The organism is Wolbachia endosymbiont (group A) of Philonthus cognatus (genome assembly GCF_947251755.1).
Classification (GTDB): domain Bacteria; phylum Pseudomonadota; class Alphaproteobacteria; order Rickettsiales; family Anaplasmataceae; genus Wolbachia; species Wolbachia pipientis.
On sequence record NZ_OX366388.1, the window covers coordinates 288,358 to 519,043 of the forward strand.

Consider the following 230,686-nt stretch of genomic DNA (forward strand, 5'->3'; position numbering starts at 1 on the left):
AATGAATCTCCGGAGAAGCAACATGGGGGTGGTTTGTTCTGTAAAGAAAGAGAAAAGTTATCACCTTTTAAGCGACGTAGCGTAGAGCGTGGTACGACATCTTCAAGTAGAAGTGATCTTGTGCATTGTGTAACTGAAAAACCACTTTTGTCTAAACGATCTGCCTCAGAAAGAAGAGCAAAAAATAATCCACCCTCAGGAGTGACTTCTCCTGTTACTGAACCAGATGATGGCGGATTTCTCAATAGACCAAGAATACGAGCATTACGTTCTGAAACGAATGGTGGTATTCCAGAACCCTTGCCACAAGATGCCGTAAGCAAGCCAAATGTGCCCGGGGACCGTAATTCTAAAATTTCTAAAGATAGTGGTTTCGAGTCGCTTGAGCGGCCACAGCCACCGTGGCAACAACGTCTTGATCCTGGTCAGAGGGAGGAACTATGCAAAGTTCTTTCTCCTGAGCTGCAGAAGAAGCTAAACTCCGGCTTTTTTCTTCCTAGGTACGAAAAGTTACTACACTTACTTTATGTTGATAGTGAGACACTGCATTCACTTCTTTCTACTTCTGAGGGAGCAGAGCAAGTGTGCTCAGTTCTTCCTCCTGAGAAGGGGAAGCAACTACACTCAGATTTACCTTTTAAGACAAAAAAAGGCTTACTTTTTAAATTCTTTGGTGATGAACAAGAAATTAGTCGTAACGTTTCTACAAGTTCTGCAGATAGTGGTTTAGGGAAGTCGCTTGAGCGGGGACAGTCACCGTCGTTTATTGAAAAATTTAATGATAAATCTCTTATAAATTCTAGGGTAGATTCTCCTAATATCAAGAAATACTTGCAAGAAGGAAAAGAAGTTTTTGTATAAGCGGTTTGTACCTAATCCACCGCTCTCAGCCACCTAAGCGTTTTATTAGGGTTAGGGCAAAGTCCCTGACCCTAAAGGCACTGGTGTTAGTTTTTCTCATCCATTGCAGATATTGCGCGGTACTAAATGTTTAAAAAGTATTAATATAAAGATATCAATAAAATTATTTACATTTTTATACTATGCACATTACATGTAACCGTTCACGCAATGGCGTCAACTTAAGAGCCTTCATTAGCAGACTCTCCTAAAGACATGATGGCGTTTAGGCTTATCAACTTTGTCCATTCACGGTATAAGAAAGTAGTTTACAAAAATTGCATAATTAGTATAAAAAACAATAAACTAGATAGATGAGGGGTTGATGATAGAGGTGCTACAAGAAAAGATTGTGGTATTGGAGTCAGAAGTTGGTACTCTGAAAGCAGAGAATGATAAGTTAAGGACAAAAATAATTGAGCTAGAGGATAAGCTGGGTTTAAATTCAAAAAATTCATCGCTGCCACCATCGCAAGATGTATATCGCAAAAAGACAAAAAAGAAGAGCGATAAAAAACCAGGCGGGCAGCCAGGACATGAAGCGCACAAGCGGGAATTGATGGTAGCAGATGAGGTGGTAAAATGTTCAATTGATACAATTTGCATGTGTGGAAGCCAAGTTATTTTAGAAGAAGAAACTGTGCATCAAAAGGTTGAATTGCCAAAAATTAAACCGATAGTGACTGAATATAGGCTACAAAAAGGCTACTGTAAGGCGTGTAAGAAAAGGATCTCAGCTAGTCTGCCTGAAGGTGTGACAAGGGATCTTTTAGGAGCTAATGCAAAAGCAGTAATTAGCAGTTTTAGTGGATTTTTTATCAATTCAAAAAGGGAAGTACAGCAAATTTTGAGCAGCATATTTAATCTGAATATAAGCCTAGGTTTGGTATCAAAGACCGAGGGTAGAGTATCAGAAAAATGTATATCTGAATACGAAAAAATAAGAGAAGAGCTACGGAAAAGCAAGTATTTACATATAGATGAAACAAGCCATAGGAACCAGGGAAAGAAAGGTTGGAGTTGGGTAGTAACGAATAAAACAGCAACACTTATGAAGTTAGTTGGATCTCGCGGAAAGAAGATATTAAAAGGGCTATTGCCAGAGTATGATGGAATAGTTATAAGCGATAGGTATGCTGCGTATAATTACTTTAATCGTGAAAACAGACAGATATGCTGGGCCCATTTAGCAAGGGACTTTGAAAGGTTTTTTTACAGTAAAAATGTTGAAGTGAGCAGAATTGGCGCAGCATTAAAATCGCTGAGCAACAGGGTATTTGTGGTAGATAGAGCACGTAAACAAAACCTGATAGACAATTTAAGATTTTTCCGGTTAATGAGGAAGATTCGAAAAAGGGTGAAACATTTTTTGCGAGAGATAACAAGGGTTGCAAAAGGAACTCAGGCCTCGAGAATGGCTGCCAATATACTACGTTCTGAAGATATGATGTGGAGATTCGTGCGCAATCCTGATCTGATCGAGACAACCAATAACCTTGCAGAACGTCAGGCTAGACGGTACGTCATTTATCGTAAAAATAGTTTTTTCACTTGGTCAGAACGTGGAGAAAAGTTCATTGAAAGAATGCTTTCGATATTTTTGACTGCACGTTTGAATGATCAGAATCCTGTCCAGAAACTACAGAATTTAGTCGCTATTCCTGCCTAATTGGGAATATTCCGTGAACGGTTACCATTACATCATGTGTTATTTAACCTTACAATAATTTTTTTATTCTTGCTGCTTCTTCAAATTCTAAATTTTCAGCATGCTCTATCATTTGCTTTCTCAAATCATCCTTATTAGTATTTACTTTCGGTTCTGCTATTGCCCTCTCCTGTAAGGTGTTTGATATAGGTTTTATTATAGTCTTTGGGACAATATTGTGCAATATATTATGTTCTTCTTGTTTTTTTCTTCTTCTTTCGGTCTCTCTTAATGCACGGTCCAGAGAACCAGTGATTTTATCTGCATACAAAATTACTCTACCTTCAGCATTACGCGCAGCACGACCAATCGTTTGAATTAATGAAGTTTCCGATCGCAAAAATCCTTCTTTATCAGCATCCAAAATTGCAACCAACCCACACTCTGGAATATCAAGACCTTCCCTCAGCAAGTTAACACCTACTAAAACATCGATTTCTTTAGATCTCAATTTGTATATAATTTCTATTCTCTCCAGCGCAGCAATATCAGAATGCAAATAACTCACTCTCATATTCAATTCACTCATATATTCAGCTAAATTTTCAGCCATTTTTTTCGTCAATGTAGTGATTAAAACACAAAATCCCTTCCCTATTGTCACTTGTGCCTCATGAATTACATCATCAATTTGACTCTCTATTGGTTTTACAATGCAGATTGGGTCCGTAAGCCCTGTTGGACGGATAACTTGCTCTATAAATACATTACTGGTCTTTGCCAACTCATACTTTCCGGGAGTGGCTGAAATGTAAACAGTCTGCGGCCTAACTCCCTCCCACTCTTCAAATTTTAATGGACGATTATCAAAAGCGGAAGGGAGCCTGAAGCCATAGTCGATCAATTTCTTTTTACGCGCCTCATTACCACTGTACATCGCACCAACCTGAGGAACGGTGACATGACTCTCATCAACAAATAAAATTACGTCTTTGGGTAAATATTCAAACAAAGTAGGCGGTGGATCCCCAGCTTCCATTCCATAGAGATAACGCGAATAATTTTCAATACCTTTACATATTCCTGTTGTTCTCATCATTTCGATATCAAAATTAGTGCGTTGCTCGAGGCGCTTTGCTTCAACAATTTTTTTCTGTGAATAGTAATAATCCAAGCGTTCATGCAGCTCTTTTTTGACTAGTTCAATTGCCTGCAACAAAGCCTCACGTGGGGTTATGTAATAGCTATTTGGAAAAATGGTGATTTTATTTACGCCTTTGGTAACATTGCCCGTTATAGCATCAACTTCAAAAATTTCTTCTATTTCATCGCCAAATAACGATAAACGCCAAGCTTTATTTTCATAATGGGAAGGAAATATATCAATAATATCGCCGCGCACTCTGAAATATCCTCTCTCAAACCTGGCATCAGAGCGCTTGTATTGAAGATCAGTTAAGTTGCTCAGGAAATCATTAATACGAATTTTATTTCCAACACTAAGCGGTATGATCATGCTGCGGTAGCTCTCAGGCGAACCAAGACCGTATATGCAGGAAACACTGGCAACTACGATCGTATCCCTGCGCTCCAAAAGGGAGCAGACGGTGGAATAACGCAGCATCTCAATTCTTTCGTTAATTGCAGAATCTTTTTCGATATAAGTATCAGTTTGTGGTAAATAGGCTTCAGGTTGATAATAATCATAATAAGAAATGAAGTATTCAACAGCATTATGGGGAAACAATCCTTTCATTTCCTCATAAAGCTGTGCTGCTAAAGTTTTATTGTGTGCCATAATTAATGCAGGCCTGTTTGTCCTTGCAATAACATTTGCCATAGTAAAAGTTTTCCCAGAACCAGTAACTCCAAGCAAAACCTGATCTCTTTTATTACTATTTAGCCCTGCAATTAAGCTATCGATTGCCTGTGGTTGATCCCCAGCCGGTTGAAAATGTGTAGCGATTTGAAATTCCATAGACTTTACTTACTATCTTTGATTCATTGTATAGTAAACACTATATTGCTTTTAAGATAAGTTGTATAGCTATCGTAAAGCCATAAAACATTAACCAACAATGTCATGCAAGTAGCTGACACTGGAATCTTGTTTCAATGTTAAACAAAATACCATAGAATTCAAGAAGACAATTCCTAAAAAATCCCTACATCCAAAAAAAGGCAAAATGCTGCTTGAATAAGCTAAATTTTTTTAGATGCAAAAACAATAAAACATAGTTGATACTAAAGTTATAGTACTCCTAAGACAACGTTACAAAAATTAAGGAAATGGATAGCTCTGATCAATTGGAATAGTATTTTCAGGTACCGGTGGTCAATATGACATTTTTAAAATAAAGATTTAGAACCTGTTTAAAATCTTCTCAATAGAAGAGAAATGAAGGAAAGAACGACCATTTGTAGGCTAGTGTTAAGTTTTCGCTCGCAATTTTTCCACAATCGTCTGCATTTTTCTAACCAAGCGAAAGATCGCTCTACAACCCATCTTTGTGGCAATACAGCAAAGGAATGTAATTCACTTCGTTTTATTACTTCTACAGTTGCTCCAATAATCGTTTTTATTTGAGTTGCAAAATTTTCTCCTGTATAACCTGCATCGACCAGTATATTTTTAACTTCCGAGAGGTTTTCTTTTGCGCTTTCAACCATTCTCACAGCACTGCTAACCCCAGTTGTAAATTAGAAAAAATAGAAAAGGTAAGGAAATAGGGTAAACTCCGAGGTATTTGATATTCATTCCTAAAATAGGAGGTTACCAATGAAAGAGAAAGTAACAGAAATCTTTTGTATAGTCGATGATTTTTGCAATACAGTCGATGAAAATTTTGCAGAAAAACTTCTACCAAGTGGCAAAAAACCAACCAGGACGCCAGAGATTACGCATTCAGAGATTTTTACCATAATATTGCTATATCAAGTGCGACAATTTTAAAATTTTCTATGTGCATTATTTGAAATGATTATACGAATCAGCGTTTCCAAAATTGCCATCCTATAGTAGGTTTATCAGGCTAAAATCGCGGGTTTTATGGTATTTAGCGCTCTTAATGCAATGGTTTTGCGAACAGTCAAAAGTGACAGGGATTTCGTACATAGATGCAACATCTATCGCTGTTTGCCATCCAAAAAGGACCTCGAGAAACAAAGTTTTCAAAGGGTTGGCAAAGATTGGAAAGACTACTTATGGGTGGTTTTTCGGTACATCTAGTAATCAATGAAACTGGCGAAATTCAAGGGGTTACGGTGATAAAAGGCAACGTTGATACCTGTGCCAAATTTAACTAAGAAATTGACTGGATTATTGTTTGGAGATAAAGGATATATCAAAAAAGATCTTTTTCACGAATTATTCGATAGAGGGTTAAAGCTTGTAACCAGTATAAAAAAGGGTATGAAAAACTCATTAATGGCGCTAAATGAGAAGATTTTGTTAAGAAAAAGATCGATTATTGAGACAGTTTTTGGCTCTCTGAAAAACAAATTTGAGATTGAACATACTCGCCACAGATCACCGATAAATTTTTTGGTACACATTTTTTCTACGCTTGTTTCATATTCCATGCAGCCGCTGCATTTCTAAGCTTTACTTCGTTGGCTAATCCGCAACTGGGGTATATAGGGTTGACACCAAGGCAATATTCTTCTGGAGAAGTTGATCGGCATGGCAGCATATCAAAGATGGGACCAGCGGAATGTAGAAGTATGTTATATGAAGCTGCACAAACAATGCTTACAGTTACCAAGAGGACATTTAAATTAAAAAACTGGGGTTGCGAAGAAAAAAGGAATGAAAAAAGCAATTGTAGCAGTAGCAAGAAAATTAGCTGTAATTATGCATAGGATGTTGGTTGATAAAACAGAATTTTATTATCAATAAACATCAAAAGAGCATAGGACAATAATTTTATTGAAAATAAAGATAGCAATGCCGATGGAAGGGACAAGCAAGAACTTAGTTAGACTTCGTGGTAAATATGTTGCCGTCCACTTCCGCCTAACAAGTATAATGCGGCTTGACAAATTTATTGTCATCTCAGACCGCGGAGAGAACCATATGCTACTTTTAACTTACGTGGAATTACCAAGGATTATGGAGAAGATATGCTGTTTTGATTTGTGTGAAAATTATTGTTGACTTATGTGCAATTAGAGAACCTAAGTCACTTTAGCTATATATAAAAGGTTTAAGTGGTTGTATTGATGTATCTTTGTATTAAAAAACACCCAATAAGCAGAGTTGTAAGTGGAATAAACCACAAGATGTAAGTGCTAGGTGGGGTAGTTATAATTGAATTGCCGTAAGAATTTTTTAACTCTGAGATTATCTCTTCATCTGTGTATCCATCATTGATTTTTTTACGAATTGCTTCTCGCATATCATACGCGATCTGAGATCCAGATTCAGACAATGATTCGCCAGAACATATTGGACACCTTATTATTTCAAATAAACTGGTTGCTCGTTTTTCCATGCTTTTATCTCTGAGTTTATTATCCAGAGTAAAAGCGTTTACGCCTGAGTGAAATATCAATATGAAAAGTAAACTAACTACTGCTCTCATCCTTGGTTAATTGGGTTATTTTACCGAGTTGGTTCATAAAATCAGTGATGGATAACTTTCCAATAAAGCTTGACCCTACATCATCATCGTACTTTATTGAAAATTGAACGCTGTCATCAGTTGTTTTTTCTGATAAGAAAGACATTAATTTTTCAAACGCATCTGAAGTTTTTGAGTCACCAATCATAAACGAGATTAATTCTTTATAATTTGATATAGCCACGTTGATTTTGTCTTTAAATGAAGACGTAACCAAATTATAATTTTGCACTCCACCATCTGCAGCAAGAGAAAAATTATTACTTTGAATTAAAAATTTCTCTATGTTGAAATTAATTCTGGAAGCTGAGATGTGGTTTACAAATTCGTAATCAAATTTAGTGTCGATACTAAGGTAACTTTCAGGACTTGCAGTATTTTTATACCGATAAGTATACAAATCAAATCCTAGCTTAGCATTTCCACTCAGTTCTTTATCGAGGTGAAATTGAATGTAATTGCTTTTATCATTCACTTCAGTTATAACACTTTGCTGATTTTCTAAAACATCACATTTTAATCCATAATCTTCGTAACGAAGTGTATCTATATAGTCTATCACGCTGTTGAATCGCAATGAAGATGGTAAATCGTTTAGTCTAACAACAAAGTGGCTGCTATCGTTTGTGTGGCATTTTATATTCTTTTTCTCATCACCATGAACAGCAATGTTGACTTCATTGCTTGGTATGTAGATATATACTGATTTATCAAACAATCTATTTTTTATCAATAAAGCATCAGATGAGATGGTTAATTGCTCATTGGAAAATTTTGGGTTTGTCACACGGAAAATTAGGTTAGAAGGAAATCCACTAAAATCATGTGAAATATCAAACTTTTCGTCGTTAATGTATAGTATTGTTTCAGCTAAAAGATTTTTTACCTTACATGCAGAAAAATACCAAAAACCACTATACGCTACAGGAATAAACAAAAGTAAAGAGATGATAATATAGATAAAAATCTTACGCATGATTCCCCTGTTTATCTAATGATATGTTTCTTGTACCCCTTGGTATGGTTACACACAAGCCGTCGATATTTTTTGTGATTTTTATTTGGCATCCAAGCCTCGACGTCTCTGTTAAGCCGAAAGCTAGGTCTAACATATCATTTTCCTCATCAGATATAGGGTTATGTATTTCTACAGCATTATAAAACTTTGGATCAACAATTACATGGCATGTAGAGCAAGCAAGAGAACCTTCACATGCACCTTCAAGCAGATCTGGATCACTTCTGTGGGCTAAATTGAGCAGAGTTTCTCCCTCTGCAGCTTCATAGCTTTTCTTACTCCCATCAGGTAAAATAAAAGTAACAGATGGCATATTATTCCTATTAAAATCCTTACTAATTTCTCTATATCCTACAGGTAATAACTAATATTTGCAAACTCTTTACAATTCCAGTACCTATATTTCTTGTTATCCAAGTAGCTCTTTGTTGTCATCCGAGTAGCTGACACTGGTTCCTTTATGACGGCAGTGCCCTCTTCTTGTCATCCCAGTGCCCTGATTACTTGGATCCAGAAAAAAGAATGGTGTCATGCAAGTAGCCTCCTTCTCCTGTCATCCGAGTAGCTGACACTGGGATGACACCCCACTTAACCGTCATACTGCCGCGGTATCTCTTAGCCGCTAACAAGCAGCGGGATAACGAGCTTATCGTCACGCCGTCGCGAACCGTCATACCGCGATTCATTCGCGGTATCTCAGCCGCTAACAAGAGATCCCGCTAACAAGCAGCGGGATGACGATTGTCGTTTAGCCATAAATATTAAGAAATTTACCAAATGAAAAAAAGGCAAAAGAAGCCCCGTGGTTGGCTAATTACTTACATTATACTTTCAAGTATGGCGTTTTTTTATTCTAAACGTTTAATAACCGCGATTCAGTTGCTTTTAAGCCGCAACTAATCTAAATTATAAACATTAAGAAATTTACTAAACAGAAAAAAAGGCAAAAGAAACCCTAGGGTAGCTAATTATTCACTATCCATTTTTTAAGTTGGCGTTTTTTAATGTTTTAAATGCTTTATAAGCGTATCTCAGCTTGTGTAGGTAAAAACCTAGAAATTTGATAAAGACATAAGGTGCACATAGTGCAAAAAATTAAACATGAGACGCCAGATACGTGAGTTTTTTTGTCATTTAATCTGTACAGAGAAGATAAATAAATAGCTTCAGTTTCATGATAAGGGGGCTGGCGGAGTTTGTCAAGGAAGTTTTTTGTTTCTATTGAATGACAGTTGTAACCTACGAAAGAAGTCTGTTGTAATTTGTACGATATCTTTATAAAATGGTTCGCATAAGTTATCTAGCAGTGCAACTAAACAAATACAAAAATCAAAACGTCGCGGTTTTTGGTCTTGGTAAAACTGGTTTATCCGCCATTAACGCTCTAACAAAGAGTGGTGCAAGAATATATGCATGGGATGATCATGAAGAGCAAATAGCAAATGCAAAAATGATGTATAAAAAATGTAATTTTATTCATCCCAAGGAATACAATTGGCATGAGATCAGTGCATTGGTTTTAAGCCCTGGAGTGCCAACAGAGCCACATTGGATAGTAAAACTTGCAAGGAGATTTGATTGCAAAATAAAATCAGACATTGAGCTATTTCTTGAAGCTAAAACTACGAACCAGAAGGTAATAGGCGTCACAGGAACAAATGGTAAATCAACCACTACATCACTAATAGGGCACATATTAAAATCTGCAGGGAAAAAAGTAGCTATTGGTGGAAATTTAGGCGTTCCTGTTTTGGATCTAGAAAGAGATGCAGAAATTTATGTAATCGAACTCTCCTCTTTTCAATTGGAGTTGATGAATGAAATTAACGTGGACATTTCAGCACTGCTCAATATTACACCAGATCACATAGATAGGCATGGAAGTATGGAGAACTACATAGCAACTAAATTAAAACTGATAAACGGTAGTGAGGTTGCCGTAATAGGATGTGACAATGAGATTACTGCTGATATATTCAACAAATTCACTGGAGACAAAATTCCAATCTCAGTAACATATTCCCCGATGTCATTCCAGCGCGTGACGCTGGAATCCAGAAAAGAAAAACCATTGCCAACTACTCAGATGACAGAGGGTGGTGCAAGAGATCTAATATCATTGGCAGGTAACAATTTGCTTGATTATAGTGAACAGATTACTGGTATAGATCGAAATTATCTGGATCCCAGTGTCAGCTACTTGGATGACAAAAGGGGCACTGGGATCCAGAAGATCTCGTTAAAACTAGAGAATCATAGCTTATCAGTAAGCGACGTGAAAATAAACCTAATATCCAACGCAGAAAACATAGCAGCCACATATGCCGTATGTAAGGTACTTGGAGTAGATAGCAACACTATTATCAATGGAATCAAGTCCTTTTCAGGACTGAGGCATAGGAATGAACTGCTTGGCAAAATAAGAAATGTGTTTTTCGTGAACGATAGCAAAGCAACTAATGCAAAATCGAGCGAAAAGGCGATCTTATCTTATGAAAACATAAATTGGATCGCTGGTGGAAGAAGCAAAAAAGGTGGAATAGAATCATTAAGCAAGCATTTTACAAGGGTTAGAAAAGCTTTTCTTATTGGAGAATCAACCGAAGCTTTTGCAAATGTTATGGAGAATAAAGTAGATTATGTTAAATGTTGCAATCTAGAAGATGCATTCAGATTGGCTTTTGAAGAGGCCTTAAATAGCGCAGAAGAAGTAACAATATTACTTTCTCCCGCGTGTGCTTCTTTTGATCAATGGAAAAATTTCGAGGAACGTGGTGAAGCATTTTGTAGAATGTTTGAAAATCTCAGGTACAATCACACATGCTGTTTAGTATGATGTTGCGTGGAACAAAAGTTAATAATAGATAAGCTAATTAGGGTTATTCCATTTGAAGGGATAAGCGATGAAACCCTATTAAAGGTGTGCACTGACCTTAATCTAGCTAATAGCTTTTGCAAATTTCAGAATGGAATATATAGCGCTTTGGAGCACATAGCAGAGGACTTAAATAGCTCAATGGAAGCTGAACTAAGGAATTCTAATTTAGAAGATATGAAAGTGCGAGAGCGAGTAAAGTTAGCCATTCAAATACGCCTTTCAAATTACGCTAAGCTACCAAATTATAGAGAACTTTTAAAAAATGTTTTATTATTCTCTGTATCACCAAAAAATACATATTTTTCTAGTAAACTTTTATACAGAACTGTTAGTGCGATTTGGTATGGCATTTATGACCAATCAACAGATTTTAACTACTATACAAAAAGAGCAATATTAGCTGGAGTGTACTTAAGTACGATACTTTTTTTTATCAATGATTATTCAGAAGATTTTGTGGATACTTTATCGTTTCTTGATAACCGTATCAACAATGTCATGACATTTCAAAAATTCAAAACTCGCTTAAAAGGAATCATAGGAAATTTCTTATAAGCTATTGATTGTTGGTAGAAAAGTACTTGAGCACGATCCTGAAAAGGTTTGTGAAAATAAAAATATTCATGCTGATCATAAAGAACATTTAGTTTATCGTGAGGATAATAATGGTACAACAAAATACACCAGTTACGAAGAAAAAGAAAATAAATTTATTGAAGAAGCACATGAATATTTAATAGACTCTGAATTTAATAAAAATTTTGATCTAGGGCAGTACAGAATAAGTAATTTCTCCGGAAACTTGACGAAAATAGAACTGGAACTCATCAATGAAAAGTATATGCAAGTTCAAGTTAATAGAGAAAGAAAAATTATTCTCGCTATACCGTAGGTGCGTTCCAAGATTATACTGAAGTTTTTATTGCACTCAAAATCTTCGTTTTTCCTAATCTCTAGAATTATCAATGCATCATCACTTAACCAGCCTGAGTGAGCTAGTCCATTCAACGTTGATTCAACTAGATTGCTATTGTAAGGTGGGTCTATAAAAACTACATCGCACTTTGAAATAGGTTGTGGCAATTTGTTAGCACTACAACAAATTAGCGTGACATTGTTCGTAATTCCAAAATCTTCTGCTGTTTTTTTAGGCAGTTGCAAATTGTAATAATCTGAATCCACCATGAATGCATGTTTAGCGTCGCGAGAAAGCGCTTCAAATGAAAAAGAACCACTACCACAGAATAAATCAAGTACATTCAAGTTATAAATAGGTTTTCTTGAGGAAAGCATATTAAATATTGCTTCTCGGACAATACTCATAGTTGGCCGTGCAGCTAAATGCTTACCTGTAGTTATTTTTCTTCCGCGATATTTGCCTGCAATGATGCGTAGCATATTAAATAAGCTCCAAAATAATTAATTATTTATACTATATGATTAATGTCAATATGGCTTTAGCAGTTTAATAGAGAGAAGCTATCGAGTCGCTTGTAAGAAAAACACAAACACAAGACTCATCAGTTATCTTTTTCTGATTTGCCTGCTGCATTAATTGCTTGACCAATCTCATCTTGTAAATCATCATGATCATTTTTTTCATCATGATTTAGCCCTTCAATTCTGCTTTCTAACTCTAACTTAATTATAGTATTGATTTTATCTATATTATCAAGAAAGCCTCTACATTCTTCTTCACTATACTCTTCACCAGATGCTTTTTTTTCAATAAATAGGTTTTTAAATCCTGCTAGATCAGAATTCTGATCGGTATTTAGTACAACATTTCTCTCTATGAAGCTAAGATCTGACAGCAGTAAGCTAACCTCTAACAGATCTTCACTTTTCACGCTTTTAAGGTCTTCAAGACTTTCTAAAATACTAAACACCTTAATCCTTTCTTGTACAATCTCTTTGTCTTCCTTATCAAATTCAGACAATAAACTATGATTATCTACAAATTTCTCACTCAAAGCTTTATTCAATTTAGCAAAATTGACATCCTTGTCAAGTGATGTGTTATCCCGCAACAAGTCTACCCTTGCCCTACGCGCATTTAAAATGTCGTCGTAGTCATTTAACTTTATGTTGCCATCTTTGTCTTGCTGCAATTTATAATAATCAAGGCCTTTGAAATTTTTATTAGTCTTCATCTTCAATCCTCTTCTCATCTCCTTTTGCATCTGGTTTCCTCATTGGTTCCGGTAATTTCCTTTTACTGTCTTCTCGATTTCTTTTTTCCTCTCTTTCAGCACGTTTTTTTATAGCTTCCTGGGTATTCATTCCAAAAAGTGCCTTAACGTACTCTTCTGGATTTTTTGGTTCTTTAAATAAAGGCTTAAGATTATAAACTTCGTCTTTTCGATCTCTTTCTTCTTTTCTTCTAGCTCTTTCAGCACGTTTTTCTACAGCTTCTGGAGTGTTCATTTCAAAAAGTGGTGAGAGGTTGTAAACTTTATCTTGATTTCTTCTGCCTTCTCTTTCAGCACGTTTTTCCATACCTTCAAAAGCAGATCCAAAATCATCAATTTCATCTGGGCCTTTTGGTTCCGTGCCTAAATTTCGTGTCACTTCATTTGATTGATCAGGCTTATCTTCTTCTGTTGGCTGATCATGCTGTAGTTGATTAGGCTTGTCTTCTTGTTCTGTGCTTAGTTCTCGTACTACCTTATCTGGCTGACCTCCCCCTCGTAGTCGAAGAGGGTCGCCTTCTTCTAGTGGCTGATCATGGTTATCTCTTACTAGTTCCGTGCCTAACTCTCGTTCTACCTTATTTGATTGATCAGGATTGTCTTTTTCTGGTTCTCTCTTACGGCCGATAGTGTAATCATGAAGCTTCTCTAAGAAATCTCGCCTATATTCTTTTGCTCTATAGAGTAGGTTATGATCATAGCCATGCTTTCCTATAGAGTCAAGGCCATGCTCCCAAGTAAATTTCATAGCATCTTCTATTGTATAGCCCAAATGTGATCCTACATATCCTTTGTAATATTCTAAATATTTACCGATCCTTCTATGCGTAATATCTTCCTTATCAACTCCAAATGCCCTGTAGATTTTTTCCTCAAGTTTATCAACGTCATTTTTAGGTGATGTTGCAAATTTTGTTGCTTCAATAGTAGCACCTACAAATTTACGTGGCACATCAATAGCGTATTTCAGCACTCCTCCAACTCTTGGTACTCTCCCCAGCAGATTAGCTGCACCTCCAGCTAATCTATCCGGTAAATGAGTAGCCCAACTGCCTAAAGACTCTAACCCTCCACCAATTTTATCTTGCACTGCTGATTTGCCAAAATATAAGATTTGACTTACAAAAGACGCATCTGGGTCGCCATGTGCAGTAGCGCTTGGAGAATGCTTAGAATACATACTAGATATATTGTAAACGCTGAATCCACCACCAGCGATACTTGAGCCCATTTGTTGTACGAACGTGCGTAAGGAGAACATTAAAAATGAAAGCAAGAATAATACAAAGATTTCCCCTGCATTGATTAAATAACCTCTCTGTATGTCTTGCACCCTTTGGTAATCACTATTTTCTCGATAATCTTTGCAATCCTCACAATCTTTACATTTCTTACAGTATTCACTGTTGGGATCCTTATATAAATCATGAAGTTTCAGTCTTCCACAACCTTGTTGTTCTAATACTCTTTGCACCAAAGACTTTATCTCTCTTTTGAGATCTGGTCTTATGGTACCTTTTCTGTAGTCATCCACTATTTTCCTATAATTTTTACACTTTGCTTCATCTTGCTGAGATCGACAGTAAAGCTCTGTTATTTTACTATTCATACCACCTATCTTTTTGTCTATATTGTTGATCAACAGTAGAATATCAGCTTTTTCTGATGCATATGATAAACTATTTGTTAAGCGTACTAGATCTTTTGCTCTACAGTCATTCTTCACTATCATATCACTTTCTGCAATATAGTGGTCTGCTGGATTCTTCTCAGTACCAGGAATTGGGTTAAAGAAAGGATAATCTATATAACGAAACCCTTTTTCAATGTAATCAGGTGGAAGAGGGATATATCCAGCGCCGCCAGTAAATTTTATTGTACCACCTTCTCTGCTTAGTTTTTCTATACCTTCTATATTTTTATCTATGTTAAGTGGAGAAGCTTCTCCAAGAGTGTAAGGTACAAAAATTTGCCCTGGGGTCCAACCAAAATACTGTTTATCAATGATACAAAAACCACCAAACACCCATTTTGGAGCACATAACCTTACCTCGAACCATTTATTGTAGCATACAGTAAAACCTAGTTGTCTATAAAAGGTATTCATTATAATGGAAGCCAGTAATGACAAGAGAGCAAATATCATAATCGACTGCAAACAAAAGCTGATGCAGAATTTTATCCAACCTTCAAATAGACTTTTCAGTGGTGAGAATAAAATAGAGATTAGGAACAGCGGCATGATAGCTATAAGAAAAGCTATACCCATAAAACCAGAGAGGAATATTATGTAAGCATATAAGCACAGCAAGAAATATAAAACTATCCCTATGAAAATTGCCGGTATCATCAGAAGGCTTGCCCACATTTGGTAATGCAAAAACGCTGCAAACTTTTTCCAAACAGAATAAGCAAAAAACTTATTGAACATGTCCTCCATGAAGCTAAACAACTTAGCTTCATCTCCTTGAGCAATACTTCCGGTGTTCATGTTGGGAGCAAAGTTAGTAATTATACTTATCAATTGTTCAAGACCTTTAACGAATAAAACAAGAAAATGATCATAGAAAAATCTAAAACTTCCAGGAGATATAAGCACTATTACTAGAGTGATTTTCATCATTCTGATGAGCATATCATGCTTAGTCTCTTGTATCATGCCAAAAAGATAAAGAAGCGATGAAATCATTACAAATAGAACAAGCAAGGAAAGAACAAAATTGTGAAAGCTCGTACTTTTTTCAGCTATATTTTCGAACATAGCTTGTGCAGCTGCAGGATCGTTACTGTTAAAATGCTCTTCACAATTTTTGTTAATCAATAATACACATTTTAGATAGTTATAAATATAATCAAAAAACCCAAAACTACTTGGCTGCTGCACTCCACTTAAGAACTCAAAAGAGTAGCCACCTACATTATCTAAGTAATATCTATCTAATATTTTTACATATATTTTCCATCCCTTTTTTAACTTCAACTCATTACAATTTCTGTCCTTTAATTTAGTGTTATCTCTGTCTAAAGTAAAAAATCCATTGTCGCCCTCTGCTGTGGAGTTATAACCTAGATGTACAGTAGGATATTGAGGATCGCGCATTAACTTTAGATTTTCGTTAGGATCATCTTTCCCCGTTTGAAACAAAAGATAAGCACCATGACCGTTGGTAAACCAACATGGAGCACCACGTGATACTGTATTTGCACTATCATCTTCATTAATGCACTTGCAATTTACAGTGCAACTTGCATTAGGCTTACTTGAAAATTTTTGTATGCTAGGTTTATAATCATTACAAACTAAGTGAAAATTAGGTAAACTATTATCACTTTGTTTACCTTCAAATTTAGTTGCATATTTTAACTGCTCCAAGCTTTGTAAGGTATAACTGCCTTTTTTAGATTCCTTCTTGTTATTATTACTCCAAGATGTCCATGCACCATTAACTCGCACTTTTAAACTATCTCCATTGGTTTCGAGTCCGGTATCCTCCCACTTCACCACTTGGTTATGGTGAAAACCATAATTAATTTCGCCAGTTTCAGGATCAATAACTTCTCCATCTCCTGGAATAAACGCATCGTGGTCGCTTGAAAAATGAGCGCTTACTGCAATAGGTTTAGGACCAAAATAGTCAGCAGATATACACCTTGGAAAAGGCATATCGTTTTTACTACAACCTGTGATCAGCACATAAGCTGCAAGAAGTAATACCCTAAACCAACATTTGCCTAAACGTGATTGCATATCTAAACTTTTTCCAAATACAGAATAAATTTCTAAAACTTTACTTAAAATATCTTTTTAATTAGTTACTCCATAATATCATTTATATCTTACTTCTCTCCATTTTCTTCCTTGTTTTTAGCTTTAGCACTAGGATCACTTCTTATTGTTTCATCAGAATTTTTTTGCTGATCTGATTGTTTTAATGTTTTAGGTCTATCACTCGTTGTTTTATCAGAACTTCCTTTAGAATCTTCTTTTTTGTCTGGTTGCTTTGGCGTGTTAGGTAATTTAGCCTCAATTTTTCCCCGATCTTTACTCATTTTCTGCTTGATACTCTGTATCATACTTTGGGTCTTATCATCAAGGCCAACGGTTGACAGCATAGCTTGCGATGCGCTCTTAGCAACTGTACCAACACCGCCAGTAACTCCATAACCAGAGCTAAATAGTGTTTGTACCATAGTTTCCGATATAGAAACAAAAGCTTCCATTGCACCGGCAATAATGAGGTATATAAACGCCTGGATTAGGTCTATAGGTAATGCTGCAAAGTGTCCACCAGCCCTTTCTCCGGTACTGAGTGCAACATCAACGCTAGTGCCAGGACTGTATCCAAGAGGCAGTATTGATTTCATCAAGCACAGATCATACGATAAGAAATTTACGCTAATTAAACATTGATAGCATGCAGAAAAATTTGTGAGGTTATATAAAACTGAATACATCAACTGATTTAAAAGAGATAAAAATGAAAATAAAATGACTGGTTCTAATGAAACATGAGCCAACGTTTTTATCCAATTATCAAACAAGGGTTTAGTCTTTTGAAATAGAATAAATACGATAAATAAAGGTGTTAATGACAGTAAAAACGCCACTAGAACAGTAGATATTACATATTTAAACGTAGCGCTAATAATGCATTTTAAGAACATAAAAGTAGCGTAGAGTATTGCCAAAAATGCAATAAAGCCAAAAGGACCAGAGAGCATCAATGATAAAAACTTTAACCAAGTTTCTGCTGTGAATAATACTCCTGCTGTCAAGTCTAAGAATGCAAATTTTCTCCCCCCTTCCCCTATATAGCCAGAAAAGCTATCAACCAAATAAGTGCTACCATCTATAAAAAGTCTGGATAAAGTTGTACCAAAAAGTTCCCAGCTTCTATCGCTAAAGGCAAAAGCTATAAATGCTATCTTGAACATTCTTACAATGAAATCAAATTTACTTAGCTGTATTGTTCCAAGCATATAGCCAACGACAGTAAATATAACGTATAGAGTAAGCAAAGCTCTTACCCCTTGAAGAAGACCTCTTGCATATCCTTTGTATGAATCTTTAACGCTGTCCCCAATTACTTCTTCTTTTATAAGTTTAAATACCCCGTTTACATTCGATGAAATAAAATCATTAATTTTTCTTTTAACAAATAAAGTTACTGTGTACTTATTATTTTCATAATATTTGCCATTTTTATCTGTAATGTCATCTCTCTCTACGTTGCTTACATTGATGCCGAAATATATCTTCTTAGATTCTTCGTTCTGAAAGTGTTCTCCGCTTATTACATCTAATATGGTGTACTCATCTTTTCCGTTTACTCTTTCTCTCACTCCTACCACTTTAAAATCATTAGTTCCCACACCATGCAAATCTTTAGGTGGCTCATCACCTAAATATACATATAATTTTTCGCCATTAATATATTCACATGATCTAGTCACTTTAACATGGTACCCACCTCTATTAGCTCCATAGTGACCATAATCTGCAATGGCAAGCATCACACTGCTACCAGGTGTTACACTTCCTATTGGATAGTCATGATTTAATTTTAAGGAAAAATCTTCAAAATTATCACTGATTTTTGAGCATACTAGTTTATCATTTTTCTCCTTTCCTGCTCCTCCTCTTTTTGGAAGACATTGAATACCTTTAGCATCGCCCTTCATATCATTACGCTTGCCTTCAGAAATACTTGCATCACCTGGATCGCTTATTTTTGCAACAAGAGCCTCAGCCCAAGATTTATCATCTTCAGTAAAACTACCTGCTTTAACATTCCCTTCCATTTTTTCTAGATAAGAATACATATCACATTTATTTCCTTTATCGTACTTCTTATACCTTATAGAGGAGACACAGTTCCGTTCTCCTGCTTGACCTAAACCATAGTTCCATATACCCTTCTCAGTATAGCATATATTTTGATGGTAACAGTTAAGCTCATAGGAGGAGTACTTTTTTCTCTCATCAAGACTACAGTTTTTTCCATCACATAACTCGTTCAATCCTATTTTAGCGCGGCGTAAATCAAGTAGTGAACCATATACCCATGGTTCGTTGTCTTGAATATAACCTTTATTAAAATGCACCTTATTATCATATGGGGTATACCCATTGCCAACTAGCACTTTACTTTCCTTTGCTTTTGTTTTATCAAGAGGTAAAAATTGTATTTTATTTTTTGTACCATCTTTACCATCATAAAAAAACTCTCCCCCCTGATGTACTTCACTCACTGTAGCTTTCTTATATACAGTTTCCTTACGGTCATTTTCTACAGCTTTATAACAATTGTCATCAAAATTGATGCCTTTCCCTTCTGGATTGTCGTAATCAATTGTTATTTTTCTGGGAACTAAGCTGAAGCTTAACTTGTCACCAGGATTTACTTTAATTCCAGTGTCCACATAACGTCTATTGCTGCCAAATCCTTTGCCACCACATAGTTCGTTTTTACTTTCATTAACACCATAATTGTTAGGTACACTATTAATATCCGCAGCCTTACTATAATTTGGTTCTGAGCCATCAGCACAAAAGCTAGCTGGCACAAGTACTTTCCTTGGATTTTTGTCTTCTTTAAAAGGGCAAAAATTTACTGATCCATCGAGGGTGAATTTGATTTTCTCACCCTGACTAATTACCTGACCAGAATCAACCCAATGAATTTTATCGGCTTTACGAACTGGAACATCCACATTAACGCTGGTGTTTTTGCTCTGCAACCCAGGCTCGACACAATCCATATTACAACCAGTGATTGCAAGACACAGTATCAACAATAGTGATCTTTTACTTATCATTGCTGTCTTCCTTGTGGTATCTGAGGCGTTGACCTTTGAGTCCCTTGTGGTATTTGAGGTCTTGACGTACCTGACTGTTGAGAGGCATCTCCTCTTTCTCTTCTTTGAACGCTTTGTTCATCTAACCCTACTGTTCCCATTAAGCTTTGTTGATACTGTCTTCCAGGTTCGCTTGCTACATAAGCACCAAACAACGAGTCAGATATTGCCGAAGAAGCTTCAACTAAAGCTTTCATAGCGTGTCCCAAAATAACAAAAGCCATCATAGCGGTAATATTAGGTGTATATTTGGAAGCATAACCATAAAAAATACAAGGGTTAAAAATCTTTAGGTTAATATTAAGTATACATGTAGAGCAGACCTCAAAATCAAATACTGAATACACAATATAATCCATAACCTGACTTATCAGTGATATAAAAATTAAAAGGACCACTGGATGAATTGCAAATCTTGCTAAATTTTTAACCCAGTTTTGAAACATCTGCCTAGTATACGCAAATAAAAGACAAATAATAAAAATAGGTGCTAAAGAAAGTAATAACGCAACTATTGCTATAGATGTAATAAAAGAAAATAAGGCATTAAAAATAGATAAGCTCACTGTGATTAAACCCCAAATCACCAAGCAAAAAGATACAATGCCCAAAGGGCCAGAAAATATAAGAGATACTATTAACAATACTGAATGCGATGACAAGAACCTATTGAGCGGCAAATCAAGAAACTCAAAAACATTTGAAGTAGTGCCTCTAAAATTTGCTATTTCTATTAGTTGTTTTGGAGTGTTAATAAATATAGAGAATGCGTTGTTATAAAAAAAGTCCCAGCTATTATCCTGCAATAGCTGGGCGATGATTCCTATCTTTACGCATATAATTAAAAACTCATATATAGAAATATGAGTTAATCCAAAAAAGTAATAAAGAGTATATAAGATTATATATAGTACTAATAGTGATATTATAGTAGATCTAATGGTATTTGTTCTGCTTGATTTTATAAAACTTTCGTAAAGAGACTTCACAGGACTAGTATCAGAGTGAATTGCGTTAGGGTCTTTATAATTAGAGCCGAAAAATGCAGTTTTCACTTTTTCATCAAAGAAATTATATATTGCACTAAAAGTTTTTGTAGGTGGCTCTTTAGTTGTTAGGTTAATACTAAACTGACCTTCATTTTTGTAATCGCAGCCATGGTCTCTTATTCCATAATATATGGTGCCTTTTTTTTCTTTTAACTTTTCCTTTAAGCCTTCCATGTACTCAGTATCATGAACTTTGCTGATATCTACAGATATATCCGCTTGGTTTTCACCAGGCTTATGCTCAGGAAGTTTGTCAGAGACGCTTATATACAAACTATTCTCCAGACTGTGGTTCTTCGCTACTCTTATGTTGAAACCACCTTTGTCATTTCTATCATAGCAGTGCTCGTCATTTCTACTACATAAACTAAAAGTTAAACTTGGTGTTCGATGGTATTTTTCTATCTTATAATCACAGTTAGTGCATATGCCACCTGTTGGAATGTGTTCAAAATCTTCACCATCCATGTGAACACGTAATAGTGTAATGTCAGTTTTTACCTGTTTTTCCTTTAATACGTTACTAATAGTTTCAGCAATAACAGATTCACCACTAGAATTTAAAGCATTGAATATCTCACCTTCTATACTATTGTATTCAATGTATGCGCAACCTTTGTTTCCGCTGTCGGAAGGAAATTTACATATACGTCCGCAGAGTAAATTCAAAATGCGCGTATCTGTTTTGTTTTTCTGATCACTTGAAAGCTCACTGCAGTTTACACTTTCTCCTTGTTTTATAGAATTAATAATGTTTGTATCTTGACTTAACTGCGAAAAATCTGAATCCCAGTACTCTTTTCCATTCAACCATTGCGCATCGCCTATTATATATTTATTAGGACATATTTCACCCTGACATCCTTCTCGATTTAAAACATGTGCAAAATGTTCCGTTTCTTGTTCGCTGCACTTTTCATCAATTTTCACATACCTGATTTTTGTCTCACTCTCTTTATCTTTACACACTTTACTTCCAATAACACTAAAGCTTATCGTATCGCCTTCCTTAAGTGCAAATGGTAATGTAACGCTATTTTCCCCAGGCCCAATTGCAAAATCTTCATACTGCTTAGGGCAAAAATTAACCTTACTAGGCACTATACCAATCTCTGTTACTCTTATTCTATCTGAGATATTAACACCGGAATCAACCCACTTCTGCTCTGTTGACACTATATCTAGTTTTTCACGCAAACCTGATAAATTTTCTGGCTTAATACAGTGATGTTCCCCGCAGCCTGACAGAAAAAAAAACGGTATTATCAGCAAAAATTTTAGCATAAATCCAACTCATTCAGTGCTTTTGTTAACACTCTCGGAGCTACTAGAACCAGAACCTCGAGATTTACTCTTGTCTCCACCACTCAACTTCTTAGCAGCAGCACCAGCAACTCCAGCAACACCCCCAGCAGCAGCTTTGGCAGCAGATAAAGCTTTGCCCACCATTTGTCCAGGTGTCTGACCTGAGCCAAGTGCTGCTCTATGGTTACCAGCAAGTTCAGCAGCCATGCCAGGAAGAATGTTTAAAAAGTGGTAAAAGAGGAATAATACTAAACACAATTTTAATAATTCTCCGATGAGAGAGCTGCCAAACTCCATGTATGTAAAGTCGAATAGACCAAGTATGCTGCTCTTTTTAAAGCTATAATTTTGCATCATACATGCAAGAGTAGTTTCATTTTTATCACATTCCCCATTTTTCAATTTAAACCACTGTTTTTTCTTACTATATGAGATTTCTGCTTGTTTCTTTTCATATGACTTGTCCGGTTGTTCATTTTTATATGACTCGTCCAGTTCAAAATTTAAATTTTTAAAATAGATTTTATCACATGCTATGAACATAAAGGACAAAAACGCAAAAAGGATAACCGGGTATAAGCTATAGGTAATCAACTCTTTCACCCAGCCTTCAAAATATCCTTTGGTGTGTTGGAATAAAACCATAGGAATGAACAAAGGTGATAAAATGATGATTACACTTAAAGCAACTAGAGATAAAATAAATACATAGCACAGCCACAAAATAACCATCATCATCAGAACGGCCATAAATATACAGACAAGAGCTACTAAAATTTGTCCACCAGCAAAAATAATACCGATTACCGAACCTGCAACTAATAAGACAGGAGCAGCACCAAGCAAGACTGCTAACGTTGCAACACCTCCAGTACCAATTTTGCCACCAATTCCATCTAAAGGGGCACCTAAATAAAATAAAATTCTACAATCAAGCCTATCCCAAGGTGCAAGATAACTGTAAGATACCCTCTTTCCTGCACGAGTATATTCATAATCTGTACCTGCTTTATAATTACATATGCCTTTACTTTCAGATGATGCTTTTAGCACTATCTCTGACAAACCATTTGAGAGACGAGTTAATTCTCCATAATAATGAGACATGGTACTGCCTGTTGTGAAGTAAATCACTAAAGCGAATTTTATGATCAACATATACATTTCTTGAGGCCTCTGAACTCCACCAGACATGGCTTTTATAGAGAACAGTATTAAAGCTAAAACTAAAACAGCAGTTACAGTGTTTTTCAGCCTTTTCTGTGCTACAGATATAAAACTCTCACCATTTGGTGCACCTTTACCTGCAACTAAATTATCTAACGATTCCTTAATGCATTGCACTATCATAGAAGTTACGGGAATAGGAGCTAATGATTTACTCCCTGCCTGGTTATAACAAGCTTCAGAAACATACGAGCTAAAACAGCCAGCATTATCATAACCTACAAAAATTTTCCCCCCTTGTCCGTTGAGTCTTTTTTCTTTAGATCTGATAATAGTTTTATAGTCATCATTATTACCAATAGGAACTTTTTCCTCTCCTGTACCATCTTTATTTTTGAATATCATCACAGATTTTTCACACATAGGAGCAAGTGGGTCAGGTGGCAATTCCGTGCACCCCATATCAACCCCTTGCGGCCAAGGAGTCATTTCGATACCAAGCATTTTCACACTTGCTAACTCCACACATAATCTGCCCATTTTTCTTACTGCTTTAAATGTAGCTCCATGTATGGGTTCGCTCTGTCCTGCTTTGAGAACTTTACATTTCAGCTCACCATCAACCTTCGGGGACCATGACCCATCTACATATCCAGTATCTTTCTCCCTGACATCAAAATCTATGTATCCAGTTTCTTTTCTGAAATCAAAGTCTTTCTTGTTAAAAAGATTACCAAAAGTTAAAGGGTTTCGATGACATACTTCTATATATTCACTGTATTGCACACCGTTTTTTGGCCAGTAATAACTCTCTGTACTCTCCTGAACGTTAGAATTTAAGGCTTCTTTTTCTGCTCTTTTCCCGTCATAATCTTTTTTGTTCACGTCTTCCCGAGCTTTATTTTGCAAACAAGAAAAATATTCCTCTTCTGTTTGGTAATTTTCATTGGTGCAGCCACTATAACCTGTGTCTTCTAATTTAAAATTTTTGTATTTTCCATCATGATCACGTGCAACTGGGTGTTTAACAAAACTATGTTCACAAACAACAAGCCCTCCTATCGCTTTCCAGACTCCAACAATTGCAGCTATCATTCCAACAATAACAAGAGCGGTAAACAAACCAGCAGAAGAAACGATCAAAACAATGCCAGTAAATATTGCGCCAACAGCAATCGCTATTCCAGCAAGTGCTGCAGCTGTTTTAAACGCTCCACAATCAGGATTAGAGGCACGACTAAAACTGCCAGTGGAATTAAATCTGCTAACAAATTCTGTCTTGTCAGTACCACTTACTCCATCTGCAAGCACTGGATATGAGAGTAAAAAGTCTATATTTAGTAAAAATATCGCAATTAATAGCAATGACAGCTTAGTCTTAAACATTTTTTACCTTCTGATAAAATATAGGCAACCATACTTTTGGGTTGTCCCCAACTTCATTTAATATATCGTGTAACAATAGAACACTTTCTGCACGTCCGGATAATACGTTGATTATATCATCCAGGCCTTTTAAGTCTATTCTAGCTACTACAGCATTGACTCCTTGTTTCACCAAAAAGAATCTAGTACTCGGATCTGTGTGCTTAATTAATATATATTCACGTTCAGTTAACATAAAAACATCCCGATAGACACTAGTAGCTTTCAGATTTGGTAAAAAAATCTGTGTCGCTGTTTGTTGTACAAGCGTATCGCTAATAGTACTTTTACTTGCATCCTCAACACTCTGAGTAGCAAAAATCACAAAAGCATTTAGTTTTCTCAGTACCTTCAACCAGTCTTTTATCTTGGGTGCAAAAACTGGATTATCTATTAACGCCCATGCCTCATCAAGAACGATAATAGATGGAGTGCCATCAAGAGATATACTAATCCTATGAAATAAATAAATCAAGACCGGTCCAAGAGCAACAGGATCTTTGAGCAAGCTAGCCATCTCAAAACCAAATACTCTTGCTCGTGAAAAATCTAGCAAATCTTCTTTATTGTCAAATATTGCAGCATGAGAACCATTATCATGCCACATAGATATTGCCCCAGCTAGAGTATCAGGACCTGCAAGCCCTAAAAACGGTACGAGGTTTCTCAAGAATCTGTCTTCTTTTCTTAATTTAAAATTTCCTTCAATTGCATCATTAATTCGTGCAATATCTTCTGAAGTAAATTTATCATTATATACCGAAATTAAAGACTTTATCCACTCCATTAAAAATGTTCTATTATCAGAGGTATCATCAAGTTGTAAAGGATTAAAATTTGTTTTAGTTCTTGGTTCTATTACAGTATAGATACCACTAAGTGCTCTTAAGAAAATCTCTGCACCGCGATCTTTATCAAAAAAGAATATCCTTGGAGAAAACTTCATCGCTTGGGCACACAGGAAATTCATTAAAACAGTTTTACCAGCACCAGTTGGGCCAATTATCATAGTGTGTCCAACATCCCTTATATGAAAGTTGAAAAAAAATGGAGTACCAGATGTCGTGTCAAAAACTGTAACGGCATCTCCCCAGTGGTTATTGAATTTATTACCAGTAGGATAATTATGTTGAGATGCAAATCCAGCCAAATTAAGACTACTTATTGTAGCTTTTCTCACTATATAATCGAAATTACCAGGAATTTGCGCCCAAAATGCTGGTTCAAGGTTAACTCTCTCACGTATAGGGTAAACACCGCAATTAGAAAGCTCTGATTCTACCAACGACAGAGCGTTATCCAATGATTTAGGACTTTTTTCTATACATAAAATAGTCAGGTGATGTTGACCAAACGCAATCTTACCACTCATTGCGTCATCAAGCGCTTGAGAAATTTCTGCTATTTGAGAAATAGCTTTATCTGCAGACTGTATCATTCGATTTTGCTGTATCTGCATTTTTCCAATCGCCATTTGCCTGTTTATAAATTGAAAAGATTGCGTAATTATAAACTCGTAAGGAAGTTGTAAAAACGAATCAAGCATTCCTGCAGAAGTATGATTTCCATATTCTTTGATACTAATTATTCCAGCATATTTACTCTCATTATGAGTCACAACCTGTATCATCTTACGGCCAAAGAATAACCTATGTACTGGTAAGTATCTTGATATTTCAGTTCTTAGCGGAAAAAGCGTATTTGTAACGAAGCCACAATTTACGATTCTAGATAGAAACTCCATTATTTCGCAGAACAAACCATCTGGAGTTTCTTTTACTCCAAGAATTTTAGGCGAATAATTTCTAAGGCTTGTCACTACACGATTTGTCGTTTCCTCTAAATCTTCATACGTGGCACGTATATCACTTTCCCAAGCATGTTTTGAAGTTACATGTCCGAATTTTTTTAGTAGATGTGACAAAAATTCTACTCCTTTTGTGTCCGCTCTACGGATAATCGTAATGTATAGGTCATTAATAAATGATTGCCTTGTTGCGTGTTTTTCTCTCCATTTTAGATTTACGTGATTAGCGAAAAAATTCGGCAAACCTTGACTTGCAAATTCATCAGAAAAAATATTTTTCTTACGTCTGATAGTATGAAAATACAAACTAAATGCCGGAGATGAAATGCTTCTTAGCATCTGATTCCTGATGTTGTTCTGTATGACTAAATCCTCGTCATCGGCAGTTTCAAATGCAAAACCACTTAATTTTATAACCTTAACCAACCAATTTTCTTTTGTCATCAAGGTTGTGCTATTCCAATAGCAAGAATAAGGAATAAATTCAGCAGCGTGAACTTCCCTGTTCAGAGTAGATTTATTCTTTGATTGAATAGCCCTAAACCTCAGCATCACACAACGTTAAGCAATATCATAAGAATTGGCTCCATGGTAAAAACGATTTAAACATTTCGAGCACTTTCCCAATTTTACCATAAATAATTCAATAAACAACGGTTCTTTTGCAGAAGCTATATAACCAAGTCCATGCATACCTGGTAACATTAAGAGAATCACTCTTAAATCATTTGAATTAATGAAAATTAGCATGCAAATCAGGACGTTTAATATTGCAAACATATAACTCACACCAAAGAGCATTGCAGGTCTTGTAAGACCTTTAAATAATTGATCTGTTTGTATACTACCTGTGGACATATCTTTAACCTTCTAATAATAGCTCTAACACTAATACTATATCATTATATTAAAAATCCATTGAAACTAGTAGCACTTTAAGTTAAGATACATTATTTAATCCCGATAATGACAAGTTGGCCATTTCAAGAAGCAGAAAAAATATTGCAAGAGTTTCCTAATAAAAAAGAAATAATATTTGAAACTGGTTATGGACCCTCTGGTTTACCCCACATAGGAACCTTTGGAGAGGTTTTCCGCACTACAGTTATTGTAAATGCATTAAAAAAAATAGCTCCTGGTATAAAAACCAAAATCATTGCAGTTTCAGATGATATGGATGGTTTGCGAAAAATACCAGATAATGTGCCAAATCAAGAGATGCTAAGAGAGCACTTAAATAAACCATTGACTATGATACCTGATCCATTTGGCACTCATCAGAGTTATGGTCATCATATGAATTCATTGTTGTGTAAATTTCTTGATATGTTTGAATTTGAATACGAGTTCAGGAGTGCAACAGAGTGTTATAAATCTGGCGTTTACGATGAAAAACTTTTACTCTTACTGAAAAATTATGATAAAGTGATGGACGTAATGCTTCCATCATTTCGGGAAGAAAGACAGCAGACTTATAGTCCATTCTTGCCAATATGCCCAAAAACTTCTCAAGTTTTACAAGTTCCAGTAATTGAAACAAATACAGAGAAAGGAACAATCACATATGAAGACCCAAACGGGGAAAAAATAGAAGTTCCAGTGACAAAAGGAAAATGTAAACTGCAATGGAAACCTGATTGGGGAATGAGGTGGGCCGCATTTGGAGTAAATTACGAAGCTCACGGAAAAGATTTAACTCCATCTGCTGTGCTTTCAAGTCAAATATGTGAAATACTTGGAGAAAAGCCACCACTTCTGTTTTGCTACGAGCTTTTCCTTGATAAAGAAGGAAAGAAAATATCAAAATCAAAAGGAAATGGCATTTCAATTGAAGAGTGGCTAACTTACGCACCAACAGAGAGCTTAGCATTGTACATTTTTCAGAGTCCTAAAAAAGCTAAACGTTTATATTTTGATGTGATACCAAAATCAACTGATGAATATTTAGAATTTGTAAAGCGTTATCATGAGAACAAAGAAAAGGATATAAATAATCCTGCTTGGCACATTCACCAGGGCAATGTTCCCAGTATAGAAACTTCAGGCATAAATTTCTCACTACTTTTAAACCTAGCAGCAGCTTGTAATGCTGAAAACAAAGAGATCCTATGGGGTTTTATATCCTCTTATGTACCAAACGTTACACCAGAAAATAATAAAATGCTTGATAGACTTTCAGACTTTGCAGTAAAGTATTATCACGATTTTATCAAGCCAACAAAATCATATAAAACTCCAAATGAAAAAGAGAAAGAAGCGTTACTAGATTTGAAGGACACTTTACATTCTCTATCTATAACTGCTACTGCTGAAGAAATTCAATCTCAGGTATTTTCTATTGGAAAAAAATATGATTACACTAACTTACGTGACTGGTTTCAGCTATTATATGAAACGTTACTTGGCCAAAAAACCGGTCCAAGAATGGGATCTTTCATAAAGCTTTATGGAATGGATAATACGATTTCTCTCATAGAAAGCGCTATTAAATAGACTTCTTGCATAACCATATAACAAACTTTTATTGGAAATAGAAACGAAAAAACTTACTTGACACCCTTCGCCAGCTCCCTTATCATGAAACTGAAGCTATTTATTTATCTTCTCTGTACAGATTAAATGACAAAAAAACTCACGTATCTGGCGTCCCATGTTTAATTTTTTGCACTATGTGCACCTTATGTCTTTATAAAATTTCTAGGTTTTTACCTAATATAAGCTGAAATGCGCTTATAAAGCATTTAAAACATCAAAAAACGCCGATTTAAAAAATGGATAGTGAATAACTAGCTACCCTAGGGTTTCTTTTGCCTTTTTTTCTGTTTAGTAAATTTCTTAATGTTTATAATTTAGATTAGTTGCGGCTTAAAAGCAACTAAATCGCGGTTATTAAGCGTTTAGAATAAAAAAACGCCATACTTGAAAGTATAATGTAAGTAATTAGCCAACCACGGGGCTTCTTTTGCCTTTTTTTTCGTTTGGTAAATTCCTTAATATTTATAGCTAAGAGAGCCCAAGAGAGGTGTCATTCCAGCGCGTGACGCTGGAATCCAAAAAAAAGGATGATGTCATCCCAGTGCGTGACACTGGGATGGCTTTGTTGCATCGCTCTTCGGATAGTAGGTAACGTACAATAAATTCATGAAGCTATCTCAAACTTAGCCATGCCTATTTCAGTAAATTTGTTAAGCAAATAACACTTGAGTAGCAGTTCCTTCTCACGATTAATTTCAGATTTGCTCCTAAAACTAAACCCAAATGTCTTTTTTAATCGCGAGAAAAAACCTTCTATATAAGATCTTTTTCCATAACTCATCTCTTTTTTCCACTTCTTTATACCATCTTCATCATATGACTTTATGAGCTTGACTGCAGAATTTCTCTCAGCCATATAGTCTAACTTTGGATGCTCTGCTGCGTTGTTTTTCGGAGGAATTTTCGTTTTTATACCATATTGATTACACAGCTTATAGAGCTTTTCTCTGTCATATGCCCTATCTGCATATAGTACTTTTATGACATACTGAAAATCGACTTCTTTTAGCAAATCACAAGCTCCATAGTGATCAGAGTAGACACCGTTACTGTATTTTACAGCTATGGCTTTTTTGCTGTTTGTATTCAACATTACATGCAATTTTCTTGTCTGTTCATAGCTGCGATACTTTCTATCTTCGCTATTTTCTTTGCTATGACCAGGAGTGTTGTTGTATATACTAATTCCTGTACTGTCTATAGCAATTTCGATATCTTCCATATTATTTTTATCAATTCTGCAATCATTGATCTTAATATTGAGTTTCTTAAACCTTCTTGATGATTGTGAATAGCTGATAACTTGCAAATTTTTCCCAATTTGCTCAAGGTATCCTGCTATAAACCCAACTGTTTGCCTCAGGCCTATTCTAAATAAACAAGTTATTATGTGCACCAAAATTACAACTTTATCGCTATAAATATTGTTGCCACCTGGTATTTTTGGACCATTCTCGTACCACTTTTCTATGGCTTCGTTGATATAATGAAAAATATTTCCTCTTTTTTCTAGAAATTTGTTATATTCGCTATGGTTACTGACCCTCATTTTTTGTGGCATATTTTTTCTTCAACAGTTAAATCGCTATTTATAATGAATTTTGTCAGTAACTGCCAGTTCTTTTCACTTGAGCGATGCAACAAAGCCATCCCAGTGTCTGGGCACTGGGATGACACCATCATAAAGGAATCAGTGTCAGCTACTTTCATGACACCATTCTTTTTCCTGGATCCAAGTAGTCGAGCTACTTGGATGACAGCTAGCCTGACAACCGTCATCCCGCTAACAGGTAGCGGGATCTATGCTAAGAGATACCGCGAATGAATCGCGGTATGACGGTTCGCGGCGGCATAGTAATTCGTCATCCCGCTGCTTGTTAGCGGGATCTCTTGTTAGCGGCTAAGAGATACCGCGAATGAATCGCGGTATGACGGTGTAGACGATGGTTAAGTATCCCGCTGCTTGTTAGCGCCGCGGCGGTATGACGGTTCGTGGTGGTATGACGTAGAGTGCTTAGAAGCTGTTATTTTGCTATAAATGGCTGTAATGGCATCATCTATTTTATTGCTATCACAGCCTGTTTGTGCAAGTTCAGCATTCCCACCACAGTTCTTTTTAACTGCTATGGATATTAGTTCTTTTGCGCTAATCTTATTGATTAAGTCTTTACTTACTTTAATAATCAAGACTGTTTTATCTTTTTCTGTTGCCGTAAAAGCTATTACCGTTTTTGGTTTTTGTTGCTGCAAAACAAACTCTCTTATTACATTTGCTGGAATATCAGTGAAAGTGTGGCTTATAAAATTTATTCCATTTATTTCGGTGCTTTTTATATTCTCTGCACTCACAAGCTTTTTATATAGGTTTTTTATTTTGGTTTCGGATTTTTTGTGTTCTTGACTTAAAATACTTAATCTGCTTGTTATTTCACTCACTGGCGCTTTTACGAATTCTGCAACTTTTTTTAAGTTAATTTCATTATCACGTACATAATTGATTGCTTCCTGACCAGTTAAAGCTTCAATTCTCCTCACTCCAAAAGCAACAGAACTCTCTGTTACTATCTTAAACAAACCAATTTCTCCAGTATGTTCAACGTGTGTGCCACCACACAGTTCCCTTGAATCTCCAATCTTCACTACTCTTACTTGATCGCTATATTTTTCGCCGAATAACGCCATAGCTCCTTCGTCTATTGCCTGATTCATGCTCTGAATTTTTGTAGACGTAGAAAGGTTTTCTCTGATTAGAGAGTTTACCATATCTTCTACTAAGAATAGCTGATCCTGAGTAACTTGAGTGTTATGACTAAAGTCAAATCGTAACTTATCCGGTGCAACTAGGGAACCTTTTTGAGTGACATGATCACCTAGAATTTTTCTGAGTGTAAAGTGCAGAAGATGTGTAGCTGAATGATTTCTTCTTAAGGTTTGCCTTCTTTCCTTGTCAATGCTTGCTGCAACTGTGTTACCTTTACAAATTGAACCGAACTTAACTATGCATCTGTGCAAATATAGGTCATTAACCTTATTGGTATTCTCGACTATAATAATACTTCTATCAGATTTGATCAGATTGCCAGTATCTCCCACTTGTCCACCTGACTCGCCATAAAAAGGTGTTTTATCAAGTATAATGGTTATCTTTTCTCCCTCCTTTGCAGAATCAATTACTTCATTTTTAGAGGAAACTATAGCTAGTATTTTCGCATCACTTACTTCATTGAACTCATAACCAACAAATTTTGTTTTGCCAAATTTATTGATCAAATCAAACCATACTTGCTCAACAGATTTTTCACCAGATCCAGCCCATTTAGCACGTGCTCTCTCTTTTTGTTCTCCCATTGCATCATCAAAACCCTTTTGGTCAAAATTTATTTTTTTCTCTTTTAAAATATCAAGTGTAATATCCAAAGGAAATCCGTAGGTGTCATATAGCTTAAATGCTGATTCTCCAGGCAAAGTATCGCCCGGTTTTAAATCTGTAGTGAATTTCTCCAGGAGATTGATACCTTTCATCAAAGTGTCTTTAAAGTTTTCTTCCTCTGATTTTAACGTCGTTTCTATTAAGCTTTTAGCTCTGACTAATTCAGCTCCCATATAAGCCGAACTCGTGCTATCTATCAACACTGGAAAAATACGATGGAGTAGGGAATCATTATATCCAAGCAGGTGAATATAACGTGTGGCTCTCCTAATTAATCTGCGTAATACGTAATTCCTGCCCTCATTTCCAGGAAGCACTCCTTCTGCGATGAGAAATGCAGCCGCGCGAAGATGATCTGCTATGATCTTATGCGCTATTTTATTTTCCGTTCTTCCACAGTACTCTTGTGATTTACTTATCAGAGCAGAAAATAGATCAATATCATAGTTATCATGGACGTTTTGCATAACAGCCGCTATTCTTTCAAGGCCCATTCCAGTATCGATGCATTTTTTTGGCAATTTGTGTAAATTACCTTCTTCATCTTTGTTAAACTCCATGAATACCAGATTCCAGATTTCAACAATTCTATCGCCCTCTTGTAAATTAGGACTCCCATGGTCATAAAAAATTTCAGAACATGGACCGCACGGACCAGTGCTTCCCATACTCCAAAAGTTATCATCCGTTGTAATTCTTATGATTTTATCACTTGAAAAGCCACTTATCTTACGCCAAATCTCGTACGCCTCATCATCAGTATGGTAGACGGTTATGGATAGTCTGTTTTTATCAAGAGATAACTCTTTAGTGATAAATTCCCACGCAAATTCTATCGCAGTTTCCTTAAAGTAATCACCGAAGCTAAAATTTCCGAGCATTTCAAAAAATGTGTGATGCCGAGTTGTATAGCCAACATTTTCCAGATCATTGTGTTTACCGCCTGCTCTTAGGCACTTTTGACTTGAGACAGCACGTTTCATTTCAGTTTTTTGAGCACCAGTAAAAATATTTTTAAACTGCACCATACCAGCATTTGTGAACATGAGCGTTGGGTCATGTTCTGGAATCAAAGGAGAAGAAGAAACCTGCTCGTGGTCATTATTTACAAAAAATTTTATAAATCTTTCTCTGATTTCGTTTAGCTTCATCGTTTTTATTGAGGTTATCTATAAATAATAAGTTGTAATGGAAATAAAATCAATACCACTCTCTAGATCTCAGAACTTCTAGTGACATGCACCTTGTGGTAAGAAAAAATCAATATATTCACGATAAATTTACCTCATATCTGTGTTTTATATGTGGAAATTGGAATGGAAATTTATGTAGGCAAAGAAAAAAGAATAGCAAATGTGGTGACTCAACACTGGAATGACATAAAAGGATCAGACAGAGATTGGCCAGAAAGGCATGAAATAGACACTGCAGAAATAATGGAATCATGGCAGCATTGTTTTGTCATTGAAGTCAAGGATCAAGGTTATATTTGTGAAAATGCAGGAGAAAAGGCTGTTGAATTCTATGGTTTTGAGAAAAAGACGCGCATTGATAATAAGTATGCAATTGATGCACCATTTTTGCGACTATATAAAATAGATGCAGTTATTGATAAACTTGATACTGTAATAGAGAGTAAATGCCCGATCAATGAAGAGGAAGAAAGTGAAAGTGTTAAAATGAGGCAAGTATTGTTGCCACTTGGGAATAAAGAAGGTATAACACACATATTGGGCGTAATTACTTTTAAACTCCTTTAATATACAATTTTAATTTGATTCTTTAATAAAATTATTTATACTAATGCTTAATTACTATTAAAGAACTCAATAGTAGTGCTTGTAAATTTATTTGGAATATGAAGAAAATAAAATTAAAAACCAAATCTTCTGTGAAAAAGCGCTTTCACCTTACAGCTAAGGGTAAAGTTATTTCTACTCAGTCAGGCAAAAGGCATGGCATGGTAAAGAGAAGTAAATCTAATATTCGTAATCAGCGCGGTACAACGATTCTTGGTAAATCTGACTCGCGTATAGTTAAGCTTCATATGCCTTACGGTATTTAACAAAATGGAGGTAAAATAAAATGGCTCGGGTAAAACGTGGAGTCACTACTCACGCTCGTCATAAAAAAATATTGAAACTGGCAAAGGGTTATAGAGGGCGCGCAAAAAGTTGTTATAGAATTGCATTACAAAGAGTTGAAAAAGCACTGCAATATGCTTATAGAGACAGAAGAACCCGTAAACGTGATTTCCGTAGCTTATGGATAATACGTATTAATGCAGCAGCAAGAGAGCATGGGCTTACTTATGGTAGGTTTATGCATGGTCTTACACTTGCCGGCATTGATTTAAATAGAAAAATTCTTGCTGAGATGGCAGTTAATTATAAGGATGATTTTGCCAAATTAGTAGAAACTGTAAGTGGTAAATTAGCGGAGAATTCTTAAAGCAAAAACACCATGAGAATTATTTTCATGGGATCACCAGGATTTGCTGTTAATTCTCTGAGCTTGTTACTGAAATCAAAGAGCGAAGTGGTGACAGTATACACCAAGGCTCCAAAACCTTCGGGGCGTGGACAGAAGCCAATGAAATCTCCAGTACATGTTATCGCTGAAGAAAGTAACATAGAGGTATGTACTCCTATCTCTCTAAAGTTCTCGGCAGAGCAAGAAAAATTTAGAAATTTCAAGCCAGACGTTGCAGTTGTAGCTGCGTATGGATTGATACTTCCAAGAGAAATTTTGAATATTCCTAAATATGGTTGTATTAATATTCATCCTTCATTACTACCGAGGTGGCGCGGTGCAGCTCCGATACAGCACACAATTTTAGCAGGAGATCAAGAAACCGGGGTTAGCATTATGCAACTGGATGAAGGATTAGATTCCGGCCCTATTTTAAAACAGGAAAAATTTCTTATCGAAAAGAACGATAATTACAAGACATTGCATGATAAATTATCTAAGCTAGGCAGTGATTTACTGCTGAAAGTGCTAAACGAAATTGAAAAACAGCTTCCCTTAAAACAGAACGATAACGATGCATGTTACGCTGACAAAGTGGAAGACTATAAAATTTATGCAAGTGATGCCTGTGAAGTTGCTTATAGAAAAGTTAAAGCGTTTTACCCAAAAGCATTCATCAAGATAGAGAATAAACGTATCAGGATACTTGATGCTGATTTTGAAGCTCTCGCTTCAGAACAAGGTAAGATTGTTAACGATAATATGCACATAAGTTTAAAAGGTGGCACTTTAATTCCTAAAGTTGTACAAATGGAAGGGAGAAATCCTTGTAGTATTGAAGATTTTATTCGTGGCTTGAAATCAAGCATGGTAAAAAAATTTATAGAATAGACTGCTTTGAAGGGAGGGTTAGGAGGGCTAAAGCAACTTCTACAATTTGGTATTCCGCTGCTTGTTAGCGGAATCTACAACAAGATACCGCGTTTTGGTGTACGAACATTGCAATTTGCAGGTAATTTGAGTAGTAGATGGTGTCATTCCAGTCTGGAATCCAGTTTCTATTGTACAGCCACCTGGTGTGCTCATTTAAAGTGAAGTTTTCTGGATCCCAGACTGGGTGACATCTTTCTTGGTCTCTTGTATCACAATGTTCGTACAGTTGTGGATACCGCGGCGGTATGACGTAGTAGCTATATATAGACAAATTTTCTTTTCTTAGATATAATCTTAAAAAACTTTCCATATAAAAATGAAAATAAAAAGAGCTTTAATATCAGTATACGATAAAACGAATATAATTGATCTTGCATCGTTTTTAACGCAGCAACAAATAGAAATTCTTTCAACGGGCAATACTTATAAAGCACTATCTGATGCCGGAATAAAAACGCAAGAAGTATCAGATTATACGCAATTTCCAGAGATACTGGGTGGTAGAGTAAAAACTTTACACCCTAAAATTCATGGAGGAATACTTTATGATCGAGAAAAGCACAAAAAGGAAGTGCAAGATCTAGAAATTGAGCCAATAGACCTGCTTATAACTAACCTATACCCATTTTGGGAGACAGTAAGTAGCAGCTCAAATGAAGAGCAAATTATAGAACAAATTGATATCGGCGGGGTGGCATTAATTAGAGCTGCAGCAAAAAACTTTCGTTTTACTTCAGTTATTTCTAGCATTCAAGACTACGAAGCACTAAAAGCTGAGATGATAAAAAATAACAATGAAACAACATTGGAATATAGAAAACACTTAGCAACCAAAGCATTTGCTCTCACTGCACACTACGATTCTAATATTCACAGTTGGTTTTTATCCCAGAGTAAAAATAATGAGTTACCAGAGTTTTTTGCTCTATACGGGCATAAAGTACAAGAACTCAGGTATGGTGAAAATCCCCATCAAAAAGCTGCATTTTATAGTAATCAATTTACAGAATATCCGTTGGAAAAACTACATGGAAAAGAGTTGAGTTATAATAATATAGTAGATATAGAGTCCGCACTTAACATAATTTCTGAGTTTAAAGAGCCTGCAGCAGTGATAATCAAGCATAATAACCCATGTGGCGCTGCTATTGGTAATAATGCTTTGGAGGCATATGAAAAAGCTCTATCGTGCGATGAAGTAAGCAGTTTTGGTGGTATAGTTGCCTTAAACCGGGAGATAGATTTAAAGCTAGCGGAAAAATTAAACGAGATATTTTTGGAAGTAGTGATAGCACCATCGGTAAACAATGAGGCACTAAAAATTTTACAAAGAAAGAAAAATTTAAGAGTGATTATTCATAAATCTTTTCAACAAAATGTGAAATACCAAACTAAAAATGTTATTGGTGGGTTTTTGGTGCAAGAAAATAATGACCACACAATAAAAGCAGAACAAGTAACAAAGTGCACTACAACAGAAAAAGAAAAGGAAGATCTTATTTTTGCCTGGAAAATATGTAAACATGTGAAATCCAACGCAATAGTTATAGCAAAAGATGGTTGTGCTATTGGCATCGGCGCAGGGCAAACAAGCAGAATAGATAGTGTGAACATTGCAGTGAAAAAAGCAGGTGAAAAATGTAAAGGTGCAGTGCTTGCTTCAGATGCATTTTTTCCATTCCCAGATAGCATAGTAGAAAGTGCAAAACATGGAATTACAGCTATAATTCAGCCCGGCGGCTCGCTGAAAGATCAAGATGTGATAAAAGCTGCAAATGAAAATAAAATTGCTATGTTTTTCACTGGCGTTCGCAGTTTTTTCCATTAGGCTTTGTGTCTTATCGTCATACCGCCGCGGTATCTCTAGATCCCGCTAACACGTAGCGGAATGACGAGGTATAAACCATCGTCATGCTGCCGCGAACCGTCATACCGCGATTCATTCGCGGTATCTCTAGATCCCGCTAGCGGGATGACAAATATACCGCCGCGGCGCTAACAAGAGATCCCGCTAACACGTAGCGGGATGACGGTTGTCAGCCAAGTAGCCCCCTATGATGTCATCCCAGTGCTTGACACTGGGATGGCTTTGTTGCATCGCTACTTATGAAAGGCTAACTATAATTAGGATTATAAGCAACTTATTGAAAATCTTGTTTTTTTTGCAATCAATCTGATCAAATTTAAGAATAGTAACTTGTTATTTATATTAATAAATTTAATTCTATTGAAAATAGCTAAAGCATTGAAATTCTTGAATTTTAGCCGGATTAGTGAGTGGTAGTGAAATTTCTTTTACTCAAATTTAGGTATTCACTGACCGTTCTTGTTATAAATACCAGAATAATAAGCTACTGATATTCTCCACCTTTTTTATCTTTAATCCATCATAGCTAGCGATGCAACAAAGCCCACTGGGATCCAGCCTTTTCATCCAAGACAGCAGCGCCTCCTTCTCCTGTCATCCCAGCGCCCAGAGGTGTCATCCCAGTGCTTGACACTGGGATGGCTTTGTTGCATCGCTAGCTATGATGGATTAAAGATAAAAAAGGTGGAGAATATCAGTAGCTTATTATTCTGGTATTTATAACAAGAACGGTCAGTGAATACCTAAATTTGAGTAAAAGAAATTTCACTACCACTCACTAATCCGGCTAAAATTCAAGAATTTCAATGCTTTAGCTATTTTCAATAGAATTAAATTTATTAATATAAATAACAAGTTACTATTCTTAAATTTGATCAGATTGATTGCAAAAAAAACAAGATTTTCAATAAGTTGCTTATAATCCTAATTATAGTTAGCCTTTCATAAGTAGCGATGCAACAAAGCCCACTGGGATCCAGCCTTTTCATCCAAGACGGCAGCGCCTCCTTCTTCTGTCATCCCAGTGCCCCCTGTAATGTCATCCCAGTGCTTGACACTGGGATGGCTTTGTTGCATAGCAACTGAAAAATCTGGTGGCTACTGACAAAATTCATTATAAAATAGCCATTTAACCTTGAAAGAAAAAATATGCCACAAAAAATGAGGGTCAGTAACCATAGCGAATATAACAAATTTCTAGAAAAAAGAGGAAATATTTTTCATTATATCAACGAAGCCATAGAAAAGTGGTACGAGAATGGTCCAAAAATACCAGGTGGCAACAATATTTATAGCGATAAAGTTGTAATTTTGGTGCACATAATAACTTGTTTATTTAGAATAGGCCTGAGGCAAACAGTTGGGTTTATAGCAGGATACCTTGAGCAAATTGGGAAAAATTTGCAAGTTATCAGCTATTCACAATCATCAAGAAGGTTTAAGAAACTCAATATTAAGATCAATGATTGCAGAATTGATAAAAATAATATGGAAGATATCGAAATTGCTATAGACAGTACAGGAATTAGTATATACAACAACACTCCTGGTCATAGCAAAGAAAATAGCGAAGATAGAAAGTATCGCAGCTATGAACAGACAAGAAAATTGCATGTAATGTTGAATACAAACAGCAAAAAAGCCATAGCTGTAAAATACAGTAACGGTGTCTACTCTGATCACTATGGAGCTTGTGATTTGCTAAAAGAAGTCGATTTTCAGTATGTCATAAAAGTACTATATGCAGATAGGGCATATGACAGAGAAAAGCTCTATAAGCTGTGTAATCAATATGGTATAAAAACGAAAATTCCTCCGAAAAACAACGCAGCAGAGCATCCAAAATTGGATTATATGCTTGATAGAAATGCCGCTATTCAGTTAATGAAATTACATGGTGAGAATGGTATAAAAAGATGGAAAGAAGAAGTAAATTACGGAAAAAGATCGTATATTGAAGGATTTTTCTCAAGGTTGAAGCGAATATTTGGGTTTAGTTTTAGGAGCAAATCTGAAATTAATCGTGAGAAGGAACTGCTACTCAAGTGTTATTTGCTTAACAAATTTACTGAAATAGGCATGGCTAAGTTTGAGATAGCTTCATGAATTTATTGTACGTTACCTACTATCCGAAGAGCGATGCAACAAAGCCAGTGGGGTGTCATCCCAGTGCCCAGACACTGGGATCCAGGAATTTTATTAAGTTGGTAAGCATAAAAATAGCCATTTTATGTAAAAATACAACATTTTGATGATTATGAAAAAGCTGGATCCCAGTGTCAAGCACTGGGATAACATCATAGAGGCACTGGAATGACACCTTCCTAGTGGAAATTGCTCTCAAATCATAATGTTCGTACAGTTGTGGATTCATTCGCGGCATCTCATCGTAACCGTTCACGGAATATTCCCAATTAGGCAGGAATAGCGACTAAATTCTGTAGTTTCTGGACAGGATTCTGATCATTCAAACGTGCAGTCAAAAATATCGAAAGCATTCTTTCAATGAACTTTTCTCCACGTTCTGACCAAGTGAAAAAACTATTTTTACGATAAATGACGTACCGTCTAGCCTGACGTTCTGCAAGGTTATTGGTTGTCTCGATCAGATCAGGATTGCGCACGAATCTCCACATCATATCTTCAGAACGTAGTATATTGGCAGCCATTCTCGAGGCCTGAGTTCCTTTTGCAACCCTTGTTATCTCTCGCAAAAAATGTTTCACCCTTTTTCGAATCTTCCTCATTAACCGGAAAAATCTTAAATTGTCTATCAGGTTTTGTTTACGTGCTCTATCTACCACAAATACCCTGTTGCTCAGCGATTTTAATGCTGCGCCAATTCTGCTCACTTCAACATTTTTACTGTAAAAAAACCTTTCAAAGTCCCTTGCTAAATGGGCCCAGCATATCTGTCTGTTTTCACGATTAAAGTAATTATACGCAGCATACCTATCGCTTATAACTATTCCATCATACTCTGGCAATAGCCCTTTTAATATCTTCTTTCCGCGAGATCCAACTAACTTCATAAGTGTTGCTGTTTTATTCGTTACTACCCAACTCCAACCTTTCTTTCCCTGGTTCCTATGGCTTGTTTCATCTATATGTAAATACTTGCTTTTCCGTAGCTCTTCTCTTATTTTTTCGTATTCAGATATACATTTTTCTGATACTCTACCCTCGGTCTTTGATACCAAACCTAGGCTTATATTCAGATTAAATATGCTGCTCAAAATTTGCTGTACTTCCCTTTTTGAATTGATAAAAAATCCACTAAAACTGCTAATTACTGCTTTTGCATTAGCTCCTAAAAGATCCCTTGTCACACCTTCAGGCAGACTAGCTGAGATCCTTTTCTTACACGCCTTACAGTAGCCTTTTTGTAGCCTATATTCAGTCACTATCGGTTTAATTTTTGGCAATTCAACCTTTTGATGCACAGTTTCTTCTTCTAAAATAACTTGGCTTCCACACATGCAAATTGTATCAATTGAACATTTTACCACCTCATCTGCTACCATCAATTCCCGCTTGTGCGCTTCATGTCCTGGCTGCCCGCCTGGTTTTTTATCGCTCTTCTTTTTTGTCTTTTTGCGATATACATCTTGCGATGGTGGCAGCGATGAATTTTTTGAATTTAAACCCAGCTTATCCTCTAGCTCAATTATTTTTGTCCTTAACTTATCATTCTCTGCTTTCAGAGTACCAACTTCTGACTCCAATACCACAATCTTTTCTTGTAGCACCTCTATCATCAACCCCTCATCTATCTAGTTTATTGTTTTTTATACTAATTATGCAATTTTTGTAAACTACTTTCTTATACCGTGAATGGACAAAGTTGATAAGCCTAAACGCCATCATGTCTTTAGGAGAGTCTGCTAATGAAGGCTCTTAAGTTGACGCCATTGCGTGAACGGTTACATCTCATCAGCTAACAAGCAGCGGGATGACGGTTGTCGGTAAATCTTTTAGCTGTAGAAGTTAACTTTGCAGTTAACTTCTACAGCGTTTCAAGATATAGTTTTGATAATAAAGTGCTCGAATATACATGAAAACCATTTTAGCTGTTGAAACAAGCTGCGACGAAACTGCAGTAGCGATTGTAAATAGTGACAAGCAAGTCCTTGCTCACAAGATTCTTTCTCAAGTAGAACACAAAAAACGCGGTGGGGTGATTCCTGAGATAGCTTCACGTGCTCATATGGAACATTTAAGTGGCCTGATAAAAAGCGCTGTAAAAAAATCTAACCTTAACTTTTGTGACCTCAATGCAATTGCAGCAACATCAGGACCAGGACTCATAGGTGGATTAATAGTTGGTACAATGATGGCTAAAGCAATTGCACATGTGGCACAAAAACCGTTCATTGCAGTGAATCACTTAGAAGCGCATGCATTGGTTATTAGGTTACTGCATGAGGTAAAATTTCCATTTTTAGTCCTACTAATATCAGGTGGTCACTGTCAATTTTTAATTGCACAGGATGTAGGTAAATACATTAAACTTGGAGAAACGCTCGATGATTCACTAGGAGAAGCATTTGATAAAGTTGCTAAGATGCTGGGTTTAAGCTATCCCGGAGGGCCATTAATTGAAAAGTTAGCTAAAAAAGGCAATGGTGCAAGATTTAAATTGCCAAGGGCAATGATAAAACGTTCTGGATGTAACTTTTCGTTTTCTGGAATTAAAACAGCAGTAAAAAACTTAGTGCAAGAACTTAAAATGAGCGAGCAAGATGTGTGTGATGTATGTGCTTCGTTTCAAGAGTGTATTAGTAACATACTGCTGGACAGGGTTAGTAATGCGATTATTATGGCCGAATCTTTAAATATCAAAATCAATGACTTTGTGATTACCGGTGGAGTTGCAGCAAATAATTTCTTGAGAGAAAAATTAAAACAACACATAAACTTAAACATATTTTTTCCTCCCAACAACCTATGTACAGATAATGCAATAATGGTTGGATGGGCAGGAATTGAAATGTTACAGAAAAGCTATATAGATTCTCTCAATTTTGCACCAAGACCTAAGTGGGAGTTAGAGAGTTATTAAAAGCTCTCAATTCTGAATTATAGCTAAAGTGACTTAGGTTCTCTAATTGCACATAAGTCAACAATAATTTTCACACAAATCAAAACAGCATATCTTCTCCATAATCCTTGGTAATTTTACATAAGTTAAAAGTAGCATATGGTTCTCTCCGCGGTCTGAGATGACAATAAATTTGTCAAGCCGCATTATACTTGTTAGGCGGAAGTGGACGGCAACATATTTACCACGAAGTCTAACTAAGTTCTTGCTTGTCCCTTCCATCGGCATTGCTATCTTTATTTTCAATAAAATTATTGTCCTATGCTCTTTTGATGTTTATTGATAATAAAATTCTGTTTTATCAACCAACATCCTATGCATAATTACAGCTAATTTTCTTGCTACTGCTACGATTGCTTTTTTCATTCCTTTTTTCTTCGCAACCCCAGTTTTTTAATTTAAATGTCCTCTTGGTAACTGTAAGCATTGTTTGTGCAGCTTCATATAACATACTTCTACATTCCGCTGGTCCCATCTTTGATATGCTGCCATGCCGATCAACTTCTCCAGAAGAATATTGCCTTGGTGTCAACCCTATATATGCTCCAACTGTATCAGATTTCTCAAACCTATGTGGGTTATCAATTGCAGCTTTATACGTCATTGCTACTATAATCCCCACTCCTGGAACAGTAGTTAACAATTTACAATCATCGTCTTTTTCACCTTGTTCTGAAAGCATTTTGTCAAGCTTTCTTAATGACTTTTCTATTGCTTCCAAACTACAAACTAACGCTTCAATTGAACTCCTACTGATTTCATCCAAATTATTTATTGCCTCTTGTATTCTTAAAGCGAAAGTTTCAAATTTTGATCCTTTATCGACCATGTATCTTCAACAACCCTCTTATTGTTCCAATAACCTGCTGTTTGCTACACATTAGCTGTCTTCTGCTTCCAAGCGTTATTTTAATTTGACAACTGATTTTACTAACACTTCTCATCATCTGCGCTATACCCCTCGCATCGTTTTTATCATTCTTATTGATTCTTGCAGACAACGCTGCTGCCATATGCCTTGCATCTACACAAATTACTGGTAATCCAAAACTCCTTAACTCTTTGCACATTGATATTGACAACTATCCACTTTCTATTCCTATGGGTTCGTATTTTTTGCCTTGGCTAATCTGCTATTGCCTTACTTTCGCTTGCAACAACTTCTTCCTTAACAACTTTTCCTTTCTCATCAACGATACTTATAAAAGTTTCTTTTAATGAGATCGCTATAATATTTCATGACCTACTGTAAAAGTTTAAATTATTTTTGAAGAACCAATTCATTGAATTTGTTACTTCGTGCTAAAATAATGGAGTATGTCTCTCCATCATTCAATAGCAATTACAGTATGTTTAGCTATAATTTGAAAAACAAAAATTCGTCATTCCGCTACTAGTTAGCGGGATCTAGAGATACCGCGGCGGCATGACGTAGGATTGCTGTCATCCCGCTGCTTGTTAGTGGCTAAGAGATACTGTGAATAAATCACGGTATGACGGTTAAGTATCCCGCTACGTGTTAGCGGCTGAGATAACGCGAATAAATCGCGGGATGACGTGTTGCTTGGGTCAGCTATAGAAGCAAAACTCATCATTTTGAAAGAGGAGGAGATTTTTCCGGACCCTCAGCGGAGATTGATTTTGGATCTGATAATTCTGTATTTACCTTGATTGGCTCTAATGGAGTTTTCTGCTCTTCTGGTTTATCGTCTGGAATTGGAACAGGCCAATCCATAATGTTTTGCGGTATAACTTCTGCTTCTTTAGCTTCTTTTTGACCTGTTGAAGATGATGCATCAACGCCTGCATTTTTGGTAACTTCTTGTTTTAGTTGTTTATTTTCTTCTTGCAGTTGCTTTAAATTTTTCTTTAACTCGTCAATCTCTCTTATTTTTTGTTTTAATTGTTCAGATATAGTTAGTTTGTCTCTAGTCAATTTTTTGTTTTCTTGTCTTAACCCACTAGCTATTCTGCTTGAGTTGTTGTTTACAGCTTGTATACCTTGGTCTTGCTGCTGCATGCTTGTTCCTCTACTTTCATATTCAACTTCAGTTTGAGTTGCCTGACCTTTTTCCTGCTGTAATATGTTCTGCAGTTGCTCTAGACTCTTTTTGACAGATGCTAGCTCTTCCTGTGTACACGTTAACATCCCTTCCTTTTCCTTAAGCTGACGTTGAAGCTTTTCTATTTCCCCCTTCGTATTTTCTTCGCTTAGCTCATCTGCAAGTGATCTTCCAGGTTCAAGTTGTCGAATTTCCCTCTCTAAATCTTCCTTTTCTCTCTGTAATTCATTTAATTCTTTAGACAATTGGCTCGCCGTTTCAGCCAATGTATTGTTTTCCTTTTTTGTTTCCATTAACTGTTCTGCCAACTGCTTTTTATGATCATCGTTTAAACCTTCCACTATTTTCTTCAGGTCATTCTCCAAATTTGCATTCTTTTCCTTTAGTACAGTTAAATTAGCTTCACTTTGCTTCAATTTTCTCTGTAATTCTTTATTTGCCTCATTTGTTTCACCTTCCTTATCTTTCAACTTATCATTTAAGCTTTCTATTACATCATTTTTATCCTGCAGTTCTTTCTCTATCTTTTGTGTTAACTGCTCAATATTTTGATTCTTCCAAGCTAATTCTTGCGTCATCCTTTTTAATTCAGCTTTAAGTCTTTCAGCTTCTTCTTCCCCAGTTTGCTTTTCTTCACTTAATTCGCTTATTTGTGTATCACCTTCTTTTTCTATCTTTTGATTAAGTTCTTCTAATTTTTCGAGTTTCTCTATAAGTGACTTAATAGAAGCATCTTGCTCCTTTATTCTTTGATCTCTTTCAAATATCGCTCGCTGTTGTTCATTAACTTTATCTCTCAAGGAGTCACGTTCTAATCTTAGATCCTCAAGCTGCTTTGCCTGCGCTGCAAAATGTTGAGCAAATGTTTCTTTTCCTTCCTTTAATTCCTCAATTTCGTTTATAATTTCATCTACTTTATCTTTTAATCCTTCTTGCTCATACTCTTCTTCATCACCAGACATATCATCCTCAAATATTTCATCTTCATCACTAAATTCACTGCTGGTGGATATAGAACTTCTACGTGAAGAAGGTGTGCTAGGAGAGGAATACCCACTGCTGCTTGGTGTAGGCAATTGCGATGATAGATCTTGTGTGGGCTCGAGACTGTCCATATCTTGACCTATATCAGTAAAAGCTTGATACAGAGTTTTTCTGTTGATAAAAACTTCTTTATTTTGTCCAACTAACTTTAATACTTCTTCTGAACTCGTTATTCCTCCAAATTTTGGCTCACCAATAACACTCTGTATACCACCAGAATCCAATTTTACGGTCATGCTACAGTCTATGCTGTTACCTTCAGAATCCTTAGCCTGCCAATTAATGGTCATTTCACATGAGCTTGAACCAGTAAAATCATAGTGCCTCTCATTGCCATTTTTCTTGCTTGCGGTTATTTGACTATCTTTCCCTAAAGATATATTATAAACCTTACCTTCACTGCTGGTCCTTAAAATATTGCTAATTTCTATTGGTTTTTCTTCATTTTCAAATCTAATTTTGAAGTCATTATCCTTTGTTGGATACACTAAGAAATTTTGATTTGGTAAAGATGCTTCAAATTCTCTATGTGTTTCATTTATTGATTGCTCAAATTTTTGGAACTCCTTTTCCCACTTTAAATTTATCTGTCCTGTAATGTTCTCATCTTTGCGTAAAGGGCCAATAAAATACCAGATTAAATTTTTTTCCTCCAATTGTTTTATAGTCTCTTGAAAGCTGCTACAAGATTCAATCACATCTAAAATATCCTTTTTCTGCTGTTCATCTACATCTAAACTTTGACTTTCAGCTATAAATACATTTTCGTTTTCCTGTGGCATAATTTTACATTTTAAAAAATATACTATAATATTAACAGATTTCTTTAAAAAGTCAACTAATTGTTGGATAAATAAACTTGAGCATTTGGCCAAAATGTTATATAGTAGTCACTTCAAGAAGTACAGTATGGACAATACCATTATAAGAAAATACGATATTAGAGGTATAATAGGCAAAGACTTACAGATTAATGATGGGTACGAGATAGGTAGAAAGTTTGGCCAAACCGTAGCTAGTGTTTGTGTCGGCTACGACAGCAGAATAGATTCACCAGGTATAGAAAGAGAATTAATTAGGGGCTTAACTTTATCCGGTGCAAATGTTATACGCGTTGGACTATGCTCTTCACCTATGCTTTACGCTGCAACACAAATCACACAGGCGGATCTTGGTATCATAATAACTGCCTCTCATAACCCCAGCGAATATAATGGCTTTAAATTTTTTAGTAATAAAAAAGTCTTCTCAGATCAAGAGATAAAGGAAATTATAAGCAGTCCAATTAAAAACAGCACAAGAATTGGAAGCTTAATTAACATAAATATATATAGTGAGTACATTCGCATATTAAAAAGTGCAGTGAAGAATAATACTACACAGAAATTAAAAATAGCCTGGGATTGTGGAAATAGTCCAGCAAGTGGAATCATAAGGTATATTGAAAAGATCTTGCCTGGTCATACGCACATCGTAACCAATAATTCTATAGATGGGACATTTCCACTGCATGATCCAGATCCCATAGAGGAAAAAAATCTCGCTCAATTAATTGACGTTGTGAAGGAGTATGGATGTGATCTTGGCATTGCGCTAGATGGCGATAGCGATAGGGTGCGCTTAATTGATAATAAAGGCAACGTTGTTTCCAATGACCATTTATTTATAATTTTTGCACGTGAAGTGTTGGAGGAATATCCAGAAAGCAAAGTTATTGCCAACGTAAAAATGAGTATGAAAGTGCATGATTTTGTTAGTAAGTTAGGAGGGCAAGTTATTACCTGCGCTACTGGACATTCACTAGTTAAGAAGAAGATGGTAGAGGAAGAGGCAAAGTTTGCTGGTGAATTAAGCGGGCACTTCTTCTTTTCTGAGCTAGGTTTTGATGATGGGCTATATTCTGCTGTTAAAGCAGTTGACATTTTGCTTAAGAAAAACCAAAGCCTATCTCAGGTAATTGAGGATTTACCGAAGTTATATATCACTCATGAAGTAAAGATTGTAGTGAAAGATGAGAAAAAATTTCAAATAATTGAATCAATAAAGAAAACACTGGAGAAGCAAAATATTGTATTTTCAGATCTTGATGGTGTTAAGGTAACCGATAATAAAGGTTGGTGGCTTCTTAGGGTGTCAAATACGCAAAACTGCATTACAGCAAGATGCGAAGGAGAGACTTTAGAGGGTTTTGAACTTACTAAAAAGGTTTTGTTCCATTACATTGATGAAGCAAGGTCTTTAAATTGTAGCTACTCACAGAAATAAATTTGATTTATAAAATTGACATGAAAGTATAAAGATAAATAGGCTAAATGTACTTATCACCTGGTCAGGCTGCAGCATTATTTCGTGTAACCGTTTGCGGGTCCACTTAATTCTGCAATTCTTTGATCTCACTCATGGAGAGGCCAGTAAACTTAACAATAGTGGTGACATCAACATTATTAGCCAGCATTGTTTTTGCAATTTCAATTTTTCCTTCCTTTTTAGCATCATCAAGTTTTTGTTCAAGAACAGCCCGTTCATCACGAATACGTTTTATTTCCTGTTCGTAGGCAATAAATTCTTTCTCTGACCAGTTGAATCTATTTAGTTCTTCATATGCCTTTTTAATTATTACATCACTACCTATTATCTTTTCCAATTCTTCTTCGCTAGTTTCATCTGCATATTTAAAATAATAGATCCATTTTTCAACTATACTCTCCAATTGGTCTTCTTTAGTTTTAGGAAATTTTGGTAACTCGATAAATGTAAAATAAAAATCTTTTAAATCATGTTCATAGCTATCTTTGTCTAACATTACATGATCTGACTTATACTCAGATTTATTAGGAAAGAGAATACAATCAGCAATAGCTATAAAAATGATTTCTTTAAGATCCTGATATTGATCACCTTTATCAGCTTGCCTTGAATAAGCTTTAGCAGCGTAATATTGAGCGCGTTTTTCAAAGCCTTTAGTTTTGGCAACTTGCATTTCGACTATTACTTGCACCCCATTTTCATCCCTGCAAAGAACATCAACGATACTTTGTTTTTTAGAGGCAATTTCAGCATCTTGAATAGTGCTGAGGAATTCTATTTCTTTTATTTCATCTTTGCCAGTGAACCCCAAAATATCATTGAGAAAGTGAATGAGGATGTCTTTATTTTTTTCAGTACCAAAAATACGCCGGAACGCAACATCATTCTTGGGGTCGAGAAATTTAGAAAGAGCCATAAAAAAATTTTTAAATGTATCTTTATATTATATATTCTTATTGATAATAATTCAATAATTTGTCATCTTTTTTGTTAACTTTACTGATGTTGCCAGAAGGAACGTTGTTGCAAAATTTTGTAAAATTTATTATCCTAAGGTTTCAAGTTCTCACAGGTTTATTGGAACTATATGTACAATGTGTTTATCAGTGAAAATCCGGAGAAAATGATGGGGGAAAAGTTAATACATTACTTTAGCCAGGGTAAATGCGAAGGCAATGCAGAAATGAAAAATCTGCTGGGAGGAAAGGGGGCAAATTTAGCAGAAATGTGCAATGTTGGCATTCCTGTTCCACCTGGTTTCACAATTTCCACCTCTGCTTGCGAAGTCTATTATCAAGACAATAGATCTTCTGTTATCCAAGTAGCTGACTACTCGGATCCAGAAAAAAATGTGGTCACGCACTGGAATGACATATGTAGTGGAATCAAAAACTACATGGCGATGCTCGAAAATGACATCGGTTGTAAATTTGGGGATTTAAATAACCCCTTATTAGTTTCAATACGCTCTGGTAGTGTTAGTTCAATGCCGGGCATGCTTGATACTATTTTAAATGTTGGTCTAAATGATGAAACCGTTGTTGGGCTTGCAAAAAAAAGTGGCGAACGTTTTGCTTACGATAGCTACTGCCGTTTCATCATGATGTACTCCAATGTTGTACTACAGCTTGATCATCACCTATTTCAAGATGTTGTTGATAATAAGCAGCAAAAGAGTGGAGCAAAAAGCTTAGCTGATCTTGATGTTGATGTTTTAAAAGAAATTGTTAACAATTTCAAAAGGATAGTACATGAAAAAACAGGAAAACATTTTCCGCAGAACGTTGAAGAGCAATTGCTCAGCTCAGTGAATGCAGTATTTGCTTCTTGGAAAAATGATAGGGCTGTTTCCTATAGAAGAATACATAATATTCCTGAAAACCTTGGAACAGCGGTCAACGTGCAAGCAATGGTTTTTGGTAATTTAAATGATAATTCTGCAACTGGTGTGATATTTACACGAAATCCTTCAACTGGAGAAAAAAAGCTTTTTGGTGAGTTTTTGGTTAATGCTCAGGGTGAGGATGTGGTTTCTGGTGTTTATACTCCTATGCCAATTGACGGAGAGCAAAAAAACACCATGGAGAAGTTGCTGCCAAGTGTCTACCGAGAATTATGCGTGGTATGTGAAAAACTTGAAAGGCATTATAAAGACATGCAGGATATCGAATTTACTGTACAGGACGGTAAGTTATGGATTTTGCAAACTAGGTCTGGCAAGCGCACGGCTGAAGCTGCTATTCGCATAATAGTTGATATGGTAAACGAAGGAACGATTACAAAAGAAGAAGGAATATTGAGAATTGATCCAAAAACCTTTGACAATTTATTGCATCCAGTTCTTGACGTTAAGGGTGACCAGAAAGTAATAGGGAAGGGACTGCCGGCTTCTCCAGGGGTTGCTTCTGGATATGTAGTGTTTAGTGCAAGTGATGCTGAAAAAGCTGCAGAGCAGGGTAAAAAAGTGATTTTAGTAAGGTCAGAAACGAGTCCTGAAGATATTAATGGAATGAATGCTGCAAGTGGCATAGTAACAGCACGGGGAGGGATGACCTCGCATGCTGCTGTTGTAACCCGTGGAATGGGTAAGCCATGCATTTGCAGTGTGAGTGGACTTTATATCGATAAAGATGGAACTTTCTTTTCTGTAGGGGATACAAAAGTAAATAAAGGTGAACCAATTACCATCAACGGAGGAACAGGGGAGGTTATGCTTGGCATTCTTCCTACAATTTCACCTGAATTATCGCAAGAATTCAAAACGATAATCAACTGGATAGATGAAATCAAAACGATCAAAGTGAGAGCGAACGCTGATACTCCAAAAGATGCAAAAATTGCAAAAGAATTCGGTGCAGAAGGTATAGGCTTATGTCGCACAGAACATATGTTTTTCGCTAGTGATAGAATCGAATTCATTCAAAAGTTGATAATAGCTGACGATGAAAATGAAAGGGTAAATGCGCTCATTAAACTGGAAGAAATGCAAAAGTCTGATTTCAAAGAAATATTTTCTATTATGGAGGGCAGGGAAGTCACTATACGTTTGCTTGATCCACCTTTGCATGAATTTTTACCCAATAATCAGTCTACTATAGAAAAAATCGCCAAATCGCTTAGTAAGTCAGTTGAATCAGTAAAAAATAAAATAGCACAGTTATCAGAAAAGAACCCAATGCTTGGCCATCGAGGTTGTAGACTTGCCATTTCTCATCCTGAAATATATAGCATGCAAATCAGGGCAATACTTAGTGCTGCAAATGAGCTGAAGGAAGAGAAAAAGGTAGAAGTTAAGCCTGAAATCATGATTCCTTTTATCATGAGTGAGAAAGAGTTTGTTCTGATATGCGAGCTAGTGAAGAAAGAATTTTCTGTCATCTCAGCTAGGATCAAGAAGCGGATTCCAGCGTCACGCGCTGGAATGACATCAGACAAGGCTTATTCAATTGGAACGATGATAGAACTGCCACGAGCGGCACTGATTGCTGATAAGTTAGCAAAACATGCAGAGTTTTTTAGTTTTGGCACTAATGATTTAACGCAAACAACCATGGGACTTTCAAGAGATGATTCAGTTAATTTCCTCGATTCTTATAAGGAAAGCAACATATTCGGAAACGACCCATTTGAAGTGCTGGACATCGAAGGGGTAGGGGAGTTAATCAAGATAGCCATTGAAAGAGGCAAAAAAACCCGAAAAGAAATAAAACTGGGTATATGTGGAGAGCATGGAGCAGATCCAAAATCCATAGAGTTTCTCATCGAATCAGGGGTGGATTACGTTTCATGCTCACCCTATAGAGTACCGGTTGCAAAGTTAGTGGCAGCACAGTTTAGTGTTAGATCTAAATTTGCTAGGTAAGTATAGTGGCAGTGTTGGCTACTCATATGGTTTGAGCCCACCAGAGGGTGTCATTCCAGCGCGTGACGCTGGAATCTAGTTTTTATTATGGCCTTTTGGATCCCAGTGTCTGGGCACTGGGATGACATCCTGTTACATGTTCAACTTCATTCTCTCTCATCGTAACCGTTCACGCAATGGCGTCAACTTAAGAGCCTTCATTAGCAGACTCTCCTAAAGACATGATGGCGTTTAGGCTTATCAACTTTGTCCATTCACGGTATAAGAAAGTAGTTTACAAAAATTGCATAATTAGTATAAAAAACAATAAACTAGATAGATGAGGGGTTGATGATAGAGGTGCTACAAGAAAAGATTGTGGTATTGGAGTCAGAAGTTGGTACTCTGAAAGCAGAGAATGATAAGTTAAGGACAAAAATAATTGAGCTAGAGGATAAGCTGGGTTTAAATTCAAAAAATTCATCGCTGCCACCATCGCAAGATGTATATCGCAAAAAGACAAAAAAGAAGAGCGATAAAAAACCAGGCGGGCAGCCAGGACATGAAGCGCACAAGCGGGAATTGATGGTAGCAGATGAGGTGGTAAAATGTTCAATTGATACAATTTGCATGTGTGGAAGCCAAGTTATTTTAGAAGAAGAAACTGTGCATCAAAAGGTTGAATTGCCAAAAATTAAACCGATAGTGACTGAATATAGGCTACAAAAAGGCTACTGTAAGGCGTGTAAGAAAAGGATCTCAGCTAGTCTGCCTGAAGGTGTGACAAGGGATCTTTTAGGAGCTAATGCAAAAGCAGTAATTAGCAGTTTTAGTGGATTTTTTATCAATTCAAAAAGGGAAGTACAGCAAATTTTGAGCAGCATATTTAATCTGAATATAAGCCTAGGTTTGGTATCAAAGACCGAGGGTAGAGTATCAGAAAAATGTATATCTGAATACGAAAAAATAAGAGAAGAGCTACGGAAAAGCAAGTATTTACATATAGATGAAACAAGCCATAGGAACCAGGGAAAGAAAGGTTGGAGTTGGGTAGTAACGAATAAAACAGCAACACTTATGAAGTTAGTTGGATCTCGCGGAAAGAAGATATTAAAAGGGCTATTGCCAGAGTATGATGGAATAGTTATAAGCGATAGGTATGCTGCGTATAATTACTTTAATCGTGAAAACAGACAGATATGCTGGGCCCATTTAGCAAGGGACTTTGAAAGGTTTTTTTACAGTAAAAATGTTGAAGTGAGCAGAATTGGCGCAGCATTAAAATCGCTGAGCAACAGGGTATTTGTGGTAGATAGAGCACGTAAACAAAACCTGATAGACAATTTAAGATTTTTCCGGTTAATGAGGAAGATTCGAAAAAGGGTGAAACATTTTTTGCGAGAGATAACAAGGGTTGCAAAAGGAACTCAGGCCTCGAGAATGGCTGCCAATATACTACGTTCTGAAGATATGATGTGGAGATTCGTGCGCAATCCTGATCTGATCGAGACAACCAATAACCTTGCAGAACGTCAGGCTAGACGGTACGTCATTTATCGTAAAAATAGTTTTTTCACTTGGTCAGAACGTGGAGAAAAGTTCATTGAAAGAATGCTTTCGATATTTTTGACTGCACGTTTGAATGATCAGAATCCTGTCCAGAAACTACAGAATTTAGTCGCTATTCCTGCCTAATTGGGAATATTCCGTGAACGGTTACCTCTCATCTCCCTATAACTTGGTAATGTAGAATTTTTTACATGCAACCCGGTATATATTGCAATCAAAGCAGCTATGACACTGCAAACTACTGCACCAGCTACAAATGGAACCATCACAGCAGCAGTAATGAATAATCCTGTAATAACAACTCCAACAACATCTTTTGTCAATGAGGTGTAAAAATCCTTTTTGCTCTCTTTATATTTAGTTTCTTGTTCATTTGGCATAGAAAATTGAGCATCTACAAAGCCGTTAGCTTTATTATCATTATTTGGTGTGGCAGTTTGGTCAATCCCTGTTACTACAGGCGTTTTATTTTCGTTATTATGATGCTGACCGTTACCACTATTTGGTGTAACAGTTTGATTGGTATTTGTCTTCTTTGTTAATATAGAAGGCACTGTTACTACAGGCGTTTCATTTTTGTTATTATGATGCTGACCGTTACCACTATTTGGTGTAATAGTATGATTTGATAGACCATCGCCGTGAGTTCTTATATTACTAGACTTATCATTACCGCTTGACATAGCGGATGTGCCGGCGTTTGTTGATACTACAGGAGATACTGGTTTATTAATAACACTCCTACCGTTACCACTATTTGGTACAGTAGTTGGATTTGTTTTTTTTGTTGATGTTGCTATAGATTTACTAGTGGCATTACTATTACTGCCAGATCCTACTTTAATTTCCTCATTAGATATTTTTTGCTTTTCTTGTTTCTCCTCTATCGCTGACACGAGTAACGTAACAAGTTTTTCATTGTTTTTGTCTATAGCCTTATCTAACGCATTACTCTTTAATTGTTGACACAACTTGTACAGCTTGCTTTTAGGTATTAGCTTTGATTGTTCTGCGTTAACATTTTGTAAGAGTAGATCTAAAATTTCGGTATTACCAAAATGGACAGCATAATTTAATATAGATTGACCATTTATAGTTTTGGGAATATGGCATGTTTCTTCTTGTTGGGAAATGATACTAATAATTTTTAGCTCATTTTTAAAGAGAAATTTTATAAAATCTAGATTACTTTTTTCAATTGCAAGTGCTAATAGTAAATCTCCCAACACACAGCCATTATGAAATTTTTGCTTTAGATCAATTCTTGCATTTAGCTCTTTACTTAATTCTTCAAGACTTGCTTGAGGCTTCTGTTTTACAGTCTCATTTATATTTAGATACAACTCTCTAATATCATCATTACTATATATCATAACTAACCCTACTACTATATGTTAGTTTATTATAGCAACTTTCCCACAACCAGTCAAGACATATTGCAGTTTCAAGCAGCATGATATATATTGAATATAGTTCTTAAAGCAAATGATGGAAGATTTAGCCTATAAATTAGTTAAAGTGACCGAAGCTGCAGCACTTGCTGCGTATAAATTGGCAGGCTTTGGTGATGAAAAAAGGGCTGATCAGGTTGCAGTTGATGCAATGCGTACAGTATTAAATTCAATGGAAATAAATGGTACTATCGTAATTGGTGAAGGTGAGAGAGATGAAGCGCCGATGCTATATATTGGCGAGAAGGTTGGCACTGGAAATGGTCCTGAAATCGACATTGCCGTTGACCCACTTGAGGGCACTACGATTTGTGCTCATTACAAACCAGGGGCAATGTCTGTTCTTGCTGCAACGAAAAAAGGTAATTTTTTACATGCACCTGATGTTTATATGGAAAAAATAGCGGTAGGAAAAAATCTTCCAGAGGGTGTAGTCTCACTAAAAAATAGCATTGAAAAGAATCTAGACAATTTAGCCAAGGCAAAAAAGTGCAAAGTGAATGATCTCGTGGTAACTGTACTTAAACGTGAAAGGCATAGTGAATTAATAGAGAAAATCAGGAAATTAGGAGCAAAAATTAAACTAATAGATGATGGTGATGTTGCGGCCATAGTTTCACTAATAAATGGCAATCATGATATGTATATCGGTATAGGAGGAGCACCAGAGGGAGTGCTTGCGGCTGCAGCGCTAAGCTCTATCGACGGACAGATGGAGGGAAGATTAGTACTTGATACGGATCAGTTAAGAGAAAGAGCAAAAAATTTAAATATTGATGACCCAGAAAAAGTCTACGCCGTAAAAGATATGGCAAGAGGTGAATCAGTGTTCATTGCAACTGGAGTAACAAGCGGAGAACTTGTGGATGGAGTTAAATTGAATCATAATACCTATTCAACTAATTCTTTAATAATTCTGCCTAATAGGCTGATAAAGCTGCAAACAATGCAGAACTTATGTTAGCTTTTTTAGTTTCTAATTTTAGCTTTACAACATTTAGCATTAAGATATAATTAAGTTTACTTATAACAATAGAGGTGTGAAATGTTTTCTAGTAATGGTTTTTACAAAAATTCGAGTACCAAGGAAAGTGAAGAAAAGTTGACTCTTCTATCTCCTCAAGCAAATCTTCAATTCGATGAGACTCAGGTACAAAGTGTGCTCTCAGATTTTGAGAAATTGGAGTTTAAGGATAATAAGTGTTTTGACAAAATAGCAGACGATTATGAAAAGAAGGGGAAGAGTTCCCTCTTTAATTACGTGATATTGAATAAGCGGAAGGAATGAGTTATGGAAAAGAACTTCAAGATAGACTTCGGTCTTTTAAAGATAGGGCAGAAGAAGTGTTATCAGATTTTGAAAAATTGAATTTCAATTTTAAGGATAATAAATGTCAAGATTCTTCTGATTCTGTAAATTATAATAACGGCCGGCCAGCAGATCCATTTGACAAAATAGCAAACTATTATCGACGGGAGAAGGAGAGCATTTTCCTTTTTAACTATGTGGTATTAAGTAAGCAAAGAGAAATAATGGATATATTGGATAAGAAGCTTACTTCTAAAGATCAGGAGGAGTTAAAAGAAAATTTTAAAAAGAGGTTGGGTAGATATCTTCTTCGAATTGACGAAGGAATGAATGATGCAAAAGAATTTCTAAACAAAGATGATCTAATTGGTTTCTTTGATGGATGTTATTGGCCAGACAAAAAGGCAGGACATCTTGTTAATCATTATGATAATCTTAGTATCAACATTACTAAACCTGGACAGAGTTTAGAAACTAGTCGTCTTTTTAGCGAAAAGACTAAAAGGATGGAAACAATTAAAAATGAGGTACAAAGAGTAAAAATATACAGTAATGATAAAAGAATAGTAACAATTGAGAAGAATGAGAAACAACAGAGGAACTACTCCTTTACAGAATTTGCAATATGTGACATCGAAATTAGTTGGGGTGCAAAAGATGAATCTGGAAAAGACCTTAACTGCGCTGTTGTTCTAAATATAAATTTAGGTCAAGTTAGTATTAAAAAATCAACTATTGACGGTAAAGATGTTGAACCAAAGGAAATTTTAGAATTAGCTAAGCAAAACGAGGCTGTGCTTATAAAAGGTAAAGCTTTACATGAAGTTTTAGCAGCACATTTCATTAAGCAAATACCATATGAGGAAAAGAAGAGTACGCAATCGCACGAAAATATTGTTGTACCTGGTTCCGGTGCACCTCGCTCAGCTATTGATGAAAGAGTAACTGTAGAGTGTTCGTTCAAGAGAGAGTCCGTTCAAGAGAGTAGCAAATAAGGTAGACGAAACAGGATAATAAAGATAATCATAGAGAAAAAGTGAGGTAAGATATTTTAGAACTCTGCAAAGATTTGCAGCAAAAAATAGAAAAGAGAATGAAAGTTTAAAAGCAGAAAAGATAATTTCATTATACTTAATTTGGAAACAAAGGAGGCTGAACCCTTTTCAAAACCTTCTATCTATTGTTTCTTAAACCACTCTGCTGAACGGAGACAGTTTAGGCTGTTATGCCTGGCGGCTTTGTTGGAATAAGTTTTTCAACACTGCTAACAATAAAGTCAGTGATACCGTCAGCTACCTTATCGAATTTATTGTTTATATCTTTTCCTATTTCTTCATTTTTAACATATTCGTGTAGAGCTAAAGCAGTTATAGCTGCACATGCTGCAATCAAGCCAGTTTTTGCTATAATGAGCATTGATAATCCTCCTACCAATATAGATGTTAATCCAATAGCCAGGTTTATAATTTTACTTTGTGTTGTTTGTTGTGCTTCCTGATTTTGACCTGCTTCCTTCTCTTCAAGAACGTTTGATATTATTTTTGAGACAATTTTTACCGCGATTATTGCAATTGCGGTCATAGCTAATCCTATGGCTATTTTTGCTAAGAGAAAAAATGATGGCAACACCATCGTAAAGAATAGTAAACCAGCTCCTGCAATTAGTAACTTATTTTTAGACTGAAACCCACTTAGCATAATAACTAACCTCTCTATTTTTTAACTACTAAATATATCTAATATAAAATACGGAGATAGTCAACATATTTTATGGAAGGGCGTGTTAAAAATTTTTTTCATATTGTTCTTCGCCGCCTTATGGTTGAATTTGGAGTTTTAGAAAGAGTTACGTATTATTTGAAATTCTTGTATACTGTTTTGAATCAGTTAAATAGATAATGAAGTGCAGGACGCAGTTTTAATTTTACAAGATGGTAAATGCTTTTGGGGAAAATCAGTAGGTAAAAAAGGCAAGTGCATAGGTGAGATCTGTTTTACCACTGGTATGACCGGGTATCAGCATACTATAACTGATCCTTCTTTTGCCGATCAAATTATAACGTTCACTTTTCCTCATATTGGTAACATTGGAGTAAACCATAAAGATAATGAAGGAAAGAAAATTTTTGCAAGTGGTGTGGTTATGCGTGAACTTTCTTCTATGTCCCACTCTTCTTCATATATCAGTTTAAATGATTGGTTAGAGAAAAATAACGTGATTGGGATATCAGGAGTTGATACTAGAGCTTTAACGAGACATTTGAGAGAACATGGATCTCAAAATGGAATGATATACCCGTCAAGCGAGACGCATGTGTTGGATGAATTGAAGAAATACAAACCTGTAAATGGGATAGAAATAACCAATAAAGTTAGCTTGCATAGTAATTTTAAAAGAGACCTTAATGCAAAATATAGGGTTGTAATCGTTGATTTTGGCGTAAAAATCAGTATAGTTTCACGCTTAATAGAACTTGGTTGTACAGTTGAATTAATCAGACCAAGCACAGGTTTTGCTCAAAAAGTGTTGAGTATGAATCCAGATGGTATAGTGCTTTCAAATGGTCCTGGTGATCCGCAAGAAATAGGAGAAAGTGTAGTTTCAGAAATAGACATTATTATAAAATCTAAAATACCAATTTTTGGCATATGCATGGGCCATCAATTACTTGCGATTACTTTGGGGGCAAAGACCATCAAGATGGATATAGGTCACCGAGGGAGTAACCATCCAGTTTATGATGTAATTAGTGGAAAAGTTGAGATCACTAGCCAAAATCATGGTTTCGTTGTTGATTCAGCTTCTCTTCTAAGTAATGTTGAAATTACTCACATTTCTCTATTTGATAATAGTGTAGAGGGAATAATGATGAAGGATTACCCAGTCTTTTCTGTGCAATACCATCCAGAAGAAGCGCCAGGTACGCATGATTCGCATTATTTGTTTAAACGTTTTATTGACAATATTGTGTTGTATAAAATGAAATCTGCGTGATTTTAATCAGGGTAGGTTTTATTGCTTGATTTTTTAATTTTAGGCGTTTAGTATTAAATACAATAAGAGCTTAAGTTAAGATGCTAAAATAGTATTCTCTTAACAAATTTTTGCGGAGGAGTGACCGAGTGGTTAAAGGTAACAGACTGTAAATCTGTCCGCGTGAGCGTACGTAGGTTCGAATCCTACCTCCTCCATTGTGCGGGTATAGCTCAATGGTAGAGCTCTAGCCTTCCAAGCTAGTGACGTGGGTTCGATTCCCACTATCCGCTCTTTTTTTTGTTGTATTTTTATAAAATCAACATATTATTTATTGATGTATTTGTATTTTAGGTAGAAAAGTTTAAATTATGACAGCAATAGTGGAAGCATTTGGAAAGCCGCATGTAAATGTGGGAACAATAGGACATGTGGATCATGGGAAGACAACGTTAACAGCGGCGATAACAAAGCATTATGGAAATTTTGTAGCGTATGATCAGATAGATAAGGCGCCAGAAGAAAGGAAGAGGGGGATAACGATAGCAACAGCGCATGTTGAATATCAGACGGAAAAAAGGCATTATGCACACGTTGATTGTCCTGGACATGCTGACTATGTAAAGAACATGATAGTAGGTGCAGCACAGATGGATGCGGCGATATTGGTAGTGTCAGGGGTTGATGGGCCAATGCCACAAACGAGAGAGCATATATTGCTGGCGAAGCAGGTAGGTGTTGGATATATCGTGGTGTATATAAATAAAGCTGATGTTGCTGATGCTGATATGATGGATTTAGTAGAAATGGAAGTGAGGGAATTGCTGAATAAATACGGATTTCCAGGGGATGAAGTTCCTGTGGTAGTGGGATCTGCATTGAAAGCGCTGGAGGATGACAGCAGCGAATATGGAAAGAAATCAATAGATAAATTGATGGAAAAGTTAGATGAATATGTGGCGGTTCCACCAAGGCCTGTGGATTTACCATTTTTATTGCCAATCGAAGATGTATTTTCGATATCGGGGCGAGGAACAGTGGTAACAGGAAGAATAGAGAAGGGAGAGATAAAGACGGGAGAAGAGATAGAGATAATAGGTCTGAAAGCGACGCAAAAGACGATATGCACAGGTGTTGAGATGTTTAAGAAGTTGCTGGATAAGGGAAGTGCAGGACTCAATGTAGGAATATTGTTAAGAGGAACAAAAAGAGAAGAAGTGGAGAGAGGGCAAGTATTAGCGAAACCGGGGACGATAACACCGCATAGAAAGTTTAAGGCGGAGGTTTATATATTAAAGAAAGAGGAAGGAGGAAGGCATACACCATTTTTTGCGAATTACCAGCCACAGTTTTATTTAAGGACAACAGATGTAACTGGGAGCGTAAAATTGCTAGATGGGAAGGAGATGGTAATGCCAGGAGATAATGTGAGTATAGAAGTAGAATTGCAAGTACCGATAGCGATGGATAAGGGATTGCGTTTTGCGATAAGAGAAGGTGGTAGAACTGTTGGTTCTGGTGTTGTTTCTGAAATTTTGGAGTGAGTGTAGTAACTAAGATGAAGCAAGATATATATATTAACATTAAGGCTTTCGATTGTTCTTTATTGGAGGAGTGTGTTCGAAAATTTGTTGATGAATTAAAGCGGTCCAGTGCAAAATTATCTGGTCCGATTGCGTTGCCAAGGAAAGATTCTAAATTTATTGTTAATAGATCTCCTCACGTTGATAAAAAATCTCGTGAACAGTTTGAAATGAGAACTTCTAGGCGTTTGATTGTTTTACATGATCTTACTCCTACTATGATGCAGATGCTTACAGGTTTATCTTTTTCTGCTGGCGTAGAAGTGGATTTAAAAGTCAACGAAGTTAAGGTTTAGGAGAAGGAAATGAAGAGAATAAATTCGCTGGGGAGAATTGGTTTACTAATGATGAATATTGGTCATACTGCTATGTATTCTGACAATAGTCGCATGGCTGTAACTTTATTGCATCTCAGCGAAACTTATATTATTGATATAAAAGGACAAGATAAATGTGGCTATAATTCAGTCATTTTAGGCACAGGAGATTTTAAAAATATAGCAAAACCTCAGTTGGAATATTTAAAGAAAAAGGGTATAAATAATAAATGTAAGTTATACGAAAGTAGATTAAATGACCTGTCGGGAATAGAATGTGGTAAAAAAGTGGGAATCAATCATTTTGTGGTTGGTCAATATCTTGATATTACGGGTTATTCTATAGGTAAAGGATTTGCTGGTGTGATGAAGCGGCATAATTTCAGTGGGCTTAGGGCATCTCATGGTGTTTCTATTGCTCACAGATCACAAGGTTCCACTGGCCAATGTCAGGATCCTGGTAGAGTATTCAAAGGAAAGAAAATGGCTGGTCATTTAGGTAACAGCAGGATAACTGCACAAAATATGAAGATATTATCCATTGATCATGAAAATAGTATAATTGCTGTGAAGGGTAATAATGTTCCTGGGTTTAAAAATTCCTATGTTTTTGTAAGAGATGCAGTTAAAAAATCTTTACATAAAGATGTTCCTTTTCCGGTAGGTTTACTGTTAGATGTAAATGATGATGCTAGTAATTTGGTAAGTTAGTTATGGAATGTAATTTAGTTAATCTATCTAATGATAATGTAGGTACTGCTCAGCTCAATCCTTTGATATTTTCTGCTAAGCAAAAATTGAGTATTTTGCATGATATAGTGAGATGGCAATTAGCGAAGAGAAGAGCTGGTACTCATAAAACAAAAGGTATTAGTGATGTCTCTGGTACAACAGCTAAACCTTATGGTCAAAAACGTACCGGTAGGGCAAGACAAGGGAGCTTGCGATCTCCTCAATTTAGAGGTGGTGGGATTATTTTCGGCCCTGTTGTGAGGAGTCATACTTATTCTCTTAATAAGAAGGTACGCAAATTTGGTTTAAAAATTGCTTTATCTCTAAAGTATTTAAATAATCAAGTAATTATTCTGGATAATTTAAATATTGATGTGAAGAAAACGTCTGAAATGTGTAAATGTATTAAAAATTTTAAATTTTCTTCCTTTTTGATAGTTGGTGATTATGGAGATGATTTGTTGCGTGCGGCTAAAAACTTGCACTATGTAGACTTAATCAAACCTATTGGGTTAAATGTTTTTGATATATTGAATCACGAATGCGTGATGTTGACAAAGGATACTTTAAAGCATCTTGAAGGTAGATTGTTATGATCAAATATAATAATATAATAAAATCTCCTATAATTACAGAAAAGGCCTCTTTTTTGAGGGAGAAGTTTAATAAATATTCTTTGTATGTTTTTGTAAATGTAAATAAGCGTCAAATAAAGTTGGCAATAGAGTCTCTATTTGATGTTAAAATTTCTTCTATAAATGTTGTTAGAATTAAGCCTAAATATAGGCGTTTTAGGGGTGTGATTGGTTGTGAAAAACAGAAAAAGAAAGTTTATTTTTCTTTGATGGATGGTCAAAAATTAGATATAATGAGCGTTTAGTATGGGTATGAAATTTTTTAATCCTGTTACTCCGTCTTCTCGTGGGACTGTGTTAGTAAGTAAAGTTGGTTTATCAAAAGATGAGCCAGAAAAGTCTCTTACATCCGGTAAAAAGTCCAGTGGTGGAAGAAATAATCATGGTAGAATTACAACTCGTCATAGGGGTGGTGGTCACAAAAAGAAGTATAGAGTGATAGATTTTAAGCGTAATAGAAGTGGTCAAGGTATAGTTGAAAAAATAGAGTATGACCCAAATAGAAGTGGGTTTTTGGCGTTAATATCATATAAGGAAGATGATATTAAGTCTTATATATTAGCTCCTCAAGGTATGAAGCCAGGTGATGTTGTTACAGCTGGGAATGATGCTGATATTTTGCCAGGGAATTGTTTACTACTCAAGCATATACCTGTTGGTTCTTTCGTTCATAATGTTGAGCTGAAGCCAGGTAATGGTGCTGCGATTGCTAGAGCTGCTGGTTGTTATGCACAAATCGTTGGTCGTGATGGCCAATATGTTTTATTACGACTCAGGTCTGGTCAAATTAGGTTGATTTTATCTTCTTGCAAGGCTACTATTGGTGTAGTATCTAACCCTGACCATAAGAATAGAAAGTTGGGTAAAGCTGGGAGAAGTAGGTGGCTTGGGATTAGACCTACTGTACGTGGAGTTGCAATGAATCCGGTTGACCATCCTCATGGAGGCGGGGAAGGAAAAACCTCTGGTGGTCGTCATCCTGTTACTCCTTGGGGTGTTGCAACAAAAGGAAAGAAAACTCGAAGGAGAAATAAATCTAGTGATAAGTATATAAAACAATTGAAAGGTTAGTTTATGAGTAGATCTGCATGGAAGCCTCCTTTTTGTCATCCTTCTATATTAAAGTCGGTGAATAATGCTTTAAACAAGGGGTTTGTTAACATGGCTATAAAAGTTCATTCCAGGGCTTCTGTAATTCTCCCTAATTGTTTAGGTTTAAAGTTTGCTGTTTATAATGGTAAGGATTACATTCCTGTGAATGTTAATGATCAGAATATGATAGGTCATAAGTTTGGTGAGTTTTCACCCACTCGTAAATTTACTGGGCATAGTGGTGATAAAAAGGCGACAAGAAGGTAATTGATATGAAAAACAGAGATGTAATAGTTAAAGCTGGTTCTAGGGTTTTAAAATCAACTCCTCGTAAATTGAATTTGGTTGCTGGTTTAGTACGTAATAAAAAAGTTTCTTTTGCCACTGTGCAATTAAGATTTTGTGAAAAGAAAGCTGCAGGTCTTATAAGGAAGGTATTAAATTCTGCGATTGCTAATGCTCAAAATTATGGATTGGATATCGATAATTTATATATAAAAGAAATTTTAATAGGTAAGTCTCTTACTTTGCGTAGGGTATGTCCAAAAGCTATGGGTAGAGCTAATAGAGTTAGTAAACGTTATAGTAATATAACTGTAAAATTGGGGGAAATTATATGATTCATAAAAATAGAAAATTAATAAGGAAAGTGCAAAAATATGGGAAACGTTAATCCTAAAGGATTTAGGTTAAAAATAATTAATACTTGGTCATCTATTTGGTATGCTGAGAAGGGTTATAAACAAGGGTTGCATCAAGATTTATCTATTCGCAGTTATATAAATGAATCTTTTAAGCATGCTGGTGTTTCTAAAGTAATTATAGAGCGTACGATCGATTTGGTATCTGTAATAATACATTCTTCTAGACCTGGAGTGATAATAGGTAAGAAAGGCTCGGATATTGAGAAGATAAAGCAAAAGATAGCTGAAAAAGTAAAAAATAATGTGGAAGTGAATGTAGTAGGGGTTAAAAGGTCTGAAATAGATGCAGTTTTAATATCAAACAGCATTGCACAGCAGTTAGAAAAAAGGGTTTCATTTAGAAGAGCGATGAAAAAAGCTATTCAAAGTTGTTTGAGGATGGGTGCTAGAGGTATTAAAGTAAGTTGTTCTGGGCGCCTTGGCGGAGCTGAGATAGCTCGTACTGAGTGGTATAAAGAAGGCCGTTTGCCTTTGCATACTTTACGTGCTAATATAGATTATGCTTTTGCTGAAGCAAAAACTATATATGGCATCATAGGAGTTAAGGTCTGGGTTTATATTGGTAACTAATTAGGTATATTGAAATGTTTATTCCTAAAAAAAGTAAATATAAAAAAGTATTTAAAGGACGAATTAAGGGTAACACGAAAGGTGGTAGCACATTATCTTTTGGAGATTATGGTCTAAAGGCTATGGAAGCAGGTAGGATTCAATCTAAGCATATTGAAACTGCAAGGCGTGTAATATCTAGAACATTAAAACGCTCTGGTAAAGTGTGGATAAGAATTTTTCCTGATACCCCTGTTAGTAAAAAGCCGGCGGATGTGCGTATGGGTAAAGGGAAAGGTAGTGTTGAGTTTTGGGTATTTAAAGCTAAGCCCGGTAGAATGTTGTTTGAAATTAGCAGTGATGTTCCCATGCATTTAGCAAGATTGGCGCTTGAAAAGGCAACTGCTAAGCTTCCTATGAAGTGTAAATTTGTATCTAATCATAATTAAATGGAGTTGCAATGGATATAGCTGACATTGAATCGAGGTCCTCGCAAGAATTGCATGAAATTCTTGTGAATTTGAGAAAAGAGTTTGTTAATTTGGTTTTTCAAAAGAAGCTGGGCCAGTGCAACAATATTTCGCGTTTTAGCTTAATAAGAAAGAGCATAGCTCGTATTTTAACTACATTAAATAAAAGAAGAAGAGAGGAAAAGAATGCCTAAAAAGGTTTTTTGTGGTACTGTAACTAAGGCTAAGTGTGATAAGACTGTAAAGGTTTCGGTATTACAAGTGTATAAGGATGAGCTGTATAAAAAGGTTATAAAAAAATACAAGAAGTATACAGCACATGATGAGAATAATAGTTGTAAAGAAGGGGACAAGGTTTTAATACAAGAACACAAGCCTATTTCTACTACTAAAAAATGGGTTATTGTTAATAGCTCACATTGAATAGGATATTTATATGATTCAAAAAAATACATTGTTGGAAGTAGCTGATAATTCTGGCGCGCGTGCAGTGCTTTGTATTGGTTTATTGGGTGGTAGAAAGTCTGCATCTATAGGTGACACAGTTATTGTATCTACTAAATCTATTACTCCAAGAGGGAAAGTTGAGAAGGGAAAAGTATATAGAGCAGTTGTGGTGAGGGTGAAAAGCCCTATTAGAAAATCTGATGGTTCTGTAATTCGTTTTTCTAGCAATGCTGTAGTTTTGATTAACGATCAAGGTGAACCACTTGGCACTCGGGTGTTTGGTCCGGTAAAAAAGTTATCATCTGGTTCTTTTATGAAGATAATGTCATTAGCTGTTGAGGTTTTATAATGAGTGCTAAAATAAAAAGTGGTGACGACGTTATAGTTTTAACTGGTAAAGATAAGGGAAAAATTGGTAAGGTAATCAAAGTTATAGCACGTGATGCTAAAAAGAAAGTAATTGTTTCTGGAGTGAATGTGCATAAGAGACATACTAAACCAAAAGCTGGTAGTAGTGGTGGTATATTAAATAAAGAGTTAGCTATTGATATATCCAACGTTGCAACATTGGACCCTAAATATAAAACTCCAACTAGAGTGGGGTTTAAGGTTATAGACGGTAGAAAAGTGCGTTTTGCAAAAGTTTCTGGAGAAGTGATAGATTAGGTTGATATGTTTAAAGAATTGTATAAAGATAGCATAGTAAAGTCCTTGAAGGATAAGTTTAATTACGGCAATATAATGCAAGTGCCTAAACTTGTCAAGGTGTGTATCAATATGGGCGTTGGAGATGCTGCTACAGATAGTAAAGCAATAAATGAACCACTTGATAGCCTATATTTGATTGCTGGGCAGAAGCCTTTATCAACTTTTGCAAAAAAATCTATTTCTGGCTTCAAGATCAGAAAAGGTGCTACAGTAGGTTGCAAAGTAACTTTGCGTAGAGATAAAATGTATGAGTTTTTAGAAAGATTGATATATATTGCTTTGCCAAGGGAAAAAGATTTTAGAGGATTTAGTGTGAAGCAATTTGACGGTAATGGTAATTTTTCCTTTGGTATAAAGGAACATATCTCGTTTTTAGAAATAGACTATGATAAAATAAGTAAAATTAGAGGTATGGATATTAATATTATAACAAGTGCAGTTAGTGATAAGGAAGCAAAGGAATTATTACTGGCTCTTAAATTTCCTTTTTTTGATTAATTGAGAGGAGAAATATATGGCAAAAAAATCTATGATAGAAAGAAATCTTCGCAGAATAAAGTTGTGCGATCAATATAAAGAAAAAAGAGAAAAATTGAAATCTATAATAAATAATAAGAATTTGTCTATTGTAGAAAGGTTTACAGCTCAAAATAAATTAATTAAAAAATTGCCTAGAAATTCTTCTAAAACCAAAATTAGAAATAGGTGTGCTTTAACTGGGAGACCAAGAGGAGTATATAGAAAATTTGGTTTATGTAGAATTGTTTTGCGTGATTTATGTTCTTTTGGGCAAATTCCAGGAGTTACAAAGTCTAGTTGGTAAATATAATATAAGGAGTATATTGTGGCGTTATCTGATAGTATTGGTGATTTTTTAACAAGGATACGTAATGCTCAATTGGCAATGCATAGGGCAACAAGGGTACTATTTTCTAAGATGAATTCTTCTATATTGGAGATTTTAAAAGAGGAAGGGTATATCCTTGATTATGAAAAGCAAGTTGTAGATAATTTACCTTCTTTCATTGTAAAATTGAAGTATTATGAGAAGTCACCTGTAATTAGTGACATAGTTAGGGTGTCAAAGCCTGGTTGTCGTCGTTATTCTAAGTATAAGGACATTTCTAAAGCATATAATGGTCTTGGTATTTTTATTATATCGACACCCAAAGGAGTGATGACTGATTATAATGCACATAAGTTAAAGGTTGGTGGAGAAGTTTTGTGTCGTGTGTTTTAAATAATAGGAGAAATTCATGTCTCGTATAGGTGCTGCTCCTATCAATATTCCTGCTGGTGTTTCAGTTGAATATAATAATGGTAGTATGTTAATAAAGAGTGCTAAGGCTGAAAAGGAAGTTAGCTTGATCAGGGATGTTGTGTGTCAGATTATTGATAATCAGCTATTGCTTTCTGTTGATCAAGATAAAGATAATTATGATAAAATAAAGCCTATGTGGGGCACTTATAGGAGTAATATTAATAATATCATTAACGGCATGGTTGATGGTTTTTCTGTTAATCTTGAGATTAACGGTGTGGGATATAAGGCAGAGTGTGATGGTAAGTATTTGACTTTATATCTTGGTTATAGCCATAATGTTAAATATAAAGTGCCTAAAGATGTTGAGATTAAGTGCATAAAGCCAACTCACTTAGTAGTTAGTGGTATGGATAAGCAGAAGGTCTATATGGTGGCGTCTGATATATGCAAAATTAGAAAATATGATCCTTATAAAGGTAAGGGTGTTGTAATAAAAGGCAAATTTATGCTGCGTAAGGTTGTAAGTAAAAAGAAGTAATAAAAATGAAAAGATCGTATAATTTTTTAAGTAATTCTGAAAAAAGGAAGTTACGTAATAGAGCGAAGCTTGACAAGAGCGCTGAACGTTTACGTATATCCATATTTAAATCTAATAGGCATTTTTATGTCCAGTTAATTAATGATGTAAAAGGAATAACTCTCACTTCAGCTTCTACTTTGGATGCTAAAATTAAGGATGTATGTAAAGGGAAAGTCAACGCTGAAACTATAAAACAGGTTTCTTCTTTAATGGTTGAGCGTCTGTCTGGCATGAAATTAGAGCAGCAGCTTACGTTTGATCGTGGAGCGTATAAATACACAGGATTAGTTTCTCAATTTGCTGAGGCTTTAAGAAGTTCTGGATTTGAATTTTAGAAGGTTTTGAATATGGCTATAAAGAATTTACAAAATAATAATGATTTATCAGAGCTTTTAGTTTCGGTACGAAGAGTGACAACGGTTACCAAAGGTGGTAGAAGATTTTCATTTTCAATTTTGGTTGTTGTTGGCGATGAGAAGGGTAGGGTAGGGTGTGGAATAGGTAAGCACGCAGAAGTTGCTGAAGCAAGAGTCAAAGCTGTAAATGCTGCAAAGAAATCAATGATTAGAGTGTACTTGCGTGAAGGTAGAACTTTGCATCATGATATTAAAGCTAAATTTTGTTCTGGTGAGATAGTTTTAAGAACCGCAAGAGCCGGAACAGGTATTATTGCTGGTGGAGCGATTAGATCAGTTTTTGAGGTGTTAGGTATAAAGGATGTGGTAGCTAAATCCACTAGATCAAATAATCCTCATAACGTTATATGTGCGGTGTTTAAGGCTTTTGATAGTATGTTATCTCCTCGTCAGGTAGCAAGCAAAAGAGGCAAAAAGATTAGCGAGATAGTTGGAAACAGGTAAAGTATGAATAATGCTGTAAAATTAAACTCTATATTTACTAAATTATCTAAGAAAAAGAAGCCTAAGTTGCTGGGTAGAGGTATCGGTTGTGGTAAAGGTAAAACATCCGGTAGAGGGCATAAAGGGCAGAAGGCTAGAAGTGGAGTTTCTATAAATGGTTTTGAGGGTGGACAACAGTCTATATATACTCGTTTGCCTAAAAGAGGTTTTAAGCCTATACGTAGGAGCATATACTCTATAATTAATGTTGGCGATATACAGCGCTTAATGGAAGCTAAAAAAATAGTGAAAGACTCTGTTATAGATAAGGAGAGGCTGTATAAATTAGGTTTTATAAAGTCTATTAAGGATAAAATTAAACTTCTTAATAAAGGTAAGTTGAGCGAAAAATTTGTGTTTCATGTTGATTTTGCGTCAGAAGCTGCAAAAAAATCTGTAGCTTCAGTTGGTGGTAGTGTGGAAATACTATCGTAAGTCATGGGCAATAAATCAGCATTTAATAGCTTGGATCCTACGTTGTTATATAAAGGCGATTTATTAAAGCGTATATTTTTTACGCTAATAGCTTTAATTTGCTATCGCTTGGGTACTTATGTGCCTATTCCTGGAATTAATCTTGATGTAATTAATGATATATTTCCCAAAGATGGCTCAGGCGTTTTTGGAGTATTTAATTTATTTTCTGGTGGTGCATTGGCTAGAATGACAATTCTAGCATTGAACGTTATGCCATATATAATGGCTTCTATCATTATTCAGTTACTTTCTTCTGCGATTAAAGGAATGAAGGAAGTTAAGAATGATGGAGAGTCAGGCCGTAGAAAGATGAATTCTTATATACGCTATCTGACCATAGTAATTTGTGTATTTCAATCAATTCCAATTTTGGTTGGATTGGAAGGGATGAATAGGGAAGGGGTATTGGTTGTAATCGAACCTGGTGTTATGTTTCGTACAATAGGTGTTTTCAGCCTTTTAGGTGGAACTATGCTTTTAATATGGCTTGGTGAACGAATCAGCGCTAGCGGTATAGGCAATGGTATCTCATTAATCATTTTCACGGGTATAATATCAGAGTTACACAGCGCTTTGTCATCTTTGTTAACGTTAAATAAAAACGGTAGCGTATCGTTATTTATTATCCTTTTTGTTTTGGTATTGTTTTTTTTGCTGCTACTCTTAGTCATTTTTGTAGAGTCTTCTTATAGAAAGGTTATTGTTCAACATCCTAAAAAGCAATTTAAAAGATTACATAATGACGATTTTACTTATATTCCATTGAAGATTAATTTATCTGGTGTAGTACCAACCATTTTTGCTAATGCAATTTTATTGACACCTATTTCAATTGCAAATTTCTATAAGGGGCACGCTTTTTCTGATTTTATTTTGAATTACTTTATGGCAAATAAAGTAGTATATATTGTAGCCTATTTGGTGCTGATAGTATTTTTTAATTTTTTCTATACCAATTTTATATTTAATCCAGAGGAAAACGCAGATTTTCTTAAAAAAAATGGTGGTTTTATACCTGGTAGAAGGCCTGGGAAACATACTTCTGATTACCTTCAAGATATAGTTTTTAAGTTGACATTCATTGGCTCTGCGTATTTGGTAGTCATATGTACTGTACCTGAAGTTATGAGATATTATTATGATATACCATTTATTTTTGGTGGGACGAGCTTACTGATTATAGTGAACGTTATTACTGATACTATTATGCAAATACAATCTTATATTTTTTCAAATAGGTACGACAACTGGATAAAGAAATATGAGTCTAAAACGAGGAAAGTAAGATGATCATTACGATTTTTGGTCCTCCAGGTTCTGGTAAAGGTACTCAGTCAAGCTTGTTAATAGCAAAATATAATTTAAAATTAATTTCAGTAGGGGATTTATTAAGGAATATTATATCTAGCAGTAGTGAGTTAGGTAAAAAAATAAAGGGTACCGTGGAATCTGGTAATTTAATTCAAGATGAAATTATATGTGGATTATTACGTGACCAGATTGCATTAGTGGATGATAATTGCTTATTAGATGGTTTTCCGAGAAATTTAAACCAGGCTCATTTTTTGACTCAAGTTTTGCAAGAAAAATATAATAGGGATGTTGACATTGTAGTTGAGCTGCAGCTTGACGATAATATTGCAATCGATAGGTTAAAAAATCGTCTCGCGTGTTTGGACTGTAAAAGCATATATAGTGTATCTTCTTTTAAGAGTACTACTTGTGCTAAATGTAAAAGTACGAGGTTAGAGAAAAGAATTGATGATGCTGATATGTCTGCAATTAATAAGAGAATAAGTGAATATCACCTTCAAATGAAAGGTTTACGCGAGTATTATAAAGGCAAATTATTAACAATTGACGCTAATTTGAGTGTTGATGAGGTAACGCAAGAGATTGAAAGTAAAATTTCTTGTAATTTGGTTTGACTCTGAGTTGTTTTATGGTATAAATTAAGAGTTGTTATTAATAAAGTATCGAGGTACCAGTGGCACGTATTGCAGGCATAAATATTCCAGTGAGGAAATGTGTTCCTTTTGCATTAACTTATATATATGGTATAGGTATTGCTACTGCGAATGTAATTTGTCACGCTTGCGAAGTTGATAAGCGCAAACGTGTTTCAGAATTACGAGATGAAGATATAGAAAAGATCAGCGGTTTCATTAGACAAAATTATGTTATAGAAGGTGAGCTCAGAAAAGAAGTGGCTATGAACATAAAATCTTTAGTGGAAATGGGATGCTATAGAGGGGTGAGACATAGAAAAGGTTTACCTGTGAGAGGGCAAAGGACTCATACTAATGCTAAGACTCGTAAAGGTAGATCTCGGTTGCCTATTGCTGGGAAAAAATAAAATTTATTATTATTGTGAGTTTTAATGAAAAAAGTCAAAACGGTTAGTAAGAGTAAGAAGGAGTTTATTACTGGTGTTGTCCATATTCGTGCAACTTTTAATAATACTTTTGTAAATGTAACTGATGTTCATGGTAATACGCTATGTCAAACTTCTGTGGGTGCATGTGGTTTTTCAGGTTCGAGAAAATCCACACCTTATGCTGCAGGTAAGGCTGCGGAGTCTGCTGCGAAGAACGCAATGGAGAGATTTGGTATGAAGGTTGTCTCTGTAATAATTCGCGGTCCTGGCTTTGGTACCGAAGCTGCGGTTAAAGCACTTCAGAGCTGTGGGTTGACTGTGACTTCAATTGCAGATAAAACCGCAATTCCTCATAATGGGTGCAGGTTAAGAAAAAAAAGAAGAGTATAGGATATTTGAAAAGGTTGTTTTATGTATTATAATAATGATGTTTCTCTCTGTAGCAATTTAGATAAATTGATTAAACCTAGTTCAGTTAAGGTAATATCAGATGATTCAAGTGAAAAAAGTGATATAGTGCTAGAACCGTTGGAAAGTGGTTTTGCTTTAACATTAGGTAATGCATTAAGACGTGTAATGTTATCTTCTCTTAAAGGTAGTGCTGTTTATGGAATAAAAATTGAAGGTGTAACTCATGAGTTCACTTCAATTCAAGGGGTGAGAGAAGACGTAACTGATATAGTATTAAATATGGGTATGTTGAGGTGTAAATTAAATGGTGCTTCTAATAAATGCTTAAATTTAAACGCTAAAGGGCCTTGCCAGGTATTAGCTGGGATGATAGAAACTGATGATCAATGCTCTATTGTGAATAAGGATTTATTAATATGTACGCTGGGGCAAAATGTAGAGCTTAACATGACCATATATGTGGCTAGCGGAAAAGGTTATCTTCCTGTAATTAAGTATAAAGAAAACGAACTTTTGAAGCTTATGAGTGAACAGGATTTAATTGGTTTTATTCCAGTTAATGCTTTGTATAGCCCTGTCAACAGGGTTTCGTACAGGGTAGAGAACAGTCGTGTTGGCCAAGTGACTGATAAGGATAAGCTGATATTGTCAATTGAAACTGATGGTACAATTTCTCCGAGTCAAGCTGTTGACTCTGCTGCAAGAATATTACAGGAGCAACTTCAGCCCTTTATTAGTTCTGATGTAAGTTATAAAAAATCGCAGGTTTCTTCGTCTAGTGGTGCTAAAGATTTGGGTTATGACCCTGTCTTATTGCGTAAGGTAGATGAAATGGAATTATCTGTCAGGTCTCATAACTGTCTGAAAAACGAAAACATCACTTATATAGGTGATCTTGTGCAAAAGACAGAAGGTGAAATGTTAAGAACTGCTAATTTTGGCAGAAAGTCTTTGAATGAGATTAAGGCAGTTTTGACTAATTTTGGCTTGTCTTTGGGTATGAATGTGCTAAACTGGCCACCTAAGGATATAGATGAGTTGGCTAAACAACATACTGATGAAGATTAGGTGATATATGAAACATGGAATAAAAAAACGTAAACTATCTCGTTGTACTGAACATAGATTATCGACGTTAAAGAATCTATCTATCTCATTAATTAACCATGAGCAGATTGTAACTACTTTACCAAAAGCTAAGGAACTTCGTCCATATGTCGAAAAGTTTATTACAATTGCTAAGAATAAGAATACTTTACATGGTAGAAGACTTTTGCTTTCACGCCTTCATAATAGTAAGTTAGCAGTTGATAAGTTATTAAACGTCTTAGCCAGCCGTTATCAAGATCGTAAAGGTGGGTATTCTAGAATAATAAAATTTAGCACTCGAAAGGGTGATTGCGCTTCAATGGCAGTGATAGAACTGGTTGATAGGGATATTGCAGCAAGAGGTAAGGTTTATAGTAAAAATAAAGAAGGAGGCAAAGTAGTTACACAAAGTTAATTGTTATCATAATTGTTCTTCTTGTGGTAAGTAGGTTACGCTACTTTGTAGGTTACTTTGGCGAGTTATTAGTTTTAGTATATTTAAAACTGAAATGGTATAATGTTATAAAACGCCGTTACCGTTGTAAGTTCGGTGAAATTGACTTGATTGTATCTAAAAAAAAGGAGCTGATTTTTATAGAAGTTAAAACAAGTTTACTTGGAAAAGAAATACCGATATCTCATCTTCAATGTCAGTCTATTATAAATTCTTCTAAGTATTTCTTAAGTAAAAACCTTAGTTTTTTAGATTATTCAGTCAGATATGATTTATATTTTCTTTCCTTAAAGAGAAGACCTGTTTATATAAAAAATGCTTGGATTGAAGAATGAAAGATTTGTAGCTGAATTAATTTAGATTTACTGGATTTAATATGAAAAAGACCCAATACAATAATTTAGTTTCATCTTACGCTAGAGTGCTATTTCATGTCTCAGGAAGCAGGTTAGGTATTATAAGGAAAGAAGTAGAATTTTTGTTGGCTTTTTTTAAGGATCAACGTGATGTTTTTGTGTACCTATCTCATCCTATGATTTCTTTTGCACACAAAAAAGAAGTGATGCTTTCTATAAATGAGCACTTGAGTGAGAATTTAGTAAAATTTATTATGGTTATATTTGCAAATAAACGCTCTAGTTTATTGATCCTTATATTAGAAAAATTCTTAAGTCTTGCAAGAGAAAATGAAAATGAATTCGAAATTACTATAAAGTCAGCAGAAACTTTAAAGGAATCTGATATAAAAATAATTACTGAATCTTTGAGCTTTCTTGGTAAAATAATAAAAGTAAGCAATGTGGTTGACCCTTCTATACTAGGTGGCTTCGTAGTTAGGTATGGTTTTAATTTGATCGATGCTTCGCTAAAAAGTTACTTGGATAGGTTAGTTGACTTAAGTAAAATGGAAATATTAAAAGTAAGGAATTTTGTATGAAGAACAGTATGAATGTTTCTGAGATAGCAAGTATAATAAGAGAAAAGGTTGAGACGTTTGATAATCCTATAAAGCGGGAAAATATAGGTGAAGTAATTTCAGTAACAGATGGTATCGCATTGGTTTATGGGCTGGAAAAAGCAAAATTCGGTGAAAAGGTATTTTTTGCAAGTGGTGTAGAAGGAATAGTTCTCGATTTAGATCATGATACGGCTGGAATAGTTGTGCTTGGTAATGACCGTGATGTGAAAGAAGGGGACGTTGTAAAATGTAGTGGTGATGTTGTGCAGGTGCCTGTAGGGCATGAATTGTTAGGGAGAGTTGTAAATGCGTTGGGCCATCCTATGGACGACGGTGGGGAAATTAGAGCCAAAAACAGAATGGATATAGAATCTAAAGCGCCAGGCATTATTGATCGTAAGTCTGTGCATGAGCCACTGCAAACAGGAATTAAAATTATAGATTTGCTAATTCCAATAGGTAGAGGGCAGCGTGAATTAATTATTGGTGATAGACAAATTGGTAAAACTACTATTGCGCTTGATACTATTATCAATCAGAAGAAGATTAACGATGAGGTAAACGAAAATCAAAAAGTTTACTGTGTTTATGTTGCTATTGGGCAAAAAATTTCAACAGTAGCAAAAGTGGTAAATAAGCTGAAAGAAAGCGGAGCATTAGAGTATACAACTGTAGTTGTGGCTAGTGCATCTGACTGCGCGCCTATGCAATTTTTAGCACCTTATGCTGGTTGCACTATTGGGGAATTTTTCCGTGACAATGGAATGCATTGTTTGATTATATATGATGATTTATCTAAGCATGCTGTGGCATATAGGCAGATGTCTTTATTGCTCAGACGTCCTCCTGGTCGTGAAGCTTACCCTGGAGATATATTCTATGTACATTCTCGCTTGCTTGAAAGAGCTGCTAAAATGTCTGATAAAAAAGGGCAGGGTTCTTTAACTGCTTTGCCAATTGTCGAAACTCAAGCTGGTGATGTATCTGCATATGTGCCAACAAATGTTATTTCAATTACCGATGGGCAGATCTTTCTTGAGTCTGAATTATTTTATAAAGGATTTCGACCTGCAGTAAATATAGGTTTGTCAGTTTCACGGGTTGGTTCTGCTGCACAACTAAAGTCTGTGAAGAAAGTTGCTGGTTCTATAAAGCTAAGCTTAGCTCAGTATAGAGAATTAGAAGATTTCGCAAAATTTGGTTCTGATCTTGATGCTAGTGTTCAATTATCCTTGAATAAGGGTAAATATCTTGTCGAGTTATTAAAGCAAAAACAACATTTACCTATGTCAATAGAAGAACAAGTAGTGCTGATGTATATTTTTTCTAACCTATATAATCAGTTAAGTAAAATACAAATAAGTTACATTAATAAATTTGAACATGATCTTATTAATTATTTTCATACTGTGCATCCTGGGGTTTTAAAAAAGTTGTCAAATGACATGAGTGATGATATAAAAGGTGATATTTTTAACATTGTGAGTAATTTCGTTACTCAATTTAATTGCGTTTAGGTGGTGATTATGGCTTCATCCATTATTAATAAATTTCCTATAACGAGTGAAGGTTTTGAGAATATGCAAGCCGAACTTGAAAAATTAAAGGAAGAAAAACCTTCTGTGATACAGGCTATTTCTGATGCTCGTGATCAAGGTGATTTGTCTGAAAACGCAGAGTATCATGCAGCACGGGAAAGGTTAGGTTTTATTGAAGGCCGTATAATGGAGATAGAAAGTAAGCTCTCACATGCGGAAGTAATAGAAGTAAAAAATTTGTCTGGTGATTCAGTAATGTTTGGTGCAACTGTGACATTAAGCATGTTAAGTGATAATAACGGTGAAGTGGAATATGTTTATAAGGTTGTAGGCGAATATGAAGCTGATGTTTCAAAGCAGTTAATATCTACTAGTTCACCACTTGGGAGTGCCTTAATCGGCAAAAAAGTCGGTGAATATGTGGAAGTGACAGTGCCAAATGGAGAGAAATTGTATAAAATAGTTAAGATTGAATTTAAGTAAATTATTATGGTACAGGCCACTTATGCTTCAATGAGTCTACCAGGTATTTCTTCTGTGGAAGATGTATTAGAGGATGCTCGTTCCGGTAAATTATTCATTTTAGTTGATGATGAAAATAGAGAAAATGAAGGCGATTTGATTGTCTTAGCTGAGAAAATAAAGCCGGAACATATGGCTTTTATGGTTAGGTACGGTACAGGGGTTGTTTGCTTAGCAATGACTAAATTTCACATGAAAAGGTTGGGCCTTAATTTCATGGAAAAGAAAAATATTGGTGAAAATCATACCGCATTTACTACATCAATTGATGCACGTTATGGCATTACAACCGGTGTTTCAGCAGAGGATAGAACGAAAACTATACATGCTGCTATCAACAAGGATGGTACTCAGGATGACATCATAACTCCAGGTCATGTTTTTCCTGTAATTGCACATAAAGGTGGGGTGGCACAACGTGCTGGTCATACTGAAGCGAGTGTTGAAATGGCGAAGTTAGTAGGGTTTGATCATTCAGCAGTTATTTGTGAATTAGTGAATGATGATGGCTCTATGATGCGCTTACCTCAGTTACTTAAATTTGCTGAACAACATAAAATTAAGTTAACTACCATCGACAAACTTATCAGTTACGTTAAAAATTTAAACTAGCGTTTATAAATTTGTATAATTTAAGTGTTAAAATATAGAATTTCTATAAATTATACAAGCACAGAATTTTCATGTTTAGAGTTGCTAAGTTTTTGACCTTATTGTTCTTTTTTGCATATTATAATAATGCTTACTCTATTAACATTATTAGAGATAGTGAAGTGGAAGCAATAGTGAAAGAGCTAGCGCAACCTTTATTTTCTGCTGCGGATATTGATCATGAGCAAATAAAAGTTTTTATAATTAATGACAATTCGATTAATGCTTTTGTAATTAACAATAACAGTATTTTCATTCATTTAGGACTTTTACAATATTCGGCTAAACCTTATGTCCTGCTTGGTATATTAGCACATGAGATTGCTCACATATCTGCTGGTCATATATTGCAAATGAGTAGTGCTATGGGTTATTTTCAATCGATAGCAATGATTAGTTATATGGTAGGATTAGTTTCTAGTATTATCATTAACCCTCAGGTTGCTGGTGCAATTTTGCTTAGTGGTGTAGCGTTTAGTTCAAGGCTATTTTTTAACTATTCTCAAGAGCAAGAAAGTGTAGCAGATAGCTATGCTTTAAGGTATCTTGATGAATCTGGCTATGATAATTCAGGTATGAAAGAGATTTTTGATTATTTTAAAAGTATTGAGCATGAGAACACCGAGGAATATTTCCGCACTCACCCACTTAGTGAGAAACGTATATTTGCTGTACAAAATTATAAGGTTAAAAACAACGTAAAACCAATTTTTGCGGATAAGTTACTAAAGTTTGAGCGTGTGGTTGCCAAGCTAGACTCTTTCTTTGCTCCTATTCATGTGTTATCTAATAAATATGAAAATAATTCTGAGTATGTAAATGCTATAGTTTGCTATAGGCAAGGAAAGATAGAAGAGGCTATTGCTAAAGTTAATTCATTGATTCAAGAGTCACGCAATGACCCATACCTATATGAATTAAAAGCAGAAATGCTATACAAGGCCGGAAATTTAAGTGAAGCAATAAAAATGTATGAGGAATCGCTTAGGTATTTATCTGAGAAAAACAGTTATTTAGTGAAACTTGCATTATCTCATACTTTATTATTACACGGTGATGCAAAAAAGGCGATTTTTTACCTGGAGCAGATTTTGAATATAGAACCAAATAACGCTTTTGTCTGGAAGTATTTAAGCATTGCATATAAATGTGAAGCTGATACGGCAATGCATTATTTTGCCTTGACAAAAAAGGCTTGTATTGAAGGTGATTTAAAGCAATTTACAAAATATGCTGAGCTAGCTGTTAAAACTTTACCAAAAGATAGCCCTTATTTGTTGCAAGTTGAAGATATGAAGCGATTTAATGGATAACAAAAAAGCATTTCTGTACTTTTATGGGTTATTTCTTTCCACACTTTTCCAACATAGCTTTTGCTTCATCGCTTACATTGGGCATAACTTTTATTATAATCGTCTTAGCGCCAAAAAATACAGCACAAAACACGCCTAGAGCAAAGAGGGCTGGCCACGGCATCCTGCCAAATATTGCAAGCAAAGCTGCACCAATTATTACTACCGTCATAAGTGGACCGCCTATCCCCCAAACATAACCAATAATATTACATATTACTTGTGTTGTATCATCCATATCAGGACCAGTGATAGCTGCGTAACCTGAGAAAGAGAAAAGCAATACTACACACAAGACACCAAAAAATCCTATTATAGAGCTCATTTTTTTGCCTCTAAGTAATAAATTAACGTAAACCTAAACCTACACATTTTTTATTTTAAAGTAAAAATTATAATTTGTCCATACATAAGTGTTGCTACATAAATAACCCACCATTAATATTGAGCACATGCCCTGTTATATATTTTGCTTCATCACTTGCTAAAAACAAGACCCCTGCTGCTATTTCTTCCCCTGTTCCCATTCTTTTCATTGGAATATTATCTAATATTTTTCCCTTTTGTCCTTCATTTAAAACTTCAGTCATTTTAGTATCTATAAACCCAGGAGCAATACAATTTACTGTTATATTACGACTTGCAACTTCTTTTGCTATAGATTTGCTCATGGCTATTATTCCAGCTTTAGACGCTGCATAATTTGCTTGCCCGGCGTTTCCTGTTAGCCCTATTATTGAGGAAATATTTATAATTCTTCCCCAATTATTCTTAATTAGTTTCCTGCATGCTTCTCTATTCAGCTTAAATATAGAGCTCAAGTTAATATCAATTACTTTTTGCCATGCTTCATCTGTCATTCTCAATAATAAACTGTCTTGCGTAATGCCCGCGTTGCATACAAGCCCGTCAAAGCCTTCCATCAACTCACTTGCTCTGTTTACTAGTTGATTTACTTCCTCAGCATTTGATAAATCACAAGGGAGTACGTGCATATTTTTTTCATATTGTTTAGCAACTTCTTCGAGCACTTCTTTTTTTGTGCCAGAAATACATAAAGTTGCTCCGGCTTTGTGCATAATTTTTACAATTGCTTGCCCTATTCCGCCTGATGCGCCAGTAATCAGGAACTTTCTGCTTTCCAATTTAAGCATAATAACTTTATATTATCTTAATTCCTAACAGAATATTGACTAGTTGGCAATAGATTTCTTACATAATATAAGTAACTCAGATATTCACAAAGTAAAGAAAAAGTTATAATAAAGTTAAACGTCAAAAAATTTTAAAAACATAGTTGATGCAGGAATTGTTACTAAATAGTTTATTCTGGTGCTCTACAGTCTAAATGGAATGCTTAAATTATAGATTCTTTGTTTTTGTGTGTTATCTTGAGTTAACACAAATTCACAGTAGTATTATGATAAGTAAGTTAAAAAAGCTTAGCGCTGGATTTTCTTTGACAGGCTTGATTGGCCATGGTGATAATATAAATATGCAAGGAGCAAAAAATAAAAAGAAGAAGTACCCAAAATTTTTGGATAAGACGTTTGCATTGATTGATGCAGTGATAAATTTTATTTTAAAACGCGAAAGTAATAACGTAAATGAAGTCCTGAAAGTAACATGGGGACCACTATTTTTTGGTCTGGTAGTAATACTCATCTTTTTTGGGATAGGTGGTATTTGGTCGGCTATAGCTCCAATTGACGGTGCGGTGCATGCAAGTGGAGAAGTTATTGTATCTTCAAATAGAAAAATAGTTCAACACTTGGGCGGAGGAATAATAAGCAAAATTTTAGTAAAAGAGGGTCAAGCAGTTAAAAAAGATGAGCCTCTAGTTTTGTTGAGTGATGTTAACGAGAAGGCGAATTTAAGTATCATCAAAGAGAAGCTCTTATCATTTTTAGCAACAGAAGCAAGGCTTCTTGCAATCAGAGTAGATTTGGACACGCTCGAGTTTCCTGATGAGGTTAAAAAATTATCTCACGATGAACTTGTAAATAAAGCGATAAAGAATCAAGTAAAGTTGTTCAACTCTCAGAGAAAGAGCATATTGGGAAAAACAGACATACTGCAACAACGTATAAAGCAGTTAAATGATGAATTAGCGGGGCTAAACTTTCAACTAAATGCAGCTCATAAGCAATATGACTTGATAACTGAGGAGTTGGAAACAAAAAGACAATTACTTGATAGTGGCCATATAAGCAAACCACACATTTTAGCTTTAGAAAAGCAGTTTGCTGAAATTGAAGGCAGAGTTGGACATTACCGTTCTGCAATATCTCAAGTGCAGCAAAAAATTGGAGAGAACGAATTAGAAATTATAAACGTGAGAAATGATTCTCAAGAAAGAGCAAACGCTGAACTTAAGGAAGTTAGTACGTCTATTGCAGACTTGAAAGAGAGACTGATGGTTGCTGAAGATTCATTAGCACGTACAATAATTAAATCGCCTCAAGATGGGATAGTCACAGATATAAGATACCATACTGAAGGTGGTGTTATACAATCTGGAGTTCCGATCATGAGCGTAGTGCCATCGGATGATGACCTAATAATAGATGCTAAAATTCAGACCAGAAACATAGAAGAGATACTGTCAGCACAAAAGAAAGATAGCAATATAGTCTCTATTGATGGGCTAGAAGGGCTAAAGGTTAAAGTTCGTTTAAGTGCTTACAGTGCACGTCGTTTAAGTTTAATTAATGGTATAGTAAGCAATATTTCTCCCGATGCCCTTGATGATCCAAGGCTAGGGCGTTATTATTCAGTACGTGTAGTGATACCAAAACCAGAGCTTGCTCAGTTTAAAAACGTATACCTATACCCTGGTATGCCAGCAGAAGTGTACATAGTTACTCAATCTCGTACTCTTTTATCATTCTTGTTTACGCCTATAATTGCAACAGTCGATAGGTCTTTTATAGAAAGGTAGCTCACTCGTTAAAGTAGTAGTGAAAGTGCCGTAATAAAATTTAGGTACATAATTAGACAATAGGCTTCTTGACCTTACCCAGAAAAAGTGGAGAGAAAGAAAGGAGTTTTTTCGGGTAAAATAAAATTTTGGAGGATTAGAAATGGCAAGAGAATATACGGCAGAATTCAAATTGGAAGCTGTTAAGCTGGCAAATGAACAAAGAAAGGTAGGTCAACCAGTTGCAAAAGTAGCAAGAGATCTAGGAATAAGGGATAGTGTATTAGGAAAATGGATGAAGAAATATAACGAAAAAAAGTCAGCGGCAAATGCATTTCCAGATGTAGCACCTTATGACAAAGAGAGATTTGATTTACAGAAAGAGTTAGCAAAAGTAACAAGAGAAAGAGACATTTTAAAAAAAGCCCTGGCCAGTCAAAAAGAGTAAAATATTTTTTCATAAAAGAGCATAGTAAACACTATAAAGTGCAGGAATTATGTAGGGTTTTCTGCTAGTGGCTACTATAAGTGGACTACAAGGAAAATAAGCAGTAGAGAATCAGCAAATAAAGAGTTATTAGCAGATATTCAAAAAATATATCAAGCTTCTAAATGTAGATATGGAGCTCCTAAAATTCATGCTGAATTAAAGGCTTTGGGTAAAAGTTGCAACTTAAAAACAGTGCAAAGTATTATGCAGAAAAATGGTATTCAGGCTATATTGAGAAGAAAATTTAAAATTAAGAAACAACAAACGGACAGTAGCTCCCAATATATTAGACCAAAACTTTATTGTCGATAACCAAATAAAGTATGGGATTACTTATATAAAAACCAAAGAAGGATGGCTATATTTGGCAACAATAATCGATCTATATTCACGCATGGTAGTTAATGAGCAGTTCAATAAATAAACAATAGGTTATGGACTCTTTATTAATGGCCGTTAACAAGCGTAAACCTGCCAAAAATCTACTATTACATAGTGATCAAGGTTCACAATATACTTTGCAAGGTTATCAATATCTCTTATCCATAAAAAACATAGATGAGTCATAAAGGTTGTTGTTACGACAATTCTGTTGTGGAAAGCTTCTTCAGTTCTCTAAAAAGGGAGTTACCAATAGACACCTCTCGGCACTCTAAACAGCATATCAAAACTGCTATATTTGAATATATAGAAATTTTTTATAACAAACAACGTCACTATTAACTATTGCATTCCTGAGCATTTTGATTCATCATTCTCTTTGTGAAAAACATTCCAAACTTTCTCTCCACTTTTTCTGGGTAAGGTCAATACCTTTAAGCCCAACACCAAGCTCGAGAAAGTAGAAAGTGTGGAGCAGCCTATTCAGTCTTCTTTGAATCTAACATGAAAGGCTATGCTCAAAAAACTATAAGCGTCCAAGTAATTTTTTAAATAAGATAACTCCTTTAGAATATCTCTTAAGCTATTAACTTAACATCACCATAGGATTTAAAACATTCCCCAAAAAATGTTAAAGCTATTTTAGTAAAATACTCAAAACTTGACCCTAAGCAACTTTGAGTTCATGCTCCTGGTACTCTTGCTTTACCTTCCTGCATAATCGCTTTTGGAGGAAATATATTACTGGATGAAGAACTCACTATATCACCACACTTTAAACCTTTTACCGCTGCTTTGACTCCTTCTGAGACTTTTTTAGATAGACTAATTGTTTCAAAAGATTGACAAAGTTTTCCAGACCTTTCAAAATATCCCTGTTTAATAGCATCGTAGACCCAATATCCACCAAGCGAGCAATTCTCACCTAATTCTTCTTTACAATTTTTGAACTTTTCCAGTATTTCCTTTTTGTTACTAACTTCTACTATTATTTTATCTTGCTTGTCAGGGTACAAATTAACTTCTAATTCTCCTAAACTAGTAGAGAAAGTTAACACTATATTACTATTGTCTGCAAGATTAGTGTAATGCCTTATGCCATTTTCCGTTATAATTTCTACCTCACTTTTACCGATCTTTACTATATCTCTTCCGTATTCTATTTTTCCTTGAGTTAACCCTAAGCTCCTTGCCCCATCTGTTATCTTTGCGACATCTATTATGCTATCCTCTGAATACTCTAAGTAGAAAGTAGAGTTGTCCATTTTTGCATCTTTTAACTTACCATTAGTTGCACCTCTAACAACTTCCATAAACTTGAGAGTAAGATTTGCACAACTTCCATGAGCTTTTATCATATTAGTTTCATGATCTTCAAATTCTAATTCCAGTGTATTGAGCACATACATACTATCTACAACATACCACACCGCTCCTTTTGATACTAATTTACATATTATATCACTAGCAACCTTGGAGTTCTTTTCTAATTCACTAATCTCTTTTATTCTTTTCATCACACAATCCATAAAGTTATACTTATCTTCATACATCTTTCCATATAGCTTTCCTTGATGAGGAAAATTAAACCTTATTCCAGACTTTATAGCTTCGTTTACAACTTGTTCTAATTGATTCATGTCTTGCGCTTTACCTACTTCATCTAAAAACACTTCTAACTTTGCCTGCTGGTCTAGTATTAAATTATCCCATAGAGTCCTAGATTTAAGCAGATGCTTTTCACTATCTAACCCTTTGAAATCTTTTATTCCTGCTGCCAGCAACAATCTTTCTGCTTCTTTACAACAAGTTTCATCACTATGAAAAACATCTCTGATATATTGAAAGATTCGTAACTTCCCTTTATTGTTATGAAGGCTTAAAACTCTCTTTAAGTCTTGAGTACCCTTGCGTTCATTCAAAAACTTTTCTAATACAGTAAGACCTTTACTTAGAGAAGAAGGGTTATCTTTGTCAACACCACCAAGAATACAGTCTAATTCTTGCTGCAACCTTTTGTGATCCTCAGTTAAAAGATAACCTTCAGCATAGTAGTTACAATTATCAATTGCTATGTCTAGTGGGGTCTTTCCTTGTTTATCACATATATCAGATCTAGCTCCACTATCCAGAAGTGAAGAGATGAGATCATTGTAATCAGTGCTTGCAATACAATGTAAGGGTGTTTTTCCTTCATTATCCTGCTCATTAAGATTAGTTCCTTTTTCCATAAGAGAAGCTATACTATTAGGTCCAGTAGCATAATGCAAGGGTGTCTTTCCTCTATCATCCTTTACATTAGGGTTAGCTCCTGCCTTCAAAAGTAAAGCTACAGAATCGTCATATTCTTTTTCTACCCCAGCTATACTTGATATTATGTGTAATACTGTTAATTTAGATTCTCCTCTTCTAAGATTAAGGACTTTTTCTAGATCTTGATTATCTCCATTGTCTTGTAAAAAATTTCTAAGTCTCACAATATAACCATGTTCATTATAATCACCTTCATCACTAAAAGACAGGTATGCTTGGAGGATACTGAATAATTCTTTATTTAATTCTCTTTGACTTGGTGTTAGACCAGATATGCCAGCAAGCCGTATATGCATTAAGCTATTGAATATATCTCCTCCAACAATATCAACTAAAGAATGATCATCACGACATAGCAATGAGTATTTAAGTGATTCATATTCATCATCCCTTTGCTCTTTTCGAAACTGTTTTAAATTATCACTTTTGGTTAGTTTTTCTAAGTACTTTAGGATTCTATTTTTATTTCCCAATAAAAAATCTACTCCCTTTTCCATTAAAGCACATACTGCTTCTTTATGACCATTTTCGGCAGCAAGAAATAATGGCGTCAACCCCTTTTTATCTATTATATTAATTTCTGCACCTTTTTCTAATAGAGCATCCATTGTCTTTATATGACCATTTTTAGCAGCCATATGCAATGGAGTACGCTTCATTCTATCCACTGCATTAACCTTTGCATCTGCGTTTATTAAGATTTTTACTACCTCTGCGTGACCTTCTTCGGCAGCTAAGTGTAACGGAGTCACCCTGTTTCGATCTACTGCATTGACCTTTGCATCTGCGTTTATTAAGATTTTTACTACCTCTGCATGACCTCCTTCGGCAGCTAAGTGTAACGGAGTCATCCTATCTAGATCTACTGCATTGACCTTTGCACCTATTTCCAATAGAGTCTTCACTGCCTTTATATAACCATTTCCAGCAGCGATATGCAATAGAGTACATTTCTCTGCGCAATTGTTTATCCAATAATTCACATTAAAATTAAATTTTTTCCACTCTTTATACGTGGTTGGATCTATTGCTTTTAACTTCTCTTTTATTTTTTCAATTATGTTATCCCTATTTAAATCATTGTCAGAATTTATTGCACTTAATATTTCTAACCACTTATGATGTATCATATTTCTACCCTATGCTATTGAATTGCTTATATTTAGCTCTTACCACTACACCTAGCAGCACTTGTCTCACAACCACATTTTTTTAGCTCTTCCATATTTAATTTGTCACTAAACACAATTAGCTACACAAAAACCCATCTACTGTCAAGATGTATCAGTGGATGTTGCCTACTTACGTTGGACTCGCTTAGCCTATTACTAGGCTTTAATGCTACATCTTATCAGTGATACCTCCAGTCCGACCTAATTTTGAAATGGATGTTATAAGTAACTCAATATTATCTTCTTGCACTTTATCCAGTTTAGTTCTTTTAGCAGCCTGTGAAGGAACATTATTGTTTGCATCAGAAGCAACACGCTTTTTATTAAGAAACTCAACTGCACCTGGATGACTATACTCATCAACGATATCTGAAGGAGTTTTTTTGTTAACATCCACTGCATCAACGTCAGCTCCATTTTCTACAAGATATTCAGCTATATCTAAGTAGCCACATTCAATAGCAAGGTGTAAAGGGGTACTTTCATCATCATTCTGTGCATCAATGTAAACCTCTTTTTCGCCTGTAAGATCCTCTACAAAATATCTAACTATATCTAAGTTGTTACGTTCAACAGCAGAGTGTAAAGGAGTATTACCCCAATCATCCCTCACATTAGCGTTAGCTCCTTTACCCACAAGATATTCAACTGCCTCTAAATTGCCACCTTCAGCAGCAAAATGTAAAAGAGTGCAACCACAACCTGATTTTATATTAACGTCAACCTTTGTTTGGTTTATAAAGTATTTAACTAGGTCAGAGTGACCATTTTGGGCAGCAATGTGCAAAGGAGTGCAGCCATCATTATCCTGTGCATCAACGTTAGCTTCTTTATCTACAAGATATTTAACTATATCTAAGTAACCACGTTCAGCAGCAAAGTGTAAAGCAGTGCAGCTTGAGCAGCTCTTTGCATCAACGTTAGCTTTTTTTTCATCTACAAGATATTTAACTGTCTCTAATTTACCAAGGCAGACAGCTGCATACAGAAATGTCTCTTCTATACCTATATCCTCCTGAGAATCTAACATGGCGGAAGCGTATTCTGTGTCCAATTTACTGTCAAGCCACTCTTCATATACATCTTCTAAATCTTTACCTTGTTGTTCTAACTCTTCTTTTATTCTGTTCATTATATGTTCCTTATTTTTAGCACTTATTAATGATTCCAGTAACTGACCAAAGTTCATAATTTCACCTCATCTTAAAGATTCATATCTTAATTATTACATGACTGATGTCAAAATCAAGAATTTTATATACCTTCTCCAGAATTATAAGTGATTGTTTCAGTTTGTTGTAGGCATAAGGCAGCAACGTATTTGCAATTCTTCTTAGCTAACCAAGGGAAGCTTGACTTGAAATAATATAGGGACGGTATTAATCAATAAAAGTTGATTCCGCTCTCAGCACCCAAGTAGACCTTTCTTGTGTTAGCTATAGTCTCTGTAGACAAAAACAGTTATATCTACACTGTATGGTTTTTGATATTTCTTAGTAAACTTTTCTATCCACTATAAGTAGGTTGGCGAACAAATGTTTTTTTTGTTTATACTGATTTCATTTAGTTCATTGCCAGGCTTCGATACTACATATGTAATACTACCAGCAACAGTTCCAACTGCCAACGCAGCAGCTACAGCTATGCCAGCTATAACTAACATTGATAACCCAACATTCGCAGCAAAACATCCAATAGCCACTGTCAACATGGTTATTATGCCTACAGAGAAGCCAATTTTTACCGCTTTATTAGCGATATGTTTGGCTTCCGCGTTTGATGTAGCTTGCACTATACCCTGTTTACTATTCTCAACAGCCATATATAAAGGAGCTTTGTCAGCATTATTCTTTGCATCAGCGGCAACCTTCTTTTCATTTAAATACTTAACTATATCTAAGCAACCATTTTCATTAGCAACATCTAAAGGAGTTTTATTATTATAATTCCTTGCATTAAGGTCAGCTCCATTTTCTACAAGATATTTAACAATATCTAAGTGCTTGTTTAAAACAGCATGGTGTAAAGGGGTATTACCAATCGAGTCTTGCACATTAAGAGCAGCTCCGTTTTTTACAAGATATTCAACTATGTTTAAGTAACCCTTAGTGGCAGCATGGTGTAAAGGGGTATTACCAATCGAGTCTTGCACATTAAGAGCAGCTCCGTTTTTTACAAGATATTCAACTATGTTTAAGTGACCTCCTAGAACAGCAAAATAGAAAGCAGTGTAGATATAACTGTTTTTTGTCTCAACATCAGCTTTTTCTATAAAATATTTAACTATGTTTAGGTGACCCTTTAAAGCAGCATGGTGTAAAGGGGTAGTGCCACGATAGTTTGCCTCAGGAGTAGCTCCGTTTTTTATAAGATATTCAACTATGTTTAAGTAACCCTTAGTGGCAGCATGGTGTAAAGGGGTATTACCAATCGAGTCTTGCACATTAAGAGCAGCTCCATTTTTTACAAGATATTCAATTATGTTTAAGTAACCTTCTGAAATAGCAAAATAGAAAGCAGTGTAGATATAACTGTTTTTTGTCTCAACATCAGCTTTTTCTATAAAATATTTAACTATGTTTAGGTGACCATTTGAAGCAGCACAGTATAAAGTGCTACTACCAATTAGATTAAGAGTAGCTCCGTTTTCTACAAGATATTCAACTATGTTCAAGTGACCCTTTGAAGCAGCAGCATATAAAGGAGTATCACGATCGTCTTGTAGATCAAGAGTAGCTCCGTTTTTTACAAGATATTTAACTATGTCTAAGTAACCACCTTTAGCAGCAGCATATAAGGGGGTAGTGCCACGATAGTTCTTCATATTCGGATTAGCTCCTTTTTTTATAAGACATTCAACTATATCTAAGCGACCACCTTTAGCAGCAGCGTGTAAGGGAGTATTATCATCCTTGTCTTGTAGATTAAGAGCAGCTTCGTTTTCTACAAGACATTCAACTATATCTAAGTGACCACTTAAAGCAGCAGCATATAAAGGAGTATCACCCTTCTTGCTTCGTAGATCAAGAGTAGCTCCGTTTTTTACAAGATATTTAACTATGTCTAAGTAACCACCTTTAACAGCAGCATGTAAGGGGGTAGTGCCACGATAGTTCTTCATATTCGGATTAGCTCCTTTTTCTATAAAATATTTAACTATATCTAAGTGACCCTTTGAAGCAGCAGCATATAAAGGAGTATCACGATCGTCTTGTAGATCAAGAGTAGCTCCGTTTTTTACAAGATATTTAACTATGTCTAAGTAACCACCTTTAGCAGCAGCATATAAGGGGGTAGTGCCACGATAGTTCTTCATATTCGGATTAGCTCCTTTTTCTATAAAATATTTAACTATGTTTAGGTGACCATTTGAAGCAGCAGCATATAAAGGAGTATCACCATCCTTGTCTTGTAGATCAAGAGTAGCTCCGTTTTTTACAAGATGTTTAACTATGTCTAAGTAACCCTTAAAGGCAGCAAAGTACAAAGGAGTAAAGCCGTGATTGTTCTTTGCATTAGGATCAGCATGATTTTTTATAAGATATTCAACTATACTGAAATTATTCTTGCGAACAGCACTGTGTAGGGGAGTATGATCATCCTTGTCTTGTAAATCAATAGCAACATTTTTTTTACCTACAAGATATTCAACTATTCTTAAGCGATCTATGGAAGCAGCTACATGCAGTAAAGTAGTCTTTACATCCATATCGGAAAATATTATGTCAAAATCTTGTTCTTTTAGCTGATTTTCTATTCTATCAATAACATTACTCTCATCTACACCATCTTGTATTATTGCTCTTAATATCTCTTGCAACTCACTTAAATTCATAATTTTACCTTAGCTTAAAACTGCTTTAATCATTATATGCCTGATACAAAAGTCAAGAATTTTATATGTCTTCCTGAAAATTACGAGCGATTGTTTTAGTTGCTCTGCTTGATCGGTAGAAGGAGCATATTTGTGCAATTCAATAGAAACATGCCTTTCTTCAGCATCACAAAATTTTTAATTATTGACTTTCCCCAAAAACGCAAAAAAGTAAGTATATTTGTGAGAATAATTTAAATAAAAGCGGCGTTGTGAAAATAAAAGCGTAAAATTGTTGCAACGAAGTTGGGCAAATTAGTTCGTACCTAAATGTGGCAAAAGTAGGCTAATATAGCTGGTTTTGCGATATAGTCAAACTATTATACAAGAAAGTTCAAACGGTACAAGTGGTGGGACGAGTATAATTTAAAACCTTAAAAACTATTTTTTAGCATCTGCAAGATCGATACCGTTTGTTTGATCAATTTCAACATTGCTAAGCGCTGTATTTGCTTCATACGAACAGTAACATCCTACTGCAAGAAAAGTTAATGCAGCTACAGCAAGTGAAATACACATTGCTAAATGAAACATTGTTAAACTTGCACCAACAGCAAATGCCACAGATAACAAAAAAGAAACAGAAGCATAGATTACTTGCTTTCTACTTTGAGCATTTACTGCTGAGAGTTTTTTGTTTTCATTACCCAGGCTGAGATCTTTTTCTTTGGCGAGCCGACTATTTTCTGATAAAAGTTGAATTTCTTTTTTAGTAAGACAATCAATACTTGCTTGTTTACTTAATGTCTCATGCTTTAGTTGTGAAACATTTTTCTTTGTACTATTCAGCTCTTTATTTTTACCTTCAAGTTGTTCCTGCAAACATTGGATTTGACTTTCCACCCTATTTTTGCTTTCAAGTTGTTCATGTAGATTTTTAACTTGACTCTCTAGTTCTTTACTTTTGGTTTCAGATTCCTGCAGCTTTGTCTTCAGGTCGTTATTTTCATTTTTGGGCTTTTTCAGCTTTAGCTCATTCTTTAGTTTGTTGTTTTCTTCAGTGAGCTGAGTTACTTCACCAGTTTTGTTAGTTAAGTCTCGCTTTGCACTACTCAGGTGCCCTTCTAGCTGTTTTGCTTGCTTTAGATCTTTTTCTAATTGTGAAATATTTTTCTTTGCAACATCTAGCTCTTTCTTCCCCTCTACGAGTTGTTTTTTTGTTTCCTCAAGTTCTTGAGCAAGTTGAATTACTTCACTAGTGTTGCCAACCAATTCTTGCTTTACACTATCCCGCTCCTGTTCCAACTGAGTTTGTGTGCTCTTAAATGTTTGAATTTCTGCATTCAAGGCTTTATTTTTATCATCCAGCTCTTTTTTGCTGTTTTCAAGGTTAGCTTCTTTGCTCTCAAATTCCCTAGTTATTTTAGCCAATTCTTGCTTTGCACTCTCTTGCTCTCGTTCTAACTGAGCTTGTAATTGTGAAACCTTTTGATTTGCATCATCAATCTTTTGTTTTGCTTGTTCCAAATCTTCTTTTAATTTTAAAATATTTTCATTTGCATTATCCAGCCCTGTCTTGCTGTTTTCAAGATTAACTTTTATGTTCTTATATTGCTCTTTAAGCTTACTGCTTTCTTCAGTAAATTTAGTTACTTGATTATTTAGCTTGCTAATCTTTTCCTCCTTCTCTGCAAGCTGAGCTCCTGTACTCTTAAGTTCTTTAGCTTTTGCATCCAAGCCTTGATTTAGCTTTTTCTTCTCCTGCGCAAACTGAGCTTGTGTATTTTTAAACTCTTCCAGCTTTTGGTTCGCATCATTCAGCTCTTGATCCTTGCTGTTAAGTTCCTCAGTTTTTTCATTCAAGCTTTGTTGTGTACTCTTTAGCGTTTCTTTTAGTTGACTCTTGTCTTGAGTCAATTGAGCTACTTTATCATTAAGCTCATCACACTCTTGTTCTTCTTGTTTCAATTTTTCTTCTAATTTTGGGGCATATTCAATCGGTATTTCAGAAAGCTTAATATCCTTATTTTCTTCCCTGACTTCTTCAAAGAATTTCTCGCCATCTATACATGTAAAGTTAAGTAGACAATTTATTAAGTGGTAAAATGGACTAAGCACGTAAGAAATATAAAAATACCTAGATGCATTGCTGTCTGATTTAAAATTTTCCTGCTTTACTTCCCGAATAAGTTTATAATAGGTATCAATTTTATGATAGTATGGCTCTAAATAATCTAGAACTTTATCCGTTTCTAGTTTTAATGGTTTACCTACATGTTTATAATGCGCACCAGCATTACCGTGTGGCAGACATGGTACTGGGTCTGATTGACAAGCTACTCTAATAGTCTTCTTTCCAAGACACTCACTGTAAACTTCAGCAGCATCATTGTAGAAAACTCTTGGGGAGCCAAAAGTTGCAACATTAATGTCTTTGGCTTCTTCTGTTTTATCAAGACATAAAGCAGCTATAGTAGCAAGAGCACCTCCCATGCTATGACCTGTAACATTAATTTTTAAACTTTTGATTCCTTCTAATCCTTTATCATTAGCATGCCCTTGTAATATCTTGTGTACGCTGGGCCAAGAGCGTTTGAATAAAGAGTAGAAACCAGAGTGGATATAATTATCTCCAGATAAAAATGATAACTTAGTCAAAGATGCACGAAGATCTTCCTTCAAATCATTCAAATCGCGAGTACCATGATAAGCTATAGTTACTTCCTTGTCTTTAATAAAAACATAACCAACATCTCGATTGTATGAATTGCTACCCGTCAAAGCATAGCCGACATTGTGTTGTTCTAATTTATAATCACTATCCGAGCAATATTTATCTTGAATGAGTTCATTGTCATAAAATTTTATTATTTGATAACCTGCTTCTTCAAACTGCCTTTTAGTTTCATATTCATCTTTCTTTAATTTCCTGTCCCCATCACCATAGGCAATTTTACTGAGAGTACACATTTCTAGTAATTTTTCTTTATCAAATTCTGCAATTTGTCCTGTTATCAGATCGGCAAGGTCAGAAGCATCATTTAACTCACTATTCTCAGAACGCTCTATATTCTTCCATATTTTAATTAAACTAGAAATGTCTTGATTCAAAAGCGCGTCGAGATCATGTTCATCTCGAGCTTCTAATTCACTCTTAATTGGTCCGAGCTTTTCAATTAAGACCTCTTTTATTAAAGTATTGCTAATATTTACAAAATCATCGCTAATAGAATTTTGATTATCAATAACACCTGGCATATTTCTTACTTACTACAAGCTTAATTAACTTAGTATACCACTATGCAATTATTTAGTCAAATAAGTTATCAATTTAATAAGATTAACCATAAATCTTTTCGTCTTCAACGGTACAAGCAATATTTGTTCAGGAGCGTTTCTGGGAGGAATATTACAGTAACTAGCGTTAACAGCAATTCAATTATTTACTTTCTTCACAAAACACAAAAAAAAGTACGTATATTTGTGAGAGTTTTTTACGTAAAAGGGGTGTTTCAAAAACAAAAACGTAAAATTATTACAACAAAGCTAAGCGAATTAGTTCGTATATAAATGTGGCAAAATAGGCTAATATAGCTGGTTTTACGGTATAGTAGAATTATTATATAGAAAAGTTCGCACAGAACAAGTGGTAGACCATAAGATCCCAAGAAAAATACTTCTCATGGTCCTTGGTTTTGAACGCTGGAGATAGTTATATTGTTTAAGTTACTAGCAATATGTGTTGCTAAATTAGTATTAATTTGCTTGCAGAAGAATAATTAAGACAAGCTTATGATAAAACAGAATTTAAAAGTAATAAAAGGCTATGTATTGAGCCTGTTAAGAGGCTTTTATCGAAAGTTATTTTGGGTTAGAAAATTTTTCTAAAATAGTAATTGACAAAGTTTTAAAGGTAGAGCAACATGCCTAAAATATATTAAATCTTGTTAGGGGTAAGTATGGATTACGAAAATGTACAAAGAGTATTACTAACTTCCATCAAAGAGGATGATTCTCATAAAGGGCTCAAAGAGTTAGAGATTAAGAGGTATTGTATTGCATATCAGACATTGCTGCGTAGATGGGATGGAACAATAATACCACCTTTTCTTAAGAAAATTTTAGAAAATGAAACTTGTTGGGAAGTAGAAGGTGCTTCAGGTCAAGTTAAACTCAATAGATATACTGTTGGAAAAAAGTTGTTAACATTAAAAGCTGAAGATGGGCAAAAAATTCTCCTCAGTCGCTTTGATCGCTATAGGATTGCTTGTTGGTGTTGCTTTGAAGAAGAGATAAAAGCTATTTTCGAAGAATTTAAATCAGAACAAAGTGATGAATCAGGGAAGAATTTAGTGAGAAAGCTTGATGATGGAGCTTTAATGATCTACTGGTCACATGCTATGAATAACCAAGAACATCAGTTAAAGCTAAATAACGAGCATCCATACGTTTATGCTTTTAAATGTGCAATGCTAGAAAAGCACGTGGAAGCTTTAGAATTCTTTTGGAATAAATTGCAATCTATTGATTCTGTATCTCCAAAAAGAAAAGAAGATTTATTAATGCAAGTGGCATATAATAAAGGACATTTTTCTACTGATGATGTTGGAATGGTTGATTTTTGCCTACGTCGTCTTGATGTTGACAGATACCATGAATTATTGAAAAGGGACTTTAAACAACATAGGTGTTATTATGCTTTAAGTATATTAAGAAGAAATCATTCTTTCGAAAATGCCAGAAAGCTATTTGAACATTTAAAGCCAGAAGATTTATCTCCTGAAGGTTATAGTACATCAATGTTTTCAGCATTAAACTCACTTGTTTCTGCACCAGATGATAATTTTGTTAAATCTGGTAGTGATATGCTCACCTCTATGTGGAACAGTCCTGGCTTTGAGGCTCATAGACAACACTATTTAAATAAGTTAAGCGAACAACTCTCATCAACCAGAGATTTGGTTGCTTCTCTCATTGAGAAGAATAAAGCTGTTAAAATATTGTCTGAAATCGTTAACTCTCTTAATCAAGAGCAAATGCAGTCTATTATGGAAGAAGATAAGTCAATATATGAGATATTCACTAAGGTTAGAAACAAGCAATTAGATGGTAGTGCTGGTGATTCAACAGTACCAAATTCATCATTAGATGTAGAAACTATACAGCAGAAGGTAACTGATGTTAGAAGCAAAGTGTAATGTTTCTCTTTTGGAAAATTCAGTTACTTGGACTTAAACGAAAGTGTGCAAAGAGTTTAGGTAAGAGTAAAAGTTGTAAAAGGTTGAAATCAGGGGGCAGTTATGGTTAATAACAATCAACAACAAGAAAAACCACAAGACTTTGAATTGATAGAGCTGCTTTTTCAGAAAGTACCCTCCACGGGTTCCAATGCAGCAGATCAATTAGATAAATCTTTTGAAGCAAGATTTCAGTCATTGATTGATCAAATACAATCTTATTTGCATTCTAGTGAAAAGGCTAGTTTTTTTCCTCATAGATTTTTAGGTTGGTTTTCTAGTGTATTAGATACTAAGCTTAATGATAAGCTAGGCATAAAGAAGTTGCACTTTCGTTTTGAGGGATCAAGAACTTTAAAGGTTGTAGCAGAAACAAAAGATAAAATACATGTTTTTATTTTCACTGAGGATATAGAAGCTCAACATGCTGAATCTCAACAAGCACGTACTAAGCATTTTGAATTTACTACAGGTGAATTTAAGAGTGTAATGGGTAGAGATTATACTGAATCAGATGCTCGCAAGCTTCAAATTGATGTGATAAAAATTTTGAAAGATAAGTATGAGTTAGTAAAAAGCAGACCAAAGTCAGACAAGGATGTTAAGTCGAAGAAGTTACATTTATATCTGAAGAATAACGTATTGGAGTATAAAGCTAAGGATATATATGGAAATATTCAAACAATGCAAATTGATTCTGGTGAATTAAAAGGTAATAATGCGTTTAAAAATAAATTTTTTGATGAAATTAAGCAATTTCTAGGTAAGTCAGGTAAAGATCTTAGTGATGATGTTAGGAAGGAGTTATCAAGAATCACGTCAGCAAAGGGATATACCTTAAAGAGTGATGGAGAAGATGAAAAAATAAACATTAAGGTAGAAAGTAAAAAGAAGATTATAGATCAACCTATTGAGCCTACAGTAAAATTTCAAGAAGTGACAAAAAAGCTAGGTAAGTCTGTTTATTTAGAAAGTTATATTGAAAAGCTTGCTAACCCAGATGCAGAAATAGATCAAATTCAGGAAAATCTCAAAGCCATTCTAAATTATATTAAAAAAATTCATACCAATTTAGGCTTACAAGATAGTGTTTATGGCAATAGAGCTCGCGAAGCTGATCAACATGGTTTTGTGGCAGGAATATTCGATAATTTTCGATATCGTGATAATACCAAACTATATCTGGAGCAATTTGCTGGTAGAGGTTATGCTGATATTGTTTTACTTGTTCGTGGACCTGACCGTGCTGTTGATTCAGTACCAATTCTTATTGAACTTAAGGCTGGAACTGAAGGGCAAGTTACTACAAGTGATGCACTGAGGCAAGCTGAAGACTATATTAAAGGTTTTAGACCAAATAAGATGAGGATTTTAACCAACGCCGGTAATGCTATTGCTGTTGGGTTAAATTTAGATAATGCGGAACCGTTTAAAACTGAAGTAAAACCTATTAAACAACCATCATCTTTGATGGAAGATTTTATAGAATTAGCTAGCAAATGGAGTAATCAACAAATTTCTGAGGAAATTTTTAAGCAACGGGCAACGGATTTGTTATCGAGTGAATACTATACTTTTACGGCAAATAAGGAGACAAGGGACATTTACTATTTTAGCAGATATACTGTAGGTCAATCAATCTTAGTTGATAAATTTGATGGAACTGATGTAGAAAAGTATGTCTTTTCTTATAGTGAATATCCTTTAGAATCTAAGACAAGAGGCGGAGCACAGTCAAAAGAAAGACCTGTAACTACCTTAGTATTTATCAAAGGTGATAAGAAACAAGATAAAACAGCATTTGTTTTTCACATAATTGAACAAGAAACAGAAATACAAAATCTTAACCCAAAAAAAATTCCAGTTACGGATATACCTGAAGTTGGAAAAATAGAAAATGTTATAGAAATTACTATGGGTTTAAAAAAGTATAAAGAAAACTTATCTTTCAAAGACCTTTTTGAGATAAAGCAAATAAGTAAATATAATCCAAGTAGTAACGCTCAGCAATTTACAGGTAATTTTCTTGAGATACCTAATTCTGATGAATTAAGGGTAAAATTTGATCAAGCAATCACTTCTCAGCATGCTACTTCCTCTGATAGTAAAGATTTATTACCAGATTATAAAAAGCTACTTACTGATATAGCAGATACAATTTATCCTATAAAAGGTTTGATAACTGATGAAGCTAAATTGCAAGCTGTGCTTAATGGCTTGCTTAGTAGTTACAGTGATTTGAAGCTAAAAGAGACTTCTGCAAAACAAGAGGATTCTGCAAAAATTGTAATTATACCTGAATTTCAAACAGGAGCAGGTGGTCGTGTTGATATGGTAATTCAAGGTATTGGTCCTTCGCCTCAGGGTACTAAAGAATATACTCCTATAGCGCTGGAATTTAAGCTTATAGATAAAGACTTAAATGAAAAACAAATGAAAGAAGAAGTTGATGAATTAACAAAGGAACAAAATATTAGATATGCTAAAGGGGCAGCACTGAAAACAATAACAGATAGTGATAAAATGCTTTTCATGGGTGTGGTTGTGAATGTGAAGGCTAAAGACAAAAATTCTTTAATATTAACGAGTGATGAGTTTGTTCCTGCTATAGTAGTTCATAGTTCTATTGACATAGCTAAGAGAAAACATTTAGAAGAAATACAAGAGGTAACTCAGAGGCTTAAAAATATTGGTATACAAGAGGAGAATTTACGTACATTAGAATCTGCAACAGCAGAAAAAGATTATCATTATTGGCTTCAACAACATGATATAGCTGATATTGCAAGAATAAAATATGGTTATGGAATTGATGGAGCTGACACATTATTTGAAATAGTAGGATCACCGGAACACATAGTTAATCAATTGCAACAGTTTCAAGATAGCGTAGCAACAAGAGGTGAAAGAAGGCCATTAACTTTAATTGTTAATTTAAATAATAACCATTGGGTTACGTTAGTCATCTCCCATCAAAATGGGCAGTATAATGGATACTATGTAGACTCGTTGGGTAATAATGTTCCAGATAATATTCGTCAAGTTTTACAACAGGCTCAAATTACCGTTAATGATGTTTCTGTTACTCAACAAAGAGATGGTTATAATTGCGGCTTATGGGCGTTAGAAAACGCTAGAGATATTAATACTGTGTTGCAAGGAAGTAGATTAAGTAATATTCCTGATGAAATACGTAACCATTTGCGAATTCAAAGAAGAGAAAATCATTTTATACGTATGAGAGAAGGTATTTCAAACACATTAAGTATAGATCCACAACGTATAGCTAACTTAGAGGCTGTACTTGCTGGGACACAACAACCAAAATTCGACCTAAATAGTTGCGTAGGAGGAGGTAGAAGTAGAAGAAGTATTAATCCTTGTTTATTTTCAAAGGGTGATGTAGAAAAGTTTAGTAAAGGCAAAGTGGATGAAAATAATGCAGACAAAATTATAATTGATAGCGAAAAATTTCTAACTTATGTTAAAAGTAGTCAAGATGAAGCGAAAAATGCTCAGTTAATAGAGTTTGTTGGGGACAAAAGTATTGAAGGGGATCATAAGTACTTACTTGACAAGGTAACTGAAGATCAAGGATATGAACGTTATATTCAGAATGAACGTGTTAAGAATTTGCATGGAGATATCTCACAGCAAGCTAGCAGTGCAACAAAAGGCTCAAAATTAAAAGGCAGGTTAATGAATGCTGCTGGTGGGATACAATTAATAAGAGGGATCCATGGTGCTATTGTATCTTGCAAGGAAGGGACAGCTACAGATTGTGGATTAAATCTAGGCGGAATAGGATGGTCTTTTGCATCTCAACCGATTGAAAATGTAATGGTTAAAATTACTCCAAAAGTTGTAGCATCAGCTGAAAAGGTTGTGGGAAAAATTATACCAGGTACTTTAGGTAAACAGACAAAATTTGCTATTCGAGTTGTGGGAGTAAAATTTGGCAGTACAATAGCAAGAGGTACAGCAGGAGCTATAACTGGCGTCTTTGATATTGTTGATATAGGCATGTCAGCAAACAATCTTGTTGATTGTAAAAAAAGAGAGAATAGTGATAATCCATGTGGAGAGAAAGAAATAAGAGATAATATAGCAACTATATCTTTTTCCACTATATCGTTTGTGTCTGGTGTTGCTCTTACAGCACTTGGTATGCCTGGAATCGGCATTGCAGTTGGAGTTGCATTGATGGTAGCTTCTGGGGTTTATAGTGGTGTTAGCAATATCGTGGAGTACGAGAAAAAGTATGATACAACCCATGATGAAAATTGGCGTATTTTTTGGCATACATTTGCTTTTCAACCTATACCACAAGATGTACAACATCTTGCAGCAAGAAAGGAAATGGTTAATAGTCTAGCTAAAGGAGTTTGGAAAGCTTTAAATAATGACCCTAGTAATGTTGTTGCTTATGGTATTGGTCTTGGAAAAATAAACGGTAATACTCTTCGTCCAGATTATGCAACGATTATGATGAATAGGAAAAATGCCAATACACAAGATCTTTCGCGTGTTATACCTGATTATATTGAAGGTGCTAGCATGATTTGTTTGCCACACAGTACTAGTCAAGATTACGAAAAGGGTATTAAAAGCTCAGTTCCATCGGCTAAGTACTATTGTGATAATGCAATAGTTATTAGCCATGATAAGAGAGTAAATATGATGCAAAAGGACAAAACAATTATTTATGATTTAAGCAATGTGGACAGAGGTACCATCGTTGGAAGTAACGAGTGGAACAATAATTTTCTAATTGGCTCAGGTACAGCAAACATAACTGGTGGTAGTAATAAGGTAGTAAATAGGTTTGTTGTAAATAACGTTGACTTCTCAGGTAAAATTATTGGTGGAAGTAACTCTGTTAATATACTTGATTTGAGCCAATTGAAAGATACAGTTGTAGGAGTGAATGTTAACTATCGTTTTAAGCCTAGTGCCTCTGGGTCATTAAAGGCAAGAGTAAATGGTCGTTGGCTAATCAATGATCAAATTGATAATAATGACATCTTTAATTACTACTATGTTGGAAGAAAGAACAAGGTGGATGAGATTTCGTGCATGGGTTACTCTGAACACTTTACAGGAATCGATGATCGTGACGTTATCATAGATAGTAGTGGTGGTTCTAATAAAAATGAGAAAGATGTAGTTGAAAATTGTAAAAAAGTAATTATTTCGCCGTATACTACAGTTAAGGGTGGAAAGAGCAATTATACTTTTTACGTAAAAGCTGCAGACTACAAAGGTAAGGGTTTATATTCAGAAATTGATGTAGATGGAACAGGAACTGTAATTTTTCCGGAAATTGATTTATTAGGTGATTGTGATCAAATAACTTACTCTACAAATAGTAATACTTTATCTTTAAAAATAAATTTTGGTCAAAACAATCAATTTACTCTTGATGTAAAAAATTATGTCGAGCAAAGCAGTAATAAACCTCACTTTGCACTAATAGACAAAAATGGTAGCAATATTGTTCCTAAGATTGAAAGATCAGACTCATCAACTATAAAAATTACTTCATTTGAATTACATTCAGAACATTCCTTAGATAATTTTGACGATGTTGCAAGTCATTATAAGAAAATTCTAAACAATAACAAGGATTACAAAGTCTTTAGTGTTATCAGAGATAGAGTACAGAATCAGGGTAATAGTGCAGTTCCACATATGGTTTTTGGTTCTCTGGAAGATGATGTAATAAACTTCGATCAAGGAACTATGTTTGCTAGGGGAGGAGGAGGAAGTGATGTGTATTTTATTAGCAATGATATAAATAGTAGAGAAGTTAAAATTGATAATAACTCAAGTGATAAAAAACTAGATACACTATTTATGTCGGCAGTTGAGAAAGATTTTTCAATCCAGCAATGTGATCTGTATTTAAAATACAATAATAGTAACATTCGAGTGAAAAATTACTTTCAAGATCCTAATTATAGGCATCTTATAGTTATGAACAAAAAAGGAGAAACTTTTATCCCCAATATACAATCAATGTCTTGTTCTCCCTCTTCTTCGGGAAAGGGTAAATTAGTTCCTTTTTTACAGGCTACACAAACTCAGAATATGTTTTTGTTACCTAAAGATTTTCAAGGTGATCATGTAGTAATAGATTCTCGTCTTGAAGATATTAAAAAGTATAAAGATAAAGATGATCTCTTATTAATAAGAGAAAGTGAAATTCCTTTTATCATTAGAATAGAAGGTTTTTATACTGAACGAAGCAAATGGGAAAATATTTCTTATTCTCTATGGAATAATGATCATTTTTCTCCATCTCCTGAGTTATTAGAGAACGTTGATAATGTAATGGAGCATAAGGATAAACTTAGAAGTGACTATGAAAGAGTTGTAAAAGAATATATTGAAGACTTTAGTAACTCTACTAGTATCATTCAACACAATCAAAAATTAGAAAAAAATATTTCTACTTCTGTAGTACAAGATGAGGAACACATAGGAGTAGTGATATTAAAGAATATTACTCCGGGTCAAGTTGAAATTTTCAGCAATGGTGCAGATCTGATATTTCGCGATAAGATGTCTAATCACACGATCAATATAAAAGATTGGGATAATAATGAATTTCATAGAATTTCTACGTTGGAGTTTGATTTAGGTTTAGAACCAATAATGCTCCGTAGATTAGATAGGTTTAGTTTATCTGAGGTAAGAAAAATACAAGCTTTAATTGATAAAGCTTCAGAAAATTACCAAAATGGAAGTAAATATACCCCTAAAGTAGAAAATGACTTTAAATGTTTAATATCAGTTGACGATTTTGAAAGAGGAAATAGAGATTCAGTACATCAGTGTCTTGATTTTCCTTCACTGCAAGACCGGGTTAGCTTTACAGAAAGTTCCTGTAGTTTAGAACAAATTGAGGAATTAAAAAATAAAACGCCAAGTAGTAATCAGATTTTAACATTGCTTGAAAAGTTAGAAAACAACCTTTTGCTGAATGGCTATGATTCAAACATAATAGATCAGTGCAATAAGTGGATGATCTCTTCAGGGTTGGGAGTATTGAAACCTTTGGTAAGTACAGCAGTTTATGAAGGTAAATGGGATGAAGTTAAAACCCTTCTTGATAAAACTGCTAAAAAAAGTAATGTTGATATTGAACATAAAAATCAGTGTTCACAGAACTGGACGCCTTTGCATTATGCTATTTACAACGGTAATGTAGAATTAAGCAAGAGTGTATTCAAAGCATTTTTAGAGAAGAAAGGTAATATTAATGCTTTAGAGAGTACTAGTTGCAACAGTGATAATTGGGCGCTTTTGCACTATGCTGTTCATTATGGTAATCCTGATATGGTTAGCTTTCTTATAGATAAAGGTGCTAGTATTGAAATTAGAAGTAAGGAGGGTAAGACCCCCCTGCATTTGGCTGTTGAAGAAGCAAAGCAAAACGTAATTAATCTTCTTCTTGATAGAGGTGCTGATATCGAGGCTAAAAACAACGATGGTAGAACACCTCTATATTTAGCCGCTTACAATAATGACTCAGGTGTAATTGAACTTCTTTGTAACAGGATCAAGACTAAAAGTAATGACGCATTTAAAATGATAAAACAGGTTAAATTTTTAAAGAAGGAAGTTGTTAACCAAGCAAATATTCCATCTAATGCAAAAAGATCGGTAGAGTCTTGTATAAGTAGTTTAAGAGGTTCAATAAAAAATGCAGCCAAAAAGGTGCTAAAGGACGGTATGCTAAATGATCTTAATGCTTCAACCATTAAACTTGTGGATGGAGTGTATAATTTTGATAAAAAGTTATTTGGTGAGGCAATTAAGGAAGCTGTAAATGACGTATACTGGCAAGTAGGTGTAGAAAAAGTATTAAGGTTTATACGCAGTCACCATTATATTGATCAGTTTATTCCAGGTTATATAGCTGTGTTTGATAAAATACCAAAGGACGATAGTACAATATTAAAATTAGCTTACTCTATTAGAGAAGCCATGAAAATGGACAACTATTCTAAGGTCAGTTCAGAAGAAAGATCCGATCTTGAAAAGCTAAAAAGTAAATTACCGAAATCAGTGAGGAATATGGTATTTTCTTCAGCGATATGTATTAAAAATGTTGAGTATGGAAGGTACTTGTACTCACCTAATGATGATTGTATGTACCACTTAAACAATTGTGACACGGACAGGCGGTATGCGTTTACCTGGCCTTCAAATAGAGGGGGTAGTAATTTTAAGTGGAAGGTTGAGCTTAACGGTGATAATGTGTATCTAAAAAATGTTGCGTATGGAAGATACTTGTACTCACCTAATGATGATTGTACGTACCACTTAAACGATTGTGACAGCGACAGGCGGTATGCGTTTACCTGGCCTTCAAATAGAGGGGGTAGTAATTTTAAGTGGAAGGTTGAGCTTAACGGTGATAATGTGTATCTAAAAAATGTTGAGTATGGAAGGTACTTGTACTCACCTAACAATAATTGTATGTACCACTTAAACAATTGTGACAGGGATAGGAGGTATGTGTTTACCTGGCCTTCAAATGGAAAGGGTGGTCAATTTAAGTGGAAAATTGAAAATTGTGGATCTACTCGCAATAGACGTAGTATACAAGAATTAAATGGTTATAATCAAACTGTAGTAGACTATCAGTCAATATTGACTGAAGAAAATAGTCAGCAAATAGCAAGTAGAATATCTGCTATAGCTGAAGATGTTGACAGGCACACCTTTTTAAATCAATCAGAAAATAAGTTAGATTTGGATAGTTATTTAAGTAATAGAGGAAAGAGCAATGCTGCGGATTTTATGAGGAGAGACGTATGTAGTGAACTCAATGCAAGTGAGAGAAAAAATATTACTCTAGGAGGAAACGATATATGTGCAATTACTTCAGGTCATGAAACACTTGATATTGAAAACTTCCCTATTCAAGAAGTAGTAATTAATGATGATGTCAATGGAAAGAAAAGTTTAAGAAGTACATTAGATTTACATCAGTTGGTGCAACAAGTAGATAGGGATTTGAGTATAAAACCGATACCAACAGTTATTAAAGACAAAAATGATTTATTAATTAAGTTATCTATATCAGCTACCAGCTTGCAGCAAGATGTAATAACAGTGAGGCTGAAAGATGCCCTTGTAAATAAGTGGTATAAAAAATTACAAATTATTTTTGATAATGCACCGATGGAAATCGATGATAGTTTAGGTTTAAAGTCTTCGTTCTTTATTTCTGATGAAAAAATTATTGTAGTAACACCTCAAGACGTGGAAGAAAAGAATAAACTAATCATATCTAAAAAAGCAGGGCAGTATACCTATCTTCATGATAAATATGATTTGATAGTTACCAATGCCTTTAATGCTGATATAGAGGCAAGTGAGTCGTGTATTATACGTTTTAGAGATTTCTATAAAGAACCTAAAATGGAAACATTATCTATAAAATTTGCTGACAAAGAAATATTATTAAGTAACGAAATAGATAAAATACGTAATTCAGATAGTATTGATGAATTAAATAATGTGAGTTCTATTATTAATTCACAAAAGAATTCTATACCTTTAGAGGCTCCAAACAGTGGAGATATAAATGCTCAAGGTAAACTTGGTAGGACATCTTTGCATCTTGCTTCTGAAGCAGGTGAATGGGATAAAGTTAAACTCCTTCTTGATAGGTGGGCTAATACCGAAATTCAAGATAAGTTTGGGTACACGCCAATGTTTCTTGCTATTCAATCAGGTAAATGGAGTGTGGTAGAACTTCTTCTTGATTATGGTGCTAATATTAATGCTCAAGATAAGGAAGATCATACGCCTTTACACTTTGCTGCTCAAAAGGATAATTTGGATATGGTTAAATTCCTTCTTGACAGAGGTGCTAAGGTCGAAGTTCAAGACAAGCTTGGTTACATACCAATACTTTCTGCTGCTCAGTTAGGTAGATGGGGTGTGGTCAAGCTTCTTGTTAGTAACGGTGCAAAATTTAATAATGAGATAACGTATCAGGGCACGCCTTTACATTTTGCTGCTCAAGAGGGTAATCTGGATATAGCTCAATTTCTTCTTGATGAAGGTGCTGACATAGAGTCTCAAGACGACCATAATAGAAAACCTCTACATCTTGCTGTTGAAGCAGGAAGGTTGAACGTAGTAAAACTTCTTCTTGATAGAGGTGCTAGTGTCAATGCTAAAGATAAGAATGATAGAACACCTTTAGACTTAGCTACTAAAGGAGATATGATAGAAGTTTTGGAGAAAGCACAGTTGGATCAAGGGTTGTTAATTAATGCAAGGGATGGTAATCTTGATAAAGTAAAAGATCTTATCGCTCGAGGTGCAAATTTAGAAACTAAAGACAATAATGATAATACTACTCTACATAATGCTTGTAATAATGATCGCTTAGAAGTAGTGAAATATCTTATCAAAAAAGGAGCTAGTTTAAAGGCTAAAAATAAAGACGGTAAAATACCTTTAGAGTTGGCTGAGCAAAAGGGTTACACAGATATAGTAGAAGTGATAAAGAAGATGCAATTGGGCTTAGATGAAAAATTGTTATCTGCAGTAAAAAATGATGATCTTAATGAAGTTGAGGATCTTTTTGGCCAGGGTGCTAGCTTAAAGGCTAAAAATAAAGATGGTAACACACCTTTAGACTTGGCTGTTAAAGAAAATATAAAAGAATTTTTGAAAAAAGCACAGTCAGGTTTAAATAAAGAATTGTTGGCTGTAGTAAACGGTGATGATCTTAATAGAGTCAAGGCTCTTGTTAGCCAAGGTGCTAATTTAGAAGCGAAAGATAATAGTGATAATACTCCTTTACATAACGCTTGTAATAATGGTCATGTGAAAGTAGTAGAATATCTTGTCGAAGAGGGAGCTAGCTTAAAGGTTAAAAATAAAGATGGTGAAACACCTTTGCATGTAGCTGCTCAACACGATAGTACACTTGAAGTAATTGAATTTATTTTGAACAGAGATCTTAGTGGTATTAATGATATAACTAATAACGGTAGAACACCTTTACATTTAGCTATACAAGGAAATAAACCAAGTACAGTCAAACTTCTTCTCAAAAAAGGTGCTAATATTAACGCTAAAGACAAGGATGGTAAAACACCTTTGGATTTGGCTGTGCAAGAAGGTTATACAAATATAGTGGAGATGATAGAGCAAGTACAATTAGATTTAGATGAAGGATTGTTGACTGCAGTACAAGATGGTAATCTCAATGAAGCTGAAGATCTTGTTAGTCGGAATGCTAATGTTAATACTACAGATATATACAGTTGGACACCACTACATTGGGCTGCATTTGAGGATCGTTTAGAAATTGCAAGGTTTTTGATAAAAAAAGGCGCTGATATTAATGCTGCAGATAAAGGCCCTTATGGTAAAAAGCCTGTGCATGTTGCTATTGAGAATAATAGTAAAGATATCATAGGGTTTCTTCTCAGCAAAGGAGTGAGTATTGATGATACTGACAAGCAAGGTTATACACCACTGCACTATGCTGCATGGAGAGGTCGTTCAGAGGTTGCTAGTCTTCTTTTTGATAAGGGAGCTAATATCAATGCCGCAGATGCCTCTACTGCTGGTAAAAAGCCTATACATGTTGCTGCTGAAAATAACAGTAAAAGTATTATAGAGTTTCTTATCAGCAAGGGGGTAAACGTTGATGAGACTGATAAAAATGGTTGGGCACCTTTACACTATGCTGCTAAGTTTGATCAATTAGAGGTTGCAAAATTCTTGATAGAAAAAGGAGCTAATATCAATGCTGCAGATACTTCTACTATTGGTGAAAAACCTATACATGTTGCCGCTGAGAATAATAGTAAAAACATTATAGAGTTTCTTATTAGTAAGGGAGTGAGTGTTAATGATACTGACAAAGATGGCAGGACACCGCTGTACTGGGCTTCTTGGAATGGTCGTCTGGATGTAGTAGAGTATCTTATAGGTAAAGGAGCTGATATCAGTGCTAAAGATAAGGATGGTAGAAACCCGCTAGATGTGGCTAAAGGTCACCAGTATGATAATGTTGTAGAGTATTTACAACAAGCAGAATTACGGCTAAATCAACAATTGTTGACTGCAGTACAAGATGGTGATTTTGAAAAAGTTAAAGATCTTGTAAGCCGAGGTGCTAGCTTAGATGCTGCTAACATTGATGCTCAAGATAAGGATGGTAAAACACCTTTGCATTTTGCTGCTCAAGAAGGTAATCTGGACATGGTCCAATTTTTCCTTGGTAGAGGTGCTAAGATTGAAGCCAAAGACAAATATGGATGGACACCTTTACACTTTGCTGCTCAAGAAGGTAATCTGGACATGGTCCAGTTTTTCCTTGGTAGAGGTGCTAAGATTGAAGCCAAAGACAAATATGGATGGACACCTTTACACTTTGCTGCTTCTAGTAATAAGTTTGACATAGTTAAGTTTCTTTTTGATAAGAACGCTAATATTAAAGCTAGAGATATCTACGGTAATACGCCTTTACATGTGGCTGCTCAGTATAGTAATAAGCTTGAAATAGTTGAATTTCTTTTAGACAAGAATGCTAATGATATTAATGATGTAACTAATGACCGCTCTACACTTTTACATGTAGCTGTCAAGGGAAATAAATTAAATACAGTTAAATTTCTCCTCGGTAGAAGTGCTAACATTGAAGTTAAGGATATTAATGGCCAAACGCCTTTGGTCTTAGCTACTCGAGCGCGTTACACAAATATAATTGAAGCTTTAGAACATCCAGAATTAGTCCTAGAAAGGCATTTGTTCACAGAAGTAGGACTGAACGATAGTATAGGTGATCGTGGTAGAATCACAAGTCTTATTAACCGTGGTGCTAACATTGATGCCAAGGACAAGCATGGAAATACACTACTGTCTTTAGCGGCTGAAATAGGTGATTATGGTGGAGCTCTTCTCCTACTTCAAAATGGTGCTAGTACTGAAGTTAAAAATGGGGAACTTTATGAAACTCCTTTACATGTAGCAGTTAAATACTGTAAGCCATATATAGTGGATTTACTTCTCAGTTATGGTGGAAATGTTAACGTCCAAAACAGGAATCGTAGTACACCTCTACATTATGCTGTTAATGCTCACAGTTTTGATATAGTGAAGGTCCTTGTCAATGCCGGTGCTAATCTTAGTGCTACAGATGATTACGGCAGAACACCACTAAATATTGCTAGAGATCAAGGATGTGGTAATATTGTGACATATTTAGAAGAAAAACTCAGTCAGGAAAGAGGAGAACGCAAACGTCGGCATCACCATGGAGATCATAGTCGTCATCACTTATCACGTAAACCTCTTGCTATAAATCAACCTGAGATAGCAGCAAGTAGTGGCACAAGACCGTCTTCATGGCTAAATTATTTACCTGGTTTGGTAAAAAGCTTTATAGGTGGGTTATTGAGCTCTAAATCTGAGGGGACTACAAGTTCAGTATCACAAGTTGATGGGCAATTTGCCAAAGCGTCGGTAAGTAATAGTAGTTTGACAAGTACCACACTACCATCTGATGGTAAAGATAAAAGACAAGAAAATGGAGGTTTCTTTCGAAATAACGTCGATTATGTAAATGCAAATCTAAAGCAAATGCGTGAAAGGCAAGCACCTGTTAAATTTAAGCCTAGTGGAGGAAATACAATATTAGAAATGGGAGATCACTATCTATCACAGGTTGACTTTAATGGTACAATAACTTTATTTGACTTATTGATTAGAAAATTTACAGGTCAGAAGTATATTTCTACTGTAGATCAGTCTATATCTCCACTAAAAGCACAGGGCTATGCATTAAGCATCACAAATGGATTCAAGAAAGTAGTAGAGCAAGCTGGATTAAAAAGTGGTGTATTAATGCATCGATTAAATATTGATTATATGGGAATGCAGAAAGAGATTGTTAGAAAAGTCATAAGAGGTCAATTTAATGAGATTTCAGGAGTTTTAAGCTCGTATTTAGAGAAAGCATGTCCTAGTAGAGAAGCAGGATGTCCTGGTAAGTTAAGTTCGAAGAAATTTGAAAAGTTTATAGCTAAATTTAATAAGGGTCTGCTAAATCAATCAATAGAGCAGATATTACACAACAGAGATGGTACATTAGAAGTTGATGGTGCAAAGCAGATGAGTTTAGAGCCTCAAAGTTATTTAAGTAATGCTTCTATTCAAAGCCATTCAAAGGACAAAGTATCAACTTGTCTTTCTGATGTAGGAGTAACCAAGCTTGGAAATACTTTGAGTAAGTAGATGAGGATATGGAAGATATAATATACCAAATAGTGAAAAGCTTATAATAGAATTTAAAGTAAAGGTAGCCAAAATAATTAGGGAAACCAGTAGCAAGTTTGATGATCTTAATACTAAAATGGATGAAGTAGACATTAAATGCTAAGTGGTTAATGTGTTTTCCATATTGAACTTACAGCACGTAGCTTTGATATAGAAGTTTGGGTAACGTTATGATAGTAATTTATATAATTCTTTGTGCAATCTTCATAGCTGTTTTAGATAGTTCATTAGACTCTTAATTATAGGATATGTCTAACTTAGGAAAGATTTTCATCAATGTTGAAGTGAATAATTATGTTTTTTCCTTGAGTTGTAAAATTTCAGAATGAGAGAGACCGGTAATTTGAGCGATAACATCTATAGAGACACCGGCCTTGAGTGAGTTTTTTGCAACTTCGATTTTTTCTTCTTGTCTACCTTCTAGTTTAGCATCATCGAGTTTTTGTTCCAAGATAGCAGCTTCTTTCTGTAAATCCATTACCCTTTCTTCATAAGCTACAAGATCTTTCTCATTCCAATGAAATTTATCTAACTCGTCATACGCTAACTTTATTATCGGTGACTTTTCTGCTATTTTTCTTAAATCTTCATCCGTAGTTTCTTCTGCATATTTAAAGAAAAATAGCCAACGATCTACTACATTTTCTAGCTGCTCTTCTTTACTCTTAGGAAACTTTGGCAACTCAATGAAAACAAATTGGAAATCTTTTAAATCATGCTCATTAGTTTTTTCATCTCTTATGGTATGGCTAGATATATAATCAAGCTTATCAGGAAATAAATTACAATTAGAAATAGCAATAAAGAAAACCTTCTTTAAATCAATGTACTTACCACCTTTATCAGCCTGCCTTGAGTAAGCCTTAGCAGCATAAAGTTGAGCACGTTTTTCAAAGCCTTTATCACGAGCAAGCTGCATTTCCGCAATATACCTATTTCCGAGAGAATCCTTACAGAGGACATCAACGATGCTTTGTTTATCAGAAGCAATCTCAGGATTCATAATGGTGCTGAGGAACTCAACATCCTGAATAGTATTGACTCCAGTAAAACCTAAGATATCATTCAAGAAGTGGATAAGGATATTCTTATTTTTTTCAGTACCAAAAATTTTCTTAAATGTTAAATCAAGCTTAGGATCTAAAAATTTTGAGAGAGCCATGACAAGTTAACCTAGAAAACATTAATAATTATACACAATTGTGAAGAAATGTTCAACGTTTTTGTGCTAAAGTCTATTAAGGTTAGCTAAATTTCAAGAGTCGGCAAAAAACTACCTTCATAAATGACCCTAGAATGCTACTACGCATCTTAGACGGTCCCTTTCTATATCTTTTTATCACCCTTCTGTAAAGTGCCTTAAAAGACCAGCAAATGGATATCATGAATTTAAAGCTGTGGGAGACATCAAATTGGTGTATAAAAACACGAATCTACAACGACATCGCTTAAGGAAATCAGTATCTATTAATATATTAATTTATTCATAAAAAAATAAATAAAAAAGATTGAGAAATTGATTTGACTTCACTCGAAAGCTATGGCTTTATGCCAATGCTGATAAAAAAACAGCAGTAAATATTTAAAAAAAGTTTGTTGTTAGTGAAGGGTAAATTATATGAATAAAAGTAAAGAAGAAATCGAATTCAGAATATTAGAAAGCAAAGGTAAAGCACTACTTGATCGTGAAATAATGGAAACGTTTCTAAGTGCAGTACATGAAAGGCCACAAGCTCAAGAAATTGCTAAAAATCTGGTGAATACTTATACGGGAGTAGGAAGGATTTTAGGTAGAGAAATGGATGACCTGAAAGTTATAGAAGGAGTAACTGATTCTGCAGTAGCAATGATTATGTGCGTTAAGGAAACACTAGAAAGGGTACTGAGAGAAAAGCTCAAGAGTGAGCCAATAATGGACTTACAAGGGCTAGTAGAGTACTTAAACGTAAGTATAGGCCACTCAGAAAGGGAATGTGTAAAAATACTGTACTTGAATAAAAGACGCCAATTAATTGGAGAAGAATCCTATATTGGTGAAATGGAAAAAGCACCAGTATATATAAAGGAGATTATAAGAAAAGCATTAATAAAAAATGCAACATTAATAATAATGTCACACAACCACCCTGGGGGAAGTTTAGAGCCTTCAGAAGAAGATCAAGCAGTAACGAAGAGCTTAGCAGCAGCATGTAGTACTGTAAGCGTAAAATTGTTTGACCATATTATCATCACAAGTGGAGGCTATTTCAGCTTTCGAGAAAACGGATTGTTATAGCAGAAAGTATTTGCAAATCTACTCATTATAATTTATACTGAGTAATAGAGTGTATAAACTAAGATTTATATACTTAAAAAGTATTTTTAATATGGGGGTTATATGACTAGTAAAGACAAGTTATTGAAGAAAATATTTGGTGCTCTTGAAAGCGTTGATATAGAGCAGTCTAAATTTGTGAGTAAAATTAATAACCAGAAGGAGATAAACCGGGAGACTTCCCCTAGCAGAAACATTCAAATCAACTACGGGAAAAGCCTTGACTATGTTTATGGAACAAAACCTTTAAATGATCAAGCAGAAGATTTAAATCCATTTGCTTCAAACTTGCAAAAAATAAAACCAAGTGTAAGCGAAAGTGAAAAGTTGAGCTGGTTTAAGAGTGCTGTGGTAAGAGCAAAAAGTCCAAATGAACTGCACAAGGCTGTAGACGAAGCACTAGCTGCTGGAGCAAGGCTAAATGCATGTAATGATGGGGAATGGAGTTTCGCAGAGTATGTAGTATTAGGTACACATTTTCATAAATTTGATAAGGTTGATCGTAAAAAGGTAATACGTAAATTAATGTTAAGCGGTGCAGAGTTTCATGATACTCTACTACAGAATAAACTGATAGGTGAAATCTATAATGAGCTACAGCCAGAAGTTCAACCACAGATAGATAAGCAATTAGAAGAACTAGAAAAAGCTGGCGAAAGTGCTGTTCAAGAAGGATCCTTAATAGATCTCGAGATAGACAATACAACATCATATATAGAATTTTCTGATAATAGCAAGGTAGAGGTAGCCAAAATACTGGAAGCAAACAGAGGTTTAATTTTAAGAATGGGCAATAATGCAGTAGAGGTTAAAAGTGAGAAGGGAGGTATAAGAAACTATATCGATATGTCAGATGAAAGCTCTATTATATTAGAATCAACTATGTTTTTTAAAAATTTTTTATTTGTGTAATTTTGCAAATTATATGGGCAATAAAAACCCGTTTGTCATAGAAATAGAATTTTATATCAAACAGCTACCACAGAAATTTCTGCTTAAGCCAATGAATATGTGAATAAGTACTTTAAGTTTGTGTATTATTCACAATATTCATTGTCAGTTACTACTGTGTGAAATAATCGCTGCTTTAAGTCTTGCATTAGCAATTACTATAATTTTTCGCATTAGAGCTGTTATAGCCACCATCTTCTTCTTACCACTTTCAACAAGCTTAGAATAAAACGCACCAAGTACAGATTTGGACTTTGCTGCAGCCATAGCAGCTGTAAAGAGCTTTGAACGAATGTTACTTCTACCACCTATAATCCTTCGATAACCAATAGCTTTACCACTTTCCTTAGGATGAGGTGCTACTCCGGCAAGACTTGCTACTTCTCTTCTGTTTAAGTAACCAAGCTCTGGCATTAAACACAAAAAATCTTGTGATAACTTTTTGCCTATTCCAGGAACTGTTTTAAGGATTTTTTGATGTTGTTGTAGCTCATGGCTTTCATCAATAATTTTTTGCATAGTGTCATTGAGTTCGTTTATTTGACTATTGAAAAATTCAATGGTCTTCTGGCAACTTTCCTTTATCTGGTCATTTTCAGGAGCTTCCAGTCTACACTTTTCCTGAGCTCTCATTTGCGTAATGTCGTCACGACGTTGACAAAGTGCAGCTAGAGTTGATTGTTCTTTTGACGTAGGTGCAAATAGAGAGAGAGTTCTATGGCGTTCACATCCATATTGAGCAAGAGCTCTTGCATCTGATCTATCAGACTTCGCCAAAGTTCCATGAGATAAAATAAAGCTTTTTACTTTACGAGTATTAGCTCGGTGCACAGCAATATTTTTGTCGGTAAGAAAATGTGATAAGCCAAGCTCATATTTCCCTGTATTTTCTAAAGTCACTAAAGAATTAGGTAGGACATCTGAAAACTCTTGGAACAATTGTTGCCAGCCAGAAGCATTATTGTCAAATTCGACAGCATTTTTCTGTTTGTGAATTGCAACGACATTTTTAAATTTTCCGATGTCAATGCCAATAAAATTTTGATAAGATGTAACCATAATAAACCTCGATAGTTTTAGTTAATTTAAGATTGTAAACGGGTGCATATATATGTCCCAAACAACTATTCAAACGTATCGAGAGATAGGGCTAGTGTACCTTGATTCTAACGGTTGTAATACCAATTTCCTCCCGGTCGCACACGCCCGTGGTAACCCTATTCCTAGTGAGCAGGGTTATCTTTCTCTCTTATCTCTTTTATATCACATTTCCATCTTACAATTTCCTACAAGCATTGGTAAGCTAAATGTTATATTGTACCACGATGTAAAAAAATATGATCAAGTACAAGTCAGAGTAGAAAACAAGGAAATGTGGGCTGAGTTACAAAAAAGAGGCGAAGAAATAGGAAAAAATTGCCTCTTTGGGGGAGTGAAGCTTAAGGAAGTGGTAGAAAGAGGTAATTTCACTAGATGTGGCATATGGAATGAAAAATATGCTATAAAAGAGATTAGTAATGATGAAGTATTGTCTCCGTGGGTAAATAGGATACGTGAAGGTAGTAAAGAAACTTTTAGAAAACTTTAATGTGTCTACAGTCAACTTTAAGGTTCCAGAGGTTTTTTCTTACCATTATATCTGGAGCCTTAACAAAATTGAGCTATAGTAGAAAATATTATACGCATGGTTGTTTTCGTGGAAAAAAGTCTAGACTGTGAAGTAGGGGAAAAAGTGAAAAATTGGAGGTTAGAGAGAGGTTATACTCAGAAGGATTTAGCTGAGAAAATTGGTGTAAAGTACTGGGTAATACTGCAATATGAGAAAGGGAACCGTAGAATTTCAATCGAAAGGTTGTACGCTATAGCAGAAGCATTGTCAGTAAGTATCACTGATCTCATTCCTGCATCAAAGGAGAAAATCGGCTTTAAGAATGAGGAAGGAGAAATATTAAATCTAGTAAGAGAATATAAAAAGATTAACGATCAGGAGTTACGTAAGATGTTTTGTTTGCTAACCAAATTTGTCCAAGTTAGTGAGAAAAGTAGTAGAAAATCGGAAAAAATAAAAATTGCAAAGAGTCTGGTTAAAGCAGGAGTTTCTGTTGACGTTGTTTCGAAAACAATTGGTCTCTCTGCTGATGAATGTGTTGAAGAAAAAGTTGGTTCTATCTACTACCAAATAGGCAAAAAGATAAAGGAATGGAGACTAGTGAGAGAGTATACTCAAAAGGATTTAGCGGAGAAAATGAGTACAACACGTGACGAAATAAGCAACTATGAACAAGGACGCGTAGCTACTCCACTGGGAAAATTATATGAGATAGCAGAAACATTATCGATTAGTATTACAGATCTACTAACAGAGGAAGATGAAGGTAGTAAAGTGGAAAATGAGCTACCGAATTTGATTAAAGAATACAAAGAAATTGAGAGCCAAGAACTACGTAATGCACTAATAAAATCTTTGTTTGAAGGGATACGGATTTGTGAGGAGAAAGTGAGAGAGATAGAAAGGATTAAAGTTGCAAGAGATCTAGTAAAAGGGGGAATTTCTATTGATATTATTTTGCAAATAGTTGGTTTATCCGCTGATCAAATTGCATGAAAATTTATTTCTAAGTAAGGTATATATGTTTGTTTCTGTAAGAGATGTTAGTTCTATACACTACAAAATAGGGCAAAAAATAGAAGATTGTAGATTAATGCAAAGGTGTACTCAAGCGGAGTTAGCAAGTAAAATCGGATTAGCATATAAAGAAGTAAGCAATTATGAAAATGGGTATATTCCTATTCCGATTAAAGTACTATATGTAATAGCAAGAGTACTGTCAGTTAATGTTGTAGATCTATTACCTAAACCAATAACAGTAAGAGAGTATGAAGACGAAGAAATATTCTATCTAACGAAAATATATGAGAATCAAAAGTTAGGCAAAATAGTACCTTCATTAGTCAGGTTTGTTCATATTAGCGAAAAAATTAATCAAGAAGAGGCAAGGTTGGAAATAGCAAAAAATCTAGTGAAAGAAGAAGTTTCTACTGATGTTATTTCCCAGGCAACGGGTTTATCTATTTACGAGTATGATAGTACAGAGAGAGAAATCTGCACTGATTCTATATATTACAGAATAGGACAAAGAATAAGAGAATGGAGATTGATAAGGAGATACACTCAAAAAGATTTGGCTGATAAAGTTGGTTTAACACTCAAGGAAATACACGAATATGAAAGAGGGTATACTGCTATAACATTTGATAAATTATATAAAATATCAGATGCATTATTAGTGAATATTAAAGTTCTGCTACCTAAAACAAGAGAAAGCAAAAAGCTATTGAGTTTAATGGATGAGTACGGAGAACAAGAATCATTAGTCAAATCTCTATCTGAAGATATGAAAAGTGGCAAGGAAAAAGTTAAAAAAACAGAAAGGATCAAGGTTGCAAAAAATCTAGCAAAGGCAGGTGTTGCTATTGATATTATTGTGCGAGCAAGTGGCCTAACTGCTGATGAGTGTGAAAATTGAATTGTGTTAAATAATATATTAAGATATAAGTAAAAGTAGTTATATACTTAATATAGATAAAGGTTGCAAATAATCTACTTATGCTGGACATTTCTATTGAGGAGCTTGAAAATCATGCTTTCAAAACTTAACCTGGATTAAAGATTTCAGTAGTTTACTTACTCATAAATAATACATTAAAATATCAATAAAAATAATTGTATATTTAATATATCTAAATTACTGAATGAAATTCTTGTGCTTCTGTGTTTAATATATAATGTTCAAATAGATTGAAGTGAATTAACTAAATTAGGTACCAGAAATTTGCTTAATGTAATTCATTGGTATCACAAATGATTATCTTGAGTATGCCAATTTTTCTAAAAATATTGACGGTACTAAAAAAATAAGTTATCCTTTTAACAGATTTATTAAGAAGGTGTGTATGGTTAGTCATGAAAAGAAACATACAGTAGCATTTTGCATTTCAGCTATTGCGTTTTGTGTTGGCATCTCATTAATTGCAGCAGTACTTACAACAATAGCACCTTTAATTGCCATAATTGTTTCAACTATAATAGGGGCAATAACTATTTTGTCTGCTTGCCAAGCTATTGAAAGCTACTCAGTCATAAAAAATAGCAATAAGGTAACAAGTAGTTTGCATGAAATAAAAGAAGCTTTTACAGGAGAGGAAAGCGAGCTTTTTATTGAAAAGGTTTTTAACCATTTACGTGGATTTTTTAGTAGTGAAAAAGAAAGTAGTACACAAAGATAATAAGATTTCTCAACAAGGCAAATTTGCTTATTTTACTTTTCTGGCTCAATGAAAGCTTTATATTTTACTTGATGTAAATTAAGACACAATGTTACAAAATTTATCGACTACTTTTTGATTATTCTCTATCATTGCCTTTGCCTCTTGCTGAAGAGATTTGATATTTTTTGATGTAATATTATCCATGTCAGGTGATGCTATTTTTAATTGCGATTGTATGCGTATATATTTATCACCTATAACTTGATCAAGTTGGTAATTTACTGAATCTAAACTTGAGGCAAACATCACATGTAATAGTGGTTTTATCCAGCCTATTTTTCCAAATCTCTTTGAATTGGCATACTCTATGCTTCTATCTGTTCTTCCAGTACCTATCGATAACAGTAGAATATCATCATTTGGAAATAACCTCTTACCACTTGCATATGCACAAGCCGCTGGATTATTTGCAAATACCCCGCCATCCACTAATACCATTTCCTTGTGGTTGATTTTAAGATATTTAGGTGCAAAGTAAGTAGGTGCAGCCGTTGCAGCTCTGAGTGCATCTTTCAGCTTAATATTACCTTCTTTCCAGCTTTTGAAGAAAAATGGGCAATTATTCTGAATGTCGTAACTGGTAAGCAGTACATTATTTAAAGTGTTTTGTAGAGTATCATCACCAAAATATTTGTCCAATACAAATTCAATATTTTTATATGGGTATTGTGCACAGTTAAACCAAGATAATATTGATCGCCTAAAAAATGAAGACTTGAAAATATATGGTCCATATTCCCGATAGAACTCGACTAAATCATTAGCAGAATATTGAGGTTTATCTTTTTTACATAATCCAGCTACAACAATTCCACCGGTTGAGGTGCCTGCCATTAAATCAAAAATCTGGGAAATTGGCTTTTTTGTCCTAGATTCAATTTCTGCAAGAATAACGGCAGGTATTATCCCTCTAATGCCACCTCCATCTACAGATAAAATGTACTTTGTCACTGTAAAATTTATTTGTGTTTGTGAATAGCTTCAAGTTCGTTGACTTCTTCAGTGAGGTTTTTCACTCTCTCTTCAAGTCGATAGACTATTTCGATTAGTCCTTGGTTTTTTTCTATAAATTTATCATGGATGTGTACACGTAAGTCAAGTTTTGCCAACCACCATATGAATCCTACAGTCTGTAGAACTATTGTTATTATTACCGCTATTGGGATTTTTTGCTTTTTCATGTGAAAGTATTAATCTATTATGGATGGTTTTGGGAGTTTATATAGAGATCATAAAAAACTTACAGCTTTAGTGATTTCTTTATGTTATCGGTTCTCTGCTTCTGCAAGTAGCTTTATTATTTGATCGTAGGGCTTGTCTTTGTTTTGCCTTGATTCTATTACAGCTACATCTCGAGGGTTTTTTCCACTTCTATCTCTAACATTAGGATTTGCACCTCTTTCCAGTAAAAAACTCACTACTTCTAAGTGCCCTTCTAATGCAGCAAAATGTAATGCTGTCCATCTTTCATTTTCACCTAATGCACTAATGTCAGCTCCTTGGTATACTAAAAATTTAGTAACTTTCAAGCATCCTGAATCAGATGCATGATGTAATGCTGTTAATTTAGGAACTCGTGTGTTAACACTTAATAAATTTTCTACTGAAAACTTTACTACATCTAAGTTACAATTTTGAGAAGCAATGCGTAGTATCGTTTTATAATTACCTTCAGCTTTTGCCTTCATGTAGGAATAGGTAGCAATAATACATACTATTACTGTTATAAGCCACCAAAAATGCAGCTTGTTTTTTGTATCTTGACCCAATTTATCCATATTCAACATCTTTTTAATATTAAATAGATCATTTACTCATTTTTTATTAACATTACTTACTCAAAGATGCTGACAACATAGTAAGGTAGCCTGAGCTATTTAAAGTATGCTCCGCTCTATTAACTATCCATTTACCATCTACCGCTTGATTAAAACCTATAAGATTAAGTTTAGCTTCTGCAAATAACTCTGGATTACCAGGCATAGTTATATCTAAAGTTTCATTGTTACGCTTCAATTGTTTCAACTTGGCATTTGCTGCACTTAATGCTGACTCTGCATTTGGATAGATTTCTAGCATAATATAACTTGGCTCGCCACTACCAACTGTTTCTTTAATAGTCTCACCCTTTTCATAGCTATGCCATTTTGCTACTACTGAATTATACTTATCACGTACAGTAAAATGCACTTTCCAATTAATTGTGTCTTGAGGTCTAATAGTCGTTGTTCCTAAAGCTTTTCCTGTGGCTGATTTTGCCATATTCTTTGAAATAAACAATATATACCCACCAGCTAATTTTGCCATTGCTTCACGCTCTGTTGCGATCTTTGTTAACAGACTTATATCACTTTCATCTGCCTGATTAATATGGGGTATCAATACATTCTTAAATTCCTCAGCAACTTTATGTCCATATCCATGTTTTTGAGCTATTTCTTTTACTAAGTTTTCTATGGTAATTTGGCGCCATTCTTTTGATACTTTTGCCTTCAAAGATATTCTTAAATTTGTTGCATGAGCTTTGATTAGTAGAGTCTTAGGTGGGCCTTGTATCGTAACTTCGTTGACTGTATATACACCCATTGGAAAGATTCCCGTTTCCTTATAACCTAGTGCTATGTTCAATTCATTTGGAATTTCTACATTTTCATTGCCATGATCAATACATACCTCTGCAACATCATCTATAGTACCAGATTCGTCGGTAAGATGCACCGATATTACATGATCTTTTATTCCTTCAATGCTAAATTCAGGTTTCATTTATTCCCACACTTTTAACTTCGACTTTTTTAATTGCTCTTGTATTGTAGGTAACCTGATCTTTAATCCTGCAGGCAAAAAACTTCCATAATCTGCAAGTCCAGGGTTTTCCTCCAATACTATTTCTACTGCTCCAGAGCTATATCCATAGTGTTTAAAACATACGTAATCTAACATTTCGTTTTCTCGGGTTATATAATGTACTGTCATGCATAACGCCTTAAACTTAAGCTAAATTGAACCTTTTTTGCTAATCCACATGGAAAATACGACGTTTGCTTTTCTTCTAACCGCACAATAACAAATCTTCCCAAAACATTTCCTAAATTGTCTATTAAGATACTTGGTTCCTGATTTTTCTCAGCTTCTTTCATACTTTTTAATTGATTTAAATCATTGAGATTATGTAAATAAATTACTCCTTCTAAGTCTATATTTTCTGTACCTTGGCCAATATTTTGTAATGAAGGTATTTTACCAATACACTCAATAGTACTCCAACGATTTTCTTTACTGTACCTTACACTTGTTGGAGAAAGCTTATGTTGACCAAGTGATAGCATTAGTAAATTGGCTCTATTGAATCAAATAGAACGTCTCGCGATTTTTCTCTTATTCTTTTTATTACTGCATCAGCAAGACTACGTACATCTTGGTTAGGTTCTGCTTTAATACTTATATTAAATGTAAAAGTTTGATTGAAAATTTTTTGTTCACACTTTTCACAGTCTTTCAAAACTTTCTCTGAATTATCTGCTACAGAACTTTTTTCTGTAATCACACTTTCAATAATATTCGTTCTACTATTTGAAACTCCACTAAAAGCATTATTATTCAATAAAGGATTTCCTTTACTAAAAACATTTCTATCTTCACTAATTGTACTGCCTATTTTTGCTTCTACTGGTGTCTCTAATGCTTTTATTGGATTATCATTAAACAATTTTCCTATACCAATCCAATTTTCTATAGGTTTTGTAATTGATTTCCAGATACTTGAGAAAAAGTCCTTTACCTTCTGCCAATTAGCGATTACAAGCGCTGCACCAACTGATAGTCCAGCAATAGCAGCTCCTATAGGATTGGTTAGCGTTAAAGCTTTCAGTCCCATGATCACTGCTGGAATTACTCGCGCTGATAACGAAGTTAATACTGGCAAAAGTGTTCCATGCAAAATCGCCTTAAAAGTTAATATTCCACCCCCAGCTAATGCAAATGCATAACCAAAACCTACCACTGCAATCTTGCCAATAATAAGAGCTGAAATTATGCTCATAACTCCTGTAGTTAAAATTGGACACTTCTCTGCGAACCAAGCTATACCTATAGATATAGACCTCAAAATCTTACTTATCCAATTTAAAGGAGGTAGCACAACTGACCCTAAGTTCATTCCTAGCTCTGCTATTGTATTTTTAAGTAGCTGCAAATTATTTGCTGTAGTACTTGCACGGTTATTAAATTCCTTTTGCATAGATTTGTTATACTTTTCTTTATCAGCCACAAAATCTATTGCTTTTTTATATTCTTCCAAACTTCCAACTATTAATGCAATATCATCTTGATATTCTTGACCAAAGAGATTGAGAAGGATTTGTGAACGTTCCTGTCTATCTACTTTTTCTAGAGTTTCAAAAAAATAAAGTAGAGCGTTTTGCCCGTTTTCAGCAACCTTTTGTGACATTTCCTCTGCAGTGATACCTATCGATTCCAATGCTGCTTTGAACTCTTTTCCTTGCCCTTCAGCAGTTTGAAGTTTAGAAAGCAGAGCATTGATAGCAGTTGCTGCTTTTTCAGGTTGTTTACCTAAACTAACGAAGACATTTACTAAACTACTTGTCTGATTAATATCTAAACCAAATTGTTTTGCATTACCACCCACTCTAGCAAGTGCTTCAATCATATCGTTTGCCTTAGCTGCAGTATTATCTGATAGGTAATTTATAACATCACCAACTCCTTCCATCTTCTCTACTGCAATTCCATAAATGTTAGCGAGTTTAGCTATGGAATCACCAGCTTGTTCAGCAGACATATCAAATGCTGTGGCCATTTTAGCTACTGTTGTGGTAAATTCAAGTAGCTTACCTTTGTTGATACCAAGCTGTCCACCACTTGCAGCTATTTGTGCTAACTCTGAAGCTGATAATGGTATTTCACGGGATAATTTCTTCAATTTTTGAGCAAATTCTTCGGCTTCATTTGTTCCATCCTTGAAATTTACTACCTTTTTAACATCAGCCATAGCACTTTCAAAGTCAATCGCAACTTTAATTGGTGCTGCAAGTGAAAGACCTAGTCCTATAGTTTCCATTACTTGTGATCTATAATGCGCTTTTTTTGCCAAAGCATTTCGCTGTTTTTGTATTACAGATCCTAATTTACTGTATTTTCCTTTTAGTACTTCAATAGATGAACCAAGTTTAGTTTGATCTCTCACTAAAGATTTGACATCCTTTCCACTTTTCCTGATTTCTTCATTTAATATGTGAAGTGCATCTCTCTTTTTGATATAAGCCTCTTTTGCTTTTGATGCTGATGCTTTCAATTTTTCGAATTCATTTCTCAGTGCTTTGCTTGGCTCTTTTTTTTCCTTCTTCTCTTTAGCAATTGCTGCAGCTGATTCTTTTGCTTTTTTCTCCGCTTCCTTCCAATTCTTCATTGCTTCAAGGGCATCATAATTTAGTTGCTTAAATTTGGAAACAGATTTCATTGACGAATCAAGCTGCCTTATACTATCACCCAGCTTAGAAAGCTTTGCTGCACTACCTGTCATTGCATTATTAAAACTTCCATCTAACGTCGCACCTATTTTTATTGAAAGCATTGACATTTTTTTGCTACTCCTTTACTTATTTCTACCCATGATAAAAATTCATTTACATCCATATTAGTAATCTGCTCAATTCCACTTCCTGAAATAGAACTGAGTAGTAATACATTATACTTTAAGTTCTCTGTTCCAGCGGTGACAAAAAATCTTTTAGCACCTTTTGTATTTCTACATAATCTTTAATACATAAATCCTCAACTGCTTCTTTTGGCACAGACGCTAGATTAGCAATTAAAGCTACTTCTTTCAAAGCTTCGCCTTCTATGCGTTCTATAGCAAGTAAATCTCTTACTTTAGGTTCGCGCATCGATAACTCTGAGACAGAAATTCCATCAACTGTAATTGGGTTGTTTAGTGTTATAGTTTTCATAAAATTCTCCTAAAAAATAAAATATTTTTACACTTTTAAAGTTATTTTAATATGCTTCTCCTTAAAAAATAAAATTTCAAATAAGTTTTCATATTCCTAAAACCGTTTGCAGCAAGGCCATTTGATCAACGCCATTTATCTTTCTTATCATATTTTCAGCATCGATCTCTATCAGCTCATTGCCACCTATGGTAAGTTTATAGTAATGAGCAGCTACAGTACACTTCAGCGTTGCTTTTTCAGCAGGTTTCCAGCTACCAAAATCAAATTCTTTGAATATGCCTCTTAGATTGATTACTACAGCTTCAATATCGTTACTACCACTCCCTTGCATTCCACCTCTGAGCGTCAAAGATACTGAATTTCCATTTATCAACCCAAATAGCCGAAAGAGTTCTGTATCGTATTCAGAAAAAGTGAAATCTGCTTCAAGCTTTTCCATTCCCATGTCAATATTTATTGGAATATCCATACCACCAGCTCTATATTCATCTGTTTTTATGGTAAGTTTTGGCAAGGTTATTTCATCTATTTTTCCTGCATAACCACGACCATCTACAAATACGTTAAAATTTCTCAGTATTTTGGGTAACACTTCGCTTTCTCCTAACTTATTACACTATTATTTACAAGATGGGATCTGAATATTATTTGCTCAGCCGGATATGGTGGTGTAAACTCAAAGTCAAAGTATACTTTTCCGCTTGCAATATTCGCCGGTGTATTGAGTTCGGGAGTTGCATAGCATTTTCCACTGATAATCGCTCCTTGGGCTTTTAAATTGGCCAAATAAGAATTCACCCCCTCGATCACATCATCTATATAAGTTTTGGTAATATTGCGATCAACTGCCCATAAATGAGCTCGAAGTAGACTATCATTGATTAAATCTGCAGTCCTTCTCACTGACAGAAAAGCCCATTTCGAATCGTTTGAACATGTTCTATTTCCCCAAAGCCTATAGCCATTTTGATGAATTATCGTTGTTACTTCATTTTCATTTAAATGGTTTGCTCTACAATTTGTATTACCGAGCGTAAAATCAATAGGCCTGCTTGTTCCAACAATACCATTTATCTCTTTATTTGAAGGTGAGTGCCAAAATCCTTGTTCGCTATCTACTTTTGCTATTAAACCAGCTACAAATGGGCTTGCTGGCAAAATTTCTTCTTTTCCTTCAATAAATACCTTAATCCATGGATCAACTACGTAAACTCTTGAGCTGCCTACACTTTTTCTCCACTTGATTGCTTCTTCATCATTGGTATTTGGTCCATCTGCTACTATTATGCTTCTCAGCTTTTCTGCTATAGGAATTAATGCTGCAACCACTGCATCTTCTGGTAGTTGGTAAGTAAACTGAGGTGCAATTAATATTCTTGGGGCAACATGAACTATACTTTCACTACTGAGGAATGCCTCTATCCCTTGATACTCTCCAGTCTCTTTATCAACTCCTCCAATTATATTCTTCAGCGTCTCTTCTTCTTTTAATTTTGGATCGCTGTTTTCACTTTCTTCAACTCGAATAACTACTACTGTTGCACCGATTTGGGAAAATATTCCATTTACTGCAGAAGGTAAACTGCCACTCTTTCCGAGCTTTGCTGCTTCCTTTAAGCTTCCTGCAACTAACACTGGTTTATTTAGCGGAAATTTTTGCTCATCAGCTTCAGGTGCAGTACCGATTACACCTATTACTGATGATTTAGCTGCACGTACTGTTTTTGCCCCTGAGGTTACCTCAATAACATTTACTCCGTGCAAAAATTCTTCAGCCATTTCTTTGCATCTTTTGTTTAAAATCGTTTAGTAAGTTCTCTAGCTCTCGTTCACTCTTGGCTTCTTCAATTTTCCTCTTCGCCATGTCTTCCAACTCCTCGCATTTCACTATCGCTTTTACTGCTTTTTTCACTTTTTCCTCAATTATTCTTGCCATTTCAATAACCGTAATACCACGGACTTTTGCTAAAGGTTCTATAATTTCTTTATCCTTTGCATTCATAGATTCTGGTGCTGCTAAGATGTTCTCTGCGGCTTTCGCTTGAATCTCATAAGATTTAGACTTCTGGTAAGAATGTCCTGCGTATTGGTGAGTATGATTATCATAATAAAAACGCATACTATCAAGTGCAGAAAGCTTTGCATTATCCAGTAACTCCAACTCAATATCTTCTTGATTTCGCTGAGCAATTTCTCCTCCTTCTGTTAAACAATAACTTTTTTGCCAATCAAAATTCTTTGGCGCTTCATACCAATCATTTCCTGTTGGCTTATTTTCAAGTATTGTTGTTTCAATCTGCTTGTGGTTTTCAAAACGTATATAAATAGTCACAAATTCCTCCTCATCGCCATATTTGATCAGTTCGTTCTAATCCTGGACATTGCCAAGCTTTTAGCGTTCTCTCCACATCTACTTCAAGTCCTGTATTTAGAACATTGCTACGTATGTTATAAATCCCCCACTGAATAAATTGACCATAGTTGTGTACATAATTTGATGCAAGCATACCTTGACTGACTTGTGTTCTGGAACATAGGTAAGATGATGTGTAAAGTAATATTGCAACTGTTTTTCCTGCTGGAATCTCCACATTACCAGATCCGGCTAACTTGCTATCAGAACTCGTGTATTGGTAAACATTTTTCCATACTATTTTTGAAATACTTGATTTATTAGAATTAGTGTTATCAGGAGTTCCCACAAATAATCCTGCTCCCCCATACTCCGTACTCGAATACGATGATCCAACAAATTCGATTGTCTTATTTATGTTCACATTGGTTGTATTTTTTACAAATACTACTCCAAGTGCAGCATACGGGTAATAGTATATCTCATCATAACTACCAGAAAAACTTTTTGTGCATAACTCTCCGTAAATAAATGTTCCTTTACTTCCCTCTATAAAACTTAGTTGTCTTGGCCGATAAAAACTAACGTAATCTGTATTGTACGTATGGCTACCTGCTAGTAGTTGTAACATATAGTCAGTTTTTGTTATATCACTACTCCACTTTCCAAGCTCTGTCGTAAAAGTTCCGTGGCCAAAATAATTATTTTTTCTGCCAAGTACACCAAATAAGAAAGGTAATGACCCTGGTTCAACCATGTTGCGCTTTCTTATTTCATTTATAAGAGACACTTTTAACTGTTCATCCCGAGTTTTTACCTCATTTATCAGGGATGTTTTTAATTGGTTATCACGAGTTTCTATTTCCCCAATAATTGATGAGCCAGATGGTACATTATTAACAGCACGAAAATCTTCTACTAAACCTTTAAGACCATCTTTATGACTATTACTAATGCTATTTATTGCTTCAATATTGGCATTCTTTCTCGTATCAAGTAGCGATAAATTTGTTGTTCCTTTTTCATCAATTCTCTTTAATAACTGCTTCTCTGATTCAGAGATCACTGCTAAAGAACTAGCTTTTTTATTATCCAGATCAGTTAAGTGTTTTTTTGCACTATCAAGAAGTTCTTTTAGCTTACCATCAGTCATCTGTACAATTTCAGAAACTGCACTTTTGTCGACTATTGATTCCAATGCTTTAGCAAGATATGCTAATTGATCTGGTGTACTGTTTGCTGCTAAATCCTTAAGCCTCTTTTGTAGTGCATCAATTATCTCTTTTATCTCAGTCATCTGCACAATGTCAGCAATAGCTTTTTTATCTGCTATCAATTCCAGCGATTTTGCAAGATATGCCAGTTGATCAGGTGTGCTGTTTGCTGCTAAATCCTTTATCCTTTGGTATATTGCTTCTTTCATTTCCAAAAATCTAAAAAAGTCTCAAAATTAAACCGCTCAAAATTACTCTTAAGTTGATTATGCTCATCTTCTCTTTCGGTAATATCTGCATCTATTTTCTTAATTGTGGTACGGATACGAACAACATCTTGCACAGCAATGTTTTCTGGATGAGGCAAAGAGTATCCTCTACTTGTTTTATCATCTGACATTCTGCTAAGTGATAATGATTCGTAGATTTTTGACTTTTGGACGATAGACAACCGTTCCACTTAAAACCAATTTTATCCTTGTATCATTACCATTAAAATTTGATAGCACATGAGTTCTCTCTACCAAATTTTCTCCAATTGGTTTTCCTGATGTTAAATTTACTAATTGCCAATCCACGTTTTTTTGTACATATGCTTTAACATCTGCAGTGCCAGGTATCAGCGCATCATATGTTATGGTAATCTTAGTGTTAGCTCCTGCTGTAATGCTTCTTGTAACATAATCTCCGAACTCTGAAAGATTACCCAGAACTAGCTGTAACCCAGGATAGAGAACAGGACTTTTTTCTCGCCCTCCTTTTAGGCTTGCTTTTACCGTTAATTCCCCATTTATTCTTTCACGCAGCGCGAGCGGCAAATTATCAGACAAAAAGTTTTCTCTTCCCTCTTCATCTGTCAGAATAAATTCTACATTGGTATCAAATGCTACTTTTTCGACGTTCGTCAAAACAATTAAATCTGATACATTATTTACAGTAACTTTGCCCAGGTCAACAACATAAGAAACTTCACTAAATTTTGCAGCTAGTAGTCGAAACGTTAAATCTAAATTTTGATGTGGAGTCCAGGTGCTTGCATTGCTAGATGACAGTAATACTCCTACTTGATATGGTTGACTTGTTACCCAACGGCTATTTACTGCATCATATTTGCCAAGTTCTGCTATCTTTACTGCAGTACCAGGATCATCAGTAAGCAGTACTATTGCATACTCCTCTCCTGCATGGCAAAACACTGGTGGCCATTCTATACGTGTTGCTGTGCCATCTACTTTTATATCTTTCGGCTCAATATAACTTTCAGCAATGACAGTCTGCGAGGGCATTCCCACTGCTGTTTCTCTAATCTGCACAACAACACGTTTTTTGCCTTTATTTATGAACCATAGCTCTACACCTCCTATGTGTCTGCTCTCATATAAAGTAAATGTTTGGGCTAAAGGATCAACTCTTCTTGCTGCGATCACTCTTCTTCTTTCTTCTATGGTAATTGTTTTTTTACCAGTATACGTTGCTTCTCCATAGCTTCCTTTATTCCCATAAAATTGCACCAATTTAGTACCTGCTGGAATGTTTGCTGGGATTTTTATTTTTCCCTTTAATTTTCCCTGTTTATTAGCTGTGAGCATATTTTTTACCTCTTACGCAGTGGGCTGAATGAAGATATCATCGAACTTTACCTCCTTGAGCTTTTCACCTGGCTCAAAACCTTCAATTTCAAAATCCTGTACTGCTTCTCTCATAAATTCAGTTTCGTGTGTTCTGCTTGACAATAGCTCTGTGGTTTCCATAATATTAAAACCTCTTGTCACTGGACTTTTCCAATTAGTGGTAATCTCCGTCCAGTGGTCGATGTTTTTATTTAGGGTAACTTTTGCTGGGACTGGATCAAAAGCTTGATACGGATTAATTTTAGCCTCACTGGTCTGTAAAAGCTGCTCCAATACCGGCTCAAGTTCATACGGCAAAAGATATCTTTCTCTACCTTTTTCAATATCTGCAACTTCTACATCTATTGGCAGAACTAGCTCTCTATTTACTATTGCTGCAGACTGCGAAATTCCTTGATCGCGCATATCATCATCAAAGAATGAATCAACAAATACTCCTTTTTTGGTGGTAGGTTCTCTTGAATTTGCATCATTACGTAGACGCTCCTGTGCAACAAGTGCATAAAGATCATTTATTCCTTTTTTCATTGCTTCAAGCTCATTCATCGGTACAGCATGAATAGCATTATTCACTATTTTTACCCCTTCGCCTTTTTTCCACGTCTGATGAATGTAGCAGAGCAAAAGTTGTCCGCTAGGTGCTTTAGGCATTGATGGTCGCCAAGGGTGAGCTATACCTTTTATTCTCCTTACTACTCCTTTGCTATCGATAGTAATTAAATCAAAGCGTGGCATCTTCCAGGTGTAATCAATCAGAACCAAGCTATTATCAACTGCTCCTTTTACTTTGCATCCCTCTTCACTTATATCTTCAGGGCTTACATGAGTACGACAGCGGTAAGTTATTTGATAACTACTTCCAGGAGCTGGTTCTTTACCTGGTAATGACCAATCAACGTTTCCTGCGTTTAATTTGTAATCTATACTATTTTCATAAATAACATTGCCTTGTTTAACTTGAATAATCTCAAGTACTGCAGAGTCAGGTATCGGATCAATAGCTCCAGAGTATGAACCATGAGTAACAGTAATGGTTTTCTGAACAGTTATATCTACTTTTTTAATTTCACTTATTGGAAAATCATTAACCTTCAGTTCCATTACCCTTTGGCTATTTGGCTGAAAAGTATGTGGTTCTGACTCAACTGCTTTTATGTCCGGATCTTGATCAAAAGAAACTCGAATACTGTGAGGAAGTTCAATCTCATAGCCATCAACATGAGCTTTGCCCTCATTAATCACAAATATTTTTTTTCCTCCTTCTCCCTCTTCCTTTTGCAGGAACATTACTTCAAGACCATTTACGACATAGGAACCATTGGCTTCTTTGTCATAACGAGCAAGAGCAGTAGTTACTATATTTGCTTGTGGTGGCGGTGAATGTTCTATTAATACTCCATTTTCAATGTTATAAATTGGATAAAATTCTCCTTCAGAAAAACGTGGAGAAAGACCTTCTGCTTGATAACCCCAAATGGTGGAAACTTTAAGCCTTGCAGCTCCTACTTCCTGATAGTTTCTTGTACCAACAGCAGGATCACGAAGATTTTCGTCCTCAAGTTCTGTAATCGTAGATTCTAGATAATAAACACCTATGCGAACTATAGTACTCAGTGGAATAATAAATTCTTCTTTTTCGACTTTTCTAACTGCTCCACGAAGATAGATTTTTCCTGATTCAAGCGTAACTTTACCAGTTTCTCTATCTATAATACAATTGCTTCCTGTTATAACATCACCATCACGAAATATTGCATCGCCTATGCCTTTAAGCTTAGAGAGAGCATACTCCTGAGTTTCGTTTAATTCTGCAGATTGCAAACCTCTTCCTGCTAGAAACAAGCTTTTCTCATATTCTTTGTCAGGATTAAAGCGGTTATAATAGGCGTTTAAAGTCATTTTATGCTAGAAAAATTCAAAAAGTTACAACAAATGAAAAAGTTTCCCGAGTTGCTGCAGTTCTGATAAGTGGTACTGTATGTTCTAAAACTAACAAAATTCCGGGATTTTCCACGTCTTTTGGTTCAAAATATCTCTGTCCTATAGGTAACCCTTCTTTTACTTTAGTACCAACCATAACCCCAAGTTCCCTGATAACTTGATTTGCAGCGTCGTTAAAATCGAAAGTAAATTTGAGATAGAGATTATTAGTTGGTACATTAGAGGGTTTAAACCTACCTGTAGGAGTTATAAGCTCTCCATTCTCATCACCTATGCAGAATAGTACTTCATCTGCAGTACGTCTGCCAAGCTCATTGAGCAGTTTTTCAGAAGTTATCAGCTCTGGTGGTGTGCTTTCACTATATTCTACAGTAACTGCACTATTTGCCGTGATAGAGCTATTTTCCGTAAGTTTTATTACACCAGTACTGCTATCAACTATATAATCTATACTTGGCTGATAAGTTGTTTGTCCTGTAAAAACCCTTACATCTTTAATAGTGTGGTGATCTAGAGCTATTTCACCCTCAACAAAAACTTTTTCGACCTGATGGCTACTTCCAGAGCTTGAATCACCACTTCCCCAAGCAAGATGTAGAGATTGCTCTTTTATGCTGGCTGCTATTGCTGCTCTACCTGATTGTGTAAGAATTGACATTTGAAAGTTTGACCCCTATATTATATATGTACGATGACTTCAAAATTCGTCCGCAAAAATCAAAATATTTTTTTATATCAGAAAAATTTTTTAGGAGAATAGCTCAGCTCCACAGCTAAATTTTCCAACACCACGAGCAAATGGTCCGCTAGGAATGTCAAGCCATTTATCTTCTTTTGAACCAGTAGCCATTCCCTTAACCAGCTTCCGTGCTTGTAACAGCTCTTGAACTATACGCTCCATTCTATCTCTTCCTATACTGTGAAACTCCTCAGGTAGTCTATGCCGCTGTTTATACACTCCTGTACTTCCTGTATGGGTAAATGGATGTCCAGAAATTGCTGCTCGTGTAATTGCAGTTATAAGATGCTGCTTTGAATCTTTTTCGTTCATATTTTTTATTCTTAATCTTTCAGTTATGTCCTCTAACAATCCTGTTTCTTCATTTCTTAAATAGGTGCGTAAAGTGCGATCAGCCAAACCGTTTGCTTTAACAATTGCTCCATAAAATAATGCGTTCTGTCTTACAGATTCTCCTATTGATTTAAAAATTGTCGGTTTAGCTGCATCTTCCACAGACCAAAAAGCGTATGAACACCTAACACCATTAACAAGAGCAGATGTACCTCTAATGGCATCACGTGCTTGCTCAACAGTCGATATAGGTTTTTCACTTTTTGGCTTTCTCATATGATGGGCAGTAATTATTGATGCTCCAGTGCTACCTGCTAAATCAGATAATAAAGACATCAAATAATCGCCTACGGCTGGGTCAGTATTTAAATCAGCATGCACAAATGATGCAAGTGGATCAAATACGATTAATTTTAAGTCTTTTATTTTATTAAGTTGTTTTGTTATAGATTCAAATTCAGGAGAAGTCTCTATAACTTTACCTGAAACACTCTTTATGATTGTAAGTGATCCACTAACATTTGGTAATGGTACAATAAAGAGCCTATCCTTATATTTTAATCTCTCGCATTGCGAATCAAGACGTTCTAAACGACGATGTATTTCACTCATATCATCTTCTGCAGAGAATATTACAACAGATCCATGTTCAGTAACTAAAGGACCAAAACCACATGGCTGATCTTTTCTACTCGCAACTTTCAGTGCTAAATCAAGCAGAAGCATACCTTTACCAGTATCTCCCATTGCAGCTAGAATAGATGTCACTCCTAAAGGAAATAACCCTTCAACAAGAAACTTTTGCTCTGGTACTGGACCTATAAAACGTTCTACGCTCCATTCTTGAATATTAAGCAATTGCTTAACAATTACTTTTCTCGAGTTACTTTCAATGAATTCAGAAATATCTATATTTGTTTGTACGCTATCTGCTGCATCCCATCCCTTTGGTTTATTCTCCGGTATTTCAAGAAGAGTAAGTGATAAAACACCAAGAAAAGTAAGCTTTTTCACAACTTTCTCAGCATATTGTTTACCTGGTTCATCATTGTCTGGCCAAATAATAACATGCTTACCCTTAAGTGGTGACCAGTCTGTTTTTTCTATTGGTGCATTTGCTCCTAACATTGCAGTTGTGGCAGTCATACCTTGCTCTATCAGAGCATCTGCACACTTTTCACCTTCAACTAAAATCACCTTATCAGATTTCATGATACCTGGAATATTATATAAAGGTCTAATTTGTGGTGGAGTAAAACTAGACCTTTTTACATCAAAAGGAAGATATCTTTTTCTTGAATCAGTGTTATAACGATAAACTGTAGCAATCACTTGATCACTTTCATCGTAATAGTTCCATGATGCCGTTGGTTGTCCCAGAGTGTTATTTTTTTCCGAATAACCAATCCACTTAGCAATATCTTCTATCGTGTCAGTAAATTGATTTTTTCCAGTAACAGCAGCCCAAAGATCAAAAATATCTCCTCCTTCTTCGGTAGAAAAATCGTGCCATAATCCTGCTTTATTGCCAGTTAACTCTACTATCATACTTTGTCCTTTATTGCCTTGTAGATTACCTACATAGAACTTATCACCACGAAAAGTTCCTCTTGGCAGTAAATAAGAAAGACATGACCTTATATTTGATAGGAGTTGAGTTTTTAACTGTTCTTTCTCCCCTAATAATTTATAACGTCCATTTCTTTGTGAACAACAAATATCCATATCTACCTGAAGAATTTGTGTTTTTTATGTTCTAGCTATAACATTAGCAGTTTTCCAACATCCATTAATCTTGTTGATGAATTTTGTTGGTATAGATCTACCGTTTCTAAGTTCATATACTACTTGCAAGATATTTGTACGTTTATTGGGTTGAAATATTACTATTCCAGATGTATAAAAACTTCTTAAAGCATTAGCACCAACGAGAGCTTGAAATGGATTCTTTTCCAATGTAGAGGTAGATACTTTTTTGGTGTGATTTGTAATGATTATTCCAGCCATAGGGTTAATCTTGGAACGTAGTTTTTCTATTGCATGCTGCAGACCATTGTTAACGGAATTATAAGGAGAATCAATCACAACTAAATCAAACTTTTCAGCTATCATATCTTTTATTTTTTCTATACCTTCTTCATTTAAGGTTAAGTTCATCTTGTTCGTCACAACTAAGTTTTCTTTTGCTAAATGAGGAAGTTTGTTGAGTTGTTGTATACGTTCTCTAATATAGTCATATTCCATTTCATTTTGTAGATAGAATATTTTTAGCGGTCTTGTAGGTTTCATGCCAAGAAATGATCTTCCTGCGGCCAGATGTACTAATAGAGAAAGAAGAAAATGACTTTTGCCAATCTTTGGAGTACCACCTATGACCAAAAGACCACCTGGTGTCAAAATTCTTGGGCCTATTATATCTTGTGGCATTGGTGATTTGTCGTTTAAGTAATGGTTTAGTGTGTCCAGAGAAGGTGAAGATGTTCAGTGGGAGTCAGACCCACCAGGATAAAAGTCGGAGTCCTGTAGCTAGGGTAGCAATGTGGAGGGAAACCAAAATGTTGAAGCCTACCGACAACGTTATCGTAGGATAATGGCGAATTACCAGGCCGCAGTGAAAACGAACACATGGGTGGCCCCGAAAAACTCTAAGTACTAAAGGCCGAGCCCACTGAACCAGGGCGAAAGCAATATAGGAGGCTGAAACACGAATGATACAGCATACCTACTTTAGCGGGGTGATAGTGGCAGCATGGTAATAAGGACATATAAAGCAACTGGAGAAACCCTCCTCATCCCAAGGAGAAAAACCTTGGAGTGGTAGGTTCTATAACTGGAAAACAGGAAATGAACCGAAGATGAAAGGGTGGCGGATGGGTGTGTAGTAGCGAAGAAGTGGGGTAACGCCCATGGAGCAAAGGCACCCTACTAGTAGAGATCTTTTAACAAAAGGAAGGTAAAGGTAAAAATGACAAAAATGCCAATAAAATTACAAGACCTGAGAAGAAAGATATATATCAAAGCGAAAGCAGAACCGGAATGGCGATTCTGGGGAATCTATGTACACGTCTGCAAGATGGAGACACTAGAAGAAGCATATAAGCTAACAAAGAAAAGCAATGGGGCACCAGGAATTGATGGGGTAACATTCAAATCGATAGAGGCAGAAGGCTTAGAAAAGTATCTTCAGCAAATAAGACATGAACTAATAACCAAAACCTATAGCCCAAATAGGAACCGGAGAAAGGAAATACCAAAAGTTGGGGGAAAACTCAGAACGTTGAACATACCCTGCATCCGGGATAGAATAGTGCAAAGTGCACTAAAGCTAATAATTGAACCGATATATGAATCTGACTTTCAGGACGGATCATATGGATATAGACCCAAGAGAAAAGCGCATGAAGCAGTAAGCAGAGTAGCGAAAGCAGCAATCAAAGGCAATACAAAATGTATTGATGTAGACCTGAAATCCTATTTTGATAACGTACGACATCATATTCTCATGGAGAAAATTGCCAAGAGAATAAATGATAAAGAAATCATGCACTTGATCAAGCTAATCCTTAAGGTAGGAGGAAAACGAGGAATAGCGCAAGGGTCGCCGATCTCACCGTTGTTGAGCAATATATACCTCAATGAGGTAGACAAAATGCTAGAGAGAGCAAAAGAGGTGACCAGGGAAGAAAAATATCAACGTATAGAATACGCCAGATGGGCAGACGATTTAGTGATACTGATAGATGGGCACCAGAGATGGGAATGGCTCGAGAAATTAGTGTACAAAAGGTTACAAGAAGAATTAGCAAAACTAGAAGTAAGTGTAAATGAAGAAAAGACAAAAATTGCCAATCTAAAGAGAGGAGAAACATTCGGCTTTCTAGGATTTGACTTTCGAAAGAAAATTACAAAACAAGGAAAGTGGAGAGTACAGATAACACCACAGATGAAAACACGAACAAGCCTACTTCAAAAGTTGAAGAAGGTATTCAGTAACTATAAATCGCAACCAATAAGGAGAGTGATTCAGATCATCAATCCAATATTGAGAGGGTGGGTAAACTACTTTAGAATAGGAAACTCAAGTCGAAGCTTCAGCTACGTTAAACAGTGGGTAGAGAAGAAAACAAGACGCAATATGATGCAAGCCAGAAAAGCAAAAGGATTTGGTTGGGAAAGGTGGAGTAGCGAATGTATATATGAGACCCTTGGTCTATATTCGGACTATAGAATAAGATATTACGTTCCGAAAGCCTTACCAGCACAATATGTTATAAACTTTGGTAAGAATCTACTAGGAAAGCGTAGTGCGGGAAATCCGCATGCTGCGTTTGATGAGGCGGGAATTGGAAACGTAAACATGGGAATTTTGGATTGAGGACCAACATGAAAATAATGGATCAGCCACCAAACCCTAAAGAGGCGCGCCAGTTCTCGACCCTACTAGAAAATGCTTTTTCTTCGTTTTGTTTTTCTTGCAGTATGGAACTTCTTTCATCTTTACCGTTCAACCATGTCTCAGCAGAATCTATATTACCTTTAACTAAAGTCCAAAGATCTATTATATTTCCTTTCTTTTCTTCGATCAGGTTGTACCAATTTCCTGCATTTTCTCCTTCCATTTCAACTATTATCTTATTTCCATTTCTACTTCCAATATAGAATTTATCTTGGTAAGATTTGCCATCAGGCAACAAATAAGATAAACAATCTTTGATATTATCAATTAATAACGATTTTACTTTCAAAGCATTTTTAGATGAAAAATCCATAAAGTTCTCCTTGTTTATTCCAAATTTGTTCAACATATTTTTTAGACGTTTAAAGTCAAGATTAGCCAGCTCACAAACAGTTTCAAAAGATCGTGAGCGAATCCATTGACAAGCCTCTTTTTTAAGTTTAGGGTTTCTTCCTACTGCATCCTGAATAGCTCTAGTAATAACAGCAGCCCACAACTTTCCTTCGTCATACTTCAAAATGGCAACCAATCATCTTGAAAACTTTTTTGTAATTCTGGAGTAATAACTGTAGTAATCCTATTTCTATCTCCGTATGTATTATTAGTTTCAACGCCTACTTTCGCTGTAAACTCTAAATCGTTGAAATCAGCTATAGAGTTGATTTTTCTAGCAGTAACTGCTTTCTCTGAAGTGTCATTTGCATGAATATTTCTGGATGATTCCAAAATACTACGCAGCATAGAACGTCCAGATTCTCCCCAGATGTCTTCTTCACCTTCTGCTTTGCCATTTTTGATACCTATAATCTGAAAAATCTTGCGTTTTGCATATGGGCCTTCAGTGACAGTAAATTCTACATTTAAATAGATACTGCCAGTAGTGTAGTTTTTAGTGAACCAATTTTCATAACCTCCAGGCTTTATTGCCATTTTTACCTTGACTATTGTACCTTTTGGTATTAAACTGCTTTGCAGTTTCGCGTTATTAAAATCAGTTAAAAAATCTTGTAGCATACGCTCTCCTATAAGTTGACTTTAAAGTGAAAATTAGCTATTCCATTAGCTGCCAATGACCATTTATCTTATCGACAAGTTTATTTTGCACGCGTTCACCATTACGAAGCTCAAATACTATCTGGCGTACACTACTTTCTTCATCATGAGCAAACATCACCATACCAGTACTGTAAAATCCACGTAAAGATCCAGCACCACTTAGGCCTTGGAATGGATCTTCTTCGAGCATCTTTTTTGATAATTTTTTTGTATGATGAGTAAGTACAATACAAGCATCTGGATTGACAGCACTGCGTAGCTTTTCAAGAGTCTTTTGCAGAAAAAACAGCATAGCACTATTGTCATTTTCATTTCCATATTCACTGCTAAAGATGTTACGTAATGGATCTATGGCCAAAACATCAGGTTTAAAGCGTTCATTTACAATCTCCTTAATTTCACTTATTTCATCATGATTAAATGATAAGTGCACTTTTGGCGTAATGATTAAGTTGTTAGCAGCTACATTCAAAAGTTCATTATCAAGTTGTTGCAAACGTTCTTTCATATATTCATATTCAATTTCAGTTTGCATGTAGAAGATTTTCAAAGGTCTATTTGGTGTCATACCGAGAAATGATCTACCAGCAGCCATGTAAACAAGCCAAGAGATCAAAAAGTCGCTTTTGCCAATCTTAGGAGGGCCACCAAATACTAACAAACCTCTTTTAGTTAGAATTCTTGGTGAGATTATATCCTCTGGTATTGGCGATCGATCGTCCAAGTATTCTTTCACACTGAAAAAAGGAATTTTTTGACCAATAGTTAAAAAGTTTTGTAGCATATAATAACCTCCTATATGTTGGGCGTGACAGGTTGAATTGCAAAAGCTTTAGTTTTAATTTTTGTAAGAAGTTTTCCTAGATGCGGTTCTTCAACCATATTAAGGCAACCACTTCGATCTTTAGCAGGATATCCCCAAGAATTAATCGTCTGACAGACAAATGAACGAACCTCTGTACCATCATCTTTCTTGATTCCAACCATACTGATTACCTCATCAACAATACCTGGAATTTCACTTGCAGTTTTAGCTCCTTCACATTGAGGTAGCCAAGTTGAGCGATTGAAATCATCGAGGTATTGTCCAAGAGTTCCAACTGTAATGATGTCTTTATTTGGAATATGTTGAAACTGATTGAGCCAAGCCATCATTTCTTGAGCAAGTAACCCGTAAGCAGCTCTCATATCTTGTTTTCCTGATCTTTCAGAAAAAGCTTCAGGTTGCATTTTTGACCATAAAAGACATAAACGCGAGGCTACTGTAATACTATCGATAAAAACACATCGATACTTGAGAAACTCCGAAGCAAGCTCTTTGTATTTACTGGATACATGCTCATAGTGTCTTTGGCTATATGCTGAGTCAGATTTTAACGCAGGATTAGGACCACCTATGAGACATGCAATATCTCTTGCCTCATTCCAAGTACGAATACTTACAGAATCCCCTTGCCAATCTTGAACAGCAAGTAAACCTGCCTCAAAATCAAGACAAAGTGTTGGTTCATTTATGGTCTTTAAGAGACTAGTTTTACCTATACCATAAGGACCAAAGATGACCATTTTTATACCTGTTTGAACTTTTAGCCGTTCATTGCTGTTCATTATTTTCATTTTTCTCCCAGTACCTAAATATATATGTACGATGACCTAGGCAATTCGTCCGCAATTTGCAAAAAAAAAATTTTGAGCAAATATAATCGAGAGCTTATAACTTCTCTAAAACTGAGAATTTATTGCGTATTCGTTCTAGTGTGCGATAGATAGTTGTCTTTGGTATTTTGGTTATTACAGAAACTTCAGTAATAGTAAATACCTTAAGTAATTGACATAAATTACTATCTTTTTCAGACAAAGTTGAAATTATATTATTTATATCAGTGCGAATTATCGCTTCGATTTCCGAGTTCCTATGATCTGGAATATCGTCGTTTATATCATCAAAAGTTATATTACGTTTTAGACATAACTGATTGCGTAACATATTGCGAGCACAATAATTAGCTAATCTAGCAACGAAAGTACTAAAACTACTTCTTTTCTCATCGTGCTGGTTAAGATATTGCCAAACCTGACAAAAAAGCTCTTGTTCTATATCTTCGAGACTTTCGTTAATAAAACAGCTTTTGGATTTAAGGCGCGAAGCTTGAAATCTCACATGTTTAACAATTGTAGAATCGATTCCTTGATAAGAATTCTTCATAAAAACTCCAAAAGTTTCATGAATAGAGATTTTTACCAAGACTTTGTATGACTAATTTATTATAAAAAAGTAGTAATAATTTTTTTATCTAAAAGAATAAAATCTTTAAAAATTAAAATAAGATTTAAACGTTTTGATACACTACTGAAGCTACTTTTTCATAGGTAAAAAACTACCAATTTCGTACCTAATTTCTGAGTTACTAATTAGTATTTCAGAAAGCAGTAATCGTTAAGTTATTGATAATATTGTCTTTTTTATGTTCTATTCCTAAAAGCCGTTTCTAAAGTTAAGTGGCTAAAATCGGCCAGTAAAGAGGGTTTACGGATTACTGAAGTCTTATATATATTATATATATATTTAAATACAGGTAAAATATAATATATGATAATATAATAATATAAATATTGGCGTAATATAAGTTATGTAAAATAGTTATTAAGATAAGTAAAGATGAAAAAAACTCAAATGGCAGGATATGAAATTTTTTTTAATTTTTTTTCAAAATTGCGGACGAATTTGCGAGTCATCGTACATATATATTATACAGGGCATTGAACTTTAATTACACAAAGGAGTTTTTGTACGTCAATCTTAACGCTAGATCTCGGCAAGCAAACCGGCTGGGCAATTCTAACAGATGGAGTAATTGAAAGTGGAAGCAAAAGCTTTCATGGTAGCCGTTTCAGTGGAGGTGGAATGTGTTTTTTAAGTTTTCACAATTGGCTTAATTCTTTGAAACATGAGTTCACTGCAGTGTATTTTGAGGAAGTAAGAAGACATCTAGGAACTGATGCAGCGCATTGCTATGGCGGTTTTCTCGCAGTTCTGTCTGCTTGGTGTGAAGAGAACAATATTCCCTACCAAGGTGTTAATGTTAAAACTATAAAACGCTTTATAACAGGCAAAGGCAATGCAAGTAAGAGTGAAGTTATTGAAGCGATACGTGAAAAAAGTTTTTCACCTAGAGATGATAATGAGGCCGATGCTTTGGCATTAATGTTCTATATTAGTAAAGATATTAATAAGACGAAAAATCCATAAAAAGTGGGTCCTTTCGTCCATAATGGCGGGTTTGGTGGGTTCGACCCCAGGCCTTCTCTAGCGTCAGATATATTTTAAATATTAACTTTTTAATTATTAAGATATGAATTTAGCAATCCACTACTATCCTACTCGAAACCTAGTTGAATATGAGCGTAACCCACGTAAAAATGACGATGTGGTCAACAGAATGTGTGCTTCTATTCGAGAATTTGGCTTTCGTATACCAATAGTTGCAAAAAGTGATGGCACTGTGGTTGATGGTCATTTAAGACTTAAAGCAGCAAGAAAACTTGGTATGGAAAGTATACCAGTGGTCTTAAGTGATAATTTAAATGAACCACAAACTAAAGCTTTTCGATTACTGGCAAACCAATCAGCTAATTGGGCAAAGTGGGATGATGAGCTTTTGAAAGTAGAAATTCAAGAGTTAGAAGATTTACAGTTTGATCTTAAAATGACTGGATTTGAATTAGAAAAAGTTCAACATTTCCTTGATGATTTAGATAGTGAAAAAGAAGATTTTTCTGACTTGGTTGGTGATGACAAAAAGGTAGAAATAACAAAACCAGGTGATCTATGGATTTTAGGTGATCATCGAATCTATTGTGGTGATAGCTCTGTAGTTGAATCATATAAAGCGCTGTTAGATGATAAAATGGCAGACATTACTGTTTGTGATCCTCCATATAATGTTGATTATGGTAGCAGTCAAGAAAGAGAGGATAAAAAGATACTAAACGATAATCAAGGTGAAAAGTATGAGCTTTTTCTCTATGATACTTGTACTCATATTTTAGCATATACTAAAGGTGCAATTTACATCTGTGCATCATCATCAGAGTTTTCAACGTTGCAAAAAGCATTTGAGGAAGCGGGAGGAAAATGGTCAACTTTTATCATTTGGGCGAAGAATCACTTTACGCTAGGAAGATCAGATTATCAAAGACAATACGAAGCAATGCTTTATGGATGGAAAAGCGGCAATAAACGTGAGTGGCATGGCGGTAGAAATCAAAGTGATCTGTGGTTTTATGATAAGCCAATACATAACTCACTGCACCCAACAATGAAGCCAGTAGAGCTAATGGAGAGAGCAATAGTAAACAGCAGCAGATCAGGAGACATAGTACTTGATCCATTTAGCGGTTCTGGAAGTACACTGATTGCATGTGAGAGAACAGGAAGAATTTGTAGGACAATAGAGCTAGATTCAAAATTTGTAGATGTAACCATAAAACGTTGGCAAGTGTACACAGGTAGGGAAGCAATTCTTTCTGGTGCTGGTAAAACTTTTTCAGAGATTCAAGAAGAAAAACAGTAAGAAAAAAGTGGAAAAGATAACGCAAACAGAAATTTAGTAAGCCTTGGTAGTTGTAATATTAATTTACTGGTATATACCGTATTTTAATGAGTTTAGCGTAACAAATAACTTTGGATTAAATGTGGTGTACTCAATGAATCAAGAAAAGACGTCAGCTGGAGTAGTAACGTCGCAAACAAATAATGAAGCATCGTTTTCTGAAGAAGTAGAAAATAATGTTTCAAATTCTACACTATCTGTTAAGGAGAGAATTGAATTGTTTGAAAAAGGTACGAAGCAAGAACCTGACCTGAACACTGAATGCAAACTAGCTTCTTTAAATGTGATTAGCAATAGTAGCGATAGCAGTATTACAGCAAAAATAGACGAAGCAGGTGCTGATTTTTCAGTGAGTTGTTCTTCTTTAGTATTTGATGATGGTAAAGACATAGAGGACGAATTTAATGCAGTTTGTGAGGCAAATGGAATAGAATATAACCGTCCGTATTCTCTTGATCAGCTTGAGGCAGCATCCAACACATCTTCCAACCCCAAAATAGACAATACAAAAGAAATGCAAAAAGAGGAAGAGGATAAAGAATTAGGAGCGTCGAACAAGAAAAAAATCTTGTTAAACCGGAAAGAAACTATTTCTTCACTTCCATAGCAATTTTTATATATAATTTATCAAGAAGTACTTCTGCAGTTATAACCGACTGATCAATGGTGCTTAAGTGCCCGTTTAGGAGCGTGGTTTTGGAGGAACGGTTAAACCACTGATGGAGTCTATTATGACTACCTCGATTAGAAGATTGTATAATCTAACCGTCCCAAGCTTAAGTGCTTCTCCATTATAAGTTATAGTAGGATAATTACCATGATAAAGGCAAAAAGTAAACTAGAAATAGTGAATCCTGATACAGCAGGAATTGATATCGGCTCAGCTGTACATTATGTATGTGTACCTGAAGGAAGAGATGAACAACGTGTCAAAAAATTTGGATGCTTTACAGTTGATCTTCATAACTTAGCAGGGTGGTTAAAGAAATGTAAAGTTAGAACAGTAGCTATGGAATCAACAGGAGTATATTGGATTCCTTTGTTTCAAATACTTGAGTCATATGGATTTGAGGTAAAATTGGTAAATGCACGATATATTAAGAACGTGCCTGGTAGAAAATCCGACGTTCAAGACTGTCAATGGTTACAACAATTACACAGCTATGGATTACTCCATGGGTCGTTTAGACCTGATGATCAAATGTGTGTGTTGCGTAATTACGTTAGGCAACGTAGCAACCTGATTGAAAGTGCATCCACACATATTCTACGTATGCAAAAAGCGTTAATTCAAATGAACGTTCAATTACACAAAGTCATAAGTGATATTACTGGAGTGACCGGTATGCAAATTATCAAAGCAATAATTGAAGGTGAAAGGAATCCTGAAAAATTATCAGAATTGAGAGATGTACGGATAAGAAATGATAGATCTACCATGGCAAAAGCGCTAAAAGGCGACTACAGAAAGGAACTCTTATTTGTGTTAAAGCAAGAATTTGAATTGTATAATATTTATCAGGAAAAAATAGCAGAATGCGACAAAAGCATCGAACAATATTACAAAACATTTGAAACAAAATCTGACGAGAATAAGCGATGCAGCAAAATAAAGAATAGGTTTTCAAAAAACAGACCAGACTTTCCTTTACACGAAGAACTGTATAGAGTAACCGGTATTGATTTTACTAAAGTTCCTGGGCTTGATGTGCTAACTATACAAACAATTATCTCAGAAGTTGGTTTGAACCACGATAAATGGCCATCAGAGAAGCACTTTACTTCTTGGTTGGGGCTAAGTCCTGCTAATAAAGTTACAGGGGAAAAAGTATTTGGGACGAGAACTCGCAAAGTTATTGCTCGTGCTGCAAATGCTTTTAGGATGGCTGCCCAGTGTGTGTCAAGAAGCAACAGTGGGATTGGTGCATATTGCAGAAGGTTAAAAAAACGACTAGGAGCACCGAAAGCGATTACCGCTACGGCTAGGAAATTGGCGTGCATTTTTTATAGTATGCTAAAGTATGGACAGGAATATGTAGAGAAGGGCATTGATTACTATGAAAAGTTATATAAGGAAAAAATAGTGAAGACTCTAAGCAAAAAAGCTAGTGAATTTGGTTATGTCTTGATTAAAAAAGAGCTACTAGCAGAAAGAGTTTCTTAGAAGATAAACCAAAGCCGTTACCTAGGAATGGAATGTTGGAGAAGGACAATATTAGAAATGTAGCTCCACCTTCACCTAGAACAGCAGAAAATCATCGGTTGAGTATTATTCAGGATATTGCACCACCAAAGCTACCACATTCTTCTTTCCAATTAAATGGAGAAAAATGTGATGAGCAAGAAGCTATAGGAGAACCTATGTATGCAACTATAGACAAAAATAAAAAATTCTCGAAAAGAGGTTTAGATGGTGAAATAAACGATCAAAGTCCGGAGATGGAAAAGTCAAATTCTGAAGAAACATCAATTAAGAAAGGATCAGAAGATATAATTGGTGAACCTGTAGATCTGAATACAAAATTTTTAAAAAAGAGTTTGGAAGGAAGTGATAGTGGAATAGACAATAGAAGTGCAGAGATGACAAGATCAAATTCTCAAGTAACAGAAATGAGTGAGTCTTGTGGCAATCAAGGATGGGAGAATATGTCATTAAATCATGATAGTCCAGTTACACTTTCAACTAGCTCATCAGAAAAAAGTGATAATGAAGAAACCCCGTTAATTAAAAAAGAAAAGAAAACAAATAGAATTTTGCCAAGAGTAAAATATGCAGTGCAGCAGAAGGAATTTATAATTTTCGGTATAGCTGCTGTTGCACTTAGCGTTTCTGCAGCTTTGGTATATTTACAGGATAAAGCACAATTTATTGCATTTTTTGCAAACAGTGTCATCTATGTAACTATACCAATTCTAGCTGTTGCATTATTGGTTGCAATTAGTCCGATATTTTGTGGAATAAAGCAATTTAGAGATACTGAAGAGTGTCAAATAGGGAGAAAGAATGCGAATGAAACTTTGAATCAGGTGCGAGAGTATCAATCAAAAGATAAAGTAATAAAATCAGTCAAACTGGAATACGGCAATGGTACTCATTCGCATTTTACACTTAACGCTTGGGAGGGTAAGAACAACTTCATTAATATTGACGACAAAGTCATTAGTAGAAGAAATAAAGTAGAATCAGTAATCAAAGATAGGCCATTATTTACAGCATTATTAAGCAGTTTGGTTGCTGCAAATATAGTATTGCCTTTATTACTGTATGTAGAAGGTGGTATTAATAGTGTACAGAAGTTTTACCAGAACGCTTTGATTAATAACGTAGGGTTATCACTACTTATAGGCTCGAGTATACTTGCACTATCAGTGATATTCCTTGGAGTACATTACTACAGAAAAACAAATTGCACAAATCTTGTATATTGTGAGGAAAGAATTGAACCAGAAAAAGTTAATGGAAAGTTCATTGAGGAAATAAAGGAAGCAAGGACAAAAGCGCTTGAAGAAAACCATAGTAAAGATGCCAAATGCAGCAGTTTAACGCTAGAGCAAGTAGTGGTTGAATCTCATAACTACAAAGATGCAATTTATAGTATTAGTTGAAAATGGCCAAATTTCACTATGTAAAAAGAAAGCAGCTATAAACCGGAGTACTTCGCTCTATATTAGTAAAATATCTCTAAGAACCTGTACATGATCTCAAGAAAAGGATAAATTAAGAGATAGTGAATATAGATTAGGATATATGAGAAGTTTATACCCAAGCGACATAAGTCGAGAAAAATTCAAGATTATTCTACCAGATCTAGAGTCCTGCAGAAGAAAGACAAAGCCAAGAAAGCTTGATTTATATGAAGTATTCTGTGCAGTATTGTATGTCTTAAAAAGTGGCTGCCAGTGGAGAATGTTGCCACAAGAATTCCCAAGATGGAGAAGTTGTTACGACTACTTTAAAAAATGGAGTGAAAAACCAAGCGAAGACAAAAAAAGTACTTTGGAATGTGTGTTAAAAAAAATTAGTTGGCGTGGTCCGACAAAACAATGGTCAGAAAGAGAAAACCAGTTTCTGTATAATTGATGCTCAGAGCGTAAAAAATGCAGATACTGCTCAAAATAAGGGCTACGACGCTGGTAAAAAGATTTCAGGAATAAAACGCCATATTGCAGTTGATACTGAAGGTTTACCACACGCAATTTATATCACAACAGCAGAAATAACTGACCGTAGCAGTGCTGTAAAAATGATCGAAAATGCAAGAGAAAACCTCTCTGAAGTCCAAAATATACTGGTTGATGCGGGTTATACGGGAGAAAAATTTGCAACTCAAATAAAAGATATTATTGGAGCAACTGTTGAAGTGATAAAGCGCAGCGAATTACACACCTTTGCTGTATTGCCGAAAAGATGGGTTGTTGAGAGATCTTTTGCTTGGTTGGAAAAATGTAGGCGATTGTGGAAAAATTGCGAGCGGAAACTCAATACTAGCCTGCAAATGGTTGTTCTAGCCTTTACTGCTTTACTCCTGAAAAGATTATGAACAGGCTCTAAGACGCCGGCAAGTATAAACAGGTAGGAAATTGCTGATACTGGCAAAACCTTTTCAGAGATTCAAGAAGAAAATTCGTAGAAACAAGAGAGAGGAGAAAAAAAAGTGAAAATCACACAAACAGAATGGGCAAGAGAGATAGGAGTATCAAAGCAATATGTCTGTTATTTAGTAAAAAAAGGAATAGTTGAGTTGGAGGATGGTTTGATCAATAGAGAACAAGCAAATGAAGCGGTGGCAGCAATAAGAGATCCAAGTCAGCCACTTAGGAGGAAAAATCCAGAAAACGAAAATACAAATAACCTTTCTACAATGTTGCTAAAAACGCGAATAAAAAATGAAATGGAGCGAGGAAGGTTGCTAGAAGCAAAGGCAAAAGCTGAAATAGGAGAACTTGTAGCAGTAGAGGAAGTAAAAAGTGAGGCATTTAACGTAGCAAGAGTTGTACGTAATAATTTGCTTAATGTTCCAAATAGAGTTTCAGCACTGCTTGCATCACTGAGTGACACTGAAAAAATTCACGAGACGCTAACTGAAGAGATTACAAACTCACTTGAAGAATTATCTAACGCTAAATTTAAAATATAAAAAGATTTTGAATACAAAATGGCTGATAACTTAAGTTTAGAGTTAATAAAGTGTTTAATCAATCAACCTGGATTAGATGTTAATGTCAGAGGGTTAAACGGAAAAACTCCACTGCATTGCGCTATAGAGTTTGATGAATTAAGCATGGTAGATTTGTTACTCACGAAGAAGAACATTAATCCTTTTGTGGAAGATAATGAAGGTAAAACATCTCTTGATTACGCCAAAGAAGGGAAAAAAGCAGAAATATTACAAGCACTAATTAATAACAAGTACGGGTCAGAACAAGATAGCTTACTTCATTTAGCTGCAATGATAGGTGAAATTAATGCAGTGAGATATTTGATCAGAAAAGGTATTGACGTTAATGTACGAAATGCTTTGCACCATACTCCATTACATCTAGCAGCAGGCATAGGACATGCAGAAGTTGTAAAGATTTTGATAAGAGAAGGAAAAGCTGAAATAGATGTCTTTGATGCACGAAATCAGACACCAATGCACTATGCAGTTAATAATAAAAAGTTGGAGATAGTAAAGTTACTGCTGAAGCTTGGAGCAGATGTGAATAGTGCACGCATGGGACAAAACTCAATGAAATTGTCACCTGTGCATATAGCTGTAAGTAATGCTAATTACGATGAAAGAGACTTATGTCTTGATATCCTCAAATCCTTAATAAAGGAGCCTAATGCTCAAGTAAATTTGCAAGACTACGAAAATAAAACACCACTACATTATGCTGAAAGACTAAAAACAATAGAAGTTTTACTAACGCGAGAAGATATAGACCCTCTGGTAAAAGACGATAGCGGTAAAACACCATTTGATTACGCTAAACCTGAGATAAAGAAGGCTTTGATGAGTAATAAATACGGTTCTGAAAAGAATAGTCTACTCCATTTAGCTGCACAAAGAGGAGAAATTGAGATTGTAGATGCAATTTTAAGAGAAGAAATCGATATTGATATTGTAAATAATAAAGGTTTATCACCGGTTTACCTTGCTGCGGAAAAAGGGCATTTACATGTAGTAAAGTTATTGCTGAAAAAAGGAGCAAATTATACACCTGTTTTACATTTAGCAATTAAATCAAACAATTTAGAGTTACTTAAAGTTTTGTTTACTGAAAAAAATGGGTCTTTGCTCTGCAGAGATACCGTTGTTAATTTTCCAACCCTTCATAATAAATATATAGCACAGAGAGAAATAGCAGATAAAAGGACGAAAAAACATAATAATATTATCTGCATCTATACTACAGTCAGCGCAATAGCAGTAGCAGTATATATAGGGTTGATAACAACAACAATAAGCAGTGCAATCATTTTTGCAACAATAACAGGGGTATTTGCGCTTGTTATAGCAATAATGATAAGTGAGATGAGCAAAAGATATATAGAAAAGGAATTTCAGAAAAAGATGTTTATGGAATTGGATGAGTGTAGTTCTATTGTTAATGATGTCGAGATAGAACCAGTTATGAGTAGATGCAGACAATGATATACGCTACATCTTTTTCTGAAGGTTTAAGGCCAGATCCCCAGCTTAAAGTATCAGAGTGGGCGAATGAGTATCGAGTTTTAGCGCCAACTGCAGCATCAGAGCCAGGTAAATGGAGAACAGAAAGAACTCCTTATTTAAAAGAAATAATGGATTCACTATCACCATCTTCACCTGCAGAAAAAGTAGTATTCATGAAAGGAGCGCAGATTGGGGGAACAGAAGCTGGCAACAATTGGATTGGCTATATCATCGATCAAACACCAGGTCCAATGCTGGTAGTACAGCCAACAGTTGAAATGGGAAAACGTTGGTCGAAGGGAAGATTTGCACCGTTAATAGAGAGTACACCATGTTTAAAAAGTAAAGTAAAAGACCCAAGGTCAAGAGATTCAGGGAATACTGTACAAAGTAAGGAGTTTCCAGGTGGAATAGTAGTAATAACTGGAGCGAATAGTAGTGTAGGACTGAGATCTATGCCAGTAAAATATCTCTTTCTTGATGAAATAGATGCCTACCCAGGAGATTCAGGAGGAGAAGGAGATCCAGTACTGCTCAGTATTGCTCGAACTAATACATTTGCAAGGCGAAAGATTTTTTTAGTATCGACACCAACGATTCATGGAATAAGCAGAATTGAGAAAGAATTTGAAGCAACAGATAAGAGATATTTTTTTGTTCCCTGTCCGTATTGTAATTACTATCAAGTTCTAAAATGGTCACAAATAAAATGGGAAGATAAAAATCCAAGTACAGCACACTATATATGTATAGAATGTGGTGAAAAGATAGAAAATCATCAAAAGACAGAGATGCTTGAACGTGGAGAATGGAGAGCTACAAATCAAGTACACAATAGCAAAGTAATAGGATTTCACCTTTCAAGTCTTTATAGCCCAGTTGGGTGGTATAGTTGGCAACAAGCAGTAGAGGATTTTCTGCATGCAAAGGAAAGTGAACAATTACTGAAAGTTTGGATCAACACAACGCTTGGAGAAACCTGGGTAGATAAAGGAGAAGTACCTGATTGGAAGCAATTATTTAACAGGAGAGAATTTTTTCAGATTGGCACAGTACCAAGGAGAGAAGTGGTACTTACTGCAGGAGTAGATGTCCAAAAAGATCGTCTAGAGGTGGAAGTTGTAGCATGGGGAAAAAGTCGTGAAAGTTGGTCAATAGACTACCGAGTATTTGAAGGAGATACAGGAAGTAGAGAAGTATGGAAAAAGCTTTCGGAGCTCCTCAATCATCATTTTATTGGTGAAAATGGGCTTGAATATATGATAAGTATGATGGCGGTTGATGCAGGGTATGCAACGCAGGAAGTTTACAACTGGGTGAGAAGTCATCAAGGGTCTGGAAGAGTAATGGCAGTGAAAGGTGTAAATAAAGCACTAGTGCCGCTGAGCAGCCCAAGTAGAGTAGATATAACAGTTGGAGGGCAAAAGCTGAAAAGAGGAATAAAGCTCTGGCCAGTCGGAGTATCGATATTAAAGTCAGAGCTTTTTCAATTACTTAATATTTTAAAAGAAGGTGAAGAAACACCGCCAGGGTATTGTCATTTTCCCGAGTATGCACCTGAGTATTTTAAGCAACTAACGGCAGAGCAATTAGTCAGCAAAGTAGTAAAAGGATATACCAAACAAGAGTGGCAAAAGGTAAGAGAAAGAAATGAAGTACTAGATTGCCGAATTTATGCAAGAGCAGCATCGATAGCACTGGGAATAGACAGATGGCCAGAGAGTAAATGGAATAGTTTAAGTGAAAAACCGGAAAGTAAAAAATCAAAGAAAATAGTCAAAAGCAAATGGATCAGCAAGTAATAAATGTATAACGAAGATTATTTAATTCAAGTCGAAGAAGCGATAAAGAAGCTGCAAAACGGAGAGCGAGTAGTATCAATTGCATATGGTGATCATGTGGTAAGATATGCAGAAGTAGATATAAATGATTTACTAAACTTAAGACAACGAATTAAAGCTGAGCTAAAGATTGCTGGAGTGGAGCCAAAGAGGAAAATTATTTTTTCAACGAGTAAAGGAATTTTATAAATGCTACTAAAAACCTTCAAACAATTATTCAACAAGCCAAAAATCAAAAGTTCAGCCTGGGATGCAGCAGGCTCAGGAAGAAGATTTTTTCACTTTCAACCAGAGTTAGGAAGTATAAACAATTTGCTGTCTCAAAGCCTTGAAACTTTACGTAGTAGATCACGTGATATGGTGAGAAAAAATCCTTACGCTGCAAATATAATTGATACGATAGTAAGTAACTCTATTGGAACAGGAATAAAACCACAATCAAAAGCAAGAGATGGAGAATTTCGAAAGAAGGTGCAAGAATTATGGCTAAGATGGACAGATGAAGCAGACAGTAGTGGAGTAAGTGATTTTTATGGATTACAAGCTCTAGTATGCAGAAGTATGATAGAGGGAGGAGAATGTTTTGTACGTTTAAGAACGAGAAAGCTGGAAGATAGATTTTCTGTACCACTACAACTGCAAGTACTTGAGTCTGAACATTTAGACAATAAAACAAATCAAACTTTAGCAAATGGTAATGTAATAAGAAACGGGATTGAGTTTAACAAGCTTGGGCAAAGAGAAGCATATTACTTATTTAGAGAACATCCAGGCGAAGGCTCATTTGGAGAATCAGTAAGAGTACCAGCAAATGATGTTTTACATATTTATAGACCACTAAGACCTGGGCAAATTAGAGGAGAGCCATGGCTTTCGAGTATACTGCTAAAGCTCTATGAACTTGATCAATATGATGATGCAGAATTAGTACGAAAAAAGACTGCAGCAATGTTTGCGGGATTTATTACGAGACTTGATCCAGAAGCAAATATCATGGGAGAAGGTGAAGCAAGTGAGCAAGGAGTAGCACTATCTGGCCTGGAACCTGGAACAATGCAGCTTTTAGACCCAGGAGAGGACATAAAATTTTCAGAGCCATTGTAAGTTAAAAATGTGATATAAAAGAGATAAGAGGGAAAGATAACCCTACTCACTATAGGAATAGGGCTATCACGGGCATGTGCGACCGAAGAGCCATTGGTATTACAACCGTTCAGATCAAGGTACACTAGCCCCATCTCTCGATACGTTTGAATAGTTGCATGGGACATATGTATGCACCCGTTTACAATCTTAAATTAATTAAACTATCGAGGTTATTTATTATGATTACATCTTATCAAAATTTCATTGGAATTGATATCGGAAAATTTAAAAATGTTGCCGCAACTCACAACCAAAAGAGCACTATCAAGTTTGACAATGATGCTACTGGTTGGCAACAGTTGTTTCAAAAATTTTCAGATATCCTACCTAATTCTCTAGTAACTTTGGAAAACACTGGAAAATATGAGCTTGGCTTAGCACATTTTCTTGTTGATAAGAATGTTGCTGTACATCGAGCTAATACTCGCAAAGTAAAAAGCTTTGTCATATCTCATGGAACTTTAGCAAAGTCTGATCAATCAGATGCAAGAGCTCTTGCTCAATATGGATGTGAACGCTATAGTACTCTATCTCTATTTGTGCCTATGTCAAAAGAACAAACAGCCTTAGTTGCACTTTGTCAACGACGTGATGACATTACACAAATGAGAGTTCAAGAGAAATGTAGACTGAAAGCACCTGAAAACGAGCATATAAAAGAAAGTTGCCAAAAAACCATTGACTTTTTTAACGGTCAGATAAATGAGATCAATAATGCAATACAAAAAATCATTGATGAAAATCTAGAGTTACAAAAGCGCCAAAAAATACTTAGAACAGTACCGGGAATAGGTATCAAGTTATCTCAAGATTTTGTATGCCTGATGCCAGAACTTGGCTACTTAAACAAAAAAGAAGTTGCAAGTCTTGCTGGAGTTGCCCCGCATCCAAAAGAAAGCGGTAAAACTATTGGTTACCGAAGGATAACAGGTGGTAGAAGCAATGTTCGTGCAAAGCTTTTTACTGCTGCTATGGCTGCTGCAAAGTCTAAATCTGTACTTGGTGCTTTTTATTCTGATCTCATTGGTAGAGGTAAAAAAAAGATGGTAGCTATAACAGCTCTAATGCGTAAAATTATAGTGATTGCTAATGCAAGACTTAAAGAAGCAGTCAACGTAAATTTTTAAAATCTGCATAGAAAATAGGTTGATGAATATGTGCGCCCACACAAATTTAAAGCACATATTCATCAACCATACGGTCTAAGCAGTGGTAGTTGTTTGATATAAATTTCTTTCTGTAGTAAACTAGGGTTTTTGTTACCAAAAATACATTTTTTAATTGAATAAAAATACAAAGTTATAAACAAGAGTTGTAATAAAACTAAATTCAAAAAATTTAAAAAAACATAGTTGATCAGATGTTGGAGGAAGTTATGAAGCGTTTATGAGACAGCAACTGAGGGCAATAGCAATAGGTACAGGAATAACATATGAGCAGCTAACAGGAGATTTAACAAGCGTTAATTATTCATCCATTCGGGCAGGGTTGATAGAGTTTCGCAGAAGGTGCGCAATGTTACAGCATAACGTGATAGTGTTCCAGTTTTGTAGACCTATTTGGAATAGATGGCTAGAATTAGCAGTGTTTTGTGGAGAACTGAGTATAGATGAAAAAGTAGTAAAAGCAGCGAAAGAAGAAGTAAAATGGATACCACAGGGATTTGATTGGGTGGATCCACTGAAAGACCAGCAAGCACAGCAAATGGCAGTAAGAAATGGATTTAAGAGTCGCTCAGAAGTAGTATCAGAAATGGGTTACGATGTAGAAGAAATAGATCAAGAAATAGCAGAAGATCAAAAGCGTGCTGATTCTTTCAACCTTCTCTTTGATTCTGATGTCAGAACACAAACAAAATAAATCTCATTTACATTATGAAAATTTTACAAACCAACTGGATGTGCAAACCGATGATGATAGAGCAAAAAAGCTTTGACTTGTTGTCGCTATATAACGGAAAACAGACTATATTTAAAAATATAAAACATGCAATAAATCAAAATATAGCAAGAACAGCAATAATACCAATACATGGAATTTTGACCAAAAAACCAGGTGCGTTTGATGAAATGCTCGGGATGACATCATATGAGCAAATAGAAGAACAAATTACACAAGGATTAGCAGATAGTAGTATAGAGACAATTATACTGGAAATAGATAGCCCAGGAGGAGAAGTAAACGGTATTTTCGACTTGGCTGATTTTATTTATGAATCAAGAACAAAAAAGAGAATTATTGCAATAGCAAATGATGATGCATATTCTGCTGCGTACGCTATAGCCTCTAGCGCTGAAAAGGTACTTGTGAGTAGAACTTCAGGAGTAGGAAGTATAGGAGTAATAGCAAGTCATATAGATCAAAGTGGATTTGATGAAAAATGTGGAATAAAATATACCACAGTATTTGCAGGAAGTAGAAAAAACGATTTAAATCCGCATGAGCCAATAACGTCTGAAAGTCTGGGAAGCTTACAAAAAGAAGTAGACCGACTATATGAAATGTTTGTGCAGCTAATAGCAAGGAACAGAGGTCTTTCAATTGAAAAGATTCGATCAACAGAGGCAGGGCTATATTTTGGGGAGAAAGCAGTAGAAATAGGTGTTGCAGATGGAGTTACAACATTTTTTGAATTTATCAATAATCATAAAAGTAGGAGTGTTAGTATGACAACTAATGAGTTAACTGAGGAGAACTATCGTAGAGAAATTTTAGAGATAATAAGATTATGTAATATATCAAAGACGCCAGAAAAGATAGGAGAATTTATTGAGCAAAGCGTAAGTGTTGAGCAAGCCAGGGAAGTTTTAATGGAACTGCTAGCAGAGCGAACGAAGAAGACAGAGATACTGAGTGCAATACCACAGAATTCAGGAGAAGAGTTGATGATACAGGTAGCGAAAAGTCGGTGCATTTAAATTTTATAACTGCCATATATAGTGCTCTGCGGTAAATAAGTGTCTAAAATGCGCCATAATGGCTAGTTATAAGGTAATAACCGCGGTGTATAGCAGTTATAAACACGGCGGTAAAAAAATAAAAAAAGGAGAGAAAAAGACATGATAAGTATAACTGAAGGAAATAATTTAGGCGATCTTCTGAAATATGAAGTGTCCAATCTATATTCAAGAGACCAAATAACAGTAGCTAAAGGTCAAAATCTTAAGCTTGGTGGAGTAGTTGCCAAAAAGACGGAAGATGGTTTTATTAGAGTACTGAGTCCCACTGGAACAGATGGCACACAAACAGCGATAGGTGTAATAGCAAGCGATGTAAATGCGACAGAAAATGCCAAAGCAGTAATTATTACTCGTGGTGCAATACTAGCAGATCATGCAGTGGTGTGGCCAGCAAATATCACTGAAGAACAGAAAGCTGAAGCAATAAAGCAACTTGAAGCACGAGGAATCATTATCCGCAAGGGAGCTTAAAAAAACTATTAAAAATACAAAAGGGGGAAAAGAAAAAATGCAAAATCCATTTACAAATACAGCATTTAGCATGACGGCACTAACAAATGCGATGAATATATTGCCGATAAATTATGGACGAGTTGAAAATCTAAATTTGTTTCCAAGTAGGTCAGTAAGATTTAGACATATCACCATAGAAGAACATAATGGAGTATTGAGTTTACTGCCAACACAAGTTCCAGGAGCACCAGCAACAATAGGAAAACGTGGCAAAAGAAAGGTAAGAACATTTACGGTTCCACATATTCCACATGATGATGTAGTCCTGCCAGAAGAAGTGCAAGGAATAAGGGCATTTGGATCAGAGAGTGAACTGAAAGCGCTGGCAGATGTAATAACCGATCATTTGCAATTGATGAGAAACAAACATGCAATAACATTAGAGCATTTGCGAATGGGAGCGCTGAAAGGGATTATTCTAGACGCAGATGGCAGTGAATTATTAAATCTGTACAACGAATTTGAAATAACACCAAAAGTAGTAAATTTTGCACTAGGAACAGCAACAACTGATGTAAAGCGTAAGTGTCTGGAAGTACTCCGGCATATAGAAGATAATCTAAGTGGTGAATATATGACAGGAGTTCATGCCTTGGTAAGCCCTGAGTTTTTTGATGCACTAACTTCACATACTAAAGTGAAAGAAGCATACGAGAGATGGCAAGAAGGAGCAGCGCTTCGAAATGATATGAGGTCAGGATTTACGTTTTGTGGTATAACATTTGAGGAATATAGAGGGCAAGCAACTGACCCTGAAGGAACCGTGAGAAGATTTATTGAGAAAGATACAGGGCACTGTTTTCCAGTAGGAACAGCAAGCACATTTACGACATATTTTGCACCAGCAGATTTTAATGAAACGGTAAACACACTAGGACAACCACTTTATGCAAAACAAGAGCCAAGAAGATTTGATAGAGGAACAGATTTACATACGCAGTCAAATCCATTGCCAATGTGCCATAGACCTGGCGTATTAGTAAAAGTCGCTATAGCATAACATACTGGTAGAGTAATTACAAGTTGGTGAGGCACAGAACGACTCTACCGGTATGCGCTTTCTTAGCATGTAAAGGTTAGTATATCAAAAAGAAATATGCAAGAGAATATTAAGCGATTATTGGAGGATTGTTTTAAGCATCTAGGAGTGGAAGCCATATATTGTAATCGAAATAAGGAGGGTATTCGTAGAATAAAAGTGCTAATAAAACGTCCTGAGACTACGTACTCTCTAGGTGCAGATGGAGCATTAACTCAGCAAATTGCTTCTGTAGAAATACGTGATCAGGACGTTACTTCCTTTAGCATAGGCGATTATATCAAGATTGAAAAAAGGTTCTACAAGATTTTTGAACCACTGTTAAAAGATTCTTCGAGTGAAATATGGAAAATTGAAGCAATAGAAAGTGTTTGATATTAAAATTAGTAACAATATTAATGAAATAATCTCCACTATTGAAAGAAAAGAGCAGAAAATAAAACTGGCAACTATAAAAGCGTTAAACAAAACGGCACTATGGTTAAAAGCGCAAGCAGCTAAGGAAATCAGTGAGGAAAAGCAGATAAAATTAAGTTTGATAAGAAAGAGATTAAGAATTTTTAAGGCGAAAACTAGCAGATTAGAAGTGTCAATTAGAGCAAATCTCTATGACATTAGAGCATCGACAATTGGCAAAATACAAAAAACAAGAAGAGGATCGAAAGTAGGAAAGCATGAGTTTATAGGAGGATTTGCAGCAGTTATGCCAAAAGGAAATAGCGGTATTTTTAAACGTGAAGGAAGAGCAGCATTACCAATAAAGGAAGTTAAGTTGCCACTCGAACCTGAGGCTTCAAGAATAATAGGGAATCTTGTTAATTATGAAGTTGAGAAAGTCTTTACAAAATTTTTTAAACGTGAATTGAGCTGCAGAGTATGATGAATTGGAAGGATTTGCATAATGCAATTTGTACTACATTAAAGAAAGAAATATCAGCAATTCAAACTTGTGAAATTTATCCATCGATAAGAAAAGAATTATTAGCGCCAGCGGTGTTTATAGAATTATCAAGTCTAGAGCAAGGAAAAGATCCAGGAACAGAGGAGCTGGCGCTAAGAGCAAAATTTGAAGCACGAATTGTGATTGATAGCACAATCGAAAATGCTTCTCTTATTGTCAGAACATTAGCTGCTGAGGTTGCGAAAGTAGTAAATAAAAATACTTGGAACGTGAAAAATGTTTCACCAGGAGAATTTATATCAGGAGGAGGAGATGATTTTAGGCCAGAGCTCGATGCATATTTAGTGTGGTTAGTGGAGTGGACTCATGAAGTGCATGTGGGTAAATCAGTATGGTCAACTGGCATAATGCCACATGTTATTGAGATAGGTGAAGTGCATGTTAGAACATAGTTTTGCAATTTCAGAGCTAAATAGAAAATTAGCGAATATTATCCGTATTGGATTGGTGAAAGAAGTAGATTATGAAAAAGCAAAAGTAAGAGTAAAAATAGGAGAATTTTTAACAGATTATTTACCATGGATAACGAGCAAAGCAGGAAAAGATAGAGATTGGTCTCCGCCAGATATCAATGAACAAGTTGTGGTATTTTCTCCTCTTGGTGAATTATCGTTAGGAGTAGTGTTAGCAGGAATATACCAGGAAAAGTACCCTACACTCGAGAATAAAAAAGAAATAAATAGTGTGAAGTTTCAGGATGGAACAAGACTGTTATATGATAAAGAGAAGCATCATTTAGAGATTGAAGTAGTGGACAAAATAACACTGAAGGCTGGAGGATCGAGTATAGAAATGACAAAAAGTGGAATAAAACTGAAAGCAGAAAGGATCGACTTAAATTGAACAAAGGAATAGTGAGGTTAGGAGACTACTGTGGAGAAGCTATACCACATTTCTGCATTAGCGGCAGTAACAATGTTTTTGTAAATGGTAAGCAAATTTGCAGGCAAAGAGATAGTTTTAGTGAAGGAAAAATATTAATAGAAGGATCTAAAACAGTATTTGCCAATGGGTTTGGTATAGGAAGAGTTGGTGATCTTGTCTCTTGTGGATTTAAAGTAATAAAAGGCAGTGAAAGCGTTTTTGCAAAATAGAAATGAAGGGTATGGATGCTAAAACAGGAAAAGCGTTAGAAGGAATAGAGCACTTAAAGCAATCGATAATTGATATACTGACCACTCCAGTAAACAGTAGAATCATGAGGAGAGATTATGGCTCAAGATTATTTGAATTGGTGGATAAGCCAATAAATAGGGATTTAACTTTAGAAATCTATGCAGCAACAGCAGAAGCACTGGGGAAATTTGAGAAGAGATTTAAGTTAGAAAAAGTAAAGATTGCTGAAGCTAAAGAAGGAAAAATGACTCTTGTACTTGAAGGTATGTATCTTTCAGAAGGCAAATTCATAGGTATTAGTGGAATAGTTGTTTAGAAATGCAGACATCTAATATTATTGAAAAACTAAGCTATGAGGAAATCTTTTCCAGAATGAAGGAGGAGTTAGTGTGTAGAGATGAAACCTTTTCAGGATTAGTAGAGTCGGATCCAGCAATAAAGATTCTGGAGGTAGCAGCATGGAGAGAACTTTTGCTTAGAGAAAGAATAAATGAAGCAGTAAAGAGCAATTTACTAAAATTTGCGAAAGGAGAAGATCTTGATAATTTAGCTGAATTTTATGGAGTAGAGAGAGAAAAAGAAGAAGAGGACGAACGATTTAGAAAGAGGGTAAAAGCAAAAATAGCAGGTTGGTCAACAGGAGGAAGTAAGGAATATTATAAATATCATGCACTGTCAGCAGATAGTAGAGTAAAAGATGCACTAGTAGAATCACCTATACCAGGAAAAGTACAAATTTCAATTTTATCAACACAAACTGGCATAGCATTAGAAGAGCTACTGGAAATTGTAAAAAAGCAGGTTACTAGAGATGATATAAGGGTTTTAACCGATACAGTAACAGTAATTGGCTGCAATATTATGGAAATAGATATCCACAGTAGAATGAGCATAAGTCCTATAATATCAGAGGAAGAAATCAAGAAGCAGTTCATTAAGAAGTTTGAAGCAAATAGAAGACTGGGATGGAATGTTACAAGATCATGGATAATAGCGAATCTATTTGTAGATGGTGTAGAAAACGTAGAATTAATCGAGCCAAAAGAAGATGTTGTGGTTCTGGGGAATGAGTGTGCGGTGCTTAGCTACGTCAAGTTAGATAGGATTTAAAACGTATTTTTTTGTTTTGTGGAATCGTAAAAGTTTCACCAGTGAGGGGATTGCGTGCAATAAGTGGTTTACTGGATAAAAATGACCAATGTTAGGGAGACGAAAGTATTGATTCTCTTCCAGGAGTTGTAACTTGTTTTTTAAAGTATGGATAATATGGTCAAATATTATGGAAAGTGTTTTCGATATTAAGCACATCTGTAACCGTTCACGGAATATTCCCAATTAGGCAGGAATAGCGACTAAATTCTGTAGTTTCTGGACAGGATTCTGATCATTCAAACGTGCAGTCAAAAATATCGAAAGCATTCTTTCAATGAACTTTTCTCCACGTTCTGACCAAGTGAAAAAACTATTTTTACGATAAATGACGTACCGTCTAGCCTGACGTTCTGCAAGGTTATTGGTTGTCTCGATCAGATCAGGATTGCGCACGAATCTCCACATCATATCTTCAGAACGTAGTATATTGGCAGCCATTCTCGAGGCCTGAGTTCCTTTTGCAACCCTTGTTATCTCTCGCAAAAAATGTTTCACCCTTTTTCGAATCTTCCTCATTAACCGGAAAAATCTTAAATTGTCTATCAGGTTTTGTTTACGTGCTCTATCTACCACAAATACCCTGTTGCTCAGCGATTTTAATGCTGCGCCAATTCTGCTCACTTCAACATTTTTACTGTAAAAAAACCTTTCAAAGTCCCTTGCTAAATGGGCCCAGCATATCTGTCTGTTTTCACGATTAAAGTAATTATACGCAGCATACCTATCGCTTATAACTATTCCATCATACTCTGGCAATAGCCCTTTTAATATCTTCTTTCCGCGAGATCCAACTAACTTCATAAGTGTTGCTGTTTTATTCGTTACTACCCAACTCCAACCTTTCTTTCCCTGGTTCCTATGGCTTGTTTCATCTATATGTAAATACTTGCTTTTCCGTAGCTCTTCTCTTATTTTTTCGTATTCAGATATACATTTTTCTGATACTCTACCCTCGGTCTTTGATACCAAACCTAGGCTTATATTCAGATTAAATATGCTGCTCAAAATTTGCTGTACTTCCCTTTTTGAATTGATAAAAAATCCACTAAAACTGCTAATTACTGCTTTTGCATTAGCTCCTAAAAGATCCCTTGTCACACCTTCAGGCAGACTAGCTGAGATCCTTTTCTTACACGCCTTACAGTAGCCTTTTTGTAGCCTATATTCAGTCACTATCGGTTTAATTTTTGGCAATTCAACCTTTTGATGCACAGTTTCTTCTTCTAAAATAACTTGGCTTCCACACATGCAAATTGTATCAATTGAACATTTTACCACCTCATCTGCTACCATCAATTCCCGCTTGTGCGCTTCATGTCCTGGCTGCCCGCCTGGTTTTTTATCGCTCTTCTTTTTTGTCTTTTTGCGATATACATCTTGCGATGGTGGCAGCGATGAATTTTTTGAATTTAAACCCAGCTTATCCTCTAGCTCAATTATTTTTGTCCTTAACTTATCATTCTCTGCTTTCAGAGTACCAACTTCTGACTCCAATACCACAATCTTTTCTTGTAGCACCTCTATCATCAACCCCTCATCTATCTAGTTTATTGTTTTTTATACTAATTATGCAATTTTTGTAAACTACTTTCTTATACCGTGAATGGACAAAGTTGATAAGCCTAAACGCCATCATGTCTTTAGGAGAGTCTGCTAATGAAGGCTCTTAAGTTGACGCCATTGCGTGAACGGTTACGTTTTAGATAGTTCATTAGACTCTTAATTAAGGGGTATGTCTAACTTAGGAAAGATTTTCATCAATGTTGAAGTGGATAAGTAGGAATATTATGTTTTTTCTTTGAGTTGTGAAATTTCAGAATGAGAGAGACCGGTAATTTGAGCTATAACATCAATAGAGACACCGGCCTTGAGTGAGTTTTTTGCAACTTCGATTTTTTCTTCTTGCCTACCTTCTTGTCTACCTTTTTCTTGACCAACTCTAAGACCCTCATCAAATTTTTGAGCAAAAGCAGCAATCTCATCCATTATGCGTTTTTTCATTTGTTCATATGCTAGTAACTCTTCTTCTGACCAATTAAACTTATTCATCTCTTCATAAGCTCGTTTTATTATTACGTCACTACCAACTATCTTATCTAGATCCTCTTCCCTTGTTTCTCCTGCATAGCGAAAAAAGTAACACCATTTTTCTACTATATTTTCTAGTTGGTCTTCTTTTGTCTTTGTAAATTTTGGTAGTTCTATGAATACGAAGTAAAAATCCTTTAAGTCATGTTCAAAGCTATTTTGATCTAAAATGACATGATTAGATTTGTACTCAGCCTTATCTGGAAAAATAATACAATCAGCAACAGCAATAAAGATAATTTCTTTGAGGTTATGATAATCATCACCTTGATCAGCTTGACTTGAGTAGGCTTTGGCAGCATAATATTGAGCACGTTTTTCGAAGCCCTTGGTCTTAGTGAACTGCATCTCTATAATGTATCTTGAACCTTGAGAGTCTTTACAAAGAACATCGACAATACTTTGCTTTTTAGCGGCAATCTCAGGATCCAAAATGGTAGCTAAGAATTCAACATCGTGAATAGCAGCTAAGCCAGTAAAGCCTAAAATATCGTTCAAGAAATGAATGAGAATATCTTTGTTTTTCTCAGTGCCAAATATTCTTTTGAAGGCATAATCGTTGCGTGCATCAAGAAATTTAGAAAAAGCCATGATAAATTAACCTAGAAAGCATTAATAATTATACACAATTGTGAAGAAATATTCAACTAAAATGCAAACATTTTGTATATCTTTATTTGGTAGTATTAACCTATATAATATCTATTTCTGTATGGCAAAGCATACTACTGTTTCCATAAGGTACCAAATAGCACAAAAAGTAAGGAGCTGGAGGTTAAAGCGAGGTTACACTCAAAAAGATTTAGCGGGAAAAATTGGCGTAACGTATCAAGTAGTACTACAATATGAAAAAGGAATACGTAAAATTTCGATTGAGAAATTGTATGCTATAGCAGAAGTGTTATCGGTTGGCATCATAGATCTTGTTCCTGTATCAAGTGAAAAAATTTGCCTTAAAAACGAAGAAGAGGAAATATTAAATCTAGTAAGAAAATATAAAATAATTAATGATCAAGAGTTGCGCAAGGTGTTTTACTTGCTAACAAAATTTACCCGAGTTGGTGAGAAAAGTAGTAAAAAAACAGAGAGAATAAAAATTGCAAAAGGTCTGGTTAAAGCAGGAGTTTCTGTTGATACTGTTTCAAAAACAATTGGTCTGTCTGCTGATGAATGTGTTGAAGAAAAAACGGGTTCTATCTACTACCAAATAGGAAAAAAGATAAAGGAGTGGAGGGCAGTACGGGAGTATACTCAAAAGGATTTGGCTGAGAAAATGGATACAACACGTGATGAAATAAGCAACTATGAGCAAGGACGTGTGGCCATTCCACTGGAAAAATTATATGCAATAGCAGAAACATTATCGATTAGTATTACAGATCTACTAATAGAGGAAGATGAAGGTAGTAGAGTGGAAAATGAGCTACCTGATTTGATTAAAGAATACAAAGAAATTGAGAGCCAAGAACTACGTAATGCACTAATAAAATCTTTGTTTGAAGGCATACGGATTTGTGAAGAAAAAGTGAGGAAAGCGGAAAGAATCAAAGTTGCAAAGGATTTAGTAAAAGGAGGAATTTCTATTGATATTATTTTGCAAGCGGTAGGCATCTCTTTAGACGAAATTCAACAGATTTAAAATAAAGAAATTAGCAATTATTAATATTTTTACCTATTCATGAAAAAATAAGTAAAAAAGATTGAGAAATTGATTTGACTTCACTGAAAAGCTATGGCTTTATGCCAATGCTGATAAAAAACAGCAGTAAATATATAAAAAAAGTTTGTTGTTAGTGAAAGGTAAATTATATGAATAAAAGTAAAGAAGAAATCGAATTCAGAATATTAGAAAGCAAAGGCAAAGCACTACTTGATCGTGAAATAATGGAAACATTTCTAAGTGCAGTGCATGAAAGGCCACAAGCTCAAGAAATTGCTAAAAATTTGGTGAATAGCTATACGGGAGTAGGAAGGATTTTAGGACGAGAAATGGATGACCTGAAAGTTATAGAAGGAGTAACTGATTCTGCAGTAGCAATGATTATGTGTGTTAAGGAAACACTAGAAAGGGTACTGAGAGAAAAGCTCAAAAGTGAGCCAATAATGGACTTACAAGGGCTAGTAGAGTACTTAAACGTAAGTATAGGACACTCAGAAAGGGAATGTGTAAAAATACTGTACTTGAATAAAAGGCGCCAATTAATCGGAGAAGAATCCTATATTGGTGAAATGGAAAAAGCACCAGTATACATAAAGGAAATTATAAGAAAAGCATTAATAAAGAATGCAACATTAGTAATAATGTCACACAACCACCCTGGGGGAAGTTTAGAACCTTCAGAAGAAGATCAAGAAGTAACAAAGAGCTTAGCAGCAGCATGTAGTACTGTAAGCGTTAGATTATTTGATCATATTATCATTACAAGTGGGGGCTATTTTAGTTTTAGAGAAAGTGGATTGTTATAGCAGAAAGTATTTGCAAATCTACTCACTATAATTTATAATAAGTAATACAGTGTATAATAACTATACACTTAGAAAGTATATTTAATAGCGGAGGCTAATATGAATAATAAAATAATTGTACCTTTTAGTGATAAAGAGGGGGGTGTTTACGAGTTAAACGTTGATCTTGATAGATTATCAAAAGGTGAGATGTTAAATGCTATTGTAGGAATTGGTCGTACTAGCCAGCAGCCTACCTTTGTGAGCAAAATTAATAATGCTAAAAAGCTTGGAGATAAAGAAGTAGTACCTTTCCCTGGTAGAGAAGTTCGCGAAAACCAAATCAACTATGGGAAAGGATTTGACTATATTTATGGCACAAAACCTTTGAGTAATCAAGCAGATTATCCAGAAGGGTTAAATCCATTTGCTTCAGCTTTGCAAAAAATAAAGCCAAGTATAAGCGAAAGCGAAAAGTTGAGCTGGTTTAAGAGTGCTGTGGTAGAGGCAAAAAACGTAAATGAATTGCACAAAGTTATAGACAAAGTACTAGCTTCTGGAGCAAGGCTAAATGCATGTAATGATGGAGAATGGAGCTTCGCGGAATATGTGATACTGGGCACACATTTTCATAAATTTGATAAGGCTGATCGTAAAAAGCTAATACGTAAATTAATGCTAAGTGGTGCAGAGTTTCATGATACTCTACTGCAGAATAAACTGATAGGTGAAATCTATAATGAGCTACAGCCAGAAGTTCAGCCACAGATAGATAAGCAACTAGAAGAGCTAGAGGAAGCTGGCGAAAATGCTGTGCAAGAAGGAGAATTAATAGATGTTGAGATAGATAATACAACATCGTATATAGAATTTTCTGGGAATAGTAAGGTAGAGGTAGCCAAAATACTGGAAGCAAACAGAAAGTTAGGAAGTAATATCTTAAAATTTGGTAATGATGCAGTTGAAGTTAAAAGTGAGAAGGGAGGTATAAGAAACTATACCGATATTTCAGATGGCAGCTCTATCATGTTAGAATTTCCTACAAGCATTGGTAAGCTAAATATTATATTGTACCACGATGTAAAAAAATATGATCAAGTACAAGTCAGAATAGAAAACAAGGAAATGTGGGCTGAACTACAACAAAGAGGAGAAGAAATAGGAAAAAATTGTCTTTTTGCTGGAGTAAAACTTAAAGAAGCAGTAGAAAAGGGAAGTTTTATGAGGTGTGGCATATGGAATAGCAAGCAGCTTATGAAGGAGGTTGATAGCCCAAGTGAAAAATTGTTTTCATGGGCAGACAAAGTACGTGAAAATAGTAAAGAAACTTGTAGGGCACTTTAATTTAAAGGTTCCAGAGTCTGGCTATTATATCTGGAGCCTTTGAGCTATAATAGAAAATATTATATGCAAGGTTCTTTTTGTGGAAAAAAGTCTAGATTATAAAGTGGGAGAAAAATTAAAAAGCTGGAGGTTAGAGCGAGGGTACACTCAGAAAGATTTAGCAGAGAAAATTGGTGTAAAATACTGGGTGATATTGCAATATGAGAAAGGGAATCGTAGAGTTCCAATTGAAAGGTTGTATGCTATAACTGAGGCACTATCAATCAGTATTACGGATCTTATTCCTGTATCAAAAAGCTGTCTTGAAGATGAAGAAGAAATATTAAATCTAGTAAGAGAATATAAAAAGATTAACGATCAGGAGTTACGTAAGATGTTTTGTTTGCTAACCAAATTTGTCCAAGTTAGTGAGAAAAGTAGTAGAAAATCGGAAAAAATAAAAATTGCAAAGAGTCTGGTTAAAGCAGGAGTTTCTGTTGATATTGTTGCAAAAACAATTGGTCTGTCTGCTGATGAATGTGTTGAAGAAAAAGTTGGTTCTATCTACTACCAAATAGGCAAAAAGATAAAGGAATGGAGACTAGTGAGAGAGTATACTCAAAAGGATTTAGCGGAGAAAATGAGTACAACACGTGACGAAATAAGCAACTATGAACAAGGACGCGTAGCTACTCCACTGGGAAAATTATATGAGATAGCAGAAACATTATCGATTAGTATTACAGATCTACTAACAGAGGAAGATGAAGGTAGTAAAGTGGAAAATGAGCTACCGAATTTGATTAAAGAATACAAAGAAATTGAGAGCCAAGAACTACGTCATGCACTAATAAAATCTTTGTTTGAAGGGATACGTATTTGTGAGGAGAAAGTGAGAGAGATAGAAAGGATTAAAGTTGCAAAGGATCTAGTAAAAGGGGGAATTTCTATTGATACTATTTTGCAAGCGGTAGGTTTATCTATTGATATGGTTTTAGATGGATAGCTCGTAAAAAAATTATAGCAATAAAGTTTTTTTCTTAAATGGAGGATAAATGTTTGTTTCTGCAAGCAATGTTAGTTACGGAATAGGGCAAAGAATAGAAAATTGTAGGTTAATGCGAGGGCATACTCAAATAGGATTAGCAAGTCAAATAGGTTTAACATACCAAGAAGTAAACAGCTATGAAGATGGGTATATTCCTATTCCAATTGAAGTACTATATATAATAGCAAGAGTATTATCAGTTGACGTTGTAGATTTATTACCTGAACCAGTAATAGTAAGGGAAGACAGCTATGAAGACGAGGAAATACTCTATCTAACGAAAATATACGAGAATCAAAAGTTAGGCAAAATAGTACCTTCATTAGTCAGGTTTGTTCATATTAGCGAAAAAATTAATCAAGAAGAGGCAAGGTTGGAAATAGCAAAAAATCTAGTGAAAGAAGGGGTTTCAGTTGACATAATTTCCCAAGCAACCGGCTTATCTATTTACGAGTATGATAATACAGAGAAAGAAGTCTGCACTGATTCTATATACTACAGAATAGGGCAAAGAATAAGAGAATGGAGATTGATAAAAAGGTATACTCAGAAAGATTTAGCAAACAAAGTTGGTTTAACACTCAAGGAAATACACGAGTATGAAATAGGATACACTGCCATATCATTTGACAAATTATATGAAATAGCAAGAGCATTATCAGTGAATATTAAAGCTCTGCTGCCTAAAACAAATGAAGATAGTGAACTACTTAATTTACTAAGAAAAACTGAAGAGCAAGAATTAGTGAAGAAATTTTTATCTAGGGATATGAAGAATAGCAAAGAGAAAGTTAAAAAAACAGAAAAGATCAAGGTTGCGAAAAATCTAGTGAAGGCGGGTGTTTCTACTGATGTTATTTTGCGAGCAAGTGGCCTAACTGCCGATGAGTTGGGTGATTGTGAAAATTGAATTGTGTTTAAGATACAAGTAAAAATAGTCAATATATTAACCATTCTAAATCCTTGTTTAGCTGACTCAACTGAAGCATTTTCATAAAGTTTTGCTGCTAATTCGTGTTGTTTGATAAACTTCAAATTTAATGCTTTTAAAATTGATGCTGAAAACACATATTGCTAATGCTAGCAGAGGAGCTAGTTGGTAAAATCGCCACAGCCGTCAGTACTCCCGATTACTTTTCCTGATAATGTGATAGTATTCGCAAGTATTATCATATATTACAAAAAAATCAGTTAGCATTTCTGTTTATTAAAATTATGCAATAAAGCTGCATTTTATATAACACTTCTCAAATTATTTCTACTAAATATTTATGAATATGGTTAAACAGTAGATAGAAGAAACCTTTTCTATTATTGATCTTTTGTACAGTAAAGTTATCTCATAAAATATTAAATTGGGAGTTTTATGGATCACAGACTAAGAGCTTATTTGCTTGGAGTTACCTGGTTTATACTCAGTTTACTTAGTAGTGTAGTTAATGATACTATATCAAAGTGTCTCGGTTTACACCTTCAAAGTTTTGAGATAATCTTTTTCCGTTTTTTATTTAGCACTATTACTCTTATACCTTTTATATTTTACTATGGAATAGGAGTTTGTAAAACAAGTCAAATATCTACTCAAATAACCAGGGGTGGATTGTTGTTTTGTGGAATGACCTTATGGACCTATGGGTTGACTATTTGCCCAATAGTAACTGCAACAATTATAGGTTTCTCAATACCATTATTTGTTATGCTTCTTGCAATTCCTTTTCTGGAAGAAAATATAATTTGGCAAAGATGGGTAGTAGCTGTCATTGGTTTTATTGGTATTGCTATTACTACTAAAGCTTATAGCGAGAACTTTAATCCTAAAATTCTTATTTTTATTGTATCCGCATTAATCTTCGCTACACTAGATGTACTTAATAAGAAGCTTGTAATGAAGGAGACAATAATAAGTATATTATTTTACTCAGCTCTAACAACAACTATTTTTTCCACTCCATCTTTGTTATTTTATTGGCATATGCCTTCCTTGTTGGAGTTAGTATTACTGCTGATTTTAGGAATAAGTTCAAACCTAATTCTGTTCTTCATGTTAAAAGCTTTTGCTCTTACTGATGCTACTGCGCTTGCACCGTATAGATACATAGAGCTAATAATTTCTGCAATAGTAACATACGTTATATTTAATGAATTACCTGATAAAAGTGCTTTATATGGTACTTTGATATTAATACCATCAACCTTATTTATAGCTTATTCGGAAGGTAAGGCAATTAAGAAAAATAATGTAACAACAAAAGTTTATAATTGTTAATGGTATTTATTTTAGATGCTAAGCTATATTTTTAAGGTAATGCACATAACTATTATAGGAGTAGGGTATGTAGGATTAGTATCTGGTACAATGTTATCTGAGCAGGGCCATAAAGTTGATTGCATTGACATAAATACTGAGAAGATTGAACTTTTGAAATCAGGGAAAATTCCTCTATATGAACCTGGATTAGCAGATTATTTAGAGAATAATATAAAGTCACAAAGGATAAGATTTCTCGATTCGTATTTTCAAATAAATCCCAATACAGAAGTAGTATTTATAACTGTAGATACTCCATCAGACTCCCTAGGAAATGCAAATTTAAAGAATGTATATAATGCAGTAAGTGAAGTTTCTGAGAGAGTTAATCAAGATTGCTTAATAGTGATAAAGTCAACTGTTCCTCCTGGTACTGCAGAAAATATATATAATTATTTATCTAATAAGGGCTATAACTTTGATTTGGGGGTTAATCCAGAGTTTCTCAAGCAAGGCTCTGCAGTATCAGATTTTTTATACCCAGATAGGATAATAATAGGAGTAAAAACTAGGCTAGCTAGGGCAAAACTAGAAGTTATATATAAATCATTTATAGATAAGAATATTCCGTTAATAGTCACTGATACAGTTACTGCTGAAATGATTAAATATGCTTCTAATGCTTTTCTAGCAACAAAGGTTGCTTTTATCAATGAGATGGCAGGTTTATGTGAGCTATTAGGAGCAGACATTGAACTTTTAGCTAACAGTATGGGAATGGACCATAGAATAGGTAAGGAATTTCTCAAAGCTGGTCCAGGATTTGGAGGATCATGTTTTCCTAAAGATTTGTCAGCTTTAATAAGGCTTGCTGAAGACCACAATGTTAAGCTACAAATTTTAAATTCAGTTAAGGAATCTAACTATAATCATATAACAAACATTGCTAAAAAGGTAGAATATGTATTAAATGGAGTCCAAAATAAAAAAATAGCAATATGGGGGCTAACTTTTAAGTCTGGTACTGATGATGTAAGAAATAGCCCAGCTATAGATATTGCACAATTGTTAGTGAATAACAAGGCTAAAATTACTGCATATGGTATCCGTTCAGAGGTGTGGTTTAAGAAACAACAGCTAGCAGGTTTTGAAAAGGTTTTAATTCCTTGTAACCGTTCACGCAATGGCGTCAACTTAAGAGCCTTCATTAGCAGACTCTCCTAAAGACATGATGGCGTTTAGGCTTATCAACTTTGTCCATTCACGGTATAAGAAAGTAGTTTACAAAAATTGCATAATTAGTATAAAAAACAATAAACTAGATAGATGAGGGGTTGATGATAGAGGTGCTACAAGAAAAGATTGTGGTATTGGAGTCAGAAGTTGGTACTCTGAAAGCAGAGAATGATAAGTTAAGGACAAAAATAATTGAGCTAGAGGATAAGCTGGGTTTAAATTCAAAAAATTCATCGCTGCCACCATCGCAAGATGTATATCGCAAAAAGACAAAAAAGAAGAGCGATAAAAAACCAGGCGGGCAGCCAGGACATGAAGCGCACAAGCGGGAATTGATGGTAGCAGATGAGGTGGTAAAATGTTCAATTGATACAATTTGCATGTGTGGAAGCCAAGTTATTTTAGAAGAAGAAACTGTGCATCAAAAGGTTGAATTGCCAAAAATTAAACCGATAGTGACTGAATATAGGCTACAAAAAGGCTACTGTAAGGCGTGTAAGAAAAGGATCTCAGCTAGTCTGCCTGAAGGTGTGACAAGGGATCTTTTAGGAGCTAATGCAAAAGCAGTAATTAGCAGTTTTAGTGGATTTTTTATCAATTCAAAAAGGGAAGTACAGCAAATTTTGAGCAGCATATTTAATCTGAATATAAGCCTAGGTTTGGTATCAAAGACCGAGGGTAGAGTATCAGAAAAATGTATATCTGAATACGAAAAAATAAGAGAAGAGCTACGGAAAAGCAAGTATTTACATATAGATGAAACAAGCCATAGGAACCAGGGAAAGAAAGGTTGGAGTTGGGTAGTAACGAATAAAACAGCAACACTTATGAAGTTAGTTGGATCTCGCGGAAAGAAGATATTAAAAGGGCTATTGCCAGAGTATGATGGAATAGTTATAAGCGATAGGTATGCTGCGTATAATTACTTTAATCGTGAAAACAGACAGATATGCTGGGCCCATTTAGCAAGGGACTTTGAAAGGTTTTTTTACAGTAAAAATGTTGAAGTGAGCAGAATTGGCGCAGCATTAAAATCGCTGAGCAACAGGGTATTTGTGGTAGATAGAGCACGTAAACAAAACCTGATAGACAATTTAAGATTTTTCCGGTTAATGAGGAAGATTCGAAAAAGGGTGAAACATTTTTTGCGAGAGATAACAAGGGTTGCAAAAGGAACTCAGGCCTCGAGAATGGCTGCCAATATACTACGTTCTGAAGATATGATGTGGAGATTCGTGCGCAATCCTGATCTGATCGAGACAACCAATAACCTTGCAGAACGTCAGGCTAGACGGTACGTCATTTATCGTAAAAATAGTTTTTTCACTTGGTCAGAACGTGGAGAAAAGTTCATTGAAAGAATGCTTTCGATATTTTTGACTGCACGTTTGAATGATCAGAATCCTGTCCAGAAACTACAGAATTTAGTCGCTATTCCTGCCTAATTGGGAATATTCCGTGAACGGTTACAATTCCTTTTGTTTCCAAGTTAGATACAACGAAATTATCCGCTCAAGAAATCTATTCCCTCGCTCTGACTGTGCAAAATATGAATTCTTACGATAGACAACATAATGCCGTATCTGTCGCTCAACATGGTTATTCGTTAATGGAATATTCCCTGGGTCATCCAAAAATGTCCACATCATTGGCTCGGATTTTATAATACCCTTTACCGTTCTTGAAGCTCCTTTTGCTTCAAGTATATAAGATATTTTTATCATGCAGTACTGTATGTATCTTCGTAATTCTTTAGCTTGCTTAGTGAACTTTGAAATACTAATTTCATTTTCTGACAAAGCGTTTTTTAATACAAACAATCCATTAGCTGCGTCTTTTAAACAATGGCCAAGTCTCATTACTTCACCATTCCAACTATGAGATAGCCTCTCGAAATTTCTCAATAAGTGAGCCCAACAAATTTGTCGTTTTTCATCACTGAAGTGGTTGTAAACTGCATATCTGTCGGTAATTACCAGGTTTTTGTAATCACAAAATGCACTATTCTTTAAAAATTTCATTCCTCTTGTATCTGCTAACTTCATAAGACTTGCTTTATTGTTGGCAAACATCCAGCACCATCCCAATTTGCCTTTGTTGTAGTGACTGGTTTCATCAATATGCAAAATTTCGCTTGCTTTTATTTCTTCCTCTATTTGTTCATAGGCTTCTTTACATTTTGACGAAACCCTTGCTTCACTATTGGACACACTACCAACACTTATACTCATGTTAAAGATGTCTTTCATAATATTCGCTATTTCTCGCTTTGAATTCTTATAAAACCCACTTAGTGCTGCAACTACTGACTTAACTCTAGAACCAAAGGTATCAGGTGTAACTCCTTCTGGTAATTTGCTACTCCTTCTTTTTCCGCATTTACGACAGCGCCCATGTTCTAATTGATACTCAACTACGTAAGGCTTAATTTTTGGTAAATCAACTTTTTGATAGACATATGGTTTTTCCGATATTGAGATTTCTTCACCACACTCGCATCTATTTGGTAACTCTACCTTCACCACCTCATCTGCTTCCATTTTAGCTCGGCAATTTCCCTTATGCCCAACTTGACCACCTATCTTCCTGCTGCCCTCTGACTTATCTTCTGGTATGTCTTTTTTTATTTTGTACAGCTCTTTTGAACTTGGTAAAGATGAATTCCTTGAGTTTAAGCCAAGTCTCTCTCTTAGTTCAGCATTCTCTATTTCTAAGATTTTATTTTTTTCTTCAAGCTTTGCTACTTTCTGCTCTAAGTTTTTACATAACTCTACAATACTGATCAACAATCGAAGCATCTAGCCTTACCTTACTATCAACATTTTGTGTTATTACTACTTTAATATATTATGTCAATTGTTTTTTATCCTTGCCACACCTCTGAACGGATACAATTACAGGCCATTTATTTTTTCTGAGCGTTTTCTTTCAGAGGTTGTCCGGAAACAGGTAAAAGGCTATGATATTTGAAATTTTAGTATGGGGTAAAGATGAGAAAAAAGTATCCAACAGATCTAAGTGAAAGGGAATGGGCACAAATAGAGAAGTACTTCAGAGTATCATACAAAAAAGGAGGAAGACCGCCAAAATATAGTAAAAGAAAAATGTTAGAGGGAATTTTCTATGTATTGCGTACAGGGTGCCAATGGCGGTATTTACCAAATGATTTTCCGCTATGGAAGACTGTATATGAGCAGTTTAGGCAATGGAAGAAACAGAGGATTTTTGAGAAAATGAACTATGATATCACTAAATATAGTAGGTCAAAAATGGGAAGAAATGAAGAGCCGAGCGCATGCATAGTGGACAGTCAGTCGGTAAAAACCACGGAAAAAGGGGGGTCAAAGGTTATGATGGTGCGAAAAAGGTAAAGGGGAGAAAAAGACATATAATTACAGATACTCAGGGTTTTATACTAAGTTGTTACGTAGGAGCTGCTAATGAAAATGATAGAGATGGTATTAAAATAGCATTAAACAATATGAGAACAAAATATACTAAAGTAAAAAAAATGTGGGCTGATATGGGGTACCAAGGAAAAGATTTAAAAACCCATATAGAGGAAGAATATGGCATAGATATTGAAATTGTGAAAAGGCCTCCATGTAGGTTTTGGGTGCATAAAGATACACCACTAGAACTATTGCCACAACGGGATCCTGGATTTTTAGTACAGCCGAGAAGGTGGGTGGTAGAAAGGACTTTTGCTTGGATCAATAGGAATAGAAGACTATCAAAAGAGTACGATTTACTTACAACATCTACTGAAAGTTTCATATATCTGGCTATGAGTAGGGTTATGTTACGGAGGGAATATGCCTAAGTTTACTTGTTTCCGGACAACCTCTTACTATAGTAATGAGTATTTATATCCTGCTAGTGATTATCTTAGCCATGATAGGGATAGAAGGAGAGTATTTACTTGGAGGCCAGGGGGCAAAGATAGTTCATGTCAATGGAAATTTGAACCTGAAGGTAACAACATATATATAAAAAGCACTTATTTTAATGAGTATTTATATCCTGCTGGTAATGGTCTTAGCCATGATAGGGATAGAAGGAGAGTATTTACTTGGAGGCCAGGGGGCAAAGATAGTTCATGTCAATGGAAATTTGAACCTGAAGGTAACAACATATATATAAAAAGCACTTATTTTAATGAGTATTTATATCCTGCTAGTGATTATCTTAGCCATGATAGGGATAGAAGGAGAGTATTTACTTGGAGGCCAGGGGCAAAGATAGTCCATGTCAATGGAAAATTGAGGATTGTGGATCTACTCGCAAGAAGCGTGATGTACAATATAGTATTACAAAAGAAGCTAAGTGTGATCTATCTTATGATAATGCATCAGACAATTCATCGCAAAGTGACGAAATAGGCTATAACAAAATAGGAGCTACAAGCGGAGCAAGTAAGCCGTCTTCATGGATAGATGCTGTTAAAGGTGTTTTTCAGTTTATCTCTTCCCCTTTAAGGGCTGCGTTGCCTTCATTTTCAGAAAATAGCTCTAGCCGTTCTGGTACAGCAGGAAGTAGCTCCAATCATTCTGATACAGTAAGAAACCCAAATATCCAATATACTAGCCAATTTAGTCGTGAAGTTTGTGCGAGTAATAATGCTAGCTTGATGTTTTTCTTGTTACAAGCTTTTCTAGATAAAAAGTGTCCTCTTCCTAAGTTTTCTGATGTTAATCCTGTAAAGGCTCTTTTTTACACATCGGATATTATAAAGTCGTTCAAGGAAGTATTAGAGAAGCAAGCTGAATCGAAAGGTGGTATAAAAATGCACCGCTTAGATATTAATTTTGAGAAATTATTTGAGAAGATTAATGAAAAAATTAGGAGTGGTGAATTTAATGAAATTTCAGGGATTTTAAAATCATACGCAGAGGAAGCATTGCCTGGTAGAGAACCCGGAGATCCCGGTAGATTAAGTCCGAAAAAGTTTGATAAGTTTATGGCTGAATTTAATAGAAGAATAGACCCAGTAATAAATCAATTAATGCAACAAATGTTAAGCAGATTAGAAGTGAGTGACGTAAAAGAACAACAAATAAGCTTGGAGCCTAAAAGTTATCTAAATAATACTTCTGTTCAATGTCATTTAACTCAAGCTAGAGGTCAAGGTAAAGTATTAATTCCTTAATTTTTGAATTTCATCTATCGAAAGGCCGGTAATTTGAGCGATAACATCAATAGAGACACCGGCCTTAAGTGAGTTCTTTGCCACTTCGATTTTCTCTGCTTTTCTGCCTTTTTCATGTCCGATTTGGATGCCTTCTTCTCTACCTTCTTCTCTACCTTTTGCAGTAGCATCATCAAGTTTTTGAGCGAGGACAGCCTGTTCATCAAGAATACGTTTTATTTCCTGTTCATAGGCAATAAATTCTTTTTCTGACCAGTTGAACCTATTTAGCTCTTCATAGGCCTTTTTAATTATTACATCACTACCTATTATTTTTTCCAGCTCTTCTTCACTAGTCTCATCTGCATATCGAAAAAAATAAACCCATTTTTCAACTATATTTTCCAACTGATCTTCCTTATTCTTTGGAAATTTTGGCAACTCAATAAATATAAAATAGAAATCTTTTAGATCATGCTCATTGGTGTCTTCATCTCGAATAGTATGCTTTGATTTGTACTCAGATTTATTAGGAAACAGTACACAATCTGCTATAGCAATGAAGATAATTTCCTTAAGGTTATGATACTGGTCACCTTTATCAGCTTGCCTTGAGTAAGCTTTAGCAGCATAGTATTGGGCACGTTTTTCAAAGCCTTTAGTTTTAGCGACCTGCATCTCGCAAATGTATTGAGCACCTGTAGAATCTCTACAGAGAACATCAACAATACTTTGCTTTTTAGCGGCGATATCGGGGTCTTGAATAGTACTTAAAAACTCTATATCCTTTATTTCATTTTTACCAGTAAAGCCAAGAATATCATTGAGGAAGTGAATAAGGATATCTCTATTTTTTTCAGTACCGAAGATACGCTTAAACGATACATCATTTTTGGGATCAAGAAACTTAGAAAAAGTCATAAGAAAGAACCTTAAAAAGCATTAATAATTATACACAATTCTGAAGAAATGTTCAAGTTTTTTATTTTTTTAAGTTTTGAATGCGTTGATGAAAAAAATTTCTCCCATAGATGGCTTTAGAATGCTACTACGCACCTTAGACGTCCTTTTTACATCTTTTATCAACCCTTCTATAAAGCGCCTTAAAAGGCCGGCAAATGGATGCTATGAGTTTGGAGCTGTAGGAGACATCAAAGATACCCTTTTTGGTGTATAAAAATACGAATCTACGACAACATCGTTTAAAGAAATTAGCAGCTATTAATATCTTCTACCTTTTCATAAAAAAATAAACAAAAAAAATTGAAAATTTGATTTGACTTCACCCAAAAGCTATGGCTTTATGCCAATACTACTAAGAAAATAACAGTAAACATTTAAAAATAATTTATTATTAGTGAAGGGTATATTATATGAACAATAAGAATAAAAGTAAAGATCGTAAAAAAGAAATAGTGACCTTACCCAGAAAAAGTGGAGAGAAAGAAAGGAGTTTTTTCGGGTAAAATAAAATTTTGGAGGATTAGAAATGGCAAGAGAATATACGGCAGAATTCAAATTGGAAGCTGTTAAGCTGGCAAATGAACAAAGAAAGGTAGGTCAACCAGTTGCAAAAGTAGCAAGAGATCTAGGAATAAGGGATAGTGTATTAGGAAAATGGATGAAGAAATATAACGAAAAAAAGTCAGCGGCAAATGCATTTCCAGATGTAGCACCTTATGACAAAGAGAGATTTGATTTACAGAAAGAGTTAGCAAAAGTAACAAGAGAAAGAGACATTTTAAAAAAAGCCCTGGCCAGTCAAAAAGAGTAAAATATTTTTTCATAAAAGAGCATAGTAAACACTATAAAGTGCAGGAATTATGTAGGGTTTTCTGCTAGTGGCTACTATAAGTGGACTACAAGGAAAATAAGCAGTAGAGAATCAGCAAATAAAGAGTTATTAGCAGATATTCAAAAAATATATCAAGCTTCTAAATGTAGATATGGAGCTCCTAAAATTCATGCTGAATTAAAGGCTTTGGGTAAAAGTTGCAACTTAAAAACAGTGCAAAGTATTATGCAGAAAAATGGTATTCAGGCTATATTGAGAAGAAAATTTAAAATTAAGAAACAACAAACGGACAGTAGCTCCCAATATATTAGACCAAAACTTTATTGTCGATAACCAAATAAAGTATGGGATTACTTATATAAAAACCAAAGAAGGATGGCTATATTTGGCAACAATAATCGATCTATATTCACGCATGGTAGTTAATGAGCAGTTCAATAAATAAACAATAGGTTATGGACTCTTTATTAATGGCCGTTAACAAGCGTAAACCTGCCAAAAATCTACTATTACATAGTGATCAAGGTTCACAATATACTTTGCAAGGTTATCAATATCTCTTATCCATAAAAAACATAGATGAGTCATAAAGGTTGTTGTTACGACAATTCTGTTGTGGAAAGCTTCTTCAGTTCTCTAAAAAGGGAGTTACCAATAGACACCTCTCGGCACTCTAAACAGCATATCAAAACTGCTATATTTGAATATATAGAAATTTTTTATAACAAACAACGTCACTATTAACTATTGCATTCCTGAGCATTTTGATTCATCATTCTCTTTGTGAAAAACATTCCAAACTTTCTCTCCACTTTTTCTGGGTAAGGTCAAAAAAAACGCCGATATTTTAGTACATGGTAAATAGCCAACTACCACGGGGCTTCTTTTGCCTTTTTTTTTATTTGGTAGATTTCTTAATGTTTATGGCTAAACGACAATCGTCATCCCGCTACGTGTTAGCGGGATCTAGAGATACCGCGAATGAATCGCGGTATGACGGTTCGTGGCGGTATGACGATAAGGTTTATACCTTGTCATCCCAGTGCTTGACACTGGGATGGCTTTGTTGCATCGCTAGCTATGATGGATTAAAGATAAAAAAGATAGGGAATATCAGTAGCTTATTATTCTGGTATTTATAACAAGAACGGTCAGTGAATACCTAAATTTGAGTAAAAGAAATTTCACTACCACTCACTAATCTGGCTAAAATTCAAGAATTTCAATGCTTTAGCTATTTTCAATAGAATTAAATTTATTAATATAAATAACAAATTACTATTCTTAAATTTGATCAGATTGATTGCAAAAAAACAAGATTTTCAATAGGTTGCTTATAATCCTAACTATAGTTAGCCTTTCATAAGTAGCGATGCAACAAAGCCCACTGGGATCCAGGAATTTTATTAAGTTGGTGAGCATAAAAATAGCTGTTTTACGTTAAAATACAATGTTTTGATGATTATGGAAAGGCTGGATTCCAGTGTCAAGCACTGGAATGACACCATAGGGGCACTGCCATCATAAAGGAACCAGTGTCAGCTACTTGAATGACATCATAGGGACACTGCCCTGACAACCGTCATCCCGCTACTTGTTAGCGGGATCTATGCTTTGAGATACTGCGAATGAATCGCGGTATGACGGTTAAGTAAGGGATCTATGCTAAGAGATGCCAAAGACCTTCATGAAACTTTGCCCATTTGGCTTCTCTAAAGATTTCGTTTACAGAATCTAGTAACTCAGCTATGCAGAATGAAAAAAGTTTGTATGGTATATAAATAGTGTGTTTTTTTTGTAATTATTTTCTATAATACGCAAACCTTTGGTTCAGTAAATGCTACCATAGGCATTAAAAGTTAATTAACAAACTGCAATGTATAATGAAATAAAGACACTTGCAAGATTTTGATCTTGCAAATCATAAACTTATCATAAAGTTTAATAGTGTCTGTTACTGCTTTTAGGTGTGAGGCTAGAGGGTTATTAGCAGTAACAGACACTATTAAACTTATTATAGAATTTACTTAAAGTAAATACTTAATTTAAAATATTATAATATTTTTACTTACAATAGATTTATGTAAATGCTTTTTTCCTCAAATTAGTATTGTACTATTATACTTGTTGAATGCTAAAAAATTATTAACCATCACTAATCTCTATTTGCATAGTAAGTTTATATATACTATTATACAGTATATCACTTAGTTTTATAGCAAACAAACAAAAGATATGGTGAAGTTATTTGCACTATTGATAATATTTTACTCAAATATATCTGTTGCCTCTGCTCCTACTTCCTGGCAATTTGGATTTCCTGCTCCTGCAACTGAAGTAATGGAGGCTGTAGTTAGGTCACATTCGTTTGTGATGCTTGTGATGGTTACAATAATGCTTTTTGTGTGGGCGCTGCTTGCTTATATAGCGTTTCGCTTTCGTAAAAGCAAAGTAACAAACATAAGTAAAACTACCCATAGTGTTCCTTTAGAAATTATTTGGTTTGTTATACCAACTATCATTGTTGGAATATTAGCCTTTGAAAACGCTAAATTACTGAAGCTACAGGAAGAAATACCGAAAGCTGACATAACACTAAAAGTTATTGGCCATCAATGGTATTGGAGCTACCAATATCCAGAATATCAAGGTGTGTCATTTGATAGTTATATTAAGGGAAAAGAAGACTTTATCGAAGGAGATTTAAAGCTATTCTCTGTTGATAACAACATCATTTTACCCGTTAATACTAACGTTCGTTTACAAGTTACAGCAGGAGATGTGATACACAGTTGGGGAGTACCGGCTTTTGGTGTAAAAATTGATGCGATACCAGGTAGGCTGAATGAGGCGTGGTTTAATATCAAAAAGCCTGGTGTTTATTATGGGCAGTGCTACGAATTGTGTGGTCAAGGCCATGGATTTATGCCAATTGTTGTTGAAGCAGTAAGCAAAGAAGATTTTAATAAGTGGATTGAAAATAGAAAATTAGTGAGTTAAATTTGGAGTATAGATATGAGTGACGTACCAAAGGGCATAAAGCGTTGGTTGTTTTCCACCAATCATAAAGATATAGGGACACTGTACATTATTTTTTCCATATTAGCTGGAATTATTGGTGGATTATTATCGGTGATTATTCGCACTCAGCTAATGCACATTAATATACTTAACAATAACTATCAATTATATAACGTAATGGTTACAGGGCATGCGTTGATAATGGTGTTTTTTATGATAATGCCAGCCCTCATGGGAGGATTTGGTAACTGGTTTGTACCTCTCATGATTGGCGCACCAGATATGGCGTTTCCTCGTATGAATAATTTGAGTTTCTGGTTATTAGTGTCATCTTTTATTTTGCTCATTCTCTCAGTGTTTATTGGTGAAGGTCCAGGTACAGGTTGGACTTTATATCCACCTTTATCACAGGTAATGTCCCATCCAAGTGCAGGAGTTGACATTGCTATACTTGCACTTCATGTTGCTGGTATGTCGTCAATTGTTGGGGCGATCAACTTTATAGTTACTATATTTAACATGCGCACAAAAGGAATGTCATTAACTAAGATGCCACTGTTTGTTTGGTCTGTCTTGCTAACAGCATTTATGTTGATTGTTGCCTTACCAGTGCTTGCCGGTGCTATAACTATGCTTCTTACTGATCGCAATATTGGTACTTCCTTTTTTGATCCTGCAGGTGGTGGTGACCCTGTGTTATTTCAACATTTATTTTGGTTTTTTGGTCATCCAGAAGTTTACGTAATTATTTTTCCTGCATTTGGCATCATAAGTCAGGTTGTATCAACTTTTTCTCACAGACCTGTATTTGGTTACATAGGGATGGTTTATGCAATGATAGGTATAGCAGTATTTGGCTTTATGGTTTGGGCTCACCATATGTTCACTGTTGGGCTTAGTGCTGACGCTGCTGCATTTTTTAGCACCACCACAATTTTTATCGGTGTTATAACTGGTGTAAAAGTCTTTAGTTGGATTGCAACTATGTGGGGCGGAGCAATTGAGTTTAAGACCCCTATGCTATTTGCACTAGGTTTTATTTTTATGTTTGTTGGCGGTGGCATAACGGGAATAATTCTTTCTCATGGTGGAATAGATAAGCTCCTGCACGACACCTATTATGTTGTTGCTCACTTCCATTATGTCATGTCACTTGCTGCATTATTTGGAGCTTTTGCTGGCTTTTATTATTGGATTGGTAAAATGTCGGGTAAACAATATAATGAGCGCTTAGGTCAAATCCACTTTTGGCTTACTTTTATTAGCACCAATATCACTTTTTTACCTCAACATTTCTTAGGATTAGCTGGTATGCCAAGGCGTATACCTGATTATCCTGATGCGTTTATCCCTTGGAATTATATATCCTCAATTGGTTCGTATATGTCCTTTGTTTCAGTTATGTTTTTTGTGTTTATAGTTATACATCTTTTTAAATGGGGCAAGAAAGCTGGAGATAATCCTTGGGGAGGTGACACCTTGGAATGGACGGTATCTTCACCACCGCCTTTTCATACTTTCGAAAAACCACCAGTGGTAAAATAGAATGTACACAAGTGTTTTGCTAAATGTTGAATCAACAATACTGGATTTTTGGCGTTTGCTGAAGCCAAGGATAATGTATCTTGTGGTATTTACTGCAGTTGCTGGTATGGTTACTGCACCAGGTAGTATGCACCCTTTTCTAGTACTAATATCTCTTATATGTGTTGCTCTTGGCTCAGGATCTGCAGGTGCTATAAATATGTGGTATGACAGAGACATAGATCTGCTCATGGAAAGGACAAAAAACCGCCCTATACCTTCAGGTAGAGTTTCTGCAGAAAGCGCGCTTGAATTTGGTATAACTCTTGGAATATTGTCAGTATTTATCATGGCAATAGCAGTAAATTATATTTCTGCTGCTTTGCTTGCAGTTAGCATATTATTTTACGTTTTCGTATATACAATTTGGCTAAAAAGGCGTACTCCGCAGAATATCGTTATCGGTGGTGCAGCAGGTGCTTTTCCTCCAATGATTGGCTGGGCAGCTGTAACTAATTCTGTCAGTTGGGAAAGTTTCATTTTATTTTTAGTAATTTTTATGTGGACTCCGCCACACTTTTGGGCCCTATCTTTAAATAAGTCTGAAGACTATGCAAAGGCATCGATTCCAATGTTCAATATTGTTTATGGTCCGGAAAAAACAAGAAAATATATATTAATTTATAGTGTCTTGCTGGTGCTAACTAGCTTGCTTCCAGCTCTATTCTTGAAAAAGGCTTTACTTTATCTAAGCATGGCAATTTTTGCAGGTTGCATCTTTATTTGGTACGCTATATCAATTCTCAGATTCAAGAACCACAACTCACAGAAACAAATGTTTTCTTACTCAATTTCTTATCTATTTTCCCTATTTGCCAGTATTATTTTTTGTTCTATTGATTTATTTTAGTTATGAAAGAACGGCAGAAACATAAAAACTATTTTTTCCTTTTCCTTTTGGTAATGCTCGTTGTCACACTTTTTTTTGTTTCTATAATAAAATTTAAAGGTGCAGCTTAAACTACCTTTAGAAATTGTGCTTTCATAAAAGCAACTATATACTTTGTTAACCGATATAAACAAAGATGAGTAAAAAAGAAGTGACAATATATACGGATGGGGCGTGTTCTGGTAATCCTGGAGCGGGAGGATGGGCAGCTATCATATTATTTCAAGATTACAGAAAAGACATTTATGGTAGAGAAGAAAATACCACAAACAATAAAATGGAGTTAACAGCGGTGATCAATGGGCTGAAAGTATTGAAATTTTCTTGTAATATTAATTTATATATGGATAGTCTTTATGTTAAACATGGCATAACAGAGTGGATAAATAAGTGGAAAATGAATGGCTGGAAAACAAGTAATAAAAAATCAGTAAAAAATATGGAATTGTGGAAAGAGCTAGACAACGTTGCTTCACAACACGAAATTGATTGGAAGTGGGTTAAAGCACACAGTGGCGATAAGTATAATGAGGAGGCTGATAGTTTAGCAAGAAAAGCAATAATCGATGCTTAAAAAAATCACTATATCACTTTCCATAGTTCTATTGTTTGTATTCTGCTTATTTGTCTTTTTTAAGGGTGAGAGTCCTTTAGAAATCAATATTAATTATATTAATTTTTATGTTAAACATAAAATATCAAAGATATTTGTTGGCTCAAGCGTTAATATGGAGAATACCTCAGTTGTTTGGCAGAAAGGTAGTAAAGATCCGTATTTAGTCATTACAGATTTGGCAATAGCAAATCCTAATTTTACTATAAAAGTTCCTGAGCTTTTTGTACATTTTAAGTTAAGTTCCTTATTTAAAGCTAGCACAAATCTCTCTCAGGTTTCAGCTGATAATGTGCATGTATATATCAAGAGAGAAGAAACTAATGTTAATCCGCAAAACTCATTAGACCTTTTGGATAATCATTATTTAAGTAATAACCGCCTTCCTTCGGTGTCATTCCAGCGCGTGACGCTGGAATCTAGAAAAAAAGAAACCTGGATCCCAGTGTCAAGCACTGGGATGACAGGAAAAAAAGATATTGGGATGACAGGAAAAAAAGATACTGGGATGACAGGGAAGAATTTCAAGATGACAGAAAGCAGTGCAAAAAATCTATTAAAAACAATAAGGGAATTTTTTTTTGACTTAAATGCGGATTCAAAAATTGAATTTACTAACATCGCTATTGATAAAAGCACAGAAGATGAATTTTTTATTGATAAATTATATATAGGGAAGGGGGAAGATTTTAATGTTTTAGATATTCATGTGAATACAAAAGATGGAAAGGGATTTTTGGATGATTTATCAATTACGATAAAAAATCGCAACAATTTGCTAAATGTGTACGGGACATTTTATGATCTAAAATTGGGACTATTGAGCAAGTTTTCTACATTAGTTAAAAGCTACAATTTGGACAAAAATATAGGATTCAAAGGAAGCTTCTCAGTGAAAATTAATAAAAAGGATGAAATTGTAGATGGAAATATATACGTATTAAATACAGAAAATTATTTGAACAAAAATTTGGCCTTAACTAATGTAAATATAAATTTAACATATAGTAATGGAATTATTAGTGTAAAAAACTTCCATTTTAAGTTAAATGACACGTATCTCTCTTTAATAGGCAAAATGAACTTTAGTACAAGTCATGCTTTGCTTAGAATTAATATTAGTAAGTTTGCTGCAAAGGATTTATGTACTTATATACCAGATAGTGTAGTAAATAGTAAATTTAAAAGCTGGTATTGTGATAATATCGAAGGGGATGTTTTAAATACCATTGTAAGTTTCAATGGCAAAATTAACAATTTGGTTGATGACGATCTGTCAGACATTGTAATTGTTGCTGATATAGAAAACGGTAGCGTAAAATTTGATGAAGATTTTGAGCAAGTAAAGGAATTAAAGGGTGATTTGATCATCAAGAATAACGATCTTGAAATTACTGTAAATAGCGCTAAGTTTCAGAATTTCACTGTTAATGGTGGTGATATTGAAATGAAATCTCTAAATAAGGAAGATTCAGTTCTAACCATTAATGGCAAAGCTGTAAGTGATGCGTATGGTTTATATGAGCCTATAAGATTTAAGCTGGATGATGTGGTGAAGGTTGAAAGGGATAAAGTAAGTGGAATGGCAAAATCCGTATTTAATTTTCGCATTTTTAATCTAAATGCTGATGACAAAAAAGTAGACTTCTCAGCAAATTTTCATTCTGAAATTGACAATTTGGCCGTCTATAATGCAAGTCTTGGTAAATATGATATTAAGCTTAGTTTTGGCAGTGACTTTATAGATTTAAATGGTAGTGGTATGGTGAATAACACACAGCTATTATTTGACCTGAAAAGTAGCAATAGGAATGAAAGTTTCGCCTGGAATTTGACCGGAGATTTACCCGCTCAAATACTTAATTTTGATGAAAATATAGGTGGCTATGTCAATACAAATATAGAATCGGTGATAAATCAAGATAAGACGGGGCATGTTAATGGTAATATGGATTTATCAGAGCTTGAATCACGTTCAAGTTATTTAGGATGGAAAAATCGTTTTGAAGATCACAATAAAATTTTGTTTTCTACAAGGTTAAAAGGAGCAGGTGAATTGTTAATAGACAAATTAGATGTTGTAGGAAATGACCTAGATATAAAATTCAGCGGAAGAGTAGAAAATGGAAATTTATATTTAAATTCTAGTAGTTTTAAATTGCCTGATAATGATTTTAGTATAGAAATTGAATCAGGTAAGGAAAAAAATGCCATAACTATTTATGGTGAGGAAATTAACTTAAGTGATATTTTAGGCTTGCTTGGCAAAAACAGTAATGGATTAAACAAAGATATAGAGATTAGTATGAATGTTGACAATGTAATCATGAAAGAAGGCATCGTTATCAAAAATGCTAAGCTGAATGTAACCTGTACTAAAGGTAATTGCGATGGAAGTCAATTTACAGGACAGTTTCTAGAAGATAGCAGCAACATACTAGCGGAATACAGTGGAATAGGGCTCGAAATATATGCGGATAATGCAGGTATACTTTCGCGTTCCTTAGGCATTAGTAAATCAATTAAAAACGGCAAATTGTCTTTTTATATCTCTCCTCAGAGAGAAAGTGGAGAACATTATGGTACGTTATCCATTAGCAATTTCTACATCAAAGATGCTCCACTACTTACTACTTTATTGTCGATGTCTTCATTGCCTGGTATCGTAAATGCCATAAAGAACGAAGGTGTATACTTTTATAAATGTAATGCACCTTTCTCATACAAAGATGGCACTATTGAAATTGAAGAATCTTGGCTTGAAGGGGCGGAGTTAGGTATTAGCACTGGTGGTAAGCTCGATATTAAAGATTATAAATTCCAGGTTGCAGGACAAGTAATACCAGCATATTCAATTAATAAATCTTTGTTAAAAATTCCTATAATTGGAAAACTTCTTACTGGTGGGAAAAGTAGGGGAATCGTTTCAATAGACTATAAAGCAAGTGGTGATGACAAAAACAATAACGTATCTGTTGATCTTATCTCTTCGCTAACTCCAAACCTATTAAAGAGGTTATTGGGAGTGTTTGATCGCATTATGACAAAAACTAACGAAAGTGGCTTAAAAGGTGGTGTGAAAAAGAAATTTGGTTCGATATGACCAAAAGGGAAGTTATTTAACAAAATTATGGACAAAAATGCAAGAATTTCAGAATGATCTACCTGGTTTTTTATTTAGTTGTTTAAGTAATACCACTCCCTTTAACCTCTCTATATTTGCTGAACAACTAAAAAGGGTAGGGGGTGGTTGTAAATTGTATCTGTTCAGCAGAGTGGCAAAATAAGGTAGACGAGAAAAGACAACTATAGGAACAAATGGGTGTCATGCCAGTGCGTGACACTGGTTTCCATCCAAAAGGGTGTCATTCCAGTGTCAGCTACTTTCATGACATCGTTTACTATGTGCCATATTGTAATGTTCGTACAGTTGTGGAATGAATCGCGGTATGACGTGTTGCTTGGGTCAGCTATAGTATAAATATACTAGGGGTTATAGTTTTCTTATGCTGCCTTTTTGTTATTAGACAACCACAATATAAAGGAGTGAAACGGATGCAAACAGTAGTGCATTTCTGCACCAAACGTATTACCTTTAACGAATAGTAAAATGTGAGATTTTTTGGAACTACCGTGGAGCAATTGCTCCACGGTTTCATTCTACTTAGAATCCACCCATGCCACTCATTTCTCCTGCACCCATAGGAGATGAAGCATTTTCTTTGCTTGGTACATCAACTATCATAGATTCAGTAGTTATCAGCACACTCGCAACAGATACCGCTGTTTCAAAAGCAATACGCACCACTTTTGCTGGATCAATCACACCAGCTGTAAACGCATTAGCATAATTCATAGCCTCAACGTTGTATATAAGCTCTTTATCATTCTGCTTAATCAAATAGTCAATTATAACAGCAGATTCAAGACCAGCATTTTTGACTAACCTTCTAATTGGAGCACTGAGAACTTTCTTGATAATGTTTATGCCTATTTGTTCCTCGTCACTTGCACCTTTTAATTTGTCGAGAACAGATGAAGCATAAAGAAGCGCAACCCCACCACCTGGAACTATACCTTCTTCAATTGCAGCTCTTGTTGCATGCAGCGCATCTTCGACTCTATCTCTACGTTCTTTAACTTCCACTTCAGTTGCTCCACCAACTTTGAGCACAGCAACGCCACCTGATAATTTCGCTAAACGTTCTCTTAGCTTTTCTTTATCATAATCAGAAGTTGAAGTTTCAATTTGAGATTTAATCTGCTCGATTCTAGCTTTCACACTGTCAGAATCGCTATTTTCGCTGACAACTGTGGTATTATCTTTAGTAATTTTAACATTTTTAGCCGTACCAAGATCATCAAGCGTGAGATCTTCCATCTTGATTCCAAGTTCATCTTTTATGACGTACTTAGCACCAGTTAAAGTTGCTATGTCTTCGAGCATCTCCTTTCTTCTGTCACCAAAACCTGGAGCTTTTACTGCAGCAACTTTTAAACCACCACGCAATTTATTGATAACTAAAGTGCTTAATGCTTCACCTTCGATATCCTCTGCAATAATAACCAAAGGTTTACCAGATTTAACAATAGCTTCAAGAATAGGAAGTAAAGGTTGAATAATATTTAATTTTTTCTCTGTAATTAATAGATAAGGATTATCAAGCTCCACGATCATTTTTTCATTATTTGTAATAAAATACGGAGAGAGATAACCGCGATCAAATTGCATGCCAGTAGTCAGCTCAACTTCTAACTCTTTTGAACCTTTACTCTCTTCAACAGTTATTACACCCTCTTTTCCAACTTTTTTCACGGAATCAGCGATACTGTTACCTATATCCTTATCACCATTTGCAGAGATTATTGCAACTTGTGCCACTTCGTCTATTTTCTCTAGAGAAATTGTACGAGACATTGACGCAATTTCCTTTAATATTACATCTTTTGCCTTCTGTATTCCGTTTTTAATACCAACACGATCGTTTCCAGCAGCAATTGACTTTGAAGCTTCCATTATCATGTTGCTAGTTAGTATTGAGCACGTTGTTGTACCATCACCAACTTTATCGTTACATTGAGAACAAGTTTGTGCAAAGATGCTTGCTATCGCAGCGTTTAATGGTTTTTCAGGCTTGATACCCTTCATCACCTTATAACCATCTTTTGTAATTTCTGGTGCTCCATAGGGCTTATTAATCCCTACTGTTTTTCCTCTAGGTCCTGCAGTTATTGCTACCGTTGAATCCACTATTGCTGCAACTTCACGAAAGGCTTCTTGCAACTGCTCACCTGATACTACTACATTAGTCATTTTTATCACCTCTTGTTAATAAAAAATTTAGAAAACTATAATAAAATCATTTACAATGCGCTATGTTGCGCTTTGTTTCAGTTTAGTAAAATAAAGACTGCTACTTAATGACAGCAAGTATATCGGACTCTTTCATCACGATAAGCTTCTCATTATTATGTTCTATTTCTGTACCAGCCCATTGGCGATAGAACACTTTATCACCAGCTTTCACAGTTAAAGTTACGCGTTCGCCACTTGAATTGCGTGAACCTTCACCAATTGCTATAACTTCACCTTTAGTAGGTTTCTTTTCAGCACTTGATGGAAGCACAATTCCACCTTGCTTTTCTTCGCTAATAGGCTTGATCAGCACGCTATCATCTAATACATTTAAACTTATACTTGACATTTGTTTTTCCTCATCAACAAATTAACTTATAAGTTTATATATATATACTCGTAAGTTAGATTTCAAGGGCTGGAGCTTGTAAAATATGCACGCCATTATAAAATATGCACGCTAAAAGCAGTTTCTAAAAGAGCCTAATGTTATATAATAAAATTTAGATTTATTTATAGAGATTTCATGAGTTATATACCATTTTTAAGTCGTGGTGTGATAGTGCTATATGGGCCTGACACTAGAGATTTTCTGCAGGGTATTATAACCAATGATATTAATAAGTTGGATAGCCAAAAAGCCATTTACTCTTTATTGCTTAGCCCTCAGGGAAAATATCTATATGATTTTTTTCTTATTGAATATGGTAAATACACCCTCTTAGAGTGCGAAAACATGCACTTGCAGCAAATAATCGAGAAACTGGATTTGCTTAAAACTTACTTGAGAGTGAAGATTAAAGACGTTAGCGCACTATATAAGGTTGGAGTTTTGTTTAATACTAAGTTGGCGGAGTGTAGTAGTAAGTCACAAGTTATTTTTCAAGATCCAAGGCACAAGCTGCTAGGAATGAGGATCATACATAAAGATGAAATAAAAGAGCCGGTTGGGGATTTTACTCAGTATGAAAAAGTCAGAATTCAAAATCTCGTTCCAGATGGAGCGAAAGATATGGTGCAGAATTCATCGTTTCCGCTGCAATTTTTAATCGATAAGGTAAACGGTATAAGCTTTAATAAGGGGTGTTATATAGGTCAGGAAGTTGTAAATCGAATGAGCAGACAAGAAATATTCAGAAGAAAACTTTACCTTGTTGAGGGGGATAACGCACTTCCAGATATTGGCACTAAAGTGACAAATGAAAACAATGAGGAAATAGGGGAACTGCGCTCTAGTGTAGACAACATTGGATTTGCATTGCTTAATACTGGAAAGAGCCATGCAAATTTATATGCAGATGGAGTTAGGTGCGTTAAGACGTTGAAGTTTTAAGGTAGCACATATAGAAACGAAAAACTTGCTTGACACCCTTCGCCAGCGCCCTTATCATAACAGTGAAGCTATTTCATTTAACTTCGCAATCTGTGCAGATTAAAACGACAAGGACTCCTGATATAATGTTGAACATTTTTTTTCTGCATTTCCGGGAATGTTCAAAAAAGTGTGTCAAACCGAAAAAAAAGTAATAAATTGATATAAAAAAATGGAGGTTTGACAATGAGTCAGAAAGTAGTAAACAGAACTACCGGTTTGGTAGATTACAAAGAACTGGAAGCAAATATACTGTCATCAATAAGGGAAGGCAGACCATTAACAGGAAGGGATGGAGCATTTACACCATTTATAAAAAAGCTGCTGGAGGCAAGTTTGGAAGGTGAAATAGAAAATCACTTATTAGCTGAAAGTGAAGAGAATAATCGAAGAAATGGGAGAAATGGAAAGACTTTACGGACAAGTGCACACTCACTTCTTCTTGATTTTTTGGTTTATCTTGTCTACCTATTTTGCCACTCTGCTGAACAGATACACTCAACTAATGGTCAATACATCTTCTATTAAAAATTGTACAAATTCATTGCCATTCCAGTAATTCATAGAGATTTTACCCAAAATAGCTTTAACATTACCCTGCATGATAGCAGAGCCAAGATGAGTATTTGCAGAACGAAATGCAATAGCTCTTACCATAACATTATCATCAGCAATAAAACATTTTATATGGTCAACTCCTATAACTTCAGGCTTTCTTATCTTTGCTCCTTGGATAATAAACCTTGGTTCAGGATTTCCAACTCCAAATGGTCCCAAGCGTTGCAATTGATTCCATAAAGACAAATTTATTGCTTTAGCAGTTACTATACTATCAGCTTTTAAAGTTTTCTCATTTATAGAATTTGAAAATCTTTCAGTAAAAAAATCATGCAAATCATTTATTTTGTCTTCTTTAATTGAAAATCCTGCCGCCATACTATGGCCACCACCTTCAATAATCAAATTTATAAACTTTGCGGAAAGGACTGCAGCACCGATATCAACTCCCAAAATTGATCTACAGCTTGCTTTTCCTATTCCATTGTTTAAAGATATCACTATTGCTGGTAAGTGAAACTGTTCCTTTAGCCTTGATGCAATTATACCAATTATTCCCTGGTGCCAGTTGCCGCTTATCATTATAAAATTCGCACCTGATTGGGCAGACTTTTCCGCCTGTGTTGTAGCTTTCGAGAGAGCCTCATTTTCTAACACTTTTCTTGCATTATTCAAATCTATTAATTTTAGCGCGATTGAATGTGCCTCTTCATCATCATCGGTGGAAAGCAACCTTGCACCAAGCGATGCTTCTCCAATTCTTCCTCCAGCATTTATGCATGGCCCAATACTAAACCCTAATCGAGAAACACTTGGTTTTTCAAGGATTCCCAAAGCATCAAATAAAACACGCAAGCCAACGTTTTTTCTTGTTGACATAACTTTTAATCCTTGTGAGACAAGTGCTCTATTGAGGCCTGTGATCTGCATAACATCACAGACAGTTCCCAGGGCAACCAAATCCAACAGATCAAATAAATCTGGTTCTTTTTTGTTGGTAAAAAATCCTTGCTCACGTAGGCTTTTATTAAGAGCAACAATTAGCAGAAATGACACTCCAACTGCTGCTAGGTTATTATAAGGAGAGCTCTCATCAAGGCGGTTTGGATTCACAACTGCTACGGCGCTTGGTAATTTTTCCGTACCAAGGTGATGGTCAACAACTATAATATCAAGACCAAAAGCCTTTGCATCTTCTATTGGTTGATATGCAAGCGTACCACAATCAACGGAAATACATAAATCAATTCCATTCTTTTTAAGTTGTAATAAAGCATCTGTGTTTAATCCATAACCCTCATCAACACGATCTGGAATGTAGATTATAGAGTGTATATCGATTGCTCTCAGGTACCTGTTAATCAATGCTGACGACGTTGCACCATCAACATCATAGTCACCAAATATTGCAAGGTTTTCATCATTTTTTATTGCCCGTATTATACGAGAAACAGCTTTATCCATATCAAGAAGGTGAAAGGGATCTGGTAATAGCGATCTGATTAGTGGATATAAGAAGTCGCTTGCATTTTCTATGTTAACACCACGAGTAACCAATATTCTTGCTAATATTTCTGGTAACTCAAATCTCTGTGTAAGAGTTAAGATTTGCCTTTGATCTGCTTCTTGCAACTTCCACAATGCATTTGTTATGCTGCACTTTTCAATTTCAAGTAGCATATTCTTTCTTTGTAAATAAAACTACTTTACCAGAATTTTTAAGCTTGTTCTATAATTGTATTAGACTTCTGCATAACCTAAACTAAGTAGAAAAAAGGTATCATCTAAGTAGCTGACACTGGTCTCCATCCAAGAGGGCAGTAGCCCCTTCGGTGTCATTCCAGCGCGTGACCAGGTCTTTTTAGCTATCATAGGATGACAGAAGCAGACACTCCACTTTGTCGTTCCAGTGCCTTGACTATTTGGATCCAGGAAAAAGAATGGTGTCATCCCAGTGCCCCTATGATGTCATCCAAGTAGCCTCCCTCTCCTGTCATCCCAGTGCTCCTTTTTTTGTCATCCGAGTAGCTGACACTGGGATGGCTTTGTTGCATCGCTCTTCGGATAGTAGGTAACGTACAATAAATTCATGAAGCTATCTCAAACTTAGCCATGCCTATTTCAGTAAATTTGTTAAGCAAATAACACTTGAGTAGCAGTTCCTTCTCACGATTAATTTCAGATTTGCTCCTAAAACTAAACCCAAATGTCTTTTTTAATCGCGAGAAAAAACCTTCTATATAAGATCTTTTTCCATAACTCATCTCTTTTTTCCACTTCTTTATACCATCTTCATCATATGACTTTATGAGCTTGACTGCAGAATTTCTCTCAGCCATATAGTCTAACTTTGGATGCTCTGCTGCGTTGTTTTTCGGAGGAATTTTCGTTTTTATACCATATTGATTACACAGCTTATAGAGCTTTTCTCTGTCATATGCCCTATCTGCATATAGTACTTTTATGACATACTGAAAATCGACTTCTTTTAGCAAATCACAAGCTCCATAGTGATCAGAGTAGACACCGTTACTGTATTTTACAGCTATGGCTTTTTTGCTGTTTGTATTCAACATTACATGCAATTTTCTTGTCTGTTCATAGCTGCGATACTTTCTATCTTCGCTATTTTCTTTGCTATGACCAGGAGTGTTGTTGTATATACTAATTCCTGTACTGTCTATAGCAATTTCGATATCTTCCATATTATTTTTATCAATTCTGCAATCATTGATCTTAATATTGAGTTTCTTAAACCTTCTTGATGATTGTGAATAGCTGATAACTTGCAAATTTTTCCCAATTTGCTCAAGGTATCCTGCTATAAACCCAACTGTTTGCCTCAGGCCTATTCTAAATAAACAAGTTATTATGTGCACCAAAATTACAACTTTATCGCTATAAATATTGTTGCCACCTGGTATTTTTGGACCATTCTCGTACCACTTTTCTATGGCTTCGTTGATATAATGAAAAATATTTCCTCTTTTTTCTAGAAATTTGTTATATTCGCTATGGTTACTGACCCTCATTTTTTGTGGCATATTTTTTCTTCAACAGTTAAATCGCTATTTATAATGAATTTTGTCAGTAACTGCCAGTTCTTTTCACTTGAGCGATGCAACAAAGCCATTCCAGTGTCAAGCACTGGAATGACACCTTCTGTATAAATATTAAGAAATTTACCAAACGAAAAAAAAGGCAAAAGAAGCCCCGTGGTTGGCTAATTACTTACATTATACTTTCAAGTATGGCGTTTTTTTATTCTAAACACTTAATAACCGCGATTTAGCTGCTTTTAAGCTGCAACTAATCTAAATTATAAACGTTAAGAAATTTACTAAACAGAAAAAAAGGCAAAAGAAACCCTAGGGTAGCTAGTTATTCACTATCCATTTTTTAAGTTGGCGTTTTTTAATGTTTTAAATGCTTTATAAGCGTATTTCAGCTTGTGTAGGTCAAAACCCGGAAATTTGATAAAGACATAAGGTGCACATAGTGCAAAAAATTAAACATGAGACGCCAGATACGTTGAGTTTTTTTGTCATTTAATCTGTACAGAGAAGATAAATAAATAGCTTCAGTTTCATGATAAGGGCGCTGGCGAGGTTTGTCAAGGAAGTTTTTTGTTTCTGTGGGCTACCTGGATGACAGGATTGCTCTTGAATTTGTATAGCTACATTGTCGGCAAATCTGAATTGCTTTAGTTATAGAAATAAATTTCGAGTCAGATGTGTATAAATTCTATATAATTTTTATCCTACTACTAATTTAACAAGATGGATCATATAGATATTATAAAATCAAAATTATTATTATCCGACATAGTAGGTAAAAAAGTCAGATTAATAAAAAGAGGAGATAGTTTTGTTGGGCTCTGTCCATTTCATAACGAAAAAACCCCATCTTTTTCGGTGAGCAATACTAAGGGGTTATATTACTGTTTTGGTTGTTCAGCTAGTGGTGATGCATTTGAATTTATTTCACAAACTGAAGGATTAAGCTTTAAAGAAGCATTGGAAAGATTAGCATCGGTTACAGGTGTTGAACTGCCCAAAAATCTTAGTATTACAAAAGAGGACAATAAACTATTTTTAGCGCTTGATTTAGCTGCAAATTGGTTTGCACAAAAAAATCAAAGTGTTGTAGATTATTTAAAGCAGCGTAAGATTTCACCTAAAATCATAGATAAATTTAAGATAGGTTATGCACCAAGCTCTGGTTTGAAAGAGTATTTAAACTCTTCAGGTATTGAAGACAAAATTTTAATTGATATTGGATTAGTAAACAAAAATTTTCATGATTATTTTTATGACCGGCTGATATTTCCTATACAGAGCATTGCAGGGAGAGTTATTGGTTTTGGCGGACGTGCGCTAAGTTCTGAGCAACAGCCGAAATATTTAAACAGTCCAGAGAGTCAGCTCTTCAAGAAGAGGGAGAATTTATACGGATTAAACTTTGCTTTAAGCGAAATACGTAAAAAACAGCACATACTCGTTGTTGAAGGATATATGGACGCTATAGCGCTACATCAAGCAGGAATTAGTAATGCAGTTGCTCCGCTTGGTACCGCAATTTCTGCAGAGCAGATAAAAAATCTATGGAGATTTGCTAAAGAAATCTCCATCTGTATGGATGGCGATAGTGCTGGACGTCATGCTGCTACTCGAGTTGCAGAACTTGCTCTGCCAATATTAGAGCCTGGATACACGTTAAAATTTGTGACTTTGCCGAGTAATAAAGATCCATACGATATATGTAACGAACTGGAATACAAGAAAGAAGACGTGTTGACTGCTCTTGACCATTCAACAAAACTGCATTCTGAATATTTATGGCATCACATAATCGATAGCAATTTGCAAAATTATGAAAAACTTGCTCCGGAAAAATATTCAATTCTTGAGCACAAGTTCATGGAATATGTAAATACTATTAGCAACAGCAGTATTAGAAGGTATTACAGAGATTATTTTTACAATAAGGCTAGTGAACTAAGAAGTAGCTTCAAAAAACAGATTTTTAATAGTAAAACTAGAGCAACAAAAGGTGAGTATCTTCATAACAAATCTCCAGAGCTAATTGAAGCAGAGCAAAATCAGGCCGTAATTTTGCGTATAGCCGTAGAATTTCCTGAAATCTTGAACCGTCCTATATTTTTTGAGCAATTTTCTCATTTTGAATTTACTAATGAGATGAAAAGATTACAACAGCGTGTAATTGATGTAATAAGTAACAAAAGCAAACTCGATAAAGAGGCTTTGTTACAAGAATTGAAACAGTTTAACGTTATAAAGTATGTATTTGAAAAAACTAGTGTACTAAATAGCCAACTGAACGAGAGAAAATCTGCAGAAATTGTGTGGAATAATATAGTGTTACTAAAAGAGTTAAATGCATTACGAAAAGAAAGAACCGAAGCGAGGCTGAGCGGTAATCTTGACTTAGAGGAAAGGTTGATAGAACAAATAAAGCAAATAGAAAGCAGTATACAAGAAATGCAAATGGAGTTTATTGAAAAGTAGATATCGTCTCGTTAGTCAACAAGAAAATTACAAAATAAGACAATATTTTACATAAGATTGAAATTTTTAACTAATTAAGCCTTCCTCTAACAGCTTTGCCCTGTAGTTTTTGATATGGTTAGGATCACTTAAAAATGTATAATTTTTGTAGTTAGCTCTGCTATGCATATAAAGCTTACTATTGACTTTTATCACATTATCTCACATTATCTCACATAATATGCATGTGAGAAGAATATGAACTGGAAGAATTTTCGTTTTAGTACACGTCTCAACCTAGAAGGGCCTGTAATTGAGCAAGTGTACGAGTTAATTACTGCAGTTGATAGTGTTAAAAATAGCTGGCAGGTAACGAAAAAACTACTACCACAAACAATTGAAAGATTAACTCATTCAGTTATTGTTACATCTTCTGGCGCTTCTAACCGTATTGAAGGAAATCGTCTAACCGATAAAGAAGTTGAGGATCTATATAAAAACCTACGTGTCAAAAAATTTAAAAATAGAGATGAGCAAGAAATTGCTGGCTACTTAGAAATGCTTAAACTAATATTTCATGATTATACGGATATTCCAATTAGTGAGTCATCAATATTGCACATTAACAACCAGATGCTACTTTATAGTGAAAAAGATTTGTATCATAGAGGAAAATACAAAGCAAGTTCTAATAGAGTTGAGGCAAAAGATCAGAATGGAAAAGTTGTTGGTATAATTTTTGATCCCACACCACCTTACCTTGTTAGAAAGGAAGTACAAGAGCTTATTGATTGGTATCACTGGTCCTTAAATAATAAATTTAAGCATCCTCTTATTATTATTGCTAACTTTGTTTTTGAGTATCTGGCAATACACCCTTTTCAAGATGGGAATGGCAGAACTAGTAGATTGATGACTAATTTAATGCTGTTGCAGCAGGGTTATGATTTTGTATCTATTGTATCACATGAAAAGATAATTGAAACTAACAAACTTGATTACTATTTAGCGCTTAATAAAACACAAAGTAGCTGGAAAAGTGGCAAAGAAGATATTTCCCCATGGTTAATATTTTTTCTTAATGTGCTCAAAACGCAAGCAAATGAGGCGCATTATATTCTTGAGAGGGAGAATACTGAATATTTATTATCAAGAAAACAATTATTCTTCTGGGAGTGGGCACTTAGCCTTGCAGATAAAGAATTTAGTAGAAAAGATGCTATAGAAGCTCTAGGATTTCCTCCAAGAACAGTAGAGGCAATTACAAAGAAACTGCTAGGGATGAAATACTTACAGCGTCTTGGAGAAGGCAAAGCCACTAGATATAAAGTTATTATTTAAAAGTTTTAGTATGTTTTGCGAGATTTTTTTAAATCCAGTTTTATGCACAACTTTATTTGCAATTTTACATTTTTATTCGATTCAAAATTGCATTTTTGCAATAGAAAACTTACTTATTGTAGGAAAATCTTGTGTTTGTTCTCATATAAAATTATTTATGGAGTGACAATGGTGCATGTATTATACTTACATTTCTGATTCGAAAATTTATGCAGTTGTTTCTAACAAAATTAGTTAACAAATTCTATTGTTTAAAGATGAGAAATAAAGTAATCATCATTTCCAGTATTGCTTTTATTCTACTGTTTTTTATCAGCAGTGCATTTTTAAAAAAAGATCAGGCGGTTCATAGTGATAATGCAACTAGTAACTTTTCAGTAAAAACTCAAGAATGTGCGCCGCAAAACCGCACTATATATTTAAATTTTTCTGGTACAGTAAATCCCTTACATAGAGCTAGCCTTGTCTCAAAAATAAGTGGTAAGATTATTGCTATTTATTTACCTGATGGTGAAAAGGTAAAAAGAGATGATGTAGTGTTAAAGATAGAAGATTATGACAGGATTGAGCAAGCTCAGAAAGCCAAAGCTTTATTAAAGCAGCGTGAAATTGAGTATGATTCCTCTCACAAACTGAATAAAAAAGGCTATGGGGCACAAATACAAGTAGAAGCAGCTTTTACTGCGTTACAAAGTGCAAAAGCTGACCTAAAAAGGCTAGAATTGGATTTAGAAAATACTGCAGTCACATCTCCTATAGATGGTTATATTGATAAAATCAATGCAAACGAAGGGGATTTTGTTAATGCTGGGCAAAAAATAGCTGACGTGGTTAATTTCGATCAAATTCTTGTAGTGTTATACGTTTCGGAAAATGAAGTAAATAAAATAGAGCTAGGCAGCACAGCTCAAATTAATTTGCTGGACGGAAAAGAATTGGCAGGTGAAGTAAGTTTTATTAGTAAAATTGCTGAGCCTAAAACTGGGTCTTATAGGGTAGAAGTAAAGGTAACTAATAATAAAATGATATCCTTGCAGGGACTAACTGCCAACGTAAGGCTACCTTCAGGCGAAAGATTTGCATATAAAGTTCCTTCTTCAGCCCTGAGCTTAAGTGACGAAGGTGCTCTTGGAATAAAGATTGTTGATGATAATAATTATGTAGTATTTGCACCAATAGAAATTGTTGATCATGAGAGCGATGGGGTTTGGATAGTAGCAAATAACGAAGGTAAACCCATAAAGTTAATAGTATTGGGCCACCTATTTGTTAAGCCTGGTGAGTAACCGTTCACGCAATGGCGTCAACTTAAGAGCCTTCATTAGCAGACTCTCCTAAAGACATGATGGCGTTTAGGCTTATCAACTTTGTCCATTCACGGTATAAGAAAGTAGTTTACAAAAATTGCATAATTAGTATAAAAAACAATAAACTAGATAGATGAGGGGTTGATGATAGAGGTGCTACAAGAAAAGATTGTGGTATTGGAGTCAGAAGTTGGTACTCTGAAAGCAGAGAATGATAAGTTAAGGACAAAAATAATTGAGCTAGAGGATAAGCTGGGTTTAAATTCAAAAAATTCATCGCTGCCACCATCGCAAGATGTATATCGCAAAAAGACAAAAAAGAAGAGCGATAAAAAACCAGGCGGGCAGCCAGGACATGAAGCGCACAAGCGGGAATTGATGGTAGCAGATGAGGTGGTAAAATGTTCAATTGATACAATTTGCATGTGTGGAAGCCAAGTTATTTTAGAAGAAGAAACTGTGCATCAAAAGGTTGAATTGCCAAAAATTAAACCGATAGTGACTGAATATAGGCTACAAAAAGGCTACTGTAAGGCGTGTAAGAAAAGGATCTCAGCTAGTCTGCCTGAAGGTGTGACAAGGGATCTTTTAGGAGCTAATGCAAAAGCAGTAATTAGCAGTTTTAGTGGATTTTTTATCAATTCAAAAAGGGAAGTACAGCAAATTTTGAGCAGCATATTTAATCTGAATATAAGCCTAGGTTTGGTATCAAAGACCGAGGGTAGAGTATCAGAAAAATGTATATCTGAATACGAAAAAATAAGAGAAGAGCTACGGAAAAGCAAGTATTTACATATAGATGAAACAAGCCATAGGAACCAGGGAAAGAAAGGTTGGAGTTGGGTAGTAACGAATAAAACAGCAACACTTATGAAGTTAGTTGGATCTCGCGGAAAGAAGATATTAAAAGGGCTATTGCCAGAGTATGATGGAATAGTTATAAGCGATAGGTATGCTGCGTATAATTACTTTAATCGTGAAAACAGACAGATATGCTGGGCCCATTTAGCAAGGGACTTTGAAAGGTTTTTTTACAGTAAAAATGTTGAAGTGAGCAGAATTGGCGCAGCATTAAAATCGCTGAGCAACAGGGTATTTGTGGTAGATAGAGCACGTAAACAAAACCTGATAGACAATTTAAGATTTTTCCGGTTAATGAGGAAGATTCGAAAAAGGGTGAAACATTTTTTGCGAGAGATAACAAGGGTTGCAAAAGGAACTCAGGCCTCGAGAATGGCTGCCAATATACTACGTTCTGAAGATATGATGTGGAGATTCGTGCGCAATCCTGATCTGATCGAGACAACCAATAACCTTGCAGAACGTCAGGCTAGACGGTACGTCATTTATCGTAAAAATAGTTTTTTCACTTGGTCAGAACGTGGAGAAAAGTTCATTGAAAGAATGCTTTCGATATTTTTGACTGCACGTTTGAATGATCAGAATCCTGTCCAGAAACTACAGAATTTAGTCGCTATTCCTGCCTAATTGGGAATATTCCGTGAACGGTTACCCTGGTGATAAGGTTTAAGACACAAGATCCTTTGACCTTACCCAGAAAAAGTGGAGAGAAAGTGTGGAATGTTTTTTACAAAAAGAATGATGCATCAAATTGTTCTGGAATGCAATAGTTAATAGTGACGTTGTTTGTTATAAAAAATTTCTATGTATTCAAATATTGCAGTTCTAGTTTGTTGAGCAGAGTGTTGTGAAGTATCAATAAGTATTTCTCTTTTCAATGAGCTAAAGAAGCTTTCTGCAACAGAATTGTCGTAACAACAGCCTTTATTACTCATCTATATTCTTTACAGCTAAGAGATATTGATACCCTTGCGCAGTATATTGTGAACCTTGGTCACTGTGCAGCAGTAGATTTTTAACAGGTTTACGCCTATTAATGGCCATTAATAAAGAGTTCATAACCAATTGTTTATTTATTGCACTACTCATTAACTACCATACGTGAGAATTATTGCTGCCAAATATAGCCATCCCTCCTTGGTTTTGATGTAAGTAATCCCATACTTTATTTGGTTGATCAACAATAAAGTTTTGATCTAGTATATTGGGAGCTACAGCTCTATTATCTGTTTGTTGTTTTTTAATTTTAAACTTTCTTCTCAGTATAGCCCTGATGTCATTTTTCTGCATAATACTTTGCACCGTTTTCAAATTGCAACTTTTACCCAAAGCCTTCAATTCAGCATGAATTTTAGGAGCTCCATATCTACATTTAGAAACTTGATATATTTTTTGAATAGCTTCGAGTAGCTCTTTATTTGCTGATTCTCTACTGCTTATTTTTCTTGTGGTCCACTTATAGTAGCCACTAGCAGAAAATCCTACATAATTCCTGTACTTTATAGCAGTTACTATGCTCTTTTATAAAAAAATATTTTACTCTTTTTGACTGGCCAGGGCTTTTTTTAAAATGTCTCTTTCTCTTGTTACTTTTGCTAACTCTTTCTGTAAATCAAATCTCTCTTTGTCATAAGGTGCTACATCTGGAAATGCATTTGCCGCTGACTTTTTTTCGTTATATTTCTTCATCCATTTTCCTAATACACTATCCCTTATTCCTAGATCTCTTGCTACTTTTGCAACTGGTTGACCTACCTTTCTTTGTTCATTTGCCAGTTTAACAGCTTCCAATTTGAACTCTGCTGTATATTCTCTTACCATTTCTAATCCTCCAAAATTTTATTTTACCCAAAAAAACTCTTTTCTTTCTCTCCACTTTTTCTGGGTAAGGTCACTACTGCTATTCCACGTCAAGAACAACCATAAGTTCATTAGGGTTCACATAACCTAAAGCATTTTTTGCTTGCTCATCAAGCAGATCTAAATCTAAGCTTTTTTCATATAAGCCAAATACTTTGTTGTCCAACTTTTCCTTTTCAGAAGAGACATCCTTTAGCAAAAGTTCATTGTACTCGATTTCTTTTTTTAAATCGATTAACGTCAATAAGCCACGTTTACCTGTAATTGTGCTAATGCTGAAATATAATGTAAGAGAAGAAATGAGTAAGGTTACGCTTAAACACAGTAATTTTTGCTTCTTTTTAGATATAAGCACCGTACTTTCACATATAAAAAATATATAACATGAAAAGGTGAACAAAAAGCTAAGAACCTTGACGCGCTTTACACCTTGGCTTTACCTTATTTATAATGTAAATCTTACCACCCCTTTTCACAACTTTACAATTTTTATCTCTGTTACGATGAGATTTTAGCGACCCTTTGACTTTCATATCTATAGTAAGAATTAAATTACTTTACATTATAATCACTTATCAAGAGTTAGTCAATTGATAACATTTTATTAAAATATTGTATAATTGTTGCTGATACTTCTTCGATCGACTTTTGCGTGACATCGATAATTGGCCAGTTATTCTGTTTAAAGAGCTCCTCTGCTTCTTTAATTTCCTTTTCTACTTTCTCAGGGTTAGCATATATATTATTATCTTCGTTGTTAATTGAAGTAAGTCTATTTTTGCGTATTTCTATTAGCCTACTTACGTCTATTGTTACCCCTATCGTTAGTTTATTTTTTAATTTTGCCAAGTCAACATAAAAGGGTACTCCACTAACAAAAGGAATATTTGCAACTTTATAGCCTCGGTAAGCTAAATACGTACTGGTGGGAGATTTTGATGTACGTGAAACTCCAACCAAAATTATATCTGCTTTATCAATATCTTGAATATTTTGTCCATCATCATGATTAATAGTGTAGTTTATTGCCTCAATGCGCTGAAAATATTCGTTATTTATCTCAGTATGCAAGTCAAGCTTTTCGTCTTTTTCAATTTCAAGATAGGACGAAATTTCTCTAATAATATGTGATAATATTGCTCTATAGGGAATTTTCAACTTTATACAGTTATCTTTTAAATATTTTCTTAGCTCATCATCAGTAATAGTGCATATAACAAAATTATGCTCATCACTTTTCCTATTAATTTCCTCCAGAATTTTGTCAATCTGCTCCTCTTTTTTCACAAAAGACCAAACATATTCGATCGTTTCTATAGAACGAAAGTGTTTCAGAGCTGATTTTGCAACTGATATAACAGTTTCACCACTTGAATCTGATACTAAGTGTAGATTAAGCTTTTTAATGGTCATGTTTTATATAGCGTTATACTAAAAATAATGGCTAGCAATCTGCTACTGAAATTATGCTAATTTGTTGACCTACGTAAATATAGAAAAACTATCCTGTTGATAAAACTCAAACTAATTGGTAAATTCTTAACACAATTATTCTCAAAACGAATGTTTTTATTAAAGCCTACAAATTTCTCTTATTTTTCTAAGAAAGCTCTACCTTGGCTTGGGGTTATTTGTTTCGCATGTTTTTTAATTGGAATGTCTTTGGCGTTATTCTTCTCTCCAGAAGATTATAAACAAGGAGAAATTGTACGAATCATGTACATTCATGTGCCTTCTGCATGGCTTGCTCTTGGAATATATGGATTAATTGCATCACTCAGTTTCATTTCATTGGTATGGAACAATAGCATTGCTAGTGTCTTGGCACATGCTGCTGCTCCTGCAGGGACAATCTTTTCGGCAATATGCTTAATCACAGGCAGCATCTGGGGAAAAGGAACCTGGGGCACTTGGTGGGTATGGGATGCAAGGCTTACTTCAATGCTGATTTTACTTTTCCTATATGTTGGCTACCTTTCATTGTGGAGCGCTTTTGATAATGAAGCGAGGGCAGAAAAATCAGCAGCAGTATTTGCCATCTTTAGTGCTATAAATATTCCTATAGTAAAATTTTCCGTGAATTTATGGTCCACTCTCCATCAGCCAGCAAGCATTTTGAGAAAAGGTGGAATAGCAATAGAAAGTTCCCTGCTGTTGCCACTGGTTGCAATGTTTATGTTTTGTGCCACATTTTTTTTAGTAGTGTGGATACTGTATTCACTTTACTTAATTAATTTATATAAGATAAAGAGAGAAATCAGTATGCGGTATTAGGCCGAGAGATGAAAATAGAACACACCACATCACCAAGTAGCAAAGACATTGAATTCCTACTCAAAAAGATTAATGAAGAAACCGTTGATAAAGGTACGTGTAACCCATTTGCTTTTTTTATTCGCGATGATACTGAACAAATTATTGCAGGTTGTAGCGGTTTTGTTATCTATGGTTCAATTTACACTGACTTGCTTTGGGTACATTCTGATTATAGAAGAAAAGGTATGGGAAAGCAGCTAATGGAAGAAGTTCATGATTATGGTCGTGAGATGCACTGTAAAATAGCAACCGTTGCAACCATGAATTTTCAAAAAGCGAAAGTATTTTATGAAAAGCTTGGGTATAAGTGTGATCTTGTACGTCCAGGGTATGTTAACATGTATATTTTTGAAGAAAGTGTTGTGAGATGCACTGTAAAATAGCAACCGTTGTAACCATGAACTCTAAAATATTTAAAGAGCCTACTAATATCTTTAAGGTAAATGTTCATGTGATTCCGCAGAATAATTCTGTTTTTTGATTCTATCTGTCCATTTATCATTTTCTATATCTTGTTTGTTGGTTGCTTTTTTTTCTTGCTCAACAATTGCCTTATCTATCTCCTTATGAATTGCATCAATTGCATTAATCGCACCTCCTTTTTTGTATACTTCGCTTTTCCCTTCAATAATTAACTTAATAAAAGTATTTACAACAGACTGCACTTGATTATGATTAACCTGACCTTTTATCAAAGAAGGTAAAGAGCCTAATTCCATCAATACTTCTGGTGCTGTTTTATCTTGAGTGGAAAGTCCTAAATTATCTGCTACTTTACTTATTAATAACTCTCTGTGTTCTTTATTATCTTCCAATTTAGCATAATCACTCAATAGATCTATAACGGTAGATACTCTGACTTCAACAATATCATCAACATCTTCATCTTCTAGAGCAACTCCTGACCCCAATAACCTCTCTCTGAGATTTTCGCTTAAAAGATTGATAAATTCTTCATTTGCATCTGATCCTGTGGTTGATATTGTACCATCTAAATAGTTACTTTGAGCACCGAAGCCATGCTCTATTTGTATTTTTGTCTCAGGTTTAAATCCTAATTTTGCACAGAATTTCTGAAAATATTCTTTAATAATGTCAAACAAGCTCTTGCCATTATCTTTATAATTTTTTAACTCTTTAGGAATAGTAAGTGACAATTTACCATCTCTGTATGTTACAAAGTCTTCACCATTGTGAGATTCAATTGTAAATTCCAATGAACTAGACAGATTACATATCTTATCGCCATGCATAACTTGATTTTTAACAGAGAGTATTGGTAGCCTCATATCAGATCTAATTCTCACATTATTTTGGTTAGCACAATCAATGTTTATTACTTTTTTAGGATTTTCTACTATGAACGACTGTCCAAGTGCAAGTTGGGTTTGTATAAATGGAGCAGCCTCATACCCTGCTTGATTACAATTGGTAACTAGCTCTTCTAAAATAGCATCACTTGGAACTTCTGCCCCAGCGTATCTGAACATTTTTTTGAAAACTTCTTTTGCAAAGGAACGGTAATCCTTGTTTTCATCTTTCTCTGTTGGTAATAGATGGATATACCTTTGGCCAGCATTGTAAAATTCTTCAAATTCTTTCTTATATGAATCAGTTTTTTGATGATCAGTAGTTTTGGGATCTTCGCAGTGATTTTTCCACAGCTCACCCAATGCGTCACTTACAAGCTCTTTCTCAATATCTTCGAGTACTGAAGCAACAAAAGCTTTGCCACGATCCGTATCTATTTCTCTTGTTCCTTTTTTGTTAAATATTTCGTCATTATATATATCATCACTATTAAAAAGTTCGCTTCTGCGGTGCTTAGCTCCTTCCTTAAATGCAATAATAAGATTTTTATCTATTTCTTTTCCGTTAATAATAAAATTCATCCTTTGAAAATCTAAGAACATTGTTTCACCGGAATTCGCTAATTTATTATCTTGATCTGCTCTTAATTTACTAAAATTGAACTCTTTAGCTGTGGCCTTTAATCTAACTACTGGACTCTTATTATTTTTTCCTTTTGTCTCTTTCATAAATAACACCTTACTGCAAATATGCTGTAAGTTATATCATATAATGATGAATAATTTGGTAATATATTAAGAAAATCGACAGTATATTTCTTTATTTAAGAGGTGTAGGAAAGGCGTAGATTTCTCTTTCCATTTGTAGCGTACTGCATTAATATTTATGTATTAATCTAGAAAATAATGATGAATAACATTGTAATTGTTGGTCTGCAATGGGGTGACGAAGGCAAGGGTAAAATAGTAGATTATCTTTCTGAGAATGCAGATGTAGTTGTGAGATTTCAGGGAGGAAATAATGCAGGGCACACTATAGTAGTAGATGATGAGGTTTATAAATTAAATTTACTGCCCTCTGCTGTTTTGAGGCCAGGCAAAATATCTATCATAGGAAATGGCGTTGCTCTTGATCCACACGCTCTAATCTCAGAAATAGAGTCATTGAAAGTTAAAGGAGTAGACGTAAACTATAACAACTTGATGGTATCCGAGAGCTGTCCATTAATACTTAGCATACATAAGGACAAGGAAAAGCTATTTGAAGATTTAAATGGAAATCACAAAATTGGTACAACAAACAAAGGGATAGGGCCATGTTATGAAGATAAAGTTGGAAGGAGAGCTATACGCCTTTGTGACTTAGAAAACGCAGATGAGCTCAATAAAAGAGTGGATACTCTTTTGAATTACCACAATGCTATCAGGAAAGGCCTTAACTACCAGGTGGTTAAAAAAGAAGAAATATTAAAGGAAATTCAAGAGATTTCAGAAAAAATTCCTTCATATAAAAAACCTGTGTGGAAGATATTAAATGACTTGATGAAAGAAGGTAAGAAAATAATATTTGAAGGTGCCCAAGGCGCATTTTTAGATATCGACCACGGAACTTACCCTTTTGTTACTTCAAGTAATACTGTAGCATCGCAAGCAATAACAGGCTCAGGGTTATCCTCCAATGCTTACATTATTGGTGTGGTAAAAGCTTATACAACAAGAGTGGGCAATGGCCCATTTCCTACTGAGCAGAAAAATGAAGTAGGAGATAGCTTGTTTACTATAGGTAAGGAACTTGGAACAGTGAGCAATAGAAGAAGGCGTTGCGGATGGTTCGATGCAGTTTTAGTGCGCCAGGCCGTACAACTCTCTGGAGTTTCAAGCATTGTATTAACCAAATTAGATGTGCTTAATTCTTTTGATACAATTAAAATATGCACTGGTTACAAGTATAGCGGAAAAATGTATGATTATTTACCCGCATCGCATTCAATACAAGGGGAATTAGAGCCAATATATGAAGAGTTTCCTGGCTGGAAAGAAAACACTCAAGGTAAAAGGTCAATTAAAGCATTGCCTATCAATTTAATAAAATATATAGACAGGTTAGAAAAATTAATAGGTGTACCAATTCATCTAATTTCAACTAGTCCAAAGAGAGAGGATGTTATTAAGCTTAAAGATTTCTGAAAACGTCTTTGTATCTTAGAGCCTGTACGTAATCTCAAAAAAGAGATAAAGTGAGAGGATAAAGTATATAAAGTAGGATATGCGAAGTTTATAACCAAGTGACATAAGTCGAGAAAAGTTTGAGATTATTGTAGCAGATCTGGAATCTTGCAGAAAGAAGACAAAACCAAGAACACTTGATTTACATGATGTATTTTGTGGAGTGTTATACGTGTTAAAAAGTGGTTGCCAGTGGAGAATGGTATCAAAAGAGTTCCCAAAATGGCGCAATTGTTACGACTATTTTAAGAAGTGGAGTGAAAAACCAGATGCAAATAAAGAAAGTGTTCTGGAGCTGGTATTAAAAAAAAATAATTGCGACAAAACAATGGTCGGAAAAGCTTCTGTATAATTGATGCACAGAGTATAAAAAATGCAGATACTGCTGAAGCTATGATGCAGGCAAGAAGATTTCAGGGCCGTATTGCAGTAGATACGCAAGCATGCAATTTATACAACAACAGCAGAGATAACTGACCGTAGCAGTGCTGTGAGAATGGTCGAAAATGCAAAAGAAAACCTCTCGGGAGTTAAAAATGTACTGGTTGATGCAGGCTATACTGGAGAGAATTTTGTAACTCAAATAAAAACGATTATTGGTGCAACCGTTGAAGTGATCAAAAGAAATGAATTACGTTCCTTTGTTGTATTGCCCAAAAGATGGGTTGTGGAGCGATCTTTTGCTTGGTTAGAAAAATGTAGAAGATTGTGGAAAAATTGTGAGCGAAAACTCAATACTAGCCTACAAATGGTCGTTCTGGCTTTCACTGCCTTACTTCTGAAAAAATTATGAACAGGCTCTTACTAACTCTTATCTAATAAAAAAAATACTTGTGTAACTTCGAATAGTCTATTATGCAAGACAGCAGTATAAACATGTAGTAAGAAATGTATAATGAAAAATAAAAGCTCAAGTTTAACACTTGCAGTTATTTTTACACAATTAAGTAATCATAAAAGTTAGTGTAGGACGAGGTTATACAGTTTGATTTCTTTTAATATATGTTAATTGGTATAATATAAATATAGTTAAGGAGGCGTATTATGACTGGAAGTTTGGCTAAGGAAGAAAAAACAGCAGAGGCAGGAAAAACAAGTAATCAGTCAGAGAATTATGATGTTGAATCAGTTATAAGGGTAGCATCATGTGCTTGGAATGCAATACATTGCTTGTTGGCATCTTATGAATACGATCTATATTCGTCATGGCTTGAATCGCATTTTACATCCCTCAAGGACTGTATCAATAAAATGGAAAAAGACAATTCTTTCACTAAGGACTCTGCTATAATAAAGTTCTGCCGCTCAATTGCAGAAAATAATAAATTATACAAAGAGTTAAAAAATTTAAATAATCCTGCTGAAAATTTTTCTCAATTAGAGAAGATAATAACAGGCTTTAAACTAAAAGACCTAGAAGACAAGGTAAGCTTCTTAATGCTTTTGAAAGAAGAAAGTGACTTCACTGCTATACAGAAGGCTTATAGAGATGAGTGGAGTTTTTATGACCTAATAAATGATAGAGATTTTAAAAAAACGTACATAGATAAAGCAGTAACAGAGTCTGCTAATAAGAGCTTTAAGAAAGATATAGATAAATGCATAAAGTTGGCAGAGCAGGGAAAAAAAGCTGCAAGTAAATATCTTGGAAGGAAAGGCGTAGAGCTTCAAGCTTATTACACAGAAACTGATAACGCTTATAGAGTTTTGAATATCAACTCTATTAATTACAATAGAAGTGAGCCAACCAGGATTAGTGACATTTTATAGCAAGAGAAAGATATTAAAGAGCTGAATATCTATTGCAATAAAAAACATGAAATACACGCTCATCGGAAAGGTAAGGAAAGATATTATGAATTTAAAGAGGGCGCATATTATGAAATGAAAAGCACTTGGCCTGTAAAGGATGGATCCGAAATGTGTACCATGATTATGAATGTGAGTAGCGATGGCATAACTGAAGTACTAAAATTTAATGATGAAGATTTTGTGCTATCGGATGAGATCTTAGAATTAATAAAGCAAAACGATGAATTATATATTCAAGGTCTCTCCTTATATGATGCTGTACTAGAAAAAGGTAAGGCTGCTGATGTTGTACCTACTGCTAATAATAATTTTCAAAATGAGTCTATAGCGGCCTATCGCGAGGAACCAGAGGGGGAATTAGACCCTAAAGTTGATGCTGACAATAGCCTTCCTCCTTCTATTAATAGCAATGCATCAACTCAAACGGAAGTCAATTTACAACACACTGAAACTCAAACAGAAGTTGCTTCACAACAAATTGAAACTAAAACGGAAGTCAATTTACAGCACACTGGAACTCAGACAGAATTTGCTTCACAACAAATGGATGAATTGATTTTAAATAATCAGATGCTGTCCGAAAAAAACGTTGAATTGAAGCAAGAAATGTCAAATTTGAAAAAAGAAGCTGTTGAATTGAAGCAAGAAATAGAAGCAGGGTTGCAAGTGATAAATAAAAAGCACCATGAATTAATACAAGAAAATCAGCGACTACAGGAGAAACTAGAAACAACCCAAGCAGAAGCTAATCAAACAATTGTAAAGTTAGAGAAGCAGAATAGCAATTTACAAGACAGGTTTGAAAAAGAGGAGCAAAAAAACACGGAATTGCAAACTGAACTGGCACAAAAAAATGAAGAATTAGCAGGTGTGTTAAAAGAGCTACAAGGGAAAGCACAAGAACTTAAAGGTGTATATGAAGAAAAAAGAAAGCTAAAGGAAGAGCTGAAAATTGTTAATGCAGGAAAGAAGAATTTGGAAAAAGAGCTAAATCAAGCACGAGAAGATGCGGAACAGATAATGGTTGAACGACGCCAGCAGAAAGAGCGCTTGAAAGATCAGCTAAGAGAATTAGATCAGGAATATAAGGTACAAGTAGAAATTGGGCAAAAGATTAAAGAATCAGATAGGCAGGATAGCAATTTACAAGATACACTTGGAGAAGAGAGACTAAAACTCAACATTGAAGAGCTAGAAAACGAGTACGAGGAATTTCCAGGAGATAAGGTGCTTACACTTGAACTCACTAAAGATGAAGATAAAGTCGAAGAGTTAAGAAACGAGCTAGAGCGTGAGAAAGAAAAGTGTAAACAATTATTAGAAGAAGAAAATGAATGGGGTGATGAATTGGTAGGAATGCTTGATGGACTGGAAGAAAAAATTCGTGCTGATGAACAAAGGAGCTTCAACAATCAATTAACGGGAGAAATTTCTAATGAGTCTGGTAATGCTCCACGACAGAAGAAAAGGTTATCCAAATCTTCAAGCGTTGATAATGAGTCTTATGTTCCACTGAGAGAGAAGACAACATTACTCAGATCTTTAAGCGTTGATAGTGGACTTGATAGCGATGAAGAAAATTGTGATAATGATTTATCTTTCAACATAAGTCCTATAAGTTCTATTGAGAAGGTGGCAGAGAGTAGAAACGTAGGTAGGGTATCATTGTGAAGATGGTTGGGGTTAAGTTGCAACTTAAGTGGGGCGCAAAAGGTCTTTTGTGTTGATAATAATTTAAAATCTATAGTAGACTAAAAAAGATTATTAAATTATAATATAACATATGATAAAAGACGAGAAATCGAAAACAATTTTTGAAGTGGAAGGGGCAGTAACTGCTTTACTACCTGCAGCAGAATTTAGAGTGAAACTGGACAATGAACATGAGATTATCTGTCATGTATCAGGGAAAGTGAGAAGAAGTAAAATACGCATCATTATAGGGGATAGGGTGTTAGTTGAGATGAGCATTTACGATAGGAATGCGAGAAAGGGTAGGATCATTAGAAGGCTTAAAGGTACAAGTGACAGAACGATCTCTAAATAATCTTATTCTTGCTTCATCATCGAAAAGGCGTATAGCTTTACTAAAACAAATAAACATTGAGCCAGGTTTAATTTTGCCAGCAGATATAGATGAAGCCCCTTTAAAAAAGGAACTTCCGAAGGATTACTCAATCCGTATGGCAAAAAGTAAAGCGGAGAAAATACAAAGCTCAAATCCAAATTACTTTGTGCTTGGTGTTGATACAGTTGTTGCTTGTGGTAGAAGGATATTGCTCAAAGCTGAAAACGTTGAGCAAGCAGAAAAATGTATCCGCTTGTTATCAGGAAGAAGGCATAGAGTATACACCAGTGTATGTCTATTAACTCCCGATCAATCTAAACAACATATCAGGACTGTGGTTACAATAGTGAAATTTAAACGTCTCAGTGAACAAGAAATTAAGTATTATTTAGCATCAGAAGAGTGGAAAAATAGGGCGGGGGGATGCAATATACAAGGCCTAGCTGGAGTGTTCGTATTGTTCTTACGCGGCTCCTACTCTTCCGTTATAGGGTTACCATTACATGAAACCTATTGTTTGCTAAGCAATTATTTTAACTTCAATTTATATTGAAATACCTTTATTAGTATCTTTTTTTTGTTGTGACTCAGCAACCTGTTTAGCCCAATCTAGTGGTCTTTTATTTCTGTTAGCTAATGCAATTCTATTGCGATCATAACCATCAGTGTGTTCTGTTAAAGTATCTCCTCTTTCTTCTTCTATTACTCCAGCTTTCAGTTGTGCTTCATCTTTCTCTAGTAATTTATATAGTTCGCTATTTTTATCTACAGTTGGATTAGTGTCATTATTTTCTCGTTCTGCCACTGTTTTTTCTAACCACTTACGTATAGGGTCATATTGTTTACCTTCTCCTATCTTTTCTAAAATGTTTTCTGAGAATGAATCTTTAGGAATATTTTCTTTAGTAGCCTGTTGTGCCGGTTCTCTTAACCCTTTATCCGGGTTTCCCAATGCTCCTTTTAACTCACTCGTATCTCCGATTTCTTTTGGTTCAATGTTTTCTAAGCTCTTCTTTAACTGTTCAGGATTTACTTGAGATTGTTCATTATTGTCATGAGTTGGAGATGAATAGCCCGAATCGTTTGCTTTTATGTCTGTTGAGCTGTCTTTTAGCAACCCAACTTCTCTCAAGCGTTTTTTAGTTTCTTCGCTAATCTGACTCTGATCAGCTGGTTTTAACCCGAGATTTTCTTGACCTAATGTATTTTTAAGTTCTTCAAATAGAGTTAGATTACTTTGTCTAATATGTTCTTCTAATTTCCTTCCTACCTGTTTTAAATCTGTTTGAGATTTACTATCACTATTAGTTGGAGATATATAGCCTGAATCACTTATACTATTTGGTGTTGAAGCAGAGACACTAACAGTTGGACCTTCCACTATTTTTACATCTGCTAAATCGTCTTTTTGCAATCCATCTTCTTTATCTTGTGACAGTTTATCAGTAGGATCAACTTGCCTTAATCCTCTATTATCCTGCTGTGATCTATCTCTGATTTCTTTAAGAAGATTTTCAGGTGGAGTTTGATCACTTTGTTCAATGTTCTCTAAGCTCTTCTTTAACTGTTCAGGATTTACTTGAGATTGTTCATTATTGTCATGAGTTGGAGATGAATAGCCCGAGTCACTTTTATTATTGAGTGCTGTAGCAGAGAGCGGCTGTTCACTTTCTTTCCACTTAGCATCACTAGCATCTTGGTTATCACTGTTATCTGGAGAAGATGAATAAGGAATTATGTCCTTTAATGTCTCTAACGGTGATGGGTTATTTTTTCTACTTCCTGCAATTGATGCTTTTCTATCATCAACATCAATGTGCCGTAAGTTGTTTTTCTTGAAATTTCTGATGTCTTGTAACAGATCGCCTTTGCTATTTCCTTCTTGTTGCTGGGTTTTAGGTTGTTGCTGATCATTAGGTGTTTGCTCACTTCTATCTGGTTTTTGGCTTCCAGGTACAGCATGTCCAAATGTAGGATTGTCATACCGTTCATCTTCTTGCCTATTATCTTGATTGTGGCTTACAGACTTGGTGAAAGTAGAACTATCTGAAGAATCAGAAGTTGCACCTTTTTGCTGATTATTAGGTGTTTGCTCATTTTCGCGCAAGTCATCTGGTTTTTGGCTTCCAGATTTGGCTCCCCCTTGCTCATCGAAAACACCTTTTTTAGGTGGTAGTGAACTAGTTCTAGGTGGAAGTGGCGGAGGAGTTTTTTTGTTCTGAGGATTCTCCTCAAAAAGCGATTGTAGGTTATAAACTTGACCTCCCGAATTTGCTTCTCGTGCTGCTTGTCTAAGCTCACGCTTTTCTTTAGCCTCCTGAGAATTAATTTTATCGTCAAAATCTTTTCCAATTCCGCTATCGTAAGACTGCCTTCTGCTGTTAGATTGTAGTCCAAAATGTGAATGGTGGTCTTCTTTTTTTTGAGTTATATCAGTAGCTTGAACGCTAACACCTCTATTAACATCAATTCTTGTTGTAGTTTCAGATGATAGCTCGTTACTGTCTTTATTATGTTGCATCTCATTCGCTTTTCCTTGTCCTTTCTCCCTGAATTGTATTTCATGCAAGAATAAACCACCTATTTTTACATCTCTGTTTACTTCTAACCGTTCTAGAGAAAAATCATCACCTTTAACAAGGTCTACACCGTTAGCATCAATCTTAATTTTGATCTTACATTCCTTCCCCTCCGCATACCACTTTAAAGTCATTTCATATGAACCATCAGTTACGACATAATGTCTTATTTTTTTCCCTTCTTCCTCGGCAACAAAACCATGCATTCCGCTCTTTCCATCACTATGCAATGTTGAAAATCCCGAGATTTCATTCTTCTCACAAAAATCACTGTTTAAAAATTCGCTGATTTTAAACTCTTTTTTGTTATTTCCCAGCGTAATACTTGCGTGATTACCGTATATTGAAACTCCTGCAACATCATCAACATACTCTTTCAACCTTTCTTTAACTTCACTTTCAAGGTCTTGTCCAGCTTTCTTTGTCTTGTCGCATTTCTGAAGAATAACTCCATATGCTTTATCTTTGTTTTCTTCTTCGTCCCAATTCCAGTTGGCGTGTTTTGTTAAAAACTTTACTGTGTTAAAATCAACTCTAGCATTATAAATTGGGTCGTCTTCCTTTTTTATTTTATCAAATAAAGGAAAAATTTCTTGAATGCGCTCATTATAAATGTGTTCTTGTTGTGTATCGTTAGTGCCCATATATCCCTCACTAATAACCCTCTGCCTTTAGTTCTAGCTAATACTAGCTAATATAATTATCACAAGCATTGGTTGAATTTTTATTAAGGAAGGTTGTGTTACTAATGTGATGACACAAGCTATTTTATGGTAACATCAAACGATTTAAGTTGTCATTCCAGTCTGGAATCCAGCCTTTCACGAACCCCATCAAAAATGTTGTGTTTTAACATAAGATTAGCTACTTTTATGCTCACTAACTTAGTGCCAATCAAGATTCCTGGATCCCAGTGTCTGGGCACTGGGATGACATCCTTCTTGGCGGAAATCACTCTTATATCACAACAGCTGCATAGCCTAAATTGCTTTAGCTATAGCTCTGTTTTTGCAACTTCAAATATCTGCTACTCATAGTAAACACTTCTGGATCTTGAGAGGTTAGCTTGAGTATAGCGAGTATGTTGATAAACAACAAAGCAGCAATCGAGATATCAGCAACATCCCATAGCAACCGGACTTTACCTATCGCACCAAGCGGAATGATCATGGTAAAAATTACAATCCAGATTTTAGTGTATTTATTATCCATAGACACATAGCGTATTGTCTGTTTTGAGCAAAAAAACCAAGTAAAAATAGTAGTAAAAGCAAAACAAAACATTATGGCCATAATTAAATAGTCAATATAAGGCCAATTCATTGCCTTTCTAAAAGCAAATATGCACATGTTAGTGCTCTCTAAATCAGTGACCCAAGAATCTGTGACAAGCAGTACCATTGTTGTAATAAACACTATAAACGCAACTATAAAAGGCGATATTATCGTAATTAGACTCTGCTCAATAATAAATTTATTATTATTTTTCTTAGGAACAATTGAAGAATGTACGATTCCTTCAAGGCCAAGCCCTATATCTGTTGCAAAAATACCTCGCAAAGTTCCGACTTGAATAATAGTCAACATTTCTAGAATCAAACCTAGAGATAAACCAGAGTTAAAGCTACTGGTTGTAAAAAAACTGCTTGTTATTAGTTTTAGAGAAGGAAGAATATTTTCACTAAATTTAAATAATATGATACCGCAAAGTGTGAGGTAACTTACCGTCATTATCGGTATCATAGCCGATATAAAAATTTTAATTTTTTTTAAGCTGAGAGCTGCAACAACAAAAAATATTATGGCCATTACAATGCCACCAACAACTACAGGCACATCTATCATATTAAGTGGTATTGATAGAGAATTTACCTGAACAAGGTTACCAACTGTTATTGAAACCATCATCATGATAACTAGAAAGACAATTGTGGCCTTCCTAGAGTTAAACGCATCAGTCATGTAGGCTACAGGGCCACCTATAAACCTTTCGTTCTTTTCCTTTCTGGTTTTTATACTTAGATAACAAGTGACATATTTTATCACAGAAGTGATAACAATAATTATTGCCATCCATAAAATAGAGCCCGGTCCTCCGGTTTTTAGAGCAACAGCAGTTCCTGAAATATTTCCTACTCCTAAATTTCCCCCTAAAATTGTAAACAGAGCGGCTATAGAAGAAAATTTATTTTCTCCTTTTTTAGCTCCAAGGAGTGAAAGGGCGTATGGTAATCTAAATACCTGTAGCCATTTTAGTTTAATCGATAGGTAAACACCAGCAACTAGCATGAGTAATATTGTTGGCAGTAATAAAACAAACTTTACTGTATCCATCTGTAAAAGTGAGATTTTTATTTGAGTATACAACAAAAATTGAAAATACCTAACCTATTTTCTATGTATGACTTCGTTTCCGTCATTCTAGAAACCTTTTCTTGTCATCCAAGTAGCGTGACACATAACTGTACGAACATTGTAATATGGTACAATGTTAAGACGATGTCATTCCAGTGCTTGACACTGGAATGGCTTTGTTGCATCGCTCTTCGGATAGTAGGTAACGTACAATAAATTCATGAAGCTATCTCAAACTTAGCCATGCCTATTTCAGTAAATTTGTTAAGCAAATAACACTTGAGTAGCAGTTCCTTCTCACGATTAATTTCAGATTTGCTCCTAAAACTAAACCCAAATGTCTTTTTTAATCGCGAGAAAAAACCTTCTATATAAGATCTTTTTCCATAACTCATCTCTTTTTTCCACTTCTTTATACCATCTTCATCATATGACTTTATGAGCTTGACTGCAGAATTTCTCTCAGCCATATAGTCTAACTTTGGATGCTCTGCTGCGTTGTTTTTCGGAGGAATTTTCGTTTTTATACCATATTGATTACACAGCTTATAGAGCTTTTCTCTGTCATATGCCCTATCTGCATATAGTACTTTTATGACATACTGAAAATCGACTTCTTTTAGCAAATCACAAGCTCCATAGTGATCAGAGTAGACACCGTTACTGTATTTTACAGCTATGGCTTTTTTGCTGTTTGTATTCAACATTACATGCAATTTTCTTGTCTGTTCATAGCTGCGATACTTTCTATCTTCGCTATTTTCTTTGCTATGACCAGGAGTGTTGTTGTATATACTAATTCCTGTACTGTCTATAGCAATTTCGATATCTTCCATATTATTTTTATCAATTCTGCAATCATTGATCTTAATATTGAGTTTCTTAAACCTTCTTGATGATTGTGAATAGCTGATAACTTGCAAATTTTTCCCAATTTGCTCAAGGTATCCTGCTATAAACCCAACTGTTTGCCTCAGGCCTATTCTAAATAAACAAGTTATTATGTGCACCAAAATTACAACTTTATCGCTATAAATATTGTTGCCACCTGGTATTTTTGGACCATTCTCGTACCACTTTTCTATGGCTTCGTTGATATAATGAAAAATATTTCCTCTTTTTTCTAGAAATTTGTTATATTCGCTATGGTTACTGACCCTCATTTTTTGTGGCATATTTTTTCTTCAACAGTTAAATCGCTATTTATAATGAATTTTGTCAGTAACTGCCAGTTCTTTTCACTTGAGCGATGCAACAAAGCCCACTGGAATCCAGCTTTTAATGCAACCCCTCACCAAAAATATTGTGTTTTAACATAAGGTTAGCTACTTTTATACTCACCAACTTAGTGTCCAATCTGGATCCCAGTGGGCTTTGTTGCATAGCAGCAGAAAAATTAGTGATTACTGACAAAATTCATTATAAAATAGCCATTTAACCTTGAAAGAAAAAATATGCCACAAAAAATGAGGGTCAGTAACCATAGCGAATATAACAAATTTCTAGAAAAAAGAGGAAATATTTTTCATTATATCAACGAAGCCATAGAAAAGTGGTACGAGAATGGTCCAAAAATACCAGGTGGCAACAATATTTATAGCGATAAAGTTGTAATTTTGGTGCACATAATAACTTGTTTATTTAGAATAGGCCTGAGGCAAACAGTTGGGTTTATAGCAGGATACCTTGAGCAAATTGGGAAAAATTTGCAAGTTATCAGCTATTCACAATCATCAAGAAGGTTTAAGAAACTCAATATTAAGATCAATGATTGCAGAATTGATAAAAATAATATGGAAGATATCGAAATTGCTATAGACAGTACAGGAATTAGTATATACAACAACACTCCTGGTCATAGCAAAGAAAATAGCGAAGATAGAAAGTATCGCAGCTATGAACAGACAAGAAAATTGCATGTAATGTTGAATACAAACAGCAAAAAAGCCATAGCTGTAAAATACAGTAACGGTGTCTACTCTGATCACTATGGAGCTTGTGAGAGGTTGTCCGGAAACAAGTAAACTTAGGCATATTCCCTCCGTAACATAACCCTACTCATAGCCAGATATATGAAACTTTCAGTAGATGTTGTAAGTAAATCGTACTCTTTTGATAGTCTTCTATTCCTATTGATCCAAGCAAAAGTCCTTTCTACCACCCACCTTCTCGGCTGTACTAAAAATCCAGGATCCCGTTGTGGCAATAGTTCTAGTGGTGTATCTTTATGCACCCAAAACCTACATGGAGGCCTTTTCACAATTTCAATATCTATGCCATATTCTTCCTCTATATGGGTTTTTAAATCTTTTCCTTGGTACCCCATATCAGCCCACATTTTTTTTACTTTAGTATATTTTGTTCTCATATTGTTTAATGCTATTTTAATACCATCTCTATCATTTTCATTAGCAGCTCCTACGTAACAACTTAGTATAAAACCCTGAGTATCTGTAATTATATGTCTTTTTCTCCCCTTTACCTTTTTCGCACCATCATAACCTTTGACCCCCCTTTTTCCGTGGTTTTTACCGACTGACTGTCCACTATGCATGCGCTCGGCTCTTCATTTCTTCCCATTTTTGACCTACTATATTTAGTGATATCATAGTTCATTTTCTCAAAAATCCTCTGTTTCTTCCATTGCCTAAACTGCTCATATACAGTCTTCCATAGCGGAAAATCATTTGGTAAATACCGCCATTGGCACCCTGTACGCAATACATAGAAAATTCCCTCTAACATTTTTCTTTTACTATATTTTGGCGGTCTTCCTCCTTTTTTGTATGATACTCTGAAGTACTTCTCTATTTGTGCCCATTCCCTTTCACTTAGATCTGTTGGATACTTTTTTCTCATCTTTACCCCATACTAAAATTTCAAATATCATAGCCTTTTACCTGTTTCCGGACAACCTCTGATACCAATTCTCATTGTTGTCCAGTCAAATAGGAAACATTGCAGAGTTGTTTAGTTGTGGAGCTGGCAAGAGAAGTAATAAATTTGCACAAAGCACCCTCAAGTAGAGCAATTGTATCGTATATTTTATTGCGCAAAATGTTCTGTTTTATATATAACCAAAGCCTCTCAACAGGATTTAGCTCAGGTGAGTATGGAGGTAGGTATATAATGTCGATATTTTTAGGTACCTTTAAATTTTTTGACCTATGCCAACTAGCACAGTCCATAACGAGAAAAGCCTCTCGTGTTTCTAGATATTGCGAAATTTGCTCAAGAAATATGTTCATGCAATCAGTGTTGACATTTGGTGCAAATAAGCTAGAACTCTCTCCATTTCTAGGATTAACTGCACTATAGAGATAGAAATTTTGCCTACCTAATTTTGTTTTAACCTGTGTTCTAATCCCCTTTTTAAACCACCCATGTCCAACTTTTGAATGTGTGCCAAACCGTGATTCATCAAAGAAAAATAGCTCTTTTTCTGGATACTTGCTAATAGCTCCATTGAGATTTTTTTTTGAATTCCTCTTTTTTGCTTTTATCTTGTCCATTATGAACTGGTCTTGGTGTAATATATGAGAATTTCATCTTTTGCATATGGCGGTGTACTGTAGATTTGCTGATATTTAATCCGAACTTTTCCTGGATTCTTATTCTCATTTCTTTAATGGTGATATTAGGATTTTCTTCTATCCACTCTTCAATTTGCTGTAGTTGAGCCTGATTTAATTTAGTTTTTCTACGACGTTGTGAAGGAGCAAACAGTTTTTCTTCTCTGCCAATTTTCAAGAGTTTTACCCACGAAGTTAGTGCGCTTCTTGAAATGCAATATATTTTTGCTACAGCCGTTATACTGTACTTTTTTGCTGCAATTACAGCATTTAGTTTTTTTGAAACATATGCATTATTCCTTACTTTCTTCAGCATTTCTTTTGCTGATTCTACTACTTTTTCATCCAATAATTTTGATCTTAATGCCATTTAAACCTCGCTATTTTACTTACTTCAGTATGGCTTTTCTTCCATCATTGTCCATCTGTTTGCCCTGTAATGGGAATTGGTATGATTTGCTAAAAGAAGTCGATTTTCAGTATGTCATAAAAGTACTATATGCAGATAGGGCATATGACAGAGAAAAGCTCTATAAGCTGTGTAATCAATATGGTATAAAAACGAAAATTCCTCCGAAAAACAACGCAGCAGAGCATCCAAAGTTAGACTATATGGCTGAGAGAAATTCTGCAGTCAAGCTCATAAAGTCATATGATGAAGATGGTATAAAGAAGTGGAAAAAAGAGATGAGTTATGGAAAAAGATCTTATATAGAAAGTTTTTTCTCGCGACTGAAACAAACATTCGGGTTTAGTTTTAGGAATAAATCTGAGACAAATAGAGAGAAGGAACTACTTGTTAAATGCTATTTGCTCAATAAGTTCACTGATATTGGTATGGCTAAATTTGAGATAGCTTCATAAATTTATTGTGCGTTACCTACTATCCGAAGAGCGATGCAACAAAGCCATCCCAGTGTCAAGCACTGGGATGACATCTTTTTTCTTGGTACAAATTACTCTTATATCTCAATGTTCGTACAGTTAGTGCGTGACACTGGGATCTAAATTTTTTATGCGAAACCATTATGTTTATATACTTGTAGGCCCAAGTTCCTCACATAGTGAACAAAAAAGTAAATGAGATTCCAGTGTCACGCGCTGGAATGACACCTACCCCATGAGAACTCTATTTTTCATACCACTCATTTATAAGTTTATTGATATCAGAATCTATAAAATCCTTTAATGGTTGCCTGATTTTTATCTCAACATTTTTAGGGATGCACCTATCTTTACATATCGCATAATTTATATGGAAGTTAAGGTCAATATACCCTTGATTTAAAAATATATTCATCTTAAAGGGAAATAATACCATATCCTCATATACGTTACTTACAAACGTCTCTCTCCCTACTTTATCTTTATGTTCCTTTGGAATAGGCCAGTGAATATTTATATCTGATGCATTACCTTTGTAACTAATAGACGTGGGAAGGCCAAAATCTCCAGGATCTTTATAATATATGTGCCAGCCTGGTTCTACTGTAACCTTTATTGCACCTTTAAGAGTGAAGCTTGCTTCATTTATCTCGCCAATAAGTAAATCAAATTTTGCAATTTCCTCGTCAGCATATAGTTGAGCGCAAGAAAAAAATAAAAATAATATTAAATATATATATATTTTCATTAAGGTAAATTTCTCCTTTTATAGAGAAAGTGATTTAGATTTTAATTATTACATTTAATAGCATTATATAGATTATTTATTAATATAGCATTATGCTATAGCTAAACTGACTTACAACAATCTAAAAAACGACAAATTCGTCATTCCGCTACTTGTTAGCGGAATCTATGCCGAGATACCGCGAATGAATCCACAACTGTACGAACATTGTGATTTTGGCCCATAAGGAGGGTGTCATCCCAGTGCTTGACACTGGGATGGCTTTGTTGCATCACACTTTATGAGATGGTGATTTATGGTAAATTCATATAACTATCTCAAATTTAGCCATACCAATATCAGTGAATTTATTAAGCAAATAGCATTTGATTAGCAGTTCTTTTTCTCGATTTATCTCAGATTTATTCCTAAAACTAAATCCGAATATTTGCTTTAATCTTGAGAAAAACCCTTCAATATAAGATCTTTTCCCATAATTTACTTCTTTTTTCCATTCTTTCATGCCATCTTCACCGTATAATTTTATTAACCTAATAGCAGCATTCCTGTCAGACATATAATCTATTTCTGGATGTTCTGCCGCATTGTTTATTGGTGGAATTTTTGTCTTTATATCATATTCGTTACACAACTTATAAAACTTGTGCCTATCACATGCTCTATCTGCATATAGTGCTTTTATGGCATGCTGAAAATCAACTTCTTTTAGCAAATCACAAGCTCCATAGTGATCAGAGTAGACACCGTTACTGTATTTTACAGCTATGGCTTTTTTGTTGTTTATATTCAACATTACGTGCAATTTTCTCGTTTGCTCATAGCCACGATATTTTCTGTCAGTGCTATTTTCCTTGCTGTGTGTTGTTGTATATACTAATTCCTGTACTGTCTATAGCAATTTCGATATCTTCCATATTATTTTCTGCAATCATTTATCTTAATATTAAGTTTCTTAAACCTTCTTGATGCTTGTGAATAGCTGATAACTGCCAAATCTCTTCCTATTTGTTGCAAATACCCTTTTATAAACCCGACTGTTTGTCTTAAACCAATTCTAAAGAAACTGACGATTATATGCACCAAAATCACAACTTTATCACTATAAATATAGTTGCCGCCCTGCATTTTTGGACAATTCTCGTACCAATTTTCTATGGCGTCATTGGTATAACAAAAAATGCTTCCTCTTTCTTGGAGAAATTTGTTATATTCATGGCAGTTACTGACAAAATTCATTATAAATAGCCATTTAACCTTGAAAGAAAAAATATGCCACAAAAAATGAGAGTCAGTAACTGCCATGAATATAACAAATTTCTCCAAGAAAGAGGAAGCATTTTTTGTTATACCAATGACGCCATAGAAAATTGGTACGAGAATGGTCCAAAAATACCAGGTGGCAACAATATTTATAGCGATAAAGTTGTAATTTTGGTGCACATAATAACTTGTTTATTTAGAATAGGCCTGAGGCAAACAGTTGGGTTTATAGCAGGATACCTTGAGCAAATTGGGAAAAATTTGCAAGTTATCAGCTATTCACAATCATCAAGAAGGTTTAAGAAACTCAATATTAAGATCAATGATTGCAGAATTGATAAAAATAATATGGAAGATATCGAAATTGCTATAGACAGTACAGGAATTAGTATATACAACAACACTCCTGGTCATAGCAAAGAAAATAGCGAAGATAGAAAGTATCGCAGCTATGAACAGACAAGAAAATTGCATGTAATGTTGAATACAAACAGCAAAAAAGCCATAGCTGTAAAATACAGTAACGGTGTCTACTCTGATCACTATGGAGCTTGTGATTTGCTAAAAGAAGTCGATTTTCAGTATGTCATAAAAGTACTATATGCAGATAGGGCATATGACAGAGAAAAGCTCTATAAGCTGTGTAATCAATATGGTATAAAAACGAAAATTCCTCCGAAAAACAACGCAGCAGAGCATCCAAAGTTAGACTATATGGCTGAGAGAAATTCTGCAGTCAAGCTCATAAAGTCATATGATGAAGATGGTATAAAGAAGTGGAAAAAAGAGATGAGTTATGGAAAAAGATCTTATATAGAAGGTTTTTTCTCGCGATTAAAAAAGACATTTGGGTTTAGTTTTAGGAGCAAATCTGAAATTAATCGTGAGAAGGAACTGCTACTCAAGTGTTATTTGCTTAACAAATTTACTGAAATAGGCATGGCTAAGTTTGAGATAGCTTCATGAATTTATTGTACGTTACCTACTATCCGAAGAGCGATGCAACAAAGCCATTCCAGTGTCAAGCACTGGAATGACATCACAGGGGCACTGGAATTTTTGTTTCAATATTTGTACATTAGCCATGCATCTGAACAGATACTGTAAATTAGCTATATTACATTAGCCCATCAGATGAGTTGTAATGGTTATAATTGTCTGATAAGTGATCTCTAACATCGTGACCTAACTCATTGGCATCAGGCTTAACTTCGTGATCTAACTCATTAGCATCGAGCTTAAACAAAGAAGGATTATCATCAGATTGTTGATTAGACTCTTTCTCTTTCGACCCAAATAACCATGAAAAGAGTGATGAGATAGAATCAATAATGGATTTAATTGCTGAAAAAATATTGGATAAGAAATTACTGGGTTGCTGAGTGTCTTGCTGGCTACTTTTTTCTTCTTCTACATTACTTTGTTCTACTTCATTTGATTTTTCCACATCTTGTTCAGGTTTACTTCTGCTTATAAATGTCTTATCTAGCTGTTTGAATATATTTTTGTCGGAGTTTTGAAAATACATTCGACTTATCTCCTTATTTTCATCAATGTAAATCACTAAAGTTGTATTATCGTTCCCCAATCCATCACATTCACTAACGAGCGATTCATGAGAGTTCTTAATGTCTTTGATAAATTGAAATTTTTCTTCTTCTGAAAAGTCCTTGCATCTTACGTTATAAGTGGTGCCTTTGTATTTAAAACTAAATATCCATCCACGGTCTTCATATTCATCTAGTCCAGAATTCTTGACACGTTGTATAATTTGAAATTTCTCTGCTTCTGAAAGATCCTTGAGGTATATACTACTAGTTGTATCTTTATATTTAAATTTAAACATCGATCCACGATCTTCATATTCATCTAGTCCAGAATTCTTGACACGTTGTATAATTTGAAATTTCTCTGCTTCTGAAAGATCTTTGCGGTATATACTACCAGTTGTGTCCTTATATTTAAATTGAAACATCCATCCACGGTCTTTATATTCATCTACACCCATCTGCTTGCAAATAGCTTTATAATTTTTTTCTTCTACCTCAAGTCCAATTGCATTTGCCATCAGCTGACTATTTTTATAGTCCAATTCTCTTACTTTTGTTGGGGAAAACTTGAATTGAAATACGTGACCAAATTCATGGGCTAAAACGTTGTCCGTATAAGCGTTTTTATAGAGCAATACGCTTTCTCCATTTGTCATCCCACCAGAAATATTGAGCGAAGATTGATTCCATGAAAACCCAGGAACCAAAGTGCCATATCCCTTATAATCATATTTATTATTAAAAACATAGGTATGCACAGTCACTTGAGTATCACTATCCATACAAAACTTTGCTTTATATGCCTCATAGGCATTTTGAATATCAAGCTTTATTTGATCTTGCTCCCGTTGCGATACATTGTCATAATGTATTACGCAATTCAACTTTCCATATTCAAAATTGAATTGATTAGGTAATACATCTTGTAATCCTACGTATTTTGTATTCTCACCAAAGTTTTTTGATTGTGCAATTTTATATAAATTATTACGGTATGTAATAGAGTTTCCGTTAGGCAACTTAGGTATCTGCGCAATCGCTGTTCCATTACTATCATAGAAGAAAATATCAGAATCACCAATCCTAAAATCCTTTATAGATTGCCCGCAAGTGCCATCATTTGCACAATCGTGATGATTTGGGTCAGTCTTCTTATAAAACCATGCGTTAGTGTATTTTCCCATTTTGATACCTCACTACCAAACCTTACTATATTATTATCTTGGTAAAAATCATAATAATTCGTTAACTTGTATTTTAAATCTGTATCAAATGTGCTTTTCTCGTAAGGTATCAATTGTGAAGTAATTAACTTTATTTGTTTAAAATTTTGCTAAAATAGCTCTTTTTATACTATGTTTTATATAGCTAAACTGACTTAGATTTACTGACAATTTGAAAAACAAAAATTCGTCATTCCGCTACTAGAGGTTGTCCACAAACCAAGGAATACGTAGTATATAAAGAAAGAATATTGAGGTAAGAGATGAGGAAAAAATATCCAACAGATTTAAGTAAAAGGGAATGGGCAAGAATAGAAAAACACTTCAGAGTATCGTACAAGAAAGGAGGAAGGCCACCAAAATACAGTAAGTGTGAGATAGTAAATGCAATTCTTTATATACTGCGCACAGGATGTCAATGGCGCTATTTACCACACGATTTTCCGCCGTGGAAGGCTGTGCATGAACAGTTTAGAAGATGGAAAAAGCAGGGAATTTTTGAGAAAATGAACTATGATATCACTAAATATAGTAAGTCAAAAATGGGAAGCCGAGCGCATGCATAGTGGACAGTCAATCGGTAAAAACCACGGAAAAAGGGGGGGCAAAGGTTATGATGGTGCGAAAAAGGTAAAGGGGAGAAAAAGACATATAATCACAGATACTCAAGGATTTGTGCTTGGTTGCTATGTAGGAGCTGCAAGCGAAAATGACAGAGATGGGGTGAAGATGGCATTGGACAATATGAAGGAAAAATACAGCAATATTAAGAAAATGTGGGCTGATATGGGATACCAAGGAAAAGATTTAAAGGATTACGTAAAGAGAGAATATGGGATAGATATTGAAATTGTCAAAAGGCCTCCATGTAGGTTTTGGGTGCATAAAGATACACCACTAGAACTATTGCCACAACGGGATCCTGGATTTTCAGTACAGCCGAGAAGGTGGGTGGTAGAGAGGACTTTTGCTTGGATCAATAGAAATAGAAGGCTATCAAAGGAGTACGATTTACTTACAACATCTACTGAAAGTTTCATATATCTGGCTATGAGTAAAGTTATGTTAAGTAGGGAATATGCTTGATTTACTGGTTTGTGGACAACCTCCTATAGTATTTTCTAAAACGAATGATAAACGTCTAAAATGGTATTACCAACTAAAAGGTGTAAGTCTGTACATTGATGCATTAGAGGTCTGAGGCGACTTTTGATGGTGTGCCAACAATGCTCTATCGGATTTAGATCTTACTATTACCCACAAATATAAATGTTTGTTGCATAGCTCTTAATGGCATAACTTTTGCTTGAAATAACTGTTTATATGGTGCAATTTACAGCTTTTAGTTGCTAAAATTATAACTCTTAGTTTAATAATTTTAATCTAATAAGCTTTCAGGTTAATAAAATTAAATTATTTGAGTAAATACAATACTATGTTTTTATTTGTGGGTAATAGTAAGGCTTAAAGCAAAATGTAGTACGAACGGTAGGTGGATCTAAAAGATCGAATTACAATCCTGTATACAGCATTTTGCATTATTGTTTGATTATATTTATAGGTACAAAAATGGCTAGAATAATTTTCATGGGAGTAGATGTTTCCAAGGAAGCATTGGACATCTCAATTAATGGCAAGCATAAGCGCATAGCAAACGTGAGTGATGCTATATCTAAGTTTATAGAAACAAATATAGTCGATTTACCCATCAAGTTATATGTAAACTGGTGGCTATGAAAAGCTCATTATAAAATTGTTGCAAGATAACTGTCCATAAAGCTCACCCGAATCGGGTATATGCATTTGCCAAAGCTTGCAATCATTTTGCAAAAACTGACAAGTTAGATGCTAAATTACTGGAAAAATACGCTGAATTTGTCAGTAAAGACGGTGAAGTAAAAGGATGTATAATTTCACAAAAGCAAGAGGAATTAAAGGAGCTGGGGGCAGTTGAGCGTAATTTAAATGATGCAATTCATGCAAACAAGTGTCGCCTGCAAAGTGCGACGGGAAAAGCTAGAGAATACATAGAAAGACAGATAGGGTTTGCTGAAAAACAATTGAAAGAAATTAGGCAAGACATAGAAGACGCAATAGCTGAATTGAAAGGAAAAAATGAGCTTTTAATCAGCTATAAAGGTATTGGATCAAAGACGGCGAGCGTTCTACTGACAGAGGTGCCTGAGCTTGGTAGATTAGAGAATAGAGAAATTGCATGCTTAGTTGGAGTTGCACCTAAAACTAGTGAAAGTGGAAGAAAAGTTGGCAAAGCTCAAATCAAAGGAGGCAGGTTTTATGCAAGGAAAGCACTATACATGTCAGCTCTTGTTGCTATGCGCCACAACAGAAAAATGAAAGCGTTTTATCAGCGTTTGGTTGATTCTGGCAAAGCTGCTAAGGTTGCATTAGTTGCTGTCATGAGAAAAATTATCGTTTGTTTAAATGCCATGATAAAAAATAACAACTTTTATCTTGACTCTTAAGACGGTAGATGACAGACCATTGATTGTATGGGTTCCATCTGTTATATATAATCTTTTTGAATACGAAGAAAACTGATGAATGAGTATGATATTACGGTTATAGGTAGCGGTCCTGGTGGTTATATAGCGGCAATTAGGGCGGCACAGCTTGGGTTTAAAACTGCAATTGTGGAAAAAGAAAAAAATTTAGGCGGTATATGCTTAAATTGGGGATGTATACCAACAAAATCACTGCTTAGAGCATCTGAGGTTTATAGGCTAATAAAAAGATCAAAAGAGTTTGGTATAGAAGTAAAGGGAGCGAATTTTGATATACAATCAATAGTGAAATACTCAAGAAACGTTGTTGATAAATTGTCAAGCGGTGTTGCATATTTGATGAAAAAAAATAATATCAAAGTTCATCAAGGTTTTGGTAAACTTGCAGGCAATGGTACTATAAAAGTTGCTGGCGATAAGGAAGAACAAGAAATTGTTTCCAAGCATATCATTTTAGCAACAGGCGTGAGGGCACGGAATCTGCCTGGAATAGAGGCAGATGGAGATTTAATATGGAATGCGCAGCATGCTATGATGCCGGGCAAATTACCAAAATCACTACTAATTATAGGGTCTGGTGCAATTGGAATAGAATTTGCAAGTTTTTATAGTACTTTGGGGGTTGATGTAACAATCATAGAGATAAAGAGCACTATTTTGCCGCTGGAGGATAAAGACATTTCAGATTTAGCACAAGAAATATTCACAAAACAGGGGATAAAAATATATACAAATAGTAGCGTAAAAGCTTTGACTAAAAATAAAGACTCTGCTCAAGTGCTACTAAGTAGTGGTGAGAGCAAAGAATTTGATAGGGTGATTGTTGCGGTTGGCATTCAGGCAAATACTGAAAATATAGGTTTAGAAAATACAAAAATTAAATTAAGCCCTTCTGGTTTTATTGAAATAAATGAATGGTATGAAACTAGTGAATCAAATGTGTATGCAATAGGTGATGTAGCTGGCCCACCATGTTTAGCACATAAAGCGAGCCATGAAGCCGTGATCTGCATTGAAAAGATTGCTGGTAAAGGTACTCATGCGTTAAAAAAAGAGTGCATACCAAATTGCACTTATTCTCATCCACAAATAGCGAGCATCGGCCTTACTGAGGAACAGGCAATAAAAGGTGGGTATGATATAAAAATAGGAAAATTTCATTCTAACTTTAATGGTAAGTCTGTTGCACTCAGTGAAACTGAAGGGTTAGTGAAAACGATTATAGATAAAAAAACCGGAGAAATTCTGGGTAGCCACATGATAGGTGCAGAAGTAACGGAGTTAATTAGCAATTTTGCTCTTGCAAAGCAACTAGAAGGAACAGACTTCGACATAAAATCTACGATTTTTCCTCATCCAACCATTTCAGAGATGATACATGAATCAGTGCTTGCTGCAGATGTTAAATAGTTGAACTAACGTTCCATCGTTTTAGAGTTGTCAATGTCTTGAGTAGTAGTTTGATTAGGCACTTTAGTTTCAATAGATTGATTACCACCAGCATCAGAATTCTGTAACTCTTCTTTCAATCCCTTAGCTGCTTCTTTAACTTCAAGCTTTGCCTTTGGATGAAGATCTTCTGGGCCTTTTCCTTTAGTATCCAAACCTTGTTGTAGATTAGTGCTTTTCATTTTATTATGCTGCTCGTGCTCAGGTAGGTCAACGACCGAATTGAAAAGAATTTTTATTATATTTTTTAGCAGTTCTAAAAAACCTCCGCTTCTGCCTTCTCTTTGTTCTTGAGGTTTATTTTTCTCATTAGGTTCTTTTTTACTATTACTTTTAGGCATTTTTAACTCAACTATCATAACGCTTAATAAAATTCTACGTGCAAATTGTTAAATAACAGTTAACAATCTAGGATTTATTATTTACAGATGGATATTATTTTAGCAACAGGTGGCACAGGTGGGCATATCTTTCCGGCCATAGCTTTAGCAAAAGCACTAAAGACACAAGGATACAATTGCATATTATTCACTGATAAAAAAACAAATAAAAATACCGACATAGAAAGCTACACCTTACCATTACGTAGACCAAGCAGCAACAAATTTAAGTTTTTCCTTTTCTTGATATACAGCTCTATGTTAGCACTGTATCAAGTAAGAAAATTAAAACCAAAATCGGTCATTGGTTTTGGTAGCTATGCTTCTTTTCCAACTCTTCTTGCAGCAAGAGTTCTTTCTATACCTATAATTTTACATGAACAAAACACAGTTTTAGGGAGAGTAAATAGATTCTTTTTCAAGAGTGCAAAATTAATTGCAACCAGCTTTCCGGAGACTAAATATGCAGAGGGCAATAAATGTATTTTTACAGGAAATTTTGTTGATATAAAAGCACAGAGCCATTCTAGCACTGAGAAAATCCTAAATATATTGGTCATAGCAGGCAGCCAAGGTGCAAATTTTTTTGATGATGTAGTAAGCAGCGTAATTTGTGATTTACCTATTAAAATGAAAAAGAAAATTAGAGTGACGCAGCAATGTACGAAGAAAAATGTAAACAAGGTCAAAAGTCTATACAAAAGTGAAAAGATCGATTGTGAATTGAGTGAATTTTTTGATGATATGGAGAATAGACTGGCCAATGCTCACTTGGTAATTAGCAGAGCAGGAGCAACTTCAATAGCAGAGATCACTCTTGCTAGGCGTTCTGCTATATATATTCCTTACCCTTACTCAAAAGATAATCACCAATTTTATAACGCAAAATATATTGAAGACTCGAGAGCAGCTATAATAGTTGAGCAGAATAGTGAAGCAAAAAAAAATCTAACAGAGGTACTATTTGATCTATTAAATAATTCTCAAAAATTGCGTGATATGACCAATAGTACAGAAAAAACAGGGATAAAGAATGGGACTACTGAGTTTGTTAAGGTGATTGTTCACAGGTTTAGTTGATGGCTGCTTACTTTTTCTTCAAACACGTCCCAAAGATCCTTTTCTAGCGATATATTATACAATTTATTGATATAAACTACTCCCGTGGGTGAAGTTGTGTTAATTTCGAGCAGGAAGTCATCTATAATATCAATACCAACAAATATTAGCCCTCTTTTCTTTAATTCAGGACCAATTTTGTTACATATTTCATTGTTTCTATCGTTCATTTGAGCGGGCTCAAAACTTGCTCCAAGTCGCATGTTTGTTCTGATCT

Annotated in this window: 194 protein-coding genes, 2 tRNA genes and 19 pseudogenes (2 of these 215 running past the window's edge); 130 read left to right on the forward strand and 85 right to left on the reverse strand. The window is 35.1% G+C overall.

The annotated features are described in order from the left end of the window. Positions 1–861: the end of a hypothetical protein gene (locus OPR21_RS01500; protein WP_265030056.1), read on the forward strand. The gene continues 1,710 nt to the left of window position 1, outside the view; the window shows 861 of its 2,571 coding nt (coding positions 1,711–2,571); the start codon falls outside the window, past its left edge; it ends in the stop codon at positions 859–861. 364 nt (positions 862–1,225) lie between these two features. Further along, positions 1,226–2,569, forward strand: coding sequence for an IS66 family transposase (tnpC, locus tag OPR21_RS01505; protein ID WP_265022247.1), 1,344 nt, complete (start codon positions 1,226–1,228; stop codon positions 2,567–2,569). 49 nt (positions 2,570–2,618) lie between these two features. On the opposite strand, the gene uvrB is transcribed toward tnpC (OPR21_RS01505), so the two are convergent. Then, positions 2,619–4,526 carry an excinuclease ABC subunit UvrB gene (gene uvrB / locus OPR21_RS01510; RefSeq protein ID WP_265030057.1) on the reverse strand — a complete coding sequence of 636 codons (1,908 nt, stop codon included), beginning with the start codon at positions 4,524–4,526 and terminating at the stop codon, positions 2,619–2,621. A gap of 395 nt (positions 4,527–4,921) precedes the next feature. Then, positions 4,922–5,194 (reverse strand): annotated as a pseudogene (locus tag OPR21_RS01515) (transposase); the annotation flags it as partial. A gap of 133 nt (positions 5,195–5,327) precedes the next feature. On the opposite strand from OPR21_RS01515, the pseudogene OPR21_RS01520 reads away from it, so the two are divergent. Together OPR21_RS01520 and OPR21_RS01525 are read left to right on the forward strand one after the other, a co-directional pair. Beyond that, positions 5,328–6,168, forward strand: a pseudogene (locus OPR21_RS01520) (IS982 family transposase). 22 nt (positions 6,169–6,190) lie between these two features. Then, the gene (locus OPR21_RS01525; RefSeq protein ID WP_065095234.1) at positions 6,191–6,409 is read left to right on the forward strand and encodes a transposase; all 219 of its coding nucleotides are present in this window, start codon (positions 6,191–6,193) and stop codon (positions 6,407–6,409) included. A gap of 344 nt (positions 6,410–6,753) precedes the next feature. On the opposite strand, the gene OPR21_RS01530 is transcribed toward OPR21_RS01525, so the two are convergent. The 4 genes from OPR21_RS01530 to OPR21_RS01545 all read right to left on the reverse strand — a co-directional run bounded on the left by OPR21_RS01530 (position 6,754) and on the right by OPR21_RS01545 (position 8,720). After that, positions 6,754–7,131 carry a cytochrome c-type biogenesis protein gene (locus OPR21_RS01530; protein ID WP_250294683.1) on the reverse strand — a complete coding sequence of 126 codons (378 nt, stop codon included), beginning with the start codon at positions 7,129–7,131 and terminating at the stop codon, positions 6,754–6,756. Then, the gene (locus OPR21_RS01535; protein ID WP_265030061.1) at positions 7,115–8,146 is read right to left on the reverse strand and encodes a hypothetical protein; all 1,032 of its coding nucleotides are present in this window, start codon (positions 8,144–8,146) and stop codon (positions 7,115–7,117) included. The genes OPR21_RS01530 and OPR21_RS01535 overlap by 17 nt, the downstream gene beginning before the upstream one ends. Further along, on the reverse strand, positions 8,139–8,501 hold the full coding sequence (locus tag OPR21_RS01540) for a ferredoxin family 2Fe-2S iron-sulfur cluster binding protein (RefSeq protein WP_265030062.1): 363 nt from the start codon (positions 8,499–8,501) through the stop codon (positions 8,139–8,141). Before OPR21_RS01540 ends, OPR21_RS01535 begins: the two co-directional genes overlap by 8 nt. Before the next feature lie 96 nt (positions 8,502–8,597). Continuing rightward, the gene (locus OPR21_RS01545) at positions 8,598–8,720 is read right to left on the reverse strand and encodes a hypothetical protein (RefSeq protein ID WP_007549233.1); all 123 of its coding nucleotides are present in this window, start codon (positions 8,718–8,720) and stop codon (positions 8,598–8,600) included. A 750-nt stretch (positions 8,721–9,470) separates the two neighbouring features. Between OPR21_RS01545 and OPR21_RS01550 the strand changes: the two genes are divergently transcribed. The 3 genes and pseudogenes from OPR21_RS01550 to OPR21_RS01560 form a co-directional block, all read left to right on the forward strand. Beyond that, on the forward strand, positions 9,471–11,024 hold the full coding sequence (locus OPR21_RS01550; protein WP_007549232.1) for a Mur ligase family protein: 1,554 nt from the start codon (positions 9,471–9,473) through the stop codon (positions 11,022–11,024). 6 nt (positions 11,025–11,030) lie between these two features. Further along, complete coding sequence (locus OPR21_RS01555; protein ID WP_064125504.1) at positions 11,031–11,621, forward strand: COQ9 family protein; 591 nt, start codon at positions 11,031–11,033, stop codon at positions 11,619–11,621. A gap of 22 nt (positions 11,622–11,643) precedes the next feature. Further along, a pseudogene (locus OPR21_RS01560) lies at positions 11,644–11,958 on the forward strand (hypothetical protein); the annotation flags it as partial. On the opposite strand, the gene rsmD reads toward OPR21_RS01560, so the two are convergent. The 8 genes from rsmD to OPR21_RS01600 form a co-directional block, all read right to left on the reverse strand. After that, positions 11,916–12,464 (reverse strand): 16S rRNA (guanine(966)-N(2))-methyltransferase RsmD, encoded by a 549-nt coding sequence (rsmD, locus tag OPR21_RS01565; RefSeq protein WP_077188204.1) that lies wholly within the window; start codon positions 12,462–12,464, stop codon positions 11,916–11,918. The pseudogene OPR21_RS01560 and the gene rsmD sit on opposite strands and share 43 nt — an antisense overlap. Before the next feature lie 122 nt (positions 12,465–12,586). Next, on the reverse strand, positions 12,587–13,219 hold the full coding sequence (locus OPR21_RS01570) for a WD_0853 family protein (protein ID WP_010082417.1): 633 nt from the start codon (positions 13,217–13,219) through the stop codon (positions 12,587–12,589). Beyond that, the gene (locus OPR21_RS01575) at positions 13,209–17,006 is read right to left on the reverse strand and encodes a TrbL/VirB6 family protein (RefSeq protein ID WP_265030064.1); all 3,798 of its coding nucleotides are present in this window, start codon (positions 17,004–17,006) and stop codon (positions 13,209–13,211) included. Before OPR21_RS01575 ends, OPR21_RS01570 begins: the two co-directional genes overlap by 11 nt. Positions 17,007–17,095: 89 nt before the next feature. Continuing rightward, positions 17,096–20,077 carry a TrbL/VirB6 family protein gene (locus OPR21_RS01580; RefSeq protein ID WP_265030066.1) on the reverse strand — a complete coding sequence of 994 codons (2,982 nt, stop codon included), beginning with the start codon at positions 20,075–20,077 and terminating at the stop codon, positions 17,096–17,098. Further along, positions 20,074–22,449, reverse strand: a complete 2,376-nt coding sequence (locus tag OPR21_RS01585; protein ID WP_265030068.1) for a TrbL/VirB6 family protein — start codon at positions 22,447–22,449, stop codon at positions 20,074–20,076. Before OPR21_RS01585 ends, OPR21_RS01580 begins: the two co-directional genes overlap by 4 nt. 9 nt (positions 22,450–22,458) lie before the next feature. After that, positions 22,459–25,023, reverse strand: coding sequence for a TrbL/VirB6 family protein (locus OPR21_RS01590; RefSeq protein WP_077188209.1), 2,565 nt, complete (start codon positions 25,021–25,023; stop codon positions 22,459–22,461). Continuing rightward, positions 25,016–27,421: a VirB4 family type IV secretion/conjugal transfer ATPase gene (locus OPR21_RS01595; protein WP_010962886.1), complete on the reverse strand. Its 2,406-nt coding sequence runs from the start codon at positions 27,419–27,421 to the stop codon at positions 25,016–25,018. The genes OPR21_RS01590 and OPR21_RS01595 overlap by 8 nt, the downstream gene beginning before the upstream one ends. Positions 27,422–27,430: 9 nt before the next feature. After that, complete coding sequence (locus OPR21_RS01600; RefSeq protein WP_006279216.1) at positions 27,431–27,727, reverse strand: type IV secretion system protein VirB3; 297 nt, start codon at positions 27,725–27,727, stop codon at positions 27,431–27,433. A 108-nt stretch (positions 27,728–27,835) separates the two neighbouring features. On the opposite strand from OPR21_RS01600, the gene OPR21_RS01605 reads away from it, so the two are divergent. Further along, positions 27,836–29,362, forward strand: coding sequence for a lysine--tRNA ligase (locus OPR21_RS01605; RefSeq protein ID WP_265030069.1), 1,527 nt, complete (start codon positions 27,836–27,838; stop codon positions 29,360–29,362). A gap of 646 nt (positions 29,363–30,008) precedes the next feature. Here the strand turns inward: OPR21_RS01605 and OPR21_RS01610 are convergent. The 3 genes from OPR21_RS01610 to alaS all read right to left on the reverse strand — a co-directional run bounded on the left by OPR21_RS01610 (position 30,009) and on the right by alaS (position 33,985). Beyond that, positions 30,009–30,965: an IS5 family transposase gene (locus OPR21_RS01610; protein ID WP_265029893.1), complete on the reverse strand. Its 957-nt coding sequence runs from the start codon at positions 30,963–30,965 to the stop codon at positions 30,009–30,011. Then, positions 30,950–31,183, reverse strand: a complete 234-nt coding sequence (locus tag OPR21_RS01615; RefSeq protein ID WP_265030070.1) for a hypothetical protein — start codon at positions 31,181–31,183, stop codon at positions 30,950–30,952. The genes OPR21_RS01610 and OPR21_RS01615 overlap by 16 nt, the downstream gene beginning before the upstream one ends. Positions 31,184–31,351: 168 nt before the next feature. Further along, positions 31,352–33,985, reverse strand: a complete 2,634-nt coding sequence (gene alaS, locus OPR21_RS01620) for an alanine--tRNA ligase (protein ID WP_265030071.1) — start codon at positions 33,983–33,985, stop codon at positions 31,352–31,354. A gap of 165 nt (positions 33,986–34,150) precedes the next feature. Here alaS and OPR21_RS01625 point away from each other — a divergent pair, with 165 nt between their 5' ends. The 4 genes from OPR21_RS01625 to fmt all read left to right on the forward strand — a co-directional run bounded on the left by OPR21_RS01625 (position 34,151) and on the right by fmt (position 36,197). Beyond that, the gene (locus OPR21_RS01625) at positions 34,151–34,594 is read left to right on the forward strand and encodes a PAS domain-containing protein (RefSeq protein ID WP_010962890.1); all 444 of its coding nucleotides are present in this window, start codon (positions 34,151–34,153) and stop codon (positions 34,592–34,594) included. Positions 34,595–34,692: 98 nt separating this feature from the next. After that, positions 34,693–34,899 carry a 50S ribosomal protein L35 gene (rpmI, locus tag OPR21_RS01630; RefSeq protein WP_007548610.1) on the forward strand — a complete coding sequence of 69 codons (207 nt, stop codon included), beginning with the start codon at positions 34,693–34,695 and terminating at the stop codon, positions 34,897–34,899. Between the two features lie 20 nt (positions 34,900–34,919). Beyond that, positions 34,920–35,285 carry a 50S ribosomal protein L20 gene (gene rplT / locus OPR21_RS01635; RefSeq protein WP_006279340.1) on the forward strand — a complete coding sequence of 122 codons (366 nt, stop codon included), beginning with the start codon at positions 34,920–34,922 and terminating at the stop codon, positions 35,283–35,285. Between the two features lie 12 nt (positions 35,286–35,297). Beyond that, entirely contained in the window at positions 35,298–36,197 is a 900-nt protein-coding gene (fmt, locus tag OPR21_RS01640; RefSeq protein ID WP_077188399.1) for a methionyl-tRNA formyltransferase, read from the forward strand. 87 nt (positions 36,198–36,284) lie between these two features. On the opposite strand, the pseudogene OPR21_RS08715 reads toward fmt, so the two are convergent. Next, positions 36,285–36,435 (reverse strand): annotated as a pseudogene (locus OPR21_RS08715) (WPE palindromic element domain-containing protein); the annotation flags it as partial. Between the two features lie 120 nt (positions 36,436–36,555). Between OPR21_RS08715 and purH the strand changes: the two are divergent. Further along, complete coding sequence (gene purH / locus OPR21_RS01650) at positions 36,556–38,067, forward strand: bifunctional phosphoribosylaminoimidazolecarboxamide formyltransferase/IMP cyclohydrolase (protein ID WP_077188401.1); 1,512 nt, start codon at positions 36,556–36,558, stop codon at positions 38,065–38,067. A 981-nt stretch (positions 38,068–39,048) separates the two neighbouring features. Here purH and OPR21_RS01655 read toward each other — a convergent pair. Then, positions 39,049–39,183, reverse strand: a complete 135-nt coding sequence (locus tag OPR21_RS01655; RefSeq protein ID WP_265030072.1) for a hypothetical protein — start codon at positions 39,181–39,183, stop codon at positions 39,049–39,051. Between the two features lie 72 nt (positions 39,184–39,255). Between OPR21_RS01655 and OPR21_RS01660 the strand changes: the two genes are divergently transcribed. Then, on the forward strand, positions 39,256–40,212 hold the full coding sequence (locus tag OPR21_RS01660; protein WP_265029812.1) for an IS5 family transposase: 957 nt from the start codon (positions 39,256–39,258) through the stop codon (positions 40,210–40,212). 55 nt (positions 40,213–40,267) lie between these two features. On the opposite strand, the gene OPR21_RS01665 is transcribed toward OPR21_RS01660, so the two are convergent. Together OPR21_RS01665 and tnpC (OPR21_RS01670) are read right to left on the reverse strand one after the other, a co-directional pair. After that, a complete protein-coding gene (locus OPR21_RS01665) occupies positions 40,268–40,507 on the reverse strand; it encodes a hypothetical protein (RefSeq protein WP_265030073.1) in 240 nt (79 codons plus the stop codon). A 13-nt stretch (positions 40,508–40,520) separates the two neighbouring features. Beyond that, positions 40,521–41,864, reverse strand: a complete 1,344-nt coding sequence (gene tnpC / locus OPR21_RS01670; protein WP_265022247.1) for an IS66 family transposase — start codon at positions 41,862–41,864, stop codon at positions 40,521–40,523. Positions 41,865–42,160: 296 nt separating this feature from the next. On the opposite strand from tnpC (OPR21_RS01670), the gene tsaD reads away from it, so the two are divergent. Then, positions 42,161–43,168 carry a tRNA (adenosine(37)-N6)-threonylcarbamoyltransferase complex transferase subunit TsaD gene (tsaD, locus tag OPR21_RS01675; RefSeq protein WP_077188403.1) on the forward strand — a complete coding sequence of 336 codons (1,008 nt, stop codon included), beginning with the start codon at positions 42,161–42,163 and terminating at the stop codon, positions 43,166–43,168. Between the two features lie 352 nt (positions 43,169–43,520). On the opposite strand, the gene OPR21_RS01680 is transcribed toward tsaD, so the two are convergent. The 3 genes from OPR21_RS01680 to OPR21_RS01690 all read right to left on the reverse strand — a co-directional run bounded on the left by OPR21_RS01680 (position 43,521) and on the right by OPR21_RS01690 (position 47,096). Continuing rightward, positions 43,521–44,036, reverse strand: a complete 516-nt coding sequence (locus tag OPR21_RS01680) for a transposase (protein WP_236514749.1) — start codon at positions 44,034–44,036, stop codon at positions 43,521–43,523. Continuing rightward, positions 44,026–44,289 (reverse strand): hypothetical protein, encoded by a 264-nt coding sequence (locus OPR21_RS01685; RefSeq protein WP_265030074.1) that lies wholly within the window; start codon positions 44,287–44,289, stop codon positions 44,026–44,028. Before OPR21_RS01685 ends, OPR21_RS01680 begins: the two co-directional genes overlap by 11 nt. A gap of 509 nt (positions 44,290–44,798) precedes the next feature. Continuing rightward, entirely contained in the window at positions 44,799–47,096 is a 2,298-nt protein-coding gene (locus OPR21_RS01690; RefSeq protein WP_265030075.1) for a coiled-coil domain-containing protein, read from the reverse strand. Positions 47,097–47,223: 127 nt separating this feature from the next. Between OPR21_RS01690 and OPR21_RS01695 the strand changes: the two genes are divergently transcribed. Then, positions 47,224–48,579, forward strand: coding sequence for a phosphomannomutase/phosphoglucomutase (locus OPR21_RS01695; protein WP_236514753.1), 1,356 nt, complete (start codon positions 47,224–47,226; stop codon positions 48,577–48,579). Between the two features lie 106 nt (positions 48,580–48,685). On the opposite strand, the gene OPR21_RS01700 is transcribed toward OPR21_RS01695, so the two are convergent. Further along, entirely contained in the window at positions 48,686–49,537 is an 852-nt protein-coding gene (locus tag OPR21_RS01700) for an Rpn family recombination-promoting nuclease/putative transposase (RefSeq protein ID WP_077188186.1), read from the reverse strand. Positions 49,538–49,747: 210 nt separating this feature from the next. On the opposite strand from OPR21_RS01700, the gene ppdK reads away from it, so the two are divergent. Together ppdK and tnpC (OPR21_RS01710) are read left to right on the forward strand one after the other, a co-directional pair. Then, positions 49,748–52,483 carry a pyruvate, phosphate dikinase gene (gene ppdK, locus OPR21_RS01705; RefSeq protein WP_265030076.1) on the forward strand — a complete coding sequence of 912 codons (2,736 nt, stop codon included), beginning with the start codon at positions 49,748–49,750 and terminating at the stop codon, positions 52,481–52,483. Positions 52,484–52,813: 330 nt separating this feature from the next. After that, a complete protein-coding gene (tnpC, locus tag OPR21_RS01710; RefSeq protein ID WP_265022247.1) occupies positions 52,814–54,157 on the forward strand; it encodes an IS66 family transposase in 1,344 nt (447 codons plus the stop codon). Here tnpC (OPR21_RS01710) and OPR21_RS01715 read toward each other — a convergent pair. Further along, the gene (locus tag OPR21_RS01715) at positions 54,154–55,404 is read right to left on the reverse strand and encodes an ankyrin repeat domain-containing protein (RefSeq protein ID WP_265030077.1); all 1,251 of its coding nucleotides are present in this window, start codon (positions 55,402–55,404) and stop codon (positions 54,154–54,156) included. The genes tnpC (OPR21_RS01710) and OPR21_RS01715 overlap by 4 nt on opposite strands. A gap of 115 nt (positions 55,405–55,519) precedes the next feature. Here OPR21_RS01715 and glpX point away from each other — a divergent pair, with 115 nt between their 5' ends. From glpX to OPR21_RS01730, 3 genes are all read left to right on the forward strand, one after another. After that, the gene (gene glpX, locus OPR21_RS01720) at positions 55,520–56,446 is read left to right on the forward strand and encodes a class II fructose-bisphosphatase (RefSeq protein WP_077188185.1); all 927 of its coding nucleotides are present in this window, start codon (positions 55,520–55,522) and stop codon (positions 56,444–56,446) included. An 81-nt stretch (positions 56,447–56,527) separates the two neighbouring features. Then, entirely contained in the window at positions 56,528–56,770 is a 243-nt protein-coding gene (locus OPR21_RS01725; RefSeq protein WP_265030078.1) for a hypothetical protein, read from the forward strand. After that, positions 56,767–57,786, forward strand: a complete 1,020-nt coding sequence (locus OPR21_RS01730) for a hypothetical protein (protein ID WP_265030079.1) — start codon at positions 56,767–56,769, stop codon at positions 57,784–57,786. Before OPR21_RS01725 ends, OPR21_RS01730 begins: the two co-directional genes overlap by 4 nt. Positions 57,787–58,006: 220 nt before the next feature. Here the strand turns inward: OPR21_RS01730 and OPR21_RS01735 are convergent, their stop codons facing one another. Further along, the gene (locus OPR21_RS01735; RefSeq protein ID WP_077188183.1) at positions 58,007–58,489 is read right to left on the reverse strand and encodes a hypothetical protein; all 483 of its coding nucleotides are present in this window, start codon (positions 58,487–58,489) and stop codon (positions 58,007–58,009) included. A gap of 205 nt (positions 58,490–58,694) precedes the next feature. On the opposite strand from OPR21_RS01735, the gene carA reads away from it, so the two are divergent. From carA to OPR21_RS01915, 36 genes are all read left to right on the forward strand, one after another. Further along, positions 58,695–59,786, forward strand: a complete 1,092-nt coding sequence (gene carA / locus OPR21_RS01740) for a glutamine-hydrolyzing carbamoyl-phosphate synthase small subunit (protein WP_236514842.1) — start codon at positions 58,695–58,697, stop codon at positions 59,784–59,786. A gap of 114 nt (positions 59,787–59,900) precedes the next feature. Continuing rightward, positions 59,901–59,983, forward strand: a tRNA-Tyr gene (locus OPR21_RS01745). 4 nt (positions 59,984–59,987) lie between these two features. Further along, positions 59,988–60,058: transfer RNA gene (locus tag OPR21_RS01750), tRNA-Gly, on the forward strand. Positions 60,059–60,136: 78 nt separating this feature from the next. Then, complete coding sequence (tuf, locus tag OPR21_RS01755; RefSeq protein ID WP_236514841.1) at positions 60,137–61,309, forward strand: elongation factor Tu; 1,173 nt, start codon at positions 60,137–60,139, stop codon at positions 61,307–61,309. A 14-nt stretch (positions 61,310–61,323) separates the two neighbouring features. Continuing rightward, entirely contained in the window at positions 61,324–61,644 is a 321-nt protein-coding gene (rpsJ, locus tag OPR21_RS01760) for a 30S ribosomal protein S10 (protein WP_265030080.1), read from the forward strand. A 9-nt stretch (positions 61,645–61,653) separates the two neighbouring features. Then, entirely contained in the window at positions 61,654–62,376 is a 723-nt protein-coding gene (gene rplC, locus OPR21_RS01765) for a 50S ribosomal protein L3 (protein WP_265030081.1), read from the forward strand. Positions 62,377–62,378: 2 nt separating this feature from the next. Next, positions 62,379–62,993 (forward strand): 50S ribosomal protein L4, encoded by a 615-nt coding sequence (gene rplD, locus OPR21_RS01770; RefSeq protein ID WP_012673183.1) that lies wholly within the window; start codon positions 62,379–62,381, stop codon positions 62,991–62,993. Next, positions 62,990–63,277, forward strand: a complete 288-nt coding sequence (locus tag OPR21_RS01775) for a 50S ribosomal protein L23 (RefSeq protein ID WP_015589144.1) — start codon at positions 62,990–62,992, stop codon at positions 63,275–63,277. The genes rplD and OPR21_RS01775 overlap by 4 nt, the downstream gene beginning before the upstream one ends. A 1-nt stretch (position 63,278) precedes the next feature. Continuing rightward, entirely contained in the window at positions 63,279–64,103 is an 825-nt protein-coding gene (gene rplB, locus OPR21_RS01780) for a 50S ribosomal protein L2 (RefSeq protein WP_015589143.1), read from the forward strand. A 3-nt stretch (positions 64,104–64,106) separates the two neighbouring features. Continuing rightward, positions 64,107–64,391 (forward strand): 30S ribosomal protein S19, encoded by a 285-nt coding sequence (gene rpsS, locus OPR21_RS01785; protein WP_006279181.1) that lies wholly within the window; start codon positions 64,107–64,109, stop codon positions 64,389–64,391. A gap of 5 nt (positions 64,392–64,396) precedes the next feature. Then, positions 64,397–64,744, forward strand: a complete 348-nt coding sequence (gene rplV, locus OPR21_RS01790; RefSeq protein WP_007549821.1) for a 50S ribosomal protein L22 — start codon at positions 64,397–64,399, stop codon at positions 64,742–64,744. 39 nt (positions 64,745–64,783) lie between these two features. Further along, positions 64,784–65,398 (forward strand): 30S ribosomal protein S3, encoded by a 615-nt coding sequence (gene rpsC / locus OPR21_RS01795; protein WP_010962753.1) that lies wholly within the window; start codon positions 64,784–64,786, stop codon positions 65,396–65,398. A 14-nt stretch (positions 65,399–65,412) separates the two neighbouring features. Next, a complete protein-coding gene (gene rplP, locus OPR21_RS01800) occupies positions 65,413–65,826 on the forward strand; it encodes a 50S ribosomal protein L16 (protein ID WP_010962752.1) in 414 nt (137 codons plus the stop codon). Positions 65,827–65,837: 11 nt separating this feature from the next. Then, the gene (gene rpmC, locus OPR21_RS01805; protein ID WP_006279350.1) at positions 65,838–66,041 is read left to right on the forward strand and encodes a 50S ribosomal protein L29; all 204 of its coding nucleotides are present in this window, start codon (positions 65,838–65,840) and stop codon (positions 66,039–66,041) included. Beyond that, on the forward strand, positions 66,034–66,270 hold the full coding sequence (gene rpsQ / locus OPR21_RS01810) for a 30S ribosomal protein S17 (protein WP_007549925.1): 237 nt from the start codon (positions 66,034–66,036) through the stop codon (positions 66,268–66,270). The genes rpmC and rpsQ overlap by 8 nt, the downstream gene beginning before the upstream one ends. Positions 66,271–66,283: 13 nt before the next feature. Then, positions 66,284–66,643 (forward strand): 50S ribosomal protein L14, encoded by a 360-nt coding sequence (gene rplN / locus OPR21_RS01815; RefSeq protein ID WP_006279348.1) that lies wholly within the window; start codon positions 66,284–66,286, stop codon positions 66,641–66,643. Then, entirely contained in the window at positions 66,643–66,960 is a 318-nt protein-coding gene (gene rplX / locus OPR21_RS01820) for a 50S ribosomal protein L24 (RefSeq protein WP_006279347.1), read from the forward strand. Before rplN ends, rplX begins: the two co-directional genes overlap by 1 nt. 6 nt (positions 66,961–66,966) lie before the next feature. Beyond that, complete coding sequence (gene rplE / locus OPR21_RS01825; protein ID WP_010962750.1) at positions 66,967–67,500, forward strand: 50S ribosomal protein L5; 534 nt, start codon at positions 66,967–66,969, stop codon at positions 67,498–67,500. Positions 67,501–67,516: 16 nt separating this feature from the next. After that, on the forward strand, positions 67,517–67,825 hold the full coding sequence (gene rpsN / locus OPR21_RS01830) for a 30S ribosomal protein S14 (protein WP_006279345.1): 309 nt from the start codon (positions 67,517–67,519) through the stop codon (positions 67,823–67,825). A gap of 21 nt (positions 67,826–67,846) precedes the next feature. Next, on the forward strand, positions 67,847–68,242 hold the full coding sequence (gene rpsH, locus OPR21_RS01835; RefSeq protein WP_007551150.1) for a 30S ribosomal protein S8: 396 nt from the start codon (positions 67,847–67,849) through the stop codon (positions 68,240–68,242). A 16-nt stretch (positions 68,243–68,258) separates the two neighbouring features. Then, the gene (gene rplF / locus OPR21_RS01840) at positions 68,259–68,804 is read left to right on the forward strand and encodes a 50S ribosomal protein L6 (RefSeq protein ID WP_007551152.1); all 546 of its coding nucleotides are present in this window, start codon (positions 68,259–68,261) and stop codon (positions 68,802–68,804) included. A 5-nt stretch (positions 68,805–68,809) separates the two neighbouring features. Continuing rightward, positions 68,810–69,181: a 50S ribosomal protein L18 gene (rplR, locus tag OPR21_RS01845; protein ID WP_006279867.1), complete on the forward strand. Its 372-nt coding sequence runs from the start codon at positions 68,810–68,812 to the stop codon at positions 69,179–69,181. A 12-nt stretch (positions 69,182–69,193) separates the two neighbouring features. Continuing rightward, entirely contained in the window at positions 69,194–69,706 is a 513-nt protein-coding gene (rpsE, locus tag OPR21_RS01850; protein ID WP_010962748.1) for a 30S ribosomal protein S5, read from the forward strand. Between the two features lie 3 nt (positions 69,707–69,709). Continuing rightward, on the forward strand, positions 69,710–70,180 hold the full coding sequence (gene rplO, locus OPR21_RS01855; RefSeq protein ID WP_006279863.1) for a 50S ribosomal protein L15: 471 nt from the start codon (positions 69,710–69,712) through the stop codon (positions 70,178–70,180). 3 nt (positions 70,181–70,183) lie between these two features. After that, positions 70,184–71,512 carry a preprotein translocase subunit SecY gene (gene secY, locus OPR21_RS01860; protein ID WP_010962747.1) on the forward strand — a complete coding sequence of 443 codons (1,329 nt, stop codon included), beginning with the start codon at positions 70,184–70,186 and terminating at the stop codon, positions 71,510–71,512. After that, a complete protein-coding gene (locus OPR21_RS01865; protein WP_077188177.1) occupies positions 71,509–72,150 on the forward strand; it encodes an adenylate kinase family protein in 642 nt (213 codons plus the stop codon). Before secY ends, OPR21_RS01865 begins: the two co-directional genes overlap by 4 nt. Positions 72,151–72,209: 59 nt before the next feature. After that, complete coding sequence (gene rpsM, locus OPR21_RS01870; protein ID WP_010962745.1) at positions 72,210–72,578, forward strand: 30S ribosomal protein S13; 369 nt, start codon at positions 72,210–72,212, stop codon at positions 72,576–72,578. 24 nt (positions 72,579–72,602) lie between these two features. Beyond that, positions 72,603–72,989 (forward strand): 30S ribosomal protein S11, encoded by a 387-nt coding sequence (gene rpsK, locus OPR21_RS01875; protein WP_015589137.1) that lies wholly within the window; start codon positions 72,603–72,605, stop codon positions 72,987–72,989. Positions 72,990–73,010: 21 nt separating this feature from the next. After that, the gene (locus OPR21_RS01880) at positions 73,011–74,078 is read left to right on the forward strand and encodes a DNA-directed RNA polymerase subunit alpha (RefSeq protein WP_077188176.1); all 1,068 of its coding nucleotides are present in this window, start codon (positions 73,011–73,013) and stop codon (positions 74,076–74,078) included. A 7-nt stretch (positions 74,079–74,085) separates the two neighbouring features. Beyond that, the gene (gene rplQ / locus OPR21_RS01885; protein WP_007550873.1) at positions 74,086–74,514 is read left to right on the forward strand and encodes a 50S ribosomal protein L17; all 429 of its coding nucleotides are present in this window, start codon (positions 74,086–74,088) and stop codon (positions 74,512–74,514) included. Between the two features lie 23 nt (positions 74,515–74,537). Beyond that, positions 74,538–74,888: a YraN family protein gene (locus OPR21_RS01890; RefSeq protein WP_012673177.1), complete on the forward strand. Its 351-nt coding sequence runs from the start codon at positions 74,538–74,540 to the stop codon at positions 74,886–74,888. A 41-nt stretch (positions 74,889–74,929) separates the two neighbouring features. Continuing rightward, complete coding sequence (gene atpH, locus OPR21_RS01895; RefSeq protein WP_010962742.1) at positions 74,930–75,490, forward strand: ATP synthase F1 subunit delta; 561 nt, start codon at positions 74,930–74,932, stop codon at positions 75,488–75,490. Further along, the gene (atpA, locus tag OPR21_RS01900) at positions 75,487–77,028 is read left to right on the forward strand and encodes a F0F1 ATP synthase subunit alpha (protein ID WP_012673176.1); all 1,542 of its coding nucleotides are present in this window, start codon (positions 75,487–75,489) and stop codon (positions 77,026–77,028) included. Before atpH ends, atpA begins: the two co-directional genes overlap by 4 nt. A 9-nt stretch (positions 77,029–77,037) precedes the next feature. Continuing rightward, positions 77,038–77,532 carry a transcription elongation factor GreA gene (gene greA, locus OPR21_RS01905; RefSeq protein ID WP_077190318.1) on the forward strand — a complete coding sequence of 165 codons (495 nt, stop codon included), beginning with the start codon at positions 77,038–77,040 and terminating at the stop codon, positions 77,530–77,532. A 6-nt stretch (positions 77,533–77,538) separates the two neighbouring features. Next, positions 77,539–78,183: a 3,4-dihydroxy-2-butanone-4-phosphate synthase gene (ribB, locus tag OPR21_RS01910; RefSeq protein ID WP_007549343.1), complete on the forward strand. Its 645-nt coding sequence runs from the start codon at positions 77,539–77,541 to the stop codon at positions 78,181–78,183. A 71-nt stretch (positions 78,184–78,254) separates the two neighbouring features. After that, positions 78,255–79,535, forward strand: a complete 1,281-nt coding sequence (locus OPR21_RS01915; protein ID WP_236514838.1) for a M48 family metalloprotease — start codon at positions 78,255–78,257, stop codon at positions 79,533–79,535. 28 nt (positions 79,536–79,563) lie between these two features. Here the strand turns inward: OPR21_RS01915 and OPR21_RS01920 are convergent, their stop codons facing one another. Both OPR21_RS01920 and fabG read right to left on the reverse strand, forming a co-directional pair. Beyond that, complete coding sequence (locus OPR21_RS01920; RefSeq protein ID WP_236514837.1) at positions 79,564–79,899, reverse strand: TrbC/VirB2 family protein; 336 nt, start codon at positions 79,897–79,899, stop codon at positions 79,564–79,566. 94 nt (positions 79,900–79,993) lie between these two features. Then, positions 79,994–80,728, reverse strand: a complete 735-nt coding sequence (gene fabG / locus OPR21_RS01925; protein WP_265030082.1) for a 3-oxoacyl-[acyl-carrier-protein] reductase — start codon at positions 80,726–80,728, stop codon at positions 79,994–79,996. Between the two features lie 266 nt (positions 80,729–80,994). Between fabG and OPR21_RS01930 the strand changes: the two genes are divergently transcribed. Together OPR21_RS01930 and OPR21_RS08720 are read left to right on the forward strand one after the other, a co-directional pair. Beyond that, a complete protein-coding gene (locus OPR21_RS01930; RefSeq protein ID WP_174516815.1) occupies positions 80,995–82,515 on the forward strand; it encodes an HlyD family type I secretion periplasmic adaptor subunit in 1,521 nt (506 codons plus the stop codon). Positions 82,516–82,657: 142 nt separating this feature from the next. Then, positions 82,658–83,750: pseudogene (locus OPR21_RS08720) on the forward strand (IS3 family transposase). A 298-nt stretch (positions 83,751–84,048) separates the two neighbouring features. On the opposite strand, the gene OPR21_RS01940 reads toward OPR21_RS08720, so the two are convergent. The 4 genes from OPR21_RS01940 to OPR21_RS01955 form a co-directional block, all read right to left on the reverse strand. Continuing rightward, a complete protein-coding gene (locus tag OPR21_RS01940) occupies positions 84,049–86,808 on the reverse strand; it encodes an ankyrin repeat domain-containing protein (RefSeq protein ID WP_265030083.1) in 2,760 nt (919 codons plus the stop codon). Positions 86,809–87,019: 211 nt separating this feature from the next. Continuing rightward, positions 87,020–88,039, reverse strand: a complete 1,020-nt coding sequence (locus tag OPR21_RS01945) for an ankyrin repeat domain-containing protein (RefSeq protein ID WP_265030084.1) — start codon at positions 88,037–88,039, stop codon at positions 87,020–87,022. 324 nt (positions 88,040–88,363) lie between these two features. Further along, positions 88,364–90,685, reverse strand: coding sequence for an ankyrin repeat domain-containing protein (locus OPR21_RS01950; RefSeq protein ID WP_265030085.1), 2,322 nt, complete (start codon positions 90,683–90,685; stop codon positions 88,364–88,366). A gap of 420 nt (positions 90,686–91,105) precedes the next feature. Then, positions 91,106–93,922 carry a lipase family protein gene (locus tag OPR21_RS01955; protein WP_265030086.1) on the reverse strand — a complete coding sequence of 939 codons (2,817 nt, stop codon included), beginning with the start codon at positions 93,920–93,922 and terminating at the stop codon, positions 91,106–91,108. 701 nt (positions 93,923–94,623) lie between these two features. Between OPR21_RS01955 and OPR21_RS01960 the strand changes: the two genes are divergently transcribed. After that, positions 94,624–95,862 (forward strand): hypothetical protein, encoded by a 1,239-nt coding sequence (locus OPR21_RS01960; RefSeq protein WP_265030087.1) that lies wholly within the window; start codon positions 94,624–94,626, stop codon positions 95,860–95,862. 102 nt (positions 95,863–95,964) lie between these two features. Beyond that, complete coding sequence (locus tag OPR21_RS01965; RefSeq protein WP_265030088.1) at positions 95,965–110,181, forward strand: ankyrin repeat domain-containing protein; 14,217 nt, start codon at positions 95,965–95,967, stop codon at positions 110,179–110,181. Between the two features lie 334 nt (positions 110,182–110,515). Here the strand turns inward: OPR21_RS01965 and OPR21_RS01970 are convergent, their stop codons facing one another. Next, positions 110,516–111,385 (reverse strand): Rpn family recombination-promoting nuclease/putative transposase, encoded by an 870-nt coding sequence (locus OPR21_RS01970; RefSeq protein WP_265030089.1) that lies wholly within the window; start codon positions 111,383–111,385, stop codon positions 110,516–110,518. A gap of 456 nt (positions 111,386–111,841) precedes the next feature. On the opposite strand from OPR21_RS01970, the gene OPR21_RS01975 reads away from it, so the two are divergent. Further along, positions 111,842–112,498, forward strand: coding sequence for a JAB domain-containing protein (locus tag OPR21_RS01975; RefSeq protein ID WP_208571568.1), 657 nt, complete (start codon positions 111,842–111,844; stop codon positions 112,496–112,498). Between the two features lie 102 nt (positions 112,499–112,600). Beyond that, positions 112,601–113,413, forward strand: a pseudogene (locus OPR21_RS01980) (hypothetical protein); the annotation flags it as partial. Between the two features lie 180 nt (positions 113,414–113,593). Here the strand turns inward: OPR21_RS01980 and OPR21_RS01985 are convergent. Next, a complete protein-coding gene (locus OPR21_RS01985) occupies positions 113,594–114,547 on the reverse strand; it encodes an IS110 family RNA-guided transposase (protein WP_264377791.1) in 954 nt (317 codons plus the stop codon). A 214-nt stretch (positions 114,548–114,761) separates the two neighbouring features. Here OPR21_RS01985 and OPR21_RS01990 point away from each other — a divergent pair. The 4 genes and pseudogenes from OPR21_RS01990 to OPR21_RS02005 all read left to right on the forward strand — a co-directional run. After that, positions 114,762–115,076: pseudogene (locus OPR21_RS01990) on the forward strand (hypothetical protein); the annotation flags it as partial. Positions 115,077–115,172: 96 nt separating this feature from the next. Then, entirely contained in the window at positions 115,173–116,093 is a 921-nt protein-coding gene (wmk, locus tag OPR21_RS01995; RefSeq protein WP_264377792.1) for a WO male-killing family protein Wmk, read from the forward strand. A 25-nt stretch (positions 116,094–116,118) separates the two neighbouring features. Next, positions 116,119–117,015, forward strand: coding sequence for a WO male-killing family protein Wmk (wmk, locus tag OPR21_RS02000; RefSeq protein ID WP_265030090.1), 897 nt, complete (start codon positions 116,119–116,121; stop codon positions 117,013–117,015). A 427-nt stretch (positions 117,016–117,442) separates the two neighbouring features. Continuing rightward, complete coding sequence (locus OPR21_RS02005) at positions 117,443–117,775, forward strand: WD_0736 family protein (protein ID WP_264330455.1); 333 nt, start codon at positions 117,443–117,445, stop codon at positions 117,773–117,775. A gap of 78 nt (positions 117,776–117,853) precedes the next feature. Here OPR21_RS02005 and OPR21_RS02010 read toward each other — a convergent pair whose 3' ends face one another. The 18 genes from OPR21_RS02010 to OPR21_RS02095 all read right to left on the reverse strand — a co-directional run bounded on the left by OPR21_RS02010 (position 117,854) and on the right by OPR21_RS02095 (position 134,427). Next, entirely contained in the window at positions 117,854–118,768 is a 915-nt protein-coding gene (locus OPR21_RS02010; protein ID WP_265030091.1) for a patatin-like phospholipase family protein, read from the reverse strand. A gap of 8 nt (positions 118,769–118,776) precedes the next feature. Then, on the reverse strand, positions 118,777–118,998 hold the full coding sequence (locus OPR21_RS02015) for a hypothetical protein (RefSeq protein ID WP_015589022.1): 222 nt from the start codon (positions 118,996–118,998) through the stop codon (positions 118,777–118,779). 84 nt (positions 118,999–119,082) lie between these two features. Continuing rightward, on the reverse strand, positions 119,083–119,595 hold the full coding sequence (locus OPR21_RS02020) for an ankyrin repeat domain-containing protein (protein WP_019236452.1): 513 nt from the start codon (positions 119,593–119,595) through the stop codon (positions 119,083–119,085). A 52-nt stretch (positions 119,596–119,647) separates the two neighbouring features. After that, a complete protein-coding gene (locus OPR21_RS02025; RefSeq protein ID WP_265030092.1) occupies positions 119,648–120,583 on the reverse strand; it encodes a phage late control D family protein in 936 nt (311 codons plus the stop codon). Next, positions 120,584–120,793, reverse strand: a complete 210-nt coding sequence (locus OPR21_RS02030; protein ID WP_262986439.1) for a tail protein X — start codon at positions 120,791–120,793, stop codon at positions 120,584–120,586. It abuts the gene before it with no gap. Beyond that, positions 120,790–121,146 (reverse strand): phage tail protein, encoded by a 357-nt coding sequence (locus OPR21_RS02035; protein WP_262986440.1) that lies wholly within the window; start codon positions 121,144–121,146, stop codon positions 120,790–120,792. The genes OPR21_RS02030 and OPR21_RS02035 overlap by 4 nt, the downstream gene beginning before the upstream one ends. Then, positions 121,146–123,416, reverse strand: coding sequence for a phage tail tape measure protein (locus tag OPR21_RS02040; protein ID WP_265030093.1), 2,271 nt, complete (start codon positions 123,414–123,416; stop codon positions 121,146–121,148). Before OPR21_RS02040 ends, OPR21_RS02035 begins: the two co-directional genes overlap by 1 nt. A 115-nt stretch (positions 123,417–123,531) precedes the next feature. Further along, the gene (locus OPR21_RS02045; RefSeq protein ID WP_265030094.1) at positions 123,532–123,786 is read right to left on the reverse strand and encodes a phage tail assembly protein; all 255 of its coding nucleotides are present in this window, start codon (positions 123,784–123,786) and stop codon (positions 123,532–123,534) included. 88 nt (positions 123,787–123,874) lie between these two features. Further along, on the reverse strand, positions 123,875–124,381 hold the full coding sequence (locus OPR21_RS02050; protein WP_265030095.1) for a phage major tail tube protein: 507 nt from the start codon (positions 124,379–124,381) through the stop codon (positions 123,875–123,877). Positions 124,382–124,392: 11 nt separating this feature from the next. Then, entirely contained in the window at positions 124,393–125,568 is a 1,176-nt protein-coding gene (locus tag OPR21_RS02055; protein WP_264730520.1) for a phage tail sheath subtilisin-like domain-containing protein, read from the reverse strand. Beyond that, positions 125,561–126,121: a hypothetical protein gene (locus OPR21_RS02060; protein ID WP_264337384.1), complete on the reverse strand. Its 561-nt coding sequence runs from the start codon at positions 126,119–126,121 to the stop codon at positions 125,561–125,563. Before OPR21_RS02060 ends, OPR21_RS02055 begins: the two co-directional genes overlap by 8 nt. Before the next feature lie 10 nt (positions 126,122–126,131). After that, positions 126,132–127,565 (reverse strand): hypothetical protein, encoded by a 1,434-nt coding sequence (locus OPR21_RS02065; protein WP_265030096.1) that lies wholly within the window; start codon positions 127,563–127,565, stop codon positions 126,132–126,134. After that, entirely contained in the window at positions 127,562–127,756 is a 195-nt protein-coding gene (locus OPR21_RS02070) for a hypothetical protein (RefSeq protein WP_096097256.1), read from the reverse strand. The genes OPR21_RS02065 and OPR21_RS02070 overlap by 4 nt, the downstream gene beginning before the upstream one ends. Before the next feature lie 4 nt (positions 127,757–127,760). After that, positions 127,761–128,945 (reverse strand): hypothetical protein, encoded by a 1,185-nt coding sequence (locus OPR21_RS02075; protein WP_236514929.1) that lies wholly within the window; start codon positions 128,943–128,945, stop codon positions 127,761–127,763. A gap of 12 nt (positions 128,946–128,957) precedes the next feature. Continuing rightward, complete coding sequence (locus OPR21_RS02080) at positions 128,958–130,886, reverse strand: DUF4815 domain-containing protein (protein WP_264730514.1); 1,929 nt, start codon at positions 130,884–130,886, stop codon at positions 128,958–128,960. A gap of 16 nt (positions 130,887–130,902) precedes the next feature. After that, complete coding sequence (locus tag OPR21_RS02085; RefSeq protein WP_143688743.1) at positions 130,903–131,586, reverse strand: hypothetical protein; 684 nt, start codon at positions 131,584–131,586, stop codon at positions 130,903–130,905. A 90-nt stretch (positions 131,587–131,676) separates the two neighbouring features. Continuing rightward, on the reverse strand, positions 131,677–133,725 hold the full coding sequence (locus OPR21_RS02090; protein ID WP_264730512.1) for an AAA family ATPase: 2,049 nt from the start codon (positions 133,723–133,725) through the stop codon (positions 131,677–131,679). Positions 133,726–133,749: 24 nt separating this feature from the next. Continuing rightward, positions 133,750–134,427 (reverse strand): helicase RepA family protein, encoded by a 678-nt coding sequence (locus tag OPR21_RS02095; protein ID WP_265030097.1) that lies wholly within the window; start codon positions 134,425–134,427, stop codon positions 133,750–133,752. Positions 134,428–134,965: 538 nt separating this feature from the next. Between OPR21_RS02095 and ltrA the strand changes: the two genes are divergently transcribed. Next, positions 134,966–136,375 carry a group II intron reverse transcriptase/maturase gene (gene ltrA, locus OPR21_RS02100; protein WP_264377598.1) on the forward strand — a complete coding sequence of 470 codons (1,410 nt, stop codon included), beginning with the start codon at positions 134,966–134,968 and terminating at the stop codon, positions 136,373–136,375. A gap of 22 nt (positions 136,376–136,397) precedes the next feature. Here the strand turns inward: ltrA and OPR21_RS02105 are convergent, their stop codons facing one another. From OPR21_RS02105 to OPR21_RS02125, 5 genes are all read right to left on the reverse strand, one after another. After that, positions 136,398–136,973 (reverse strand): hypothetical protein, encoded by a 576-nt coding sequence (locus tag OPR21_RS02105; RefSeq protein ID WP_265030098.1) that lies wholly within the window; start codon positions 136,971–136,973, stop codon positions 136,398–136,400. Continuing rightward, positions 136,970–137,470: a hypothetical protein gene (locus OPR21_RS02110; protein ID WP_264686981.1), complete on the reverse strand. Its 501-nt coding sequence runs from the start codon at positions 137,468–137,470 to the stop codon at positions 136,970–136,972. Before OPR21_RS02110 ends, OPR21_RS02105 begins: the two co-directional genes overlap by 4 nt. A gap of 37 nt (positions 137,471–137,507) precedes the next feature. Further along, entirely contained in the window at positions 137,508–138,296 is a 789-nt protein-coding gene (locus OPR21_RS02115) for an AAA family ATPase (RefSeq protein ID WP_226079816.1), read from the reverse strand. Positions 138,297–138,307: 11 nt separating this feature from the next. Further along, positions 138,308–139,129, reverse strand: coding sequence for an ATP-binding protein (locus OPR21_RS02120; RefSeq protein WP_253303059.1), 822 nt, complete (start codon positions 139,127–139,129; stop codon positions 138,308–138,310). Between the two features lie 94 nt (positions 139,130–139,223). Beyond that, on the reverse strand, positions 139,224–139,718 hold the full coding sequence (locus OPR21_RS02125) for a sigma-70 family RNA polymerase sigma factor (RefSeq protein ID WP_010962699.1): 495 nt from the start codon (positions 139,716–139,718) through the stop codon (positions 139,224–139,226). 591 nt (positions 139,719–140,309) lie between these two features. Here OPR21_RS02125 and OPR21_RS02130 point away from each other — a divergent pair. From OPR21_RS02130 to OPR21_RS02240, 23 genes and pseudogenes are all read left to right on the forward strand, one after another. After that, a complete protein-coding gene (locus OPR21_RS02130; protein WP_226079873.1) occupies positions 140,310–140,762 on the forward strand; it encodes a crossover junction endodeoxyribonuclease RuvC in 453 nt (150 codons plus the stop codon). Between the two features lie 103 nt (positions 140,763–140,865). Next, positions 140,866–142,086, forward strand: coding sequence for a DNA modification methylase (locus OPR21_RS02135; RefSeq protein WP_265030099.1), 1,221 nt, complete (start codon positions 140,866–140,868; stop codon positions 142,084–142,086). Positions 142,087–142,219: 133 nt separating this feature from the next. After that, on the forward strand, positions 142,220–142,732 hold the full coding sequence (locus tag OPR21_RS02140; RefSeq protein WP_265030100.1) for a hypothetical protein: 513 nt from the start codon (positions 142,220–142,222) through the stop codon (positions 142,730–142,732). 210 nt (positions 142,733–142,942) lie between these two features. Continuing rightward, the gene (locus OPR21_RS02145) at positions 142,943–144,289 is read left to right on the forward strand and encodes an IS110 family RNA-guided transposase (RefSeq protein ID WP_174515809.1); all 1,347 of its coding nucleotides are present in this window, start codon (positions 142,943–142,945) and stop codon (positions 144,287–144,289) included. A gap of 32 nt (positions 144,290–144,321) precedes the next feature. Further along, on the forward strand, positions 144,322–145,731 hold the full coding sequence (locus tag OPR21_RS02150) for a hypothetical protein (RefSeq protein ID WP_265030101.1): 1,410 nt from the start codon (positions 144,322–144,324) through the stop codon (positions 145,729–145,731). Between the two features lie 142 nt (positions 145,732–145,873). Next, positions 145,874–146,666 (forward strand): IS5 family transposase gene (locus tag OPR21_RS02155; protein ID WP_395460333.1). Its coding sequence is split into 2 segments (ribosomal slippage): positions 145,874–146,137 and positions 146,139–146,666, totalling 792 coding nucleotides; the frame shifts between segments, so codons are not numbered across the junction. Positions 146,667–146,780: 114 nt separating this feature from the next. After that, entirely contained in the window at positions 146,781–147,263 is a 483-nt protein-coding gene (locus OPR21_RS02160) for a hypothetical protein (protein ID WP_015589000.1), read from the forward strand. Positions 147,264–147,281: 18 nt separating this feature from the next. Continuing rightward, positions 147,282–148,766 carry an ankyrin repeat domain-containing protein gene (locus OPR21_RS02165; RefSeq protein ID WP_015588999.1) on the forward strand — a complete coding sequence of 495 codons (1,485 nt, stop codon included), beginning with the start codon at positions 147,282–147,284 and terminating at the stop codon, positions 148,764–148,766. Beyond that, the gene (locus tag OPR21_RS02170) at positions 148,763–150,589 is read left to right on the forward strand and encodes a phage terminase large subunit family protein (protein ID WP_015588998.1); all 1,827 of its coding nucleotides are present in this window, start codon (positions 148,763–148,765) and stop codon (positions 150,587–150,589) included. Before OPR21_RS02165 ends, OPR21_RS02170 begins: the two co-directional genes overlap by 4 nt. 3 nt (positions 150,590–150,592) lie before the next feature. After that, positions 150,593–150,817 (forward strand): gpW family head-tail joining protein, encoded by a 225-nt coding sequence (locus OPR21_RS02175; RefSeq protein ID WP_019236402.1) that lies wholly within the window; start codon positions 150,593–150,595, stop codon positions 150,815–150,817. Then, positions 150,818–151,726, forward strand: a pseudogene (locus OPR21_RS02180) (phage portal protein); the annotation flags it as partial. 227 nt (positions 151,727–151,953) lie between these two features. Further along, entirely contained in the window at positions 151,954–152,901 is a 948-nt protein-coding gene (locus OPR21_RS02185; protein ID WP_265029711.1) for an IS110 family RNA-guided transposase, read from the forward strand. A gap of 229 nt (positions 152,902–153,130) precedes the next feature. Then, positions 153,131–153,634 (forward strand): annotated as a pseudogene (locus tag OPR21_RS02190) (phage portal protein); the annotation flags it as partial. Between the two features lie 14 nt (positions 153,635–153,648). Then, positions 153,649–154,692: a S49 family peptidase gene (locus OPR21_RS02195; protein WP_265030102.1), complete on the forward strand. Its 1,044-nt coding sequence runs from the start codon at positions 153,649–153,651 to the stop codon at positions 154,690–154,692. 141 nt (positions 154,693–154,833) lie between these two features. Next, entirely contained in the window at positions 154,834–155,205 is a 372-nt protein-coding gene (locus OPR21_RS02200; protein WP_265030103.1) for a head decoration protein, read from the forward strand. A gap of 37 nt (positions 155,206–155,242) precedes the next feature. After that, on the forward strand, positions 155,243–156,247 hold the full coding sequence (locus OPR21_RS02205; protein WP_265030104.1) for a major capsid protein: 1,005 nt from the start codon (positions 155,243–155,245) through the stop codon (positions 156,245–156,247). 96 nt (positions 156,248–156,343) lie between these two features. Next, the gene (locus tag OPR21_RS02210) at positions 156,344–156,661 is read left to right on the forward strand and encodes a head-tail joining protein (RefSeq protein WP_265030105.1); all 318 of its coding nucleotides are present in this window, start codon (positions 156,344–156,346) and stop codon (positions 156,659–156,661) included. Continuing rightward, positions 156,654–157,166 (forward strand): phage tail protein, encoded by a 513-nt coding sequence (locus OPR21_RS02215; RefSeq protein WP_406829255.1) that lies wholly within the window; start codon positions 156,654–156,656, stop codon positions 157,164–157,166. Before OPR21_RS02210 ends, OPR21_RS02215 begins: the two co-directional genes overlap by 8 nt. Continuing rightward, positions 157,166–157,639, forward strand: coding sequence for a hypothetical protein (locus tag OPR21_RS02220; protein ID WP_265030294.1), 474 nt, complete (start codon positions 157,166–157,168; stop codon positions 157,637–157,639). The genes OPR21_RS02215 and OPR21_RS02220 overlap by 1 nt, the downstream gene beginning before the upstream one ends. Then, positions 157,626–158,090 (forward strand): phage baseplate assembly protein V, encoded by a 465-nt coding sequence (locus OPR21_RS02225; RefSeq protein WP_264687483.1) that lies wholly within the window; start codon positions 157,626–157,628, stop codon positions 158,088–158,090. The genes OPR21_RS02220 and OPR21_RS02225 overlap by 14 nt, the downstream gene beginning before the upstream one ends. Continuing rightward, on the forward strand, positions 158,087–158,341 hold the full coding sequence (locus tag OPR21_RS02230) for a PAAR domain-containing protein (protein ID WP_265030106.1): 255 nt from the start codon (positions 158,087–158,089) through the stop codon (positions 158,339–158,341). The genes OPR21_RS02225 and OPR21_RS02230 overlap by 4 nt, the downstream gene beginning before the upstream one ends. A gap of 2 nt (positions 158,342–158,343) precedes the next feature. Further along, on the forward strand, positions 158,344–158,679 hold the full coding sequence (locus tag OPR21_RS02235; protein ID WP_265030107.1) for a GPW/gp25 family protein: 336 nt from the start codon (positions 158,344–158,346) through the stop codon (positions 158,677–158,679). A 2-nt stretch (positions 158,680–158,681) separates the two neighbouring features. Then, positions 158,682–159,473 carry a baseplate assembly protein gene (locus OPR21_RS02240; protein WP_265030108.1) on the forward strand — a complete coding sequence of 264 codons (792 nt, stop codon included), beginning with the start codon at positions 158,682–158,684 and terminating at the stop codon, positions 159,471–159,473. Here the strand turns inward: OPR21_RS02240 and OPR21_RS08525 are convergent. The 3 genes from OPR21_RS08525 to OPR21_RS02250 form a co-directional block, all read right to left on the reverse strand. After that, complete coding sequence (locus OPR21_RS08525; RefSeq protein ID WP_406829258.1) at positions 159,454–159,534, reverse strand: HU family DNA-binding protein; 81 nt, start codon at positions 159,532–159,534, stop codon at positions 159,454–159,456. The genes OPR21_RS02240 and OPR21_RS08525 overlap by 20 nt on opposite strands. 164 nt (positions 159,535–159,698) lie before the next feature. Then, positions 159,699–161,042: an IS66 family transposase gene (gene tnpC, locus OPR21_RS02245; RefSeq protein ID WP_265022247.1), complete on the reverse strand. Its 1,344-nt coding sequence runs from the start codon at positions 161,040–161,042 to the stop codon at positions 159,699–159,701. A gap of 258 nt (positions 161,043–161,300) precedes the next feature. Continuing rightward, positions 161,301–162,194, reverse strand: a complete 894-nt coding sequence (locus OPR21_RS02250; protein WP_265030109.1) for an Rpn family recombination-promoting nuclease/putative transposase — start codon at positions 162,192–162,194, stop codon at positions 161,301–161,303. 121 nt (positions 162,195–162,315) lie between these two features. On the opposite strand from OPR21_RS02250, the gene wmk (OPR21_RS02255) reads away from it, so the two are divergent. The 8 genes from wmk (OPR21_RS02255) to tnpC (OPR21_RS02290) all read left to right on the forward strand — a co-directional run bounded on the left by wmk (OPR21_RS02255) (position 162,316) and on the right by tnpC (OPR21_RS02290) (position 171,348). Further along, complete coding sequence (gene wmk, locus OPR21_RS02255) at positions 162,316–163,242, forward strand: WO male-killing family protein Wmk (RefSeq protein WP_265030110.1); 927 nt, start codon at positions 162,316–162,318, stop codon at positions 163,240–163,242. 170 nt (positions 163,243–163,412) lie between these two features. Then, positions 163,413–164,069, forward strand: a complete 657-nt coding sequence (locus OPR21_RS02260; protein ID WP_265030111.1) for a JAB domain-containing protein — start codon at positions 163,413–163,415, stop codon at positions 164,067–164,069. A gap of 99 nt (positions 164,070–164,168) precedes the next feature. After that, positions 164,169–165,392 (forward strand): hypothetical protein, encoded by a 1,224-nt coding sequence (locus OPR21_RS02265; protein ID WP_265030112.1) that lies wholly within the window; start codon positions 164,169–164,171, stop codon positions 165,390–165,392. A 79-nt stretch (positions 165,393–165,471) separates the two neighbouring features. Next, positions 165,472–166,377 carry a WO male-killing family protein Wmk gene (gene wmk, locus OPR21_RS02270; protein ID WP_019236554.1) on the forward strand — a complete coding sequence of 302 codons (906 nt, stop codon included), beginning with the start codon at positions 165,472–165,474 and terminating at the stop codon, positions 166,375–166,377. 49 nt (positions 166,378–166,426) lie between these two features. Then, entirely contained in the window at positions 166,427–167,329 is a 903-nt protein-coding gene (gene wmk, locus OPR21_RS02275; RefSeq protein ID WP_265030113.1) for a WO male-killing family protein Wmk, read from the forward strand. A gap of 456 nt (positions 167,330–167,785) precedes the next feature. Then, entirely contained in the window at positions 167,786–168,685 is a 900-nt protein-coding gene (locus tag OPR21_RS02280; protein ID WP_265030114.1) for a DMT family transporter, read from the forward strand. 39 nt (positions 168,686–168,724) lie between these two features. After that, positions 168,725–169,891 (forward strand): UDP-glucose dehydrogenase family protein, encoded by a 1,167-nt coding sequence (locus OPR21_RS02285; RefSeq protein WP_265030115.1) that lies wholly within the window; start codon positions 168,725–168,727, stop codon positions 169,889–169,891. A gap of 113 nt (positions 169,892–170,004) precedes the next feature. After that, positions 170,005–171,348 (forward strand): IS66 family transposase, encoded by a 1,344-nt coding sequence (gene tnpC / locus OPR21_RS02290; RefSeq protein ID WP_265022247.1) that lies wholly within the window; start codon positions 170,005–170,007, stop codon positions 171,346–171,348. Positions 171,349–171,369: 21 nt separating this feature from the next. On the opposite strand, the gene tnpC (OPR21_RS02295) is transcribed toward tnpC (OPR21_RS02290), so the two are convergent. Further along, positions 171,370–172,689, reverse strand: a complete 1,320-nt coding sequence (tnpC, locus tag OPR21_RS02295) for an IS66 family transposase (protein ID WP_265030295.1) — start codon at positions 172,687–172,689, stop codon at positions 171,370–171,372. Positions 172,690–172,893: 204 nt separating this feature from the next. Between tnpC (OPR21_RS02295) and OPR21_RS02300 the strand changes: the two genes are divergently transcribed. The 3 genes from OPR21_RS02300 (at position 172,894) to OPR21_RS02310 (ending at position 175,052) form a co-directional block, all read left to right on the forward strand. After that, positions 172,894–173,726 (forward strand): IS5 family transposase gene (locus OPR21_RS02300; RefSeq protein WP_265029708.1). Its coding sequence is split into 2 segments (ribosomal slippage): positions 172,894–173,260 and positions 173,260–173,726, totalling 834 coding nucleotides; the frame shifts between segments, so codons are not numbered across the junction. Beyond that, entirely contained in the window at positions 173,719–174,285 is a 567-nt protein-coding gene (locus tag OPR21_RS02305) for an RICIN domain-containing protein (RefSeq protein WP_265030116.1), read from the forward strand. Before OPR21_RS02300 ends, OPR21_RS02305 begins: the two co-directional genes overlap by 8 nt. Next, positions 174,213–175,052, forward strand: a complete 840-nt coding sequence (locus tag OPR21_RS02310) for a hypothetical protein (RefSeq protein WP_265017885.1) — start codon at positions 174,213–174,215, stop codon at positions 175,050–175,052. The genes OPR21_RS02305 and OPR21_RS02310 overlap by 73 nt, the downstream gene beginning before the upstream one ends. Here the strand turns inward: OPR21_RS02310 and OPR21_RS02315 are convergent. Continuing rightward, positions 175,041–175,952 carry an Rpn family recombination-promoting nuclease/putative transposase gene (locus tag OPR21_RS02315; protein ID WP_253303146.1) on the reverse strand — a complete coding sequence of 304 codons (912 nt, stop codon included), beginning with the start codon at positions 175,950–175,952 and terminating at the stop codon, positions 175,041–175,043. The genes OPR21_RS02310 and OPR21_RS02315 overlap by 12 nt on opposite strands. A 568-nt stretch (positions 175,953–176,520) precedes the next feature. Between OPR21_RS02315 and OPR21_RS08725 the strand changes: the two are divergent. The 8 genes and pseudogenes from OPR21_RS08725 (at position 176,521) to OPR21_RS02355 (ending at position 186,374) form a co-directional block, all read left to right on the forward strand. Continuing rightward, positions 176,521–177,613, forward strand: a pseudogene (locus OPR21_RS08725) (IS3 family transposase). 136 nt (positions 177,614–177,749) lie between these two features. Then, positions 177,750–177,968 (forward strand): hypothetical protein, encoded by a 219-nt coding sequence (locus OPR21_RS02325; protein ID WP_265030117.1) that lies wholly within the window; start codon positions 177,750–177,752, stop codon positions 177,966–177,968. A 1,093-nt stretch (positions 177,969–179,061) separates the two neighbouring features. Continuing rightward, a complete protein-coding gene (gene coxB / locus OPR21_RS02330) occupies positions 179,062–179,826 on the forward strand; it encodes a cytochrome c oxidase subunit II (protein WP_010962498.1) in 765 nt (254 codons plus the stop codon). Between the two features lie 15 nt (positions 179,827–179,841). Beyond that, on the forward strand, positions 179,842–181,392 hold the full coding sequence (ctaD, locus tag OPR21_RS02335) for a cytochrome c oxidase subunit I (RefSeq protein WP_236514833.1): 1,551 nt from the start codon (positions 179,842–179,844) through the stop codon (positions 181,390–181,392). A 1-nt stretch (position 181,393) separates the two neighbouring features. Next, entirely contained in the window at positions 181,394–182,281 is an 888-nt protein-coding gene (locus tag OPR21_RS02340; protein ID WP_077188168.1) for a heme o synthase, read from the forward strand. Positions 182,282–182,456: 175 nt separating this feature from the next. After that, positions 182,457–182,894 carry a ribonuclease HI gene (rnhA, locus tag OPR21_RS02345; protein ID WP_077188167.1) on the forward strand — a complete coding sequence of 146 codons (438 nt, stop codon included), beginning with the start codon at positions 182,457–182,459 and terminating at the stop codon, positions 182,892–182,894. Then, on the forward strand, positions 182,887–186,036 hold the full coding sequence (locus tag OPR21_RS02350; protein WP_236514830.1) for a YhdP family protein: 3,150 nt from the start codon (positions 182,887–182,889) through the stop codon (positions 186,034–186,036). Before rnhA ends, OPR21_RS02350 begins: the two co-directional genes overlap by 8 nt. Before the next feature lie 215 nt (positions 186,037–186,251). After that, positions 186,252–186,374: a hypothetical protein gene (locus OPR21_RS02355; RefSeq protein WP_255703183.1), complete on the forward strand. Its 123-nt coding sequence runs from the start codon at positions 186,252–186,254 to the stop codon at positions 186,372–186,374. Positions 186,375–186,597: 223 nt separating this feature from the next. Here OPR21_RS02355 and groL read toward each other — a convergent pair whose 3' ends face one another. Beyond that, a complete protein-coding gene (gene groL / locus OPR21_RS02360) occupies positions 186,598–188,247 on the reverse strand; it encodes a chaperonin GroEL (protein ID WP_265030118.1) in 1,650 nt (549 codons plus the stop codon). Between the two features lie 100 nt (positions 188,248–188,347). Then, positions 188,348–188,629, reverse strand: a complete 282-nt coding sequence (locus OPR21_RS02365) for a co-chaperone GroES (RefSeq protein ID WP_173862895.1) — start codon at positions 188,627–188,629, stop codon at positions 188,348–188,350. 186 nt (positions 188,630–188,815) lie between these two features. On the opposite strand from OPR21_RS02365, the gene ygfZ reads away from it, so the two are divergent. Both ygfZ and OPR21_RS02375 read left to right on the forward strand, forming a co-directional pair. After that, positions 188,816–189,622, forward strand: coding sequence for a CAF17-like 4Fe-4S cluster assembly/insertion protein YgfZ (ygfZ, locus tag OPR21_RS02370; protein ID WP_265030119.1), 807 nt, complete (start codon positions 188,816–188,818; stop codon positions 189,620–189,622). Positions 189,623–189,847: 225 nt separating this feature from the next. Further along, positions 189,848–190,105, forward strand: a pseudogene (locus OPR21_RS02375) (IS256 family transposase); the annotation flags it as partial. 54 nt (positions 190,106–190,159) lie between these two features. Here OPR21_RS02375 and recJ read toward each other — a convergent pair. The 4 genes from recJ to OPR21_RS02395 form a co-directional block, all read right to left on the reverse strand. Next, positions 190,160–191,899, reverse strand: a complete 1,740-nt coding sequence (gene recJ / locus OPR21_RS02380; protein WP_265030120.1) for a single-stranded-DNA-specific exonuclease RecJ — start codon at positions 191,897–191,899, stop codon at positions 190,160–190,162. A 60-nt stretch (positions 191,900–191,959) separates the two neighbouring features. Continuing rightward, a complete protein-coding gene (locus OPR21_RS02385; RefSeq protein ID WP_265023244.1) occupies positions 191,960–192,169 on the reverse strand; it encodes a hypothetical protein in 210 nt (69 codons plus the stop codon). 137 nt (positions 192,170–192,306) lie between these two features. After that, positions 192,307–193,263: an IS5 family transposase gene (locus OPR21_RS02390; RefSeq protein ID WP_265029893.1), complete on the reverse strand. Its 957-nt coding sequence runs from the start codon at positions 193,261–193,263 to the stop codon at positions 192,307–192,309. Beyond that, a complete protein-coding gene (locus tag OPR21_RS02395; protein WP_265030121.1) occupies positions 193,248–193,424 on the reverse strand; it encodes a hypothetical protein in 177 nt (58 codons plus the stop codon). The genes OPR21_RS02390 and OPR21_RS02395 overlap by 16 nt, the downstream gene beginning before the upstream one ends. Before the next feature lie 574 nt (positions 193,425–193,998). Here OPR21_RS02395 and dnaG point away from each other — a divergent pair. The 4 genes from dnaG to tnpC (OPR21_RS02415) all read left to right on the forward strand — a co-directional run bounded on the left by dnaG (position 193,999) and on the right by tnpC (OPR21_RS02415) (position 199,862). Further along, positions 193,999–195,747, forward strand: coding sequence for a DNA primase (dnaG, locus tag OPR21_RS02400; RefSeq protein ID WP_265030122.1), 1,749 nt, complete (start codon positions 193,999–194,001; stop codon positions 195,745–195,747). 237 nt (positions 195,748–195,984) lie between these two features. Further along, positions 195,985–197,067 (forward strand): Fic family protein, encoded by a 1,083-nt coding sequence (locus OPR21_RS02405; protein ID WP_077188585.1) that lies wholly within the window; start codon positions 195,985–195,987, stop codon positions 197,065–197,067. 209 nt (positions 197,068–197,276) lie between these two features. Then, a complete protein-coding gene (locus tag OPR21_RS02410; protein ID WP_265030123.1) occupies positions 197,277–198,353 on the forward strand; it encodes an efflux RND transporter periplasmic adaptor subunit in 1,077 nt (358 codons plus the stop codon). Between the two features lie 165 nt (positions 198,354–198,518). Further along, positions 198,519–199,862 (forward strand): IS66 family transposase, encoded by a 1,344-nt coding sequence (gene tnpC / locus OPR21_RS02415; RefSeq protein ID WP_265022247.1) that lies wholly within the window; start codon positions 198,519–198,521, stop codon positions 199,860–199,862. Positions 199,863–199,962: 100 nt separating this feature from the next. Here tnpC (OPR21_RS02415) and OPR21_RS08730 read toward each other — a convergent pair. The 4 genes and pseudogenes from OPR21_RS08730 to OPR21_RS02450 all read right to left on the reverse strand — a co-directional run bounded on the left by OPR21_RS08730 (position 199,963) and on the right by OPR21_RS02450 (position 202,508). Further along, positions 199,963–201,056, reverse strand: a pseudogene (locus OPR21_RS08730) (IS3 family transposase). 79 nt (positions 201,057–201,135) lie between these two features. Further along, positions 201,136–201,450, reverse strand: coding sequence for an FtsB family cell division protein (locus tag OPR21_RS02440; protein ID WP_006279630.1), 315 nt, complete (start codon positions 201,448–201,450; stop codon positions 201,136–201,138). A 49-nt stretch (positions 201,451–201,499) separates the two neighbouring features. Further along, complete coding sequence (gene ykgO, locus OPR21_RS02445; protein WP_006279631.1) at positions 201,500–201,628, reverse strand: type B 50S ribosomal protein L36; 129 nt, start codon at positions 201,626–201,628, stop codon at positions 201,500–201,502. A gap of 49 nt (positions 201,629–201,677) precedes the next feature. After that, positions 201,678–202,508, reverse strand: a complete 831-nt coding sequence (locus OPR21_RS02450; RefSeq protein WP_065095172.1) for a pyruvate, water dikinase regulatory protein — start codon at positions 202,506–202,508, stop codon at positions 201,678–201,680. 150 nt (positions 202,509–202,658) lie between these two features. On the opposite strand from OPR21_RS02450, the gene ccmC reads away from it, so the two are divergent. Both ccmC and OPR21_RS02460 read left to right on the forward strand, forming a co-directional pair. Continuing rightward, complete coding sequence (gene ccmC, locus OPR21_RS02455) at positions 202,659–203,369, forward strand: heme ABC transporter permease CcmC (RefSeq protein ID WP_006279633.1); 711 nt, start codon at positions 202,659–202,661, stop codon at positions 203,367–203,369. A gap of 8 nt (positions 203,370–203,377) precedes the next feature. Next, positions 203,378–203,794, forward strand: a complete 417-nt coding sequence (locus OPR21_RS02460) for a GNAT family N-acetyltransferase (protein WP_006279634.1) — start codon at positions 203,378–203,380, stop codon at positions 203,792–203,794. 51 nt (positions 203,795–203,845) lie between these two features. Here the strand turns inward: OPR21_RS02460 and OPR21_RS02465 are convergent, their stop codons facing one another. Further along, entirely contained in the window at positions 203,846–205,450 is a 1,605-nt protein-coding gene (locus OPR21_RS02465; protein WP_006279635.1) for a hypothetical protein, read from the reverse strand. A 180-nt stretch (positions 205,451–205,630) separates the two neighbouring features. Between OPR21_RS02465 and OPR21_RS02470 the strand changes: the two genes are divergently transcribed. The 5 genes and pseudogenes from OPR21_RS02470 (at position 205,631) to OPR21_RS02495 (ending at position 211,380) form a co-directional block, all read left to right on the forward strand. Next, on the forward strand, positions 205,631–206,908 hold the full coding sequence (locus tag OPR21_RS02470; RefSeq protein WP_265030124.1) for an adenylosuccinate synthase: 1,278 nt from the start codon (positions 205,631–205,633) through the stop codon (positions 206,906–206,908). A gap of 103 nt (positions 206,909–207,011) precedes the next feature. Further along, positions 207,012–207,740, forward strand: a pseudogene (locus OPR21_RS02475) (IS5 family transposase). A gap of 251 nt (positions 207,741–207,991) precedes the next feature. Continuing rightward, positions 207,992–210,430, forward strand: a pseudogene (locus tag OPR21_RS02485) (hypothetical protein). Positions 210,431–210,542: 112 nt separating this feature from the next. Then, positions 210,543–210,806 (forward strand): translation initiation factor IF-1, encoded by a 264-nt coding sequence (gene infA / locus OPR21_RS02490; RefSeq protein ID WP_007550159.1) that lies wholly within the window; start codon positions 210,543–210,545, stop codon positions 210,804–210,806. Then, positions 210,784–211,380, forward strand: a complete 597-nt coding sequence (locus OPR21_RS02495) for a Maf family nucleotide pyrophosphatase (protein ID WP_007550161.1) — start codon at positions 210,784–210,786, stop codon at positions 211,378–211,380. The genes infA and OPR21_RS02495 overlap by 23 nt, the downstream gene beginning before the upstream one ends. Here OPR21_RS02495 and OPR21_RS02500 read toward each other — a convergent pair. The 4 genes from OPR21_RS02500 to OPR21_RS02515 all read right to left on the reverse strand — a co-directional run bounded on the left by OPR21_RS02500 (position 211,372) and on the right by OPR21_RS02515 (position 216,936). Continuing rightward, positions 211,372–214,050, reverse strand: a complete 2,679-nt coding sequence (locus OPR21_RS02500) for a hypothetical protein (RefSeq protein ID WP_265030127.1) — start codon at positions 214,048–214,050, stop codon at positions 211,372–211,374. The two genes, OPR21_RS02495 and OPR21_RS02500, sit on opposite strands and share 9 nt — an antisense overlap. A gap of 152 nt (positions 214,051–214,202) precedes the next feature. Beyond that, positions 214,203–214,361, reverse strand: coding sequence for a hypothetical protein (locus tag OPR21_RS02505; RefSeq protein WP_153296804.1), 159 nt, complete (start codon positions 214,359–214,361; stop codon positions 214,203–214,205). Between the two features lie 35 nt (positions 214,362–214,396). Continuing rightward, positions 214,397–215,740, reverse strand: a complete 1,344-nt coding sequence (locus OPR21_RS02510; RefSeq protein ID WP_038198671.1) for an alanine:cation symporter family protein — start codon at positions 215,738–215,740, stop codon at positions 214,397–214,399. 239 nt (positions 215,741–215,979) lie between these two features. Further along, positions 215,980–216,936, reverse strand: coding sequence for an IS5 family transposase (locus OPR21_RS02515; protein WP_265029893.1), 957 nt, complete (start codon positions 216,934–216,936; stop codon positions 215,980–215,982). 279 nt (positions 216,937–217,215) lie between these two features. Here OPR21_RS02515 and OPR21_RS02520 point away from each other — a divergent pair. Further along, positions 217,216–217,770: pseudogene (locus OPR21_RS02520) on the forward strand (transposase); the annotation flags it as partial. A 17-nt stretch (positions 217,771–217,787) separates the two neighbouring features. On the opposite strand, the gene OPR21_RS02525 reads toward OPR21_RS02520, so the two are convergent. Both OPR21_RS02525 and OPR21_RS02530 read right to left on the reverse strand, forming a co-directional pair. Next, a protein-coding gene (locus OPR21_RS02525; protein ID WP_265029708.1) for an IS5 family transposase occupies positions 217,788–218,620 on the reverse strand; the annotation gives its coding sequence in 2 pieces (ribosomal slippage) (positions 217,788–218,254 and positions 218,254–218,620; 834 coding nt in all). Between the two features lie 71 nt (positions 218,621–218,691). Further along, a protein-coding gene (locus OPR21_RS02530) for an IS630 family transposase (protein ID WP_265029892.1) occupies positions 218,692–219,703 on the reverse strand; the annotation gives its coding sequence in 2 pieces (ribosomal slippage) (positions 218,692–219,240 and positions 219,242–219,703; 1,011 coding nt in all). Between the two features lie 83 nt (positions 219,704–219,786). On the opposite strand from OPR21_RS02530, the pseudogene OPR21_RS02535 reads away from it, so the two are divergent. Beyond that, a pseudogene (locus OPR21_RS02535) lies at positions 219,787–220,197 on the forward strand (transposase); the annotation flags it as partial. Positions 220,198–220,462: 265 nt separating this feature from the next. On the opposite strand, the gene OPR21_RS02540 reads toward OPR21_RS02535, so the two are convergent. Together OPR21_RS02540 and OPR21_RS08735 are read right to left on the reverse strand one after the other, a co-directional pair. Further along, the gene (locus OPR21_RS02540; protein WP_015589109.1) at positions 220,463–220,966 is read right to left on the reverse strand and encodes a protein-disulfide reductase DsbD domain-containing protein; all 504 of its coding nucleotides are present in this window, start codon (positions 220,964–220,966) and stop codon (positions 220,463–220,465) included. Between the two features lie 304 nt (positions 220,967–221,270). After that, a pseudogene (locus OPR21_RS08735) lies at positions 221,271–222,202 on the reverse strand (IS5 family transposase). Positions 222,203–222,235: 33 nt separating this feature from the next. Here OPR21_RS08735 and OPR21_RS02555 point away from each other — a divergent pair. Beyond that, positions 222,236–223,192 (forward strand): IS5 family transposase, encoded by a 957-nt coding sequence (locus tag OPR21_RS02555; protein WP_265030132.1) that lies wholly within the window; start codon positions 222,236–222,238, stop codon positions 223,190–223,192. 151 nt (positions 223,193–223,343) lie between these two features. On the opposite strand, the gene OPR21_RS02560 is transcribed toward OPR21_RS02555, so the two are convergent. Then, the gene (locus OPR21_RS02560) at positions 223,344–224,960 is read right to left on the reverse strand and encodes a hypothetical protein (protein ID WP_265030133.1); all 1,617 of its coding nucleotides are present in this window, start codon (positions 224,958–224,960) and stop codon (positions 223,344–223,346) included. Positions 224,961–225,262: 302 nt separating this feature from the next. Between OPR21_RS02560 and OPR21_RS02565 the strand changes: the two are divergent. The 3 genes and pseudogenes from OPR21_RS02565 (at position 225,263) to lpdA (ending at position 228,931) form a co-directional block, all read left to right on the forward strand. Then, positions 225,263–226,085 (forward strand): annotated as a pseudogene (locus OPR21_RS02565) (IS5 family transposase). Positions 226,086–226,568: 483 nt separating this feature from the next. Then, positions 226,569–227,482, forward strand: a pseudogene (locus tag OPR21_RS08740) (IS110 family transposase). Between the two features lie 75 nt (positions 227,483–227,557). Then, positions 227,558–228,931 (forward strand): dihydrolipoyl dehydrogenase, encoded by a 1,374-nt coding sequence (lpdA, locus tag OPR21_RS02580; RefSeq protein ID WP_077188576.1) that lies wholly within the window; start codon positions 227,558–227,560, stop codon positions 228,929–228,931. Between the two features lie 5 nt (positions 228,932–228,936). Here lpdA and OPR21_RS02585 read toward each other — a convergent pair whose 3' ends face one another. Further along, positions 228,937–229,329, reverse strand: coding sequence for a hypothetical protein (locus OPR21_RS02585; RefSeq protein WP_006279962.1), 393 nt, complete (start codon positions 229,327–229,329; stop codon positions 228,937–228,939). A gap of 69 nt (positions 229,330–229,398) precedes the next feature. On the opposite strand from OPR21_RS02585, the gene murG reads away from it, so the two are divergent. Then, entirely contained in the window at positions 229,399–230,430 is a 1,032-nt protein-coding gene (murG, locus tag OPR21_RS02590) for an undecaprenyldiphospho-muramoylpentapeptide beta-N-acetylglucosaminyltransferase (protein WP_015589119.1), read from the forward strand. Here murG and gshB read toward each other — a convergent pair. Beyond that, positions 230,415–230,686, reverse strand: partial view of a glutathione synthase gene (gshB, locus tag OPR21_RS02595; protein WP_265030134.1) — the end only. It continues 658 nt past the right edge of the window; only the last 272 of its 930 coding nucleotides appear in the window; its start codon lies off the right edge, out of view — the gene reads right to left on this strand; it ends in the stop codon at positions 230,415–230,417. The genes murG and gshB overlap by 16 nt on opposite strands.

Bases quoted from the DNA above. Each gene is read 5' to 3' on its own strand.
- OPR21_RS02200 (WP_265030103.1), top strand. From the start codon at position 154,834: ATGATAAGTATAACTGAAGGAAATAATTTAGGCGATCTTCTGAAATAT.
- dnaG (WP_265030122.1), top strand. From the start codon at position 193,999: ATGGATCATATAGATATTATAAAATCAAAATTATTATTATCCGACATA.
- wmk (WP_265030090.1), top strand. From the start codon at position 116,119: ATGTTTGTTTCTGTAAGAGATGTTAGTTCTATACACTACAAAATAGGG.
- OPR21_RS02510 (WP_038198671.1), bottom strand. From the start codon at position 215,740: ATGGATACAGTAAAGTTTGTTTTATTACTGCCAACAATATTACTCATG.
- OPR21_RS01580 (WP_265030066.1), bottom strand. From the start codon at position 20,077: ATGATAAGTAAAAGATCACTATTGTTGATACTGTGTCTTGCAATCACT.
- OPR21_RS02095 (WP_265030097.1), bottom strand. From the start codon at position 134,427: ATGCCACAAGATATAATAGGCCCAAGAATTTTGACACCAGGTGGTCTT.
- OPR21_RS01955 (WP_265030086.1), bottom strand. From the start codon at position 93,922: ATGCCAGGTGTTATTGATAATCAAAATTCTATTAGCGATGATTTTGTA.
- OPR21_RS02340 (WP_077188168.1), top strand. From the start codon at position 181,394: ATGTACACAAGTGTTTTGCTAAATGTTGAATCAACAATACTGGATTTT.
- OPR21_RS02585 (WP_006279962.1), bottom strand. From the start codon at position 229,329: ATGATAGTTGAGTTAAAAATGCCTAAAAGTAATAGTAAAAAAGAACCT.
- OPR21_RS02265 (WP_265030112.1), top strand. From the start codon at position 164,169: ATGAATAATAAAATAATTGTACCTTTTAGTGATAAAGAGGGGGGTGTT.
- rnhA (WP_077188167.1), top strand. From the start codon at position 182,457: ATGAGTAAAAAAGAAGTGACAATATATACGGATGGGGCGTGTTCTGGT.
- OPR21_RS02015 (WP_015589022.1), bottom strand. From the start codon at position 118,998: ATGAAAAAGCAAAAAATCCCAATAGCGGTAATAATAACAATAGTTCTA.
- OPR21_RS01600 (WP_006279216.1), bottom strand. From the start codon at position 27,727: ATGTCCACAGGTAGTATACAAACAGATCAATTATTTAAAGGTCTTACA.
- OPR21_RS02285 (WP_265030115.1), top strand. From the start codon at position 168,725: ATGCACATAACTATTATAGGAGTAGGGTATGTAGGATTAGTATCTGGT.
- OPR21_RS02165 (WP_015588999.1), top strand. From the start codon at position 147,282: ATGGCTGATAACTTAAGTTTAGAGTTAATAAAGTGTTTAATCAATCAA.
- atpH (WP_010962742.1), top strand. From the start codon at position 74,930: ATGAAAAAGACCCAATACAATAATTTAGTTTCATCTTACGCTAGAGTG.
- OPR21_RS02405 (WP_077188585.1), top strand. From the start codon at position 195,985: ATGAACTGGAAGAATTTTCGTTTTAGTACACGTCTCAACCTAGAAGGG.
- OPR21_RS02225 (WP_264687483.1), top strand. From the start codon at position 157,626: ATGTTAGAACATAGTTTTGCAATTTCAGAGCTAAATAGAAAATTAGCG.
- fmt (WP_077188399.1), top strand. From the start codon at position 35,298: ATGAGAATTATTTTCATGGGATCACCAGGATTTGCTGTTAATTCTCTG.
- OPR21_RS01695 (WP_236514753.1), top strand. From the start codon at position 47,224: ATGGACAATACCATTATAAGAAAATACGATATTAGAGGTATAATAGGC.
- OPR21_RS02065 (WP_265030096.1), bottom strand. From the start codon at position 127,565: ATGAAAGAAGCAATATACCAAAGGATAAAGGATTTAGCAGCAAACAGC.
- OPR21_RS02390 (WP_265029893.1), bottom strand. From the start codon at position 193,263: ATGCCACAAAAAATGAGGGTCAGTAACCATAGCGAATATAACAAATTT.
- purH (WP_077188401.1), top strand. From the start codon at position 36,556: ATGAAAATAAAAAGAGCTTTAATATCAGTATACGATAAAACGAATATA.
- OPR21_RS01575 (WP_265030064.1), bottom strand. From the start codon at position 17,006: ATGCAATCACGTTTAGGCAAATGTTGGTTTAGGGTATTACTTCTTGCA.
- rsmD (WP_077188204.1), bottom strand. From the start codon at position 12,464: ATGCTACGCATCATTGCAGGCAAATATCGCGGAAGAAAAATAACTACA.
- rplO (WP_006279863.1), top strand. From the start codon at position 69,710: ATGAATAATGCTGTAAAATTAAACTCTATATTTACTAAATTATCTAAG.
- uvrB (WP_265030057.1), bottom strand. From the start codon at position 4,526: ATGGAATTTCAAATCGCTACACATTTTCAACCGGCTGGGGATCAACCA.
- OPR21_RS02250 (WP_265030109.1), bottom strand. From the start codon at position 162,194: ATGGCTTTTTCTAAATTTCTTGATGCACGCAACGATTATGCCTTCAAA.
- tnpC (WP_265022247.1), top strand. From the start codon at position 198,519: ATGATAGAGGTGCTACAAGAAAAGATTGTGGTATTGGAGTCAGAAGTT.
- OPR21_RS01545 (WP_007549233.1), bottom strand. From the start codon at position 8,720: ATGACACCATTCTTTTTTCTGGATCCAAGTAATCAGGGCACTGGGATG.
- fabG (WP_265030082.1), bottom strand. From the start codon at position 80,728: ATGCTTAAATTGGAAAGCAGAAAGTTCCTGATTACTGGCGCATCAGGC.
- rplX (WP_006279347.1), top strand. From the start codon at position 66,643: ATGAGTGCTAAAATAAAAAGTGGTGACGACGTTATAGTTTTAACTGGT.
- OPR21_RS02325 (WP_265030117.1), top strand. From the start codon at position 177,750: ATGGCTAAACGACAATCGTCATCCCGCTACGTGTTAGCGGGATCTAGA.
- OPR21_RS02020 (WP_019236452.1), bottom strand. From the start codon at position 119,595: ATGGATAAATTGGGTCAAGATACAAAAAACAAGCTGCATTTTTGGTGG.
- OPR21_RS02005 (WP_264330455.1), top strand. From the start codon at position 117,443: ATGGTTAGTCATGAAAAGAAACATACAGTAGCATTTTGCATTTCAGCT.
- groL (WP_265030118.1), bottom strand. From the start codon at position 188,247: ATGACTAATGTAGTAGTATCAGGTGAGCAGTTGCAAGAAGCCTTTCGT.
- rpmI (WP_007548610.1), top strand. From the start codon at position 34,693: ATGAAGAAAATAAAATTAAAAACCAAATCTTCTGTGAAAAAGCGCTTT.
- OPR21_RS01535 (WP_265030061.1), bottom strand. From the start codon at position 8,146: ATGCGTAAGATTTTTATCTATATTATCATCTCTTTACTTTTGTTTATT.
- OPR21_RS01865 (WP_077188177.1), top strand. From the start codon at position 71,509: ATGATCATTACGATTTTTGGTCCTCCAGGTTCTGGTAAAGGTACTCAG.
- tsaD (WP_077188403.1), top strand. From the start codon at position 42,161: ATGAAAACCATTTTAGCTGTTGAAACAAGCTGCGACGAAACTGCAGTA.
- OPR21_RS01615 (WP_265030070.1), bottom strand. From the start codon at position 31,183: ATGACGGTTGTCAGGCTAGCTGTCATCCAAGTAGCTCGACTACTTGGA.
- OPR21_RS02110 (WP_264686981.1), bottom strand. From the start codon at position 137,470: ATGCTACAAGATTTTTTAACTGATTTTAATAACGCGAAACTGCAAAGC.
- rpsJ (WP_265030080.1), top strand. From the start codon at position 61,324: ATGAAGCAAGATATATATATTAACATTAAGGCTTTCGATTGTTCTTTA.
- rpmC (WP_006279350.1), top strand. From the start codon at position 65,838: ATGGATATAGCTGACATTGAATCGAGGTCCTCGCAAGAATTGCATGAA.
- OPR21_RS01975 (WP_208571568.1), top strand. From the start codon at position 111,842: ATGAATAAAAGTAAAGAAGAAATCGAATTCAGAATATTAGAAAGCAAA.
- rpsQ (WP_007549925.1), top strand. From the start codon at position 66,034: ATGCCTAAAAAGGTTTTTTGTGGTACTGTAACTAAGGCTAAGTGTGAT.
- atpA (WP_012673176.1), top strand. From the start codon at position 75,487: ATGAAGAACAGTATGAATGTTTCTGAGATAGCAAGTATAATAAGAGAA.
- ykgO (WP_006279631.1), bottom strand. From the start codon at position 201,628: ATGAAAGTCAAAGGGTCGCTAAAATCTCATCGTAACAGAGATAAAAAT.
- OPR21_RS02280 (WP_265030114.1), top strand. From the start codon at position 167,786: ATGGATCACAGACTAAGAGCTTATTTGCTTGGAGTTACCTGGTTTATA.
- OPR21_RS02260 (WP_265030111.1), top strand. From the start codon at position 163,413: ATGAATAAAAGTAAAGAAGAAATCGAATTCAGAATATTAGAAAGCAAA.
- OPR21_RS02090 (WP_264730512.1), bottom strand. From the start codon at position 133,725: ATGGATATTTGTTGTTCACAAAGAAATGGACGTTATAAATTATTAGGG.
- ctaD (WP_236514833.1), top strand. From the start codon at position 179,842: ATGAGTGACGTACCAAAGGGCATAAAGCGTTGGTTGTTTTCCACCAAT.
- ribB (WP_007549343.1), top strand. From the start codon at position 77,539: ATGGTACAGGCCACTTATGCTTCAATGAGTCTACCAGGTATTTCTTCT.
- glpX (WP_077188185.1), top strand. From the start codon at position 55,520: ATGGAAGATTTAGCCTATAAATTAGTTAAAGTGACCGAAGCTGCAGCA.
- OPR21_RS01540 (WP_265030062.1), bottom strand. From the start codon at position 8,501: ATGCCATCTGTTACTTTTATTTTACCTGATGGGAGTAAGAAAAGCTAT.
- OPR21_RS01700 (WP_077188186.1), bottom strand. From the start codon at position 49,537: ATGGCTCTTTCTAAATTTCTCGACCCCAAGAATGATGTTGCGTTCCGG.
- rplN (WP_006279348.1), top strand. From the start codon at position 66,284: ATGATTCAAAAAAATACATTGTTGGAAGTAGCTGATAATTCTGGCGCG.
- OPR21_RS02355 (WP_255703183.1), top strand. From the start codon at position 186,252: ATGGGTGTCATGCCAGTGCGTGACACTGGTTTCCATCCAAAAGGGTGT.
- wmk (WP_264377792.1), top strand. From the start codon at position 115,173: ATGGTTGTTTTCGTGGAAAAAAGTCTAGACTGTGAAGTAGGGGAAAAA.
- rplF (WP_007551152.1), top strand. From the start codon at position 68,259: ATGTCTCGTATAGGTGCTGCTCCTATCAATATTCCTGCTGGTGTTTCA.
- OPR21_RS01940 (WP_265030083.1), bottom strand. From the start codon at position 86,808: ATGATACATCATAAGTGGTTAGAAATATTAAGTGCAATAAATTCTGAC.
- tuf (WP_236514841.1), top strand. From the start codon at position 60,137: ATGACAGCAATAGTGGAAGCATTTGGAAAGCCGCATGTAAATGTGGGA.
- rplD (WP_012673183.1), top strand. From the start codon at position 62,379: ATGGAATGTAATTTAGTTAATCTATCTAATGATAATGTAGGTACTGCT.
- OPR21_RS02150 (WP_265030101.1), top strand. From the start codon at position 144,322: ATGTTGGAGAAGGACAATATTAGAAATGTAGCTCCACCTTCACCTAGA.
- OPR21_RS02220 (WP_265030294.1), top strand. From the start codon at position 157,166: ATGAATTGGAAGGATTTGCATAATGCAATTTGTACTACATTAAAGAAA.
- OPR21_RS02540 (WP_015589109.1), bottom strand. From the start codon at position 220,966: ATGAAAATATATATATATTTAATATTATTTTTATTTTTTTCTTGCGCT.
- OPR21_RS02560 (WP_265030133.1), bottom strand. From the start codon at position 224,960: ATGGGAAAATACACTAACGCATGGTTTTATAAGAAGACTGACCCAAAT.
- OPR21_RS02085 (WP_143688743.1), bottom strand. From the start codon at position 131,586: ATGTCAATTCTTACACAATCAGGTAGAGCAGCAATAGCAGCCAGCATA.
- rpsC (WP_010962753.1), top strand. From the start codon at position 64,784: ATGGGAAACGTTAATCCTAAAGGATTTAGGTTAAAAATAATTAATACT.
- OPR21_RS01550 (WP_007549232.1), top strand. From the start codon at position 9,471: ATGGTTCGCATAAGTTATCTAGCAGTGCAACTAAACAAATACAAAAAT.
- OPR21_RS02235 (WP_265030107.1), top strand. From the start codon at position 158,344: ATGAAGGGTATGGATGCTAAAACAGGAAAAGCGTTAGAAGGAATAGAG.
- OPR21_RS02185 (WP_265029711.1), top strand. From the start codon at position 151,954: ATGATTACATCTTATCAAAATTTCATTGGAATTGATATCGGAAAATTT.
- secY (WP_010962747.1), top strand. From the start codon at position 70,184: ATGGGCAATAAATCAGCATTTAATAGCTTGGATCCTACGTTGTTATAT.
- rplB (WP_015589143.1), top strand. From the start codon at position 63,279: ATGGGTATGAAATTTTTTAATCCTGTTACTCCGTCTTCTCGTGGGACT.
- OPR21_RS02350 (WP_236514830.1), top strand. From the start codon at position 182,887: ATGCTTAAAAAAATCACTATATCACTTTCCATAGTTCTATTGTTTGTA.
- OPR21_RS01595 (WP_010962886.1), bottom strand. From the start codon at position 27,421: ATGCTGAGGTTTAGGGCTATTCAATCAAAGAATAAATCTACTCTGAAC.
- wmk (WP_265030110.1), top strand. From the start codon at position 162,316: ATGGCAAAGCATACTACTGTTTCCATAAGGTACCAAATAGCACAAAAA.
- OPR21_RS01945 (WP_265030084.1), bottom strand. From the start codon at position 88,039: ATGAACTTTGGTCAGTTACTGGAATCATTAATAAGTGCTAAAAATAAG.
- OPR21_RS02515 (WP_265029893.1), bottom strand. From the start codon at position 216,936: ATGCCACAAAAAATGAGGGTCAGTAACCATAGCGAATATAACAAATTT.
- OPR21_RS02080 (WP_264730514.1), bottom strand. From the start codon at position 130,886: ATGACTTTAAACGCCTATTATAACCGCTTTAATCCTGACAAAGAATAT.
- OPR21_RS01960 (WP_265030087.1), top strand. From the start codon at position 94,624: ATGGATTACGAAAATGTACAAAGAGTATTACTAACTTCCATCAAAGAG.
- OPR21_RS02205 (WP_265030104.1), top strand. From the start codon at position 155,243: ATGCAAAATCCATTTACAAATACAGCATTTAGCATGACGGCACTAACA.
- ygfZ (WP_265030119.1), top strand. From the start codon at position 188,816: ATGAGTTATATACCATTTTTAAGTCGTGGTGTGATAGTGCTATATGGG.
- OPR21_RS02555 (WP_265030132.1), top strand. From the start codon at position 222,236: ATGCCACAAAAAATGAGAGTCAGTAACTGCCATGAATATAACAAATTT.
- OPR21_RS01625 (WP_010962890.1), top strand. From the start codon at position 34,151: ATGGAAATTTATGTAGGCAAAGAAAAAAGAATAGCAAATGTGGTGACT.
- tnpC (WP_265022247.1), top strand. From the start codon at position 52,814: ATGATAGAGGTGCTACAAGAAAAGATTGTGGTATTGGAGTCAGAAGTT.
- tnpC (WP_265022247.1), top strand. From the start codon at position 170,005: ATGATAGAGGTGCTACAAGAAAAGATTGTGGTATTGGAGTCAGAAGTT.
- OPR21_RS02035 (WP_262986440.1), bottom strand. From the start codon at position 121,146: ATGCTATCACTTGGTCAACATAAGCTTTCTCCAACAAGTGTAAGGTAC.
- OPR21_RS02240 (WP_265030108.1), top strand. From the start codon at position 158,682: ATGCAGACATCTAATATTATTGAAAAACTAAGCTATGAGGAAATCTTT.
- ltrA (WP_264377598.1), top strand. From the start codon at position 134,966: ATGACAAAAATGCCAATAAAATTACAAGACCTGAGAAGAAAGATATAT.
- wmk (WP_265030113.1), top strand. From the start codon at position 166,427: ATGTTTGTTTCTGCAAGCAATGTTAGTTACGGAATAGGGCAAAGAATA.
- OPR21_RS02175 (WP_019236402.1), top strand. From the start codon at position 150,593: ATGTATAACGAAGATTATTTAATTCAAGTCGAAGAAGCGATAAAGAAG.
- tnpC (WP_265022247.1), top strand. From the start codon at position 1,226: ATGATAGAGGTGCTACAAGAAAAGATTGTGGTATTGGAGTCAGAAGTT.
- recJ (WP_265030120.1), bottom strand. From the start codon at position 191,899: ATGCTACTTGAAATTGAAAAGTGCAGCATAACAAATGCATTGTGGAAG.
- OPR21_RS02470 (WP_265030124.1), top strand. From the start codon at position 205,631: ATGAATAACATTGTAATTGTTGGTCTGCAATGGGGTGACGAAGGCAAG.
- OPR21_RS01880 (WP_077188176.1), top strand. From the start codon at position 73,011: ATGTATTATAATAATGATGTTTCTCTCTGTAGCAATTTAGATAAATTG.
- rplT (WP_006279340.1), top strand. From the start codon at position 34,920: ATGGCTCGGGTAAAACGTGGAGTCACTACTCACGCTCGTCATAAAAAA.
- rplQ (WP_007550873.1), top strand. From the start codon at position 74,086: ATGAAACATGGAATAAAAAAACGTAAACTATCTCGTTGTACTGAACAT.
- rpsE (WP_010962748.1), top strand. From the start codon at position 69,194: ATGGCTATAAAGAATTTACAAAATAATAATGATTTATCAGAGCTTTTA.
- rplV (WP_007549821.1), top strand. From the start codon at position 64,397: ATGAAAAACAGAGATGTAATAGTTAAAGCTGGTTCTAGGGTTTTAAAA.
- OPR21_RS01655 (WP_265030072.1), bottom strand. From the start codon at position 39,183: ATGCAACAAAGCCATCCCAGTGTCAAGCACTGGGATGACATTACAGGG.
- OPR21_RS02210 (WP_265030105.1), top strand. From the start codon at position 156,344: ATGCAAGAGAATATTAAGCGATTATTGGAGGATTGTTTTAAGCATCTA.
- rpsN (WP_006279345.1), top strand. From the start codon at position 67,517: ATGGCAAAAAAATCTATGATAGAAAGAAATCTTCGCAGAATAAAGTTG.
- rplE (WP_010962750.1), top strand. From the start codon at position 66,967: ATGTTTAAAGAATTGTATAAAGATAGCATAGTAAAGTCCTTGAAGGAT.
- OPR21_RS02135 (WP_265030099.1), top strand. From the start codon at position 140,866: ATGAATTTAGCAATCCACTACTATCCTACTCGAAACCTAGTTGAATAT.
- OPR21_RS01965 (WP_265030088.1), top strand. From the start codon at position 95,965: ATGGTTAATAACAATCAACAACAAGAAAAACCACAAGACTTTGAATTG.
- OPR21_RS01690 (WP_265030075.1), bottom strand. From the start codon at position 47,096: ATGCCACAGGAAAACGAAAATGTATTTATAGCTGAAAGTCAAAGTTTA.
- OPR21_RS02025 (WP_265030092.1), bottom strand. From the start codon at position 120,583: ATGAAACCTGAATTTAGCATTGAAGGAATAAAAGATCATGTAATATCG.
- OPR21_RS01725 (WP_265030078.1), top strand. From the start codon at position 56,528: ATGTTTTCTAGTAATGGTTTTTACAAAAATTCGAGTACCAAGGAAAGT.
- ccmC (WP_006279633.1), top strand. From the start codon at position 202,659: ATGTTTTTATTAAAGCCTACAAATTTCTCTTATTTTTCTAAGAAAGCT.
- OPR21_RS01950 (WP_265030085.1), bottom strand. From the start codon at position 90,685: ATGAATTTAAGTGAGTTGCAAGAGATATTAAGAGCAATAATACAAGAT.
- rpsK (WP_015589137.1), top strand. From the start codon at position 72,603: ATGAAAAAAGTCAAAACGGTTAGTAAGAGTAAGAAGGAGTTTATTACT.
- OPR21_RS01715 (WP_265030077.1), bottom strand. From the start codon at position 55,404: ATGATATATAGTAATGATGATATTAGAGAGTTGTATCTAAATATAAAT.
- rplR (WP_006279867.1), top strand. From the start codon at position 68,810: ATGAAAAGATCGTATAATTTTTTAAGTAATTCTGAAAAAAGGAAGTTA.
- lpdA (WP_077188576.1), top strand. From the start codon at position 227,558: ATGAATGAGTATGATATTACGGTTATAGGTAGCGGTCCTGGTGGTTAT.
- OPR21_RS02170 (WP_015588998.1), top strand. From the start codon at position 148,763: ATGATATACGCTACATCTTTTTCTGAAGGTTTAAGGCCAGATCCCCAG.
- OPR21_RS02115 (WP_226079816.1), bottom strand. From the start codon at position 138,296: ATGCTACAAAACTTTTTAACTATTGGTCAAAAAATTCCTTTTTTCAGT.
- OPR21_RS02460 (WP_006279634.1), top strand. From the start codon at position 203,378: ATGAAAATAGAACACACCACATCACCAAGTAGCAAAGACATTGAATTC.
- OPR21_RS02195 (WP_265030102.1), top strand. From the start codon at position 153,649: ATGAAAATTTTACAAACCAACTGGATGTGCAAACCGATGATGATAGAG.
- OPR21_RS02385 (WP_265023244.1), bottom strand. From the start codon at position 192,169: ATGACACCATTCTTTTTCCTGGATCCAAATAGTCAAGGCACTGGAACG.
- rplC (WP_265030081.1), top strand. From the start codon at position 61,654: ATGAAGAGAATAAATTCGCTGGGGAGAATTGGTTTACTAATGATGAAT.
- OPR21_RS02410 (WP_265030123.1), top strand. From the start codon at position 197,277: ATGCAGTTGTTTCTAACAAAATTAGTTAACAAATTCTATTGTTTAAAG.
- OPR21_RS01775 (WP_015589144.1), top strand. From the start codon at position 62,990: ATGATCAAATATAATAATATAATAAAATCTCCTATAATTACAGAAAAG.
- OPR21_RS02040 (WP_265030093.1), bottom strand. From the start codon at position 123,416: ATGTCAATGCTTTCAATAAAAATAGGTGCGACGTTAGATGGAAGTTTT.
- OPR21_RS02055 (WP_264730520.1), bottom strand. From the start codon at position 125,568: ATGGCTGAAGAATTTTTGCACGGAGTAAATGTTATTGAGGTAACCTCA.
- OPR21_RS02045 (WP_265030094.1), bottom strand. From the start codon at position 123,786: ATGAAAACTATAACACTAAACAACCCAATTACAGTTGATGGAATTTCT.
- murG (WP_015589119.1), top strand. From the start codon at position 229,399: ATGGATATTATTTTAGCAACAGGTGGCACAGGTGGGCATATCTTTCCG.
- OPR21_RS01585 (WP_265030068.1), bottom strand. From the start codon at position 22,449: ATGCTAAAATTTTTGCTGATAATACCGTTTTTTTTTCTGTCAGGCTGC.
- OPR21_RS02145 (WP_174515809.1), top strand. From the start codon at position 142,943: ATGATAAAGGCAAAAAGTAAACTAGAAATAGTGAATCCTGATACAGCA.
- OPR21_RS01930 (WP_174516815.1), top strand. From the start codon at position 80,995: ATGATAAGTAAGTTAAAAAAGCTTAGCGCTGGATTTTCTTTGACAGGC.
- infA (WP_007550159.1), top strand. From the start codon at position 210,543: ATGATAAAAGACGAGAAATCGAAAACAATTTTTGAAGTGGAAGGGGCA.
- OPR21_RS01570 (WP_010082417.1), bottom strand. From the start codon at position 13,219: ATGAAGACTAATAAAAATTTCAAAGGCCTTGATTATTATAAATTGCAG.
- OPR21_RS02125 (WP_010962699.1), bottom strand. From the start codon at position 139,718: ATGAAGAATTCTTATCAAGGAATCGATTCTACAATTGTTAAACATGTG.
- greA (WP_077190318.1), top strand. From the start codon at position 77,038: ATGGCTTCATCCATTATTAATAAATTTCCTATAACGAGTGAAGGTTTT.
- OPR21_RS01735 (WP_077188183.1), bottom strand. From the start codon at position 58,489: ATGCTAAGTGGGTTTCAGTCTAAAAATAAGTTACTAATTGCAGGAGCT.
- rplP (WP_010962752.1), top strand. From the start codon at position 65,413: ATGTTTATTCCTAAAAAAAGTAAATATAAAAAAGTATTTAAAGGACGA.
- OPR21_RS02070 (WP_096097256.1), bottom strand. From the start codon at position 127,756: ATGTCAGATGATAAAACAAGTAGAGGATACTCTTTGCCTCATCCAGAA.
- OPR21_RS02465 (WP_006279635.1), bottom strand. From the start codon at position 205,450: ATGAAAGAGACAAAAGGAAAAAATAATAAGAGTCCAGTAGTTAGATTA.
- OPR21_RS01605 (WP_265030069.1), top strand. From the start codon at position 27,836: ATGACAAGTTGGCCATTTCAAGAAGCAGAAAAAATATTGCAAGAGTTT.
- OPR21_RS02030 (WP_262986439.1), bottom strand. From the start codon at position 120,793: ATGACAGTACATTATATAACCCGAGAAAACGAAATGTTAGATTACGTA.
- OPR21_RS01920 (WP_236514837.1), bottom strand. From the start codon at position 79,899: ATGAGCTCTATAATAGGATTTTTTGGTGTCTTGTGTGTAGTATTGCTT.
- OPR21_RS01915 (WP_236514838.1), top strand. From the start codon at position 78,255: ATGTTTAGAGTTGCTAAGTTTTTGACCTTATTGTTCTTTTTTGCATAT.
- coxB (WP_010962498.1), top strand. From the start codon at position 179,062: ATGGTGAAGTTATTTGCACTATTGATAATATTTTACTCAAATATATCT.
- OPR21_RS01730 (WP_265030079.1), top strand. From the start codon at position 56,767: ATGAGTTATGGAAAAGAACTTCAAGATAGACTTCGGTCTTTTAAAGAT.
- OPR21_RS01970 (WP_265030089.1), bottom strand. From the start codon at position 111,385: ATGGCTCTCTCAAAATTTTTAGATCCTAAGCTTGATTTAACATTTAAG.
- OPR21_RS01680 (WP_236514749.1), bottom strand. From the start codon at position 44,036: ATGGTCGATAAAGGATCAAAATTTGAAACTTTCGCTTTAAGAATACAA.
- OPR21_RS02450 (WP_065095172.1), bottom strand. From the start codon at position 202,508: ATGACCATTAAAAAGCTTAATCTACACTTAGTATCAGATTCAAGTGGT.
- OPR21_RS02120 (WP_253303059.1), bottom strand. From the start codon at position 139,129: ATGAAAATAATGAACAGCAATGAACGGCTAAAAGTTCAAACAGGTATA.
- OPR21_RS01590 (WP_077188209.1), bottom strand. From the start codon at position 25,023: ATGTTTAAGACTAAGCTGTCATTGCTATTAATTGCGATATTTTTACTA.
- OPR21_RS01660 (WP_265029812.1), top strand. From the start codon at position 39,256: ATGCCACAAAAAATGAGGGTCAGTAACCATAGCGAATATAACAAATTT.
- OPR21_RS01530 (WP_250294683.1), bottom strand. From the start codon at position 7,131: ATGAGAGCAGTAGTTAGTTTACTTTTCATATTGATATTTCACTCAGGC.
- alaS (WP_265030071.1), bottom strand. From the start codon at position 33,985: ATGAAGCTAAACGAAATCAGAGAAAGATTTATAAAATTTTTTGTAAAT.
- OPR21_RS02305 (WP_265030116.1), top strand. From the start codon at position 173,719: ATGCCTAAGTTTACTTGTTTCCGGACAACCTCTTACTATAGTAATGAG.
- rpsS (WP_006279181.1), top strand. From the start codon at position 64,107: ATGAGTAGATCTGCATGGAAGCCTCCTTTTTGTCATCCTTCTATATTA.
- tnpC (WP_265022247.1), bottom strand. From the start codon at position 41,864: ATGATAGAGGTGCTACAAGAAAAGATTGTGGTATTGGAGTCAGAAGTT.
- OPR21_RS02075 (WP_236514929.1), bottom strand. From the start codon at position 128,945: ATGCTCACAGCTAATAAACAGGGAAAATTAAAGGGAAAAATAAAAATC.
- OPR21_RS01610 (WP_265029893.1), bottom strand. From the start codon at position 30,965: ATGCCACAAAAAATGAGGGTCAGTAACCATAGCGAATATAACAAATTT.
- OPR21_RS02500 (WP_265030127.1), bottom strand. From the start codon at position 214,050: ATGGGCACTAACGATACACAACAAGAACACATTTATAATGAGCGCATT.
- OPR21_RS02315 (WP_253303146.1), bottom strand. From the start codon at position 175,952: ATGACTTTTTCTAAGTTTCTTGATCCCAAAAATGATGTATCGTTTAAG.
- ppdK (WP_265030076.1), top strand. From the start codon at position 49,748: ATGGGGGAAAAGTTAATACATTACTTTAGCCAGGGTAAATGCGAAGGC.
- tnpC (WP_265022247.1), bottom strand. From the start codon at position 161,042: ATGATAGAGGTGCTACAAGAAAAGATTGTGGTATTGGAGTCAGAAGTT.
- OPR21_RS01985 (WP_264377791.1), bottom strand. From the start codon at position 114,547: ATGGTTACATCTTATCAAAATTTTATTGGCATTGACATCGGAAAATTT.
- OPR21_RS02140 (WP_265030100.1), top strand. From the start codon at position 142,220: ATGAATCAAGAAAAGACGTCAGCTGGAGTAGTAACGTCGCAAACAAAT.